General features: G+C 64.0%; 216 protein-coding genes, 6 tRNA genes and 3 pseudogenes (2 of these 225 only partly in view). 83 read left to right on the top strand and 142 right to left on the bottom strand.

The genetic code is table 11. The features are described 5' to 3' along the window. Positions 1–637, top strand: partial view of a LysR substrate-binding domain-containing protein gene (locus AAE027_RS15005; protein ID WP_370986026.1) — the 3' portion only. Its footprint begins 272 nt before the window's first position; only the last 637 of its 909 coding nucleotides appear in the window; the start codon falls outside the window, past its left edge; the stop codon is at positions 635–637. Between the two features lie 114 nt (positions 638–751). Here AAE027_RS15005 and AAE027_RS15000 read toward each other — a convergent pair whose 3' ends face one another. Continuing rightward, the gene (locus tag AAE027_RS15000; protein WP_370986025.1) at positions 752–1525 is read right to left on the bottom strand and encodes a helix-turn-helix transcriptional regulator; all 774 of its coding nucleotides are present in this window, start codon (positions 1523–1525) and stop codon (positions 752–754) included. 109 nt (positions 1526–1634) lie between these two features. Here AAE027_RS15000 and AAE027_RS14995 point away from each other — a divergent pair, with 109 nt between their 5' ends. Continuing rightward, positions 1635–2714: a zinc-binding dehydrogenase gene (locus AAE027_RS14995; RefSeq protein WP_370986062.1), complete on the top strand. Its 1080-nt coding sequence runs from the start codon at positions 1635–1637 to the stop codon at positions 2712–2714. A 322-nt stretch (positions 2715–3036) separates the two neighbouring features. On the opposite strand, the gene AAE027_RS14990 is transcribed toward AAE027_RS14995, so the two are convergent. The 10 genes from AAE027_RS14990 to AAE027_RS14945 form a co-directional block, all read right to left on the bottom strand. Next, positions 3037–3741 carry an ABC transporter ATP-binding protein gene (locus tag AAE027_RS14990; RefSeq protein WP_128933470.1) on the bottom strand — a complete coding sequence of 235 codons (705 nt, stop codon included), beginning with the start codon at positions 3739–3741 and terminating at the stop codon, positions 3037–3039. A 7-nt stretch (positions 3742–3748) separates the two neighbouring features. Further along, positions 3749–5029, bottom strand: coding sequence for a lipoprotein-releasing ABC transporter permease subunit (locus AAE027_RS14985; RefSeq protein WP_091885894.1), 1281 nt, complete (start codon positions 5027–5029; stop codon positions 3749–3751). A 73-nt stretch (positions 5030–5102) separates the two neighbouring features. Then, positions 5103–6422, bottom strand: coding sequence for a proline--tRNA ligase (gene proS / locus AAE027_RS14980; protein ID WP_370986024.1), 1320 nt, complete (start codon positions 6420–6422; stop codon positions 5103–5105). A 165-nt stretch (positions 6423–6587) separates the two neighbouring features. Next, positions 6588–8150 (bottom strand): copper resistance CopC/CopD family protein, encoded by a 1563-nt coding sequence (locus AAE027_RS14975; RefSeq protein ID WP_370986023.1) that lies wholly within the window; start codon positions 8148–8150, stop codon positions 6588–6590. Next, a complete protein-coding gene (locus AAE027_RS14970) occupies positions 8150–8668 on the bottom strand; it encodes a YcnI family protein (protein ID WP_128933467.1) in 519 nt (172 codons plus the stop codon). The genes AAE027_RS14975 and AAE027_RS14970 overlap by 1 nt, the downstream gene beginning before the upstream one ends. Before the next feature lie 31 nt (positions 8669–8699). Next, a complete protein-coding gene (locus tag AAE027_RS14965; RefSeq protein ID WP_370986022.1) occupies positions 8700–9233 on the bottom strand; it encodes a copper chaperone PCu(A)C in 534 nt (177 codons plus the stop codon). Positions 9234–9260: 27 nt separating this feature from the next. After that, positions 9261–9758 (bottom strand): TlpA family protein disulfide reductase, encoded by a 498-nt coding sequence (locus tag AAE027_RS14960; RefSeq protein ID WP_370986021.1) that lies wholly within the window; start codon positions 9756–9758, stop codon positions 9261–9263. Further along, positions 9755–10966, bottom strand: a complete 1212-nt coding sequence (locus AAE027_RS14955; protein ID WP_370986020.1) for a sialidase family protein — start codon at positions 10964–10966, stop codon at positions 9755–9757. Before AAE027_RS14955 ends, AAE027_RS14960 begins: the two co-directional genes overlap by 4 nt. A 26-nt stretch (positions 10967–10992) precedes the next feature. Next, entirely contained in the window at positions 10993–13392 is a 2400-nt protein-coding gene (locus AAE027_RS14950) for a TonB-dependent receptor family protein (protein ID WP_370986019.1), read from the bottom strand. Between the two features lie 95 nt (positions 13393–13487). After that, on the bottom strand, positions 13488–13862 hold the full coding sequence (locus AAE027_RS14945; protein WP_370986018.1) for a DUF2946 domain-containing protein: 375 nt from the start codon (positions 13860–13862) through the stop codon (positions 13488–13490). Positions 13863–14343: 481 nt separating this feature from the next. On the opposite strand from AAE027_RS14945, the gene AAE027_RS14940 reads away from it, so the two are divergent. The 4 genes from AAE027_RS14940 to AAE027_RS14925 all read left to right on the top strand — a co-directional run bounded on the left by AAE027_RS14940 (position 14344) and on the right by AAE027_RS14925 (position 18463). Next, a complete protein-coding gene (locus AAE027_RS14940) occupies positions 14344–14748 on the top strand; it encodes a globin (protein ID WP_370986017.1) in 405 nt (134 codons plus the stop codon). Positions 14749–14890: 142 nt separating this feature from the next. Then, positions 14891–15913 carry a sugar ABC transporter substrate-binding protein gene (locus AAE027_RS14935; RefSeq protein ID WP_091885915.1) on the top strand — a complete coding sequence of 341 codons (1023 nt, stop codon included), beginning with the start codon at positions 14891–14893 and terminating at the stop codon, positions 15911–15913. 6 nt (positions 15914–15919) lie between these two features. Continuing rightward, positions 15920–17422 (top strand): sugar ABC transporter ATP-binding protein, encoded by a 1503-nt coding sequence (locus tag AAE027_RS14930; RefSeq protein ID WP_370986016.1) that lies wholly within the window; start codon positions 15920–15922, stop codon positions 17420–17422. Positions 17423–17434: 12 nt separating this feature from the next. Continuing rightward, entirely contained in the window at positions 17435–18463 is a 1029-nt protein-coding gene (locus AAE027_RS14925; protein WP_370986015.1) for an ABC transporter permease, read from the top strand. Between the two features lie 467 nt (positions 18464–18930). On the opposite strand, the gene AAE027_RS14920 is transcribed toward AAE027_RS14925, so the two are convergent. After that, positions 18931–19317, bottom strand: a complete 387-nt coding sequence (locus AAE027_RS14920) for a RidA family protein (protein WP_091885925.1) — start codon at positions 19315–19317, stop codon at positions 18931–18933. Between the two features lie 144 nt (positions 19318–19461). Here AAE027_RS14920 and AAE027_RS14915 point away from each other — a divergent pair, with 144 nt between their 5' ends. Continuing rightward, entirely contained in the window at positions 19462–20088 is a 627-nt protein-coding gene (locus AAE027_RS14915) for a LysR family transcriptional regulator (protein ID WP_370986061.1), read from the top strand. A gap of 188 nt (positions 20089–20276) precedes the next feature. Further along, complete coding sequence (locus tag AAE027_RS14910; RefSeq protein WP_370986014.1) at positions 20277–20969, top strand: hypothetical protein; 693 nt, start codon at positions 20277–20279, stop codon at positions 20967–20969. Between the two features lie 107 nt (positions 20970–21076). Here the strand turns inward: AAE027_RS14910 and AAE027_RS14905 are convergent, their stop codons facing one another. The 31 genes from AAE027_RS14905 to AAE027_RS14755 form a co-directional block, all read right to left on the bottom strand. After that, on the bottom strand, positions 21077–21409 hold the full coding sequence (locus AAE027_RS14905) for a RidA family protein (RefSeq protein WP_370986013.1): 333 nt from the start codon (positions 21407–21409) through the stop codon (positions 21077–21079). A gap of 177 nt (positions 21410–21586) precedes the next feature. Next, positions 21587–22624 (bottom strand): ABC transporter ATP-binding protein, encoded by a 1038-nt coding sequence (locus AAE027_RS14900; RefSeq protein WP_370986012.1) that lies wholly within the window; start codon positions 22622–22624, stop codon positions 21587–21589. Further along, on the bottom strand, positions 22617–23597 hold the full coding sequence (locus AAE027_RS14895) for an ABC transporter ATP-binding protein (RefSeq protein ID WP_370986011.1): 981 nt from the start codon (positions 23595–23597) through the stop codon (positions 22617–22619). The genes AAE027_RS14900 and AAE027_RS14895 overlap by 8 nt, the downstream gene beginning before the upstream one ends. Then, complete coding sequence (locus AAE027_RS14890) at positions 23594–24415, bottom strand: ABC transporter permease (protein ID WP_370986010.1); 822 nt, start codon at positions 24413–24415, stop codon at positions 23594–23596. Before AAE027_RS14890 ends, AAE027_RS14895 begins: the two co-directional genes overlap by 4 nt. Next, positions 24412–25347, bottom strand: coding sequence for an ABC transporter permease (locus AAE027_RS14885; RefSeq protein WP_370986060.1), 936 nt, complete (start codon positions 25345–25347; stop codon positions 24412–24414). The genes AAE027_RS14890 and AAE027_RS14885 overlap by 4 nt, the downstream gene beginning before the upstream one ends. A 61-nt stretch (positions 25348–25408) precedes the next feature. Next, entirely contained in the window at positions 25409–26998 is a 1590-nt protein-coding gene (locus AAE027_RS14880) for an ABC transporter substrate-binding protein (protein ID WP_370986009.1), read from the bottom strand. Between the two features lie 494 nt (positions 26999–27492). Next, a complete protein-coding gene (gene mtnK / locus AAE027_RS14875; protein WP_370986008.1) occupies positions 27493–28779 on the bottom strand; it encodes an S-methyl-5-thioribose kinase in 1287 nt (428 codons plus the stop codon). A gap of 35 nt (positions 28780–28814) precedes the next feature. Continuing rightward, complete coding sequence (locus AAE027_RS14870; RefSeq protein ID WP_370986007.1) at positions 28815–29162, bottom strand: hypothetical protein; 348 nt, start codon at positions 29160–29162, stop codon at positions 28815–28817. Between the two features lie 34 nt (positions 29163–29196). After that, on the bottom strand, positions 29197–29472 hold the full coding sequence (locus tag AAE027_RS14865; protein WP_128933453.1) for a DUF1467 family protein: 276 nt from the start codon (positions 29470–29472) through the stop codon (positions 29197–29199). A gap of 9 nt (positions 29473–29481) precedes the next feature. Further along, positions 29482–29886, bottom strand: coding sequence for a methylmalonyl-CoA epimerase (gene mce, locus AAE027_RS14860; RefSeq protein ID WP_011087668.1), 405 nt, complete (start codon positions 29884–29886; stop codon positions 29482–29484). Between the two features lie 42 nt (positions 29887–29928). Continuing rightward, positions 29929–31599 carry a ribonuclease J gene (locus AAE027_RS14855; RefSeq protein ID WP_370986006.1) on the bottom strand — a complete coding sequence of 557 codons (1671 nt, stop codon included), beginning with the start codon at positions 31597–31599 and terminating at the stop codon, positions 29929–29931. Further along, positions 31599–32405 carry a biotin--[acetyl-CoA-carboxylase] ligase gene (locus AAE027_RS14850; protein ID WP_370986005.1) on the bottom strand — a complete coding sequence of 269 codons (807 nt, stop codon included), beginning with the start codon at positions 32403–32405 and terminating at the stop codon, positions 31599–31601. Before AAE027_RS14850 ends, AAE027_RS14855 begins: the two co-directional genes overlap by 1 nt. A gap of 1 nt (position 32406) precedes the next feature. Further along, positions 32407–33843, bottom strand: a complete 1437-nt coding sequence (gene nuoN / locus AAE027_RS14845; RefSeq protein WP_370986004.1) for an NADH-quinone oxidoreductase subunit NuoN — start codon at positions 33841–33843, stop codon at positions 32407–32409. 22 nt (positions 33844–33865) lie between these two features. Beyond that, positions 33866–35371, bottom strand: a complete 1506-nt coding sequence (locus AAE027_RS14840; RefSeq protein WP_370986003.1) for an NADH-quinone oxidoreductase subunit M — start codon at positions 35369–35371, stop codon at positions 33866–33868. Then, positions 35372–37459 (bottom strand): NADH-quinone oxidoreductase subunit L, encoded by a 2088-nt coding sequence (gene nuoL / locus AAE027_RS14835; RefSeq protein WP_370986002.1) that lies wholly within the window; start codon positions 37457–37459, stop codon positions 35372–35374. Positions 37460–37467: 8 nt separating this feature from the next. Beyond that, complete coding sequence (nuoK, locus tag AAE027_RS14830) at positions 37468–37776, bottom strand: NADH-quinone oxidoreductase subunit NuoK (RefSeq protein ID WP_008547737.1); 309 nt, start codon at positions 37774–37776, stop codon at positions 37468–37470. Next, complete coding sequence (locus AAE027_RS14825; RefSeq protein WP_091885973.1) at positions 37773–38411, bottom strand: NADH-quinone oxidoreductase subunit J; 639 nt, start codon at positions 38409–38411, stop codon at positions 37773–37775. Before AAE027_RS14825 ends, nuoK begins: the two co-directional genes overlap by 4 nt. 9 nt (positions 38412–38420) lie before the next feature. Further along, the gene (gene nuoI, locus AAE027_RS14820) at positions 38421–38915 is read right to left on the bottom strand and encodes an NADH-quinone oxidoreductase subunit NuoI (protein ID WP_210342510.1); all 495 of its coding nucleotides are present in this window, start codon (positions 38913–38915) and stop codon (positions 38421–38423) included. An 8-nt stretch (positions 38916–38923) separates the two neighbouring features. Beyond that, positions 38924–39991 (bottom strand): NADH-quinone oxidoreductase subunit NuoH, encoded by a 1068-nt coding sequence (nuoH, locus tag AAE027_RS14815; RefSeq protein ID WP_091885977.1) that lies wholly within the window; start codon positions 39989–39991, stop codon positions 38924–38926. Between the two features lie 10 nt (positions 39992–40001). After that, positions 40002–42077, bottom strand: coding sequence for an NADH-quinone oxidoreductase subunit NuoG (nuoG, locus tag AAE027_RS14810; protein ID WP_370986001.1), 2076 nt, complete (start codon positions 42075–42077; stop codon positions 40002–40004). A gap of 5 nt (positions 42078–42082) precedes the next feature. Then, positions 42083–43408 (bottom strand): NADH-quinone oxidoreductase subunit NuoF, encoded by a 1326-nt coding sequence (gene nuoF / locus AAE027_RS14805; protein WP_128933446.1) that lies wholly within the window; start codon positions 43406–43408, stop codon positions 42083–42085. Between the two features lie 15 nt (positions 43409–43423). Beyond that, on the bottom strand, positions 43424–43627 hold the full coding sequence (locus AAE027_RS14800; RefSeq protein ID WP_370986000.1) for a hypothetical protein: 204 nt from the start codon (positions 43625–43627) through the stop codon (positions 43424–43426). Beyond that, a complete protein-coding gene (gene nuoE, locus AAE027_RS14795; RefSeq protein ID WP_091885987.1) occupies positions 43627–44238 on the bottom strand; it encodes an NADH-quinone oxidoreductase subunit NuoE in 612 nt (203 codons plus the stop codon). Before nuoE ends, AAE027_RS14800 begins: the two co-directional genes overlap by 1 nt. Positions 44239–44250: 12 nt before the next feature. After that, entirely contained in the window at positions 44251–45243 is a 993-nt protein-coding gene (locus tag AAE027_RS14790) for an FkbM family methyltransferase (RefSeq protein ID WP_370985999.1), read from the bottom strand. After that, positions 45243–46439, bottom strand: coding sequence for an NADH-quinone oxidoreductase subunit D (locus tag AAE027_RS14785; protein ID WP_370985998.1), 1197 nt, complete (start codon positions 46437–46439; stop codon positions 45243–45245). The genes AAE027_RS14790 and AAE027_RS14785 overlap by 1 nt, the downstream gene beginning before the upstream one ends. Positions 46440–46441: 2 nt before the next feature. Then, positions 46442–47053: an NADH-quinone oxidoreductase subunit C gene (locus tag AAE027_RS14780; protein WP_370985997.1), complete on the bottom strand. Its 612-nt coding sequence runs from the start codon at positions 47051–47053 to the stop codon at positions 46442–46444. 11 nt (positions 47054–47064) lie between these two features. Then, complete coding sequence (locus AAE027_RS14775) at positions 47065–47655, bottom strand: NuoB/complex I 20 kDa subunit family protein (RefSeq protein WP_164940344.1); 591 nt, start codon at positions 47653–47655, stop codon at positions 47065–47067. Beyond that, a complete protein-coding gene (locus AAE027_RS14770; RefSeq protein ID WP_091886001.1) occupies positions 47646–48011 on the bottom strand; it encodes an NADH-quinone oxidoreductase subunit A in 366 nt (121 codons plus the stop codon). Before AAE027_RS14770 ends, AAE027_RS14775 begins: the two co-directional genes overlap by 10 nt. Before the next feature lie 443 nt (positions 48012–48454). Next, entirely contained in the window at positions 48455–49591 is a 1137-nt protein-coding gene (locus AAE027_RS14765; protein ID WP_370985996.1) for a PepSY-associated TM helix domain-containing protein, read from the bottom strand. 22 nt (positions 49592–49613) lie between these two features. Continuing rightward, positions 49614–51869, bottom strand: a complete 2256-nt coding sequence (locus AAE027_RS14760; protein WP_370985995.1) for a TonB-dependent siderophore receptor — start codon at positions 51867–51869, stop codon at positions 49614–49616. Positions 51870–52045: 176 nt separating this feature from the next. Then, a complete protein-coding gene (locus tag AAE027_RS14755; protein ID WP_128933439.1) occupies positions 52046–52561 on the bottom strand; it encodes a MarR family winged helix-turn-helix transcriptional regulator in 516 nt (171 codons plus the stop codon). A gap of 184 nt (positions 52562–52745) precedes the next feature. On the opposite strand from AAE027_RS14755, the gene AAE027_RS14750 reads away from it, so the two are divergent. The 3 genes from AAE027_RS14750 to AAE027_RS14740 all read left to right on the top strand — a co-directional run bounded on the left by AAE027_RS14750 (position 52746) and on the right by AAE027_RS14740 (position 55620). Beyond that, positions 52746–53936: a Rieske 2Fe-2S domain-containing protein gene (locus AAE027_RS14750; RefSeq protein WP_370985994.1), complete on the top strand. Its 1191-nt coding sequence runs from the start codon at positions 52746–52748 to the stop codon at positions 53934–53936. A 45-nt stretch (positions 53937–53981) separates the two neighbouring features. Continuing rightward, positions 53982–55274 carry a spinster family MFS transporter gene (locus AAE027_RS14745; RefSeq protein ID WP_370985993.1) on the top strand — a complete coding sequence of 431 codons (1293 nt, stop codon included), beginning with the start codon at positions 53982–53984 and terminating at the stop codon, positions 55272–55274. A gap of 142 nt (positions 55275–55416) precedes the next feature. Next, positions 55417–55620, top strand: a complete 204-nt coding sequence (locus tag AAE027_RS14740) for a hypothetical protein (protein ID WP_370985992.1) — start codon at positions 55417–55419, stop codon at positions 55618–55620. Positions 55621–55746: 126 nt separating this feature from the next. Here the strand turns inward: AAE027_RS14740 and AAE027_RS14735 are convergent. After that, positions 55747–55823, bottom strand: a tRNA-Asp gene (locus tag AAE027_RS14735). Between the two features lie 235 nt (positions 55824–56058). Here AAE027_RS14735 and AAE027_RS14730 point away from each other — a divergent pair. From AAE027_RS14730 to AAE027_RS14685, 10 genes are all read left to right on the top strand, one after another. Beyond that, positions 56059–56358, top strand: a complete 300-nt coding sequence (locus tag AAE027_RS14730) for an HU family DNA-binding protein (RefSeq protein WP_091886018.1) — start codon at positions 56059–56061, stop codon at positions 56356–56358. A gap of 103 nt (positions 56359–56461) precedes the next feature. After that, a complete protein-coding gene (pepT, locus tag AAE027_RS14725; protein ID WP_370985990.1) occupies positions 56462–57712 on the top strand; it encodes a peptidase T in 1251 nt (416 codons plus the stop codon). Positions 57713–57778: 66 nt separating this feature from the next. Next, on the top strand, positions 57779–58396 hold the full coding sequence (locus AAE027_RS14720; protein WP_091886025.1) for a class I SAM-dependent methyltransferase: 618 nt from the start codon (positions 57779–57781) through the stop codon (positions 58394–58396). Between the two features lie 165 nt (positions 58397–58561). Beyond that, positions 58562–58789: a hypothetical protein gene (locus AAE027_RS14715; protein WP_128933435.1), complete on the top strand. Its 228-nt coding sequence runs from the start codon at positions 58562–58564 to the stop codon at positions 58787–58789. A gap of 141 nt (positions 58790–58930) precedes the next feature. Continuing rightward, complete coding sequence (locus AAE027_RS14710) at positions 58931–59305, top strand: hypothetical protein (protein ID WP_370985988.1); 375 nt, start codon at positions 58931–58933, stop codon at positions 59303–59305. A 131-nt stretch (positions 59306–59436) separates the two neighbouring features. After that, a complete protein-coding gene (locus tag AAE027_RS14705; RefSeq protein ID WP_130216927.1) occupies positions 59437–59835 on the top strand; it encodes a FixH family protein in 399 nt (132 codons plus the stop codon). After that, positions 59832–61271 carry an efflux RND transporter periplasmic adaptor subunit gene (locus AAE027_RS14700; RefSeq protein ID WP_370985987.1) on the top strand — a complete coding sequence of 480 codons (1440 nt, stop codon included), beginning with the start codon at positions 59832–59834 and terminating at the stop codon, positions 61269–61271. The genes AAE027_RS14705 and AAE027_RS14700 overlap by 4 nt, the downstream gene beginning before the upstream one ends. Further along, on the top strand, positions 61268–64453 hold the full coding sequence (locus AAE027_RS14695; RefSeq protein ID WP_370985986.1) for an efflux RND transporter permease subunit: 3186 nt from the start codon (positions 61268–61270) through the stop codon (positions 64451–64453). The genes AAE027_RS14700 and AAE027_RS14695 overlap by 4 nt, the downstream gene beginning before the upstream one ends. 8 nt (positions 64454–64461) lie before the next feature. Beyond that, positions 64462–64590: a hypothetical protein gene (locus tag AAE027_RS14690; RefSeq protein ID WP_283806517.1), complete on the top strand. Its 129-nt coding sequence runs from the start codon at positions 64462–64464 to the stop codon at positions 64588–64590. 2 nt (positions 64591–64592) lie between these two features. Next, entirely contained in the window at positions 64593–65306 is a 714-nt protein-coding gene (locus tag AAE027_RS14685) for a c-type cytochrome (protein WP_370986059.1), read from the top strand. A gap of 43 nt (positions 65307–65349) precedes the next feature. On the opposite strand, the gene AAE027_RS14680 is transcribed toward AAE027_RS14685, so the two are convergent. Then, positions 65350–65979, bottom strand: a complete 630-nt coding sequence (locus AAE027_RS14680) for a cation efflux transmembrane domain-containing protein (protein ID WP_370985985.1) — start codon at positions 65977–65979, stop codon at positions 65350–65352. 198 nt (positions 65980–66177) lie between these two features. Between AAE027_RS14680 and AAE027_RS14675 the strand changes: the two genes are divergently transcribed. The 5 genes from AAE027_RS14675 to AAE027_RS14655 are packed head-to-tail and all read left to right on the top strand — an operon-like array spanning position 66178 to position 72987. Then, positions 66178–66483, top strand: coding sequence for a hypothetical protein (locus AAE027_RS14675; protein WP_370985984.1), 306 nt, complete (start codon positions 66178–66180; stop codon positions 66481–66483). Positions 66484–66538: 55 nt separating this feature from the next. Continuing rightward, on the top strand, positions 66539–67813 hold the full coding sequence (gene ihpA / locus AAE027_RS14670; protein WP_370985982.1) for a divalent metal ion exporter subunit IhpA: 1275 nt from the start codon (positions 66539–66541) through the stop codon (positions 67811–67813). Beyond that, a complete protein-coding gene (ihpB, locus tag AAE027_RS14665) occupies positions 67810–68787 on the top strand; it encodes a divalent metal ion exporter adaptor subunit IhpB (protein WP_370985981.1) in 978 nt (325 codons plus the stop codon). Before ihpA ends, ihpB begins: the two co-directional genes overlap by 4 nt. Next, positions 68780–71992 (top strand): divalent metal ion exporter subunit IhpC, encoded by a 3213-nt coding sequence (gene ihpC, locus AAE027_RS14660; RefSeq protein ID WP_370985980.1) that lies wholly within the window; start codon positions 68780–68782, stop codon positions 71990–71992. The genes ihpB and ihpC overlap by 8 nt, the downstream gene beginning before the upstream one ends. A gap of 2 nt (positions 71993–71994) precedes the next feature. Further along, complete coding sequence (locus AAE027_RS14655; RefSeq protein ID WP_370985979.1) at positions 71995–72987, top strand: cation diffusion facilitator family transporter; 993 nt, start codon at positions 71995–71997, stop codon at positions 72985–72987. Between the two features lie 120 nt (positions 72988–73107). Here the strand turns inward: AAE027_RS14655 and AAE027_RS14650 are convergent, their stop codons facing one another. Then, on the bottom strand, positions 73108–73968 hold the full coding sequence (locus AAE027_RS14650) for a class I SAM-dependent methyltransferase (RefSeq protein ID WP_370985977.1): 861 nt from the start codon (positions 73966–73968) through the stop codon (positions 73108–73110). Between the two features lie 170 nt (positions 73969–74138). On the opposite strand from AAE027_RS14650, the gene AAE027_RS14645 reads away from it, so the two are divergent. The 3 genes and pseudogenes from AAE027_RS14645 (at position 74139) to AAE027_RS14635 (ending at position 77287) form a co-directional block, all read left to right on the top strand. Continuing rightward, positions 74139–74609, top strand: a complete 471-nt coding sequence (locus AAE027_RS14645) for an acyltransferase family protein (RefSeq protein ID WP_370985975.1) — start codon at positions 74139–74141, stop codon at positions 74607–74609. Between the two features lie 117 nt (positions 74610–74726). Continuing rightward, a complete protein-coding gene (locus AAE027_RS14640) occupies positions 74727–75653 on the top strand; it encodes an acyltransferase family protein (protein ID WP_370985973.1) in 927 nt (308 codons plus the stop codon). After that, positions 75556–77287: pseudogene (locus AAE027_RS14635) on the top strand (caspase family protein). Before AAE027_RS14640 ends, AAE027_RS14635 begins: the two are co-directional and overlap by 98 nt. Positions 77288–77329: 42 nt before the next feature. On the opposite strand, the gene AAE027_RS14630 reads toward AAE027_RS14635, so the two are convergent. Beyond that, positions 77330–77400: transfer RNA gene (locus tag AAE027_RS14630), tRNA-Ile, on the bottom strand. 145 nt (positions 77401–77545) lie between these two features. Here AAE027_RS14630 and AAE027_RS14625 point away from each other — a divergent pair. Continuing rightward, positions 77546–77908 (top strand): hypothetical protein, encoded by a 363-nt coding sequence (locus tag AAE027_RS14625; protein ID WP_370985972.1) that lies wholly within the window; start codon positions 77546–77548, stop codon positions 77906–77908. Between the two features lie 231 nt (positions 77909–78139). After that, positions 78140–78216 (top strand) — tRNA-Val (locus tag AAE027_RS14620). 83 nt (positions 78217–78299) lie between these two features. Here the strand turns inward: AAE027_RS14620 and AAE027_RS14615 are convergent. From AAE027_RS14615 to AAE027_RS14590, 6 genes are all read right to left on the bottom strand, one after another. Further along, positions 78300–78704, bottom strand: a complete 405-nt coding sequence (locus tag AAE027_RS14615) for a GFA family protein (RefSeq protein ID WP_370985970.1) — start codon at positions 78702–78704, stop codon at positions 78300–78302. Positions 78705–78770: 66 nt separating this feature from the next. Continuing rightward, positions 78771–81194, bottom strand: a complete 2424-nt coding sequence (lon, locus tag AAE027_RS14610; protein WP_091899076.1) for an endopeptidase La — start codon at positions 81192–81194, stop codon at positions 78771–78773. A gap of 325 nt (positions 81195–81519) precedes the next feature. Continuing rightward, the gene (gene clpX, locus AAE027_RS14605; RefSeq protein WP_025576640.1) at positions 81520–82791 is read right to left on the bottom strand and encodes an ATP-dependent Clp protease ATP-binding subunit ClpX; all 1272 of its coding nucleotides are present in this window, start codon (positions 82789–82791) and stop codon (positions 81520–81522) included. Between the two features lie 447 nt (positions 82792–83238). Then, positions 83239–83877: an ATP-dependent Clp protease proteolytic subunit gene (locus tag AAE027_RS14600; protein ID WP_128946185.1), complete on the bottom strand. Its 639-nt coding sequence runs from the start codon at positions 83875–83877 to the stop codon at positions 83239–83241. A gap of 289 nt (positions 83878–84166) precedes the next feature. Continuing rightward, positions 84167–85528 (bottom strand): trigger factor, encoded by a 1362-nt coding sequence (gene tig / locus AAE027_RS14595; protein ID WP_091893360.1) that lies wholly within the window; start codon positions 85526–85528, stop codon positions 84167–84169. 172 nt (positions 85529–85700) lie between these two features. After that, positions 85701–85785: transfer RNA gene (locus AAE027_RS14590), tRNA-Leu, on the bottom strand. A gap of 153 nt (positions 85786–85938) precedes the next feature. Here AAE027_RS14590 and AAE027_RS14585 point away from each other — a divergent pair. Beyond that, positions 85939–87255: a multicopper oxidase family protein gene (locus AAE027_RS14585; protein WP_370985968.1), complete on the top strand. Its 1317-nt coding sequence runs from the start codon at positions 85939–85941 to the stop codon at positions 87253–87255. Positions 87256–87259: 4 nt separating this feature from the next. Here AAE027_RS14585 and AAE027_RS14580 read toward each other — a convergent pair whose 3' ends face one another. Together AAE027_RS14580 and AAE027_RS14575 are read right to left on the bottom strand one after the other, a co-directional pair. Then, positions 87260–87697, bottom strand: coding sequence for a GNAT family N-acetyltransferase (locus tag AAE027_RS14580; RefSeq protein WP_370985966.1), 438 nt, complete (start codon positions 87695–87697; stop codon positions 87260–87262). Beyond that, positions 87697–89196 (bottom strand): NAD(P)H-hydrate dehydratase, encoded by a 1500-nt coding sequence (locus tag AAE027_RS14575; RefSeq protein WP_370985965.1) that lies wholly within the window; start codon positions 89194–89196, stop codon positions 87697–87699. Before AAE027_RS14575 ends, AAE027_RS14580 begins: the two co-directional genes overlap by 1 nt. Positions 89197–89576: 380 nt before the next feature. On the opposite strand from AAE027_RS14575, the gene AAE027_RS14570 reads away from it, so the two are divergent. Together AAE027_RS14570 and glnA are read left to right on the top strand one after the other, a co-directional pair. Next, entirely contained in the window at positions 89577–89915 is a 339-nt protein-coding gene (locus AAE027_RS14570) for a P-II family nitrogen regulator (protein ID WP_091893396.1), read from the top strand. Positions 89916–90066: 151 nt separating this feature from the next. Next, entirely contained in the window at positions 90067–91476 is a 1410-nt protein-coding gene (glnA, locus tag AAE027_RS14565; protein WP_370985964.1) for a type I glutamate--ammonia ligase, read from the top strand. Positions 91477–91705: 229 nt separating this feature from the next. Here glnA and AAE027_RS14560 read toward each other — a convergent pair whose 3' ends face one another. The 4 genes from AAE027_RS14560 to AAE027_RS14545 form a co-directional block, all read right to left on the bottom strand. After that, the gene (locus AAE027_RS14560; RefSeq protein WP_370985963.1) at positions 91706–92845 is read right to left on the bottom strand and encodes an asparaginase; all 1140 of its coding nucleotides are present in this window, start codon (positions 92843–92845) and stop codon (positions 91706–91708) included. A gap of 82 nt (positions 92846–92927) precedes the next feature. Next, entirely contained in the window at positions 92928–93689 is a 762-nt protein-coding gene (locus AAE027_RS14555) for a slipin family protein (RefSeq protein ID WP_128933410.1), read from the bottom strand. Continuing rightward, a complete protein-coding gene (locus AAE027_RS14550; protein ID WP_370985961.1) occupies positions 93686–95068 on the bottom strand; it encodes an NfeD family protein in 1383 nt (460 codons plus the stop codon). The genes AAE027_RS14555 and AAE027_RS14550 overlap by 4 nt, the downstream gene beginning before the upstream one ends. A gap of 180 nt (positions 95069–95248) precedes the next feature. After that, complete coding sequence (locus tag AAE027_RS14545) at positions 95249–95503, bottom strand: tautomerase family protein (RefSeq protein WP_091893346.1); 255 nt, start codon at positions 95501–95503, stop codon at positions 95249–95251. Between the two features lie 149 nt (positions 95504–95652). Between AAE027_RS14545 and AAE027_RS14540 the strand changes: the two genes are divergently transcribed. Continuing rightward, on the top strand, positions 95653–96630 hold the full coding sequence (locus AAE027_RS14540) for a GlxA family transcriptional regulator (protein ID WP_370985960.1): 978 nt from the start codon (positions 95653–95655) through the stop codon (positions 96628–96630). An 819-nt stretch (positions 96631–97449) separates the two neighbouring features. On the opposite strand, the gene AAE027_RS14535 is transcribed toward AAE027_RS14540, so the two are convergent. Further along, entirely contained in the window at positions 97450–98223 is a 774-nt protein-coding gene (locus AAE027_RS14535) for a gamma-glutamyl-gamma-aminobutyrate hydrolase family protein (RefSeq protein ID WP_091893342.1), read from the bottom strand. 261 nt (positions 98224–98484) lie between these two features. Here AAE027_RS14535 and AAE027_RS14530 point away from each other — a divergent pair, with 261 nt between their 5' ends. Further along, complete coding sequence (locus AAE027_RS14530; RefSeq protein ID WP_370985958.1) at positions 98485–99624, top strand: AI-2E family transporter; 1140 nt, start codon at positions 98485–98487, stop codon at positions 99622–99624. Positions 99625–99631: 7 nt separating this feature from the next. Here the strand turns inward: AAE027_RS14530 and AAE027_RS14525 are convergent, their stop codons facing one another. From AAE027_RS14525 to AAE027_RS14500, 6 genes are all read right to left on the bottom strand, one after another. Continuing rightward, positions 99632–99928 (bottom strand): antibiotic biosynthesis monooxygenase family protein, encoded by a 297-nt coding sequence (locus AAE027_RS14525; RefSeq protein WP_091893338.1) that lies wholly within the window; start codon positions 99926–99928, stop codon positions 99632–99634. A gap of 123 nt (positions 99929–100051) precedes the next feature. Then, the gene (locus AAE027_RS14520) at positions 100052–100288 is read right to left on the bottom strand and encodes a hypothetical protein (protein ID WP_091893392.1); all 237 of its coding nucleotides are present in this window, start codon (positions 100286–100288) and stop codon (positions 100052–100054) included. Positions 100289–100347: 59 nt separating this feature from the next. Further along, on the bottom strand, positions 100348–101568 hold the full coding sequence (locus AAE027_RS14515) for a GGDEF domain-containing protein (RefSeq protein ID WP_370985957.1): 1221 nt from the start codon (positions 101566–101568) through the stop codon (positions 100348–100350). 229 nt (positions 101569–101797) lie between these two features. Beyond that, on the bottom strand, positions 101798–102277 hold the full coding sequence (gene rpsI / locus AAE027_RS14510) for a 30S ribosomal protein S9 (RefSeq protein WP_027559530.1): 480 nt from the start codon (positions 102275–102277) through the stop codon (positions 101798–101800). Position 102278: 1 nt separating this feature from the next. Then, positions 102279–102743 carry a 50S ribosomal protein L13 gene (gene rplM / locus AAE027_RS14505; protein WP_018642440.1) on the bottom strand — a complete coding sequence of 155 codons (465 nt, stop codon included), beginning with the start codon at positions 102741–102743 and terminating at the stop codon, positions 102279–102281. Positions 102744–102899: 156 nt separating this feature from the next. Then, positions 102900–103328 carry a PaaI family thioesterase gene (locus tag AAE027_RS14500; protein WP_128933403.1) on the bottom strand — a complete coding sequence of 143 codons (429 nt, stop codon included), beginning with the start codon at positions 103326–103328 and terminating at the stop codon, positions 102900–102902. 85 nt (positions 103329–103413) lie between these two features. On the opposite strand from AAE027_RS14500, the gene AAE027_RS14495 reads away from it, so the two are divergent. The 4 genes from AAE027_RS14495 (at position 103414) to AAE027_RS14480 (ending at position 106727) form a co-directional block, all read left to right on the top strand. Then, positions 103414–104238, top strand: a complete 825-nt coding sequence (locus AAE027_RS14495) for an enoyl-CoA hydratase (protein ID WP_176945864.1) — start codon at positions 103414–103416, stop codon at positions 104236–104238. 19 nt (positions 104239–104257) lie between these two features. Beyond that, complete coding sequence (locus AAE027_RS14490) at positions 104258–104842, top strand: CoA-binding protein (protein WP_091893390.1); 585 nt, start codon at positions 104258–104260, stop codon at positions 104840–104842. 139 nt (positions 104843–104981) lie between these two features. Then, complete coding sequence (locus AAE027_RS14485; protein ID WP_370985956.1) at positions 104982–106262, top strand: O-acetylhomoserine aminocarboxypropyltransferase; 1281 nt, start codon at positions 104982–104984, stop codon at positions 106260–106262. 120 nt (positions 106263–106382) lie between these two features. After that, positions 106383–106727 carry a hypothetical protein gene (locus AAE027_RS14480; RefSeq protein ID WP_370985954.1) on the top strand — a complete coding sequence of 115 codons (345 nt, stop codon included), beginning with the start codon at positions 106383–106385 and terminating at the stop codon, positions 106725–106727. Here the strand turns inward: AAE027_RS14480 and AAE027_RS14475 are convergent, their stop codons facing one another. Next, positions 106728–107810, bottom strand: coding sequence for a COX15/CtaA family protein (locus tag AAE027_RS14475; RefSeq protein ID WP_370985953.1), 1083 nt, complete (start codon positions 107808–107810; stop codon positions 106728–106730). It abuts the gene before it with no gap. Between the two features lie 93 nt (positions 107811–107903). Here AAE027_RS14475 and AAE027_RS14470 point away from each other — a divergent pair, with 93 nt between their 5' ends. Further along, on the top strand, positions 107904–108125 hold the full coding sequence (locus AAE027_RS14470; RefSeq protein WP_027529931.1) for a DUF2842 domain-containing protein: 222 nt from the start codon (positions 107904–107906) through the stop codon (positions 108123–108125). Between the two features lie 3 nt (positions 108126–108128). Here AAE027_RS14470 and AAE027_RS14465 read toward each other — a convergent pair whose 3' ends face one another. Continuing rightward, positions 108129–109172, bottom strand: coding sequence for a polysaccharide deacetylase family protein (locus AAE027_RS14465; protein ID WP_370985951.1), 1044 nt, complete (start codon positions 109170–109172; stop codon positions 108129–108131). Between the two features lie 126 nt (positions 109173–109298). On the opposite strand from AAE027_RS14465, the gene AAE027_RS14460 reads away from it, so the two are divergent. Beyond that, positions 109299–110480 carry a GNAT family N-acetyltransferase gene (locus tag AAE027_RS14460; protein ID WP_370985949.1) on the top strand — a complete coding sequence of 394 codons (1182 nt, stop codon included), beginning with the start codon at positions 109299–109301 and terminating at the stop codon, positions 110478–110480. A 170-nt stretch (positions 110481–110650) separates the two neighbouring features. Here the strand turns inward: AAE027_RS14460 and AAE027_RS14455 are convergent, their stop codons facing one another. Further along, positions 110651–112897, bottom strand: a complete 2247-nt coding sequence (locus tag AAE027_RS14455; RefSeq protein WP_370985948.1) for a GumC family protein — start codon at positions 112895–112897, stop codon at positions 110651–110653. Positions 112898–113100: 203 nt separating this feature from the next. On the opposite strand from AAE027_RS14455, the gene AAE027_RS14450 reads away from it, so the two are divergent. The 3 genes from AAE027_RS14450 to AAE027_RS14440 all read left to right on the top strand — a co-directional run bounded on the left by AAE027_RS14450 (position 113101) and on the right by AAE027_RS14440 (position 117324). After that, positions 113101–114234: a glycosyltransferase family 4 protein gene (locus tag AAE027_RS14450; protein WP_370985947.1), complete on the top strand. Its 1134-nt coding sequence runs from the start codon at positions 113101–113103 to the stop codon at positions 114232–114234. A 118-nt stretch (positions 114235–114352) separates the two neighbouring features. After that, positions 114353–115903, top strand: a complete 1551-nt coding sequence (locus AAE027_RS14445) for an undecaprenyl-phosphate glucose phosphotransferase (RefSeq protein ID WP_370986058.1) — start codon at positions 114353–114355, stop codon at positions 115901–115903. Positions 115904–116070: 167 nt separating this feature from the next. Next, positions 116071–117324: an O-antigen ligase family protein gene (locus AAE027_RS14440; protein ID WP_370985946.1), complete on the top strand. Its 1254-nt coding sequence runs from the start codon at positions 116071–116073 to the stop codon at positions 117322–117324. Here AAE027_RS14440 and AAE027_RS14435 read toward each other — a convergent pair. Continuing rightward, complete coding sequence (locus AAE027_RS14435) at positions 117299–117769, bottom strand: MarR family transcriptional regulator (protein WP_370986057.1); 471 nt, start codon at positions 117767–117769, stop codon at positions 117299–117301. The two genes, AAE027_RS14440 and AAE027_RS14435, sit on opposite strands and share 26 nt — an antisense overlap. A gap of 147 nt (positions 117770–117916) precedes the next feature. Between AAE027_RS14435 and AAE027_RS14430 the strand changes: the two genes are divergently transcribed. Further along, positions 117917–119113: an FAD-dependent monooxygenase gene (locus AAE027_RS14430; protein ID WP_370985945.1), complete on the top strand. Its 1197-nt coding sequence runs from the start codon at positions 117917–117919 to the stop codon at positions 119111–119113. 159 nt (positions 119114–119272) lie between these two features. Here the strand turns inward: AAE027_RS14430 and AAE027_RS14425 are convergent, their stop codons facing one another. From AAE027_RS14425 to AAE027_RS14415, 3 genes are read right to left on the bottom strand one after another with little or no spacing between them, the layout of a single operon-like run. After that, on the bottom strand, positions 119273–120451 hold the full coding sequence (locus tag AAE027_RS14425; RefSeq protein WP_370985944.1) for a saccharopine dehydrogenase family protein: 1179 nt from the start codon (positions 120449–120451) through the stop codon (positions 119273–119275). A 9-nt stretch (positions 120452–120460) separates the two neighbouring features. Further along, positions 120461–121243, bottom strand: coding sequence for a DUF169 domain-containing protein (locus AAE027_RS14420; RefSeq protein WP_128946720.1), 783 nt, complete (start codon positions 121241–121243; stop codon positions 120461–120463). Positions 121244–121299: 56 nt separating this feature from the next. Continuing rightward, positions 121300–122067: a YdcF family protein gene (locus AAE027_RS14415; protein WP_176945865.1), complete on the bottom strand. Its 768-nt coding sequence runs from the start codon at positions 122065–122067 to the stop codon at positions 121300–121302. 168 nt (positions 122068–122235) lie between these two features. On the opposite strand from AAE027_RS14415, the gene AAE027_RS14410 reads away from it, so the two are divergent. The 3 genes from AAE027_RS14410 (at position 122236) to AAE027_RS14400 (ending at position 124152) form a co-directional block, all read left to right on the top strand. Beyond that, positions 122236–123177 carry an acetamidase/formamidase family protein gene (locus AAE027_RS14410; protein WP_370985943.1) on the top strand — a complete coding sequence of 314 codons (942 nt, stop codon included), beginning with the start codon at positions 122236–122238 and terminating at the stop codon, positions 123175–123177. Between the two features lie 199 nt (positions 123178–123376). Further along, positions 123377–123574 carry a hypothetical protein gene (locus AAE027_RS14405; RefSeq protein ID WP_007603456.1) on the top strand — a complete coding sequence of 66 codons (198 nt, stop codon included), beginning with the start codon at positions 123377–123379 and terminating at the stop codon, positions 123572–123574. Positions 123575–123648: 74 nt separating this feature from the next. Next, a complete protein-coding gene (locus tag AAE027_RS14400) occupies positions 123649–124152 on the top strand; it encodes a GcrA family cell cycle regulator (protein ID WP_370985941.1) in 504 nt (167 codons plus the stop codon). A 263-nt stretch (positions 124153–124415) separates the two neighbouring features. On the opposite strand, the gene AAE027_RS14395 is transcribed toward AAE027_RS14400, so the two are convergent. Beyond that, the gene (locus tag AAE027_RS14395) at positions 124416–125939 is read right to left on the bottom strand and encodes a porin (RefSeq protein WP_370985939.1); all 1524 of its coding nucleotides are present in this window, start codon (positions 125937–125939) and stop codon (positions 124416–124418) included. A 408-nt stretch (positions 125940–126347) separates the two neighbouring features. Here AAE027_RS14395 and AAE027_RS14390 point away from each other — a divergent pair, with 408 nt between their 5' ends. Beyond that, the gene (locus AAE027_RS14390) at positions 126348–126854 is read left to right on the top strand and encodes a MarR family winged helix-turn-helix transcriptional regulator (RefSeq protein ID WP_164935046.1); all 507 of its coding nucleotides are present in this window, start codon (positions 126348–126350) and stop codon (positions 126852–126854) included. A 13-nt stretch (positions 126855–126867) separates the two neighbouring features. Here the strand turns inward: AAE027_RS14390 and AAE027_RS14385 are convergent, their stop codons facing one another. After that, positions 126868–127980: an alpha/beta hydrolase family protein gene (locus tag AAE027_RS14385; RefSeq protein WP_370985938.1), complete on the bottom strand. Its 1113-nt coding sequence runs from the start codon at positions 127978–127980 to the stop codon at positions 126868–126870. A gap of 260 nt (positions 127981–128240) precedes the next feature. Beyond that, positions 128241–129212, bottom strand: coding sequence for an SDR family NAD(P)-dependent oxidoreductase (locus AAE027_RS14380; RefSeq protein ID WP_370986056.1), 972 nt, complete (start codon positions 129210–129212; stop codon positions 128241–128243). Between the two features lie 418 nt (positions 129213–129630). Here AAE027_RS14380 and AAE027_RS14375 point away from each other — a divergent pair, with 418 nt between their 5' ends. Then, on the top strand, positions 129631–129870 hold the full coding sequence (locus AAE027_RS14375) for a hypothetical protein (RefSeq protein WP_091893297.1): 240 nt from the start codon (positions 129631–129633) through the stop codon (positions 129868–129870). 122 nt (positions 129871–129992) lie between these two features. Here the strand turns inward: AAE027_RS14375 and AAE027_RS14370 are convergent, their stop codons facing one another. Continuing rightward, positions 129993–130958, bottom strand: a complete 966-nt coding sequence (locus AAE027_RS14370; RefSeq protein WP_370985936.1) for an alpha/beta hydrolase fold domain-containing protein — start codon at positions 130956–130958, stop codon at positions 129993–129995. Positions 130959–131079: 121 nt separating this feature from the next. Between AAE027_RS14370 and AAE027_RS14365 the strand changes: the two genes are divergently transcribed. The 4 genes from AAE027_RS14365 to AAE027_RS14350 all read left to right on the top strand — a co-directional run bounded on the left by AAE027_RS14365 (position 131080) and on the right by AAE027_RS14350 (position 133377). After that, positions 131080–131712 carry a TetR/AcrR family transcriptional regulator gene (locus AAE027_RS14365; protein ID WP_370985935.1) on the top strand — a complete coding sequence of 211 codons (633 nt, stop codon included), beginning with the start codon at positions 131080–131082 and terminating at the stop codon, positions 131710–131712. A gap of 363 nt (positions 131713–132075) precedes the next feature. Next, positions 132076–132588: a septal ring lytic transglycosylase RlpA family protein gene (locus tag AAE027_RS14360; protein ID WP_370985934.1), complete on the top strand. Its 513-nt coding sequence runs from the start codon at positions 132076–132078 to the stop codon at positions 132586–132588. Between the two features lie 305 nt (positions 132589–132893). Further along, positions 132894–133103, top strand: coding sequence for a PRC-barrel domain-containing protein (locus AAE027_RS14355; protein WP_370985933.1), 210 nt, complete (start codon positions 132894–132896; stop codon positions 133101–133103). Positions 133104–133221: 118 nt separating this feature from the next. Then, complete coding sequence (locus AAE027_RS14350) at positions 133222–133377, top strand: hypothetical protein (RefSeq protein WP_370985932.1); 156 nt, start codon at positions 133222–133224, stop codon at positions 133375–133377. 230 nt (positions 133378–133607) lie between these two features. On the opposite strand, the gene AAE027_RS14345 is transcribed toward AAE027_RS14350, so the two are convergent. Next, on the bottom strand, positions 133608–133778 hold the full coding sequence (locus tag AAE027_RS14345; RefSeq protein ID WP_370985931.1) for a hypothetical protein: 171 nt from the start codon (positions 133776–133778) through the stop codon (positions 133608–133610). Between the two features lie 363 nt (positions 133779–134141). On the opposite strand from AAE027_RS14345, the gene AAE027_RS14340 reads away from it, so the two are divergent. Further along, positions 134142–134309, top strand: coding sequence for a hypothetical protein (locus AAE027_RS14340; protein ID WP_370985930.1), 168 nt, complete (start codon positions 134142–134144; stop codon positions 134307–134309). Between the two features lie 324 nt (positions 134310–134633). Here AAE027_RS14340 and AAE027_RS14335 read toward each other — a convergent pair. The 7 genes from AAE027_RS14335 to AAE027_RS14305 all read right to left on the bottom strand — a co-directional run bounded on the left by AAE027_RS14335 (position 134634) and on the right by AAE027_RS14305 (position 139354). After that, positions 134634–134711, bottom strand: a tRNA-Pro gene (locus AAE027_RS14335). Positions 134712–134824: 113 nt separating this feature from the next. Then, positions 134825–135403, bottom strand: coding sequence for a MerR family transcriptional regulator (locus tag AAE027_RS14330; protein ID WP_128933373.1), 579 nt, complete (start codon positions 135401–135403; stop codon positions 134825–134827). A gap of 24 nt (positions 135404–135427) precedes the next feature. After that, entirely contained in the window at positions 135428–135769 is a 342-nt protein-coding gene (locus AAE027_RS14325) for an integration host factor subunit alpha (RefSeq protein WP_176945860.1), read from the bottom strand. A gap of 131 nt (positions 135770–135900) precedes the next feature. Further along, positions 135901–136881 carry a beta-ketoacyl-ACP synthase III gene (locus AAE027_RS14320; RefSeq protein ID WP_370985929.1) on the bottom strand — a complete coding sequence of 327 codons (981 nt, stop codon included), beginning with the start codon at positions 136879–136881 and terminating at the stop codon, positions 135901–135903. Then, a complete protein-coding gene (plsX, locus tag AAE027_RS14315; protein ID WP_370985928.1) occupies positions 136878–137939 on the bottom strand; it encodes a phosphate acyltransferase PlsX in 1062 nt (353 codons plus the stop codon). Before plsX ends, AAE027_RS14320 begins: the two co-directional genes overlap by 4 nt. A 297-nt stretch (positions 137940–138236) precedes the next feature. Then, entirely contained in the window at positions 138237–138806 is a 570-nt protein-coding gene (locus AAE027_RS14310; protein ID WP_370985927.1) for a YceD family protein, read from the bottom strand. After that, entirely contained in the window at positions 138803–139354 is a 552-nt protein-coding gene (locus AAE027_RS14305) for a ubiquinol-cytochrome C chaperone family protein (RefSeq protein WP_370985926.1), read from the bottom strand. Before AAE027_RS14305 ends, AAE027_RS14310 begins: the two co-directional genes overlap by 4 nt. A gap of 98 nt (positions 139355–139452) precedes the next feature. On the opposite strand from AAE027_RS14305, the gene AAE027_RS14300 reads away from it, so the two are divergent. Next, positions 139453–139935, top strand: a complete 483-nt coding sequence (locus AAE027_RS14300; RefSeq protein ID WP_164935048.1) for an outer membrane protein assembly factor BamE — start codon at positions 139453–139455, stop codon at positions 139933–139935. 104 nt (positions 139936–140039) lie between these two features. Next, positions 140040–141053 carry a Bug family tripartite tricarboxylate transporter substrate binding protein gene (locus AAE027_RS14295; protein WP_370985925.1) on the top strand — a complete coding sequence of 338 codons (1014 nt, stop codon included), beginning with the start codon at positions 140040–140042 and terminating at the stop codon, positions 141051–141053. Between the two features lie 175 nt (positions 141054–141228). Here AAE027_RS14295 and AAE027_RS14290 read toward each other — a convergent pair whose 3' ends face one another. From AAE027_RS14290 to AAE027_RS14240, 11 genes and pseudogenes are all read right to left on the bottom strand, one after another. Next, a complete protein-coding gene (locus AAE027_RS14290; protein ID WP_370985923.1) occupies positions 141229–143349 on the bottom strand; it encodes a sodium-translocating pyrophosphatase in 2121 nt (706 codons plus the stop codon). Positions 143350–143599: 250 nt separating this feature from the next. Beyond that, positions 143600–144598, bottom strand: a complete 999-nt coding sequence (thiL, locus tag AAE027_RS14285; RefSeq protein ID WP_370985922.1) for a thiamine-phosphate kinase — start codon at positions 144596–144598, stop codon at positions 143600–143602. Positions 144599–144800: 202 nt separating this feature from the next. Then, positions 144801–145298: a transcription antitermination factor NusB gene (nusB, locus tag AAE027_RS14280; RefSeq protein WP_091893270.1), complete on the bottom strand. Its 498-nt coding sequence runs from the start codon at positions 145296–145298 to the stop codon at positions 144801–144803. Between the two features lie 3 nt (positions 145299–145301). Then, on the bottom strand, positions 145302–145793 hold the full coding sequence (gene ribH / locus AAE027_RS14275; protein ID WP_091893268.1) for a 6,7-dimethyl-8-ribityllumazine synthase: 492 nt from the start codon (positions 145791–145793) through the stop codon (positions 145302–145304). An 89-nt stretch (positions 145794–145882) separates the two neighbouring features. After that, positions 145883–146491, bottom strand: a complete 609-nt coding sequence (locus AAE027_RS14270; RefSeq protein WP_370985921.1) for a riboflavin synthase — start codon at positions 146489–146491, stop codon at positions 145883–145885. Then, positions 146491–147639, bottom strand: coding sequence for a bifunctional diaminohydroxyphosphoribosylaminopyrimidine deaminase/5-amino-6-(5-phosphoribosylamino)uracil reductase RibD (gene ribD / locus AAE027_RS14265; RefSeq protein WP_370985919.1), 1149 nt, complete (start codon positions 147637–147639; stop codon positions 146491–146493). The genes AAE027_RS14270 and ribD overlap by 1 nt, the downstream gene beginning before the upstream one ends. A gap of 183 nt (positions 147640–147822) precedes the next feature. Continuing rightward, positions 147823–148242 carry a hypothetical protein gene (locus AAE027_RS14260; protein WP_370985918.1) on the bottom strand — a complete coding sequence of 140 codons (420 nt, stop codon included), beginning with the start codon at positions 148240–148242 and terminating at the stop codon, positions 147823–147825. Continuing rightward, the gene (locus tag AAE027_RS14255; protein WP_370985917.1) at positions 148199–149302 is read right to left on the bottom strand and encodes an AAA family ATPase; all 1104 of its coding nucleotides are present in this window, start codon (positions 149300–149302) and stop codon (positions 148199–148201) included. Before AAE027_RS14255 ends, AAE027_RS14260 begins: the two co-directional genes overlap by 44 nt. Before the next feature lie 103 nt (positions 149303–149405). Then, a pseudogene (locus AAE027_RS14250) lies at positions 149406–149684 on the bottom strand (transposase); the annotation flags it as partial. A 186-nt stretch (positions 149685–149870) separates the two neighbouring features. Continuing rightward, a complete protein-coding gene (locus AAE027_RS14245; RefSeq protein ID WP_370985915.1) occupies positions 149871–151121 on the bottom strand; it encodes a hypothetical protein in 1251 nt (416 codons plus the stop codon). 311 nt (positions 151122–151432) lie between these two features. Continuing rightward, positions 151433–151660 (bottom strand): helix-turn-helix domain-containing protein, encoded by a 228-nt coding sequence (locus AAE027_RS14240; RefSeq protein ID WP_370985914.1) that lies wholly within the window; start codon positions 151658–151660, stop codon positions 151433–151435. 53 nt (positions 151661–151713) lie between these two features. On the opposite strand from AAE027_RS14240, the gene AAE027_RS14235 reads away from it, so the two are divergent. Continuing rightward, positions 151714–151965, top strand: a complete 252-nt coding sequence (locus tag AAE027_RS14235) for a helix-turn-helix domain-containing protein (protein ID WP_370985913.1) — start codon at positions 151714–151716, stop codon at positions 151963–151965. Between the two features lie 181 nt (positions 151966–152146). Here the strand turns inward: AAE027_RS14235 and nrdR are convergent, their stop codons facing one another. The 6 genes from nrdR to AAE027_RS14205 all read right to left on the bottom strand — a co-directional run bounded on the left by nrdR (position 152147) and on the right by AAE027_RS14205 (position 156466). Next, a complete protein-coding gene (nrdR, locus tag AAE027_RS14230) occupies positions 152147–152629 on the bottom strand; it encodes a transcriptional regulator NrdR (RefSeq protein WP_011087793.1) in 483 nt (160 codons plus the stop codon). Positions 152630–152644: 15 nt separating this feature from the next. Then, on the bottom strand, positions 152645–153943 hold the full coding sequence (gene glyA / locus AAE027_RS14225; RefSeq protein ID WP_370985911.1) for a serine hydroxymethyltransferase: 1299 nt from the start codon (positions 153941–153943) through the stop codon (positions 152645–152647). A 266-nt stretch (positions 153944–154209) separates the two neighbouring features. Continuing rightward, positions 154210–154431, bottom strand: a complete 222-nt coding sequence (locus tag AAE027_RS14220) for a hypothetical protein (protein ID WP_091893260.1) — start codon at positions 154429–154431, stop codon at positions 154210–154212. 37 nt (positions 154432–154468) lie between these two features. Then, positions 154469–154705, bottom strand: coding sequence for a hypothetical protein (locus tag AAE027_RS14215; RefSeq protein ID WP_091893370.1), 237 nt, complete (start codon positions 154703–154705; stop codon positions 154469–154471). A gap of 201 nt (positions 154706–154906) precedes the next feature. Beyond that, positions 154907–155425: a transcriptional regulator LdtR gene (gene ldtR, locus AAE027_RS14210; RefSeq protein ID WP_091893258.1), complete on the bottom strand. Its 519-nt coding sequence runs from the start codon at positions 155423–155425 to the stop codon at positions 154907–154909. Positions 155426–155968: 543 nt separating this feature from the next. Beyond that, positions 155969–156466, bottom strand: a complete 498-nt coding sequence (locus AAE027_RS14205) for a DUF6163 family protein (protein ID WP_128955723.1) — start codon at positions 156464–156466, stop codon at positions 155969–155971. Positions 156467–156589: 123 nt separating this feature from the next. Here AAE027_RS14205 and hemB point away from each other — a divergent pair, with 123 nt between their 5' ends. The 3 genes from hemB to AAE027_RS14190 all read left to right on the top strand — a co-directional run bounded on the left by hemB (position 156590) and on the right by AAE027_RS14190 (position 159476). Then, positions 156590–157651, top strand: coding sequence for a porphobilinogen synthase (gene hemB, locus AAE027_RS14200; RefSeq protein WP_370985910.1), 1062 nt, complete (start codon positions 156590–156592; stop codon positions 157649–157651). 394 nt (positions 157652–158045) lie between these two features. Beyond that, a complete protein-coding gene (locus AAE027_RS14195) occupies positions 158046–158585 on the top strand; it encodes an RDD family protein (RefSeq protein ID WP_164939858.1) in 540 nt (179 codons plus the stop codon). A 114-nt stretch (positions 158586–158699) separates the two neighbouring features. Continuing rightward, a complete protein-coding gene (locus tag AAE027_RS14190) occupies positions 158700–159476 on the top strand; it encodes an arginyltransferase (RefSeq protein ID WP_370985908.1) in 777 nt (258 codons plus the stop codon). Between the two features lie 138 nt (positions 159477–159614). Here AAE027_RS14190 and AAE027_RS14185 read toward each other — a convergent pair whose 3' ends face one another. Further along, a complete protein-coding gene (locus AAE027_RS14185) occupies positions 159615–160967 on the bottom strand; it encodes an Nramp family divalent metal transporter (protein WP_370985906.1) in 1353 nt (450 codons plus the stop codon). A gap of 170 nt (positions 160968–161137) precedes the next feature. Here AAE027_RS14185 and AAE027_RS14180 point away from each other — a divergent pair, with 170 nt between their 5' ends. Further along, positions 161138–162382 (top strand): MFS transporter, encoded by a 1245-nt coding sequence (locus tag AAE027_RS14180; protein WP_370985905.1) that lies wholly within the window; start codon positions 161138–161140, stop codon positions 162380–162382. 153 nt (positions 162383–162535) lie between these two features. Here AAE027_RS14180 and AAE027_RS14175 read toward each other — a convergent pair whose 3' ends face one another. Beyond that, positions 162536–163795: an adenylate/guanylate cyclase domain-containing protein gene (locus tag AAE027_RS14175; protein ID WP_370985904.1), complete on the bottom strand. Its 1260-nt coding sequence runs from the start codon at positions 163793–163795 to the stop codon at positions 162536–162538. A gap of 172 nt (positions 163796–163967) precedes the next feature. Here AAE027_RS14175 and AAE027_RS14170 point away from each other — a divergent pair, with 172 nt between their 5' ends. Beyond that, a complete protein-coding gene (locus tag AAE027_RS14170; RefSeq protein WP_370986055.1) occupies positions 163968–165125 on the top strand; it encodes an MFS transporter in 1158 nt (385 codons plus the stop codon). 57 nt (positions 165126–165182) lie between these two features. On the opposite strand, the gene AAE027_RS14165 is transcribed toward AAE027_RS14170, so the two are convergent. Both AAE027_RS14165 and dmeF read right to left on the bottom strand, forming a co-directional pair. Then, positions 165183–166013, bottom strand: a complete 831-nt coding sequence (locus tag AAE027_RS14165) for an N-acyl homoserine lactonase family protein (RefSeq protein WP_370985903.1) — start codon at positions 166011–166013, stop codon at positions 165183–165185. Positions 166014–166092: 79 nt separating this feature from the next. Beyond that, positions 166093–167079, bottom strand: coding sequence for a CDF family Co(II)/Ni(II) efflux transporter DmeF (gene dmeF / locus AAE027_RS14160; protein WP_091893240.1), 987 nt, complete (start codon positions 167077–167079; stop codon positions 166093–166095). A gap of 197 nt (positions 167080–167276) precedes the next feature. On the opposite strand from dmeF, the gene AAE027_RS14155 reads away from it, so the two are divergent. Together AAE027_RS14155 and chrA are read left to right on the top strand one after the other, a co-directional pair. Further along, the gene (locus tag AAE027_RS14155) at positions 167277–168095 is read left to right on the top strand and encodes a chromate resistance protein ChrB domain-containing protein (protein ID WP_370985902.1); all 819 of its coding nucleotides are present in this window, start codon (positions 167277–167279) and stop codon (positions 168093–168095) included. Then, positions 168095–169480 carry a chromate efflux transporter gene (chrA, locus tag AAE027_RS14150; RefSeq protein WP_370985901.1) on the top strand — a complete coding sequence of 462 codons (1386 nt, stop codon included), beginning with the start codon at positions 168095–168097 and terminating at the stop codon, positions 169478–169480. Before AAE027_RS14155 ends, chrA begins: the two co-directional genes overlap by 1 nt. 86 nt (positions 169481–169566) lie before the next feature. Here chrA and AAE027_RS14145 read toward each other — a convergent pair whose 3' ends face one another. The 12 genes from AAE027_RS14145 to rpoZ form a co-directional block, all read right to left on the bottom strand. Then, complete coding sequence (locus AAE027_RS14145) at positions 169567–170973, bottom strand: FAD-dependent oxidoreductase (protein WP_370985900.1); 1407 nt, start codon at positions 170971–170973, stop codon at positions 169567–169569. Between the two features lie 301 nt (positions 170974–171274). Then, positions 171275–171700, bottom strand: a complete 426-nt coding sequence (locus AAE027_RS14140) for a YybH family protein (RefSeq protein ID WP_370985899.1) — start codon at positions 171698–171700, stop codon at positions 171275–171277. Positions 171701–172881: 1181 nt separating this feature from the next. After that, positions 172882–175140, bottom strand: coding sequence for a DNA topoisomerase IV subunit A (gene parC, locus AAE027_RS14135; protein WP_370985898.1), 2259 nt, complete (start codon positions 175138–175140; stop codon positions 172882–172884). Between the two features lie 446 nt (positions 175141–175586). Continuing rightward, positions 175587–176339, bottom strand: coding sequence for a DNA repair protein RecO (recO, locus tag AAE027_RS14130; protein ID WP_370985897.1), 753 nt, complete (start codon positions 176337–176339; stop codon positions 175587–175589). 140 nt (positions 176340–176479) lie between these two features. Next, positions 176480–176860, bottom strand: a complete 381-nt coding sequence (locus tag AAE027_RS14125; protein ID WP_091893224.1) for a hypothetical protein — start codon at positions 176858–176860, stop codon at positions 176480–176482. A 21-nt stretch (positions 176861–176881) separates the two neighbouring features. Then, positions 176882–177808: a GTPase Era gene (gene era / locus AAE027_RS14120; protein ID WP_370985896.1), complete on the bottom strand. Its 927-nt coding sequence runs from the start codon at positions 177806–177808 to the stop codon at positions 176882–176884. After that, the gene (rnc, locus tag AAE027_RS14115) at positions 177798–178619 is read right to left on the bottom strand and encodes a ribonuclease III (protein WP_128941351.1); all 822 of its coding nucleotides are present in this window, start codon (positions 178617–178619) and stop codon (positions 177798–177800) included. The genes era and rnc overlap by 11 nt, the downstream gene beginning before the upstream one ends. Continuing rightward, complete coding sequence (lepB, locus tag AAE027_RS14110) at positions 178616–179380, bottom strand: signal peptidase I (protein WP_091893218.1); 765 nt, start codon at positions 179378–179380, stop codon at positions 178616–178618. Before lepB ends, rnc begins: the two co-directional genes overlap by 4 nt. A 249-nt stretch (positions 179381–179629) precedes the next feature. Further along, positions 179630–180049 (bottom strand): holo-ACP synthase, encoded by a 420-nt coding sequence (acpS, locus tag AAE027_RS14105; RefSeq protein ID WP_128920609.1) that lies wholly within the window; start codon positions 180047–180049, stop codon positions 179630–179632. Next, a complete protein-coding gene (locus tag AAE027_RS14100; protein ID WP_370985893.1) occupies positions 180046–180798 on the bottom strand; it encodes a pyridoxine 5'-phosphate synthase in 753 nt (250 codons plus the stop codon). Before AAE027_RS14100 ends, acpS begins: the two co-directional genes overlap by 4 nt. 46 nt (positions 180799–180844) lie before the next feature. Then, on the bottom strand, positions 180845–183130 hold the full coding sequence (locus AAE027_RS14095; protein ID WP_370985892.1) for a RelA/SpoT family protein: 2286 nt from the start codon (positions 183128–183130) through the stop codon (positions 180845–180847). Positions 183131–183337: 207 nt separating this feature from the next. Continuing rightward, on the bottom strand, positions 183338–183730 hold the full coding sequence (gene rpoZ / locus AAE027_RS14090) for a DNA-directed RNA polymerase subunit omega (RefSeq protein ID WP_007603391.1): 393 nt from the start codon (positions 183728–183730) through the stop codon (positions 183338–183340). Between the two features lie 327 nt (positions 183731–184057). On the opposite strand from rpoZ, the gene AAE027_RS14085 reads away from it, so the two are divergent. Together AAE027_RS14085 and AAE027_RS14080 are read left to right on the top strand one after the other, a co-directional pair. Continuing rightward, entirely contained in the window at positions 184058–184702 is a 645-nt protein-coding gene (locus tag AAE027_RS14085) for a LabA-like NYN domain-containing protein (protein WP_128933338.1), read from the top strand. Next, positions 184683–185357, top strand: a complete 675-nt coding sequence (locus AAE027_RS14080) for a uracil-DNA glycosylase (protein ID WP_091899096.1) — start codon at positions 184683–184685, stop codon at positions 185355–185357. Before AAE027_RS14085 ends, AAE027_RS14080 begins: the two co-directional genes overlap by 20 nt. 241 nt (positions 185358–185598) lie before the next feature. Here the strand turns inward: AAE027_RS14080 and AAE027_RS14075 are convergent, their stop codons facing one another. Genes AAE027_RS14075 through dapA form a run of 4 tightly spaced genes read right to left on the bottom strand, consistent with a single transcriptional unit; the run spans position 185599 to position 188075 of the window. Beyond that, positions 185599–186180, bottom strand: coding sequence for a peroxiredoxin (locus AAE027_RS14075; RefSeq protein WP_370985890.1), 582 nt, complete (start codon positions 186178–186180; stop codon positions 185599–185601). 5 nt (positions 186181–186185) lie between these two features. Continuing rightward, positions 186186–186659, bottom strand: a complete 474-nt coding sequence (smpB, locus tag AAE027_RS14070) for an SsrA-binding protein SmpB (RefSeq protein ID WP_024341117.1) — start codon at positions 186657–186659, stop codon at positions 186186–186188. A gap of 59 nt (positions 186660–186718) precedes the next feature. Next, positions 186719–187132, bottom strand: a complete 414-nt coding sequence (gene mscL / locus AAE027_RS14065) for a large conductance mechanosensitive channel protein MscL (RefSeq protein WP_091899100.1) — start codon at positions 187130–187132, stop codon at positions 186719–186721. 52 nt (positions 187133–187184) lie between these two features. After that, entirely contained in the window at positions 187185–188075 is an 891-nt protein-coding gene (gene dapA, locus AAE027_RS14060; protein WP_370985888.1) for a 4-hydroxy-tetrahydrodipicolinate synthase, read from the bottom strand. 279 nt (positions 188076–188354) lie between these two features. Here dapA and AAE027_RS14055 point away from each other — a divergent pair, with 279 nt between their 5' ends. Beyond that, entirely contained in the window at positions 188355–190799 is a 2445-nt protein-coding gene (locus tag AAE027_RS14055) for a lytic transglycosylase domain-containing protein (protein ID WP_370985887.1), read from the top strand. Positions 190800–191230: 431 nt separating this feature from the next. Here AAE027_RS14055 and AAE027_RS14050 read toward each other — a convergent pair whose 3' ends face one another. From AAE027_RS14050 to AAE027_RS14005, 10 genes are all read right to left on the bottom strand, one after another. Continuing rightward, entirely contained in the window at positions 191231–192772 is a 1542-nt protein-coding gene (locus tag AAE027_RS14050; protein ID WP_370985885.1) for a porin, read from the bottom strand. Between the two features lie 572 nt (positions 192773–193344). Next, positions 193345–193438, bottom strand: a tRNA-Ser gene (locus AAE027_RS14045). 486 nt (positions 193439–193924) lie between these two features. Continuing rightward, positions 193925–194191, bottom strand: a complete 267-nt coding sequence (locus tag AAE027_RS14040) for a hypothetical protein (protein WP_370985884.1) — start codon at positions 194189–194191, stop codon at positions 193925–193927. A 1569-nt stretch (positions 194192–195760) separates the two neighbouring features. Next, positions 195761–197239 (bottom strand): Asp-tRNA(Asn)/Glu-tRNA(Gln) amidotransferase subunit GatB, encoded by a 1479-nt coding sequence (gatB, locus tag AAE027_RS14035; RefSeq protein WP_370985883.1) that lies wholly within the window; start codon positions 197237–197239, stop codon positions 195761–195763. Further along, positions 197236–197538, bottom strand: a complete 303-nt coding sequence (locus tag AAE027_RS14030) for a hypothetical protein (protein ID WP_370985882.1) — start codon at positions 197536–197538, stop codon at positions 197236–197238. Before AAE027_RS14030 ends, gatB begins: the two co-directional genes overlap by 4 nt. Further along, positions 197529–199004 carry an Asp-tRNA(Asn)/Glu-tRNA(Gln) amidotransferase subunit GatA gene (gene gatA, locus AAE027_RS14025; protein ID WP_370985881.1) on the bottom strand — a complete coding sequence of 492 codons (1476 nt, stop codon included), beginning with the start codon at positions 199002–199004 and terminating at the stop codon, positions 197529–197531. Before gatA ends, AAE027_RS14030 begins: the two co-directional genes overlap by 10 nt. Further along, the gene (locus tag AAE027_RS14020; protein ID WP_027547180.1) at positions 199001–199213 is read right to left on the bottom strand and encodes a hypothetical protein; all 213 of its coding nucleotides are present in this window, start codon (positions 199211–199213) and stop codon (positions 199001–199003) included. Before AAE027_RS14020 ends, gatA begins: the two co-directional genes overlap by 4 nt. A gap of 18 nt (positions 199214–199231) precedes the next feature. Beyond that, positions 199232–199519, bottom strand: a complete 288-nt coding sequence (gene gatC / locus AAE027_RS14015; protein ID WP_007611211.1) for an Asp-tRNA(Asn)/Glu-tRNA(Gln) amidotransferase subunit GatC — start codon at positions 199517–199519, stop codon at positions 199232–199234. 77 nt (positions 199520–199596) lie between these two features. Then, positions 199597–200673, bottom strand: a complete 1077-nt coding sequence (locus AAE027_RS14010; RefSeq protein WP_370985880.1) for an NAD(P)H-dependent flavin oxidoreductase — start codon at positions 200671–200673, stop codon at positions 199597–199599. Between the two features lie 147 nt (positions 200674–200820). Next, positions 200821–201840 (bottom strand): NAD(P)H-dependent flavin oxidoreductase, encoded by a 1020-nt coding sequence (locus AAE027_RS14005; protein ID WP_370985878.1) that lies wholly within the window; start codon positions 201838–201840, stop codon positions 200821–200823. A 96-nt stretch (positions 201841–201936) separates the two neighbouring features. Between AAE027_RS14005 and AAE027_RS14000 the strand changes: the two genes are divergently transcribed. Both AAE027_RS14000 and AAE027_RS13995 read left to right on the top strand, forming a co-directional pair. Next, positions 201937–202827, top strand: a complete 891-nt coding sequence (locus tag AAE027_RS14000) for a LysR family transcriptional regulator (protein ID WP_370985877.1) — start codon at positions 201937–201939, stop codon at positions 202825–202827. 196 nt (positions 202828–203023) lie between these two features. After that, positions 203024–203958: pseudogene (locus tag AAE027_RS13995) on the top strand (cyclase family protein). 114 nt (positions 203959–204072) lie between these two features. Here AAE027_RS13995 and AAE027_RS13990 read toward each other — a convergent pair. Beyond that, complete coding sequence (locus AAE027_RS13990) at positions 204073–206289, bottom strand: DNA/RNA non-specific endonuclease (protein WP_370985876.1); 2217 nt, start codon at positions 206287–206289, stop codon at positions 204073–204075. A 320-nt stretch (positions 206290–206609) separates the two neighbouring features. Further along, positions 206610–206822 (bottom strand): hypothetical protein, encoded by a 213-nt coding sequence (locus tag AAE027_RS13985; RefSeq protein WP_370985874.1) that lies wholly within the window; start codon positions 206820–206822, stop codon positions 206610–206612. A 46-nt stretch (positions 206823–206868) separates the two neighbouring features. Here AAE027_RS13985 and ruvX point away from each other — a divergent pair, with 46 nt between their 5' ends. Both ruvX and AAE027_RS13975 read left to right on the top strand, forming a co-directional pair. Then, positions 206869–207360, top strand: a complete 492-nt coding sequence (ruvX, locus tag AAE027_RS13980) for a Holliday junction resolvase RuvX (RefSeq protein ID WP_370985872.1) — start codon at positions 206869–206871, stop codon at positions 207358–207360. 3 nt (positions 207361–207363) lie between these two features. Then, positions 207364–208287, top strand: coding sequence for an AEC family transporter (locus tag AAE027_RS13975; RefSeq protein ID WP_370985871.1), 924 nt, complete (start codon positions 207364–207366; stop codon positions 208285–208287). Positions 208288–208414: 127 nt separating this feature from the next. On the opposite strand, the gene AAE027_RS13970 is transcribed toward AAE027_RS13975, so the two are convergent. The 3 genes from AAE027_RS13970 to AAE027_RS13960 form a co-directional block, all read right to left on the bottom strand. Next, the gene (locus AAE027_RS13970) at positions 208415–209179 is read right to left on the bottom strand and encodes a CPBP family intramembrane glutamic endopeptidase (RefSeq protein ID WP_370985870.1); all 765 of its coding nucleotides are present in this window, start codon (positions 209177–209179) and stop codon (positions 208415–208417) included. A gap of 23 nt (positions 209180–209202) precedes the next feature. Further along, positions 209203–210846, bottom strand: coding sequence for an acyl-CoA dehydrogenase family protein (locus AAE027_RS13965; RefSeq protein ID WP_370985869.1), 1644 nt, complete (start codon positions 210844–210846; stop codon positions 209203–209205). Positions 210847–211035: 189 nt separating this feature from the next. Further along, positions 211036–211755, bottom strand: a complete 720-nt coding sequence (locus AAE027_RS13960; protein WP_370986054.1) for a M15 family metallopeptidase — start codon at positions 211753–211755, stop codon at positions 211036–211038. A 254-nt stretch (positions 211756–212009) separates the two neighbouring features. On the opposite strand from AAE027_RS13960, the gene AAE027_RS13955 reads away from it, so the two are divergent. The 4 genes from AAE027_RS13955 (at position 212010) to AAE027_RS13940 (ending at position 216334) form a co-directional block, all read left to right on the top strand. Next, complete coding sequence (locus tag AAE027_RS13955) at positions 212010–212957, top strand: aspartate carbamoyltransferase catalytic subunit (RefSeq protein ID WP_091895998.1); 948 nt, start codon at positions 212010–212012, stop codon at positions 212955–212957. Positions 212958–212962: 5 nt separating this feature from the next. Beyond that, positions 212963–214264, top strand: a complete 1302-nt coding sequence (locus tag AAE027_RS13950; RefSeq protein WP_370986053.1) for a dihydroorotase — start codon at positions 212963–212965, stop codon at positions 214262–214264. A 47-nt stretch (positions 214265–214311) separates the two neighbouring features. After that, the gene (plsY, locus tag AAE027_RS13945) at positions 214312–214908 is read left to right on the top strand and encodes a glycerol-3-phosphate 1-O-acyltransferase PlsY (RefSeq protein ID WP_370985868.1); all 597 of its coding nucleotides are present in this window, start codon (positions 214312–214314) and stop codon (positions 214906–214908) included. A 208-nt stretch (positions 214909–215116) separates the two neighbouring features. Next, positions 215117–216334, top strand: coding sequence for a patatin-like phospholipase family protein (locus tag AAE027_RS13940; RefSeq protein WP_370985867.1), 1218 nt, complete (start codon positions 215117–215119; stop codon positions 216332–216334). Positions 216335–216442: 108 nt separating this feature from the next. On the opposite strand, the gene AAE027_RS13935 is transcribed toward AAE027_RS13940, so the two are convergent. Next, positions 216443–217687 carry an amidase gene (locus tag AAE027_RS13935; RefSeq protein WP_370985866.1) on the bottom strand — a complete coding sequence of 415 codons (1245 nt, stop codon included), beginning with the start codon at positions 217685–217687 and terminating at the stop codon, positions 216443–216445. A 227-nt stretch (positions 217688–217914) separates the two neighbouring features. Between AAE027_RS13935 and AAE027_RS13930 the strand changes: the two genes are divergently transcribed. Together AAE027_RS13930 and dprA are read left to right on the top strand one after the other, a co-directional pair. Continuing rightward, on the top strand, positions 217915–218790 hold the full coding sequence (locus AAE027_RS13930) for a hypothetical protein (RefSeq protein ID WP_370985864.1): 876 nt from the start codon (positions 217915–217917) through the stop codon (positions 218788–218790). Positions 218791–218913: 123 nt separating this feature from the next. Beyond that, positions 218914–220056, top strand: coding sequence for a DNA-processing protein DprA (gene dprA, locus AAE027_RS13925; RefSeq protein WP_370985862.1), 1143 nt, complete (start codon positions 218914–218916; stop codon positions 220054–220056). Between the two features lie 281 nt (positions 220057–220337). On the opposite strand, the gene AAE027_RS13920 is transcribed toward dprA, so the two are convergent. Beyond that, the gene (locus tag AAE027_RS13920) at positions 220338–220784 is read right to left on the bottom strand and encodes a winged helix-turn-helix transcriptional regulator (protein ID WP_370985861.1); all 447 of its coding nucleotides are present in this window, start codon (positions 220782–220784) and stop codon (positions 220338–220340) included. 83 nt (positions 220785–220867) lie between these two features. Here AAE027_RS13920 and AAE027_RS13915 point away from each other — a divergent pair, with 83 nt between their 5' ends. Next, positions 220868–221476 (top strand): FMN-dependent NADH-azoreductase, encoded by a 609-nt coding sequence (locus AAE027_RS13915; protein ID WP_370985860.1) that lies wholly within the window; start codon positions 220868–220870, stop codon positions 221474–221476. 72 nt (positions 221477–221548) lie between these two features. Here the strand turns inward: AAE027_RS13915 and AAE027_RS13910 are convergent, their stop codons facing one another. Both AAE027_RS13910 and AAE027_RS13905 read right to left on the bottom strand, forming a co-directional pair. Further along, the gene (locus AAE027_RS13910) at positions 221549–221731 is read right to left on the bottom strand and encodes a hypothetical protein (RefSeq protein WP_370985859.1); all 183 of its coding nucleotides are present in this window, start codon (positions 221729–221731) and stop codon (positions 221549–221551) included. A gap of 170 nt (positions 221732–221901) precedes the next feature. Continuing rightward, positions 221902–222675, bottom strand: coding sequence for an SDR family oxidoreductase (locus AAE027_RS13905; RefSeq protein WP_370985858.1), 774 nt, complete (start codon positions 222673–222675; stop codon positions 221902–221904). Between the two features lie 123 nt (positions 222676–222798). On the opposite strand from AAE027_RS13905, the gene AAE027_RS13900 reads away from it, so the two are divergent. Next, positions 222799–223269, top strand: a complete 471-nt coding sequence (locus AAE027_RS13900) for a winged helix-turn-helix transcriptional regulator (protein ID WP_370985857.1) — start codon at positions 222799–222801, stop codon at positions 223267–223269. A gap of 171 nt (positions 223270–223440) precedes the next feature. On the opposite strand, the gene AAE027_RS13895 is transcribed toward AAE027_RS13900, so the two are convergent. Then, complete coding sequence (locus AAE027_RS13895; protein WP_370985856.1) at positions 223441–223596, bottom strand: hypothetical protein; 156 nt, start codon at positions 223594–223596, stop codon at positions 223441–223443. A 311-nt stretch (positions 223597–223907) separates the two neighbouring features. On the opposite strand from AAE027_RS13895, the gene topA reads away from it, so the two are divergent. Together topA and rnr are read left to right on the top strand one after the other, a co-directional pair. After that, complete coding sequence (gene topA, locus AAE027_RS13890) at positions 223908–226661, top strand: type I DNA topoisomerase (protein WP_370985855.1); 2754 nt, start codon at positions 223908–223910, stop codon at positions 226659–226661. Between the two features lie 7 nt (positions 226662–226668). After that, positions 226669–226722, top strand: the 5' portion of a protein-coding gene (gene rnr, locus AAE027_RS13885) for a ribonuclease R (RefSeq protein ID WP_370985854.1). It continues 2301 nt past the right edge of the window; only the first 54 of its 2355 coding nucleotides appear in the window; its start codon is at positions 226669–226671; its stop codon lies off the right edge, out of view.

Genomic DNA, 226722 nt, shown 5'->3' with positions numbered 1-226722 from the left:
CCAACAGCCTCTCCGGGTAACGACGACCAATGCTTTTGCGAGCCGCTGGCTCGTGCCCCGCCTGCCCCTGTGGCGGAAGCTGCATCCCGATGTGCCACTGGAAGTCATCGGCACTGACTCAGTGCTCGATTTGCAGGCCGGAGATGGCGATGTCGCCATTCGCTATGCGACTAGCCGAGCACGGCCGACAGACGGAATCGTCGATGATCTCTTCAGCGATACGTTCTGGCCGGTGTGCAGTCCGCGTTTGCTTGCAACGGAGCACCTGAAGAGACCGGTCGACCTCGCAAACCACGTTCTGATTCACTCCTATTGGTCGCCGGCCGATCGTGAGCCGCCGACATGGCAGAGATGGCTCGCCGCGGCTCAGCGCAGGTGGCGCGAGGTGCCCCAGTTCAAGGACATGCAGCACCTGAGTTTCCGGGAGGAACTGCACGCCATCGAGGCGGTGATCGCCGGGCAAGGAGTCGGGGTTTTCAGTGATGTGCTCGTGGCACACGACCTCGCAGCTGGTACGCTCGTGAAGGCGTTCAAGTTGAGCTTGCCTGGCTACGGCTTCCATGTGGTCAGCAAGCCGGGCCATCCGCGCGCGCGAACCATCCGGGCCTTCTCGGAGTGGTTACGGTCAAGTCCTTGATCCGCTTCTCTGCGCCCTTCGAGATGTCATCAGGGTTATAGCGGTTCAGTCCAAATTGACCAGCAACGTCTCCGGCCACTCGAAAGCAGACGCGCTGGCGTTGATGTCTCTGCCCTACACCGGCGTATAGATCACGAGCTTGAGCGCGGGATCGTCGTTGGCCTGGAAGCTCGTGTGCTCGAACCGGAGCACGCCCTTGGTCGGATGGTTCATGGTCTTCAGGCCCGAGGCCGTGCTGCGGATCTCGTGCGCCTCCCACCATTTGACGAATTCCGGACTGCCCTGGCGCAGTCGCGTGAGCAACTCGGTGAAGGCGGGATCGCCGGCCCAGACGTCGTGAGTGGCGCGGAACATCGCGACCATGCTCTTGGCGACATCGGTCCAGCCTGCGCCGTAGAATTTTCGCGTCTGCTTGTTCGTCAATACGAGGAGCAACGTATTGCGATCCTGCTCCGGCAGCTGTCCGAAGCCAAAAACCTCCTCGGCCGCCGCGTTCCAGGCCAGCACGTCCCAGCGTCGGCCGGTGATGTAGGCCGGCTGCGTCAAGCTCTCGATCATCCGCCGGATGGGCGGCGGCACGATCTCGGGCACGAAGGCAGCCCTCGCGCCGTCGCGTGCCAGCGCCTTCAAATGGGCGTGCTCGGTCTTGCTGAGCCGCAGCGCGCGGGCGAGCGCGTCGACGGTGGTGACCGAGGGGCTGACGGTGCGGCCCTGCTCGAGGCGGATGTACCAGTCGACACCGATACCGGCGAGTTGCGCGACCTCCTCACGCCGCAGCCCCGCGGTGCGCCGCCGGCGGCCCGCCGGGAGGCCCACGGATTTCGGCGACAGCTTTTCGCGGCGGGACCTGAGGAAATCGCCGAATTCGACGCGGCGTGGGTCGGCCATTGCTGTCGCTCCCGCGATGGAGGGTCTCTAGAATACTAGGATAATACCAGGCCTTCATGTCCCCTCCAAGGCGGCGCATATGCGCTTCACCGACTTTGAGGTGAACATCATGAAAGCTGCCGTGCTCAAATCCTTCGGTTCGCCGCTGGTGATCGAGAATGCCTCCGAACCGGTGCTCGGCACCGGCGAGGTCATCGTCGACGTCGTCGCCACGCGCGTGCTGTCCTACATGAACGAGGTCTTCGACGGGACGCGCAATTATGCGCTCGACCTGCCGATCATCCCCGGACCCGGCGGCATCGGGCGAGTGCGCGCGATCGGCCCGGACGCAACCAAACTAGCCATCGGCGACTGGGTGTTCTGCGACCCGACGGTGCGTTCGCGCGACGATGCCGTTGCACCCGACATCGCCTTGCAAGGGCTCACCGCCGCCGGTCCCGGCGGCATGCGCCTGCAAAAGCATTTTCGCCACGGCTCGTTTGCCGAGCAGATGCGCCTGCCGACCGAGAACGTCACACGCCTCGGCGCGATCACGCCGGAGGAAGCGACGCAATGGTGCGCCCTTGGCACGCTGCTGGTGCCCTATGGCGGCTTCCTCGCTGCGAACCTGCGACCAGGCGAGACCGTCCTGGTGAGCGGGGCCACCGGCAATTTCGGCAGCGCCGCCGTCTCGGTCGCGCTGGCAATGGGCGCGGCCTGCGTGATCGCTCCCGGCCGCAACGAGACAATCCTGGCCGACCTCGTCCGCCGCTTCGGCGCGCGGGTGAAGCCGGTCAAGCTCACCGGCGTTGAGGACGACGACCGCGAGAGCATGAAGCGCGCTGCACCGGGCCCGATCGACTGCGTGTTCGACATCATGCCGCCTTCGGTGAGCACCAGCGTGGTGCGCGCGGCGATCATGACGGTGCGCGCTTACGGCCGTGTCGTGCTGATGGGCGGCGTCGGCATGGCGGGCGGCGCGGGGCTTGAGCTGCCCTACCCCTGGATCATGCGCAACTGCATCACCATCCACGGCGTCTGGATGTACCCGCCGGACGCCGCCAGCCGCCTGATCGCGTTGGTGCGTGCCGGGCTGCTCAGGCTCGACGAGTACGAGGTGACGGCGTTCGATCTCGACCACGCCAACGAGGCCGTGGCACATGCCGCGGCCAATGGCGGGCCGTTCAAATTGACGGTGATCCGGCCGTAACGGCGAGCGCGCCGCTGCGATGCGCCGTCGCAGCCGATTTGCTGGATATATCAAATAGCTGGAATGCATGCCCCGATCGTGGCCGGCAGCAGCCGGCTACTGTGCATGGGGTTGTTTTCGCAGTTTTAGTTTGACGGCCCGCCGGCACGGCATCGGAAACTCACCTCTCCCTTGGGAGAGGTCGGCGCGTAGCGCCGGGTGAGGGTTTACGGTCTCGCGTTGGGCAGCGCCCCCTCACCCGATTTGCTGGCGCAAATCGACCTCTCCCCGCCGGGGAGAGGTGAAGCGAGCCCGGAGCCCGGTCCAACCAAGCACGCTTCAGCTAGTCGAGCTCGACGACTTGGCCGTTCGACAGCGAGACTCGCCGGTCCATGCGGCTGGCGAGCTCCATGTTGTGGGTGGCGATCAGCATCGACACCTGGGTCGCCTTGACCAGCTGCATCAGTGCCTGGAAGACGTGGTCCGCGGTATGCGGATCGAGATTGCCGGTCGGCTCGTCCGCAAACAGCACGCGCGGCGCGTTGGCAACCGCGCGCGCGATCGCGACGCGCTGCTGCTCGCCGCCGGACAGCTCGGCCGGGCGATGGGTGATGCGGTCGCCGAGGCCGAGATAACCCAGGATATCCTTGGCGCGTTTGACGCTCTCGGACTTCTTCAGGCCGCGGATCATCTGCGGCAGCATGACGTTCTCCAGCGCCGAGAACTCCGGCAGCAGCCGGTGCGACTGGTAGACGAAGCCGATATCGGTGCGGCGCAGCTGGGTGCGCTCGATATCAGGCAGCTGCGAGGTCGGCGCGCCCGAGACATAGACCTCACCGGAATCGGGCGCCTCGAGCAGCCCCGCGATGTGCAGCAGCGTCGACTTGCCCGAGCCCGACGGCGCCACCAGCGCGACCGACTGCCCGCGCCACAACGCCAGCTTGGCGCCGTCGAGGATCGTCAGCGGCACCTCGCCCTGCAAGTACTGCCGCTTTATCTCGTGGAGATAAATGACCGGTACATCTTCCGCCCCCTGCTGCTGCTCCATCAGCCCCTCACTCGTACCGGAGCGCTTCGACGGGATCGAGGCGCGCGGCGCGCCACGACGGGTACAGCGTCGCCAGGAACGACAGCGTCAGCGCCATGACGACGACCGCCGTGGTCTCGCCGATGTCGATCTCGGCGGGCAGCTTCGACAGGAAATAGAGTTCCGGCGAGAACAGCTCGGTGCTGGTGAGCCAGGACAGGAATTGCCTTATGGACTCGATGTTGAGGCAGATCACGAGGCCGACGAAGAAGCCGACCAGCGTGCCGACCACGCCGATCGAGGCGCCCGTGATCAGGAAGATGCGCATGATCGAGCCCTGCGAGGCGCCCATGGTGCGCAGGATCGCGATGTCGCTGCCCTTGTCCTTCACCAGCATGATCAGGCCGGAGACGATGTTCAGGGCGGCGACCAGCACGATCATGGTCAGGATCAGGAACATCACATTGCGCTCGACCTGGAGCGCGTTGAAGAAGGTCGAGTTGCGCTGCCGCCAGTCGACCAGGAACACCGGGCGGCCCGCGGCCTCCGTCACTGCCTTGCGGAAGGCGTCGATCTTGTCGGGATTGGTGGTGAACACCTCGATCGAGGTGACGTCGTTGCTGCGGTTGAAATAGGCCTGTGCCTCCGCCAGCGGCATGAACACAAAGCCGAGATCGTATTCGGACATGCCGATCTCGAACACGGCGACGATCTTGTACGGCTTGATGCGCGGCGTCGTCCCCATCGGCGTCACCGCGCCCTTTGGCGCCACCAGCGTCACGCTGTCGCCGGCATGCAGCGACAGCTGGTCGGCGAGGCGGCGGCCGATCGCGACGCCCTGCCCCTCGTCAAAGCCTTCGAGCGAGCCCTGCTTGATGTTCTTGGCGATCGAGGTGAGGTTGTTGAGGTCGTCGGAGCGGATGCCGCGCACCAGGACGCCCGAAGCGTTCCATGGCGATGACGCCAGCGCCTGGCCATCCACCACGGGAGCAGCGAGCCGGATGCCCTCGACCTGGCTGAGGCGGTCGGCGACGTCCTTCCAGTCGGTCAGCGGCGATTCCAGCGGCTGGACCAGGATATGTCCGTTGAGCCCTAGGATCTTGTCGAGTAGCTCCTTGCGGAAGCCGTTCATGACAGCCATGACGATGATTAGCGTCGCCACGCCCAACATGATGCCGAGAAAGGAGAACCCGGCGATGACCGAGATGAATCCCTCCTTGCGGCGCGCCCGCAAATAGCGCCCCGACAGCATCCACTCGAATGGCGCAAAAGGCGCGGTCTGCACGGTTTCGGTCATGGTCTCATCCATCGCTCGATAATCCCATGATTCGGGGTCAATTGTGGCCGGATTGGCGGCCGCGATATCGCGCGATGAACAATATTCAGCCGACCAGCCGGGCGACTGCGTCCGCAGGCGACATGGTCTCGCGTGCGCCGTCGGCTCGCCGCTTGATCTCGACCTTGCCGTCGGCGAGCCCCTTCGGCCCGATAATGATCTGCCAGGGGATGCCGATCAGGTCGGCAGCGGCGAATTTGGCGCCGGCGCGCTGGTCGGTATCGTCATAGAGCACGTCGACGCCCTTGGCGGTGAGCTCCGCATAGAGCTTCTCGCAGGCCGCATCGACCGCGGCATCGCCCTGCTTGAGGTTAAGCACCACGGCGCGGAACGGGGCGACGGCTTCCGGCCATTTGATGCCGGCGTCGTCGTGACAGGCCTCGATGATGGCGCCAAGCAGGCGCGAGACGCCGACACCGTAGGAGCCGCCATGGATCGGCACGTCGACACCGTCGGGGCCGGCCACCAGCGCATTCATCGGCTCGGAGTACTTCGTACCGAAATAGAAGATCTGGCCGACCTCGATGCCGCGGGTGTTCACCCGCTTGTCCGCAGGCACCTCCTGCTCGAACCGCGCGGAATCGTGAACGTCCTCGGTCGCAGCGTACAGCGAGGTCCACTGCTTGATGATCGGCGTCAGATCGCCCTCATAATTGACGTCCTCGCCCGGCACCGGCAGGTCGAGCACGTCGCGATTGATGAAGACGCCGGATTCGCCGGTCTCTGCCAGCACGATGAACTCGTGGCTGAGATCGCCGCCGATCGGGCCGGTCTCGGCGCGCATCGGGATCGCCTTCAGCCCCATCCGCGCGAAGGTGCGCAAGTATGCGACGAACATCTTGTTGTACGCGACCCGCGCCGCCGCCTCGTTGAGGTCGAACGAATAGGCGTCCTTCATCAGGAACTCGCGGCCGCGCATCACGCCGAACCGCGGACGCTGCTCGTCGCGGAATTTCCATTGAATATGATAGAGATTGAGCGGCAGGTTCTTGTAGGACTTCACATAGGCGCGGAAGATCTCGGTGATCATTTCCTCGTTGGTCGGTCCGTACAGCAGCTCGCGCTTGTGGCGGTCGGCGATGCGCAGCATCTCCGGGCCATAGGCATCGTAGCGGCCGCTCTCGCGCCAGAGATCGGCGAGCTGGAGCGTCGGCATCAATACCTCGATCGCGCCGGAGCGGTCCTGCTCCTCGCGCACGATCTGCTCGATCTTCTTGAGCACGCGGAAGCCAAGCGGCAGCCAGGCATAGATGCCGGCGGCCTCCTGCCGGATCATGCCAGCGCGCAGCATCAGCCGATGCGAGACGATCTCCGCCTCTTTCGGATTTTCCTTCAGGATGGGCAGAAAGAATCGCGACAACCGCATGGCAACACTCTAGGAATCAGTGACGGGTTGCAGTGAAACCGGATTGGGAGCGAAAACACAAGACCGAGAATGAGGAAAAGCCGCTAACGCGGCGGAATTCCTGTCATTTTTCCGTCGACTTCAGGTTTGACTTGAGCAGCAGCATGCCCTGCAAAGCCGGCGAGCCTAGGGCGACGCCACCTCCAGTTCATCCTCCAGCGTGATCCTCTCGAAGTCGGTCACCAGCGCGTCGATCCGCACGTACCAGCGGCCGGCGAAGGGCAACTCGACCTTGCGCACGTACCAGTAGCCGTCCGGCCCCAGCGAGGCGCCTCGTTCCATCGGCTCGATGCCGCGCTCAGGCAGGCTCAGCGTCAACGTCACCTCCTTGGCCGCGAGCGGCGTCCCCTCTCCGGTCATGAGCTGAAGCACGAAATCGTCGACGCCGGCCTTCCCAGGAGACACCAGCACCTGGAACATTGCCTTGTCGCTGTGAATATGGATCGCCAAGGGCGTCTCCGGAACGGTGCTCCGCGGTGGCGGCGTGAAGCGCCAGCCGGCGACGACCGCGAAGATGATGAGTGCGGCCGCGCATTCGAACAGGATCGAGCGCTTGAGGGCGGACGCAGCCTCATGATCCTTTGCCAGCGCCGGAGTCAGGTGAAAGCGGTTGAGCGCGGCGAGTGCGAGCAGCACGAGGACCAGCGCGAGCTTGATGGAAAGGATGAGGCCATAACGGGTCTCGACCAGAGCCGACAACCTTTCGAGCTGGACGATGGCGAGCACAAGGCCGGTCAATGCCAGCGTGGCGACGACCGGCACGGCGATGCGGGAGAAGCGGTTTACGACAGGCAAGGCCGTGGCCACCGGCTTCGATACCAGCGCAACGAGGGGCCCCAGCGCCCCGATCCAGAAGGCGACGCTAAGGCCATGCAGGAAAATCGCCGGCCGCGTCAACATTTCGGGCGGAGCCGTGGCGGCGTGCCCGGTCATGGCCAGCGACAGGCCTACGCCGATGAACGCGATGAACGCAAGAGCTCGCGCGTACCATGCGCTGCGCAGCGCCATCAATGCGATCAGCATCGCGGCGATGGCGATCAGCGATGCGGGACCCGCGCTCGTCGCGAACGCAACCTTCCAGGGAGCAATGGTTGCAAGAGCCGCCGGCGGCAGGCCGAGAAGATCGAGGCCCAGCGCACCAAGGGACACCACCGCGCTCGGAAGGCCGACCGCGAGTGCAACAAACGGCACGGTCGTGCCCGTCATCGACCACGCGATCCAGCGCGCGAACAACACACCGCCGACACCAACAAACAGCCCGAGGTAAAGGCCGACCCGCGCCAGCCAGATGAGCGCACTCAACCCGCCATCCGTATTCGCGGGAGGCGTCGTCCCGGTCGGCACGCCGATCGAGAATACCACCGATCCCGCGATGGGATGGCCGTCCTGCGAAATCACGCGATAGCTGACGACCGCCGTGCCCTGCGGCAGGTCCGGCGGCACCGCAACCGAAATCGTTTCGCCCGACGCGTTGATGCGCACATCGTCCCGCGCCCTGCCCGTGCCATCAATCAGCTGGACCGCGCCGGGCGTCACGGCCTCGTTGAAGCGCAGCACCACAGCCTTCGGCGCGCTCGCAAGCATGCTGCCGCTGGCCGGCTCGACCGCGACCAGCGCCGCATGCGCGGACGCGCCGGTCGCGAAGCCGACAACGATGAGCAGCGTCGCGAGCGTGGCGAGCAGGCGCATTACGGCTTTGGCAGCAGCTTCACGCCCGGTGCCGGCGACTTGCCCTCATGCGAATGCCCTGCCCCCTCTGCCGGGATTTCGATCCAGCGGCTGACGCCGGTCTCGCATTCCTGGACGACGGGGAAGTACAGGGTCGTGTTTGGCTTTAGCGAGCCAGTCAGGACCGTGTGCATGACGAACTCGTCATAGTTCTTGTCCGGCAGCTTGCCGCCGGACCACATCACCTCCTTGACGCCGGAAGAGAGCTTGTTGCCGTGATAGTCGTATTCCCCGGCATATTTGCCCTCGACGACATCGACATTCCAGCCCGCCTTCGGCATCGGCTTGACAGCGATCACCCCTTCAGGGATCTGCACGCGGATCTTCACCGTGGGCGAGCCCGCACAGCCGTGCGGCACGGTGAATACAGCCTTGTACGACGCGCCGACCGTGGCTTGCTTCGTCTCGAGCGACACGTGCGCCGCCGCCGGCGAGATGGCGAACGCAGCAATCAGGATCGGGCAGGATCGCTTCAACATATTCAGTCTCCCGGAGGCCAGATCAGCCTCATCACATCTTCATTCCCGAGTGATCCGGCATTTTCTTCATGTCCATATGGCCGGAGTGCCCGGCGCCGCCGGGCGCCGGCGCGCCAACAGCCTGGACGTCGAGAGAGACGGCGACTTTGCCGGCCTTCTCGAACTGAAGTGTCAGCGGCACCTTGTCGCCCTGCTTGAACGGGCCCTTCAGCTCCTGGAGCATCAAATGATTGCCGCCGGGCGCAAGCTTCACGGTCTTGCCGGGATCAATGATGAGCCCCTTGTCCAGCGGGCGCATCTTCATCACGCCATTGTCCATCGCCATCTCGTGAATCTCGGCCTTCCCCGCGATGTCGGCGGAAATGCTGACCAGCCTGTCCGCCGCCGCCCCCTTGTTCTCGATGGTGAGATAGCCGCCCGCGACCTTGGCGCCGCCCGGCGTCGCCCGGCTCCAGGCCTGCGAGATGACGAGATCGCCGGCTTTGACGTCGTCGGCCGCCGCTGGCGCTGCGCCGAGTGTGAGAGCGAACGCCGTGAGCACCACATTCTTCAACATTGTCTTCATGTCCGTAGTCCCGTTTGCAGATTGGATTCAGTGTGTGGAGAGCTGTTGCGCCGACCATTTCTCGAGATCGGCAATCTCGGCGGAACCTTCGATTGTCGTGATCGTCCCGTCGCGCGAGAAGAGCATTGTTCTGGGGATGTCGCCCTGCCAGGCAGGATCGATCTCGAACCGCAAACGCTCGACAAAGCCGTCGCTGAAGATGAAATTCTCGGTCGACGATAGCCCAGCCTTGTCGAGCATCGATTGCGTCGCGGCCGGCAGGTTCGGTACGAGATCGGCACTGATCGTGACGACATCGATCTCGGGGTGATCCTTCGCAAACTTCCCGAGCAACGGCAGCTCGACCTTGCAGGGTCCGCAGGTCACGCCCCAGAAGTGCACGAGCATCGGGCGGCCCGCATGGCCCTTGAGCAGGCCTTGCCAGGAGCCTCGTTCGAATGGCTTGAGAGCGGGAGGCGCCCCGAGCGCGGATGCTGACGCGATCAGGATACTCAGCCCCAGAAGGCCTGCAAATCGACGTCTCATGGTTGATCCTCGATCGCTGTGAGACGATAGGCATCCGCCTTCGTCATCCATGACAGATACACTTGCCGGCCATTGGCGACGAGCAAGGGATGGTCAGATGTGTCGGTCGTGCTCGATATCATCTTCGGCGGCGACCAGGTCTCGCCGTCGTCCCTGGAGATCGTCATCTGGACCGAGGTCTTCTCACCATCGAACTCCTTCCACACCATCACTGTTCCCGCCGGGCCCGCGAGCACGAAGGGACGCGTCGGCCCGCGATCTGGCCGCCCCAGCGCCATCGGCGCGGAGAACGTGCGACCTTCATCACGGGAATGGGCGTAGAACAATCCTTTCCGCGCCTTGCCATTCGTGTACCAGGCGACGTGATAAGTCCCGTTCGGCGCCACGGAAAGGCTCGGCCCGTGGTGTGGGCAGGCGTTGATCTGCCAGTCGTCATGGCTGACCCGATGGATTTCACCCGGCGTCGAAACATCGGTGAACGTGATGACCGCGTGATCGCGCACGCCGCCTTCGAAGATGTTTCTGAAGATCACAGCCGGCCGCCCGGGCGCCGCGAATGTCAGCCCCAATCGGCAGCACTCGCAGGTACCGTCACGCGCGAGATGGGCCTCGGCGTAGGTGGCGCCGCCATCCCGAGACGAGGCAAAGAACAGCGCTGCTCCCTCGTACTTCCGTCCCGCCTCCTTTGCGGGGACACGATTGCGCTTGTCGAGCCAGGTCGCAAAGACCGTTCCGTCCTGATCGAGCGCCAGCGCTTCAAACCGCTGGCTCTCGTTGTTTGTGGTGATGGGTTTCAGCTCGGCAAAGCTCTTCCCGCCATCGCTGGATCGCGTGTAGAGCACCTGTCCGTTGAAGGCCTCGTCCCTGAAGGTCGAGAACGCGACGGCGATGCCGCCCTTGCGATCGACCACGATCTTCGGCCGGGCATCCGGCCCCCAATCGAGGTTCAGCCGCTTCGTCGTGACCTGGGTGGGCGCCGAGAACGTCCGCCCAGCGTCTTGCGAGTGCGCGACCGATATCTTTCCTCCGGCAATCCAGACCAGCCACAGCGTTCCGTCGGGAGCGAATGCAGGCGTCGCCTTGGTTGCACAGCGCAACGTCGGCTCGTCACAAGCCGCCTCGGACACATGCTGACCATGCATCTGCGCGAGCGCCGCACCTTGCATGAATGCGAGAGCGACTATCCCGAGCAAGCCATTTCGGATCACGGCCCTATTCCCTTCGAGAGTCCGGATCATTTGAACGCCACCTTCATACCCGCAACGAACGTGCGCGGCGAGCCCGCATAGATCGATCCCGGCGTGTTCGCGAGCGTGCTCGCAGGATTTTGAAAGCCTGCCGCCGTAACGGTGTTGGCGATGTTGTTGGCCGAGGCGACGTAGGTGCGGTCAAATACGTTCCTGACTTCGAGAAACAGATTCAGAGACCGGAAAGTGTCGGACACCAGCTCGGTCTTGTAGTGAACATTGACATTGACCAGCTCATAGCCGGGCGCCTTCAGCAAGTTCGCGTTGTCCATATAGAAGGAGTCCTTCCACTGGACCTCGACGAAACCTCCGAGGCCTGCCAATGGCCCGGCAAACTCGTCGTAGCCAATCCGGGCCGTCAGTTCGTTGGGCGATATGCCAGGGATCTTGTTGCCCGCCCGGTTGAAGCTGAACACTGCGCCATTGGTGATGTTCTCGACATATTCGGTGTAGACCTCGTCGAGATAGGTGTAGGCGGCCATGAACCGCCAGCCCGGATAGAACTTCCAGTCGGCGGCAAGCTCGATGCCGCGGTGTTCTGATCGCGGGGCGTTGAACGAATAGTTTACGCCCGCGACCGGCGTCGCCTGGTTGACTATCTCGTTACGGAAGAACTCGTAAAAGCCCGTCGCGCTGAGCTTGAGCGCGCTGTTCGGCGTCCAATCGAAACCAAGGTCGTAACCTAGATTCTTCTGAGTTTGGAGCTGCGTATTGTTGCCCGACAAACCGGTCGGAAGGACGAAGAGGTTCGAAACCTGCGGAGTGCCATACCCCGTGGCAACGCGTCCCCGGAACAGCCACTCGTTGTTGAGATTGTAGAGCAGCGCCAACTCGGGCGCAGCATTTTGAAACTGCCGGTCCGCCGTCGTGAGGGTTGTCGTGGTGACGCCGGTGGGACCTGCGTATGCATAACCTGTGTTGATGCCCTTGAGGAAGGTTGTTTCCCAGCCGATGCCCGCAACCGCCGTTAGCGACGACGTAAGCTTGAGCTCTTCCCTGGCACGAACACCATAGTTGGTCGTTTCGCTGTAGAGGTTGCTCGATAGCCTGCCGAGCGTCGCATTGCCCCCCGGCATCAGGTTTCGCGTGTCGCTCGACGCCGTCAGGGTGTTGTAGAAGGCGCCAAAGAACGCAGTGGACTCCAGGCCGAGAATCTCTCCGCGCTTGGTGAGATCGCTCATGTAGTTGTACGATGGGAAGTCGCCGATCGCGCTGGTCGTACCTGTCGGCTGGTTGATGTTTCTGTCATCGAAGACGAACTGGTTGCGCCAGGTCATCGTGTTGTCGAAATCATGCTCCCATCGACCGCCGACGATGGTGCGGTGGTCGTTGCGGCCGAGCCCGGCCTGGACGGCGGTCTCGGTGTCGGTTCCAGCAGTTGCGTTGAAGCCATTGTTGAATAGCCTGACCGTTCCGCATCCGGGCGCCGCTGCGGCACCGGTTGCACAGCCCTGCTGGAAGGGGTTTTGATAATACTGGTTCAGCGACTGTCGAAGCGGCAGCCGCGCGCTGAGGTCGTTGTTGATGATCTTGACCGTGAAGCGGTCGTCCGGCGTCGCCCTGAGCGTGCCGAGGAAGTTGACAGTCTGCGTGTTGAACCAATTGTTACCGATATAGCCGTCGCCGCGCGTGTCGCTTGCGAACAGCGAGCCCTCGAAATTCCCGACCTTCTTGCCGGCGGTGAGGTAGTTGTTGAGATACCCGTAGCTGCCGCCGTCAACGCCATATTCGACGCCGTCGATGGTGCCGCCTGGCCGTGTCCGGAAATTGAGCGCGCCGCCGGTCGCATAATTGCCGTAGAGCGCCGACGAAGGCCCCCGGATCACGTCGATCGCGCCGTAGGCGTGGGGATCGATCAGGTCGCTGCGCGACAGGCCGTCCGGCTGCGTCACCGGGAAGCCGTCCTCGAAGATCACGAGATTGCGGATAGCGAAACCGTTCCTGGCGTTGGAGCCCCGAATCGAGATGCCGAAGTCCCGGGGGCCATTCCCCTGCTTGATCGAAATGCCCGGACTGTCCCGCAAGACGTCGCTGACCGAAAACGCCGGGCGGTTGTCGAACCGGCTGCGATCGATGGTCGTCGCGGTCTGGCCGGCCGGCGGCTGATTGAGGCCATCTCGCGCCACACCGGCGGTCAACGTCTTGCTTTGAGTCGAGGCGCTGTCGGTCGCGTTGGGCGCAACGGGCCTCGCTGCACGGCCGGCCGAAGCAGCGCGCGGTCGCGATGGCCGGGTTGCCGCTCTGGGACGGACGGCCTGCGGCGCCTCGACGGTCACCGGAGGAAGCGTCTCCTGGGCAGCCTGGGCGAGCGCGTCTGAGCTGATCGAGGACAGCAGCCCGCAAAGCACGGGCAAGCTCGCGCTGCCGATCGCACGAATGCGTAACATCTCTTGAATTCCTGACATCCGGCGCCTCGGCCGGTCCATTGAGCACGCCACCGGCGCAGCTAAATTCGCGCGCCAATGGTTCGGTTGTCGCTACGTCAGGAAAAGCGTGGAGGTGCGCGCGCCTGGGCGCTTGAGCCTCTGTGGACAGAAACGGTGGACGCATCCGCGCCGCACCACACCACGCGCTCGGCGAAGCGGACGGGAGCTGCGAGAGCGACCTGCGGCGGCGAATCGAGCGATGCGCCCGCCTGCCCCAAGCAACACAGCGCGCACGAACCGGCGTGCGCGGTGGGGTCGCCGGTTTGATCGTTCAGGCCCCCCTGCTCACCCCCGCTGTGGCAGATGACGCCAGCGGAGAGCGGATCGGCAACGGCCTGGCCGGCCGCCAGACAGGCGGCAATCGGCGCCAGCACCTGCATCGCCAGGGCGAGCAGGACAAGGGGTAGGAATTTTTGCAGCCGCGCGCGCATCCGCCGAACCATTCGTTCGCCTACTAACTAAACACCGCGGCCTGCCCTAAGTCGAGGTCAGTTCCGCGGCCTTCTTGCCCCGGCGCAAATTTCTCGAAAACTGTGATCGGAGCACCCTACCCCGGTGGGAAGGCCGGCATTTGAGACAAGTCAAAGGCACCACGGTCTACAGATTTCTTATATTTGTCATATACTTATAAGGCCGCAAACCCGATCATTTCGTCAGCTGCTCTTATTTTGAACAATCGTTGCCGAAAATGATGACAAGTGAGAAAAGTTGATCTAGCATTCTCTTGCTCAGGCGCTGACCGCGAGGTCGTGGCCTGGTGGTCCAAGTCTCGGGAGGAGCCCCTGGCGCGCAAAACGCAGCGTCGCCCCGTCAATCAAGAGCAAATCTTAGAATCGGGGATAATAGGGTCGACACAATTTTTGAGCGGGGCCAGGGCCCCGCTCTTTTTTTGCCTGCATGGCTGAAGCGCCGATGAAGGCGTCTCCCAATCCGATCGAACGCAGTTTTGAGCTGGCGGCCTCGCGCTGCGCCGATCTGACGCCGAGGGTCTATCAGCGCCTGTTCGAAGAGCATCCGGAAACCCGGATGATGTTTCGCTCGCAAGGCAGCGAGCTCGTGATGGGATCGATGCTCGCGCTGGCGATCGAGGCGGTCCTCGACTTCGCCGACGAGCGCCGCGGGCATTTCCGGCTGATCGCCTGCGACGCCGCCTCGCACGAGGCTTACGGCACGTCACGCGACCTCTTCATCGCCTTCTTTGCGATCATCAGGGATACGCTCCGCGATCTGCTCGGCGATGAATGGTCACCGGACATTGGACAGGCCTGGGATGCATTGCTCATGGAGGTCGACACATTCGCAGGCGTGCCGGCCTGACGCTTTGCGCTGCACCAACGGTGGCTTGCTGCGATCGCGCGATTGATTGCAGATTGAGTGACGTCAGCTCTTGTGAGACACTTTCGGACATCGGTCGCGCAAGCAATGACGCGCCGACGATAAAATTTTACGGGAGCGAGCGATGTCCGGGACGAAAGATTTCTCGACGACGAGGCGCGATCTTCTTCAGGCGGCAGCAACCGCCGGCGCCGCGACTGCCATCCTCGGCAGCATGGGCATAAACCCAGCACTTGCAGCCGAAGTGGGACGATCCGAGAAGCCGCTGAAAGCGGCCTTCTCCAACGCAGGCCTCCAGGCCACCTGGTGTGCGCAGGGCAAGCAGGCCGCGGAATTCTGGGGCAAGCTGTTCAATGTCGAGGTGACCTGGTTCGACGGTCAGCTCGACGCGGTGAAGCAGCGCGCCGCGATCGACAACATGGCCTCGCAGAAATGGGATTTCGTCGCGATCCAGGCTTTCGGCATCGGCACCCTCACCCAGCCCGTGCAGAAGATGATCGACGCCGGCACGCCCGTTATCGACATGGACACGCTGATCGCGCCGCTCGACCAGATCAATGTCCACTCGTTCCTTGCCCCCGACAACGAGTTCATGGGCGCCTCGGTGACGCAGGCGCTGTGCAACGCCATGGGCGGCAAGGGCAAGATCATCATGACCCAAGGCGCGCTCGGCCATACCGGCGCACAAGGACGCGCAAAAGGCTTCAACTCGGTGGTCAAGCAATTCCCTGGCATCGAGGTGCTCGACACCCAGCCGGCCGACTGGGACGTCTCCAAGACCGCCCGCCTCTGGGAGACCTATCTCACGAAATATCCGCAGATCGACGCGGCGTTCTTCCACAATGACGACATGGCGCTCGCCGCCTACAACATCATGAAGGCCCGCAACCGCACCAACATCCTGATTGGCGGTGTCGATGCCATGCCGCCGGCAATCCAGGCGGTGAGCGAGGGCCGCATGTTCGCGACCGTGCGCAATCCATCCTGCCGCATCCATGGCGGCGCCATCATCGCAGGCGTGTCGGCCGTGGTCGGCGGCGAGAAGAGCGGACAGGGAATCCCGAAAAACGTCGTCACCGACGGCCCGGTCGTGACCAAGGCCAATGCCCCCGGCATGCAGTGGATGGAAGACCATTTCCTGATTTAGTCCTCCATGCCAGAGGTTCGTTCGCCCATCCTGGAACTGAAAGGCATCACGAAGAGCTTCGGCGGCGTCGAAGCACTTCGTGGTGTCGACTTCGCGCTTCTTCCCGGCGAGATCCACGGTCTTGTCGGCGAGAACGGCGCGGGAAAAAGCACGCTGATGAAGATCATCGCCGGCGTGCATGCCGAATTCTCCGGCCGCTTCCTGATCGACGGGGTGGAGACGCATTTTCGCTCGGCGCGCGATGCGCATGCGGCCGGCATCGCCATGGTGCACCAGGAGCTCTCTGTCGCGCCCGACCTCACGGTCGCGGAGAACGTCTTCCTGGGCAACCAGCCGGTCAACCGGCTCGGCCTCGTGCAGTGGCGGCGGATGGCGCGCGAAGCCGGCGAGCAGCTCGCCCGCTTCGGCATCGACGTCGACCCGATGTCGCGGCTCGGCGACCTCCCGATCGGACTTCAGCAGCTGATCGAGATCGCGCGCGTGCTGTTCTCCGGCGCGCGCATCGTCATCCTGGACGAGCCGACCTCCGCCCTCTCCCCACCCGAGGTCGAGCGCCTGTTCGCAACGCTCAGGCGACTGCGCGAGGAAGGCACCGCAATCGTCTTTATCTCGCATTTCATCGAGGACATTCTTCGCGTGTCGGACACTGTCACCGTGTTCCGCAACGGACGGAAGGTCGCGGAGACGGCGAGCGCCGCGACCAGCAAGGGCGCGCTGATCGAGGCCATGATCGGCCGCGGCGGCGAGGTGCTCGAGCACAGCTACACCGACGATTTGATGCTGCCGCAGCCGAGCGACAGCGCGGTGGTGCTGAAAGTCGATCAGCTATCGCTTGCCCGCAGCCTTCAGGATGTCTCGTTCGAGGCCCGCGCCGGCGAGGTGCTCGGCATCTACGGCTTCATGGGCTGCGGCCAGCAGGAGCTGTCGCGCATCCTGTTCGGCAAGCTGAAGCCGGACAGCGGCACGCTCGCCGTCGACGGCACGCCAAAGACCTTCGCCAGCACGGCGGCGGCGCGGCGGGCGGGCGTGGCGCTGGTGCCCGAGAGCCGGCGCGACATGCTGTTTCACCAGGAGCCGGTCTACAAGAACATCTCGATCAGCATTCTGGATCGCATCTCGTCCCTGCTGCTCAAGCCGGCACAGGAGCGCGATATCGCCAAGCGCCAGGTCGATCAGTTGCAGATCCGGCCGCCCGTGGTCGGCCTCGACCTCGGCATGCTCTCCGGCGGCAACCAGCAGAAGGTCGCGCTGGCGAAATGGCTGACCTATCCGCCCAAGCTTCTGGTGCTGTGCGAGCCGACCCGTGGCATGGATGTCGGCGCCAAGAACGACGTCATCAACATCGTCCGCGACCTCCGCGCCAGGGGTCTTGCCATCATCGTGCTGTCGACCGAGCCGGAAACGGTGCTGTCGCTGGCCGACCGCATCCTCGTGCTCAAACGCGGCGCATTGGTGCGGGAATTCAGGAACGAGCCGGTCAGCAAGGACCGCCTGCTGGAAGCGGCGTGACGGAGCAGCACCATGACGAGCAGTGAAACGGTTCCGGCGGCAGCTGCGCGAGCGCGGGGCGTTGCGCCCTTCCTGCGCTCGCAGATGCGCAACATCGCGCCGTTCCTCACCCTGATCTTCCTGTCCGGCTTCTTCGCCTTCGCCAGCCCCTCCTTCGCGACGCTCGACAATCTCGGCAACATCCTGACCCAAGTGTCAGTGACAGGCATCATCGCGGTCGGCCTCACCTTCGTGATCCTCTGCGCCGAGATCGACCTGTCGATCGCCAGCATCGCCAACGTCACCGGCATCGCCGTCGCCTACTTCACGCTCCAGGAATCCTACGTCAACATCGCCAATGTGCCGCTGCCGGGCGCGATCGCGATCATCCTGTCGATCCTGCTCTGCGCGCTGCTCGGCCTCGTCAATGCGCTGGGGCTGACCGTGATCGGCATCCCCTCCTTCATCATGACGCTGGCCATGATGCAGATCGCGGCCGGCATCTCGGCACTCTTGGTACGCGGCCAGATCGCCTACAAGGTGCCGAGCCTGATCACGACGCTCGGCTCCGGCTCGATCGGTGGCATCCCCTGGATCGTCATCGTCGCAGCCATCATGCTGCTCGGCGGGCATCTGGTGCTGACCTACACGCGCTTCGGCCGCTACATCTACATGGTCGGCGGCAATCGCGAGGCGGCCGAATATTCCGGCCTCAACGTCAAGCTGATCCTCGGCGCGGTGATGGTGATCTCGGCGGTCTGCTCGGGCATCGGCGGCATGCTCGGCGTCGCCCATTTCGGCAGCGCGCAGCAGAACGAGTTCGACACCTACCTGCTCGACTCCATCGCCGCCGTCGTGGTCGGCGGCACCAGCCTGTTCGGCGGCCGCGGCGGCATCGGCAACACCATCGTCGGCCTGTTCGTGCTCGGCGTCCTCAACAACGGCCTCGACCACGTCAACATCGACAGCTTTTTGAAGATCCTGATCCGCGGCCTGATCCTTTTGGCGGCGCTGGTCATCAACGTCTATGCGCAGCGGCTGAGAGAAAAAGCGGCGGAGTAGACGGCGCTCAAACAAAAAAGTGCGAAAACAACCCCATGCACAGTAGCCGGGGCTAGCGGAATCAATGGCTTGCCGGCGGCGCCGTACAATTGCGGATTTCGCGAAATCCATTTGACACGTCGGGCAAAACAGGGGCAGGATGTCACCATGGCGGCGCCTCGAAAGCAACCGGCGGAGTGCTGCTGCCACCCCCCGTCATTGCGAGCGCAGCGAACAATCCAGAGTCTTTCCGCGGATACATTTCTGGATTGCTTCGCTACGCTCGCAATGACGACGTGGTGGCAGAGAGCTCGACCACGTGCACGGCGGAGCCTGAGAACGCCGCTACCTTCCGGCCTGATGGCTTTTGTGGCGCTTGTTGCAGCCTGCTCGCGAAGTAACGTCTGGTCCACCGACGACATGAGTTGACGTTCCGCGGCGAGACGTTCCATTTCGGGCACCGTGAGCAATTGCATCTTGGATCCGCTTCATTCCGCGGCGATCGCCTCGATCTCCAGCAGCCATTTGCTGTCGACGGTTTCAGCGATCATGACCGTCAGCGCGGGTTCGTGTCCTTCGAGCATCTTGCGACGAATGGCACGATTGGGCACGACCTGACTGATGTCGGTCAGGAACGTCGTGACCTTGACCAGATGCGTGACGCCGAGGCCGGCGGCGGCGAGCACCTCGATGACATTGCGCCAGGCTTGCTCGCATTGCGCTTCGAAACCTTCGGGCACGCTGCCGTCGGATTTCTCGGGCACCTGGCCGCTGATGAACAGCAGGCGGCGATGCTGACTGAATTCAAGTCCCATGCTGTAGCCGCCGGCGGGAGCATGGACCGATGGTGGATTATGACTGACGATTTGAGCCATGTCAGATTGTCTCCTGTTCGCTCCGGTTTGCGATCGATCGACCTTAACCGGCGGCATCGCGCCGGCGCAAAGCAATGTTGGTGCGGTTCAGCGCAAGAAAATCTATTGCAAGCGCGCGGCCATTCAGTGACAAACTGGGCAGCGATGACTTACATCCTTCCTCCGCTCAACGCGCTCCGCGCATTCGAAGCCGCGGCTCGGCATCTCAGCTTCAAATTGGCTGCGCACGAGCTGCACGTAACGCCCGCCGCCGTGGGGCAGCAGGTGAAGGCGCTGGAGGCGCGCCTCGGCGTACGCCTGTTCGAGCGGCTGCATAAGCAGCTCATCCTGACCGCGGCCGGTCAGACCTATCTGCCCGCGATATCCGAAGGCTTTCGTCACATTGCGGAGGCGACCTCGCAATTGAAGCCGGCAGGTGCGGCGCAGTTGCAATTGGGAGTCCATGGCAGCTACGACCTGCGCCGCCTCGAACTGGCGGAGTTTCGCAGCGCGCATCCAGACATCGGCTTGCGGGTGCTGCAGCCCGCCGGCCTGCACGAACTGGTCGAGGGCAAGGTCGACCTGCTGATCGCCCGCGGTCTTGGCCACCATCCGGGCTATCGCTGCGACCGGATCAGTGAGGGGGCCGGTCTGGGTGATTGGCTGGTTGCGCCTGAAGGCACTGCGGATTGCCCTGAAGTCGTCAGCTTCCGCGACTGGCTGCGCGCCTTCCTCGCCGAGAATCCGCACGCAAACCGCCGCCCTCGCCTGGTCGGCGTCAGCGGACGTTGAGGCGGGCGACACTGAATTCTCTTAATGATTGGGGTGTACTTACCTCTAGCGGCCCGACCCTTCTGCACCGACAAGCGGAATTTGCGCAGCTGAGTCGTGGTGGCATAGCTTGTGCGCGTGCTGTCGGCTTTTCAGTTAAAGTGGCATCGCGCTGTCTAGCGGATCTTGGTCACGCTGGGGGAATGTAAGTGGGGTTTATCTCCAACATAATCGATCGGCGCCGGGTCTTGAAGGCGCTGTCTAAATATCCGGTCTATTCTCCACCGTTTCACGATTCCGAGGCGGTTCTGTCGCGGAGCGAGATCGCCGCCAACTACAATTATTTTCTGGAGCAGAAGGCAAGGCGGTTGGAGTTTCTAGCGAGCTATCTGCGTCATTTCTCTGTAGAGCTAAGTCTATCGCCGGAGGCGCTACCCGCGCTCGACAACTGGCTCCTTCGTTATGGCGGCCATTTGATTCCGAATGGCGGCGAAGTCCTCTTCGCGATGAACGATTACGAGCCCGCATGGGTTGGTGAATATCACGGCGTCAATATCATCCACGACATTTCGATCTTCGCCGGCGACTACATTGTCATGAAGAACGACAAAGTCCGATGGAGCGTCAACTATGGCGATGGCACAAAGCGTGACTACGAAGAGATCGGGTTTGGCCAACCGTGTCTCGTTGGGTTGTCCCATTTTGCCTACACAGGCAACTATTCAATTTTTCACGGCATTTACGAATTTTGCTACGCGGGGCTTCGAAGGCTCCGCAATGGTGGCAGGGGTTCAAAATGGGAGCGGGACATCCCTGGCGAGTTGGTCAGGCGCCTCAATTACCTGGCAGATCCAGATCCACCGCCGCAAATTCCGGTATCGCAGCTGACGATCGACGACTAATGACCACAGCGACGTCAGCCTCGACTGCTCCGCCTCGAACTGCCGGTCGGCATGGCCCAAAGCTGGCGTGAGGCGGCAACGGTGACCGTGTCTGACTCGAAGCTGACCTACTTTCGCGTAAGAAACACAACACAGGGCTCGACCTCCACCAGAAACTCGTCCATGGCGAGGCTCGACACCCCGATCCAAGTTGCACAAGGCGGATTATCGCCAAACATAGCCTTGAGAGCAGCTGTAATGGCGTCGCCTTCATGCATGTGCGTTTGCCGAATGTAAAGCCGCAGTGATCCGACGTCATCGAGTTTGGCGCCAACGGATGCTAGGGCGGCAGCAAGGTTATCTAAGCTTTTCTCAAGTTGGCGTCCAACATCACCAATGCCGACGACCTTTTGGTCGGCATCCCACGCCACTTGGCCAGATACATGCACAGCGTCGCCCAAGGGCGTTGGTACAACTACCACCTGCGCAAAGCCGTAACGCCGACTGTCAAAGACCCCCCTCGGGACATGTACCACTCGACTCATTGCAGCTCCCGATAGTTGTACGACGATAACTGGCGCACGGGTCCAACAACGCCCAGAATAGCGGAAAATAACTGATCGGTTCGCGTGGCCATTCTAGGAAGATCTGCTTTCGGACGAAGCTAACACCAGCTGCCCCGTAATCTCATCACTTCGCCAGCACCGGACCGCATGTCCGTCGGAGCGCGTCTCCAGCGATGGACCAGGCTCGCGGCGACACAGGGACTCGGCGTAACGACAGCGCGGGCTGAACGCGCATCCGTTTGGCGGATTGAGCGGATTGGGCAGGTCGCCCCCTGTCGTCGCTAACGGTGCGTGGCGTAAGGGATCGGGGATGGCGGCGATCAGGGCTTGCGTATAGGGGTGCGCCGGCCGTTCGAAAATCTCGCGCCAGTGGCCATTCTCGACGATGCGGCCGAGATACATCACGGCGACCCGGTCACTCATATGCTCGACGACGCCGAGGTCGTGGCTGATCATGATGAACGAGAGACCGAGCGTGTCCTTCAATTCCAGCAGCAGATTGATGATCTGGGCACGGATCGAGACATCGAGCGCCGAGACCGGTTCGTCGCAGATGACGATCCTGGGATTGAGGATCAGCGCGCGCGCAATGCCGATGCGCTGGCGCTGGCCACCGGAGAATTCATGGGGGTAGCGGCCCGACTGTTCGGGCCGCAGGCCCACATGCCGCAGCATCGTCGCAACGCGGTCCTCGATCTCGCTTTTCGCGGTCACGCCGTGCACACGCAGCGGATCTTCCAGCGTACGGCGAACGGTCTGGCGCGGATTGAGCGAGGCGTAGGGATCCTGAAACACCATCTGCACGATGCGGGCCAAGGCCTTCCGATCGCCGGATTGCCGGTTCGTCACGACCTGTCCGTCCACCACGATGCGGCCGCGCGTCGGCGTCAGGAGACCAAGGATCGACAATGCGACCGTCGACTTGCCCGAGCCGGACTCGCCGACGAGGCCGAGGCATTCGCCGCGCCTCAGGCTGAGATCGACGCCATCGACGGCACGGAGCAGCCGCTTCTCGCGGCCCAGCAAGCCGCCCCCGAGCGGAAAATGAACCGCGAGATCCTCGACGCTGAGGATGACGTCGTCATCCGCTCTCCCCTGCGGTTCATGCATGGTGGTGGCACCTGACAAGACCGCCTGCCTCCAGCAAATCCGTATCTGGCGCGGTTGTCCGGCAAATATCGGTCGCCTGCGCGCAACGCGGATTGAACCGGCAGCCGTCCGGGAAGCTCGTAATGGCCGGAACGACGCCCGCGATCTCCTTCAGTCTGCTACGGCCAAGCGCAGCGCGGCTGCCGAGCCGCGGCAGCGAGGCGACGAGGCCCTGCGTATAGGGATGCGAGGGCGTCCGGAAGATATCGGCCGAGCCGCGCTCCTCGACGATGCGGCCGGCATACATGACGGCCACGCGGCGACAGACATTGGCGACCAGGCCGAGATCGTGACTGATCATCAGGATCGCCGTCCCTCTCTCGGCGCATAGATTGCGCATCAGCTCGATGATTTCCGCCTGCACGGTCACGTCGAGCGCGGTGGTCGGCTCGTCTGCGATCAGGAGATCCGGACCGCATGCCAGCGCGATGGCGATCATCACGCGTTGACGCATGCCGCCTGAGAGCTGATGCGGGTAATCCTTCACGCGCCGCTCGGGCGCGGGGACGCGGACGCTCGCCAGCGCCTCGACCGCCAATTGGTTGGCCTCCCGCCAGCTCTTGCCCTTGTGCAGCACGAACATCTCGGCGATCTGCCGTCCCACCGGCGAGACCGGGTTCAGGGCCGTCATCGGCTCCTGGAAGATCATCGCGATGCGGTTGCCGCGCAGCTCCCGCTGCCGGGCGGCGGAAAGTCTCTGGATCTCCTGCCCCTCGAAGCGGATGACGCCACCGCCGATCGACAACGGCGGCCGCAGCAGTCCGATCAAGGCGAGCGCCGTGATGCTCTTGCCGCAGCCGGATTCGCCGACCAAGCCGAACGTCTCGCCACGATCGATGCGGAACGAAACGTTCTCGACGGCGGGTACCTTGCGGGACCCGTCATCGAGATCGATGCGCAGATCCTCGACTTCGATCAGCGGCGAGCCGGTCATGTACGCCGGCTCCGCGATTGTGGATCGAGAATGTCGCGCAGGCCGTCACCCAGCAGGTTGAGGCCGAGCACCGTCAGGAAGATGGCAAGGCCGGGAAACACCGAGAGCCACGGCGCCGTCGTGATCTGGTCGCGGGCTTCCGACAACATGCTGCCCCAGCTCGGAAACGGCGGGCGGACGCCGAGGCCAAGGAACGATAATGCGGCTTCGGACAGGACCGCGCTGCCCATGCCGAGCGTGCCGATGACGACGATCGGTCCGAGCATGTTGGGCAGCAGCTGCGTGATCATGATGCGCAGATCGCCATAGCCGAGCACGGTTGCGGCCTGCACATAGCCCTGACTCCTCAGCGACAGCGCCGAGGCCCGTGCGATCCGGCAGGTAAAGGACCAATTGGTCAAGCCGAGCGCGATGAGCAGGCTGGTCAGGCCGGGCCCAAGCACCGCCATGATGGCCAGCGCGAAGATCAGGGAGGGGATCGCCAGCATGAGGTTGGTCAGGGCATTGACGACATCGTCCCACCAGCCGCCCAAGTACCCGGCGCTCAGGCCCAGTGCCACGCCGATGATGCTGTTGATGAGCTGGGAGACGATACCGACCGTCAGCGAGACGCGCGCGCCGTACACCACGCGGGAATAGATGTCGCGGCCCTGCCCGTCGGTGCCGAACCACCAGGTCCAGCTCGGCGCCTCCTCTGCGTTCATGAGGTTGGCGTCCATGACGGGATCGGTGTGTGCCAGCCACGGCGCGAGCAGGCCGACCAGGATCGCAAGCGCGAACAATGCGCCACCGATGATGAGATTGGCGCGGAGCTTCATGCGTATCTGATCCTGGGATCGATCACGCCGTAGAGCACGTCGATCAGCAAATTGATCGCGAGAAAGGCCAGCACCACCACGAGAATGGAGCCCTGAACGGCGGGAATGTCGCGCTGGAGGACACTGTCGACGAGCAGCGAGCCGATGCCCGGCCACGAGAACAATTTCTCGACGACGACGGCCTGTCCCATCAACGCACCGAATTGCAGGCCCATTGTCGTGAGGATCAGGACGAGCGCGTTGCGCATCACGTGCCACTTCACGACACGCATCTCGCTCATGCCCTTGGAGCGCGCCGTCCGGACAAAATCGGCGGTCATGATCTCGAGCACGGCGGCGCGCGTCGTACGGGCCAGCAGCGCCATCGGCGAGACGCCGAGTGTCACCGCCGGCAGGATCAAATATTTGAGGCTGCCGTCGCCATAGCCGAAGCTCGGCAGCCAGCCGAGCTTCAAGGCGAACAGGTACATCAGCAGCAGCCCGAGCCAGAATTTGGCCATTGAAAGGCCCGACACCGCGACAACCATGGAGACCGTGTCGACGATGCCGCCCGGTCGCAATGCTGCGACGAAGCCGAGTGGAACGCCAATCGCAATCGCAAACGTCAAGGCTGCGAATATCAATTGCAGCGTCGGCCACATCCGTTTTGCGATCATGATCGTCACCGGCTCACGGGTCCGGAACGACGTCCCCAGATCACCGGTCGCAAGCTTGGCGATGTAGGAGCCAAAGCGCATGTAAACGGGATCGTCGAGGCCGAGCTGCTTCCTCATGCGCTCCACGACCTGCGGGTCCGCTGCACCTCGGCCGTCATCGCTCATGCTCGAGACGATACTGCCCGGGACCACGCTGAACAGCACGAAGACCACCAGCACCACGGCCAGCACGGTCGGAACGGTTTGCAGGATTCGACGGATCAGGAAGGCGAGCATTTGCAACTGTTCCTCCCTCCCTCGATCGCTTGCTGCGATGGAGGGAGGGTGAGAGCGCGTGTCACTTGGCGGGCGACGACTCGTCCACCCAGAGGTCCTCGACGTTCTGATGGGTCAGTTCCGTCGCATTCAACTGAATCCCCTTCAGCCAAGGCTGCACCGCCATGACCGCCTTGTTGTAGTTGAAGAACCAGACCGGTGCCTCTTCATAGAGCAGGGCATTGGCCTTCTGCAGCAATTGGTCGCGTTTCGCAGCGTCGTCGGTCTGCCCGGCTACGTCGATCAGCTTGTCGAAATCTGCGTTCTTGAAGGATGTGTAATTGCAGGCTGATTGCGGCGTCGACGAGTAGAAGCATTTCAGCGCCGCCTGAGGATCTGGCCCTGTCGCCATGGAATAGACATAGGCCTGGAAGTCGCCTTTCTTAATGACCTCCGCCAGCACCGCGGTCTCGACCTGCTTGACCTTCACCTTGATGCCAACGCGGTCCAGCATCGGGATGATGGCCTCGACGATCGGCAGACCCCAGCTTTCATTCTGACTGGTCGTCCATTCGAATTCAAAGCCCGTGGGATAGCCGGCGTCCGCAAGCAACTGCTTTGCTTTCGCGGGATCGAAGGCATAGGGCTTCATTGTCTTGTCGTAGATTGGCGAGGTCAGAGGCAGCCAGCTGGTGGCGCGATAGGCCTTGCCTTTGACCAGCTTTTTGATGATCAGGTCAGTATCGATCGCGTGGTTGATCGCCTGCCGGACGCGCTTGTCGGCAAACGGCTTGAATGCCGGATTCATCCCCATGTGACGCGTGAAGACCTCGGCGACTTCGACGATGGTGCCCTTGAGGTCAGGGTCGGCCTGATAGGCGACATATTGTGCAGGCCCGAGCACCGAGGTGTCGATCTCCTTGTTGCGGAAGGCGACATCGCGGGCCGCGGCCTCGCCCATGACCGACACGATGAGCTTGTCGGCATAGGGCTTGCCGGGCTTGTAGAACCGGTCCCACCGCTCCAGGACGATGCGCGATCCCGGCACGTGCTCGACGAACTTGAACGGGCCGAGGCCGATCGGCTTCTGGATGAAGCTTTCCTTTGCACCTTCGTCTGCGGGATAGATCGAGGTCAGCGCGTTGAAGAAATAAAAGCCCGGATCGACTTTCTCGGTCAGCTTCATCTCAACGGTGAAGTCGTCGATCTTCTTCAGGCCGGAGATCTCTTTGGCCTGGCCTTTCTCCACTGCGGCCGCGCCCTCGATCACCCGGACGAAACGCGCGCCGGGATAGGCTTTGGTGCCGTCCATGATGCGATTGTAGGACCAGATGACGTCATCAGCCGTCATCTTGCGGCCGTTGTGGAAATAGGCATCGTCCCGCAGCTTGAAGGTGTGAACCAGGCCCCCGCCCGAGACCACGTCTTCCTTCGCAAGCTCCAGGACCGGCTTGCCTTCCGCGGAATTCCAGATGTAGAGCGACCGATGCAGGGCCTTGGCGTAGATCTCGTCCTGGGCGCGCTGTGTCGTGTGAATGTCGAGGCTGGAGAAACTCGAGCCATAGGGCGCGGTCATGCGGATGGTTCCGCCCTTGCGCGGGGTCTGGGCCTCTGCCGTGGTGACCAGCGCCAGACCCAAACCAGCGACGACCGCAATCATCCTGAACATCATGTGTCCCCCAACAACGCAGGTATTCCGATCAGGGATTTGATCATTCGTCGCCTGTCGAAAGCAAGCTTCGTTTTTGTGGCGACCGATGCCGGTTCCGAATAGCAGCCCTTCGACGGAGAGCTCGGGGCTCAGGTTGTATCCCCTGGGCGATGCAAGCCGCCGATTGCCGCGGTGCGTCATCGAGCGACCAGGACCAGTGAACATTTTTCGCGATCAGCGCGACCAAGCTCAGGATCGTTATCTGAGCCCCAGGGATCGCGCACGGCGTCCTGCTCCCGGTGCGGCTTTATTGAAGTTCAGCGACAATCCCTCCCCGCCATTGCGAGCGCAGCTCTCTCCACCGTCATTGCGAGGAGCCCTTGCGACGAAGCAATCCAGAGTCTTTCCGGAGAGGGATTCTGGATTGCTTCGCGGAGCCTGTCATCGGGCCGCGCTTCGCGCGAACCCGTTGGCTCGCAATGACGAGGTGTGCGGCTCCGCCTTTCGCGACGTCTTCAGCCTGACAATTCCGGCTGCCAATCGCGCGATTTTCGCGCGGCACCCGTGACCTCAGCGATCGTCCGAAACGCCGCCGCCTCCACCATCATCGCCCTTGCCAGACGGACGGCACGCGCCTCGCTAACCGCTCGCCTCCGTGGGTCCTCGATCAGCTCGAAGTCGATATTGTGAGCGAGACCGAAGATGCGGCGGATGGTTTTTGCGGCTGCGAAGCCGATCGTATCAGTGAACAGGCGCTGCATGTAGGCCTGCCGCTCGGCCTCGAGACGCACGGCGCCCTTCTCGCCGGTAAAGAGTGAGACGGGATAGGCATCGCCGGCAGCGCCGGCGCGCCAGAGCTCGAGGAATTTGCGGGCGAACTCGTTCCAGACCTTTTCGACCGTCTCCAGGACCCAGCCCTCGAATGCGACCCGCTCGCCCGGCGAGCGCTCGTGGCCGGCGGAGGCGAAATAGGCCATCAGGAGGTTGGCCAGCACGGCGCCGACGTCGAATCCCATCGGGCCGTAGAACGCGAATTCGGGGTCGATCACCCGCGTCTGCCTCTCCGTGACCATGATCGAGCCGGTGTGGAGATCGCCATGCAACAGCGCCTCGGGGCTCGCCATGAATTTCAGCTTCAGCCGGGAGATCGCGACATGCAGCTCCATGTCCTCGCGTAAGGACGCAGCGAGACCATCGAGGTAAGGCGCGGTCCAGCGGTTCTGTTCGGCGATGCGGTAGGGATCGGTGAAGATCAGGTCCTCGGTGATCTTGCACAGCGCATGGTTGCCGGCGAAGGCGGCGATGCCCTGCTTCTTCTCGGCCGCTGAGAGCGCGAGATCGGAGGTGAAGAACAGCGTCCGCGCCATGAAGGTGCTGATGTCGTCGACAAAGCGCGGATATTGCGTTGCCGCAACCAGCCCTTTGCGCATGATGATATGGGGCTCGAGCAGCTCCATCACCGTCAGCGCCAGCGCCTCGTTGTGATGCAACAGCGCTGGCACGAGGCCGGGTGCGAGCTGGGCCTGCTTCGACAGCGCCAGATATTCGTAATGGGCCCGCGACAGCGGCAGCGGCCAGCTCTCGCCGACGAGGCGCACGTAAGGCAGCGCCTGCTTCACCGCGATGCCGCCACGCCCGCCTTTGACGATGAAGACAAGGTTGAGATTGCCGTCGCCGACTTCGGTGATCGCCCAGGATGGTGGCTCACCGCCAAGGAGTGCGGCGATTTCAGGCAGGCCTGCGAGATAATCCCGCAAGGCACCCTCATGCAGAATCCGGTAGTCCCCCTGCTCCCGCGCCATGACGATCCCATCCCATGCTCGATATGGCCGGATCGTTACTCCCGCTCCAGGAAGCTCGAGCCGATCCCGGCCTTTCTTTTGATCGGATCGTAATCACAATAGACGCTGTCCGCCACCAGCGTGTAGCTGGCGCTGACGGTGTATTTGTCCAGCTTGACCGAGTTCAAGCCGATCACCGAGGTGCTCTTGCCCCCGTTCCATTTGAACGGCGTCGAGCTCTTGGCCTGCTCGCAGGCCATCACCGCTTCGTTGAAGACGTAGCCCTCGACGAACGCCTTCAGGGTGCGCACCTGCACCGCCATCTTCCATTCGACATAACCGATGGCGCCAAGGCCGACGACGATCAGCACCAGAAGCGCGATGACGATGCGCTGAAAAGTCATTCTTACCCCCAAAACAATAATCAGCAAAAAACGTCTAGAACGGCATTCCCATCATCTTCGACAGGCGTTCGATCGAGAGATAGCCGGCGTGATAGGCGGCCATGCCGAGGCCGTAGATGATCGCCGAGATGATCGTGGTCCAGATCAGCTTGCGCCCCATCCGCGTCAGGATCGGCGCGCCGGGGTCGGTGCCGGGCGCACCGACGCCGTCCTCGTGCTGGCTGCGCACGCCGAACGGCAGCGTCAGGAACAGCGCGATCCACCAGATGACGAAGTAGATCGCGATCGCCGTTGAGATCTGGATGGCCATGGGGCGGCCTTATGCCTGCTCGATCTCGACCAGGGCGCCGGAAAAATCCTTGGGGTGCAGGAACAGCACCGGTTTGCCGTGGGCGCCGATCTTGGGCACGCCGTCGCCGAGCACGCGCGCGCCTTCCTTCACCAGCGTGTCGCGCGAGGCAATGATGTCGACGACCTCGTAGCAGACGTGGTGGATGCCGCCGTCGGCATTGCGCTCGAGGAACTTTGCGATCGGCGAGGCTTCGCCAAGCGGCTCGATGAACTCGATCTTGGTGTTGGGCAGCGTCGCGAACACGGTGGTGACGCCATGCTCGGGCAGCGCCACGGCTTCCGAAATCTGCGCCCCGAACGCGGCGCCATAGATCTTTGCGGCCTTGACGGCGTCCTTGGTCGCGATCGCGACATGGTTGAGGCGACCCAGCATGTTTCTTCTCCCTCACAGCGTGATCCGGAGACCACGCCTAGTCTACACTGTCAGGACATGTACCAGACAGGGGGGCTTTTTGCCCCAATGTTCGTTGATGACGGCCCGGACAGCGCGTCGCACCGACTCGGCCAGCGCGTCCGGATCGCGGCGGCGCGCCTTCGGCAGCCCCTCGATCGTGGACATCACGGCATCGAAGACCAGGTCGTCAAAAGTCTCGCCCGCCCTGTTCTTCTCGGGGATGCCGACGAGATCGACCTCGGGATCGTCGGCGAGCTCGCCCTGCTCCGTCATGGCGATGGCAACGAAGGCGCAGCCGGAGAACGCCATGCGGCGGCGCTCGACCACCGCGCGGGATTTTGCGTCCTCCAGGATCATGCCGTCCTTGTAGAGACGGCCCGACGGCACCTCGCCGACAATGCCGGGATCGCCGGGACCGAGCTTGACGAGATCGCCGTTGCGGCAGACCAGCACGCGCGGCACGCCGGCGGCGCGCGCGAGTTTTGCGTGCTCGTGCAGGTGCAGGGCCTCGCCATGGACGGGGATCAGGAGCTGCGGCTTCACCCAGGAAATCAGATCGCGCAGCTCGTCGCGGCGCGGGTGGCCGGAGACGTGGACCAGATGGTCGCGGTCGGTGATGATCTCGACGCCCTGGAGCACCAGATTGTTGATGATCGAGCCGACGGCCTTCTCGTTGCCGGGAATGGTGCGCGAGGAGAAAATGACACTGTCACCGCGATTGAGCGTGATCTCGGGATGGTCGTCATTGGCGATGCGCGCCAGCGCCGCGCGCGGCTCGCCCTGACTGCCGGTGCACAGCGCCAGCACCTTGTCCTGCGGCAGATGGCCGTAGACCTCGGGCGAGCGGAAATTCTGCACGCCATCGAGATAACCGGTCTCGCGCGCGACCTGCACCACGCGCTCCATGGCGCGGCCGACCACGACGACCTCGCGGTCGGCGGCTTTCGCGGCCTCGGCCACGGCCTTGATGCGGGCGACGTTGGAGGCGAAGGTCGTGACCGCTACGCGGCCCTTGGCCGCCTTCACGAGATCAATGATGGTCCGGGCGACCTCGGCCTCCGACGGCGAGCGGCCGTCGCGCACCGCGTTGGTGGAATCGCCGATCAAGGCGAGCACGCCCTGCTCGCCGAGCTCGCGCAGGCGCTTCTCGTCGGTCGGGGCCCCCAGCGTCGGGGTCGGGTCGATCTTCCAGTCGCCGGTGTGCAACACCGTGCCGGCTTCGGTGTGGATCGCCAGCGCATGCGCTTCCGGAATCGAATGCGCGACCGGGATGAACTCGACGTTGAACGGCCCGACATCGACGCGGCCCCCGGACGGGACCACAGTCACCGGAATGTTGGGCGCACCACGCTCGGCGGCGCATTTGGCCTCGAACAGCGCCGCGCTGAACTTGGTCGCGTAGATCGGGCATTGCAGCTTCGGCCAGAGATCGATGATCGCGCCGAAATGGTCCTCATGGGCGTGGGTCAAAACCAGGCCCATCAGGTTCCTGCGCTCCTTCTCCAGGAACGAGATGTCCGGCATGATCAGGTCGATGCCCGGCAGATGCTCTTCGTCGCCGAAGGAGACGCCGAGATCGACCGCGAGCCAGGCGCGCTGGTGGCGGTTGCCGAGGCCGTAAATCGACAGGTTCATGCCGATCTCGCCGACGCCGCCGAGCGGCGCAAACACCAGTTCGTCGGGCCTCGCCATCACGCAGCTCCCACGGAGGCGGCCGGGCCGAAGAACACCTCGCCCGCCGCAACCGGCACCCGCCGCCCCTCCGCGGTGCGGACGATCAGACAGCCTGTGTCGTCGATGGTGTCAAAAATGCCTTCCAGCGTCATCGTTCCCGTGTGGATTGCGACCTTCTCGCCGAGGCCAGCGGCGCGCTCCAGCCAGAGCTTTCGGATCTCTGCAAAGCCGCGGCCATTGTCCCAGATGCCGCGAAACTCGACCCAGGCGTCGGACAGCGCCGCAAACAGCTCCTCCGCGCTGATCTGGACGCCGAGGGCGGCCAACGAGACCGCCGGCGTTGGCGTGCCCTCCGGCGCTGCGACGACATTGGTTCCGATGCCGACGACGACGGCAAGGCGATCGCCAATGGCCTCGGCCTCGAGTGCAATGCCGACGAGCTTCTTGCCGCCGGCAAGCACGTCGTTCGGCCATTTCAGGGCGTAGCGGGGACGGCCCTGGCCGAGGCGGAGCGCCGCCTCCAGGCTGACCTTCTCCAGCGCGGCCTCTTCCGCCAGCCCGGCGGCAAAGCCGAGCGTCGCGGCCACCGCCGGGGCTACGTCCATGACTTCGAGGATGCTGGCTGCGAGATTGCCCCGTGGCGCGATCCAGGCGCGCTGGCGTCGGCCGCGGCCGGCAGTCTGCTCGGACGTGACGAACCACATCGGGCCGCGTTCGCCGGCGCGGGCGTGCTCGATCGCGTCGGTATTGGTCGAGCCGGTCCGTTCGAAAGCCGCGAGCTTGAAGCCCGCGGCCTGTGCGCGAGGACCGAGCGCGAACCCCATCCTAGAACAGCGACTTTGCCGCTGCGGAGGCGACGCTCACCACCGGGCCCGCGAACAGCGCAAACAGGATATTGAACACGCCCGCGACCGCCACAACCGTCCGCACCTCGACGCGCACCGGATCGACCTGGCCGGCCGGTTCGTCGAAATACATCGTCTTGACGACGGCGAGATAGTAGTAGGCGCCCACCACGCTGGTCAGCACGCCGATGACGGCGAGCGTGAACAGGTTGGCCTTGATCGCGGCGACGAAGACGTACCACTTGGCAAAGAAGCCGGCGAGCGGCGGAACGCCCGCGAGCGAGAACAGCAACATCGCGAAGAAGAAGGCAAGCAGCGGATTGGTCCGCGACAGACCGGCGAAATCGCTGATCTGCTCGACCGCCTGGCCGTTGCGTTTCATGGCGAGGATGACCGAGAACGCGCCGAGCGTCATCGTCACATAGATCACGATGTACATCAGTACGCCCTGCGCACCCTCGACGGTGCCGGAGGCAAGCCCGACCAGGGCAAAACCCATATGGCCGATCGAGGAATAGGCCATCAGGCGCTTGATGTTGCTCTGGCCGATTGCCGCGAAGGCGCCTAGCGCCATCGAGGCGATCGACACGAACACCAGGATCTGCTGCCACTGCGGCACGATGCCGGGGAACGCGGTCAGCGTCGCGCGGGTGAAGACGGCGAGTGCGGCGACCTTCGGCGCAGAGGCGAAGAAGGCCGTGACCGGCGTCGGCGCGCCCTCATAGACGTCGGGCGTCCACATGTGGAACGGCACCACCGAGATCTTGAAGCAGAGGCCGGCAAGCAGGAAGACGAGGCCGAAGATCAGTCCGACATTCGCTGATGTCGCGGCGGTAGCGATGCCGGTGAAGCTGACGGTCCCGGTGAAGCCGTAGATCAGCGAGGCGCCATACAGCAGCATGCCTGAGGACAGCGCGCCCAGCACGAAGTACTTCAGGCCCGCCTCGTTCGACTTGGCATTGTCCCGGTTCGACGCCGCCACGACGTAGAGCGCCAGCGACATCAATTCGAGGCCGAGATAGAGCGAGATCAGATCGCCGGCCGAGATCAGCACCATCATGCCGAGCGTCGAGAGCAGCACCAGGATCGAATATTCGAAGATCCGCCGCGACGGGTCCAACAGGAACTCGGTCGACAGCACCAGTGTCACCGCCGAGCCGATCAGGGCCAGGATCTTCATGAAGCGGGCGAAATCGTCGACGATGAAGCTGCCGCCGAAGGTGACCTGCTTGCCCGGGGGCTGCATGTAGACGAGCGCGCCGACCACGATCAGCAGCACCACCGCCAGCGAGGTGACGGTCTTGGTCGTCTCCTGCCCGCGATAGGCTCCCAGCATCAGAAGCGCCATCGCGCCGACCGCGAGCAAGAGCTCGGGCAGCACCGGCGCCAGTTGATATCCTGCAGTCTCAAAGCTCATGGCGATATCCTGACCTGCCCGCTCACTGGAGCAGTGCGGCGGCCTTCACGGCCGTCACAGCGGTGTTGTAGTTGTTGACGAGTTGCTGGACCGAGGCGGCCGACATGTCGAGCACCGGCTGCGGATAGACGCCGAACAGGATCGTCAGCGCGATCAGCGGGAATAGCGTCAGGCACTCCCGGAAGGTGAGGTCCTTGATGGTCATCAGCGACGGCTTTACCAAGGATCCGAACACGACCTTGCGGTATAGCCAGAGCGCGTAGCACGCCGACAGGATGACGCCTGATGTGGCGAAGAACGCGGTCGGGATCGAGGTCTTGAAGGTACCGAGCAGCGTCATGAACTCGCCGACGAAGCCGGAGGTACCCGGCAGGCCGACATTGGCCATGGTGAAGACCATGAAGGTCATGGCGTAGAGCGGCATCCGGTTGACGATGCCGCCATAGGCCGCGATCTCGCGGGTGTGCATGCGGTCGTAGACGATGCCGACGCAGAGGAACAGCGCGCCGGAGACGATGCCGTGCGAGATCATCTGGAACACGCCGCCGGCGACACCCTGCATGGTGCCGGCGAAGATGCCCATGGTGACGAAGCCCATATGCGCGACCGAGGAGTACGCGATCAGCTTCTTCATGTCCTCCTGCATCATCGCCACCAGCGAGGTGTAGATGATGGCGATGGTGGACAGCGTGAAGATCAGCGGCGCGAAGTCATGCGAAGCCAGCGGGAACATCGGCAGCGAGAAGCGCAGGAAGCCGTAGCCGCCCATCTTCAGGAGGATCGCCGCCAGGATCACCGAGCCGGCGGTCGGCGCTTCGACGTGTGCGTCCGGGAGCCAGGTGTGCACCGGCCACATCGGCATCTTCACCGCGAAGGAGGCGAAGAAGGCGAGCCACGCCCAGGTCTGCAAGGACCGCGGCACGGCCGTGTGCATCAGGGTCGGAATGTCGGTGGTGTTGCCGTTCCAGTACAGCGCCATGATGGCGAGCAGCATCAGGACCGAGCCGAGCAGCGTGTAGAGGAAGAACTTGAACGAGGCATAGACCCGGCGCGGGCCGCCCCACACGCCGATGATCAGGAACATCGGGATCAGGCCGCCCTCGAAGAACAGATAGAACAGCACGAGGTCGAGCGCCGAGAAGGTGCCGACCATCAGCGTTTCCAGGATCAGGAACGCCATCATGTATTCGCGCACCCGGCTGGTAACCTTCCAGCTCGCGATGATGCAGAACGGCATCAAGGCGGTGGTCAAGATCACGAAGGGCAGCGAAATGCCGTCCACGCCCATGTGGTAGGTGATGCCGGTGGCGAGCCAGTTCGCCTTCTCGACGAACTGGAAGTCGGCCGTCGAGGGATCGAAGCGCGCTACCAGGATCAGTGACACCGCGAAGGTGATCAGCGTGGTCCACAGCGCGATCCAGCGCGAGTTGCGCTGCGCGGCCTCGTCGTCGCCGCGGCTGAGATAGACGATCAGCGTCCCGACCAGCGGCAGGAAGGTGGTGACGGAAAGGATGGGCCAGGTTGTCATTTACTGGCCTCCAAAGCCGAACATGAACCAGGTGATCAGGCCGGCGACGCCGATCAGCATGGCGAACGCGTAGTGATAGAGATAGCCGGTCTGGATCTTCACGACGTTACGGGTGACGTCCAGCACGCGCGCCGAGACGCCGTCGGGACCGAGCCCGTCGATGATGAAGCCGTCGCCCTTCTTCCAGAGCTGATAGCCGATCCACTTCGCCGGACGGACGAAGATGACGTCGTAGAGTTCGTCGAAGTACCATTTGTTGAGCAGGAACTGGTACAGCATCGGCTGCGTCTTCGCCAGCTCGACCGGCAGATACGGCCGGCGGATGTAGAACAGGTACGACACCAGGAATCCCAGCACCATCATCACCGTTGGCAGGAAGGCGATGGTCTCGGGGATGTGGTGCATCTCCTCGATGATGTGCGGGTTCATCTTCACGGATTCGCGGAAGAACTCCTCGATGCCGTGACCGGCGAACAGCTCCTTGAACGGAAGGCCCGCGACGAACGAGCCGACCGCGAGCACGCCGATCGGGATCAGCATCCAGATCGGGGCCTCGTGTGCGGCCTCGTAGTGATGCTCGTCATGCGGCTCGCCGTGGAAGGTCTTGAAGATCAGGCGCCAGGAGTAGAACGAGGTCAGGCCGGCGGCGACGACCGTCATCAGGAAGCCATAGATCGCGAACGGATTGTGCGCGGCGTAGGCGGACTCGATGATCGCGTCCTTGGAGAAGTAGCCGGCGGTGAGCGGGAAGCCGGTCAGGGCCAGCGTGCCGACCACCATCACCGCGTAGGTATAAGGGATCTTGCGCCAGAGGCCGCCCATATTGCGGATGTCCTGCTCGTGGTGCATCGCGTAGATCACCGAGCCGGAGCCCAAGAACAGCAGCGCCTTGAAGAAGGCGTGCGTGAACAGGTGGAACATGCCGACCGAATAGGCCCCTGCCCCCATCGCCACGAACATGTAGCCGAGCTGCGAACAGGTCGAATAGGCGACGATGCGCTTGATGTCGTTCTGGACGAGGCCGATGGTCGCCGCGAAGAACGCCGTGGTCGCGCCAAAGAACATCACGACGGCCTGCGCGTTCGGGGCGAGTTCGAACAACGGCGACAGCCGCGCCACCATGAACACGCCGGCGGTGACCATGGTCGCGGCGTGGATCAGCGCGGAGACCGGGGTCGGGCCTTCCATCGCGTCCGGCAACCAGGTGTGCAGCAGGAACTGCGCCGACTTGCCCATCGCGCCCATGAACAGGAGGAGACAGGTCAGGGTCAGCGCGTCGGCGTGCCAGCCGAGGAAGTTGATGGCCTTGCCGGTGAGGCCAGGTGCGGCATGGAAGATGGTCTCGAAATCGGTCGAGCCGGCCAGCATGAAGATCGCGAAGATGCCGAGCGCGAAGCCGAAATCGCCGACGCGGTTGACCACGAAGGCCTTGATCGCCGCCGCGTTCGCCGACGGCCTCTGGTACCAGAAGCCGATCAGGAGATAGCTGGCGAGACCGACGCCTTCCCAGCCGAAGAACAGCTGCACGAGGTTGTCCGCGGTGACCAGCATCAGCATCGCGAAGGTGAACAGCGACAGATAGCCGAAGAAGCGCGGCCGGTTCGGGTCCTGATCCATGTAGCCGATGGAATAGAGGTGCACGAGCGAGGAAACCGTCGTCACCACCACCAACATCACGGCCGTGAGCGTGTCCACGCGCAGCGTCCACCAGACCTGGAGGTCGCCGGAGAAGATCCAGGGCAGCAGCTGGATCCGCGCGTCGTGATGCATGAAGCCGACGTCGACCAGCGTGAACCAGGACAGCGCCGCCGACACGAACAGCAGTCCCGTCGTGATCAGCTCGGCCGCGCGAGAACCAGCCGCTGGCGGCTCGTGGTCGCCCGGCTCGTCATGGGTCTCATGAATGACGCTCCCCTCCTCCTTGATAGAGGCAGCGGAGACATGACCGTCATTCGCACCATTACCGTGCGCCTCGTCGTGATGCTCGACCGTGTCGCCTGAGGGATTGCGGGCATGCGCGCCGACCAGCGAGATCAGGCCGGCGAGAATAGCGCCCAGCAGAGGCAGAAAGACAATTGCCTGAACCATGACTGAGCTCAGCCCTTCATCAGATTGACGTCCTCAACCGCGATCGAGCCGCGGTTGCGGAAATAGACCACCAGGATGGCGAGACCGATCGCGGCTTCCGCAGCAGCGACGGTGAGCACCAAGAGCGCGAAGACCTGGCCGACGATGTCGCCGAGGAAGGTCGAGAACGCCACGAGGTTGATGTTGACCGAGAGCAGGATCAGCTCGATCGACATCAGGATGACGATGATGTTCTTGCGGTTCAGGAAGATGCCGAGGATCCCGAGCGTGAACAGGATCGCGCCGACCGCCAGATAGTGTCCGAGCCCGATCGTCATTTCACCCACTCCGCCGCATCGGCATCCGAGAGCCCCTGCCCTGACGCCACCTTGCGCATCGCCATCGCCATTTCCGGCGTGCGCGCGTTCTGCACGTTGATGTCCTGCCGCTTAACGCTCGCCTTGTGGCGCAGCGTCAGCACGATGGCGCCGATCATGGCGACCAACAGCACCATGCCCGCGAGCTGGAAGTAGTGGATGTACTTCGTATAGAGCACGAGGCCGAGTGCTTCGGTGTTGCTGACATTGGTCGGGATCGCCGCCGTGATGGTCTTGGAGACGCCGGGGTTGATGACCCAGAAGCCGACGGTGAGCAGCAGCTCGAACATGAAGATGCCGCCGATCACCAGCCCAACCGGCAGGTACTCGATGAAGCCCTCGCGCAGCTCGAGGAAATCGACGTCGAGCATCATGATCACGAACAGGAACAGGACCGCGACCGCGCCGACATAGACGACGATCAGGATCATCGCCAGGAATTCGGCGCCCATCAGCACGAACAGGCCGGAGGCGTTGACGAAGGCCAGGATCAGGTACAGCACGGAGTGCACGGGATTGCGCGAGACAATCACCATCACCGCCGAGGCGACGCAGACGCCGGCGAACAGATAGAAGAACAGCGCGGGAAGGATCATGCCCTCACCTCACCGGTACGGCGCGTCGAGCTCGATCGCTTTCGCGATCTCGCGTTCCCAGCGGTCGCCGTTGGCGAGCAGCTTGGCCTTGTCATAATAGAGTTCCTCGCGGGTCTCGGTCGCGAACTCGAAGTTCGGACCTTCGACGATGGCGTCGACCGGACAGGCCTCCTGGCAGAGACCGCAATAGATGCACTTCACCATGTCGATGTCGTAGCGCACGGTGCGGCGGGTGCCGTCGTTGCGGCGCGGGCCGGCCTCGATAGTGATGGCTTGCGCCGGGCAGATGGCTTCGCACAGCTTGCAGGCGATGCAGCGCTCTTCGCCGTTCGGATAGCGGCGGAGCGCATGCTCGCCGCGGAAGCGCGGCGAGATCGGGTTCTTCTCGAACGGATAGTTGATGGTCGGCTTCGGCTGGAAGAAATAGCGCATGGCGAGGAAGAACGCCGAGACGAATTCCGACAGCAGAAGCGAGCGTGCAGTGGCGTTGACGTTGATACCCATGGCGGACCTCACTTCGGCGCGATGCCGGCGAAATGCAGCACGCCGGCCACCACGATCACCATCGCCAGCGAGATCGGCAGGAACACCTTCCAGCCGAGGCGCATCAATTGATCGTAGCGGTAGCGCGGCACGATCGCCTTGGCCATCGCGAACAGGAAGAACATGAAGAACAGTTTCAGCGAGAACCAGATGATCCCCGGCACCCAGTTGAAGGGCGGCAGGTCGACCGGCGGCAGCCAGCCTCCCAGGAACAGGATCGTCGCCAACGCGCACATCGTGACGATCGCGACATACTCGCCGAGCATGAACAAGAGGTACGGCGTCGAGCCGTATTCGACCATGAAGCCGGCGACGAGCTCGGATTCGGCCTCCACGAGATCGAACGGCGGACGGTTGGTTTCCGCCAGTGCCGAGACGTAGAACACCACGAACATCGGGAACAGCGGCCAGACGTACCAGTTCAGGATGGTGAGCTGCGGCAGCCCGATCAGGCTGGCAAGACCGCGCGCATGCTGGGCCTCGACCACGGCCGTGAGGTTCAGCGTGCCGGCGCAGAGCAGCACCGTGATGATGACGAACCCAATCGAGACCTCGTAGGACACCATCTGCGCCGCCGAGCGCAACGCGGCCAGGAACGGGTATTTCGAGTTCGACGACCAGCCAGCCATGATGATGCCGTAGATCGACAGCGACGAGATCGCGAAGATGAAGAGGATGCCGACATTGATGTCGGAGATCACCCAGCCGAGATTGGTCGGGATCACCGCCCAGGCGGCGAGCGCGAGCACGCACGAGACCAGCGGCGCCAGCAGGAACACGCCCTTGTTGGCGCCGGCCGGGATGATCGGCTCCTTCAGCACGAACTTGAGCAAGTCCGCGAAGGACTGCAGCAGGCCCCAGGGGCCGACCACGTTCGGGCCGCGGCGGATCTGCACCGCCGCCCAGATCTTGCGGTCGGCGAGCAGGATATAGGCGATCGCGACCAAGAGGACGACGAGCACCAGGACGCTCTCCGCGACCATGATGATCAGCGGCCAGAGGAACCCGGTCCAGAATGCGCTTTCGAAGAATTCCATCAGATCACGCTCACTCCGCTGCGGTCAGCATGTGCCCGGAGGCGAGGCGCGAGCATTCCGCCATCACGGCGGACGCACGCGCGATTGGGTTGGTCAGGTAGAAGTCCTCGACCAGTGGCTTGAACGGCGCCTTCTCCGGCGAGCCGCCCTTCCCCGCCAGCTTCTTGATCTGGTCGGCGGTGCCGGCCTCGATCTGGTCGAGACGGATCAGATGCGGCACGGCCTTGAAGATCGCCTGGCGCAGGGCGGCAAGCGAGTCGTAGCCGAGCTTCTTGCCGAGCGCTTCCGACAGCGCGCGGATGATCGCCCAGTCCTCGCGGGCTTCGCCCGGCGGGAACGCGGCGCGGCCGGTCATCTGCACGCGGCCTTCGGTGTTGACGTAGATCGCGGACTTCTCGGTGTAGGCCGCTGCAGGCAGGATCACGTCGGCGCGGTGCGCGCCGCGGTCACCATGGGTGCCGATATAGACAACGAAAGTGCCGTCCGGCGCCTTGATCTCATCGGCCCCTAACAGGAATAACAGGTCCAGCGTTCCGAACGTCGTCATCTGTGCCGCGTTCAGCCCGCCCGCGGTGGCAGAGAAGCCGATGTCGAGCGCGCCGACGCGCGAGGCGGTCTCGTGCAGCACGCCAAAACCGTTCCAGCCGTCCTTCACCGCACCGACATCGAGCGCGAGCTTGGCGCTCGCGGCGAGGATGGCGGCGCCGTCGTGACGCGAGGCCGCGCCCGCGCCGACCAGGATGATCGGGTGCTTGGCGTTCTTCAGCACGTCCATGAAGGAGTGCTTGCCGGCCGCGAGCTCGCCGAGCGTATCGGTGCCCGCGCCGAGATGATCATAGTCGTAGGTCAGGTCGGCCTTGGCGCCGATCACACCGATCTTGAAGCCGCCGGCGCGCCAGCGCTTGCGGATACGGGCGTTGAACACGGCCGCCTCTTTGCGCGGATTGGCGCCAATGATGAGCAGCGCGTCGGCCTGCTCCACGCCTGCGAGCGTCGGGTTGAAGATGTAGGAGCCGCGGCCGAGCGCGGGATCGAAGGCGTCGCCGCCCTGCACCGCCAGATTGCCCGAGCCATATTTGGCGAGCAGGTCCTTCAACGCGAACATCTCCTCGACACCGGCGAGGTCGCCGGCGATCGCACCGATGCGCTTGCCGTCGGTGCGCGCCGCCTTGGCCGCGATCGCGGCGAAGGCCTCGGGCCAGCTCGCCGCACGCAGCTTGCCGGCTTCGCGGATATAGGGCCGGTCGAGGCGCTGGGTGCGGAGGCCATCGACGATGTGGCGGGTCTTGTCGGAGATCCACTCCTCGTTCACGGCCTCATTGATGCGCGGCAGCACGCGCATCACCTCACGGCCGCGCGTGTCGACGCGGATCGCCGATCCCAGACCATCCATCACGTCGATCGACTGGGTCTTGCCGAGCTCCCAGGGGCGCGCCGCAAACGCATAAGGCTTCGAGGTCAGGGCGCCGACCGGACAGATGTCGACGAGATTGCCCTGCAATTCCGACGTCAGCGCGTGCTCGAGATAGGTCGTGATCTCCATGTCCTCGCCGCGGCCGGTTGCGCCCATCTCGGGCGCGCCGGCGACTTCCGCCGAGAAGCGGACGCAGCGCGTGCACTGGATGCAGCGGTTCATCGAGGTCTTGACCAGCGCGCCGAGATATTTGTCCTCGACCGCGCGCTTGTTCTCGGCGAAACGGCTGGTGTCGACACCGTAGCCCATCGCCTGGTCCTGCAGGTCGCACTCGCCGCCCTGGTCGCAGATCGGGCAGTCCAGCGGATGGTTGATGAGAAGGAATTCCATCACGCCTTCGCGCGCCTTCTTCACCATCGGCGAACGCGTGGAGATCTCCGGCGGCTCGCCCTTGGGACCCGGACGGCAGTCGCGCACGCCCCAGGCGCAACTCGCGACCGGCTTCGGCCCGCCCTTCACTTCGACGAGGCACATCCGGCAATTGCCGGCGATCGACAGCCGCTCGTGATAGCAGAAGCGCGGAATCTCGGCGCCCGCGGCCTCGCACGCCTGGAGCAGCGTGTACTCGGCGGGCACATCGATCTCTTTGCCGTCGATGATGAGCTTGGTCATTTATCCTACTCCGCCGCGACCATGTTCACGGGATCGCGGACGCCGATATCGTCGATGTCGGCCCTGTGCGAATACTGGTCGATGCGCGCTTCGATCTCGTGACGGAAATGCGCGATCAGGCCCTGGATCGGCCAGGCCGCGGCATCGCCGAGCGCGCAGATGGTGTGGCCTTCGACCTGTTTCGTCACTTCAAGCAGCATGTCGATCTCGCGCTTGTGGGCGCGGCCTTCGGCCATGCGGGTGAGCACGCGCCACATCCACCCCGTTCCCTCGCGGCACGGCGTGCACTGGCCGCAGCTCTCATGCTTGTAGAAATAGGAGATGCGGGCGATCGCACGGATCAGGTCGGTCGACTTGTCCATCACGATGACGGCCGCGGTGCCGAGGCCCGAGCGCAGCTTGCTCAAGCTGTCGAAATCCATCGGCGTGTCGATGATCTGCTCGGCCGGCACCATGCGCACGGAGGAGCCGCCCGGGATCACCGCCTTGAGGTTGTCCCAGCCGCCGCGGATGCCACCGCAATGCTTGTCGATCAGTTCACGGAACGGAATGCCCATGGCCTCTTCGACGTTGCAGGGCCGCTCGACATGGCCGGAGATGCAGAAGAGTTTGGTGCCGACATTGTTCGGACGGCCAATGCCGGCAAACCAGGCCGCGCCACGGCGCAGGATGTCCGGCGCGACCGCGATGGACTCGACGTTGTTGACGGTGGTCGGACAGCCGAACAGGCCGACATTGGCCGGGAACGGCGGCTTCAGCCGCGGCTGGCCCTTCTTGCCTTCGAGGCTTTCGAGCAGCGCGGTCTCTTCGCCGCAGATATAGGCGCCGGCGCCGTGGGCGACGTAAAGGTCGAACGGCCAGCCGTTGACGTTGTCCTTGCCGATCAGCTTGGCCTCGTAGGCCTGGTCGATCGCGGCCTGAAGGCGCTCGCGCTCGCGGATGAATTCACCGCGGACGTAGATGTAGCAGGCATGCGCGTTCATCGCGAAGCTCGCGATCAGGCAGCCCTCGACCAGGAGATGCGGATCGTGCCGCATGATCTCGCGATCCTTGCAGGTGCCGGGCTCGGATTCGTCGGCATTGACGACGAGGTAGCTCGGCCGGCCGTCGGTCGATTCCTTCGGCATGAACGACCATTTCAGGCCGGTCGGGAAGCCGGCGCCGCCGCGGCCGCGCAGGCCCGAGGCCTTCATCTCGTTGATGATCCAGTCGCGGCCCTTGTCGATGATGGCCTTGGTACCATCCCAGGCGCCGCGGCGCCGCGCACCCTCGAGCCCCCAATCGTGAAGGCCGTAGAGGTTCTTGAAGATGCGGTCCTTGTCCTCGAGCATATCAGTGCTTTCCGATCAACGATTGGACTGCTTGTAGGCAAGTCCGGCGGCGCAGACGGCGAAGGTCAGCGCCCAGAGCAGACTGGTTTCCAGCGACGCGTTCAGGCTGAAACGCTGCAGCAGGAAAATGAACGTGGCCGCCACGGCGGCATGCATCGCGATGAAGCCCCACTTCTTCATGGCACCGCTCCCCTGCACTGAAGGCGAGAGATCACGCATCAAGTGATCTCCTTCAGCGTGGTCGGCCCCGTAATCGGCGCCGAGAACTGGCGGCCGTTCTGCGGGCCGGGCTTGGGCGGATTGCCCGATGCAAAACCGTCGAGCACCTTGCCAAAGCTCTCCTTGGTCAGGTCCTCATAGGTGTCCTTGCCGATCAGCACCATCGGCGCGTTCACGCAGGCGCCCAGGCACTCGACCTCTTCCCAGCTGAAATTGCCGTCCTTGGACAGATGGAAGGGCTCGTGATGGATGCGGTGCTCGCAGACGTGGATCAGATCCTCTGCGCCGCGCAGGCGGCACGGCGTGGTGCCACAGACCTGGACGTGGGCCTTCTTGCCGACGGGGGCGAGCTGGAACATCGTGTAGAAGGTCGCAACTTCCAGCACGCGGATATAGGGCATATCGAGCATGTCGGCGATGACGCGGATCGCGGCTTCCGACACCCAGCCCTCGTTCTGCTCCTGCGCGCGCCAAAGAATGGCGATGACAGCGGAGGCCTGGCGTCCGGCCGGATATTTCGCGATCTGCTGCCGCGCGAATGCGAGGTTCTCCTCCGTGAACGCAAAGCTCGCGGGCTGGACTTCCTTCGGTGCTAATCGGCGAACGGACATCTCTTCAATCTCTCACTGCATGCGGCGCGCGGACATGGCATTCAGATTCTTGGCATTCAGGTTCTTGGCATTCAGGGCATCGATCCTGTCCTGCCAGAATGCGCTTGCGGTGCCGAAAACGTTGTAGCCGACATGGGTCGAGACCTTGATGCGGTCGAGGATCGACAGCTCGGTCACGGTCTCCATCCGGTTGCTGCGCGGATCGAACACGATCAGCTTCAACGGGGTCTGCTCGAGGATGTAGCGCGACACCGCATGAGAGCGGTCGCTGCCGTGCTCCTCGCACATGATGACGCTGTCGGCCTGGAGCAGCCGGGCACCGCCCTTGATCGCCTCGATCTCGACGCCCTCGACGTCGAGCTTGATCAGATACTTGCCGCTGGCGGCAACCTTGCCGTCATCGATCAGGTTGTCGAGCGCGATGACAGGCACATCCTCGCCGCCCACTGAGGGATCGCCGGCGATGCTGAAGGCTTCATGCTTGGTGCCGGACAAGCGCGCGGTGCCGCGGGCCGCGCCGATCGCGCATTTCATCGTCTCGAAGCGGCCCTCATTGATGCGGGCATTGTTGGCGAGCTTCGGATAATTCTGGCCCGACGGCTCGATCGCGATCGCCTTGTGCGAACCGAACGGCCTGCTCGACACCAGCACCGACCAGTAGCCGTAATTGGCGCCGCAATCGAGCAGCGTGTAGTCGACGTCGATGGAGTCGGCGAATAGCAGCTCGAGCTCGTCCTCGTAATTGTAGGAGCGGTTGAGCAGCTTGCTCCAATAGCCGTCGCCGTAGGGGAACTCGAACACGGCGTCGGGATTGAGCCTGATCGCGATGTTGCGCTTGGGCAGCGTCTTCGCCAGCAAATTGGCGCAGGCGATGTAGCCCATATGCGAGAAGTGCGAGGAGATCTTCGATCCCGTCACCAACGCCAAGGCAGCCGTCCGCTCCCACAGGTTGGCCCCTTCAAGGGCCCCCGAGGCACGGTCAAACTGGATTGGCGCCTGCGCCATCACCGATCGACCTCTCCGAACACGATGTCGAGCGAGCCGAGGATCGCCGAGACGTCGGCGAGCAGATGGCCGCGGCAGACGTGGTCCATGGCCTGGAGATGGGCAAAGCCCGGCGCGCGGATCTTGCACTTGTAGGGCTTGTTAGTGCCGTCGGAGACGAGATAGACGCCGAACTCGCCCTTGGGCGCCTCGACCGCGGCATAGACTTCGCCGGGCGGAACGTGGACGCCCTCGGTGTAGAGCTTGAAGTGGTGGATCAGCGCTTCCATCGAGCGCTTCATCTCGCCACGGCGCGGCGGCGCGACCTTGTTGTCGGCGACGACGACCGGGCCCTTGCCCTCGGGCGCATTCAGCTTCTGGATGCACTGCTTCATGATGCGCACGGACTGGCGCATCTCTTCCATGCGGATCAGATAGCGGTCGTAGCAGTCGCCGTTCTTGCCGATCGGGATGTCGAAATCCATCTCGGCATAGCATTCATAGGGCTGCGATTTGCGCAGGTCCCAGGCCGCGCCCGAGCCGCGCACCATGACGCCCGAGAAACCCCACTCCCAGGCCTCCTTGAGCGACACGACGCCAATGTCGACGTTGCGCTGCTTGAAGATGCGGTTGGCAGTGAGCAGACGGTCGAGGTCGTCGACCACCTTCAGGAACGGGTCGCACCAAGCCTCGATGTCGTCGACCAGCTTCTGCGGCAGGTCCTGATGCACGCCGCCGACGCGGAAGAAGGCCGCATGCATACGGCTGCCCGAAGCGCGCTCGTAGAACACCATCAGCTTCTCGCGCTCTTCGAAACCCCACAGCGGCGGGGTCAGCGCGCCGACGTCCATCGCCTGCGTGGTGACGTTGAGCAGATGCGACAGGATGCGGCCGATCTCGCAATAGAGCATGCGGATGAGCTGGCCGCGGCGCGGCACCTCGATGCCGAGCAGCTTTTCGGCAGCCAAGCAGAAGGCATGCTCCTGGTTCATCGGCGCGACGTAGTCGAGCCGGTCGAAATAAGGAATCGCCTGCAGATAGGTCTTCTGCTCGATCAGCTTCTCGGTGCCGCGGTGAAGCAGGCCGATATGCGGATCGACGCGCTCGACGACTTCGCCGTCGAGCTCCAGCACCAGCCGCAACACGCCGTGCGCCGCCGGATGCTGCGGGCCGAAATTGATGGTGAAGTTACGGAGATTCTGCGGTTGCTCGTTCATGATCAGCTCTTCGGCCCCGCTTTTTCATCCCCCGGCAACGGATAGTCCGCCCCTTCCCACGGCGAGAGGAAATCGAACTTGCGGAACTCCTGGTTGAGCCTGACAGGCTCGTACACCACCCGCTTCTCCTGGTCGTCGTAGCGGACCTCGACGAAACCGGTCAGCGGGAAATCCTTGCGCAGCGGATGGCCCTCGAAACCGTAATCGGTGAGGATGCGGCGCATGTCGGGATGGCCGACGAAGAACACGCCGTAGAGGTCGTAGGCCTCGCGCTCGAACCAGTCGGCGCCAGGGAATTCGTCGATCAGCGACGGCACCTGCGTGGTCTCGTCGGCTTGGGCCTTGAGCCGGATCCGCGTGTTCAGCGTCGGGGACAGGAAGTGATAGATCACGTCGAAACGCTTCTCGCGATCCGGATAGTCCACCGCCGTGATGTCGGTGATGTTGACGAAACGGCAGTTCGGATCGTCGCGCAGGTACTTGACCACCTCGACGATCTTGGCGGCCTCGACGTCCACCGTGAGCTGATTGAAGGCCACCGAGTGAGCAGTAGCGGCGCCCGGAAGCGCGCTAACGATCGTCTGCCCCAGGGCGTCGAGCTTGGCGTCGTCCATGACGTAAAACCTTAGCGTTCGATGGTGCCGGTGCGGCGGATCTTCTTCTGCAGCAGCAGCACGCCGTAGAGCAGCGCTTCCGCCGTAGGCGGGCAGCCCGGCACATAGATGTCGATCGGCACGATGCGGTCGCAGCCACGCACGACCGAGTAGGAATAGTGATAGTAGCCCCCGCCATTGGCGCAGGAGCCCATCGAGATGACGTAGCGCGGCTCGGGCATCTGGTCGTAGACCTTGCGCAGCGCCGGGGCCATCTTGTTGGTCAGGGTGCCCGCGACGATCATGACGTCGGACTGGCGCGGCGAGGCACGCGGCGCGAAGCCGAAGCGCTCGACGTCGTAGCGCGGCATCGAGACCTGCATCATCTCGACCGCGCAGCAGGCGAGACCAAAGGTCATCCACATCAAGGAGCCGGTGCGCGCCCAAGTGATGAGATCATCGGTGGCCGCGACGAAGAAGCCCTTGTCGGACAGCTCGTGCTTGACCTCGAGGAAGAACGGATCATTGGCCCCGACCGGCTTACCGGTCGACGGATCCAGGATGCCCTTTGCGGCCGGCGCGACGACCGGAGCCAAGGACTGAGTAGGAGGGTTCAATCCCATTCCAGTGCCCCTTTTTTCCATTCATAGGCGAACCCGACCGTCAGCACGGCGAGGAACACCACCATGGACCAGAAGCCGGTCGCGCCAAGCTTGCCGAACGCCACCGCCCACGGAAACAGGAACGCCACCTCGAGGTCGAAGATGATGAAGAGGATGGCGACCAGGTAGAAGCGGACGTCGAACTTCATGCGGGCGTCGTCGAAGGCGTTGAAACCGCACTCATATGCCGACAGTTTTTCCGGGTCCGGCTGCTGGAACGCCACGATGAAGGGCGCGATCAGCAGCACGAGGCCGATGAGGCCCGCGACCCCTATAAAGACAACGAGTGGAAGATAGTTCTCTAGAATGCCGCTCATCGACGAGCCCTTTTTCCCGCAGCCTCGGGACAGCCACGGATTCGTCCGATTTGGAATTATTCTGAGCCTTAGCGCAGTGCACCAATGGGCGCAAGACACGCTCTTTTCAGGCCCTTTGCCGCTCCCAGAACGGTGGAAATCCCGGAATCACCCCGCGCTGGTATGGAGCAGAACAGCTGACCCAGCAAGGGCGATCCCCGATCAGTCCACGCGCGCTCGGCCGTGACGGCCACTGTTGGGAAAGCGCACTTTATCTAGGCTGGGGCGCAGCAAAGTCCAGACTACAACCAGGACAGGCGCCCCTACCGTCACCCAGGCGACATATTGGCCGGCCTCGCCCCAAAGCAACGCGGCCAGCAAGCCGGTGATGGTGGCGGCCGCCAGCAGGATAGGTGCAGCAAAGACACGTATCCACAGCCGCGAGCGGTCGGGCGAGCCATGCATCACGACGGGACCGGAACTCGTCTGGCGAATGCGTCGGCGCGGGCGGAGGACCGCTTCCGCCGCCGCGCCAGCCAGAGATAGAGGCCGCTGCCGATCACGACGATCGTGAGCACGTCGAGCGCGGCCCAGATCACCTTGAGCGGCATGCCGCCGTAGTCGCCGAAATGCAGCGGCTGCGAGATCAAGAGCGCCTGCAGATAGAGCGGCAGTGCCCGGCTGTCGGCGACCTCCCCGCTTTCGCCGTCCAGCAGGACAGGCTTGAGCAGCCGCGCCGTCAGGGCCGTATCGCCCCGCATGAAGGCGGCGAAATGATGCGAGGACGTGAACGGCGTGCCCGGAAACGCGATGAAGGCGATCTCCATGCCGGGAGCCGCCCGCTTCGCGCGCGCGACGACATCATCGAGTGAGGCGAGATGCGCGGGCGGCGGCTTGCCGGCATAGGGCGCGACCATGCTGGCGAGCTCGGTCGCCTTCCACTGGTTCAGCATCAGCTCGGCCCAGGTGTTGACGACGCCGGTCAGCCCGACCACCAGCGCCCAGGCCACCGTCACCACGCCGATCAGGTTGTGCCAGTCGAGCCAGCGCACGCGACGGGAGGCGTGATCGCGGATGGTGGCAAAGCGCAGGCGGCGGGTGAACGGCCAATACAGCACCACGCCCGAGACGATGGCGACGGCGAACAAGAACCCCATCGCACCGAGGAACAGTTTTCCGGCCTGGCCGGCGAACATGTCGGTGTGCAGCTTGAGCACGATCAGCATCGGCCCGACCCCGACAGGCCCGAGCAGCTTGGCCGAGACGGCGTCGAACGCTCGCACCGTCGCATTGTCGGGAACCCCATCAGGGGCGCTGTTGGTGAAGGCCATAACGATCCCGGGCTCGTCCTTGTCCCAGGAGATATATTGCATCACCCGGCCGGGATCGGCGGCGAGCGCGGCCTCGGCGACGGCTTGCGGCGTCGCGCGTGCCGCGCCCGCATGAGCTTCGGGCTGGGGGGCATAGCCCAGGAGCTCATCGATCTCGTGGTGGAACACCAGCGGCAGGCCGGTGAGGCAGAGCAGCAGCAGGAACACGGTCGAGATCAGGCTGGTCCAGGTGTGGACCACGGACCAGAGCCTGACCGTGCGCGCCTTCACGATCGCCCTCCCTCGCCCGTGCCTACCATTTGTAGGACACGCTGGCGGTCACGCGCCGGCGGTCGCCGTAGAAGCAGGACGTGGCCGACGCGCAGCTCGCGACATACATCTTGTCGGTCACGTTGATCACGTTGAGCGCCGTCCGCCAGTTCTGCCATTCGTAGTGGACCGCGAGATCACCGAGCACCACCGCGGGAACTTCGAGGGTGTTGGCCTGGTCGGCCCAGGACGAACCGACATAGCGCACGCCGCCGCCGAAGCCGAAGCCAGTCAGCAGTCCTTCCTTGAAGGTGTAGTCCGCCCAGCCCGACACCAGCATCTCGGGCGTGTTGGTCGGCGTCTTGCCGACCAATGCCGGATTGAGATCCTTGCTGGTGAAGAGATGATAGGCCGTGAAGGCGCCGATGAACTTCAGCTCTTTCGTGGCATTGGCCACAGCTTCGAGCTCGATGCCGCGCGAGGTCACCTCGCCAGTCTGATTCTGCAACGTGGTGATGACCGGATCGGTGGTGGTCACGTTCTGACGTTTCAGGTCGAAGACCGAGGCGGTGAAATAGCCATCAAAGCCCTTGGGCGCGACCTTTACGCCGATCTCGGCCTGCTGGCCGGTCTCCGGCAGGAACAGGCGGTTCGTTGCAGTATTGATGCCGATGATTGGATTGTAGCTGGTCGCGTAAGAGACGTAAGGCGCGATGCCGTTGTCGAAATTATAGACCAATCCTGCGCGTCCGCTGAATCTGCTGTCGTCGCGCTGGCCGACAACGGCGCCCGTGTCACGCGCGGCCTGCGTGGTCTCGACCCAATCGTTACGGCCGCTCAACACCAGCGTGAAGTTACCGAGCTTCATCTGGTCCTGGATGTAGGTGCCGGCCTGCTTCTGCGTGATCAGGAAATTGCGGAAGGGCGCGCCGGTGATCGGAATGTTCGTACCATAGGCCGGGTTGAACACATTGATCGGCGGCACGGTGGTGAAGTTGAAGGCCTGATAGTCGTCGATCTGGTAGCCCCTCAGGTCGACCCCGAACAGCATCGTGTGCCTGACCGGGCCGGTGTCGAAGCGGTACTCGAGCTGGTTGTCGAGATTGGCCTGATTGGCAGTGTTCTTCGCATACCAATTGTACCGATTGAGAGTGGCCGTGTTGATGTCGGCCCAACCGTTGCCGACATAGCCGCGGTAGGTGATGTCGACATGCGCAAAGCGGGCGTTCTGACGGAACGTCAGGTCGTCAGTGAGATTGCGCTCGAACTGATAGCCGAGCATCTCCTGCTCGCGCGTGAACTTGTCGACGCTGGGATCGCCGACGAAGAAGCTGGTGGGAATTTTGCCGAACGACGCGCTGGTCACCGTCCCCTGGTAAGGCAGAAAGTTGATGCCGCGGGTGTCCTGCTTCGAGGCCGAGGCCAGCACCGTCAAGGTCGTATCGGCATCCGGCTTCCAGGTGACCGACGGCGCGATGAAGTAGTTGTTGTCTGGCGTGAAGTTGACCTGGGTGCCGCCGTTCTGGACCTGGCCGACCACGCGGGCGAACAGCTTGCCGTTCTCGGGGCTCGTCGCGACCGGTCCGCCGAAATCGAAGCCGATATAGGCGTTGCCGAAATTGTTGACGCCGGTCTCGATATAGCGGATCGGCTCGGCCGGCGGCATCTTGCTGATGACGTTGACGATGCCGCTTGGGCTCGATCCGCCGTAGAGCACGGCTGACGGGCCGCGCAGCACCTCGACGCGCTCCATGTTGGGCGCCTGGAGCTTCCAGCTCGCATAGGACGTGTAGAACAGCTGCATGCCGTCGAGGAACAGTCCGATGTCCTCGGACTTGAAGCCGCGGATCAGCCACCAGTCGTTGCGGGTGTCTGTGCCAAACGTTCCGGCGCGCACGCCGGCGGTGTAGCGCAGCACCTCGTCGAGCTTGTTCGGCTTCTGGTCGCGAATCTGCTCCGCACCGATGACGGACACCGCCTGCGGCGTCTCCATGATCGGCGTGTTGGTCTTGGTGCCGGACGAGCTGCGGCCGGCGACGTAGCCGTTCACCGGACCGCGCGGCGTCTCGACGAAGCCGACATTGCGCTGCGGCTGCGGCTTGTTCCTGTTGGCGGTCTGCTCCGACGACCGCGGCGCACGACGCTGAGGGGTCGCAGCAGTGCGGCGGCGCGCTTCCGGCGCCGTGACCGTCACCGACGGAATGTTCTGCGCGCCACCCTGCGCGGACGATTGTGCGAGCGATGCCTGCGGCATCAAGACCCAAGCGGATGCGGTCGCCAACACGGCCGACCGCAGCATTCCAAGACTGTTCAACGCGCCACCCCAAGCTGCATGTTTTGATGCATCATGCCGCCAGTCCCCGCGGCGACATGCGCTGCGGTGACGCTTATGTGAGGGCGCGCGAATTGCCTAATTGAAAACTTCTTAGAAGAATTCTTAGAAGCGCTCCAACATTTCCAGAGATTGCCGAGACATCAGCGCGAATTCTTCTCGCTCTCGAGCATCTCGGCGGCGATCGCCGTGAGCTGATCGACCTGCCGCAGCAGCGTGTGGAACTCGGCTTCGCTCAAATGTTGCAGCAGGCGTCGATTGCGTTCCTGCGCGCCATCGACGATCGCATCATGCGCGGCGAGGCCCGTCGCAGTCAGCGAGATCAGCACCTCGCGGCTGTCCTTCGGATTTGCCGTTTTCGCGATCAGCTTGCGCGACAATAGGTTTGCCAGCGCGCGGCTGATCTGTCCCTTGTCTTGGCCGACGGCCTCGGCGAGCCGCGCCACGCTCATGGGCGGCCGCCGCCCAAGCGAGGCGACAAGACCGAACTCGACTGAGTTCAGTCCTGTGAGACGCTTGTAGCGCAGGATGGCGCCGCGCTTGAGCAGGTTGGCGAGCACCATCAGCCGCGACGACAGCATCGCGGTGACCGGCGCCGCCGGCGCGCTCTCGTCCGTTTCGGACGACGTCGACCCGCCCCTGCTCTCCGTCTCGCTCATGATTCCACCTCTGCCAAGAAAGCCGGGGCGTGCCAAGCCCGGGTCGCGGCGGCCTCCCCCAATCTGATCCGGATGCGTCTAAGAGGCATTTGGAAGATCGTTGACATTGTCATCGAATTATCTTTCACTCGGGACAAGGCATGAAAAAGGCCGGGCCAGCACGGCCCAGAGCGGGAGGAGCAGCATGACCATCACCCAGCGGGATCGCGATCTCGGCACGGCCTATGCGATGAAGCCGGCGCATACGCGCACCAAGTTCACCTCGGTCGTGCGCGGCACGCCGATGGGCGAACTGCTCCGTCGCTACTGGCACCCGGTCGGGCTCACCAGCGATGCCACCGACACGCCGAAAAAGGTGCGCGCGCTCGGAGAGGATCTCGTCCTCTTCCGTGACAAGCATGGGCGCGCCGGCCTGTTGCACGCCCGCTGCTGCCACCGCGGCACCACGCTCTACTATGGCAAGGTCGAGGAGGACGGCATCCGCTGCTGCTATCACGGCTGGAAGTTCGACACCGAAGGCCACTGCCTGGAGCAGCCCTGCGAGCCTGACGGCGGCCAGTTCAAGGACAAGGTGCGTCAGCCCTGGTATCCGGTCGAGGAACGCTACGGCCTGATCTTCGCCTATATGGGCCCGGCCGAGAAACGTCCGGTGCTGCCGACCTACGAATGTCTGGAAAACATGGATGACGGCGAGCTCGTCGAGGCCGACGATTCCTCGATCGGCGGCGGCGGGCCCGCCATCATCCCCTGCAACTGGCTCCAGCACTTCGAGAACGTGGTCGATCCATACCACGTGCCGGTGCTGCACGGCTCGTTCTCGGGCCCGCAATTCACCAACATGATGGCCTCGATCCCCGAGGTGAAGTTCGAGAAATCGCCGCGCGGTGTGCTCGTGCGCTCCGAGCGCAAGCAGGACGACGGCAAAGTGTTTTATCGCGTCAGCGAGGCCGCGCTGCCGACGCTGCGCGTGGTGCCGAACCCGCGCGTTGCGCAATTCGCCCGCGTCGAGTCGATCGGCTGGGTGCTTCCGATCGACGATACGTCCTTCCGCATCTACGTCGCCGGCCGCGTCAAAAATCCAGGCGACATCGGCCGCATGCGCTCGAAATTCAACGGCAAGTTCTGGTGGGACATGACCGAGGAAGAGCATCAGCAATTCCCGGGCGACTACGAGGCCCAGGTCGGCCAGGGCGAGGTGACCGTCCACTCCGAGGAGCATTTCGGCCAGAGCGACCGCGGCATCCTGATGATCCGGCGCATGCTGAGCGATCAGCTCGACGCGCTCGCCGCAGGCCGTGATCCGATCGGCGTCTCGTTCGATGCAGCCGCGCCGCCGGTCGAATTCGAAGCGGGGAATTACATCCGCGAAGGCTAGAGCAGCTGGACCGACAACGACAACAAAGACAAATCGGGGGAAGCAATGGTCGATGTAGCGTCACAAATGTCGGTGCAAACGGCCGAAGCAAAGCCGTCGGGGCGGCGCTATTACGTGCTGGGCCTGCTCACCATCATCTATGCGCTGAATTTCCTCGATCGCACGATCTTCAACGTCCTGATCGAGCCCATCAAGAAGGAGTTTGCGCTCAGCGACACCATGATGGGCCTGCTCGCAGGCTTTGGTTTTGCGCTGTTCTACTCCCTGCTCGGCATCCCCATCGCGCGCGTCGCCGACCGGCTCAACCGGCGCAACATCGTCGCCCTCGCTTTCGCGTTCTGGAGCGCAATGACGGCACTGTGCGGCGCGGCGACCAGCCTAACCTCGCTGGTGCTGGCGCGCATCGGCGTCGGCATCGGCGAATCCGCGAGCTCGCCGGCCTCGCAATCGATCGTCGCCGATCTCTTTGCCAAGAACGAGCGTCCGCGCGCGCTCGGCATCTACGCCATTGGCACCTATCTCGGCGTCTTCCTCGGCTATTTCGTCGGCGGCTACGTCAACCAGCACTATGGCTGGCGCATGGCCTTCTACGTCGCGGGCCTGCCCGGCATCCTGCTCGCATTGTTGCTGTGGCTGACGATCTCCGAGCCCAAGCGCGGCGCAATGCAGGAGAGTTTCGTCCCCGAGCCGCTCGAGCCGACGCTGCGCTTCCTCGCCTCGCAGCGGAGCTTCGTGATCGTGCTGATCGGCTTCTGCCTCACCACCTACACGAACTACGCGACCGCAGCCTGGATCCCGCCGTTCCTGGCGCGCGTGCACCATCTGTCGAGCGCCGAGATCGGCACCTATGCCGGTGCCTTCAAGGGGCTCGCCGGCATGGCCGGCACCCTGCTCGGCGGCTTCGTGGTGGCGCAAATCAGCCGTCGTGACGACCGCTGGAAGCTATGGGCGCCCGCGGTCACCTCCGGCTTCGCCGGCCCGGTGTTCGCGCTCTGCATGCTGACGCAGGATTTTACGGTGATGGTGGCCATGCTGGCGCTGACCTCGTTCCTGGTCGGCTTCCATCTCGGGCCGATCTTCGCGATTGCGCAGACCGTGGCCAAGCCGAGCATGCGGGCGCTCGCTTCCGCGCTCATTGCCCTTACCGCGACCTGCTTCGGCCAGGGTGTCGGCCCGCTCGCCGTGGGCGCGGTCAACGATGCCCTCAAGGGCAGCTATGGCGCGGATGCCGTGCGCTACTCCTTGCTCTCGGCCGCTGTCACGACCACGCTCGGCGCCCTGCTGTTCATCTGGGCGGCCCGCTCGATCCGGGATGACATCGGCCGAGCGGCCGCCTAACGCCGCTTCAGGCCACCAGCCCGGCGAAACCAAGCGGGCGTATTAATGAAACCATTTTGCGGAACCCGCGAAACCATCCGGAAACAGAGAGTGCCTAGAAGAGGAGCCCATAGACGGCGGCAAAGCCCGTCGGGAGGCTCAGATGAACCACTCAATTCACTCTGCTGATCGTGCGACCCACCTGAAGATCGTGGTGGTGGCGCTGGTGGCCGGCATTGCGGTGGCCGGCTTCGGGATCGCGGCCCGCACCCATGCCGATTACAGCCAGACCGCTCAGTCCACCCACGTGATCAAGGCCGGCAAGCCTGTGGTGGTGACCAGCGCGGGCTCCTCGGAGATTCGCTGAGACGAAAGGTCCGATTTGACGCCAAACGGCCGCCCTTGGGCGGCCTTTTTGATGTCCAGCGACAGGTAAAGACAAGCCGCCAAGCCATTGATTTTATGAGATCGAGGGGTGTATTCCGCCATGAAATGGCGCGAGAGACGGGGCTCGAACCCGCGACCTCCGGCGTGACAGGCCGGCGCTCTAACCAACTGAGCTACTCCCGCGTGACACGCAAATGTCTGCGGAACGAGGGGGGACTTAAAGGCCGGACTTGGTGAAGTCAAGGACGTTGCGTCGTTAGCCGCAACGCCGGCACTTCCTACCAAGCACCGCATGCAGACGATGCTTAACGGGCCGTGCAGGCGCGTAGTCAGTCCATTCCCGAATCGTCTACGCCTCGCGGAACTTGCGGAGTTCCCTTCTTCCTAGAGGACTCCGACCAGAATCGAGGAGGCAGACATGGCGAAGAAAGCAGCCGCTCCCGCCACCATCACACTCAAGCACCTCGCCGCTGACATTGCGGAGAGCCAGGACCTGTCGAAAAAGCGCGCCGAAGCCGTCCTGACCGACATGGTCGACCTGATCACCAAGCACCTGAAGAAGGGCGACCGCGTCCGGATCGTCGGTCTCGGCATCCTGCAGGTCCGCAAGCGCGCCGCCCGCACCGGCCGCAATCCCGCCACCGGCGAGCCGATCCACATCAAGGCCAGCAGGAAGGTCGCGTTCCGCCCGGTCAAGGAACTGAAAGAGGCGATCTAGCAATTACGTTTCGTTAAGCCTGATCCGACCTCGTTCCAGCCGCAACGCGGCCCGCTTTTCTGGTATATCGCCTTGCTCATCTGACCCGGCGGTTTGACCAGAAATGTCCTCCCTCACCTTTTCGCATACTGTAACCGAGCGCTTCCTGCGCTACGTCACCATCGATACCCAGTCCGATCCGGACTCCCCCGCTTCGCCTTCGACCGAGAAGCAGAAGGATCTCGGCCGCGTGCTCGCCGCCGAGCTGAAAGCCATGGGCGTCGAGGACGCGCATCTCGACGACTACGGCTATGTCTATGGAACGATCCCGGCCAACACACCTAAGAAGGTGCCGGTGATCTGCTTCTGCTCGCACATGGACACCTCGCCCGACGTCACCGGCAAGGACGTCAAGCCGCAGCTGGTGACGAACTATCGCGGCGGCGACATCGTGCTGCCTGGCGACACCAGCCAGGTGATCCGCTTCGCCGAGCACCCTGCGCTGAAGAGCCAGATCGGCAACGACATCATCACGACCGACGGCACCACACTGCTGGGTGCCGACAACAAGGCCGGCGTCGCCGAGATCATGGATGCCGCGCATTTCTTCATCAACAATCCCGATGTGAAGCACGGCACCATCAAGATCCTGTTCACGCCGGATGAAGAGATCGGCCGCGGCGTCGACAATGTCGATTTGAAGAAGCTCGGGGCGGATTTCGGCTACACCATGGACGGCGAGAGCGCCGGCTGCGTCGAGGACGAGACTTTCTCGGCCGACGGGGCCACCATCACCATCAACGGCGTCAGCGCCCATCCCGGCTATGCCAAGGGAAAGATGGAGCACGCGATCAAGATCGCGGCCGCCATCGTCGAGCGCTTGCCCAAGGAAGGCTGCTCGCCGGAGACGACCTCAGGCAAGCAGGGCTTTCTGCACCCGGTCGGCATCGAGGGCGCGCTGGAACAGGCGACGCTCTCCTTCATCGTCCGCGACTTCACCGAGGAAGGGCTGAAGGAGAAGGAGGTCCTGCTCGAGACCATCGTCAAGGACGTGATGAAGGACTATCCGCGCTCGACCTACACATTCGAGGTACGCGAGCAGTACCGCAACATGAAGCAGGTGATCGACCGGCACCCGCACGTGCTCGAATACGCCATCGAGGCGATCCGCCGCGCCGGCCTGCGGCCGATGCGCACCGCGATCCGTGGCGGCACCGACGGCTCGCGCCTGTCCTTCATGGGACTGCCCTGCCCCAACATCTTCGCCGGCGAGCACGCGTTTCATTCGCGGCTGGAATGGGTGAGCCGGCAGGACATGGAGAAGGCGGTGCAGACCATCGTGCATCTGGCGATGATCTGGGAAGAACGGGCGTAAGGCCACCGCGACAGGACGCGGGGCCAGCACGGCCCCGCGAGACAGATACGATGTCCGAGGAGTCGCATGAGCTTCTATCAGGACAGGATCTTGCCTTGGCTGACGCAGCTCGCCATGCGCCAGGCCCAGCTCGTGCCTTATCGTACCCGGGTCGCATCCGCCGCAACGGGGCGCGTCCTTGAGCTCGGCATTGGTCCGGGGCTCAATCTCGGATTCTACGGGCCGAGCGTGACGCAAATCATCGGCATTGATCCATCACCCAAGCTGCTGGAGGTCGCGCGCAACGCCGGTCGGCAGCATGCGAGCCGGCTCGATCTGATCGAAGGCTCCGCGGAAGCTATTCCGCTGGAGAGTTCGAGCGTGGACACCGTCGTGACGACGTGGACGATGTGCAGCATCCCCAACGTCAATCGCGCGCTCTCGGAGGCTCGACGTATCCTGAAGCCGGGCGGACAGCTTCTGTTCGTCGAGCATGGCCGCGCGCCCGAGCCCAGCGTGCAATGGTGGCAGGATCGTTTGACCCCGCCCTGGAAGGTCATCGCGGGCGGCTGCCATCTCAACCGCGCCATCGCAGACCTGATCCGCACCAACGGCTTCGCCGTCCAGGATCTCAATGTCGGCTATATGCGGGGACCAAAGCCGATGACGTTCATGTATGAAGGTCGGGCCCTCCCGCGTTCGTAATGACCGCAGTTGCCGCGCCCGCGATGCCGAAGGCCGGCATCGTCGGCGGGAACAAACATTCGCGATGCCTTCCGTTTTTGCGGCGCGTCACATGTCCTATGTTAACGACGTCCATTACGCGATGCATCAAAGATGCGGTCGGGGCGGAAAACTCGGGAGAGCCGCGTGGACCGCAGAACCGCTTGCCTGAAGCAGGCAGACGCATTTCGGGAAAAGGCCATCGCCGATCCAGCGCACCATGACGAATGGATCGACGAGGCCATCAAGTGGCTGGAGCGGGCAATGGAGGCGAGCCGCCGCGTCGCGGTCACGATCGAAGCCAAAGAAGATTGGCTCCTTCAAGATGCGGCAGCTGAAGCGTTGTTGTCGCAACGCCCCGAGCGCAGTGCCTGATCGCACGCTCCTCCAAAAATTCAGAATTTGCTTAACGCGAACTATATTGCCCCGCGCGCAAGATGCCGCCGCGTCCGCCTCTGGCCAAATCGTGATGTCGGGCCGGTTTACAGGTTCCGCCGTGCCATGCGACAACGAGGCATGCACCTGAATAGGTTCGCCAAGATTGTCGTGATGCTGCTCGTGGCGGTCGGGCTCCTGCTCGCACCGCTGGCGACGCCGGCATCTGCCATGGCGGTATCGGGTGCAGGAAGCAGCATGGCGGCGATGTCGGACGACACGCAAGGCATGTCCGAAGACATGCCCTGCTGCCCGGATCAGACCAAGAGCAAGACCTGCGATTCCTGTCCGCTCGTCGCGCTGTGCATGCTGAGCCTCTCGCTCTCCGCTCCTTCCGGAGCGAGCACGGAGATCGAGCGGCAGCCGCAGAGTAGCGCGCTCGCGCCGGGCAATGACCGCCTGCGCGACGGCCTCGCGGCAAAACCTCCCGACCATCCTCCTCGAACCCGGGCCTGATCGGCGCTGACGCGCCTGATGATAGTGCGCGCCGACATCGGCGTGTGCGCCATTGCCTGCCGCTCGGCTGCATCCGGCTTGCCGCGAGCAGCTCCGGCGGCTCCATCAGACCCATCGAGGAACTATAAATTATGACGACCACCAAGCTCGCGCGCGCCGCCATCGCCGCGCTGATCGGCGCTGCGCTCACGGGGAGCGTTCACGCCGAAATCAAGAACTACGAATTCCATCTGGTTCAACCGACCATCAAGACCGGGGCCGATCGCATCGTGACCGTGCGGCTGGTCGACAAGACCAGTGGCAAGGCGATACCCGATGCGGTGATCTTCGCCAGCCGGCTCGACATGGCGCCTGACGGCATGCAGGAGATGGTCACCAAGGTCACGCCGATGCCGGGCACCGAACCCGGGACCTATCGTTTCAAGGCCAATTTCAGCATGGCCGGACGCTGGCAACTCTCGCTCGGCGCCAAGGTACAGGGCGAGACCGGCACGGTCGAAAACAAGCTCGTCGTCACGGCCGAGAAATGACCCGCCTCGCCATTACAGGCACTGCCGCTGCGATTTTCGCGGCGGCAGGTGTCGCGCTGATTGGCGGCCGCGCCATGCAGCCTCAGTCGGATTCAAGCTCGCTGACTTTCGCCGCGCATGCGGCTGACGCGGGCGCACCGATCTATTTCCGGGATCCGGACGGCCGGCCGTTCTATTCGCTCACCCCGAAGAAGACCGCCGACGGCCGCGACTATCGCGCCGTGCGGGCGGACGAGGACATCAGCTTCGAGGAGGCTGACGAAGCGCCCGACGTTATGGCGACCGACGCCAAGGGCGATCGCAAGATCAAGTATTACCGCAACCCAATGGGCCTGCCGGACACCTCGCCGGTGCCGAAGAAGGACACGATGGGGATGGATTACATCCCCGTCTACGAAGGCGAGGACAGCGACGACGGGTCGGTGAAACTGTCGCCCGGCAAGATTCAGCGCACGGGAGCCAGGTCCGAGCCGGTCGTGAGGAGGCCCGTCACCACCCTGATCCGCGCGCCAGGGACCGTCCAGGAAGACGAGAGACGCGTTTCGGTGGTCGCGCTGCGCTTCGAGGGATTCGTCGAGAGCGTCGCGAACGTCACGACTGGCGATCACGTCCACAAGGGGCAACCGCTGCTGAACGTATACAGCCCCGCGCTGTCGAGCGCCGCCGCCGAATATCTCTCCGCCATCAACGCCGGCGCGACCGGGAAGGAACTGAAGGGCGCGCGCCGGAGGCTGGAGAATCTCGCCACGCCGGAGCCCGCCATCAAGGAGCTCGAACGAACCCGGGAAATCTCGCTCTCGATTCCCTGGCTCGCGCCCCAGGACGGCGAGATTCTTGAACGCAACGCTGTGCCCGGGATGCGGGCGGGCCCGGGAGACGTGCTCTTCAGGATCGCGGACCACCGCCTGGTTTGGGTGCTCATCGATATGGCGGAGCGCGATCTGCCGCAAGTCGCCGTCGGCACGAAAGTGACCATCAGGCCGCGCGCTCTCGCCGGCCAGAGCTTCGCCGGCACGGTGGCGCTGATCTATCCCCATCTCAACGCTGCGACGCGCACCGCGCGGATCCGGATCGAGGTGCCCAATCCCGACGAAGTGCTGCGGCCCGAGATGTATGTCGATGCCGAGATCGAAGCCGGCACGCCTGGGCCGGTGCTGGCGGTGGCGGAGAGCGCCGTACTCGACAGCGGAAGCCGCCAGGCCGTCCTTGTCGACAAGGGTGAGGGCCGCTTCGAGCCGCGTGAAGTGAAGCTCGGCCGTCGCGGCGGCGGCTTCGTCGAGGTGACCCGAGGCGTGTCGGAGGGCGAGGCCGTCGTCACCTCGGCCAATTTCCTGATCGACGCCGAGAGCAACCTGAAGGCCGCGCTGAAGGGGTTTGCCGCGCCCGAGGGTACGCAACCCGCCCAAGCGGCAGGCACGACGGGAGCGCGCCCATGATCGCCCGCGTCATCGCCTGGTCGGCGCGCAACCTGCTGCTGGTGCTGTTCGGCACCGGCTTCGCGGCTGCCGCCGGAATCTACGCGCTCGTCCATCTGCCGCTGGACGCCATTCCTGATCTCTCCGACACGCAGGTCATCGTCTACACGGAGTATTCAGGGCAGGCGCCACAGGTGATCGAGGACCAGGTCACTTATCCGCTGGCCACCGCCATGCTCACGGTGCCGAAATCCAAAGTGGTGCGCGGTTTCTCCTTTTTCGGGGTCTCCTTCGTCTACGTGATCTTCGAGGACGGCACCGACATCTACTGGGCCCGCTCGCGTGTCCTCGAATTCCTCAACGCCGCCACCTCACGGCTGCCGGCGGGCGTGGCGCCGACCATCGGTCCGGACGCGACCGGCGTCGGCTGGGTCTACCAGTACGCGGTGATGTCCAAGGAACTGAACCTCGCGGACACACGCACCATCCAGGACTGGAATCTCAAATTCGCCCTTGCCAAGGCGGAGGGCGTCGCGGAGGTCGCGAGTGTCGGCGGCTTCGTGAAGCAGTACAACGTCGTCCTCTACGCGCAGCGGATGCGCGATCTCGGCATCACCATGCAGAAGATCCGGGACGCGATCCGTGCCAGCAACGCCGACGTCGGCGGGCGTACTGTCGAGCTGTCGGAGTTCGAGTACGTCATCCGCGGAAAGGGCTACCTGAAGAGTATCGACGATCTCGGTAACATCGTCCTCAAGACCGACAAGGGCACGCCGGTGCTGCTACGGGACGTCTCCAGGGTCGAACTGGGACCGGACGAGCGGCGCGGCATCACCGAGCTCAACGGCGAGGGGGAAGTCGCCAGCGGCATCGTCCTCCAGCGCTTCGGCATGAACGCGCTTGACGTCATCGAGAACGTCAAGAAGCGCTTCAAGGAGATCGCGACCAGCCTCCCCAAATCAGTCGAGATCGTGCCGGTCTATGACCGGTCGAACCTGATCTATGCCGCCATCGATACGCTCAAGCATACGCTGGTCGAAGAAAGCACCGTCGTCGCGCTGGTCTGCATCGTGTTCCTGCTGCACGTCCGCAGCGCGCTCGTCGCCATCCTGATGCTGCCGGTTGGCGTGCTGATGGCGTTCGGGGCGATGAAGCTGCTCGGAATCGGCTCCAACATCATGAGCCTTGGTGGCATCGCCATCGCAATCGGCGCCATGGTCGACGCCGCCATCGTCATGATCGAGAACGCCCACAAGCACCTGGAGCGCGCCGAGCCCGGCAGGTCGCGGATCGCGATCCTGATCGATTCCGCCTCCGAGGTCGGGCCGGCGCTGTTCTTCAGCCTGCTCATCATCACCGTCTCCTTCATGCCGATCTTCACGCTGGAATCGCAGGAGGGGAGGCTGTTCAGCCCGCTCGCCTTCACCAAGACTTTCGCGATGGCCGCGGCCGCGCTGCTCTCGGTGACCCTGGTGCCGGCCTTGATGGTGATCTTCGTCCGCGGGCGGATCGTTCCGGAGCACAGGAATCCGATCAACCGCTTCCTGATCTGGATCTACCGACCGGTCATCAAGGGCGTGCTGCGCGCAAAGACGTTGGTTATCCTGCTCGCACTCGCCGTGCTCGCGGTGACGATTTGGCCCGCGCGCCAGCTCGGCACCGAGTTCATGCCGAACCTCAACGAAGGCACCCTGCTCTACATGCCGACGACGCTGCCCGGCATTTCCGTGACCAAGGCCGCCGAGCTGATGCAGACGCAGGATCGCATCATCAAGTCGTTTCCGGAAGTGGAGTCCGTCTACGGCAAGGCCGGCCGCGCCTCCACGTCGACCGATCCGGCGCCGACCGAGATGTTCGAGACCGTGGTCAACCTCAAGCCGAAGGGACAGTGGCGGAAAGGCCTCACCATCGACGGGCTGATCGCCGAAATGGACAAGGCGCTACAGTTTCCCGGCGTATCGAACGCCTGGACCATGCCGATCAAGGCGCGCATCGACATGCTCTCGACCGGCATCCGGACCCCCGTCGGCGTCAAGGTGATCGGGACTGACCTCGTCGAAATCGACAAGCTCGCGAAGCAGATCGAGCAGGTGCTGCGGGTGGTGCCCGGGACCTCGTCCGCCTACGCGGAGCGCAGTATCGGCGGCTACTATCTGGAAATCACCCCCGACCGGTCGGCGCTGGCCCGCTACGGAATCATGGTCCAAGACGTCCAGGACACCATCGCGACCGCGCTCGGCGGTCAGGCGGTCACGACCACCGTCGAGGGCCGGCAGCGCTTCACGGTCAACATGCGCTATCCCCGCGACCTCCGGGACAATCCGAAGAAGATCGCAAGCGACATCCTCGTTCCCATGCCGGCCGGCGGCGCCGTCCCGCTCGCGGAAGTCGCGACCGTCCAACTCGCGCGCGGCCCGACATCGATCCGGACGGAGAACGCACAGCTCGCCACTTACATCTACGTCGACATCCGCGACCGCGATCTCGGCGGCTACGTCGCGGAGGCGCAGCGCGCCGTCCAGGCCAGCATCCAGTTTCCGCCGGGCTACTACGTGGTTTGGAGCGGCCAGTACGAATATCTCGAGCGGGCCATGGCCCGTCTGAAAATCGTCGTGCCGGCGACGCTCCTCATCATCTTCCTGCTGCTGTACCTCAATTTCCGGTCGGTCACGGACACGATGATCGTGATGCTGTCGCTGCCGTTCGCGCTGGTCGGCGGGCTCTGGCTGATGTGGTGGCTCGGGTTCAACCTCTCCGTCGCCGTCGCCGTGGGCTTCATCGCGCTCGCCGGCGTCGCCGCCGAGACCGGCGTAGTGATGCTGATCTACCTCAATCAAGCGCTTGCGGAGATCAAGGAGCGCCGCGCCGCCGAGGGTTGGACATTGAGCCGGATAGACCTTCGCGAGGCCATCATGGAGGGCGCCGTCGAGCGCGTCCGCCCGAAGATGATGACGGTGGTCGCGATCATGGCCGGCCTGCTGCCGATCATGTGGAGCACCGGCACCGGCTCGGAGATCATGCAGCGCATCGCCGTGCCCATGATCGGCGGCATGATCTCCTCGACGCTGCTGACCCTGATCGTGATCCCGGCGATCTTTGGCCTGGTCAAGGGCTTGCATTTGCCGTCTGCGGGCAAACCACAGCCTCCGAGAAAATCGAAAGCGATCGTCGCAAAGTTGCGAATCCAAGAGCCAGCCGAATGAGGTGAGCCATGATGCAGGACATGATGTCGGGAATGATGGCCGGCATGGGGCTGATCGCGGTTCTAGTCGTTGTCGTGCTCGCGCTGGGGGCGGCAGCGCTGGTCAAGTATCTCTTCTTCTCAAATCGGGGAGATTGAACATGGATCGCCTTCTCTTCGTGGCATTCGCGGCCGTTCTCGTCTCCTCGCCGGCCGGCGCGCAGCAGGACAGCGTGGCTCGGGGCGAACGTGATTTTCGCGTCTGTGCGGCATGTCACTCGCTCGAGCCCGACCGCAACATGACGGGGCCAAGTCTTGCAAATCTCTGGGGGAGGAAGGCCGCCAGCTTGCCGAGTTTCGACCGCTACTCCGACGCGCTGAAAGCTTCGGGAATCATCTGGGACGACCGCTCGCTCGATGCCTGGTTGACCGATCCTGCGCGCATGGTGCCGGACAACGAGATGCCGTTCGAGGGGATCGATGACTCACGCGTTCGCGCGGATCTGTTGGCATTCCTCAAGGAGGCCACCAAGCCGGGGGCCGCGCCGGAGCGAACGGCCGAAAACCGCATGAATGGGGGCGGCATGATGGGAGGGATGATGGGTGGCGGCCGCGCCCCCAATCTGAAGAATCTGAATCCCGCGCAGCGCGTCACCGGCATGACCCACTGTCGGGACACCTATCGGGTGACAACGGCCGACGGCAAGACGCGCCCCTTCTGGGAGCGCAATCTGCGTCTGAAAACGGATTCCAGCGAAGACGGACCGCAGAGCGGCGCGCCCGCTATCGTGTCGGCCGGCATGATGGGTGACCGGGCCGACGTGATTTTCGCCGCGCCGAACGAAATCTCCAAAACGATAGAAGATCACTGCTGAGCTCTTGGCTGGTCGCCATCTGGCCGCCAACCAAGGTTTTGTTCTAGGCCGGAGTGACCTTCAGCTCCATTCGGGAGTGCCGTACCACGACAACCGCTCCCTGAAGCGCGAGCCCGGCCATGATTGCGGCCACGATGATATCGGGCCAGCCCGTGCCGGTGCCGAACACGCCGAGGGCGGCCGACAGCACGGCGATGTTTCCGAGCACGTCATTGCGGGTGCAAATCCAGGCGGAGCGCATATTGGCGTCGCCCTTGCGATAGGCCCACAACAATCCGAACGAAGCAGCGTTTGCGGTAAGGGCCGCCACGCCGACCGCGCCCATAGTGAAGGCGTTCGGCAGCGTGCCATGCGCTGCGTGCCAGACGACCGTGCCGACGACCCAAAGGCCAAAGGCGCCCATCGTCAGCCCCTTCGCCAGGGCCGCGGTAGCGCGATAGCGTAGCGTCATGCCGACCACCAGAAGGCTGATGGCGTAGTTCGCGGCGTCTCCGAGAAAATCGAGCGCGTCAGCCTGGAGCGACGCCGATCCCGCAGCAAGGCCCGCGCCGATCTCGGCCAGGAACATGACGGCATTGACGGCGAGCACAACCCAGAGCACGCGACGATACGCCTTCTTGTCGCGATGGCGATCGAGATTGAGCGGCGGCGGTGAGCAGCATGCATCAGCCATGCTCACAAGATAGAGCGGTTGCACGCGCCGGACAATCACGCGGGGCCGGCTCCGCGACATCAAGTTCCCCACACGTAACATTGTTGCGGGTCGACACTGTTCCCGTCGCCGTGCTAGGCCAGCCTGACTGTGAGTGAATACGTGGTCTTGAACCGCCGGCCCTTCAGACTGAGGCGCACGCGCAATTGGCGTGGGCTCATGGCTGTGTTTGTTGCGGTCATGTACCTGCTGTCGGGCGCGCTCCACGGCACTCATGACATCGATGTGACTAGCCCGTCCGGCGGCTCGGAAATCGCTTCGATCCTCGATGGCTCCACAGGCCACGGCGACCACAAGGCGATCGGCGGCCATCATTGCCATGGCTGCTTCTCGCTGACGGTGGCGCAGCCGGCGCTCTCCGCCAAATCGGTCGCGCTGGTGTCTGCATCGCGCCCGCAACGCGCACCCCGGCTCGCCGGAATTATTCCCGATACCGACTCCCCGCCTCCCAAACCTATTGCCTGAATGGATTGGTCGGGCGCCCCGCGCCCATTAGGTTCATCCTTCACAGGTCGGTTTCATGTTTTGCAGGGGAATGGCCGCGCGCCTCGCGTGCGCGGCGGCGTGTCTGCTTGTCGGATTGGCGCTTGCACCGTCTCACGCCCAGACTTTGACGATGCGGAGCGCGCTGTCGCGCGCGTTGGCCGCGAGTCCGCGCCTGACGGCGGCGGAGCGCGACGTCGGCATCGCCACGGGCCAGCGCATCCAGGCGGGCGCGCTGCTCAATCCGGAGCTGACCTATGAACAGGATGATTCATTCGGCTCCGGCAGATATCGCGGCACGCGATCGGCCGAGACCACGCTCCAGATCAGCCAGGCTTTCGAGCTGTTCGGCAAACGGGAGGCGCGGATTGCCGCGGGCGCAGCCGGCATCGAGGTCGCCGCGATTCAGCGCAAGGCCGTCAGGCTGGAGGTGCTTTCGGAGACCGCGATCGCTTTCCTCAGCGTGCTCGGCGCACAGCGGCGCATCCAGATCCTGGACGAACAGATCGCCGCGATCGACCGCCTGACGCCGCTGCTGCGCCGCCGCGTCGAGGCCGGCGCCTCCTCGCCGGCCGAGACCGGCCGCGCCGAAGTCGCCTCCGCCCTGGTGAAGGCCGACCGCGAGCGCTTCAAGGCGACGCTGGCCAGCGCCCGGCGCGAGCTGGCGGTGCTGATGGGAGATCCCGCCGCGAAATTCGGCGAGGTCTCCGGCCGGCTCGATATCACGGGACGCCCGCCGACGTTCCAGTCGGTCGTCGCCGCGATCGATGCCAATCCGCAACTGGTGCGCTGGACCGCGGTCTATGCTCAGCGCAATGCCGAGCTGTTGCTGGCACGGCTCAAGCCCTACCCCGACGTGCGGATCGCGGCCGGCTGGCGCCATTACAACGAAACCAATGACGATGCCGTGCGCCTCACCCTCTCGGTGCCGATTCCCGTGTTCGACCAGAACCAGGGCAACATCCTCTCGGCACAGGAAAGCCTCGCCAAGACCAAAGCCGAGCGCGAGGCCAACCGCAACACGCTGATCGTGATCGCCGGCCGGGCCTACGACTCGCTGCAAGGCTCGCTGCGCGAGCTCGCGGTCCTGCGCGAGACCGCGATTCCGAAGGCCGTCGAAGCGTCCGAGGCAATCTCGCAAGGCTACGGCCAGGGCCGCTTCACCCTGCTCGAAGTGCTGGACGCCCAGGCAAGCGTCACCCAGGCGCGGCTGCGTGAGCAGGAGGCGCTCCAGAACTTTCATGCGGGGGTGGCGACCATCGAAGGCCTGGTCGGCAATCCCTTCACGCTGGCGCGGGAGAGCGCACGATGAAGACGTCCTCCACCATTGTCGTCGCTGTCATTGCCGCTGCCCTCGGCGCTTGTGGCTATGCCCTGCTGGCGCCGGCCAGGGTCGCGCCCGCCGAGCATGCCGCGGACAAGAAGCCGGAGAAGCCGAACGACCATGTCGAGCAGGACGAGCACGGCGCCGACCGCATCCGCATCTCCGACGTCAAGCTTGCCGCAGCCGGTGTGGTGCTGGCGGAAGCCGCGAGCGCGACGCTGACCGACACGCTCGCCTTCAACGGCATCCTGCGCGCCAACCAGGAAGCCGTGGTGCAGGTGACGCCGCGCTTTCCGGGCATCGCCAAATCGATCCTGAAGCGCATCGGGGACAAGGTCGGCAAGGACGATCTGCTCGCCGCGATCGAGAGCAACCAGAGCCTTACCGTCTACGAGCTGAAGGCGCCGATCGCGGGCACCATCATCGAGCGGCAGATCTCGCTCGGCGAATACGCCTCCGAACAGAAGCCGGCCTTCGTCGTCGCCGACCTCTCCACCATCTGGGTCGACCTGTCGATCTACCGGCAGGATCTGCGGCGCGTCCACCTCAACGACGAGGTTCTGATCGATCTGGACGATGGCCGCGGCGAGATCAAGGGCACGATCTCCTACATGGCGCCGATCGGTTCGAGCGAGACCCAGACCGCGCTCGCCCGCGTGGTGCTGCCAAATCCGGACGGACGCCTGCGGCCCGGCCTGTTCGTCACGGCGCGGCTGATCCTCGCCGCGCGCAACGTCGCGGTTGCCGTGCGCCGCAGCGCGATCCAGACGCTGGAGAGCAAGACGATCGTGTTCGTCCGCGAGGACGGCGACAAGATCGAGGCGCGCCCCGTGGAGCTTGGGGATTCCGATCCGAAATTCGTGGAGATCCGCGCGGGCCTTTCGGCTGGCGAGCGCTACGTCGCCGAGAACAGTTTTGTGGTCAAGGCGGAGATGGGCAAGGGCGAGGCCGAGCATGATTGACGCCCTCCTCGCCTTCTCGGTCCGCCAGCGCTGGCTCGTGGTCCTGCTCGCCCTCGCGGCCGGTGCCCTTGGCGCCTGGAATTTCACGCGCCTGCCGATCGATGCCGTGCCTGATGTGACCAACGTCCAGGTCCAGATCAACACGCGCGCGCCGGGGCTGTCGCCGCTCGAGGCCGAGCAGCGCATCACCTTTCCGCTCGAGACTGCAATGGGCGGCTTGCCTAGGCTCGACTACACCCGCTCGATCTCGCGCTACGGCCTGAGTCAGGTCACCGTCGTGTTCCAGGACGGCACCGATATCTATTTCGCGCGCCAGCTTGTGAACGAGCGCATCCAGCAGGCGAAGGACCTGTTGCCTGCAGGCACGGAGGTCGCGATGGGGCCGATCTCGACCGGGCTCGGTGAGATCTATGTCTACTCGGTCGAAGCAAAGGTCGGCGCAAAGTCGCCGACGGGTGCCGAGTTCACGCCGACGGAGCTGCGCACCATCCAGGACTGGATCATCAAGCCGCAGCTGCGCACCATTCCCGGCGTGATCGAGGTCAACTCGATCGGCGGCTATGAGCGACAGTTCCATGTGCTGCCGATTCCGGGGCAGCTGATGGCCTACAAACTCGGCTTCCGCGACATCATGACGGCGCTGGCCGCCAACAATGCCAACGTCGGCGCCGGCTATATCGAGCGCAACGGCGAGCAATATCTCGTCCGCGCTCCCGGCCAGGTCGCCAATATCGAGGACATCAGGGGCATCGTGATCGGCTCGCGCGGCGGCGTGCCGGTGCGCATCCGCGATGTCGCCGAGGTCAGCGAAGGCAGGGACCTGCGCACCGGTGCTGCGACGGCGAACAGCGGCGAGACGGTGCTCGGCACCGCCATGCTGCTGATCGGCGAGAACAGCCGCACTGTGGCCCAGCGCGTGAAGGCCAGGCTCGCGGAGATCGCCAAATCGCTCCCCGACGGCGTGATCGCGCGCGCCGTCTACGACCGCACGCATCTGGTGGAAGCCACCATCCAGACCGTCGAGAAGAACCTCGTCGAGGGTGCGGCGCTGGTGATCGCGGTGCTGTTCCTGATCCTCGGCAACATCCGCGCCGCGCTGATCACGGCCTGCGTCATCCCGCTCTCCATGCTGTTCACGATCACGGGCATGGTCGAGAGCAAGGTCAGCGCCAATCTGATGAGCCTGGGCGCGATCGATTTCGGCATCATCGTCGACGGAGCGGTCATCATCGTCGAGAACTGCCTGCGGCTGCTTGCCGCCGAGCAGCACCGCCGCGGCCGGCTGCTGACGCTGGACGAACGCCTCCAGACCATCCGCGTCGGAAGCAGCGAGGTGATCAAGCCGAGCCTGTTCGGCACGCTGATCATCGCCGTGGTTTATCTTCCGGTCCTCACCCTGACCGGGACCGAGGGCAAGATGTTCACGCCGATGGCGCTGACCGTGCTGATGGCCCTCACGACCGCGGCGCTGCTGTCGATCACTTTCGTCCCCGCCGCGGTTGCGATTGTCGTCACTGGCAAGGTCTCGGAGACGGAGAACGTCTTCATGCGGGCCGCCAAGCGGCTCTATCTGCCCCTGCTCGACCGCGCGATCCGCTATCGCGGCAGTGTCGCGCTCGGCGCCCTGCTGATCGTCGCCGGCAGCATCTTCGCCGCAACGCGCATGGGCGGCGAGTTCATTCCGAGCCTCGATGAAGGCGACATCACCATCGAGACCATCCGGATTCCCGGCACCAGCCTGACCCAGAGCGTCGACATGCAGCTCCGCCTGGAAAAGGCGATCAAGCAGGTGCCGGAGGTCGCGACCATCTTCTCCAAGATCGGTACCGCCGAGATCGCCAACGACCCGATGCCGCCGAATGTCGCCGACACCTATGTCACGCTGAAGCCGCGCGAGGAATGGCCCGACCCGGCCAAGCCGAAGGACGAGATCGTGGCCGAGCTCGAACGCGCCGCCAACACCCTGCCCGGTACCGCCTATGGCATGACCCAGCCGATCCAGATGCGCTTCAACGAGCTCATCGCCGGCATCCGCAGCGACGTCGGCGTCAAGATCTTCGGCGACGATCTCGACGTGCTCGCCGGCATCGCCCAGCAGGTCAACGGCGTGGTTCGCGGCATCGAGGGCGCCGCCGACATCAAGACCGAGCAGATCGCGGGCCTGCCGATCCTCACCGTCAAGCTCGACCGCCAGGCGCTGTCGCGCTACGGCCTCAGCCTCAGCGAGGTGCAAAACCTCGTCGAGATCGCGATCGGCGGCAAGCCGGTCGGCAAGCTGTTCGAGGGCGATCGCCGCTTCGACATCGTGGTGCGGCTGCCGGAAAGCCTGCGTGCCGACCCCGATACGATCAAGTCGCTGCCGATCCCGCTGCCGCCGGGCGAGGACATCGCGGCCGTCACGAAAACCGCCTGGCCGGGGGCATCTGGGACGACGCCGCGCTACGTGCCGCTCTCCTCCGTTGCGGCGATCGAGATCGCGCCGGGCCCCAACCAGATCAGCCGCGAAAACGGCAAGCGGCGCATCGTCGTCACCGCCAATGTCCGCGGGCGCGATCTGCGCTCCTTCGTCGCCGAGACGCAGGCGGCCGTAGCCGAGAAGGTCAAGCTGCCACCGGGCTACTTCATCGGCTGGGGCGGCCAGTTCGAGCAGCTGGTCTCCGCGACCAAGCGGTTGACGATCGTGGTGCCGGTGGCGCTGCTGCTGGTGTTCCTGCTGCTGTTCATGGGTATGGGATCGGCTGCGGATGCGGCGCTGGTGTTCTCCGGCGTGCCGCTGGCGCTGACGGGCGGCGTTGCGGCACTGCTGCTGCGCGACATTCCTTTATCCATCAGCGCCGGCATCGGCTTCATCGCGCTGTCGGGCGTGGCCGTGCTCAATGGGCTCGTGATCATCGCGTTCATCGAGCGGCTGCGCAGCGAGGGGCGATCCGTCGTGGATGCCGTGCGCGAGGGCGCGCTGACGCGGCTGCGCCCGGTGCTGATGACCGCCCTCGTCGCCTCGCTCGGCTTCGTGCCGATGGCGCTCGCCACCGGCGCCGGCGCCGAGGTGCAGCGGCCGCTTGCGACCGTGGTGATCGGCGGCATCATCTCCTCGACCGTACTGACGCTGCTGGTGCTGCCGGCGCTCTACGTGCTGTTCCGCCGTGACGCAGACACCGAAACGCCTACAATGGCGCCTGATTTGACAGCGTCACCGGAGCGCTAGAGGTGGCCGGCAACGAGCATCACGGACATCACCACCATGATCACGTCGGCCATTCGCATGATCATGGTCACGACCACGGCCATGCTCATGGCCACAGCCACGGGCACGCGCATGTCCATGCGCCCGCCAACTTCGGCAAGGCGTTCGCGATCGGCATTTCGCTCAACACCGCGCTGGTCGTGGCCGAAGCCGTGTACGGCTATATCGGCAACTCCACCGCCTTGCTCGCGGACGCCGGCCATAACCTTTCCGACGTGCTCGGCCTGGTCGTGGCTTGGGGCGCGTCGATCGCGGCAAGGCGCGCGCCGAGCGGCCGCTTCACCTACGGCCTGCGCGCCTCGACGATTCTTGCGGCGCTGGCGAATGCGGTGTTCCTGCTGGTCGCAACCGGTGCCATTGGCTGGGAGGCGATTTTGCGCCTGCGCGCGCCGGAGCCGGTCGCCGGCGTCACGGTGATGGTGGTGGCCGGCATCGGCATCCTCATCAACAGCTTCACCGCCATGCTGTTCGCGCGCGGGCGCAAGGACGACATCAACATCGAAGGCGCGTACTTGCACATGGCCGCCGATGCCGCGGTCTCGCTCGGTGTCGTGGTCTCGGCGGCGCTGATCATCTGGACCGGCTGGCTCTGGCTCGATCCCTTAACCAGCCTCGTCATCTGCACCACCATCCTCTGGAGCACGACCAGTTTGTTGCGCGGCTCCATCGACATGTCGATGGCGGCCGCGCCCAAGGGCACCGACCTCGCCGCGATCAGGGCGTTTCTCCTCGCGCGGCCGGGCGTCTCCGGGATCCACGATCTCCACGTCTGGCCGATCTCGACCACCGAGACGGCGCTGACCTGCCACCTCGTGATGCCCACTGGGGCCGGCGACGCATTCCTGATGGAGACCGCGCAGCTGCTCAAGACCTCATTCCGCATCGGTCACACCACGCTTCAGGTCGAGACGCATCCCGACAACGGCTGCGCGCTGGCGCCGGATGATGTGGTGTGAGGCGCTCTATCTCCACATCGTCATTGCGAGCGCAGCGAAGCAATCCAGAAATGCGTCGGTGGAGGGACTCTGGATTGCTTCGTCGCAAGAGCTCCTCGCAATGACGGCGGAAAGAGAGTCCTACGCCGCCTTCGCCGTCACGATCCAGATCGCGCCCTGCAACGTCACCGACTGCCCCTTCAGGAACGGCGCGAGCATGTCGCGGATCGAAGCCTTGGCGGCCGCGTACGTCTCGGGCGGATGCCCCTGTAGCGCGCGGCTGGCGGGGCCGATCTGGAGCGCGCCGTCGACGGCGGCATCGAGGCCACCGCCGATCGCGATATCCATCGCGAGATTGTGCGGCTCCATTGCCACGTCCACGAAGCCGGCACCTCTCAGGATGCGTATCACGCGCTCTTCTGATGCAAAGGCGAACGGGCCCGGCTCCTCCGGTCCGACCGGCGGCATTTTCGGCACGTGCTTGTAGACCGCCATCAGCGGCGCCATCATCCACGGATTTTCCTTCGGCTCGCGCCAGCAGGCGAAGGCAAGCCGCCCGGACGGCTTCAGCGCACGGCGGAGATTGGTGAAGGACGCGATGGGATCGGCGAAGAACATCACGCCAAAGCGCGAGGCGAGCAGATCAAAGCTCGCCGGCTCGAACGGATGAACGGTCGCATCCGCCAGCACGAAATCGAGCGGCAGGCCCTTCGGCGCCAACGCGCGCGCCTGCGACAGCATCGGATCGGAGACGTCGAGGCCGAGCGCAAAGCCATCAGGCGCCACCGCCCTCGCGAACGCGACCGTCGTTGCACCCGAGCCGCAGCCGACGTCGATCACGCGCTCGCCCGGCTTCGGCTTGGCACGATCGATCAGCGCGTCCGCGATCGGCCCGAGCAGCGTCTCCTGCACCGCATGACGATCAGCCCAGCGCTGTCCGCTTGGGCCGTTCCAATAGGCGATCTGGTCGGCGTTGAGCTCGTGTCCGCTTGACTGTTCCATCAACCCTCTCCGCGACAGGGCCGAACGTCCGCGCCCGGCCCAAGACGCTTATCCACATGTCCTTCCCTGCTGCAAGGCCGATTTCAACGCGGCGGCCGAGGCTGATGTGCCAAGCCAAGTTGACACAGCCAAGCGGCCCTGCGCTAACTCAGGGAACAGGAGAAAACCCCTTGAAGTCGGAACGATCAATCGGCATCGATTGCCTGCGCGCAATCTCTATCATATGGGTGCTACTCTATCATTTCGTCCCGGGTCAGGCCTTCAGCCGGGGCACGTTCGGTGTCCTGCTGTTCTTCATCATCAGCGGCTATTGCATCGCGTTCAGCGCTGAGACGTCGCAATCGGCGTGGCACTTCTATGCCAAGAGGCTCGGCCGCCTGCTGCCGGCGTTGATTGTTTGTGGCCTGCTGACGACTCTGTTCAAGATTCTCATGCCCGAGCTGGTCGAAGCGGGCCGTGGGGTGAACTGGTTCGATTACGCCTATACGCTGATAGCTCTTCCGACGCTCAACGTCCTTCACGTCGACTATCATCTGCCCGACGGCGCCTATTGGTCATTGCAGATCGAGTTTCAGTTCTACCTCTTCTGCTTCATGATGATGGCGCTGGGGCTCAAGCAACGCCTTTGCTTTGCGTGGTGACCATCTTCCGGACCCTGACCACCAGCACGGACTATGCCACGTCCAACGATCTTCCCGTTCTTCATTGCCGGCATGAGCGTGGCGGCCCTCGTCAGGGGGCGCAGCAGGGAAGCGATCATGGGAATCGTCGTCGCGTTCTCGCTCGAGCTCTATCATCTGTATTTCAACGTCAAACAGCCGTCGATGGCGATCGAGATGTACCGGTCGCTGCTGCTGTGGTCCGGCACCGCCGCGGTCTATCTTGCCGCGCGTTATGACCATGTCCTGCTTCGATCGTTTCGCGCCTTGGCCGTTCCCTTGGCGTTCATCGGGGTCATCAGCTATCCGCTCTACCTGCTGCATCAGGACATCGGGAACATGATCCTTCATTGGGCCCACATTGGCCGGGACCACAGGTCGGCCCTGCTCATTCGCGCCGTCGTGCTGCCGGGTTTCCTCACGGGCATAGCCTGGCTGGTCTATACATTTGTCGAGAGGCCCACGCTCAAGCCGCTGACCGCCTTCCTGACTCACCCGCTCGCCTGGCTTCGCCAATGGCAGCCGGCGGCAGTCAAATCCTCCGCCGCGCCAACGCCGGCGACGTCATGCCCCAGGACTTGCCAATCCGATAGCGTCCTTGCCAGTCCGATAGCGTCGGCTTTCGCGCAGGCAGGCGCGGCAGCAATATCGATAGATGAGATCCAGCAGAGTACGCATCGGCCAACCCACCGTTGTCGCTTGCGGCTTGATATGGCCTACGGCGGGGCAGCCCCCTGTGACATTGGTCACATAGCGGGCTTTGCCTTGGTGGCATGCTCCGACTACTCTGGTCACATTGCGATTTGGGGCTGCAATGGGCGCGATTCGGATTTTCGTATTTCTATTGGGCGCATTCTATCTTGGCTGCGGACCGGCACAGGCGGACAAGCGCGTCGCGCTTGTCATCGGCAATTCCGCCTACAAGAGCGTGCCACCGCTGACCAACCCGGTGAACGACGCCTCGCTGGTCGGCGGCATGTTCAGGAAGGCCGGGTTCGACACCGTGGATGTCAAACTCGACCTTAGCGTCGTCGACATGCGCAAGGCGCTGCGCGAGTTCGGAGCCAAGGCCCGCGAGGCCGATGTCGCGGTGATCTACTATGCGGGCCACGGCATCGAGCTGGACGGCAACAATTATCTCATACCCACTGACGCCGCGCTGGAAACCGACACCGACGTCTTCGACGAAGCTTTCCCGCTCGACCGGGTGTTGTTCGCCATCGAGCCGGCCAAGCAGCTTCGGCTCGTCATTCTCGATGCCTGCCGCGACAACCCGTTCGCCAAGACGATGAAGCGTACGGTCGCCGCACGCGCCATTGGCCGCGGCCTCGCCAAGGTCGAGCCGACCAGCCCGAACACCATGATCGCCTTTGCGGCCAAGGCCGGCTCGACGGCCTCGGACGGCGACTCCAGAAACAGCCCGTTTGCAGCAGCGCTGGTCGAGCGCCTGCCGACGCCGGGGCTCGACCTGCGCAAGGCCTTCGGATTCGTGCGCGACGACGTTCTCAAGAACACCGGCTACAAGCAGGAGCCGTATGTGTACGGCTCGCTCGGCGGCGATGACGTGTCGCTGATCCCCGCCAAGCCGGTCGCCGCAGGACCGCAAGCGAGCCCGCAGGATGCGATCCGCCGGGACTACGAACTGGCGCTGCAGGCGGGAAACCGGGACGCCTGGGAGGCCTTCCTGCAGGCCTACCCCGACGGCTTCTATGCCGGCCTCGCCCGCGCCCAACTGAAGAACGTCGCGGCCGAAGAGGCACGCGCCGCTGCCGCCGAGAAGGCGCACCAGGCAGAAGACGCCAAGGCCCGGCTCGCCGCCGAGCGCGCCACCAAGGCCGAACAGGAGAAGGCAGCAGCCGCAGCCAAGGCGGCCGAGGAGAAGCGTCTCGCCGCCGAGAAGGCCAAGCAGGTCGAGGAAGCCAAGGCAGCCGCAGCCGAGCAGCGCCGGAAGGAAGCCGAGGCAGCAGCGGCAAAGGCACTCGCGGACAAGCAGGCAGCCGAGAAGGCGCTGGCCGAGAAGCTCGCGAGCGACAAGGCCGCCGCCGAGTTGGCCGCGAAGCAGGCCGCCGAGAAGCAAGCCGCCGCCAACGCGGAGCAGAAGGTCGCAGCCGTAGTGCCCTCTTCGATCCCACCAGCGATGTCGCCGCAGGACGAAGCTGGTGCAGTCCGAACTCCGTCGCGTCGGCTGCCTGACTGCTTCGGCTGATGGTGACTGGAATGCGTCGTCACAACGCTCACTGACGTTGTTCAACAAGTATGCCGGCACCAAGTTCGACGCCAAGCTGGCGAGCTTCGATGCGCTGGACGCGATCAAGGCCAAGCCGGGCCGCGTCTGCCCGCTGATTTGCGACCGCGGCTTCAGGGCCGACGGCGACGCCTGCGTGAAGATCGCCTGCCGCGCGGGCTATCGCGTCAATGACGACAACGAGTGCGAGAAGGTGCAGGAGAAGAAGCCGATAGCGACCCACGACGCCCCCAAGCAGCGGGATGAGGAGCGCAAGCAGGTCGAAACCGCACCGACGAAGCCTCAAGCGTCAGGACAAATTATCTGCGGCCCAAGTGGCTGCCGACCCGTTTCGAAAGGTTGTCGACTTGGCAATGTGAAAAGCGGCGGCTCAGGCAATATGATCGCGGGCGCTCAAGTCGAAATATGCAATTAAGAATTGTTGATCGATTTAGCTCGCGAAGCGAGCGAAGGCTGTTGGGCGGTCACGGATTCGAACCGCAGACCCTCTCGGTATCAACGAGATGCTCTAACCAGCTGAGCTAACCCCTTGCCGTGGGCATCACCGGGCCCGGCGCAGCGGGTCTCATCTTTGCGCATTGCGGCCGCATTGGTTTCACCGAACGGCCACATCGGAATCAGATGCCAACCAGATTTCCTCGATAGATTCGCCGTTCCTCAAACTTGGAAAGGCATGACCATGCGCAGCTTCACGGCATCCGTCATCGTTGCAGCTCTCTCCCTGGGAACACCTGCTCTGGTGCAGGCACAGGGCGCATCGTCACAACCCGGCGCGGAACAGCCGTCCTCTGAATCCAGCACGGTGATCCGGAGCATACAGGTCGTGGACGTCAAGGAATTGCAGCCGGCGGTGCGCGCGAAAGTCGATGAACTCGTGGCGCAGACAAGCGAGCAAGACATCCAGTCGCTTCGGAAGTCCATCGACGCCACACCGCAGGCAGCCTCCGTGCTCAAGGCCAAGGGCTTGAGTTCGTCCCAAGTCGTCGCGATCAACATCGCCGACGGTGTTCTGACGATGTTCACCAAGACGGCCTGACATCCGACGGGAGTTGAGACGCCGCACGGCGGCCGCGAGCACGATCGCCGCCTCCTCGGCCTGGCGACAGATCCGCGCCGAGGATCGCCCTGCAGCGGCCTGCTGCAGGGCTGCTCGTGTCCAGCATGAAAACCCTGACCAGGCCGCAAACTGGAGGCCAGTTCGCGGCACGCTCGGCTCTTGCTTCCGCACCCGCCGGGGCGCTAAAGAGGCGCACTTGAAGGCGCAATTGGGCGGTTAGCTCAGCTGGTTAGAGCATCTCGTTTACACCGAGAGGGTCCGCGGTTCGAATCCGTGACCGCCCACCAGCCTTCGCCTGCTTCGCAGCTACGGCTTGGCAACCGAGGCGCTCATTGGTGCGAAGCTGGCGAAGGCTTGTCGCGAGCCAACCTCAATCCTTCGGCCTCCCCGGCAGCCCCGGCACCGCATCGATCCAGACCGCGGCCGACTGGCACCAGATCTGCCGGACCGGCCTGAGAGCGTCGCGCTGACGGATGCTGCCCCAGCGGATGCCCCAATCGTCGGCGTCATCGCCCTCGCCGCTCGTGAACAGCGGGGAACCGCAATCGGCGCAGAAGTGCTGGAAGCGCATGCGGCCGTTCTCGCCCCGCTTGCCGTAGATCTTTGGCGTGCCGCCGGTCAGGCGGACGTCCGCTCCGGAACAGACGGCCGTCACGCGGAACGGCGAGCCGGTCAGCGTCTGGCAGTCGGTGCAGTGGCAGACCGAGACCTGCTCGGGATCGATGTCGGCCTCGAAGGTGATCTTGCCGCAATGGCATTGCCCGTCGATCTGCATCGCCCTCGTCCCTTCAAAAACAAAAACGGCGCCCGAAGGCGCCGTTTTATCATCTTTCACTGAGCCTCAGTGAGCGGTGAGGCCGCCGGCGGCTTCGTCCCCATCCGGCTTTACCGTCACCTTGGTGTCCTCTTCCCAGACGATCGGCACCGGCTTCTTCACCAGCGCCTTGGCGACGACGTCATCGAGGCGCGAAACCGGGATGATCTCCATGCCGCCCTTGATCGCATCGGAAATCTCCGTGAGATCCTTGGCGTTGTCCTCGGGGATCAGCACCGTCTTGATGCCGCCGCGGGCAGCTGCCAGCAGCTTCTCCTTCAGACCACCGATCGGCAGCACGCGGCCGCGCAGCGTGATCTCGCCGGTCATCGCGACATCGTGGCGGACCGGAATGCCGGTCATGACCGAGATGATCGCGGTGGCCATGGCGACGCCCGCGGACGGACCGTCCTTCGGCGTCGCGCCCTCCGGCACGTGCACGTGGATGTCGCGCTTGTCGAACAGCGGCGGCTCGACGCCGTAGTTGATCGCACGCGAGCGGACGTAGGACGCCGCCGCCGAGATCGACTCCTTCATCACGTCGCGCAGATTGCCCGTGACCGTCATCTTGCCCTTGCCGGGCATCATGACGCCTTCGATGGTCAGCAGCTCGCCGCCGACATCGGTCCAGGCAAGGCCGGTGACGATGCCGACCTGCGGCTCGCTCTCGATCTCGCCGAAGCGGTATTTCGGAACGCCGAGCAGCTCTTCCAGAGTCTTCTCGGTGACCTTGACCGACTTCTTCTTGGAGATCATCAGCTCCTTCACCGCCTTGCGGGCGAGTGTGGAGAGCTCACGCTCCAGATTGCGCACGCCCGCTTCGCGGGTGTAACGGCGGATCAAAAGCAGCAGCGCGTCGTCGTCGATCGAGAACTCCTTGGAGTCCAGGCCGTGCTTGGACACCGCGTTCGGGATCAGATGCTTGCGCGCGATCTCGACCTTCTCGTTCTCGGTGTAGCCCGCGATCCGGATGATCTCCATGCGGTCCATCAGCGGGCCGGGAATATTGAGCGTATTCGCGGTCGTGATGAACATCACGTTGGACAGATCGTAGTCGACCTCGAGATAGTGGTCGTTGAAGGTCGCGTTCTGCTCGGGATCGAGGACCTCGAGCAGCGCCGAGGACGGATCGCCGCGGAAATCGGCGCCCATCTTGTCGATCTCGTCCAAGAGGAACAGCGGATTGGACGACTTCGCCTTGCGCATCGACTGGATGATCTTGCCCGGCATCGAGCCGATATAGGTGCGGCGGTGACCGCGGATCTCGGCCTCGTCGCGCACGCCGCCGAGCGAGACGCGCACGAATTCGCGCCCCGTCGCCTTCGCGATCGACTTGCCGAGCGAGGTCTTGCCGACGCCGGGAGGCCCGACGAGACACAGGATCGGCCCGGTCAGCTTGTTGGCACGCGACTGCACCGCGAGATACTCGACGATACGTTCCTTGACCTTCTCGAGCCCGTAATGATCGGAGTCCAGGATGGCTTGCGCTGCTTCCAGGTCCTTCTTGACCTTGGACTTCTTGTTCCACGGGATCGACAGCAGCCAATCCAGATAGTTGCGCACGACGGTCGCTTCCGCGGACATCGGCGACATCTGGCGCAGCTTCTTCAATTCATGCTGCGCCTTCTCGCGCGCTTCCTTGGAGAGCTTGGTCTTGGAGATCTTCTCTTCGAGATCGGCGAGCTCGTCGCGACCGTCGTCGTCGCCGAGTTCCTTCTGGATCGCCTTCATCTGCTCGTTGAGATAATACTCGCGCTGGGTCTTCTCCATCTGGCGCTTGACGCGCGAGCGGATGCGCTTCTCGACCTGGAGCACCGAGATCTCGCTCTCCATCAGGCCCAGCACCTTCTCGAGGCGCGTGGTGACGGACAGCGTCTCCAGGATGCCCTGGCGGTCCGCGATCTTGACCGCGAGATGCGAGGCGACCGTGTCGGCGAGCTTGGCGAAATCAGTGATCGCCTGCACGACTCCGACGACCTCGGCCGAGATCTTCTTGTTGAGCTTCACATAGCTCTCGAAGTCGGACACGACCGAGCGCGCCAGCGCCTCGGCCTCGACCGACTTCGCGTCGGTGTCGGCGAGCGCGACGGCGGTCGCTTCGTAATAGTCGGCGCGATCGGTGTATTTCTGCACGCGCGCACGCTCGAGCCCTTCGACCAGCACCTTCACGGTGCCGTCGGGAAGCTTCAGGAGCTGGAGCACACTGGCAAGCGTACCGGTCTCGTAAATCGCATCGGGCGCCGGATCATCGTCGGACGCGTTCTTCTGCGTCGCCAGCATGATCAGCGCATCGTTCTTCATCACCTCTTCGAGCGCGCGGATCGACTTCTCGCGGCCGACGAAGAGCGGCACGATCATGTGCGGGAAGACGACGATATCGCGCAGCGGCAGCACGGGATAAGCGTGCGTTGCGCCATGAACGATGGTTGGCCGGGGTTTGGGATTAGTCATGGCCTTTTCCTTTTGCTTTGCCCCCTCGCACGCAGCCCGCTGATCATGCGCAACCGCCACGAGGTGCCGAGGTGATCCGCAGAACCGGTCGGTCCTTTTGCGAGTTGGACCGGCTTGCCGGATCGGAACTGAGGCGAATCTTGAAGAGAATTTTCGCTCGCCCGCCGACATTAGGTGGCTATCGACCCGGGGGGTGTCAAGTCATCGAAAAACGCGCGCCATCAGGCGCTTACGCACGCAGGTAAGCGACGCAACACCGGCTGCGGAGATACATTTCCGCAGCCCTCCTTGATCAGACAATTGGAGCGTTCCAGCGCCGAAAAAATCAGGCGCTGGCATTCTCGACGGCGCGATCGGACCGATCGGCGTAGATGTAGAGCGGACGCGCCGTGCCTTCCACGACTTCTCGCGAAATCACGACCTCTTCCACACCTTCCAGGCCCGGCAAGTCGAACATGGTCTCGAGCAAGATCGCCTCGAGGATCGAGCGCAGGCCGCGCGCGCCGGTCTTGCGCTCGATCGCCTTGCGGGCGACCGCGCCAAGCGCCTCGTCGGCGAAGGTCAGCTCGATGTTCTCCATCTCGAACAGCCGCTGGTACTGTTTCACCAGCGCGTTCTTCGGCTCGGTGAGGATCTTCTTCAGCGACGTCTCGTCCAGGTCCTCGAGCGTCGCCACGACCGGCAAACGACCGACGAACTCAGGAATGAGGCCGTATTTCAGAAGGTCCTCGGGCTCGACGTGACGGAAGATCTCGCCGGTACGGCGGTCCTCCGGCGCGAGCACCTGGGCACCGAAGCCGATCGAGGTCGACCGCCCGCGCGCCGAGATGATCTTCTCGAGGCCGGCGAAGGCGCCGCCGCAGATGAACAGAATGTTGGTGGTATCCACCTGCAGGAACTCCTGCTGCGGATGCTTGCGGCCGCCCTGCGGCGGGACCGAAGCCACCGTGCCTTCCATGATCTTGAGCAGAGCCTGCTGCACGCCCTCACCCGACACGTCGCGCGTGATCGAAGGATTGTCGGACTTGCGGCTGATCTTGTCGATTTCGTCGATGTAGACGATGCCGCGCTGGGCGCGCTCGACATTGTAGTCGGCGGACTGAAGCAGCTTCAGGATGATATTCTCGACGTCCTCGCCGACATAGCCGGCTTCGGTCAGCGTCGTCGCGTCCGCCATCGTGAACGGCACGTCCAGGATGCGGGCGAGCGTCTGCGCGAGCAGCGTCTTGCCCGAACCGGTCGGACCGATCAGCAGGATGTTCGACTTCGCGAGCTCGACGTCGTTGTGCTTGGTCTGGTGATTGAGGCGCTTGTAGTGGTTGTGCACCGCGACCGACAGGACCTTCTTCGCATGGCTCTGCCCGATGACGTAGTCATCAAGCACCTTGCAGATTTCCTTCGGCGTCGGAATGCCGTCGCGCGACTTGACCAGCGAGGATTTGTTCTCCTCGCGGATGATGTCCATGCAGAGCTCAACGCACTCGTCGCAGATGAAGACCGTGGGACCCGCGATCAGTTTGCGGACTTCGTGCTGGCTCTTGCCGCAGAACGAGCAATATAGCGTGTTCTTGGAGTCGCTCGTGCCGACCTTACTCATTCATGTCTCCGTCCGCGGTTCGATCCCGTTCCGCTCGATCGCTCCATTCCGACACAATGGCCGGCATGAAGCTTAAGTAGAGCAAATTCCGTACCAAAAAAGACCCTACGCGTTACATCCCGTGCGAATCACGGTCGCTCGATTCTCCGCGATCATAGCCGATCAATCGTAGCCAACCATGCTGTCACCCGACTATCAAGAATTCGCTAATCGGGGCTCGCCGGCTACCCGTGACAATACCGTGATTTCTGGTCTTGGCACGAGCGAAGTGATCGAAATCACCCCGGCGTTGCTGGATTGCCACGAAAAACAAGCACGAAAGCGGAACTTTCCGCCTGTCGCAGGGCGCAAAACCGCGTTGTGCGGCGCGCGCACGCGCCCTTAACGTGAACACCGCCCTGACGCTACGCGGCGATCCCGAGGGATCGCCGTAACGCCCCGGTAGTGCTATAATGGAGCTTTCGCCGGCGTCGGCTCCTCGGCGCGCTTGTCAATGACCTTGTCGACCAGACCGAACTCCTTGGCGTCGTTCGCAGTCAGGAACTTGTCGCGTTCCAGCGCGTCCTCGATCGACTTGTAGGTCTGCCCGGTGTGCTTCACGTAGATCTCGTTGAGCCGCTTCTTCAGGTTCAGGATTTCCTGAGCGTGCAGCATGATGTCGGTGGCCTGGCCCTGGAAGCCGCCGGAGGGCTGGTGCACCATGATGCGCGCGTTCGGCAGCGAGAAGCGCATGTCCTTCTCGCCGGCGGCAAGCAGCAGCGAGCCCATCGAGGCCGCCTGTCCCGTGCACAGCGTCGAGACCGGCGGACGGATGAACTGCATGGTGTCGTAGATGGCAAGGCCCGACGTCACCACGCCGCCCGGCGAGTTGATGTACATCGAGATTTCCTTCTTCGGATTTTCCGCCTCGAGGAACAACAGCTGCGCGACGATCAGCGTCGACATGCCGTCCTCGACCGGACCGGTCACGAAGATGATGCGCTCCTTCAACAGGCGCGAGAAAATGTCGTAGGCGCGCTCGCCACGGTTGGTCTGCTCGACCACCATGGGCACGAGGTTCATGTAGGTTTCAACCGGATCGCGCATGAGTCACCTAGGGTTTCGGAGACGGACATCGCCAGGCTGGCTGCCAGTTTGGCTGGATTTGCCGGAAGGCGGATGGACGTCCTGTGATGCAGGAACTTGGTAGAGACAGAACATTGGGTACAGGGTGTACCGACAGATATAGCCCAATTCGCGCCTGACAAGTGCGGAGCGCATTAAGGCTTAACCCGTCGGGCAGTTGAAGCTGATTCGCGCAAAGAGGCCCAGCCGACCATCTGGCTAGCTGGGCCCCTTCGCTGATCATCCTTAATGGAAGGCTTTCTCAAAGCCTTCAGGCAGCGCTCTTTTCCGCCTCGTCATCCTTGTAGAGCTCCTCGCGCGAGACCTTCTTCTCGGTCACCTTGGCGAGCTCGAGGATGAAGTCGACGACCTTGTCCTCATAGATCGGTGCACGAAGCTGGGCCAGCGCCTGGGCGTTGTTGCGGTAATAGTCCCAGACTTCCTTCTCGCGGCCGGGCATCTGGCGCGCCCGCTCGATCACGGCGCGGCCGACCTCGTCGTCGGTCACGGTGATCTTGTTCTTCTCGCCGATCTCGGAGAGCACGAGGCCGAGGCGCACGCGGCGGTCGGCGATCTTGCGGTACTCTTCCTTGGCGGCGTCTTCAGTGGTGTTCTCGTCGGCAAAGGTCTTGCCGGCAGAAGCCATCTCGGCCTTGACCGAGTTCCACATCAGATTGAACTCCTCGTCGACCAGCGAGGGCGGCGCATCGAAGCGATGCGCTTCGTCGAGGCGGTCGAGCAGCGCGCGCTTGACGCGCTGACGCGTCGCGGTCGCGAATTCGGCGGCCAGCCGCTCGCGCGCGGCTTCCTTGAGCTTGTCGAGCGATTCGAGGCCGAGCGTCTTGGCGAACTCGTCGTCGATCGCGAGATCCTGCGGCGCCTCGATCAGCGTCGCGGTGGTCTCGAACTCGGCCGGCTGGCCGGCGAGCTTGTCGTTCATGTAGTTCTTCGGGAACGACACTTTCAGCGTGCGCGTCTCGTTGGCGCCGATGCCCGTCAGCTGCTCCTCGAAGCCCGGGATGAAGGTGTTGGAGCCGATCAGGACCTGGATGCCCTCGCCGGTGCCGCCCTCGAAGGCCTCACCGTTGATGGTGCCCTTGAAGTTGATGGTGACACGATCGCCGGAGGCGGCCTTGGCGCCCTCGCCTTTGGCGGCAAAGGTCCGGTTGGAATCGGCGATGCGCTTGATCGCCTCGTCGACGTCGGATTCGGTGACGTCGACGACGGGTTTCTCGACCTCGAAGGTCTTGAAGTCGGCGAGCGCAATGGCCGGCACCACCTCGATCGCGACGGTGTAGGTCAGATCGGTCTTGCCGCTCAGCAGCTCCTCGACCTCGGCCTGCTCGGTCGGCATGGTGATCTTCGGCTCGGTCGCGAGGCGGAAGCCGCGCTCGGAGAACAGCTGCGTGTTGGTGTCGCGGATGGTCTGGTCGATGGTCTCGGCCATCACTGAGCGGCCATAGACCTTCTTCAGGTGACCGACCGGCACTTTGCCGGGACGGAAGCCGTTGAGACGGACCTTGTCCTTGAGATCGACGAGCTTGGCATCGGCCTTGGCGTCGAGATCTGACGCAGGGACGCTGATCTTGAACTCGTGCTTCAAACCTTCCGAGAGGGTCTCTGTGACCTGCATGGCGTCCAATCTTCTTCTCGTTCGGTCCCGGCGCGCATGCGTCGGGACGCTGTCATTAATCGATCCGACGCGAGGCAAACGCCTCAACGCCGGTGGTTCATTGGACCGGCTCCAAGCGGACAAAATCCGCGCGGAAGCAGGTCTCGTAATCCGTGCAAACGCTGAAAGCGCTTGGTGCGGGCGGAGGGACTCGAACCCCCACAACTTTCGTCACTGGAACCTAAATCCAGCGCGTCTACCAGTTCCGCCACGCCCGCGTGAATTTGCATCAAGACCGGCCGCGATGCCGCGGGCGGCCGGGCTTATAGCATGTGCCTGACTGTTCGCAGCAAAAAAATGGCCGGTTGGAGGCAAGCTTCAAGTAGGCACGACGGCTGGACTTATCCAGCGCGGCGTGGTCCGGATCGGCCATGACAATGCGGATTTTTGACCCGAGCCGACGCGAGGTTTTGGCCGGACTTTTGACCGGACTTGGCGCCTCGGCGGCCGGGCTGATCGGCGGTGGCGCAGGCCCGCTCGTGACCGCCCAGCTCGCGCTCCAGGCACGACCGGCCACGCTGGCCTTGACGCCGGGTCAGCCGCCGACACCAATCTGGGAGCTGGCCGCGGTAAGCCACCTGGGAAACGTCCGTCTCAAGCGCGGCAACCGCTGCGAGGTGGTGTTCCGGAACGAGCTGCCTGTGCCACTTGCACCAGTCTGGTACGGCCTGACCGGCCCGGCCACTTCCGATCCTCTCCGGGGGCGCGCGCCGACCGCCCCGGACACGACTGAAACATCAATTATTTCAATACCTAATGCAGGAACCCTGCTGGCCGACTTCCGCCTCTTCGAGGACGGCCTGAAGCAACCCGCGCGCCCGCTTCCGATCATCGCCGAGGAGACAGATCGGGTCGCTGTCGATCGTGACGAGGTTTTGCTGATCGAGGAATGGCGCGTGCGGCCGGATGGGACCGCGCTTCCCCCGGGGCGCGATCCCAAGGACACGACGCCGTTCTATACGATCAACGGACAGACTTCATTCGAACTCTCAGCCGCGGCCAATGAGCGGCTGCGGCTGCGCTTTATCAACGGCTCCCAACGTACTGTTCTGGCGATCAAATTGGAAAGCCACGACGTACGCGTGATGGCCCTGGACGGACAACCGGCCGAGCCGTTTTCGGCGCGCAGCGGGGCGCTGGTGCTGGCCCCGGGCGCGCGGGCCGACGCGTTTGTGGACGCGGCCACGTCGGCTCCATTCCTGCTGCATGACGGCAAGGAGGCCCGCCAGGTCGGCAGCCTCTCGGTCACAGGCAGGCTGGAGCGGCGCGCGCCGCCAGTGCCGCCACAGCCGCTCCCTTCCAATGACCTGCCCGATCAACTCGATCTGAGAGGCGCCCTGCGGTTCGATGTCGCGCTCGGCGCAGCCGACGCCGGCTGGACGCGGCCCGTCAATTTCTCCACCGCCTCCGCCCCGACCTTCCGCACCAAGGCCGGCCGCACGATCGTGCTGGCCCTGAAGAATCCCGCCCCGGTCACGACCGTGTTCCACCTGCACGGCCACCATTTCCGCCTGCTCGACAAGCTCGACGACGGCTGGAAGCCCTACTGGCTTGATACGCTCGCGATCGAGCCCGGCCAGACCCAGCGCATCGCATTCGCCGCAACCTCACCCGGACGATGGCTGATCGAATCCGTCCTGACCGACTGGGCTGCCCCGCGGCTCGTGCGCTGGTACGCGGTGGAGTGAGCGCCTATTGGCGCGTCCAGAGATAGCGAGCGTCGGGCTCATTCTCCTCATTCCGTGCCGCGTCGGTCTGCTCGACCAGCGCGAAGGCCCGCGCCTCATAAAAGCGCCGCGCCAGCGCGTTGCGCTGGAAGGTCCAGAGCTCGAGGCGATCGCAGGCCTCTTTGGCAACGCCGAGGAGTTCGGTACCGACACCACGACCCTGGGCAACCGGAAGCACGTAGAGCTGCTCGATCCAGCCCTCACGGAGCGCAATGATCCCGCTGAGCACTTCGTCGTCGAAGCGTCCCCACACGCGGCAGGTCGAAAAGACACGCTCGCGGTAGAACCAGCGGTCCTCGTCCGGCCTGTGCAACCCGGCGAGCCACGGCATCGCCTGGTCGAACGCAATCCGATGGACCTGGGCGGCCGCATCCATGTCCGCGAGCGCGAGCTGCCTCAGCACTAGTACTCCACCCCGAGCGCGTCATAGATCCGCCGGTGCACGGCCGGCAGCGTCTCGGTGAGGTCTTCCGCGATCAGCCCCGGCCCCGCTTCGCTTCCTGCCTCGCCATGCATCCAGACGCCGATGCTGGCGGCCTCAAACGCCGGCACGCCTTGCGCCAGGAGGCCTGCGATGATGCCCGAGAGCACGTCGCCGGCGCCGGCGGTGGCGAGCCAGGGCGGCGCGTTGGCGGCGATGGTGGCGCGGCCGTCCGGGGCGGCGACCGTCGTGTCCGGTCCCTTCAGCAGCACCACGGCGCCGCAGCGCTCGGCGGCGGCGCGGACGCGCTCGAGCTTGGACCGGCCGGGATGCTTGTTGCTGAGATCCGAGAACAGCCGCGGAAACTCGCCCTCGTGCGGGGTCAGCACCACCGCATTGTCCTGCGAGGACCTGATCGATTCGAACAGCCTCTCTGGCTTTGCGGCAAAGCTCGTCAGCGCGTCCGCGTCCAGCACCAGATGCCGCTGCGCCGTCAGCGCGGTATGAACGAGATCGCAGGTGCGCTCGCCGACCCCCGCGCCGGGGCCGATCATGCAGGTGTTATAGCGCTTGTCGCCGAGGAGCTCGCCGAACTCGATCGCGGTGTCGACCGGGCGAACCATCACCGCGGTCAGCGCGCTGGCATTGATCGCGAGCGCATCGCGCGGGCTCGCCAGCGTCACGAGGCCCGCGCCGGCCCGCAGCGCCCCGCGCGCGGCGAGCCGCGCAGCGCCGGTCGCGGCTGCGTCACCGGAGACGGCCACCACATGGCCTCGCGCGAATTTGTGGCCGTCGATGCGCGGAACTGGAAAGGCGGCGCCCCAGAAATCCGGATCGTTCTCGAAGAGCTGCGGGGCGATCTCGTCCAGCACGCTTGCGTCGATGCCGATGTCGGCTACGCGCACACGGCCGCAATGCATGCGGCCCGGCAGCAACAAATGCGCCGGCTTCTTGCGGAAGAAGGTCACGGTCTCCGTGGCATTCACGGCCGCGCCCATCACGGCGGCGCTGGTGCCGTTGATGCCGCTCGGCAGATCGACCGCCAGCACCAAGGCGCCGTTGCCGTTGATCGCCTCGATCATGGCGCGCGCCTCGCCGTCGACGGCACGGCTGAGGCCCGCGCCGAACAGGGCATCGATGATCAGCGCCGGCTTTCCGATCGCCTGCGGATTGAACGGGAGCACCGGGTGCTTCCAGCCGCGTGCGGCGGAAGCGGCGTCACCCTGGAGCTGGTCGCGCTCGCACATCAGGATCACCGAGACCTCGCGGCCCTGGGCGGCGAGCTCGGCGGCTGCGACAAAACCGTCGCCGCCATTGTTGCCCGGGCCGGCGACGATCAGGATCGGCCCCTCCTCGACCAGCGCGTTGGCCGCCTCGGCGACCGCCTGGCCGGCGCTGAGCATCAGCTTGAAGCCGGGCGTGCCTGCCGCGATACTGAGCTGATCGGCGCGCTGCATTTCAGCGTTGGTCAGAACTTCCATGCCACTTCCCTGGTCCAAACGCCCGTTCAACGGGCACGTTCCGCGCCGACCCATCCCACGGAACAACGATCTGCACATATATTGAACCGTTTGCCTATTTCGTAGTCTGCGGTATTTTGGGCCAGTCGGCGCCACCTATCAGATTGTGCTCGTTAAAAGGCTGATAACGCTCCAATAATCAGGGCATTTGCAACTTGGCATAGACCCTGCTTTCGAGGAAGCCGCTTCGGTTTGTCGTGCTCACTGGCATTCATCAGGGTGTGGCCGGCCGTTGTTGCCGGGCTGGTCAGGATCCCGGCATAGCGAAGACAAGATCGTGCGTGACAAAGCGCATCCTGACGAAGACGTTGCTATTTGATCGAGAGGCCGGGAGGCGCGCAGTGAAGAAAATCGAAGCCATCATCAAGCCATTCAAGCTCGACGAGGTGAAGGAAGCGCTTCAGGAAGTCGGTCTTCAGGGCATCACCGTCACCGAAGCCAAGGGCTTTGGCCGGCAGAAGGGTCACGCCGAGCTCTACCGCGGCGCAGAATACATCGTCGACTTCCTGCCCAAGGTGAAGATCGAGATCGTGATCGGCGACGATCTGGTCGAGCGCGCCATCGAGGCGATCCGCCGCGCCGCGCAGACCGGGCGCATTGGGGACGGCAAGATCTTCGTCTCCAACGTCGAAGAGGCGATCCGCATCCGAACCGGCGAATCCGGGCTGGACGCTATCTGAGCCGGGTGCTATCCCGCATTTTGCGACACTCTGACAGGAAATAAGGCTGCTTCGGCGGCCTGATTTCGTTTGTGCGGTCGCGCCAAACTCGCCCAAGCGAGAATAATCTTGCTCATCTGGAAACCGACCCGCAGAGCCAAAAGGGGTATGCATGAAGACCGCCAAAGACGTCCTGAAATCGATCAAGGACAACGACGTCAAATACGTCGACCTGCGCTTCACCGATCCGCGCGGCAAGTGGCAGCATGTGACGTTCGACGTCAGCATGATCGATGAGGACATTTTCGCCGAAGGGACGATGTTCGACGGCTCCTCGATCGCCGGCTGGAAGGCGATCAACGAGTCCGACATGTGCCTGATGCCCGATCCGGTGACTGCGACGATCGATCCGTTCTTCGCCGAGACCACGATGGTCATCACCTGCGACGTGCTCGAGCCGACCACCGGCGAGCCCTACAACCGCGACCCCCGCGGCATCGCCAAGAAGGCCGAGGCGATGGTGAAGTCGATGGGCGTGGGCGACACCGTCTTCGTCGGCCCCGAGGCCGAGTTCTTCGTGTTCGACGACGTGCGCTTCTCCTCGACCCCCTACAACACCGGTTTCCGCCTCGACTCCTCGGAGCTGCCGACCAACTCCGACACTGAATATGAAGGCGGCAATCTCGGCCACCGCGTCCGCACCAAGGGCGGCTACTTCCCGGTTCCGCCGCAGGACTCCGTGCAGGACATGCGCTCGGAGATGCTCGGGGCCATGGCCAAGATGGGCGTCAAGGTCGAGAAGCATCACCACGAGGTCGCCTCCGCCCAGCACGAGCTCGGCATGAAGTTCGACACGCTGACGCTGATGGCCGACCACCTCCAGATCTACAAATACTGCATCCACCAGGTCGCGCACATCTACGGCAAGACCGCCACCTTCATGCCGAAGCCGGTCTATGGCGACAACGGCTCGGGCATGCACGTGCACCAGTCGATCTGGAAGGAAGGCAAGCCGGTGTTCGCCGGCAACAAATACGCCGACCTGTCGGAGACCTGCCTCCACTACATCGGCGGCATCATCAATCACGCCAAGGCGATCAACGCCTTCACCAATCCCTCGACCAACTCCTACAAGCGTCTGGTCCCGGGCTATGAGGCCCCCGTGCTGCTCGCCTACTCCGCGCGCAACCGCTCGGCCTCCTGCCGCATCCCCTACACCGCTTCGCCGAAGGCCAAGCGCGTCGAGGTGCGCTTCCCCGATCCGCTCGCCAACCCCTATCTCGGCTTCGCCGCGATGCTGATGGCCGGTCTCGACGGCATCAAGAACAAGATCGATCCGGGCCCGGCGATGGACAAGGATCTCTACGACTTGCCGAAGGAAGAGCTGAAGCAGATCCCGACGGTGTGCGGCAGCTTGCGTGAAGCCCTCGAGAATCTCGACAAGGACCGCGCCTTCCTCAAGGCCGGCGGCGTGTTCGACGACGACTTCATCGATGCCTATATCGAGCTGAAGATGACCGAAGTCGAGCGCTTCGAGATGACCCCGCATCCGATCGAATTCGACATGTACTATTCGGGTTGATCGGCCCGAACGCCATACGGCAAGCAAAAGGCGCTCCGAAAGGAGCGCCTTTTCGTTTGGGCTGTTGGGTCTGTAGGGTGGGTTAGCTGGCGGCTGCGCGAAGCGCAGTCCGCTGGCGTAACCCACCATGCTTCAGCAAATGCGGAACGAAGTTGGTGGGTTACGCCTAGCGATTTGCGCTTCGCGCAACCCGCTGAGCTAACCCACCCTACAAGATACGAGCCAGCCGCTACCACGTTGCCGTGAACGCCCGCTGCAGCTCAGCCGGCCCTGTCACGCCGCTCGCGATCAGCAACTGGGTGAGGACGCGCGCCTTCTGGGGATTGAGGTCCTCGGACACGACGAACCCATTCTTGTCGTCGTCGACCTCGACGTTTCGGGTGACGAAGCCGGAGCGGACCCGCGTCGAACGGACGACGATGATGCCCTTCTTCGCCGCCGCTTCGAGCGCTTCGAGGGCGGGCTTGGACGTATTGCCGTCGCCGACGCCGGCGAGCACGACGCCCTTGGCGCCGTGCGAGATGGCATCCTCGATCGGAACGGCGTCCATGTTGGCGTGAGAGTAGACGATCGCGACGCGCGGCAATTGCTCGCCTGCCGGCAGCTGATAGGTCGCGCGCTTGAGGCCGGCGGCCTGGGTCATGAAACGGATGCCGCCGGCGGTGTCGACATAACCGATCGGCCCGTCATTGGACGTATTGAACGTCTCGATGCTCGTGGTGTTGGTCTTGGTGACCGAGCGGGCGCCCTGAATCTTGTCGTTCAGCACGGCCATGACGCCCCGCCCGCGCGAGCGCGGATCGGCGGCCACCTGCACCGCCTCATAGAGATTGCCGGGGCCGTCCGCACTCACCGCCGTGGCCGGCCGCATCGAGCCGACGATCACCACCGGCTTGTCGCCGCGCACCACGTTGTCGAGAAAGAACGCGGTCTCCTCCAGCGTATCGGTGCCATGGGTGATGACGACGCCGTCGGCTTCATTCTTGTCGAAGGCCTCCTGGATGCGGCGGGCCAGCGCAAACCAGACCTTGTCGTTCATGTCCTGGGATCCGATCGACGAAATCTGCTCGGCGTTCAGCTTCGCCAGCTTGTCCAGGCCCGGCACCGACTGCATCAGCTGCTCGCCCGTGATCTGGCCGGATTTGTACGCACCCGTCGCGCGCGGGTCGGCCTGGCCCGCGATGGTGCCGCCCGTCGCCAGCACGAGAATGCGGGGCAGATTGGCGGCAGGGGTGTCCTTGCCGGGCTCTGCGGCCTGCGCCGCTCCGCCGATCGGCCACGAACAAAGTGCGAAGGCGACCAGCGGAACGGCAAGCATGAATGTCCGGCGTTGGCGGCGGCTTGGTGGGCTGACGGCGTGCTTGGTCATCGAATGTTGCTCCCGTTTAAGTAGGCATCAACATTCGACACGCCCATTTGGGCCGAAGATGGGTCATCTTCGCCACTTACCCCTAGGGGTTGTTAGGCCGCGGCATCAAATGATCGAGCAAGCCCGTCGGCAGCGGAAACACGACGGTCGATGACCGTTCACCGGCGATGTCGTGCAGAGCCGCGAAATAACGCAGCTGCATGGCCTGAGGCTCCTGCGCGAGGATCCGGCCGGCTTCGACGAGCTTTTCGGCGGCCTGCTGCTCGCCCATCGCATTGATCACCTTGGCCCGCCGCAAGCGCTCGGCCTCAGCCTGTTTGGCAATCGCGCGCACCATGGTTTCGTTGATATCGACGTCCTTGATCTCTATGCCGGTGACCTTGATGCCCCAGACGTCAGTCTGCTTGTCGAGGATCTCCTGGATGTCGGCGTTCAACCTGTCGCGCTCGGCAAGCATCTCATCGAGCTCGTGCTTGCCGAGCACCGAACGCAACGTGGTCTGGGCGAGCTGGCTGGTGGCCGCCATGTAATCACCGACCTTGATGATGGCGCGCTCGGGGTCGACGATGCGGAAGTACAGAACGGCGTTGACCTTGACGGACACGTTGTCTCGCGAAATCACGTCCTGCGGCGGCACGACCTGCACCATCACCCGGAGGTCGACCTTGACGAGTTGCTGCACGATCGGAATGAGGATGATGAGGCCGGGGCCCTTCACACCGGTAAAGCGGCCGAGCGTAAAGACGACACCGCGCTCATATTCGCGCAGGATTCGAATGGCCTGGGACAGAAATATGACGACTAGCAGCGCGAGCGCCGCATAGGTCAGATATTCCAGCATCATGATGTACCTCCCTCACCGGTCCTCGCCGGTGCGCGCCGTATCAGCAGCGTCAGGTCGACGACGCTGGCAACTTCGACCGTCTCTCCGGGCTCGAACGTGTCGGCGCCGCGCGCCTGCCAGCGTTCACCATGGGCGAACACATGACCCTCGTTCCCGTTCCAGTCGAGAATTTCGGCGGACAAGCCTCGCATGGCCTGCGCGCCGACCCGTTCAGGAGCCTTGGCGGCCCGCCGAAGCGAACCAAGCACGACCAGTGCAAAGCCGACGAACACAGCTGTAGTGATGCCGATCACCCACCACGACAGCTGGTAGCCGGGCGCCTCGACCCTGAACAGCATCAGCGCACCTAGCACGAAAGCGATGATCCCTCCGAGACCGATCACCACCGTCGGATTGAAGGCTTCGACGGTGAGAAGCACGAGTCCGACCAGCATCAGGGCGAGGCCGGCATAGTTGATCGGCAGCAAGTTGAGCGCATAGAGGCCAATCAGCAGGCAGATCGCGCCGACGACTCCGGGAGCGACGGCTCCGGGAGACATGAACTCGAAGATCAGACCGTAGATGCCGACCATCAGGAGAATGAACGCCACGTTCGGATCGGTGATGACCGCCAGGAAGCGGGATATCCGTCCCGGCTCGATGGCTTCGACGACCGCATCCTTCGTCGCGAGGCGTTGCGTCTTGCCGCCTGCAACCTCCACCACTCGGCCATCGAGCTGCCTCAGCAATTCAGCCTGGTCCCGCGCGACGAGATCGATGGCATGGGCCTCCAGCGCGCCATTGGCAGAGAGAGTGGCGGCCTCGCGGACCGCCTTCTCCGCCCAGTCCGCATTGCGGCTGCGCAGCTCGGCGAGGCTGCGGATAAAGGCGACGGCATCGTTCGTGGCCTTCGCCGTCATCGCATCCTTCGGCTCGTCCTTCTTGTCTTTGCCATCCTTGTCGGGTGTGCCGCTCGGCAGGCCCGGCAGCGGCCCGCCAATCTGGACCGGCGTCGCCGCACCGATATTGGTGCCTGGTGCCATCGCCGCGATATGGGTCGCATAAAGGATATAGGTCCCGGCACTCGCCGCGTGGGCGCCGGAGGGAGCGACGTAGCCGATGACGGGGATGGGCGAGGCGAGCACATCCGCGATGATCTCGCGCATGCTCGAATTGAGACCGCCGGGCGTGTTCATTCTCAGAAGCACGATCTCGGCGCGCCGTTCGCTGGCCTTGGCCAAAGCCTCCCGCACGTAGCTGGCTGACGCAGGGCCGATGGCCCCGTCGATCGAAACAATCAGAGCAAGGCGGCCGCTCTCCTCCGCTGAGCTGGGAAGGAGGCAGCAGGTCAATGCCACGACGGTGATCGCCGCAACGAGGGCCGCCTTCATGGTTTGCACGGCAAGGGCTCCCTTGCAGAGCATATGGTGTTCCCCTCGTGAACCTCAATGCTGCGCGTGGAGGCCAACGTCGCGATTGTGCAACGCAATGCAAATGGCCATGCGGGATGGCGATGCGATCGGTTGAGCAGAGGCAGTGGCGGACCATGCCCACGGCTGATCCGCCTGCGCCAGGCGCTGCTAGCGTGCCACCCTCACGCCGTCCGCGCCGATCGGTCCGAACGTGCTCGCGATGATCTCGCTCGTCGGCTGCATGCCGCCGAGCGACCAGTGCGAGGGCTCGTGCTCCTCGATCCTCACCCAGACGTTGCGGCGGAAATCGGGGTTGCCCTGCCCTTCGACCTCGACCAGGAGGTCGGTGACGCGTTCGAGCAGCGTCTTCTTCTGCACAGCGTCCAGGATGCCGCGGACGGTGGAAATGGTGACGTAAGGCATGTCTTTCTCCAATCATGTCGTGTGACGACGGCGGCAGATTGGACCGGACACTGGCGGCCAGGCAGTGGCGGATAAGACAGAGATCGGGCAATTTCCGCCACGCACCCGCACGCCGATCGGATAGGATCGTCGCATCGCCCGGAGGTCCTATGAAGCTCGCAATTCTGGCGCTGGAAGGCTGCATGCATTCGGCGATCGCCGGCGTCGCCGACGTCCTGTCGCTCGCCAACCACGTGATGCAGCAGAGCGGAGCAAAATCCCGGTTCGCCTGCCAGACGCTCTCGCTCGATGGCAAGGCGGTGCGCGCCGGCGGCGGCCAGTTGGTTTCGGTCGATGGCGCGACCACGAGCCGCGGCAGCTTCGACGCGATCATCGTCCCCGGCAATCTCGTCGACCACGTCACGGCCGCGCGCCTGCAACCGCAATATGCCCGCGCCGGCGCCTGGCTCCGGCAGCAGCACGCAAATGGCCGGCTGATCGGTGCATTTTGCAGCGGCGTCTTTCTGCTGGCCGGCGCCGGCCTGCTCGACAACCGCCGCGCCACCATCACCTGGTGGCTGCAAAACGAACTGCGGCAACGCCATCCCGCGATCGACCTCGCCCCGGACGCCGTCATCACCTGCGCAGACCGTCTCGTCTGCGCGGCCGGACCGATGTCGTGGGTCGACCTCCTGCTCAGGCTGATCGAGATGGTCGACGGCAAGGAGATCGCAAAATTGTGCGCCGATTACGTCGTCATCGACACCGCGCAGCGCACCCAGTCGATCTTCATGCCCGTCGGTTACCTGCTGTCGCAGGACCCGCTGCTGACCAGGGCCGACCTGCTGGTTCGGCGCGCGGGCAAGCGTCCGATGACAGTCAAGCGCCTCGCCGACGCACTCGGCCTCAGCGAGCGCACGCTGAACCGGAAGTTTCAGGAGCTCACGCACGAGCCGCCGCAGGCCTTCATCACGCGCCGCCGCGTCGAGCACGCGCGCACGCTGCTGGAGACGACGGCGCAGCCGGTCAAGACCATCGCGCGGGCGGCGGGCTACGAGGACGAAAGCAGCTTTCGCAAGGCATTCCGCAAGTTGACCCTGATGTCGCCGCAGGCCTACCGCACGCGGCGGATGGAGCGGGCGGCGTGAGGCTGACGCCAGACGACCAACTGAGCGCGTCTACGATTCAACCGCATTGCAGAGATAAACCTCACCGTCAGCTTTCGTTCTGCATCTGACTCCACTTTGTTCTCAAAGAACAAATCAGAGCCGCAAAAATCGGAGCGGAGCAATTCCTACTGATTGGTTTATGCCGCCCGAGATTTGGAAGGCGCATGGGCGAAACACGGGCCGCCCATCTTTGCCGCGCCCTCAATTGGGATCGCATTCATCGTGTGGGAGCGGCAGGCGGACGGAAAAGCCAGTCCACGTTCCATTGCAGAGGAGCAGATCGAAGCCGACAACCTGTTTGCGCGGAGGCCTGCTTCGGTGTGCTCGGCCTGGCACTTCCAAGTGTGTTTTCCATCGCAAGATGAAATGGGCCCGGAATAGAAGCCGCGATGCCTGCCACAATGGGCTCACCCAATGAGGTCGCTGCAATCGTGATTGTCACCACCGATATGACGACTACGAACACATCAGTCGCGATGCGCTTCGAAAATTGCTTCGTCATGAGTTGAGCCCTCACAACCGAATTAAGCTACGTGGGGCAGTTACAATCTAGTTTTATGAAAATGGTGGTACGCACGGGCGCTCACCGCGCACGGCGGTCCATCCCCTCTATAGGCCCGCAGCCATCGATGGTGTAGCAGCCATGCAGACCTAATGGGCTCGTTCCGGCAGATCGAATTGATGGGCTCATCAGCGCACATGCCTAGCATGAGCTCGATGAATTGAATTCGTCGGACCCGTTGGCTCGCAATGACGGCGTGCCGAGAGTCGGCCCCAAAGCCTCGACGTGTGCTTAGCCTACGCCACCGCCTTCTGCCGCGCCACGAGCGCTTCGCCAAAGGCCTCGAACAGCTTGCGGTTGATCGGATTGTGCTGCGGATCGTATTCGGCGTGCCATTGCACGCCGAGCGCGAAGGTCGGGGCTTCGGCGATGCGGATCGCCTCGATGGTGCCATCCTCGGCGACGCCTTCGATCAGCACACGTTTGCCGGGCTCCAGGATGCCCTGGCCGTGCAGCGAATTGACCCGGATCTTCTCGCACCCGAGGATCTTCGCGAACGCACCGCCCGGCGTCAGGTCGACGTCGTGGCGGTCGGCGAACACCACGGTCGGATCGGGATGGATCTCGCCATTCTCGAGCCTGGGCATGCGGTGGTTCATGCGGCCGGGGATTTCGCGGATCTCGGGGTGGAGCGAGCCGCCGAAGGCGACGTTCATCTCCTGGAGGCCGCGGCAGATGCCGAACAGGGGGATGCCGCGGGCGACGCAGGCAACCGAGAGCGCCAGCGCGACCTCGTCGCGGTGGATGTCGTAGGGCTCGTGCTTCTCGCAGGGATCGACGTTGAAACGCGTCGGGTGCACGTTGGCCCGGGCGCCGGTGAGGATGACGCCGTCGACGGTATCGAGCAGCGCCCCGATATCGGTGATGTCGGGCGAGCCCGCGAACATCACCGGCAAGCCACCGGAGACCTCAGCCACGGCGCGCAGATTTCGCTCGCCGACCATCTGGACCTGAAATCGATTTTCGACGCGATGGGCATTCCCGATCACGCCGACGACCGGCTTTCTCATCTCCCGTTCCGACCTCCTCCGTAAGAAGATTCTCCAAACATGCCCTTGGGGTGGAACAAATTCAACAGAAGGGATCGCGGGACGGCAATGCTATTTTCGCGCAAATGCCCGGTCGGAGGGCGGCCGCGGCACTGTTCGCGCCGGTGGCGTTCGCCCGAACGAGGCCGTGGACAACGTCAAACCGGCGGTTTTCGACCGGCTTGATCCGAGGCGGGATTTCGCGAAAGAGTGCCTCCCCCGCAGCCCCTGAAAGGACCCGATGTGACCATCCCCGCAGATGAACGGCCCCGCCCTCGTGCCGATCTCGCCTGGGCGATCTCGGTCGGGGGCATCGGCGTTGTTCTGTTCACGGCGATGCTGGTCTTCACCTGGTATTTTGCCGCCACCTTGCTGCTGATCTTCACCGGCATGCTGCTCGGCCTCGGCCTCAATGCGCTGACGGGCGCGCTCGGCCGCCGCGTGCACCTGCCGCATCCCGTCCGGCTCGCGATCGTCTGCATCGCCCTCGCCCTGATGCTCGCGGGCGTCGCCTATCTCGGCGGTGCCACCATCGCCGAGCAGGCCTCGCTGCTGAGCAATACCATCAAGTCGCAGATCACCAACGTCCGGTCCTTCCTCGAAAGCCACGGCATCGACACCAGCTTCTTCGATCTCGGCAACGCTGCTCCTGACGCCACGGCGGCGACAACATCGGACTCGACGCCCTCACCCGCAGCGCCCTCGCGCGGTGCATTGCCGGGCGCCGGCGCGCTCGCCTCCAGCGGCGGGGCGATCGTGAGCCAGACCTTCAAGCTGCTGCTTGGCACCATCCACGGTGTCGGAAACATTTTTATCGTGCTGTTCCTGGGTCTCGCCTTCGCCGCCCAGCCCGGCGTCTATCACGACGGCCTATTGTTCCTCGCGCCGGCCAAACATCGCACGCGCATCACCCTCATCATCGACCGCATCAGCGAGACGCTGGAGCGCTGGCTGATCGCGCAGATTACGGTCATGCTCGCGGTCGGCGCGGTGACCTGGATCGGCCTTGCCGTCATCGGCATCCCCGGCGCGTTCATCCTGGGAATCCAGGCAGGCCTGCTCGCCTTTGTCCCGACCGTCGGCGCCATCATCGCCGGGGTCATCGTGGTGCTGGCGAGCCTTGCGTCGGGCTGGATCGCGGCGCTGTCCGCGCTGCTGCTGTTCCTCGGGGTCCACGCCATGGAAAGCTACGTGCTGACGCCGATCCTTCAGCGCCAGGCCCTGGACATTCCGCCGGCCACACTGTTCGCGTTCCAGATCCTGCTCGGCGTCGTGTTCGGAATCTGGGGCCTCGCGCTGGCGCTGCCACTGGTCGCCATCGCCAAGGTCATGATCGACCATTTCAAGTCGTATGAGGCACCGTCTCTGGCCGAGGCGGCCTGAGCCTGCTTCAGGTCGTCAGCACGGTCTCGGTGTGCTCGACCTCGGGGGGCGAAGCAAAATACTGCCCGACGAGGCCGCGCCATTCGGTGAAGTTTTCGGAGCCGCGGAAATCGACGGTGTGGCTCTCCAGTGTCGCCCACTTCACCATCAGGCGGTAGCGCTGCGGCTTCTCGATCGACTTGTGCAGCTCGAAGCCGTGAAAGCCCTTGGAGCGGCCAAAGGCGGCCTTGGCCTTGGCGACAGCTGCCTCAAAATCCTTTTCGCTGCCCGGCTTGACGTCGATTTGCGCGATCTCGGTGATCATCGGTTTCCACCCATTTTTGTTCGATGGGCGTGTCTACCGCAGCCGGCGCAAAAGAAAAAGGCGCCGAAACGGCGCCTGGACGGCTCGAAAATGCAGGTCTCTTAAATGCCAAATGCAAGCCTCTCAGGCGAGCAGCAGCACGGTGCCCGCCACGATGAACGCGCAGCCGACGAACAGCACGAACGGCCAGTAGCTGCGGGCCTGGCCGTATCGTCCTTGCGCACGACGCTCCGTGATCAGCGCGCTCTCGTATTCGTCCGCGGTCGAGAACAGACAGGCGAAGCCGCCGCGTGCCGAGGCAGCTTGGGCTTCGAGTGACATCAGGGCGGCCTGCGGGGTCTGTCGACGGATCGATTCCATGACCATGATGGTAGGGATCGAATGGTAAACAGAGGATTACCGCAAGGCCGCCTGTCGTCTCAGGCGGTAGCCGGACGCGCCTGCGGCGCACCGGGCCGCGCAGCGCTCTGGCGACGCCAGTTCTCCAGCGACAGCGGCAGCTCCTCCGCCGCCTCAACGCGGTTACGGCCGCCGCGCTTGGCCTGGTAGAGCGCGGTGTCGGCCGAAGCCAGCAGCACCTCGAGTTCGGTGCCGGCCGGACCGCCGGCGACGCCGATGCTGACGGTAGTATCGACCGGACCTTCATCGACCACGACGCCGGAGGTCTCGAACGCTTCGCGCACGCGCTCGGCGACCAGCACCCCCTCTTCCAGCGAGCACGGCAGCAAGGCCGCAAACTCCTCGCCGCCGATGCGGCCCGAGAGATCGGAGATGCGCAGGTTGCTGACGACGACGGTCGAGAACAGTCTCAGCATCTCGTCGCCCGCGGGATGACCGAACCGATCGTTGATCGACTTGAAGTGGTCGATGTCGAAGATCATCACGGTCACCGGCCGCCCGGCCTTGGCCTCGCGCTCGATCACGCGGCTGCAGGCCTCGGAGAAGCCGCGCCGGTTGAGCATGCCGGTCAGGGGATCGGTCGACGCGGCGGTCCGGTGCGCGGTCACCGTGCGCTCGGACACCAGCATGAAGATCACGAACACGGTGCCGACGGCATAGAGCACGAGCTCGACCGCGAACACGGTGACCCAGATGCTCGACGAGAAGGTCGCATCGTGCGGGCGCAGGAAGCTGCCGAGCACGATCGGCAGCATCAACGCGCAGCCGTGCATCACTGGCATCACGAAGGCCGGCCAGCGCCGTTGCATGCTCTTGCGCCGCTCGGTCCAGAGCTCGCTCGCGGTCAGCGCCGCATAGACCGATACGATGCCGGCGCCGATGATCATGCGCAGCACGGACGCCTCGGCGTTGAGCAGCGTCACAGCGGCGACCCAGGCGAGCGCGCCGAGCACGAGGCCGGGCCAGTTCGGCCTGCGGCCATGGAAGACGCGCGCCGCATTCCACACCATGCCGCAGGCGACGAAGCCGACGGCATTTAACGCCAGATAGAGATGCGGCCCCAGCCTGTCGCCGGCCGCAGTCCATAGCGCGACGGAGGCGGCACCGAGGAGATAGGCGGTGCCCCACCATTTCAGCGCGGGGCTGTTCTCCTGCCTGCCGAAAAACACCATCATGGCGCCGAGCAGTGCGGCAACCATGGTGGCGACCAAATAGAGCGTGATGCTATCGAGCGACATCATGTCGGCCCCCTCTAAAACATAGCAGTTACGCGATCGGCCCAGCCGATTTGCGCGCCCTTCCGAATGTGACGCTATGTCTCGCGGGTTCCATTCAGGTTTTCGCGTGGACCCAAGTTTTCGGGAAACACGTCATCAATTTGCGTACAAACGAACAACAAAAAGGGCGCTGAAAACAGCGCCCTTTTGCATCTCATTGAAACCGCTTTCGCGGCGAATGTGATCGAAGCGATTAACGCTTCGAGAACTGGAAGGACCGGCGGGCCTTGGCCTTGCCGTACTTCTTACGCTCGACCACGCGGGAGTCGCGGGTCAGGAAGCCGCCCTTTTTAAGCACGCTGCGCAGCTCCGGCTCGAAATAGGTGAGCGCCTTGGAGATGCCGTGACGGACGGCGCCGGCCTGGCCGGACAGGCCACCGCCGGCGACCGTGCAGATCACGTCGTACTGGCCGGAACGCTGGGCCACGGAGAACGGCTGCTCGATCATCATGCGCAGCACGGGACGGGCGAAATAGACCTCGACCTCGCGCGCGTTGACGGTGACCTTGCCGGCGCCCGGCTTGATCCAGACACGGGCGACCGCGTCCTTGCGCTTGCCGGTGGCATAGGCGCGGTTGAACTTGTCGACCTTCTTCTCGTGCTTGGGCGCCTCGGGCGCGGCCGCCGTCTTGAGCTGCGAGAGCTGGTCGAGCGACTGGATGGATTCGGCCATGTTATGCGGCCCTCGTGTTCTTGCGGTTCAACTTGGCGATGTCGATCTTCTCGGGCTGCTGCGCCTCGTGCGGGTGATCGGCGCCGCCGTAGACACGCAGGTTGCCCATCTGCACGCGGCCGAGCGGACCACGCGGGATCATGCGCTCGACGGCCTTCTCGAGCACGCGCTCGGGATGACGGCCTTCGAGGATCTGGCGCGCGGTGCGCTCCTTGACGTGGCCGACGTAGCCGGTGTGCTTGTAGTAGGTCTTCTGCTCGCGCTTGCGACCGGTGAGGACCGCATGCTGGGCGTTGATGATGATGACGTTGTCGCCGCAATCAACGTGCGGGGTGTAGGTCGGGAGGTGCTTGCCGCGGAGCCGCATGGCGACGATGGTGGCGAGACGGCCGACGACCAGACCCTTGGCGTCGATCAGCACCCACTTCTTCGTCACCTCGGCCGGCTTTGCCGAAAAGGTTTTCATGTCAGAATTTCCGTGAGGGAGACATCGGCGCGAACACCGCACCGGACTGGGCGGGTTTCTAGAGAAGAGAGGCGCAGCGGTCAATGCCCCAAGACGGAATTTATATTCGTAGAATCAATAACTTAAAAATATGGTGCTATATTACCTGCAAAAAGTTCAAACATTTGGAATGGAATAGGTCGAGGTGACATGGGCGATTGGGTCGGCTGATGTGCCCGACAGGAGATTCACCTCCCCCACTGCCAGGCGCTTGCCGAGCTTGAGCAGTCGGGCCTCGGCCAGCACGTCCTGCCCGGGCTGGCCCTTGCGCAGGAAGTTGATGTTGAGATTGGTCGTGACCGCGAGCCCGATCGGCCCGATTGCGGACAGCAGCACCACGTACATCGCGAAATCGGCCAGCGCCATGAGCGTCGGTCCGGACACGGTTCCACCCGGTCGCAGCATCCTTTCGCTGTAGCGCTGGCGCAAAAGGCAGGTCTGGCCATCGGCGCTTTCGATCGTGATGTCATCGCCGCTGAAGGCCTGGGGAAACTCGTCACGCAGAAACTGCTCGACCTCCGCCACGCTCATTTTCGCCAATGCCATGCTGTTCCCACCCTCGCTTCGCTTGCCCTGTTACATTAAGTTATCTGCATCATCCAATTGCAATAATCCAACTGGAAACGCTTCGATGTCCGCCCAGGCCGCCCGTGCCCCCTCCCCGCAACCGCCGATCCTGCTGCGCGAGATCGTCGGCAGCGTCGCCGTGCTCACGCTGAACCGACCAGCCGCGCGCAACAGCCTTTCGGAGGCGATGATCGGACAGCTGCATGCAAGCCTCAATGCGATCGCGGAAGACAAGCACATCCGTGCGGCCGTCATCGCAGCCAACGGCCCCGCTTTTTCCGCCGGCCACGACCTGAAGGAACTGACCGCGCGCCGCACCGATCCGGATCGCGGCCGGGCTTATTTTGCGCAGATCATGACGGCGTGCAGCGCCATGATGCAGGCGATTGTGCGCCTGCCCAAGCCCGTGGTCGCTGCAGTCCAAGGCATCGCCACCGCGGCGGGCTGCCAGCTCGTGGCAAGCTGCGATCTGGCGATCGCCTCGGAGGCGGCGAGCTTCGCCACTCCCGGCGTCGACATCGGCCTGTTCTGCTCGACACCGATGGTGGCGCTGTCGCGCAACGTGCCGCGCAAGCAGGCGATGGAGATGCTGCTGACGGGCGAGCCGATCCCGGCCGCGCGCGCCCGCGAGATCGGCCTCGTCAATCGCATCGTCCCCGCCGGCACCGAGCGCGAGGCCGCGATTGCGCTCGCACAGCAGGTCGCACTGAAATCTGCCTACACCGTCAAGCTCGGCAAGGAGGCATTCTATCGCCAGGCCGAGATGAGCCTTGCCGAGGCCTATCGCCATGCGGCAGAGGTGATGACCGAGAACATGATGGCGCGCGACGCCGAGGAAGGCATTGGCGCCTTCATCGCAAAGCGTACGCCGACATGGCGGGATGAATGACAACAAGAAAAGATATGAGATGAACCACGACGCCTATCCCGACAATTACATCCGCGGCATCCTCAACAGCGTGAAGTCGATCGCGATGGTCGGCGCCTCGCCGGTCAACGTGCGGCCGAGCTACTTTGCGTTCAAATATCTGGCGCAGCGCGGCTACGACATGATCCCGGTCAATCCCGGTCATGTCGGCAAGGAGCTGCTCGGAAAGCCCTTCGTCGCCTCGCTCTCAGACATCGGCCGTCCGATCGACATGATCGACATTTTTCGCAACTCCAGCCACATCATGCCTGTGGTCGAAGAGGCGCTCACGCTCGATCCACTGCCGAAGGTGATCTGGATGCAGCTTGGCGCGCGCGACGACGCTGCGGCGGCGAAGGCAGAGTCCGTCGGTATCAAGGTGGTGATGAACCGCTGTCCCAAGATCGAATACGGCCGCTTGTCGTCTGAGATCTCCTGGATGGGCGTGAATTCACGCACGCTCAGCTCCAAGCGCGCTCCGGTACCGACGCAAGGCATGCGGCTATCCCTCAATCGGATGAGTGTCGGCGGTGGCGACACCGCGGCATCCGATCGCGCCGCCAAAAACAAGACCGAGCAAAGCTGACGCGATCGCGTAGGATTCATTTCGCGATCGCGACAATGCGTAGCACGATCGTTTTCGATGTGAAGCCGCAGCTTGACGGCGGACGCCGCGCCGATCAGCATGCCGCGCGATTTCAGACCAAGAGAACAGGACGCCCTCAATGAGCGATCGCCTTCCGGGATTTTCCACGCTCGCCGTGCATGCCGGTGCACAGCCCGACCCCACCACCGGTGCGCGCGCAACTCCGATTTATCAAACGACGTCTTTCGTGTTCAACGATGCCGACCACGCCGCCTCGCTGTTCGGTTTGCAGGCGTTCGGCAACATCTATACCCGCATCGGCAACCCCACCAACGCGGTGCTGGAGGAGCGTGTCGCCGCGCTCGAAGGCGGCACGGCCGCGCTCGCGGTGGCCTCGGGCCATGCCGCACAGGTCGTGGTGCTGCAGCAATTGCTCCAGCCCGGCGATGAATTCATCGCAGCGCGAAAGCTCTATGGCGGCTCGATCAACCAGTTCACGCACGCGTTCAAGAGCTTTGGCTGGAACGTGGTGTGGGCCGATCCCGATGACATCGGAAGCTTCGAGCGCGCCGTGACGCCGCGCACGAAGGCGATCTTCATCGAGTCCATCGCCAATCCGGCCGGCAGCATCACCGACATCGAGGCGATCTCGACGGTGGCGCGCAAGGCCGGCGTACCGCTGATCGTCGACAACACGCTGGCCTCGCCCTATCTGATCCGCCCGATCGACCACGGCGCGGACATCGTCGTGCACTCGCTGACGAAATTCTTGGGCGGCCATGGCAATTCGCTCGGCGGCATCATCGTCGACGCCGGCACGTTCGACTGGTCCACAGGCGGCAAATATCCGATGCTGTCGGAGCCGCGGCCGGAATATCACGGCATCCGCCTCCAGGAGACCTTTGGCAATTTCGCCTTCGCGATCGCCTGCCGCGTGCTGGGCTTGCGCGACCTCGGGCCGGCACTCTCCCCGTTCAACGCCTTCATGATCCTGACCGGCATCGAGACGCTGCCGCTGCGCATGCAGAAGCACTGCGACAACGCCAAGGCGGTCGCCGAATTCCTCGCCGGCCATCCGGCGGTGGCCTCGGTAAGCTATGCAGGCCTTCCGAGCGACAAGTACAATCAGCTCGCGCGCAAATACGCGCCGAGGGGCGCAGGCGCCGTGTTCACCTTCAGTCTCAAGGGCGGCTATGACGCCGGCGTCAGCCTGGTGTCGAAATTGCAGCTGTTTTCGCATCTGGCCAACGTCGGCGACACCCGCTCGCTGGTGATCCACCCGGCCTCGACCACGCACAGCCAGCTCGACGACGCCGCCAAGGTCAAGTCCGGCGCCGGCCCCGACGTGGTGCGGCTCTCGATCGGCATCGAGGACAAGGAAGATCTGATCGCGGATCTGGAGCAGGCGCTGGGCGCTTAGTTCTTGTGATTCCGAGGCGGAGTGCAAAGCCGCCCTCGAATGACGGGCCCGATTAACAGTCATTAACCACATCTGCCGCATACATCGTCTTTGGATCGCCCCTTTGATTCGGAGCCGACGATGCTGCGCTGGATGGTGCCTGCCCTTGCGGCGATGCTGACGGTTTCAACGGCGCTGGCTGCCGATCTGCCGGCCACGCCGAAGCGACGCGCCGCTGTTCCGCCGCAGGAAGCACCAAGAGTCTATGTCGAGACCGATCCGGATGCGCTGATCTCGCCGGCCTATGGCATCGGCGGTTACATCCGCAACCTGCCAGGCACCCCGCTCCTGCCCGGCTCGCACACGCTGCCGGGCTATTACGGTCGCCCCTGGGACTACGATTATCAGGGCTCGTATTACGGCGGGAAGCAGGTCGACTATTTCTGGCGCCTGCCTTACGCGTGCGGAGTCTACGGCTATTGTTGATCAGCTGGCCTGACCCAGCGGAACACCGCGCGGCCGCGCCTCAGTCAGCTGCCGCGAAGCCAGACGCTCCACCTGCATTACCGCAAGCGTCAACACCACGATCGCGACCGCCTGGTGCGCGAGCGCCAGTCCGATCGGAACCTGGTTGAGCAGCGTCAGGATGCCGAGCACCGCCTGCAGGCTCACCGCAGCAAGCAACCAGAGCGCGCCGCTTGCCGCCGCACCTGCGCGTAAGCGCACCGCGTCGATCGCGTGCAGCGCCGCCAGCACGAACAGCGCATAGGCCGTCATGCGATGCTCGAACTGCACCGTCAGCACATTGTCGAACAGGTTGCGCCACCAAGGCGTCTCGAACCACAGCCGATCCGCCGAGGGAATGAACGCACCGTCGATCTGCGGCCAGGTGTTGTAGGCACGCCCGGCCCGCAGACCCGCGACCAGCGCGCCGAAATAGATCTGCACGAAGGTCACAACGAGGAGCAGCGCGCTCGTGAACCTCAACCGCGGCGGCACGGCGATCTGCGGCCGCTCCTTGAGCCGCCGCACCGTCCAGACGATGCCGGCGAAGATCAGAAGCGCGAGCATCAAATGGGTCGCCAGCCGATATTGCGACACCTCGATGCGTTCCGACAGGCCCGAGGCTACCATCCACCAGCCGACCGCGCCCTGGAGGCCGCCGAGCGCGAACAGCAGCCACAGCCGCCGCTTCAGTTCACCCGGCAGGCCGCCGCGCCACAGGAAGAACAGGAATGGCAGCAGATAGGCAAAGCCAATGAAACGGCCGAGCAACCGGTGGCTCCATTCCCACCAGAAGATCTCCTTGAACTCGGACAGGCTCATGCCCGCATTGAGCTCGCGATATTGCGGGATCCTCTTGTAGGCCTCGAACGCCTCGGTCCACTGCGTCTCGGTGAGCGGCGGCACGCTGCCCGTTACAGGCTTCCATTCGACGATCGAGAGGCCGGATTCCGTCAACCGCGTCGCGCCGCCGACGAGCACCATCAGCGCGATCAGCGCGGCCACGGCGATCAGCCACACGCGCACGGCGCGATGCGGTTGGGACGGGGCGGAAATCGTCGTCATTGGGAGCAAAAACCAGGCTTGAACCGGACTGCGCGCCCCTTATAGTCCCCCGCTCCCGCAGCGCAAGTTACGCGAAAGCCGCAAGCTCCCGCCATGACGATCCGCACCCGCAAGTTCCTCGGCGCCATCCTGCTCCTAGTGCTGGCCACGGTCTGGGCTCTGCTCGGCATGGCGCTGGCGCAGATGCCATGGATCGCCGAGTCCGGCTGGCGGCAGGCGATCTACTATGTGGTCGTCGGCATGGGCTGGGTGCTGCCGGCGATGCCGATCGTGAGCTGGATGCAGCGTCCCGATCGCGCCAAATCCAGTTCGTAGCGCCTATCTCGTGACGCTGCTCGTCGGTTTCACCGGCGCAAAGGCAACGCCTGACATCAGCACGCGCATCCTGCGCAGCGATTGGACCCGGCCGTCCCAGGAGATCCGCGGCAGCGCGCGCAAATTGGTGCGTCCCTCCGCATCCACGATACCAGGGATCGTCGACACGGCGCTGGCAAAGCCGGCCTCCTCCGCCATCACGACGTGGCTGCGCCGAAACGAAGATCGATCGCCGAACGGAAAGGCGAGATGCCTGATCTCGCGGCGGAAGGCCGCTTCCGCGACCGCCTTGCCCATCGTCATCTCGCGGAGCGCGGCCGCATCCTTCATGTTGGCGAGAACGGGATAGTTTACGGTCGCGCTGCCGATCGTGACGAGCGGATCGGCGGCGAGCTTGGTCAGGTCTTCCCAATCCATCGACGCTTCGCGTGAGAGCGCGGCGAGGTCTATTCGGTAGCGCGTGCAAAGATCGGCGATCGCCGCCGACAGATCCGCCGGCGGCAGCGAACGCAGCCAGCCCTCGAGATACGAAAACACCGCCTGCTTTTCGGCATTGTCAGTGACGGTGAAGCGCTGCTCCTTGTCGTCCATGATCAGGCTGATGCGGCTCTCGCGCGCGATCATCCGTTCGAGCGCGAGCCACCAGGCTTCGCCGACGCCATCGGGGAACGCGGTCGGCACATAGATCGTGAAGGGCACGGCGTGGCGCGCCAGCACCGGATAAGCGAAGTTGATGAGATCCTTAGTAGCGCCATCGAAGGTCAGTGCCACGAAGCGCCGTTTCTCCGGCAGCGTCACCGCGCGGCGGCAGACCTCGTCCATGCCAAGGAAATCGTACTTCCACTGCTTCAGCGCGCGAATGGCGCGATCGAGGAACTGCGGCGTGATCTCGTGCTGGCCCAGCGGCTGAAATCGGCCGCGCCGCCGCGGCCGCACATGCGCGAAGCGCAGGATGGCGCCGGCACCACGGCTGCGCAGCGCAGCCTGACCGCTGAACCAGGCCAGCTCAAGCCGCAGACGCGCCGGCCATCTGTCGTCGGATGCCAAGGTCTACACCTCCCTCCGGCGCCTGTTCCCCCCGCCTATTATCATTACCCTTTGTTGACACTTCTTTGCAAAGGTCGGCCACGGGCCGAAATACGTATATTTTTGATTCCTCGACAGGTTTCGCGAATGACCATGGCTGCGGCGATGCAAAGCCGGACGGCAGAAGCGCCAGCGCGGTCGAAAACGAGCCGCATCGCCCAGGTCGACATCGTCACCGATCTCGGCGAGGCCGAGGCGGCCTGGCGCGCCTTCGAGGAGAGCGGCCACCTCTTCACACCCTATCAGCGCTTTGACCTGCTCGCTCCCTGGCAGCAGCTGGTCGGCGAATGCGAGGGCGCCCGCCCCTTCATTGTGATCGCTCGCGACGCCGAGCACAGGCCGCTCCTGCTGCTGCCGTTGTCGCTGCGCCAAAGCCACGGCGTGCGCACGGCCTGCTTCATGGGCGGCAAGCATACCACCTTCAACATGGGTCTGTGGAACGCCGAATTCGCGGCACAGGCCGTCCTCGCGGACCTCGATGCGCTGCTTGCGCCGCTGCGCGAGCATGTCGACGTCCTCTCGCTAACGCAGCAACCCAAGCGCTGGCACGATCAACAGAACCCGTTTGCGCTGCTGCCGCGGCAGAGCTCGGTCAACGGCTGCCCGTTGCTGGCGATGGAGCCGGCCGGCCCGCCGGCATCGCGGATCAGCAATTCCTTCCGCCGCCGTCTCAAGAGCAAGGAGAAGAAGCTCCAGGCCCTCGCCGGCTACCGCTACCACCTTGCGACTGAGGATGCGGACATCGCGCGCCTGCTCGACTGGTTCTTCCGCGTCAAGCCGGCGCGGATGGCGGAGCAGAAACTGCCGAACGTCTTCGCCGAACCGGGGGTCGAACAGTTCATCCGCAACGCCTGCCTTGCCCGGCGCGGAGACGGACGCGTGATCGACATCCACGCGCTTGAATGCCACGAGGACGTGATCGCGATCTTCGCCGGCGTCGCCGACGGCCAGCGCCTCTCGATGATGTTCAACACCTACACGATGTCTGAGCACGCCCGCTACAGCCCGGGCCTGATCCTGATGCGCTACATCATCGACGCCTGTGCCGAGCGCGGCTATTGCTCGCTCGACCTCGGCATCGGCTCGGACGACTACAAGCGGATGTTCTGCAAGGACGACGAAGAGATTTTCGACAGCTTCGTCCCGTTGACCTCACGCGGAAAGCTCGCGGCGATGGCAATGTCCTCACTGAGCCGCGGCAAGCGAATGGTCAAGCAGAACCAGATGCTGTTCGATTTTGCGCGCAGGCTGCGGCAGGCGTTCGGGTAGCAATTCTCCGCTTGCGAGCTGCCCTGCTCCCGCAAAGGAAAGTATCGTAGGGTGGGCAAAGCGAAGCGTGCCCACCACTTCTGTTGCGGTATTGGATCGATGATGGGCACGGCGCAAGCGCGCCTTTGCCCACCCTACGATTCCGAACGCGCGGAGAGAGAAAGAAAAGCCTACGCCGCCACGACGCGCGGCGCCTCCATCGCATCCGTCGGCTGCACCGGCTTGCTCAGCATCGTCACGTCGCTGAAGCCGACGGCGCTCAGCTGCTCGCACATCAGCGTGCGCGCATCCGGCGCCATCGACGCCTCAGGCACCACGACGGCGCGGGCATGGGTCGTCAGCAATTCCGCCGGCAGGTCGGAGGCGCTGCCGGCATCCAGCAGCACGTGGTCGTAAGCGCGGAGCAGCGCATCGATCGCGAGCGTCACCCGCGGCGACTGCAGCAAGCTGCGATCGAAGCCGGGGCGGCCGGCCAGGACCAGATGCAGCCGCGACAGCTTGTCCCGGGTGATGATTTGCGCGAAAGACGCTTCGCCCTGCATCAGCTCGGCAAGGCCAGGCGCAGAGGCATCGACAGCCACCGCGGCAATGGTTGGCGAGGACGCGGCGAGATCGACCACGACGACACGTGCGTCACGCGCGAGATGCCGGGCGAGCGTCAGCGCCGAGAGCGTGATCGATGTGCCGGCCGCGGTGCCCAGCACCGTGATCTTCTTCGCCGCCGCGCCCGCTGCGCGCAGGCGCTCGGCCAGCTGCTCGATCTCGGCGAGTTCGGTGATGTCGGCCTCAGCCGTCATCGCTGGTTGAAGCGGCCCGGGCTCGTCGACGACCGGATCGACCATCGGCTCGACCACCGGCTCATGACGCAGCGTAGCCCGCGACGGGAGGACCGCAGCTACCGCGCGCGGCGCGGTCTGGCGCAACAGCTCGCCGGTAACGACGACACCGGACGACAGCAGCAGCGTCGCGATCGTCGCGATCAGCACGATCGGCAGCTTCTTCGGATAGGCCGGCGTGTTCGAGACGATGCCGCGCGAAATGATGCGGCCATCCGTCGGCGCGGTATCGATGGTCTCGCGAGTGTTGGCCTCGCGGTACTTGGCGAGATAGGTTTCCAAGAGGTCGCGCTGCGCCTTGGCTTCGCGCTCCAGCGCGCGGAGCTGCACGTCCTGGCCGTTGGTGGATGCAGCCTGCTTCTTGAGCTGCTCGAGACTCGCCGTCAGCCCGTCGACCCGGCCGCTGGCGATTCGAGCGTCGCTTTCGAGCGAACGCGAAATCTTGCCGGCCTCGTCGCGGATCTGGTTGTCGAGATCGCCAAGCTGCGCCTTCAACTCCTTGATCCGCGGGTGATTGCCGAGCAGCGTGGACGACTGCTCGGCAAGCTGCGCACGCAGCGTCACCCGCTGCTCCGACAGCCGCCGCATCAATTCGGAGTTCACCACCTCCGATGCCTCGATCGGCTTTCCGCTCTGGAGTGTTTCGCGGATCAGGCGCGCCTTGGATTCTGCGTCGGCCTTGATCGAGCGCGCGTTGTTGAGCTGAGTATTGATCTCGCCCATTTGCTGGTTCGACAGCGTGGTGTTGTTGGTGCCGACGAAAAGGCTCGACTTGGAACGAAAATCCTCGACCCTGGCCTCGGCGTCGGAGACCTTCTTGCGCAAATTCTCGATCTCGCCCGCGAGCCACTGGCTGGCATTCTTGGCCTGCTCCTGCCGCACACCCTGCTGGAGCACGAGATAGCCGTCGGCAATAGAGTTGGCGACACGCGCGGCGAGCTCGGGATCGGCGGACTGGAATTCGACCACGATCACGCGCGACTTGTCGACCGCGTAGGCCTGGAGGCGCTCGTAATAGGCATCCAGCACGCGCTCTTCCGGCGTCATCGAGAACGGATCGCGGCCGATGCCGACCAGTGCCGCTAGCGATTTCAGCGGCGAGATGCCTTGCAGCACCGGATCGAATTCGGGTCGCTCCGCGAGCTTGTTCTTCTTGATGATCTCGCGCGCGAGATCGCGCGACAGCACGAGCTGCACCTGGCTGGTGACGGCTTCGGCGTCGAGCGCCTGCCGCTCCTCGGTGCGATCGCTGTTCGGGCGCAGGAACACGTTCTCGCGTCCGTCGATCAGGATGCGGGCTTCGGACTTATAGCGCGGCGTGACGAGGTTGACGGTGGCGATGGATGCGACGAGCACCAGCACCGTCGGCACGACGATCCAGCCGCGCTTGCGCGCCAATGCCGCGCCGAGCGCATGCAAATCGATGTCGCCGGATTCGACTGGCGCCTGCTTCGCGACAACGGGCGCAGGCCCTGCTGCGATCTTGGCTTCGATCTTGGGCGCGGCTTCGGCTTTGGACTTCGAGACGGCCCGCTCGATCACCGCCTTGTCCTTGCCGGCACGCCAGAACGCTAAACGCATCGAACACTCCCGCAGGGCAACGCTGCGACTCTATCTCAACCGGAGCGATTACACTCCATTAAGGTTGCCGCTGGGTTAATCGCGACGTCCGGCGACCGCCGCACGCGTGCTCGTCACCGTTTGTTAACCACGAGGCCCCTTAATCCATCTCGATTATTTCGCGAGAATTGTTCGGTAGCCGCCGTCGAGCGCTGGTTTTGATCATGCCCCCCTCTCCCGACCGGCCGCTTCGCATCCTGCACGCCGTGCGCGCACCCGTTGGCGGCATCTTCCGCCATATCCTCGACGTCGCCAATGGCCAGGTCGACCGCGGCCATCATGTCGGCATCCTCGCCGACAGCCTCACCGGCGGCGAGCGCGCCGACAAGGCGCTTGCCGAGCTCGCGCCGCGGCTGAAGCTCGGCGTGCATCGGCTCGCGATCCATCGCGAACCGTCACCTGGCGATGTTCTGGTGTGGCTTCGCATGCGGCGCCTGATCGCCACCCTCAAGCCTGACGTCATGCACGGCCACGGCGCCAAGGCCGGCGCCTTCATCCGCATGCGGCGGCGCTCGGACGACACCATCCGCATCTACACCCCGCACGGCGGCTCGCTGCACTATCCCCTCAACACCTTCAAGGGCGAGTTCTACGCGCGGCTCGAGCGCACGCTGATGGACGCGACCGACCTGTTTCTGTTCGAGAGCGCGTTTGCCCGCGACACCTATCAACGCATCGTCGGCACGCCCAAGGGTGTGGTCCATTGCGTCTTCAACGGTGTCACGCCGGAAGAGTTCGAGCCCGTCGTGATCGCCGACGATGCCACCGACCTCGCTTATGTCGGCGAGTTCAGGCACATCAAAGGCGCGGATCTGCTGGTCGATGCCGTGGCGCGCCTGCATGAGGGCGGCAAGAAGGTCACGCTGACGCTCGGCGGCGATGGCGAGGAAACCGCGGCGCTGAAGTCTCAGGTCGAGAGGCTCGGCCTTTCCACGGCCATCCGCTTCATCGGCCATGTCAAGGCGCGCTACGGCTTCTCCAAGGGGCGGTTGCTGGTCGTCCCCTCGCGTGGCGATTCCATGCCCTATGTCGTGATCGAAGCGGGTGCGGCCGGCATTCCCATGATCGCGTCCCGGATCGGCGGCATTCCCGAGATCTTCGGGGCTGAGAGTCCGGCCCTGTTCGCACCGAGCAATTCCGAGGCCATGGCCGAGGCGATCGCGGCCGCCCTCGACGATCCCCAAGCAACGGCGCAGCGCGCGGCCGCCTTGCGCGCGCGCATCTCGGCGCATTTCTCGCAAGCCGCGATGGTCGACGGCGTGCTCGCCGCCTATCGCGACGCATTTGCCAATCATTAACCATCCTTAAGCCCGCTTTAGAAAATCTTCCGATTTGTTCGATAATCGAAGGCCCAGGGGATGCTCGCCCGGGCGCGCAAGGCCGTGCCGCGGGGCTTTGGAATGGACGTGGATGCCCGTGGAACCGCTCAACGCACGCTCGATGCTCGATGCCGCGGCCAGCGCCGCGGCGACGCCCGCTGCCCAACCCTTTGTGGAGCGCCGCCGCCGGCTCTCGCCCGCTGCGCTCGAGGTCGTCAATCAGAAGGTCGCCCGCGCCTATTCACCGATCGTGATCGCCGGCTTCGTCCGCCTGGCTGACTTCGCGCTGCTCAGCCTCGTCGGCATTGCGCTCTATGTCGGCTATGTCATGCCGCTCGCCGGTGCCTTCAGCTGGGTCTATCCTGCGGAGATCATTGCGGTGGCGGTCGCCGCCGTGGTTTGCTTTCAGGCCGCCGACATCTATCAGGTGCAGTTGTTCCGCGGGCAGCTTCGGCAGCTGACCCGGATGATCTCGTCCTGGTCGGTCGTCTTCCTGCTGTTCATCGGCATCTCGTTCTTCGCCAAGTTCGGCAGCGAAGTGTCGCGGCTGTGGCTTGCCGCCTTTTACTTCCTCGGGCTCGCCGCCCTGATGGCCGAGCGTCTCGTCCTGCGCTCGCTGGTGCGCGCCTGGGCGCGCGAGGGTCGGCTCGACCGCCGGACCATTATCGTCGGCTCCGACAGCAACGGCGAGCAGCTCGTCGAGGCGCTGAAGGCGCAGGAGGATTCCGACATCCACGTGCTCGGCGTGTTCGACGACCGCAACGATAGCCGCGCGCTCGACACCTGCGCCGGCGCGCGCAAGCTCGGCAAGGTCGACGACATCGTCGAGTTCGCCCGCCGCACCCGCGTCGACCTCGTGCTGTTCGCATTGCCGATCTCGGCGGAGACGCGCATCCTGGAGATGCTGAAGAAGCTCTGGGTGCTGCCGGTCGACATTCGCCTCTCCGCGCACACCAACAAGCTGCGCTTCCGTCCCCGCTCCTATTCGTATCTCGGCGAGGTGCCGACGCTGGACGTGTTCGAGGCACCGATCACCGACTGGGATCTGGTGATGAAGTGGCTGTTCGATCGCATCGTCGGCAGCCTCGCGCTGCTCGCCGCCCTGCCGGTGATGGGATTGGTGGCGCTGGCGGTGAAGCTCGACAGCTCCGGCCCGGTGCTGTTCCGCCAGAAGCGTTTCGGCTTCAACAACGAACGGATCGACGTCTACAAGTTCCGCTCGATGTACCACCATCAGGCCGATCCGACCGCCTCGAAGGTCGTGACCAAGAACGATCCACGCGTCACCCGCGTCGGCCGCTTCATCCGCAAGACCAGCCTCGACGAGCTGCCGCAGCTCTTCAACGTGGTGTTCTCCGGCAATCTCTCGCTGGTCGGCCCGCGTCCGCATGCGGTGCAGGGCAAGCTCCAGAGCCGGCTGTTCGACGAAGCCGTCGACGGCTATTTCGCCCGCCACCGGGTCAAGCCCGGCATCACCGGCTGGGCCCAGATCAACGGCTGGCGCGGCGAGATCGACAATGAAGAGAAGATCCAGAAGCGCGTCGAGTTCGACCTCTACTACATCGAGAACTGGTCGGTGCTGTTCGACCTCTACATTCTCCTGAAGACGCCGATCTCGCTGCTGACCAAGAACGAGAACGCGTATTGAGGTTGCTACCCCCGAGCCACGCTGTCATCGCCCGGCTTGACCGGGCGATCCAGTAATCACCGGCAGCGAGAACTGCCACGAACGGCTCGGAGTACTGGATGCCCCGCTTTCGCGGAGCATGACAGCGGAAGTTGTGACGACGAGTACCGTAAGCGTATGAGCGTGTGATGGCCTATGCGGCGACAGCCGGTGAAGTGAAATTAGCCGCGCCGGCTGCGCCCGGCGTGCTGGCGCTGCAGCGCGCGCTGGTGTGGCTGGTCGGCGCGTCCGGCGCGATCGTGTTCATCGAGCCGAGCCCCTACGAGATCGCGACGCTGCTCGCGACCGTCGCCTTCTTCGCCACCGGCCTGCGGCTGAGGCTCGCGCTGATGCCGCTGGTCGCGCTGCTGGTCCTGCTCAATGTCGGTTACACGATCAGCGCGATCCCGCTGTTCGAGCAGTCCGAGGTGGTGAGCTGGATCGCGACCTCCTGGTACATGGCGGTGACCGTGGTGTTCTTCGCGATGGTCACCTCGGAGGATACGGCGGCCCGGCTCGACATGCTCCGCCGCGGGCTCGTGGTCGGCGCCATGGTCGCCTCGCTATTGGCGGTCGCCGGCTACTTCCATCTGGTTCCCGGCGGCAACGACCTCCTGACACTCTACGGACGCGCACGCGGCACGTTCAAAGACCCGAACGTGCTCGGCGCCTTCCTGATCCTGCCGGCGCTGTTTGCGCTCCAGAGCGTGGTCTCGGACAAGCTCGGCAAGGCGTTCCGCAACGTCATCGCCTTCGGCATCATGTCGCTGGCGATCCTGCTCGCCTTCTCCCGTGCCGCCTGGGGCGGGCTGGTGCTGACCTCCGCCTTCATGCTGGCGCTGATGGTGCTGACCAGCCGCACCAACGCACAGCGCTCGCGCATCATCATCATGGCGATCGTCGCCGCGGTGCTGGGGCTGGCGCTGATCGCAGCACTGCTGTCATTCGACTCCACTGCCGAGATGTTCAAGCAACGCGCCAGCTTCGATCAGAGCTATGACGAGGGCCGCTTCGGCCGGTTCGGCCGCCACATCCTCGGTGCGGAGATGGCGCTCGACCTGCCGTTCGGCATCGGCCCGCTGCAATTCCACCGCTACTTCCCCGAGGACACCCACAACTCCTACCTCAACGCCTTCATGTCCGGCGGCTGGCTCTCCGGCGTATGCTATCCCGCGCTGGTCTTCACCACCCTCATCATGGGCTTCCGCCACATCTTCGTCCGTGTGCCCTGGCAGCGCGCCTATCTCGCGATATTTTCAGCCTTCGTCGGCACTGTCGGCGAAAGTTTTGTGATCGACACCGACCACTGGCGGCACTTCTGGATGATGCTGGGCGCGATGTGGGGCATGATCGCGGCCGCGCAGGTCTACAAGGCGGCTAGCGACGAAGCTTCTTCAGCTTGAGAGCGGGCCGCTTTTCCGGCGGCGTGTCGAGCAGGCTCTTGAGCGCCTCTGTGGCTGCGAGCACGCCCTTGTAGCCATCATTGGCGAAGCGTAGCAGCAAGCGCAATTCCTCGTCGGAATAGCCGCCGAACACCTTCTCCATCGCCTGCTGCATCGGCACGTAGAACTGACCGATCCTCATCGCCGCGTCCGGCACGACCGCGATAAAAACCTTCCGGCGATCGGTCTCGTCGCGTTCACGGCGCACCAGCCCTGCCTTTTCGAGCCGGTCGACCACGCCCGTGATCGCGCCCGTCGTCAGGCCCGTGACCTCGGCGAGCCGGCCCGCGGTGACGCGGCCTTCGAGATAGAGGATGTCCATGCATTCGAGGTCGGAATTGGCAATTCCGGCAACATTCGCAACGGTCTGGCCGTAGAGCACGCCCTGCGCGGACGACCTGCGCATCGCCGCCTCGAGCTCCTGCAACAACGCCGTGCGCGCCTTCGTCCTTGACAAGGTCGGCCCCTTCTCTTACTCGATATATATCTTAGCCACTAAGAGATTTAGTGGCCGTAATTTCTCCTAGCACCACGGAAACCTCGGGAGCAAGCCATGTCCAGCCGTCCCCGCAAGGCCCTGATCATCGGCGCCGGCATCGCCGGGCCCGTGGCCGCCATCCTGCTGCGCCGCGCCGGCATCGAATCCGCGATCTATGAGGCCTGGCCCTATTCGAAGGGCATCGGCGGCGGCCTCCAGATCGCGCCGAACGGCATGCACGTCATGGACGAGATCGGCCTCGCGAACGAACTGATCAGCCGCGGATCGGTCGCGGAGGCCTTCGATTTCTATTCGCAAGGCGGCGAGAAGCTGGGCTCGATCAACCGCGACTTGGCGCGTCGCTTCGGCCAGCCGGCCGTCAACATCTCCCGCGCCACGCTGAACGAGATCCTGATCGACAAAGCCTGGTGCGCGTGCGTCTCGCTCTATTTCGAGAAGCGCCTGATCAAGATCGAGGACCGCGGCGACCAGCCGATCATCGCCTACTTCGCCGACGGCACCACGGCCGAGGGCGACTTCCTGATCGGCGCCGATGGCGTGCACTCGGTGGCGCGCCGCCAGGTGGTGCCGGACGGGCCGCAACCGTTCGACACCGGACTGATCGGCTTCGTCGGCTTCGTCCCGCACGCGGTGCTCGACGGCAGGCCGATCGGCCGTCACGTCGAGACCACGTTCGGACAAAGCGGCTTCTTCGGCTACGGCTATTGCAGCCCCGATCCGAACGACGGCGTGATGTGGTGGAGCACGCAGCCGGCGCACGGCATGGACGCCACGATGTTCCGCGCGCTCGACCCAGCGACGCTGAAGCAGCATCTGCGCGGTTTCCACCGCGGCTGGCACGATCCGATTCCCGACATCATCGAAGCGGCCGAGAACATCGTCGTCACCGACACGCTCGACGTCGCGACCTTGCCGACCTGGTCGCGCAAGCGTTCGCTGCTGATCGGCGATGCCGCGCATGCGACCAGTCCCCATGCCGGCCAGGGCGCCTCACTGGCGCTCGAAGACGCGATGCGGCTCGCGCGGCTGATGCAGGAGGGCCAGGAGCTCAGCGCCACCTTCCAGGCGTTCGAGGCCGAGCGGCGCCCGCGCACCGAAAAGATCGTCGCCATGGCCCGCCGCAACGGCAACAGCAAGCGCGAGTTCAGCGCGACCGGTGCGTGGATCAGAAATCAGATGCTGAAGTGGCTGTTACCGCTGGGCGCCAAGGGCATGGACTTCATGTATGCGTATGACGCGCGGGCGGTGTAGCTTCTTTCTCTCCCTCTCCCCGTTCTTACGGGGAGAGGGTTAGGGTGAGGGGCCCTCTCCGCGAAAACGGTGAGCATTGAACTCGCGGAGGCTCCCCCTCACCCGCCGCGCTTCGCGCGGCGGCCTCTCCCCGCAAGCGGGGCGAGGCGAAGAAAGCACCTACTTCTCCACCCCGAACCTCAGCCCCGCGTTCTCGACCAGCCGCTTGATCAGCTTGTGCTGCATCGCTGCGCCCGGCGTCCAGAAGCCGGGCGGAACGTCGGCCGCATCGCGCAGCAGGCAGATCGCGCATTCGGAGATCATCTTCGAGGTCGAGCCATAACCGGGATCGCGGTCGCCGGTGACGCCGGCGCGCACCTGGCGGCCGTCCGGTGCGATGGCAACATAGAGCAGATTGAAGAGACCGTTCTCGCGCTCCTCCTTCGATGGCCCCTCGCCCGGCTTCGGTGCGTTCGGGCCGGTCTTCTCGGCATTGGCCGCCATCACGCGCTTCGCGTTGGCCTCGCCCTTCTCGCCGGGACCGGTCAGAACCATCTCGTCGTAGACGAATTCCTTGCCGTAGGGAAAGCCCATCAGCATGTTGGAACGATGGACGTTGCGGGTGTTGATCAGCGCCATCATGAACGGTGCGGCCCAGGATTGCAGATCCTCCTCATAGGACGCCCTGTTGCCCTTCGGCTGCTTCGGACCGGTGAAGCCCGGCGTCAGAGCAAAATGGTCGTTGAGAATGGCAACAAGGCTGAGGTCCTTGGCAACCGCATCGAAGGTCGCTTTCGCACTCGCCGCGGTACCGCCTGACAGCGTGCCGCGCATGTCGCGCACGCGGCCCTTCACGCGCGCGGCCGGCGCGCCGAACACGCGTTTGGCCTCTTCCTGCACGAAGAAGGTGCCAAGCTCGAATGGCACGGAATCATAGCCGCACGAAAACACGATGCGCGCGCCGCTGGCCTTGGCCGCCGCATCGTACTTGTCGATCATCTGCCGCATCCAGACCGGCTCGCCGCAGAGATCGAAATAATCCGAACCCACAGCGACGCAGGCCGCAAGCAAGCCCTCGCCGTAGAATTGGTACGGACCGACCGTCGTGATCACCGACTTGGTCTGCGCCACCATCGCCTTCAGCGATGCAGGATCGGCCGCATCCGCCACGATCAGCGGCGTATCCGCGGGCGCGCCGATCGCCTCGCGCACGGAGTTCAGCTTGTCGAGGCTGCGGCCGGCCATCGCCCATTTCAGCGCCTTGTCGTCCTTGTAATGCGCCGCCAGATATTCGGCGACGAGCTGGCCGGTGAAACCGGTCGCGCCATAGACCACGATGTCGAATTTCGCAGAGCTCATGATCGGCCTTTACTTTTTCGCGTAGCTCACGCCCATGCCGGCGCGGACGTCGCTTTGAATGCCATAGGGCGGGATCGGATAGCGCAGGCCGTTCTTGGCCAGCGCCTTCATGCCCTCAATCGCCTTCGCAAGATGCGAGGGCTTCAAGGCCATCAGCATCTCCTCGTCCGGCACGCCGCCATAGCGCCGTTCGGCATAGCATGGCAAGGACAGGCTGGGCTCGCCGGACTTGAGCGCCCGCCCCCAGGAATCCGCGCAAGCGGTCTCCCCGACCACGCCCCATTCGAACTTCCTGTAGCCGGTATATTGCAGCCCGTTGATCAAGATGATCATCTGCCCGGGCGTCGCGTAGACGAGGCAGATATCGGGCGGATCGAGCCGGCCGCTCGCCAGCGGACTGACGGCGAGCGCCTGATACTGCCCGAACGGCACCACGTCCAGCGCTTCCTGACGCTTGCGCGCATCTTCCGCCGTGCCGTGCCACACGCCGACGTAATTTTCGCCGGCGAGCCATTTTTCATCCTGCGGCGCAAGACCGATAACCGCGCGGCATTGCGCACCCACGAGATCGTCGGCCGTGATGCCGACGGTCCATCCCAGACGCGCGGCCATGCTGACGATCTGGTCGGTGGTGTGGATCGCGTTCGGCCGCCGGATTTTTGGGATCGCCTCCATGTCCGCGGCGCGCGCGAACAGTTTCATGCCGATCACCGTCGTCTTCAGCCGCAGCAGGCTGTTGAGATCGGCGACGAGGCCGGCAAGATCGATCCTGTCCGCACTCTGCTGTTGCATGGCGTCCTCCGAGCCGGCGGTCGCGCGCCGTCTGTTCTTGTTTTACGGCTCTCGTTCTAGTCCTTGGTGGGTCCCGGAAGCAACTCGCCGGTCCTGCCCATCAGGCGGTAGGCCACGAGGCCGATCCACTCGCGCACGGCGACGTCAGTTCGGCCAAGGCCGTCCGCGCCCATCTTGGTGAAGGAGAAGAGATCGTCACGTCCGCCCATTCGCCAGTCCACCGGATAGGCTTCGACGTCAAATCCGGCCTTGCGGAAGATTCCCATCGAGCGCGGCATGTGAAAGGCCGACGTCACCAGGAGCCAGCGCTCGCCTGGCTTCGGTGACACCAATTGCTTCGTGAAGATGGCATTCTCCCAGGTGTTGCGGGAGTCCCGCTCGAGGATCAGGCGTTCCTTCGCGATGCCGGTATTCTCCAGGACTGGCGCGGAATAATCTGCTTCCCTCGCGTTGGTCGAGACCAGGTTCGACGTGCCCCCGGTGAAGACGATGCGCGCATTGGGATAGCGGCGGGCAAGCTCGGCCGGCGCAAATAGACGATCGGCCGCGTGCGCGACGACTGACGTCCGATGCGCCGCCGACAGATCGGTGTCGACCGAGCCGCCGAGCACGATGATGCCATCGGGCGCACCGCGCGACGGATCCCACGGCGCAAAGCGCGACTCCAGCGGATAGATCAGGAGATTGCCCAGCGGCGAGAACGCCGCGAGCGCCAGCAGAACCAGCGTCGTCACGGCGAGCTTGCGGCCGAGCGCAGCAAAGCGCGTCGCCATCAGCACGACAGACAGGATTCCGAGCTCGGCCAGGAGATTGATCGGCAGCAGCGCGACGCCGAGAGTCTTGGAAAGAGCGAAAAACAGGGGAGCCTCGCTGAAATGATCGTGCCTGTCATGCGCGGGCTTGACCGGCCCGGCCTTCTTCGGAAATCTTCTTGAAAGAGGATCGATCGTCGGGTCAAGCCCGCGGCCGATGAAACCAACCGGACGCGGCAAATGCCCCATCACCACCTGCATTCCAGCCCCGAAACCTGTCATTGGGGCTTCTTCGAAGCTGCGCTCAAGCCCGTCCTCACCGTCGCCAGCGGCGATGAGGTGACGGTCGACACCATCAGCGGCGGTCCGGACATGCTGCCCGACCGCAACAAGTTTCACATTCCGCCGGAGATGTTCGAGGTTCACGCCAGGAACGAGCGCATGCTGCCCGGCCACATCCTCACCGGCCCGATCGCGGTCGAAGGCGCCGAGCCCGGCGACGTGCTCGCGGTCGAGATCCTCGACGTCCAGCTCCGGCAGGATTGGGGCTGGAACATGATCAAGCCGCTATCCGGCACCCTGCCCGACGATTTCCACGAGACGCGTATCCTGAATATTCCGCTCGACCGGTCGCGGATGGTCGGCCGCATGCCATGGGGCCTGGACCTGCCGCTCAAACCGTTCTTCGGCGTGATGGGCGTGTCGCCGCCACCTAGCTGGGGCCGCATCTCCTCGCTGATCCCGCGGGCCATGGGCGGCAATCTCGACAACAAGGAGTTAGGTGCGGGTGCGACGCTCTATTTGCCGGTGTTCGTGCCGGGCGCATTGTTCTCCTGCGGCGACGGCCACGGCGTGCAAGGCGACGGCGAGGTCTGCGTCACCGCGATCGAGACCGCACTCCGGGGCCGCTTCCGCCTGACACTGCGCAAGGATCTCAAGTTCGACTATCCCCGCGCCGAAACGGCGACGCACTACATGACCATGGCGATGGACCCCGACCTTGACCAGTGCGTGGTGCGCGCGCTGCGCGACATGATCGCGCTGCTCGGCGAGACGCGAAACTTGTCGCGCGAGGACGCCTATACGCTGTGCAGCCTGGCCGCCGATTTGCGGGTGACCCAGACCGTCAATGGCGCCAAGGGCATCCATTGCATGATCGAAAAGGCGATCGTGCACGGCTGAGCCAGCCCCCTTTCCTGGACGTGTCAATGCATCCCGCCGCCCGGCTTTCGGGCGGCGCGCCGCGCCATGCCCGAACTTCTCCAGCGATTCCAATGGGCTGATGCACCGGTCTGGCCCGGATTTGACTTCCACCCCTGAACCTAAATAGAGTCTTAATCGTTACTTTTATGTACCCGAGTAAGAGGCTAGCGTTCGGGCCATGGCCACCGAAAAAGCCGAGACTGACCGTATTCCCGTAACCTTGGCGCTCTCGACCATCACCTATCTGGAGAAACTGGTGAGACAGGGCACCCACGGCACCAGCGTCCCCGGCGTCGCACGAACCTTGATCGAGGAAGGCATCCGTCTCGCCATCAAGGACGGGCTTTTGTCGATCCGCGACAATGGCAGGACGTGAGCGCGCGCCGGACGTGAGGCGGACGGATCTCGAGAGGCGGATGGCCGACATCTCGCAACCTGGGACCGTGACACATGCCTGCTGTTTCCCCGACTGCTTCACAGACTGCTTCACAGACTTGGACCGACGAACGCATTGAACTCTTGAAGCGGCATTTCGAGGCCGGCCTCTCCTGCCGCGAGATCGCCGCCGACATCGGCGTCAGCCGCAACGCCGTGATCGGCAAGCTGTCCCGATTGAATCTGACGCGGGGCCGGACGGCCGACGAGCGCAAGGTTCACGACAGGGGCTTTGCGCCGGCGCGCGCGACGAGGGCCGTGCCGCGGCTGCAATATGAGATGCTCGCCACGATCTACGGCGAGACCGACGCGCCTGTGATCACAGGGCCGATCGACGACGCCAACCGCTGCTCGCTGCTGGAGCTTTCCGAGAATCGCTGCCGCTGGCCGATCTCGACGCCGGGCGAAGACGATTTTTGCTTCTGCGGCAATACTGCGCCCGACGGCCAGTCCTACTGCGCCGGCCACAGCCGCCTCGCCTACCGGCCGAACTCGCGCAGCCGCGCCATGCGCGGCTGAAACAACCATTCCCAAAACGAAAAACCTCCGGCGGGGCATCACCGGAGGTTCTTGGAGGCTTAGCGTGAAGCTAAGAGCCGCAACTTTCGTAATCGGCTGAGAACCATATAGCTTAGTAACTCAGGTAAGTAAATAAGTCTGAGGACGATCGAATCGCATGGCTCGTCTTCATCGACTGCGTGTTTGCCGGATTTCCGAATTCCTCTCGTAAGAAAAGCCCCGGCGGTTTCCCGCCGGGGCTGCTTCATGTCCGAAGAGCGCGCTTACCAGTTGCGCTGGGCGCGCAGCAGCAGGCTGTAGGTGTCCTGGTCCTTCAGCTCATACGTTGCCGCGGGCTTGGCGACACTCGTCAGTGCTCCGGTCGTGATCACGCCCGAATATTTCTGGTCGAGATGGCTGTAGGTGAAGTCGGCCGAGAAGGTCAGGTTCTTCACCGGCGTCCAGCGGGTGATGACACCGACCTGGCCGATGTTGAAGTCCGGGTTGCAGGTGCCGGTCAGGGTCGCGAACGCGGCGCTGCCGCAGATCAGGCCCTTCGCCGTGCCGCTGTGGTTGACCGCAGCCCACGCGCCGTAGAGCGCCGTGTTCCAGTAAGGGCTCCAGTTGTGGGTGTAGGCACCACGGAAGCCGTAGGTCTTGGTCAGCTCGAGGTTGCCGCCGGGGCCGAACACCGCGTCAGACACGCCGGCGAAGCCGATACTCTGATACGCCGCATTCGAGCTGCCGAACATCGAGTAGCTGGTCGCAGCCAGCGACTGGAAGTTGTAGCGGCTCGCGCCTTCGGTGTAGACGCCCGACACGTTGATCACGTCGCCTGCGCCGGTCGGAATGTTCTTGATCGACAGAGCGAGCTGGACGGCCCAGCCCCACTTGTCTTCCGGATGACCGGTGACTTCAGTGGCGCCGTAGTAGCCGACGTGATTGTCGTGCGCGGCGACCGACGCCTGGAACAGGCCCCAGGCCTGGTCGACACGGACGACGCCGACGATGTCGGGCGACCGGGTGCCACCGATGTCGTTCGAGCCGTAGGCGCCGCCGAGGACGCCGGTGGTGCTCATGCCGGCCGTGTTCCAGATGTTGGTCGTGAAGAACTGAGTCTGGTCCTGCGCCGAGATCGTCGCCGACACGCCTTGGCCGAAATCAGCCGTGTAGGTGAACTGGGCGACGCCGTTGGTAGAGCCGCTGCCGCCGACCAGCTGGTCGAAGTTGTTACCGGGATAGTTGATCCAGGGCGCGTCGAACTGCGACACGGACTTACCCATGGTGAAGCCGGCGAATTGGATGAAGGCGTAGTAGACGCCGAGCGATCCGCCCGAGATGCCGCCGTCCGTCGGGTTGATGGTGGACGAGCCAGCCGTCGTGGCACTGTAGCCGGTCGCACCTGTGGCAGAGCCGGTGCCGACATAGCTGCCAGTCGTCCAGGTGAAGACCGCATCGAAATAGGTGCGGACCACGCCGTACTCGGTCGCGGTGCGCGTATCGATGTTGAGATCCTCACGAGCGCGCATCGAGTAGTAGTTCGTCAGGCGGTTGTTCGCCGCGAAGACGCCGTTGTACTGAGCGCTGTAGTTGCCGCCGGCATTGAGCGCCACTTCGGCACGCAGATAGCCGCCCAGCTTGATGCAGGTGTCGCTGCCCGGGATGTAGTAGAAACCCGCGCCATAGAGCGAACAGATCTTCACGTATTCGACCGCCTTGGCCTTGACCGGAAGATCGGCCGCCTGGGCTCCACCTACGGCGATCAGACCCGCCGCAGTGCCGAGCAAAAGGCTCTTCACTACTTTCATTTAAAACCTCCAAGTTGCTCATTTACGGAGACTGGACCGTGAGGCCCCCCAGGTCCCCGCCTCTTCAATCCGCTCGGCCGCTTCGCGCTTTCGGACGCACCCGCTTGCAACGCGAGGGACGTGAGCGAACCACCTGCAACGGGACGATCGAGGTACCCCCCACCGTCGCCAGCCAATATGCCTACGCTGTTCCGCTAATCAAAATAGTTTATTTAGTCAGCTTTATTGTTTCACTAAACCTGTGCCCCGCGCGCAACACCACGGGTGAGCTCAAATCTGCTGAGCTGATCATCTTTGTAGTTTTAGTGACGAAATTACCCTGCTCTGCACTTGCGTCAGGGCAGGCTTGCGTGGACTATGGCCTTCCACGAACACCGGCCTGAAGAATCAGTTCACGGGAGTGACGCTGTGTCCGCAACGAGGAAAGAGGGTGCGCGCCTGCGCTCTATCGGAAATCTGGATATCATCAGGCGCTTCACCTGGGAGATATCGTCGATCAACATGTACCTGGAGGAGCTGCGTCAGTTCTGGGCGAGGACGCTCGGCATCAGCGGCCCGCAATGGCTGATCCTGATGGCCATCTCCGACCTCGACAAGGACGACGGCATCCCGGTCAACGTCGTCTCCAAGCTCCTCCACGTCGATCCCTCGTTCGTCACCACCCAGTCCAAGCTGCTCGAGAAGAAGGGCCTGTTGCGCCGTCGCCCCTCGCCGACCGACGCTCGGGTGGTGCGGCTGTCCCTGACCGAGAAGACGCAGAAGCACCTGGCGAGCCTCAACGAGCAGTACAAGACCATCAAGGAATTCGTCTTCCAGGAGTTCGACGAGCACGAGCTCACCGAATTCACCGCCAAGCTCGCAATGCTGAAGTCCCGCCTCGAGAAGGCCTGCGTCCGCCTCACCCTCGACTTCTGACGCGCGCTTTAGATCAGATCCGCCCGGCCGCGCCGAGCCGCGATTCGAGCCAGTCGAAGATGTATTCGTTGGCAAGGCTGGGATTGTCCGCATGCGCCTGCGCCGCGCCGGTCTCCGCCGCAGTGAACACCTTCAGCATCACGTCCGAGCTTCCGAGCCGAGATTTCTGGACGAGCTGACGGGCCCGATCGGCCTTGAGCCAGCCGTCCTCGCCGAGCGTGATCAGCACGGGACAGTCGGCGCTGGAAGCCATCAGCGGGGCATGCGGCACCGGCACGATGCTGACGTCGCTCATCGCGAATCGGCTGGCGAAGAAGGCCCGCTCGTGCAGATCCCACAGCCCGCCGTCGCAGACGGCGGCGGCAAGCCGCGGCTCCTGCAACACCGCGCGCGCGACGAAGGAAGAGCCCCAGCCGTCCGCGACGATCGCGACGCGCCCGAAATCGACATCGCTGCGCATCTCCAGATAGTCCATGACGCAGGGAATCGAGCTCTCGAGGTCCCGGCGCCGCAGCAGCACGTCGAGAAAATCGTCGCGCTGGTCGCCGAAGAGGTCCAGCGCCAGCATCGAGAATCCGCGCTCGCGCGCATGCGGCGCGAGCTTGAACAGAAACTCCTCCTTGCGGTGGCCGGGCTCGCCGATGCAGATCACGGTCGGCGCCCGCCCCCTTCCCGACGACGCAGGCAGGAAGTAGCCCTGCAGCGCATGTCCGTCGATCCAGGGGATGGTCACGACCTCGCCGGCCGGACCGCGGGCCGACAAATAGCGGCGGGCGCACTCCTGCATCGCGAGCACTGCGACCCAGCGGCGCTCGTCGGCCGGGTCGAGCGGCATCGCCGCTGCTCCATAGTAGTTCGTCGCACGCAGCCAGTTGCGCTGTGCCGTCGCCAAATGGCCTTCCGCGAAGGCGGCTTCGGCACGCTGCCGGTTGGCCTGCGCCAGCTTCTTCCACTCGCGATGCCAGGATTGATCGTTGCCCCGCTTCAGCTGCCGCGCGATCATCAGGCATTCGGCGATCGTGGCGCCGCCCTCCTGGGCCGCGGTGAGCAGCCGCGTGAATTCAGCGGAGATGTCCTCTCTCTCCGGGCAAAGGGTCCAGTCGTCGGAGAGGCATGCGGGTATCATCGGGAGCTACGCTCTATCGTCGCGTTACCCCTGATTGACTAGACTATTTTGGTTGGCCAACCAAGCTGGCGTGCGTCAAATGAGACCCATTCAAGATCACCATCGCTTGAACGCACGGACGCGTCGCATGCGTGACATTCGAATTCGGCATAAGGCGCTGAACACTGGCAAGAAAATTGGCAAGAGATGGCACGCATTATCACCGGCGCACCTCTTGCCATGACGATTATCATACCTACATTCGCGCGCCTCTTGGGCGGTCAGCCAAGCCGCCAGCCTACCTCCTGCGTAAAACTTTCGTAGAAGGCGCGGTCGTAGGCCTGCTCCGGCGTGGCGCGCACGCGCTCGTCGAGGCGCCTGGCATCCTCGCCGACGAGAATGCGCCAACGCTCCGCCTTGACTCCGTCGAGAATGATCTTCGCGGCCGCTGCCGCAGTCGTCGGCGCATCCTCCAGAAAGCTGCGGGCGCGCTCGGCAAACGCCGCCTGGATGTCCTCGTCCGACATCTTGTCGGCATCCGGCACGCCGGCCGCGACCATGCGCTTGCGGGTCAGCGCGACCTCGTCGACGTTGAGTCGGTCCGAGCCGTCACTGCTCTGCACCTTGCGCGAATTGGAGACGATCGAGGTGCCGATGTGACCGGGCATCACCACCGAGCATTTGACGTGCGGCGCGTGCAGGCGGAGGTCGTTGATCAGCGCTTCGGTAAATCCCTTCACCGCGAACTTGGCCGAGCTGTAGGCGGTGTGCGCCTGGTTCATGCCGATCGAGGCCCAGAAGCCGTTGACGCTCGCGGTGTTGACGATGTGGGCCTCGTCCGCGGCGACCAGCATCGGCAGGAAGGTGCGCACGCCGAGATAGACGCCGCCCCAGCAGATGTTGAAGGTGCGCTCCCACTGCTCGCGCGTGTTGGTGAACAGGCTGCCGCCGCCGCCGATGCCGGCATTGTTGAACAACAGATGGATCTTGTCCGTCTTCTGCTGCTCGGCGAGCTCGTCGCGAAAGCGTCTCAGATGATCCTCGATCGCGACGTCGGCGACATGTGTCGTGACGCGCAGGCCCTGCGGCAGCTTCTCGACCTCGCAGAGCCGCTTGGTCTCGGCCATCGCCGCTTCCGAGACGTCGCACATCGCGACGTTGCAGCCCTCGGCCACGAGCTGCCGCGCCAGCTCGCGCCCCATTCCCGTGCCACCGCCGGTGATGACCGCGATCTTTCCTGCAAAATCCTTCATGGGACTTCGGTCCCTCCCCTTGTCGGTATGTTTCTTCGTCACAGCGTCGCTCACCGCAACGCGCGCAAAACTGTAGCAGCGCCGCATCCGCAGGTAAAAGCGGCGCGCTGCCATGTCCGACATCAGTTATTTCGGCGGACGGACTATTGTGCGGCTTCGACGCGCGCCAACCCGTTACGGCTGGGCAAGCCTCGTGAAAGGCGCCGGGCGGCGCTGGTCCATAATTTGTGCATTGCTGCCCCGTTCCCGTATTTGTCCGGCTTCGGTTTAGGGGGAATCTTTTTACAATCCGAATCGTCAAATGAATTCCGAACGCTGGGGCGATTCGGCCAGGCCAGCGTGTTGTTTGCGTGTCACAGGCTCTGGCACTCCGCTTGCATCCTCTTCGTGGTCAGAAACAACCGATGAGGTGACAGGAATGTTCGTGACCGTCGTTGCCGTGCTCTGCCGGCTAAGCGCAATCAGCTCGGGCAGTTGCGTCGAGGAAATCGTGACCGACAGCAACATGACGCCCGAGATGTCGATGATGCAATGCGCGATCGGCGCACAGGCGCCCTTGGCGAAATGGATGGGCGAGCATCCGATCTATCACGCCAATTGGCGCCTCGAGCGCTACAAATGCGTGCCGGGCCATTACGAGATCAAGGGCCACGCGTAGGCCCGTAGAACTACGACGTCGAGGAAACGCCCCGGAGGCGCGCCCATTCTCCCTCCGCATGGGCTCGATAGCGCCACCCTCATTGGGCCGCCGCGCTCTGTGACAATGATCACGCCCTTCCTTTAAGCTACCGCGCGCAAAATGAGCGCACGCGCACGTCGCCCCTCCGGCGTCGGCATCAGCGCATAATTGTGCGGTTGGTCACGGAGCAGGTGCAGCTCGACCGCCACACCCACCGCTCTCGCCCGCTCCACAAGATCGACACTGTCGGGATACAGAAGGTCGCGCGTGCCCGAAAAGATCGTCATCGGCGCGAGCGCGCGGAACGCGCCGTTGAGCGGGCTGACGAAGGGATGACCGACATCGAGCTCGCCGGCATAGAGCCGTCCCGCCTCGACGATGCCCGGAATGTCCTGAATGGGATCGCGTGCCGCAAGCACCACCTGCTCCGGACGGCTGACCGTGGCATCGGCCGCCGGCGAGATCAACACCAGCCGGGCCGGCTGCCGGTGCCCGCGATCGCGCAGCCACTGGCAGGCCGCGAGCGCAAGACCCGCGCCGGCGGAATTGCCGACCACCGTGACCTTTGCGGCCCCCGCATCTTCCAGCAGCATGCGCAACAGCTCGGCCGTCGCCGGCACGATCTCCTTGGCGGTGGCGCGCGGCGCCAGCGGATAGATCGGCACGACGCAAACGACGCGCGCCTTCCGCGTCATCTCGCCAATGAAGCGCCAATGCGCCGGCACGATCTCGTTGATGAAGCCACCGCCATGCAGGAACATGACGTGATTGCAGCCCTCATGGCCCGACGACGGCGCGGTGTAATACACGGGCCAGCCGCCCATCTTGGTCAACGTCACCTCGACGCCGCGGCCCAGTCCCGTCGGCTCATACGAGGCCGGCTCTAATGCGAGCTTCTCAACATGCGCCTGCACGGCTTCGGCTGAGGCGAGCTGCTGCTTGAAAGGAAGCTGCCGCAGCAGCGCATTGAAGCAACGGCTCTGCAAGCTCGGCGCGGGATCGCCGCTGCGTAGCGCACCGAAGTCAGGGCAAAACTGCAGGGACGACAACATCTTTGCGACGCTCATGGCCACCTCTCCGCCTGGCTTGATCTCTCAGGGCGACAAAGACGCTTGCCGACCCGCTGCCACTTGCGGATATAATGCGAGCATTCGCTCGCTTTTCCTACTCGCATTCGGATTCGACACCATGGCGCGCAAACCGCCGACAAAACCCCGGAAAAATGCCTCGCAAGCGCGATCCCGCGCCACCGTCGACGCACTGGTCGAGGCAACCGCTCGCATTCTGGTCCGCGAAGGCTTCGAGAAGGCGAGCACGAACCGCATCGCCGAAATCGCCGGCGTCAGCGTCGGCTCGCTCTACCAGTATTTTCCGAGCAAGGAGGCCCTCGTCGCCGCCGTGATCGAGCGCCACAACGAGGAGATCATGGGCCTCGTCCGCGCCGCGCTGGCTGAAGTCGCCGACCTGCCGATCGAGAATGCCGTGCGCAAGCTCGTCACAGTCGCGATCGAAGCCCATCGCATCGACCCGAAACTGCACCGCGTCCTCGCCGAGCAGATCCCGCGCACCGGCCAGCTCAAAGACGTCGAAGCCTTCAACCGCGAGGTCCACACCCTCGTGCGCACCTATCTCGAAAGCCGCCGCAAGGAGATGCGCAAGATCGACCCGGCCCTGGCGACGTTCATCTGCGTCAGCGCGATCGAGGCCGTCGCGCACAACACCGTGCTGAACCAGGCCGAGATGCTGTCGGAGAAGATGGTGCGGACGCTGGTGGACGAGACGACAAGGATGGTGGTGGGGTATTTGCGACCAACCGCTTAGCAGTCAATATTGCCAGCGCTCATTGCTGGAGCGTCGACAAGTCCCAGAAGATTATTGATCTCGACCTTGCACGACTGGGCGTTCTGGCAGCTAACGCAAATTGCGAAGCTCGAGCAGTTTCGACATCGAAGAACTACACTATCGGAGTAGAAGCCAAGCAGTGCCTGCTGGACGCGGCGATGCGCCGCAGCGAGATAACTGCTTGCTGCGCTGCGCCTAAGTACTCTCGGAACCAGGCATATAACCATCGGTATGCATTCACCTTTGTCTGCACGAGAATGCGTGTGCAGGAACACAGGCCGATGAGTTTGCATTGTCCACCAGTTTTCATGCGTGAGGCCGATCATGCAAGTTCTTTGTAGAATGATCGCGATTGCAACAATCCCAGCTTGGATGGCGATCTACTCGACTCCTGCTGTCGCGCAAACCTTCGATGAGAGGTGGTTCATCATTCCAAAAGCTCACGCGGAGCCAGCCCCTGAAGGACTCGACCAGACAAAGAAGGACGAAACGCAAACGCAACCTTCGACCCCACAGCAAGCGCAACCTCTCACTCCGGAAGAGCCCTCGAAAGATCGTTTAGGAGCCCAATCTTCAAATCGAGTCTTTTCCGGCAAAGCCTCCTACTATTCTTATTTCAAAGGCAAGACAGCGAGCGGTTCATCGTTTGACCGTAATCGGCTAACAGCGGCGCACCGCCGCCTGCCTTTCGGCACCAAGTTGCGCGTCACTCACGGCAGCCGAAGCGTCATCGTCACAGTCAATGACCGCGGTCCGTTCGTCCGCAGTCGTGTCCTCGACCTTTCGCTGGCTGCTGCGCGCAGCTTGGGGATTACGGATCGTGGCGTGGCTCAGATTCGTGCCGAGGTGTTGTGAACACACAACCGGCGTCGAGCGAACTTGGGTGCAATTAAAAGAACTCCGACGCTCCTGCGCCATCATTCAGAAATTGCAGTCCAGTCCACTTATTTGGATCGAGGTAGAGTCCTCCGACATGATGTGGAAGGCGCGCTAGAATGCACTGTCACTGTAATTCTGGTTCTTGTGTCGTTGTGCCTCGGACCTTGGCACGCCCGGCCGACATAAGCCATCCAGCCATCCAGCCCTCGTGCGCCCATTCAGAAAGGAACGCAGCTCAGTCTCAGCGGTTTTGCTCGCATAGCCAGGACGAGATGCGGCAGATGCCCCGGGCTAAAGCTCACGCCTCTGCTATTCTACGCGAATATCACGAAGCCGAGACAGAATTGATCGGCAAGGCGGTGGTGCTCACGGACGGTACAGCAGGGACTGTCGAGGAACTGCACTTGGACGAAGCGCACGGCTTGCGTCTTTCCATTACTGGCCATCCCGGAAAGTGGCCCGTGGCAACGATTAAGCTGGCGCAGAAGTGACGGTGCCCACCTGCTTATGTGCGCTGATCGTCGTTCACGGCACGAGCAATTGGTGCTGCTGCGCTGTGGCAGGCGCTTCATCTGGCGCGGACGGCCGACGTGAGCGGAGGTAGCTGCGTTGTTCAACTCAAAAGGCGATCTTCTGCTCAGCCTCAAGGACGCGTTCGCGCAGTGCTTCCAATTCGGCAATCTGAGCAGCGAGCACTTCGAAGCGGTGCCGAAGAACAGCGGCAGCGGTATCCGCTCGACCGCCGCGATTGCCCGCCTCGGGTAAGTTGGCCCATTCGAAGGGAGTGGCCGATCGCATTGGCGTTGGGGAATTCTGGAAATGATGGAGACCAGTCATGGCCGGACCTTCCGAGCGGGCGCAAGGGAAATGGAGTAGGAAGGGCCGCGCCGCGCTTTTTGTATAGCGAGGCGACAATTAAATCACATCGCAAGTCAAAAAAATAAATTAGTTAATTAAAATTAATCACGAATTATAACACTCGCGCCGGGGCTCCCTTAGTGTTTTATCCCCGGTTCCCTCCAGTCTGCTCTCTGGCCGAGCTGTTTAAGCCGCTCCTCCAGGGCGCGCTTTGCTGCGATCAGCTTGACGGCTAGGACCTGACCCACGTCGGTGTGCAGCGCCCACAACTCATCAATGGACATCTCGTCAAAGTGATCTCGATCCATGCCACCCGGGTCCCTGCAGATTACCCCAAGATGCGTGGCTGAGGGAGATGCCCAGCGTTCTAGGCCAAGCTCAGGCACGGGCACTGTTACAATTAAGGCCCCAATATTAAATCACATTAAATAAAAAATATATAATAAATTTTCTGATCGCCATCCGCAATCGCCGTAAAAAAGGGGCAGCAGAGTAACGCCCCCAGCATGAGACAGCTCAAGAAACCGATCAATTGCTACGACTGCGGACACTCGGTCGCCGGGAACGCTGCTGCCTGCCCAAGTTGCGGGTCAAGGCAACCGTTTAGTCCTCCGATCCTGGGTCGCAAGCGATCGCCCATTCACAACGTTGAGGCGCGCAACGATCGCAATATGATCGTTATTGCTGGAGCACTTGGCGGGCTTGGTGCCGCTTACGGGATAGCGACAAGTTCAGGGCCATGGATGGCGTCGCTGTTCGCGATCGCATACGGCACTGTCGGCATTTTGGTTGGCGTGCCTTTCGCCGGCTTTGGCAGCAGCGACGACCTGAGACGTTAAGCGACTCTTAGAAAATCGGGCCGCATCATCGTGCTGTCGATGAACTCGCCGCCCGCGGTGGATACGAGCCGGCTGTCGGAGATACTTTCCCATCACGACACCGCTGGCATAGTGACACTATGCCCCTGTTTTGCCCGACGCGTCAAATCGATTCGGAAAAACGTTATCCTCCAATGACATCGCTACTGTGCATGGGGTTGTTTTCGGCATTTAATTTCCCGACCAGCGCAGCAGCCACCCACCACTGGTCGCCACGCATCCGTGACGGCCGGGAGCAAGCCCCCACGCCACCGGTCATACACCCGACAGATGAGTTTGGAAAAATGGTCGGAGCGAGAGGATTTGAACCTCCGACCCCTAGTCTCCCAGACTAGTGCGCTAACCGGGCTGCGCCACGCTCCGAATGTCGTTCCATTAGCTAGGATCGCCGCTTTGCGCAAGGCGAGGCCGCAGCATTTTGGTGTATCCGCCCAAAGTCTCCGGAACTGCCCGCAAAGCCGGCGGAAAGCGGCTCCTCACCCGTCCTTCAGCGCCTGATCCAGCATTTCCTTGGCTGCGACGAGGTCGGCGAGCGCCCGGCCGAGCCGTTCCCGGTCGAGCGCGCTGGGGCCCGCGGGTGCGGCAGCGGCGCCGCCCTTGCGGAAGGTGGTGAGGATGTCCTCGTCGTCGATCTCGGCGAAGCGGAAGTCGATGCCTTCCTCCTCGTTGCCCTGATAGTCGTCATCGTCGGTGTCGGTGACGCCCTTGATCGGCGCCTCGTCCTCGGGCTCCATCAGGCTCGCGCCGATGGCGTCCTCAATCGCGCCGAAGGAGACCGCGGCGGCGCTGTCGGCGAGGCCCTGCACCGATTTGACGCCGTGCTCCTTCAGGATCCGCTGCACCCCGCGGATGGTGTAGCCCTCCCCGTAGAGCAGGCGGCGGATGCCCTTGAGCAGGTCGACGTCGTCGGGCCGGTAATAGCGGCGGCCGCCGCTGCGCTTCATCGGCTTGATCTGGGAGAAACGCGTCTCCCAGAACCGCAGCACGTGCTGCGGAATGTCGAGCTCCTGCGCTACTTCGCTGATGGTTCGGAACGCATCCGGCGCCTTGTCCAAATGCCAATCCTTTCCGATAGGCGGTTACGCCTCGGGTTGAACCTTGCTGCCATCGCCGTTGGTGCGGTGCTGGGCGTTGATCCGCTGCTTCAGGATCGCCGACGGCTTGAACACCATCACCCGGCGCGGCGAGATCGGCACCTCGGTGCCGGTCTTCGGATTACGGCCGATACGCTGACCCTTCTTGCGCACCATGAACGAGCCGAACGAGGACAATTTCACCGTTTCGCCCTTCTCGAGGCAGTCGGTGATCTCCTTCAGCACGAGTTCCACGAAGGCGGACGACTCCGTGCGCGACAGTCCCACCTTCTGGTAGACGGCTTCGCACAGATCAACACGCGTTACGGTTTTGCTGGTCTCGGTCATCGCCCTGCCCCACATCACGGCGAACAATTGTTGTCTGAAATTAGGAGGTTACGATACGGCGGTCAACAGCGCTCATCAATGCAGAGGCATCGATAATCGCGCTGATTCCGGCAAAATTTTATCGACTGTTGCTACCAGCGCACGAGGGCAGAGCCCCAGGTGAAGCCGCCGCCCATGGCTTCCAGCAGGACCAGGTCGCCCTTCTTGATGCGGCCGTCCTTGCGCGCCACCGCGAGCGCCAGGGGAATCGAGGCCGCCGAGGTGTTGCCGTGCCGGTCCACCGTCAGCACCACCTTCTCTTGGGCGATATGCAGCTTGTGGGCGGAGGCGTCGATGATTCGCTTGTTGGCCTGGTGCGGCACGAACCAGTCGATGCTGTCGGCGTTGAGTCCGGTCGCCTGGAACGCATCGACGATCACGTCGGTGATCATGCCGACCGCGTGCTTGAAGACCTCGCGGCCCTCCATGCGCAGATGGCCGACGGTCTGGGTCGAGGACGGCCCGCCGTCGACGAACAGTTTTGCCTTGTGGCGGCCGTCGGAGCGCAAGTGAGTGGTCACGAGACCGCGGTCGGTCGCGGCATTGCCCGGCTGCTCCTGCGCCTCCAGCACGACCGCGCCGGCGCCGTCGCCAAACAGCACGCAGGTGCCGCGGTCGTTCCAGTCGAGGATGCGGGAGAAAGTCTCCGCGCCGATCACCAGCGCGCGCTTATAGGCGCCGGTGCGCAGGAAATTGTCGGCGGTGGCGAGCGCGAACACGAAGCCCGAGCACACCGCCTGAAGGTCGAATGCCGCGCCGTGGTTGATGCCGAGTCCGTGCTGCACGGCGACCGCGGTTGCTGGGAACGTATTGTCCGGCGTCGAGGTCGCCAGCACGATCAGCTCGATCGATTGCGCGTCCACGCCGGCATCGGTGAGCGCAGCCTGCGCTGCCCTCAGCGCCAGGTGCGAGGTGAACTCGCCCTCGGCCGCAATGTGCCGTTCACGGATGCCGGTGCGCTGTACGATCCACTCGTCGGAGGTGTCGATGCGCGCCGCCAATTGGGCGTTGGTCACCACCTGCTCCGGCAGATAAGAGCCGCAGCCGAGCACGACCGAACGGATTTTCGTCACGAAACAGCCTCCTGCGCGGCCTGCACGGAACTGAGTGCACCGCCCTCGCGGTTGAGCATCTGATTGATCTTGTTCAGGAGATCGTAGTGAGCCATCTCATAGCCAACATCGATCGCATAGGCAAAGCCTTCGGCGCTGGTTCCGCCGTGGCTCTTGACCACCACCCCGTTCAGCCCCAGCAGCACGCCGCCATTGGACTTGTTGGGGTCCATCTTGTCGCGCAGGGCCTGAAAAGCGCTGCGCGCAAAGAGATAGCCGAGCTTGGACAGCCAGCTCCGCTGCATCTCGTTGCGGAGTAATTCCGCCATCTGGCGCGCGGTTCCCTCGGCGGCCTTCAGCGCGATGTTGCCGCTAAAACCTTCGGTCACGATGACGTCGGCCAGCCCCTTGCCGATGCCGTCGCCCTCGACGAAGCCGATATAGTCGAGCTCGGGCAGGTTCCTCGCACGCAGGATCTCGCTGGCCTCGCGGATCTCCTCGTGGCCCTTGATCTCCTCGGCCCCGATGTTGAGCAGCCCGACCGTGGGCCGCGTCTTGTTGAACAGCACGCTGGCCTTGGCCGCACCCATGACCGCCATCGAGACCAGGTGGTGCGCGTCGCCGCCAAGGGTGGCGCCGAGGTCGAGCACGACGGACTCCCCGCGCCTGGTCGGCCATATCGCGGAGATGGCCGGACGGTCGATGCCCGGCAGCGTGCGCAGGTGGAAGCGGGCCATCGCCATCAGCGCGCCGGTATTGCCGGCGGAGATCGCGACATCCGCCTCCCCCTTCTTCACGGCATCGATCGCGAGCCACATCGAGGAGGTCTTGCGGCCGCGCCGCAGCGCCTGGCTCGGCTTGTCCGAGCCGCTGACGGCAACGTCGGTATGGATGACCTTCGAAGCGGCCTTGAGCGCGGGGTGCTTTTCGAGCTCGGGCTCGATCTTGGCGCGGTCGCCGACCAGCAGGAATTCGCTGTCGCCGTGCCTGCCCAGCGAGATGGCAGCGCCGGGAATGACCACGGCGGGGCCGACATCGCCTCCCATGGCGTCCAGCGCGATGCGAACCTTGCTTGGCATGAAAGTCCTGGAAACCTGGTCTCGTGCGGTCTTGAGCTAGCGGGGCCGCAAAATGGGTTCGCCACGGACATGGCGACTGGCCAAGCGCCACGCCGCACCCGAACCGGGGCGCGACAATAGCGTTTTGTTACCCCGAAACAACCTCTTGCCCCCAGCCTTTTGCATTCAGGACGATCCGCGAGCGGACGGATGAATCTGCAGGAAACGCTTTGAAATCAAACGGATATAGCCGTTCTTCAAACCATCGCGGCAAACGTCTCGTGTCCCGCCCCAAGCGGTCCCGCCGGAAATGCCGAGCTATTTGCCCTTTTTCCTGTCCTGAAATGCCTTCAGGGCTGCGAATGGATGGTCCTCCGGATCGGGGGCGGTGACCTCCGCCTCGAACACGGCCCCCTCCTTGCGCGGATAGGGATCGATCGCCAGGAACAGCGCGTCAGTGGCGAGACGGCCGAGGTCAATGATGCCATTGACGATCGCCTCCGGTGGGTCGGCGACGTCAGGCGGCTCCTGATCGTCCTGCCCCTCCTCGATCAGGTCGGCCAGCCGGCGCGCCTCGGCCTCGGGAGCGAACATCAGGTCCACCTCCTCCTCGATCTCGCTCTCGATCGGATCGAGCGTGACGACGCAGGTCTGGCCGATCCGGCCGCGGACCAGCCCGGTGACCTGGACCCGCCCGCCGCTTTTCGGAACGATATCGAAGCTGGCACGGGCGGACCGGATCTCCCGCAGGCCCGCGATCGCGGCCATCGCCTGCCGCTCGGCCGCCGAGGCCTCGAGTTCGCGATGCAGGCCGGTGTCGGGGACCTGCGCCACGATCACGGGCGCCCGCCAGGGATCGGGCTGGGATCCGGTCGTCGGTCGGCTCATGGCATGACATCCTCTGGCAGCGCCGGGGGAAACTTGAAGGACGCGCGCAAGAGCGCGGCCTCGTCGGTCCGGCCGAGATCGGCTTCCGTGGCCCGGGCATAGGCCGCGATCCTCTGCGCCTGATCCATGCCGGTCCCATTCAAGATATTCTTGCAGATCGCCGATGCCAGCGCCTCGCCGGCGCCCTCGATGGCTTGGTCATAGGCCTGGACGCGGCCATAGAAGGCCTCGCCAAAAGCCCGCATCCGCTTCGGTACGGTCTGGTCGCCCACCCCCATCTCGCGCAGATTGTCGTCCATGTCCTCGCAGAAGCGGTCGAACAGCGCCTGCGACAGCTCGGTGGCGCCCTGGACCGTGCGCAGGCGGCGCAGCAGCAGCCAGAGATGCAGCAGCAACAGGTCGAAACGCCCGTTAACCGTATCCGGTACGCCCAAGTCACGGTAAAATAAGGGTTCTCGCGCCTGCGTCACGATCATGCCATAGATGGCTTCAATGGTGCCCGGCGGGGTTAGCCGGGGTTTCCTGAAGTGATTGAACGGCCAAAGCATTGTGGTTTCCGCAAGCGGGCGCGCGCGTGTTGCATTCAGAGCCTCCGCCCGGTACTTCAGCGCCTCGCGCGACGCAAGGGGACGGAATCAGTTCCGCTATGACGATGACGAACCAGACCGGCCTGCGCGCCGACAAGCGCGGCCTTCATGCACGCTGGCGCGGCCTGCGCATGTTCGCGGCCGTGGCTCTGGTCGGCGCCGCCCTCGCCGGGTGCACCGGTGAGCAGTTCCAGAAGGGCTACATCCTGCCGCCCGGCGCGCTGGAGCAGATTCCGATCGGCGCGAGCCAGGACCAGGTGCTGATCGTGATGGGCACGCCCTCCACGGTCGCGACCCTCGATGGTGAAGTGTTCTACTACATCTCGCAGCGCTCCGAGCGCATGGTCGCCTTCATGAACCAGAAGGTGGTCGACCAGCGCGTCATCGCGATCTATTTCGACAAGAACCGCCGCGTGCGCCGGCTGGCGAATTACGGCCTCCAGGACGGCAAGATCTTCGACTTCATCAGCCGCACCACGGCGACGTCGGGCCAGGAGATGAGCTACCTCGCGCCGCTGTTCAAGCTGCTCAGCTTTAACTGAGCCGTCACCCTGCGGCGTCGTGCCGCCTCGTGCGGCTTGCCGTAGCGCGCCGGGTTCCATACGCTCCCTGCAAAATAACAAAATTAGAAGCAGGGAGTGGATTCGTGCCCAAGAAACTTCAGAACATTTCGTTGTCCCGCCGTCGCGTGCTCACCGGCGTTGCCGGTCTGTCGGCCGCAGCCATCCTGCCACGATCGAGCCTGGCCGACTGGAAGCCGACCGAGAACGTCCGCCTCATCGTGCCGGCGGCGGCCGGCGGCTCCACCGACGTCATGGGCCGGCTTCTGGCTGCCCACCTGCAAACCGCCTGGGGCCAAACGGCGGTCGTGGAAAACCGCTCCGGCGGCGGCGGCACGATCGGAACGGCCGAGGTGGTCCGGGCCAAGCCTGATGGTCACACCATCCTGGTCGGCAACCCCGGACCGAACGCGATCGCCTACAGCATCTTCAAGAACCTCACCTACAAGCCGGACCAGCTTCAGCCGGTCTCCAACATGATCCGGATCCCGAACATCGTCTCGGCGCATCCGAAGACCGGCATCAAGTCGATCGCCGAGTTGATCGCGTACCTCAAGGCCAATCCGGACAAGCTGAGCTACGCCTCCTCGGGCGTCGGCCAGAGCCCTCACCTCACCGGCGCCTGGTTCCTCCAGCTCACCGGCCTGAAGATGACCCACATCCCGTTCCGCGGCGCCGGCCCCGCGCTCCAGGCCGCGCTCGCCGGCGACATCCAGATCCTGTTCGACAATCTCTATCCGAGCCTGCCGCAGGTGCAGAACGGCACGCTCAACGGCCTCTGCGTCACCACGACCGAGCGCAGCGAGCTCGCACCGAACCTGCCGACCATGCGCGAGAGCGCGCCGGAATTGGCGAACTTCGACGTATCCTCGTGGTTCTCCGTGTTCCTGCCGAAGGGGGTCTCACCCGAGGTGCTCAACGCGCTCAATCTCCAGGTCAAGGCGATGCTGGAGCGCGACGACATCAAGAAGCAGATCGCCGCCATGGGCGCCCGCGCCGACTACGGCACACCGCAGCAATTCGCCGCCTTCGTGGACGCCGAGACGAAGAAGTTCGCCGGCATCATCCAGAAGGAAGGGTTGCAGATGGACGTGCAGTGATCGCCACCTACGTCATTGCGAGGAGCTCTTGCGACGAAGCAATCCAGACTGCCTCTGCGGAAAAATTCTGGATTGCTTCGCTGCGCTCGCAATGACGTGGTGAGAGGGCTCGGCCCGCCAAGCAAAAACCCCGCGGCTCGCGCCGCGGGGTTTTGTCTTGTGTCGCCGCCGCCGCTCAGTGCGCCAGGATTGCCAGCAGCAGCAAGGCCACGATGTTCGTGATCTTGATCATCGGGTTCACTGCGGGGCCGGCCGTGTCCTTGTAGGGATCGCCGACGGTGTCGCCGGTCACCGCGGACTTGTGGGCATCACTGCCCTTGCCGCCGAAATGGCCATCCTCGATGTACTTCTTGGCGTTGTCCCAGGCGCCGCCGCCCGAGGTCATGGAGATCGCGACGAACAGGCCGGTCACGATCACGCCGAGCAGCATCGCGCCGACCGCTGAGAACGCCGCCGACTTACCGGCCACGCCGCCGCCCGCGATCGCGTAGATCAGGAAGTAGACGACGATCGGCGACAGCACGGGCAAAAGCGAGGGGATGATCATCTCCTTGATCGCCGCGCGGGTGAGCAGGTCGACCGCCTTGCCGTAGTCAGGCTTGTCGGTGCCCTGCATGATGCCCGGCTTCTCGCGGAACTGACGGCGGACCTCCTCGACGATCGCGCCGGCTGCACGGCCGACGGCGGTCATGCCCAGCGCGCCGAACAGATACGGCAAGAGGCCGCCGAACAGCAGGCCCACCACCACATAGGGGTTGTTGAGCGAGAAGTCCGGATTGACGCCGGCGAAGTAGGCGTGTTTCGCGGAGTCCGCAACGAAGAACTTGAGGTCCTGGTTGTAGGCCGCGAACAGCACCAGGGCACCGAGACCGGCCGAGCCGATCGCGTAGCCCTTGGTCACCGCCTTGGTGGTGTTGCCGACCGCGTCGAGCGCGTCGGTCGACTTGCGCACCTCCTTGGGCAGTCCCGCCATTTCGGCAATGCCGCCGGCATTGTCGGTGACCGGGCCGAAGGCGTCGAGCGCGACGATCATGCCGGCCAGCGCCAGCATGGTGGCGGTCGCGATCGCGATGCCAAACAGCCCGGCGAGGCTGTAGGTGACGAGGATGCCGGCGATGATGACGATCGCGGGCAGCGCGGTCGCTTCCATCGAGACGGCGAGGCCCTGGATCACGTTGGTGCCGTGGCCGGTAACCGAGGCCTGCGCAATCGACTTCACCGGGCGATAGTCAGTGCCGGTGTAGTATTCGGTGATCCAGATGATCAGCGCCGTGACGACGAGACCGACCACGCCGCATTCGAACAGCGCCATGCCGGTGAAGTCGACGCCATCGAGCTTGCCGAAGCCGATCAGGTAGTAGATCACCAGCGCGATGCCGATCAACGACAGGATGCCGGTCGCGATCAGGCCCTTGTAGAGCGCGCCCATGATCGACTGGCTCGGCCCTAGCTTGACGAAGAAGGTGCCGACGATCGAGGTGATGATGCAGATGCCGCCGATCGCGAGCGGCAGCGTCATCATGTTGGCGAGGATCGGCGTCTTGGCGAAGAAGATCGCCGCGAGCACCATGGTGGCGACCGCGGTCACCGCATAGGTCTCGAACAGGTCGGCGGCCATGCCGGCGCAGTCACCGACATTGTCGCCAACGTTGTCGGCGATGGTGGCGGGGTTGCGCGGATCGTCCTCGGGAATACCGGCCTCGACCTTGCCGACGAGGTCGCCGCCGACGTCCGCACCCTTGGTGAAGATACCGCCGCCAAGACGGGCGAAGATCGAGATCAGCGAGGCGCCGAAGCCGAGCGCCACCATGGCGTCGACCACGGTGCGGCTGTCGGGCGCGAGCTTCAGCGAATGGACCAGGAAGCCGAAATAGAGGGTGACGCCGAGCAGCGCGAGACCGGCGACCAGAAGGCCGGTGATGGCGCCCGCCTTGAAAGCGAGCTCGAGGCCGCCGGCGAGCGAGGTCGTCGCGGCCTGGGCGGTACGCACATTGGCGCGGACCGAGACGTTCATGCCGATGAAGCCGGCCGCCCCCGATAGGACGGCGCCGATGGCAAAACCGATCGCGACATAGACCCCGAGGAAATAGGCAAGCAGCAAGAAGATGACGATGCCGACGAGACCGATCGTGGTGTACTGGCGCCGCAGATACGCCTGCGCGCCTTCGCGCACCGCTCCTGCGATCTCCTGCATGCGCGGCGTCCCCGCATCCGCGCCCAACACCGAAGACGTCGCCCAAATCGCGTAGACGACGGAAAGCACTCCGCAGAGCACTATCAACCATAATGCTGTCATGTGATTTTTTGCCTCAGATCCTTGATGTACCCCCGGCGCCTTTTGTTGTCCGTCGTGCGGTGCGGCGCCTTGATTTTGAACAAAGCCGCCCCTTGCCCGAAGGGGTGGCCCCAGTCGGTCGCGAGCTTGCCAAAATCAAATTAAGGGTGCAACGCCGGATAAGCCCGAAACGGCCGATCTCGGCAGGTATTTGGGCCAGTCCGGAGAACTAACCAGTCCGGAGAACTAAGATGCCGGTTTGGAGCAATTCCTAGAAGTGGCTGTACGACAGCCGCTTCAAGGTCAGTTCCTGGCCCTGCCCGTCCAGGAAGCGCGGTGGCGCCCCGCCCTCGATGATCGTGCCAATGGCGGTGACGGCAAGGCCTGCCGTCCATCCGGCTGCGATCAACGCATCGCTTTGTGCTGGCGGGACGGTGCACAGCACCTCGTAATCGTCGCCGCCCGCCAGCAGCGTCTCGACGCAAACAGCGTTGCGCGCGATCAGGCTTGCGGCCGCGGCCGAGAGCGGCACGTTCGCCACTTCGACCGTGGCAGAGACGCCCGATGCCGCACAGAGCTTTGTCAGGTCGCCGGCGAGCCCGTCGGAGACGTCCATCGCAGCGGTCGCGTGATCGCGCACGGCCTGCGCCAGCGCGTTGCGCGGCTGCGGCACGCGATAGCGCGAGACCAGAAAATCCCGTGCAGCGGGATCGGATGTCAGCGCGCCCGCCGCAGCGCCGCCCGTGAGCACGTCGAGGCCGAGCGCAGCATCGCCGATCGTGCCCGTCACCAGGATGCGGTCCCCCGGCCGTGCGCCGGTGCGGCCGACCATCCGTCCCTGCGGCACGCGGCCGAAGGCGGTGATCGAGACCATCTGCGGACCTGGGGTCGACACCGTATCGCCGCCGAGCAGCGGGCACGCGAAGCTCTTGGCGTCCTCGCCGAGCGCATCCGCAAACGGCTTGAGCCAGGCATCCTCCTTGCTGCGCAATGCCAGCGTCAGCACGAAGCCGGCCGGCACCGCTCCTTTGGCCGCGAGATCGGACAGGTTCACCCGCAGCGCCTTGCGCGCGATGGTGTTAGGCGGATCGATAGCAAGATAATGCACGCCCTCCACCACCGCGTCGGTGGTGACGACGATGTCCTCGCCCACCGATCTTAGGATAGCGGCATCATCGACCAGTCCGAACGCGCCGGCATCGGTCGCCAGCGGCTTGAAATAGCGCGCGATGAGGGAGTCTTCGCCGGAGGGATTGGTCGGAGTGGTCATCGATGTCAGCCCTACACTCCACTGTCATCGCCCGGCAAAAGCGCGAAGCGCGTCTTCAAAAAAGAGACCGGGCGATCCAGTATTCCAGAGACGGTCGTGAAAAATCGACGGGCCGCGGCGTACTGGATGCCCCGCCTTCGCGGGGCATGACAGCGGAGAATGGGGCAGCCGTCTCGCATCAATTCACCGCCCTCGGCGATCATCACCCCCGCCCGAACTCGTCACCGCGAAATTGGCGGCCAATCTGGTCGAGCACCGCGTTGACCATACCGGTTTCCTCGCGATCGACGAAGGCATTGGCGACGTCGACATATTCGGAGATCACCACGCGACCCGGCACATCCTTGCGGTGCTCCAATTCGTAGGCTCCGGCGCGCAGCACCGCGCGCAGGATCGCCTCGATGCGCTTCAAGGGCCAGCCCTTCGACAGCGCCTCGTCGATCAGCGGATCGAGCTTCTTCTGGTCGCGCACGACGCCGGAGACGACATCGCGGAAGAAGGCGGCCTCCGCCGGCAGGTATGTGTCGCCCTCGACCTCGTTGCCGAGCCAATGGCTCTCGAACTCGGCAAAAATGTCGTTGATGCCGGCACCGGCGATGTCCATCTGGTAGAGCGCCTGCACGGCGGCAAGCCGCGCCGCGCCGCGGCGGTTCGCCTTCTTCTCCGGAGCGCCCGCCGGTTTTTTGTTGTTGTCGGCCATGACTCAGGCCCGTGCCAAGCGGCGTTTGATGCGCAGCATCGCAAGCGCTGCACGTGCGGCATCGCCGCCCTTGTTAAGCTCGCTGGCGCGTGCCCGCGCCCAGGCCTGCGCCTCGGTGTTGACAGTGAGGATGCCGTTGCCAAGCGGCAGCTTTCGCGCCACCGCAAGGTCCATCAGCGCGCGCGAGGATTCCTGCGAGACGATCTCGAAATGGATGGTGTCGCCGCGGATCACGCAGCCGAGCGCAATCACCGCATCATAGGGCCTGCCGTTCGCCGCAGCCGCGTCGATCGCGATGGCAACTGCTGCCGGAATCTCCAGCGCGCCGGGAACCGTGATGACGTCGTGCGTGAGGCCGGCCGCCTTCAGCTCGGCGACTGCGCCGTCCAGGAGCGCGTCCTGGAGATCGTCATAGAACCGCGCCTCGACAATCAGCGCGCGGGCGCCGGAAATGTCGGTCTGGTCCTTCAGGGGTGCGCGCCGCGCGTCTGCCATCGTTCAATCCGTTCTACAGTGGTCGGCGCGTTATGTAGTCGCCGCAGGCGGGTAAGCCAAGTTTTAAACCGTCGTTCCGGCTGCGCCGGTCACTTCATTTCCGTCAGCCGCGCCGCGTAGCGGGCCATCAGATCGACCTCGATATTGACCTCGTGCCCCGCCTTCCAGCCGCCGATCGTCGTCACCGTCAGCGTGTGCGGGATGATCAGCACCGAGAAAGTCACGTCTTTCACCGTATTGACGGTCAGCGAGACGCCGTCGAGCGTGATCGAGCCCTTGGTGGCGATGAAGCGCGCCAGCTCGCGCGTCGTCGAGAGCTCGAACCGCGCCATGTCGGGCAGGTCCTCGCGGCTGAGAAGCGTTGCGATGCCATCGGCATGGCCGGCGACGATATGGCCGCCGAGTTCGTCACCAATCTTCAGCGCCCGCTCGAGATTGAGCTTTGTTCCGACCTTCCAGTGTTTTGCGGTCGTCAGCGCCAGCGTCTCGGCGGCGGCATCGACGTCGAACCAGGTCTTATTCCCCTCAATGCCGGAGGCGACCACGGTGAGGCAGACGCCGTTGCAGGCGATCGAGGCGCCATCGGCGATGGTGGCGCGATCATAACGACAGGCGATGCGCAGGCGGTGCAGCTGCCCCTGCGCCGTTGGCGTGAAGCTGACGATCTCGCCGATATCGGTGACAATGCCAGTGAACATTACGAGCGCTCGTAAACGGTGAGAGTATCCCTGCCGAATGTCTCGCTAGCATGAACCTTGTAGGCCTGCGACTGCGTGATTTTCGACAGGGGCAATGCATCGAGCGCATCGACGCCGCCGGCGCCCACCTCTTCCGCGCCGCGGAACAGCCAGATTTCGTCGACGAGGTCGGCCGCGACGAAGGACGCCGCAACGCGGCTGCCGCCCTCGACCATCAGCCGTGTGATGCCTTTCTCGGCCAGCGCATGCAACACGGCCGTAAGATTGAGCCCTGATGCACCGACCGCCGGCACGCGCAACATTTGCGCACCGGCCGCGCCGAGCCGCGTTGCGGCCGCGGCTTCGGCGAGCTCAGAGCTCACCACCCACAGCGGCGTCTCGCGCGCGGTGCGGACGAGCTTGCTTGCGCCGGGAATCCGTAGGCTCTGATCGAGCACGACCCGCACCGGCGAGCGCGCCGCCATGCCCGGCAGTCGGCAGGTGAGAAGCGGATCATCTGCCAACACCGTGCCGATGCCGACCAGGATGGCATCGCTCTGCGCGCGCAAGAGATGCACGCGATTGCGCACCGCCTCGCCGGTGATCGCAACCGGCTTGCCGCCGGCCGCGCCAATCTTGCCGTCGGGCGAGACCGCGAGCTTCAGGATCACGTGCGGACGCTTGTCCCGGATGCGACGGAAATGGCCGGCATGATCGAACGCGGCTTCCGCAGCGCATGGACCCACATCCACGACGATGCCGGCTGCCCGCAAACGCGCATGGCCCTGGCCGGCAACTTCCGGATTGGGATCCTCGATCGCGGCGACCACCCGCTTGATGCCGGCGGCGATCACCGCATCGGCGCAAGGCGGCGACTTGCCGAAATGCGAGCATGGCTCCAGCGTGACGTAGAGCGTGGCGCCGCGCGCCGCCTCGCCGGCCCGCAGCAAGGCCTCGGGCTCGCCATGCGGCCGCCCTCCGGGCTGTGTCCAGCCGCGGCCGACGATGACCCCATCCTTGACGATGACCGCACCGACGGCCGGATTCGGCCAGGTGCGACCCTGCCCGCGGCGCCCAAGCGAAAGCGCCAGCTGCATGAAGCGGAGATCGGCATCCTTGGCCTCACGGGCCTTCTGCGCGAATTGATCTTCCAATATGCTTTCGATCATTCGGAAGACCACTTCATCGGTCCCAATTTTGCATCTTATAATTGTGTTTCTGCTCAGGACGCTTCGGATGTTGGTTGGTCGTTGCCACCAATATCTTCGTCCGCGCCGATCTCCTTGAGCCTCTCAATGCAGGCCTTCGATTGCTCCGGGTCGTCCGATCTGGGCCTTCGCTCTGCCATATCGTTAGCCTTCTAAGTTAGCGGCAATCATATCGGCAATCGGCCTTGCCTTGTCTACGTTTCCGGCAAGCCATAGTCCTATAAACGCAGACGAAACGATATTGGCAGGGATTAAGCCAGCAGAGCGCCCCACTTGGTGAAAGAGCAAATGGGGATCGCGGTTCGATATTGAAATGCCTTCAACGATCTTTTTGACCCATGCATCCTTTTCAGGAGACAAATGAAGCGCGACGGCAAGCTGCATTGCCAACGGAGCGATCTCGCCCCGCACATAGTTGAAGACCTCAGCTTCAGGAACATCGCCCGGAAGCTTAATAATGGCGCTGGGAATATCTTCCTGAATTTTGCTATTCCCATCCACAATGCAAACGGACTTTAACTTATCGGCGACTGCTGGATTCTTCCTGTGCGATATGGATTGCATGGGCTGTGCCGTCGCCGCTCACCGCATAAACGCCGATCTCATCCATCCGGTCGGGCAGGAAATGCCGAATGATGCTTTCGACCCAATCCTTAGCAAAGGCATCCTCGACGAAGATTGCCATGCGCTGATCGATGCGACCGGTGATTGCCCGTAGTGCAGCAATCGAGACACGGCCTTGTCTGGCCTTTCCATCGATTGCCGACCATATTGCTTCAGACGGCAACGGTTCCAGCGCATCTTCTGAATGTGTCGTGAAAATGGATTGAATAGCCTTCCGTTTGGCGACATCCATCAGATATTCCACCATCGCCTTCGTGGCGACCGGATGCAGGCCGTTTTCGATCTCTTCGATCAAGACCAGGGCGTTGGTTGGCGCGGCCTCGATCTCACTAACCATGCGGATGACAGAGGACTCACCCGCACCGAAATGAAATTCCGAGTAGGAAATCTGCCCGTCTCCGCCACTATAAAATGCTTGCGATCCAGAGATATCGGCGCGCTGAAACTTGGAAACGTCCTTCCCCAGGATGCGAGCGACTTGCTCCGCAACTGCCTTTTCCATGACGGATCGGGACCCGGCGAACTTGTAGTTGATCGTGGCGAATTTTTTGAACTCCCGCCGTTCGCCAGCAGGAACAGTTCGGTTAATCCCGAAGTACAGAACGTGACGGTCGACTAAGTCATCCCGTGCCCATTTGGCGTTTCGGAATCGCGCAGTCCTTTGAATGCTCTGAGTTGGATTTTTCGACTTGTCGACCAACTCGTAGGCCATGCTCCAATCCCGCATGGACTCGTCGCCGAGAGAACTCTTCGGGAAGAAAAGCGCGAGCCTAATCGATTTGTACGCAATGGCGGCAGCGCCGAGGATCGTCGACTTCCCGCCGCCGTTGGTTCCAATCAACGCGGTAACGGGGAACTCGAAATCAACCGTTTCACCAGAAAAGGCGCGGGCGCGCGCAAGCCGAATCCGGCGCAGATAAGCGCCATAATCGGAACCTTTGACCTTCACAGCGAGGTCGCGAATTACACTGTCCCTGATCTCCGAGCGAAACTCCGTCATCCGGCCTCCCTATCCCGGCGGCGCGCGCGCGGGCCGCCGGGATAGGGAGGCAACCGGTTTCGAGAGTCAAGGCTTCCCGCAACTTCTCCGAGCTCTTTTTGGGGGAGGTGTCGATCATCTGGACAGCGGCATCATGGGCAGTCGCAAGGGCTTCTATGATGCGGCCCCAAACACCGGCCCGCCGCCACCTAACGAAGCGGTTGTAGCAAGCGGTGTATGGGCCAAACGCCGTCGGCAGATCACGCCAGGGTGCTCCTGATCGGAGGACCCAGAAGATGGCATTCAGGACCCGTCTGTCGTTCACCCGAGGAACGCCACGCGGCTTGTTCGGCAGCATCGGCTTGATGGCGGTCCATTCATGGTCGGCGAGTTCGTAGTGCATGATTCGAGCCCCCAGTTCGGGAGTTTGAATCACGGCAGTCCGGCCAAACGCAACGCTCCTGGCCCGCTCTTAGTACGGCGCTTACGGACAGGAGCGGACATCAACCAGTCCTCAATCTCTGCCAAATGCGTCGAAAATGACCCGTTCCGGACATGACATGACGCGCGTGAGCCGCGAACAGAATAGCTATAACCCCCCAAAGGTACTCACCAGCGAGTAGCGCTTGTAGAAGTAGACGTATTCATCGCGTTCGAAGGCATAGGCGAAGTCACCCGTCACCCGATTCAGGTCTTCGTTGATTTGCTGACCATTGATGCGATTTGCATTGGGATTGCCGGGATTGCTGATTTCGGATGGAACGCCGTCGATGTTCCAGACGAGGTCACAAGAGGCGAAGCCCTTAAGCTCGGGACGCACGCTCGCGTCGGCGTAGCTCTTTCTCGCCTTTGCCTTGATTTCTGCTGATAGCTGCCCGGCAGCATCCAGACGACTCATCGAAAGGTCGGAGCTTGCCGGATACACGTCGCCAACAACATGCCCCGAGAAGAAGATCAATGCGCCCGGCTTGTGGCGCGGAAGCCCCGGGAAAAAACCGGCTTCCGTGGGAGAATAGTCGCGAAGGGGATTACCGTCGAAGAGCATCTTTTGTCCCCGGTAATCCCCTGAAGAACGGAATGCACGTTGCGCATCGTCATTTGGATACCAATAGTCGGGCCTGCTCGCGGGCCAATATTGACGAACAGCTTCGCTCACTGGTTCTGGAAGTTTCACGCGCGAAAAGCCGGTGCAAATCGACCCCATGGCTCGATACCCGGGTTTCCAGCGCGGCTTATCCCAACGATTCTTATCGTTGATTCCCAGGAGTTCGTAAGTGACGAAATTCTTCGGCGCCTCGGTACGACGCCATGCCTCCCATTCCTCGCGCGTCGCCTTGCTAATGGTCGCTCCAAAGAACTGGAGCTCGGATATCGGGCTCGCGTAGGCATCTTCAGACGCGTAGGCGAGGCCGAACCAGGGCTGATCTGCATTCTCGTAGGTCACGACGAGCGGAAGCAACGCTGCGGGCACTTTGCCGTTATCAGTCGTCTCCCCCCGACACGCCTCGGGCGGACGTACCACGATCCCGCGCCCATCCTTCATCTTGAGGCCATACGCCATCGGCGCGATGCCGACCTCTACCGTTCGGTCGTTATCCCTGTAGGTCGTGATGCGAACACGGCAGCCGACCACGATGTCGAAGTCGAGCGGCTTTCCTTTGTAGGCGTAGCTGGCCTTGAACCGGAAATAGTACCCGCGATCCTCGCCGGGTGTGGTGACCTTGACCGACTTCGTAAAGGCCAGCCCGCCAAGCGCCCGCAACTCTGCGAAAACCACCACGGCTCCCGTGCCTAGCAAAAGGAGGACTATGGCTCCGATTAAGGTGACAACCTTTTCCATCCCACCACCAATGTTGCGTCTGGGCCGCACGTGGAGAGCTTCCCGTTACCAAACAGAGGTTGCGCGAGTGATCAACATCTACTGAGATCTACATAATTCGAGTTCACCAATTATTAGCTGATTTGAAGCGAGCCCCGATCACGCTACAAAGCCGACTTCTTCACCTCATGTCTGGAATTGGCCCATCGCGACATATTGCGCTGCCGCCCGAAGTCGGTCGCCATAGGGGCAAAGCAGACATTGCGTGAGTCGCATCACGCCGCCGGGTTTATGGATACACGGCCTAGTGGGCACCTTAAGCCGCTTCGCCGTCAGCCAGTCTCAGCCTCCAATTGACGCATAATCTTGCTGGGGGTTGTCTCTAGCGCTTTCGACAGCCTCAAAAGCATAACGATGGTCGGAGATTTCAGACCGCGTTCTATCTGGCTCACGTAGGTCCGATGGATACCTGCGCGGTCCGCAAGCTCCTCTTGGGACAGTCCGGCTGAGTGCCTTAGACCAGAGATAATTTTTCCTAAGGTGATGTTAGGGCTGCCCACCCCGCCATCATCTGAACTTGAAGACTAAAGTGCTACAGACTATAGTATTCAAGATGGCGCGTCGTGTCCAACAGAAGAACAAGAAGCACGGCGGTCAGAAGAAGGCCATTTTCAGCCAGCCGCGTCGGTTGGCGACGGTCAAGGAGGCATGTGCCTACGCCAAGATGGGCCACACCACGCTCTATGAGAAGATCAACGCCAAGGCGATCATCGCTTACAAGCGCGGGCGAAAAACGCTGATCGACCTCGACAGCATCGACGTCATGAACGACCGCGAGCTGAAGCCGTGGAAGTCCGGCAAGTGATCGGCCCGGACGAGCGCCAACGAAAAAGCCGCCCCTCAGGGCGGCTTGTTTTTGTCCGAAACTCTCCGCTTTTATCCGGCTCCTTTGGGGGCCACCGTGGGGGCCACTCATTTTGGACCCCTCAAAAAACTAAATTAAAACAAGAGGTTACAGCAACAATGATTATCCAATATGCGGAAGATCATTTGCGGATCGCGGCGAGCCGCGCTTCCTCCTCACCGGAGAGCTCGCCGAGCACGTCGGCGAAATCCTTGGCCTCGCGGAAATTGCGGTAGACGGAGGCGAAGCGCACATAGGCGACGTCGTCGAGCGTGCGCAGATGCTCCATCACGGTCTCGCCGATCACCTCGGACGAAATCTCGGCCTCGCCGCCGGTCTCGAGCTCGCGCACGATGGTGGAGACCATCTTCTCCACCCGCTCCGGCTCAACCTGCCGCTTGCGAAGCGAGATCTGCACCGAGCGCATCAGCTTGTCGCGGTCGAACGGCACGCGGCGGCCGTTGCGCTTGATCACCGTGAGCTCGCGCAGCTGCACGCGCTCAAAGGTGGTGAAGCGGAAATTGCAGGCAACGCATACGCGCCGCCTGCGGATGACAGAAGAGTCCTCGGTCGGACGCGAGTCCTTTACCTGCGTATCGAGACTGTTGCAGTTCGGGCAGCGCATCCGTTTACCCAAGCCTTACTGGTAGATCGGGAACCGGTCGGTGAGCGCCTTGACCCATTCCTTGATCGCAGCTTCCACGAGCGGCGCCTTGCCGTCGTCGGACTGCGCGATCGCGTTGAGGACCTCGGCAATCATGCCGCCGACCTGCTGGAATTCGGCAACACCGAAGCCGCGGGTGGTCGCGGCCGGAGTGCCGAGACGGAGACCCGAGGTGACGAAGGGCTTTTCGGGGTCGAACGGAATGCCGTTCTTGTTGCAGGTGATGGCGGCGCGCACCAGCGCCTTCTCCGAGACGTTGCCCTTCAGGCCCTTCGGCCTGAGGTCGACGAGCATCAGATGGTTATCGGTACCGCCAGAGACAATATCGAACCCGTGGCTCTTCATCGCCTCGGCCAATGCCTTGGCGTTCTCGACGACGTTCTTGGCATAGACCTTGAAGTCCGGACGCAGCGCCTCGCCGAAGGCAACCGCCTTCGCCGCGATCACGTGCATCAGGGGGCCGCCCTGGAGGCCCGGGAAAATCGCCCCGTTGAGCTTCTTGGTCAGCGTCTCGTCATTCCACAGCATCAGGCCGCCGCGCGGACCGCGCAGCGACTTGTGCGTCGTGGTGGTGGTGACGTGGGCATACGGCACCGGCGAAGCATGCACGCCGCCGGCGACGAGGCCGGCGAAGTGCGCCATGTCGACCAAGAGATAGGCGCCGACGCTGTCCGCGATCTCGCGGAAACGCTTGAAGTCCCAGGCGCGCGAATAGGCCGAGCCGCCCGCGACGATCAGCTTCGGCTTGACCTCTTCGGCCTGCTTGGCGACCGCGTCCATGTCGATGATCTGGTCCTCGCGGCGCACGGTGTAGTGCGCGGCCTTGAACCACTTGCCGCTCATGTTGACGGGCGAGCCGTGGGTGAGATGGCCGCCGGCCGCAAGATCAAGACCCATGAAGGTGTCGCCGGGCTGGAGCAGCGCCAGAAACACCGCCTGATTCATCTGGCTGCCCGAGTTCGGCTGTACGTTGGCGAAGTTGGCGCCGAACAGCTTCTTGGCGCGATCGATCGCAAGGTTCTCGGCGACGTCGACCCACTCGCAACCGCCGTAGTAACGCGCGCCCGGATAACCTTCCGCATATTTGTTGGTCATCACCGAACCCTGCGCTTCCAGCACGGCCCGGCTGACAATGTTCTCGGAGGCGATCAGCTCGACCTCATGGCGTTGCCGGCCGAGTTCGCCCCTGATGGCGGCGGCAATGTCCGGGTCGGCCTGCTCGAGCGAGGCGGTGAAAAACGAATCGGGCGCGGAGGCGGTTTTGGCTGAGGTCATCTTGCGAATATCTCCACCGCCGCAGCCTTTTGGCGGGCTACGGGCGGGTCTGGTGTGGCGGTCGGAAGCACGCGCGATCTACCACATCGCCCGCCCCCGGCCAAGCATTTGCGGGTCGGGCCTGAGATTTATGCAAGATATGGTGGGAATTTGAGGTTTTCGGCGCTGAAGCGGTTTCATAGAACCGCTCCTCTGCGACTGTCCGGACTAGGACCGCTTTGGGCCCCAGCTCGCGCCAACGGCCGCCGGCCCGAGCCGGTGGCGTTTCACAGCCCGGTATAGCCCGCCTTCACCGGGTCCACGCTGCCGTCGAGCTGCCGGAGATAGGTCAGGCCGCAGACCGTCAACCGGTGGGTGTCCTTCTCGCCGGCCTCCATCAACGTATTGAGATAGTTGGTGACCTTGGCCCGTGCCTCCTCGCTCGCCGCTGCGGTGCGGTTGGCGAGCAGGTCATAGGTCTGCATGATGCGGTCGATGGCGGCTTCCATGGCACCCTCTGGTTCTCTTGAATCTTGGGAGTTTTGATCAGGCAACCGCGCGGGCCTCGGACTGCGTCTCGAACCGGGCGATCGCCTTGTTGGCGAGCCTGATCTTGTTGAATTCGCCCTGCTGGAGCAGCTTGACGATGATCCTGAGCAGGCGCTCGTCGGTGACGAGGGAATCGGGAATCGCGCCGGAGCGGCGAAGGTAGTTCGCGGCAATGGCGTAGGCCTCGCTCACGAGTTCCACGTTCATCGCCTGAGGCCCGCGCTCGACCAGCATCGACATTCTCCGATCCGACGGAGATAAGCGCCGAGCCCGGAACTGGTTCCTCACCTGCGAGGTTTTTTTCGCAGGTGCGAAAAAATACAAAACGCCCCGGTCCGGACGAAATCCGGGCCGGCGCGCTTGGGGAAGTCTAAGGCACGTTCGGGAGGCTTGCCGGTCTTGTTGGGGGCCGGCTTGGCCTTGATCCCTTGGAACTCAGAGCCGGTACAGGATCTGGTCGGTCCAGAACCGCTCGAGACGGTGCAGCGACTTGTTGAGGGTCGAGAACTCCTCGCCGGAGATGCCGCCGACCTGCTCCACCGTCTTGACGTGCTTCTGATAGAGCGCATCGACGATGCGGCGGACTTCGTGGCCCTGCGGGGTCAGGCGGATGCGCACCGAGCGGCGATCAACGCGCGAGCGCTGATGATCGAGGAAGCCGAGCTCGACGAGCTTCTTCAGATTGTAGGAGACGTTGGAGCCGAGATAGTAACCGCGCGTGCGCAGCTCGCCCGCGGTCAGCTCCTTGTCGCCGATGTTGTAGAGCAAGAGCGCCTGAACCGAGTTGATGTCCGCACGGCCGCGGCGATCGAATTCATCCTTGATCACGTCGAGGAGCCGGCGATGCAGCCGCTCCACCAGAGTCAAAGCTTCCAGATAGAGCGACTGCACCGAACCCTGCTGGCCGGAGACGCGCTCTGCGGTATCTGCCGCAGTTGCGACGGCTTTCATCATGACACTTCCCCTGTTGTCGTTTTTATCGACACTTATTCGACGAAACTTGTGTCCCGTCTGATAGGTGCAACTTAAGGGGCTCGTTTGAAGATCGGCTTAAATAAGAGAATAAAGAGATCATGAATTTAAGACAGTGAATTGCGGATTAAGCCTGTAGCAAAAGGACTTTTCGCAACCCTCTGTTGACCCTCGCAAGGTCCTGTTCACCCTCCGTCCGCCCCTATTGTCGCATTCCAGTACAGCCCCGCCCCGTTTCGAAACGGGCGCGTAACAGCTGTGGCGGAACAGGCTGGTCAACGAAAACTTACTACGAATTTTAGGCAACCAACGGTCAATCAATCGCGCACAACTCCGCTAACGCCAGTCTCGTGTCCCGGACAAGCGAAGCGCAGAGCCGGGACCCAGAAAGCCACAAACGAGATTGCAGTGAGATGAGGCCGGCTCTGCAACGCATCACACCGCACTGGACGACGCTTCGCATCGCCAGGGGCGCGCTGCATTGCGTCCGGGGCACGAGATAATTTTTGCGGGCGACAACGTCGCCTACGGCGGCCGTTCCCGTGCGGCCATCCAGGCGAGCGCGAGATAGGCGGCGAGCATGAACGCTTCGACGCCGACCACGACGAGGCTGCCGCCGTAGATGCCGGGGAACATCAGCTCGATCACCGCCATCGACACTACGGTCGTCAACCACACCACCGCGCCCCAGGGCGTCGCCAGCCATAGGCCAACCGCCGCGACGAGCTCGATCACGGCGAAGTAGACGGTCGCGGCCTGCCAGGCCATCGACTGGTTCTCGAAGGCCTCGTCCTCGCCACCGACGAAACCCGTCACTTGCGCCCAGTGATAGAGACCCTTCAGGATCGAGAGCAGAGCCATCACCCGCAGAAACAGCACGAGCCGGCGCGTCCACACATTGTCATCGGACTGGGAGCGCTCCGACGAGATCGCAGCCACCGACATCGCGCCATCCCTGGCGGTGTCTCTGGCGTTGTCCCTGGCATTGTCGCGGGCCGCATCGCGGGTGGAGATCTCGGACATGGCCCCCTTCTGGCTGTTTCGCCCCGCAAAATCAATCGGCGGCCATCCCTTGCGGCAGGTCAAGCCGCGGTGACGGGAACCATGCGAGCTGGTATAAGAATAATTCCAGCCGGAGGAAGAGTAATGGCGATCAAATACGGACGTCCGATCGAACTGCGCGAGGTTTCGCGCCGGGATGATGCCGGCGCCTCCCCTGCCCTCGATCTGACCGTCCGTCCGCGCCGCAACCGCAAGGCCGAGTGGGCGCGGCGCATGGTGCGCGAGAATGTCCTCACCACGGATGATCTGATCTGGCCGCTGTTCCTGATCGACGGCAGCAATAAGCGCGAGCAGGTCGCGTCGATGCCCGGCGTCGACCGGCTCAGTGTCGATCAGGCCGTGCGCGAAGTCGAGCGCGCCATGAAGCTCACCATCCCTTGCATCGCGCTGTTTCCCTATACCGACCCGTCCCTGCGCGACGAGGAAGGATCGGAAGCGACCAATCCGAACAATCTGGTCTGCCAGGCTGTGCGCGCGATCAAGAAGGAGTTTCCGGAGATCGGCATTCTCTGCGACGTCGCGCTCGATCCCTTCACCAGTCACGGCCATGACGGCCTGATCTCCGACGGCAAGATCTTGAACGACGAGACGGTCGCAGTGCTGGTGCGTCAGGCGCTGGTGCAGGCCGAGGCCGGCTGCGACATCATCGCACCCTCCGACATGATGGACGGCCGCGTCGCCGCGATCCGCGAGGGGCTCGACCGCTCCGGCCTGCTCGACGTGCAGATCATGGCCTATGCCGCCAAATACGCCTCGGCCTTCTACGGCCCGTTCCGCGATGCCATCGGCTCGGCCAAGACGCTCACCGGCGACAAGCGGACCTACCAGATGGACAGCGCCAACACCGATGAAGCTCTGCGCGAGGTCGAGCTCGACATCGCCGAGGGCGCCGACATGGTGATGGTGAAGCCGGGCATGCCCTATCTCGACGTGGTCCGCCGCGTGAAGGATACCTTCGCGATGCCGACCTTCGCCTACCAGGTCTCCGGCGAATACGCGATGATCGCAGCCGCCGCCAATAACGGCTGGCTCGACGGCGACCGTGCCATGATGGAAAGCCTGCTCGCCTTCAAGCGCGCCGGCGCCGACGGTGTGCTGAGCTACTTCGCGCCGAAGGCCGCGGAGAAGCTGCGGAGCCAAGGATAAGGTGCTGTAGGGCGTAGCGACGTGCCCACCATTCCGGCTTGTGATCGCGGAACGATGGTGGGCACGGCACTAACGCGTCTTTGCCCATCCTACCGCTGCCTCCCCATCGTCGTTTCGGCGAAGACCGGGCGCACCTGCCTCCTCATCGTCGTCCTGGCGAAAGCCAGGACCCATACCCACCAGCTTTCGTTTGACGAGGACTCGTAGTGGCATTTCGCCGCAATCCCTCCCTCCTGCGGTAATGGGTCCAGGACGACACCGGGATTGATAACTCGCCGCTTTCAACAGCCGCCGAATCGCCGGAATATTTTCGCTTGTTGATCCCAGCGCGCCCTTGGCATGCGGAAGACCTGTTCCCATGTCCTGCCACGGGGGTTCGCTGGGAGAAACGGACATGTCGGACTCGGGCAATTCAGGCGCCTGGCGCAACGACGGCGGGATGCAGCCGCACGCCTACGACCCCTATCTGCATCCGGAACTGTTCCGCGGCGTTGCAACGCGGCGGGTATTCGCCTTCCTGATCGACATGGTCGTGATCTCGGTGCCGGTGATCCTCGGCTACATCTTCATCGCCCTGTTCGGCGTGGTGACGCTTGGCATCGGCTGGGCGCTGTTCTGGATCGCCTGGCCGGCCTCGGTGGTCTGGGCCATCGTCTATTACGGCGCCAGCATCGGCGGCCCTTCCTCCGCAACAGTGGGCATGCGCGTGATGGATCTGGAACTGCGCACCTGGTACGGCGCGCCCGGTTACTTCGTCCTCGGCGCCACCCATGCCGTGCTGTTCTGGGTGACGATCTCGTTCCTGTCGCCCTTCGTGGTGCTGGTCGGCCTGTTCAACGGCCGCCGTCGCCTGCTGCACGATTTCGTGCTGGGAACGGTCGTGATTAACAACTCGGTTCGCGTACCCGCGCCCCAGGCCGCAAGGACGTACTGATCAACGACCTGTCAACCCGGACCTTCTAGACTGACTGATCTGCCGAGCAGGCCAATTGACCGGGAGCGTCCGTAGCGCGATGCTGAGATACAGTTCGGAGGCCCACGACGTCCCTTGACCCAGCACTCGCGCGATACCCCTCAATTTTACCTCACGGCGCCTTCCCCGTGCCCCTATCTGCCGGGCCGACATGAGCGCAAGGTGTTTACGCACCTCGTAGGTGAGCGCGCCGGTGACCTCAACGACCTCCTGACCCATGGCGGCTTCCGGCGCAGCCAGTCGATTGCGTACCGGCCGGCCTGCGATCAGTGCCGCGCTTGCGTCTCGGTCCGGGTCATCGCCAACGAGTTCCGGCCCTCCCGCAACTTCCGAAAAGTGTTGGCGCGCAATAGCGACATTATCGGCGAGCAGCGCAGCGCGGTGCCCACCTCCGAGCAATATTCGGTATTCCGCGCCTATCTCGACGCCCGCCACCGCCACGGCGGCATGGCCGACATGACCGTGCTCGACTACGCCATGATGGTCGAGGACAGCCATGTCGAGACCCGTATCATCGAGTACCGCAAGCGCGGCCCGGACAGCGGCCTCACTGGCCGCGGCGAGGAGTTGATCGCAGTGGCGCTGACCGACGTGCTCAGCGACGGTCTGTCGATGGTCTATTCCTTCTTCGAGCCGAGCCAGGACAGCCGCTCGATGGGCACCTTCATGATCCTCGACCACATCGCCCGCGCGCGCCGGCAGGGCCTGCCTTACGTCTATCTCGGCTACTGGATCGAGGGCTCCAAGAAGATGGACTACAAGGCCCGCTTCCTGCCGCAGCAGCGGCTTGCGCCCTCAGGCTGGCTGCGCATCGACGCGCACGGGGACACGACGTCGGAGCCGCAGGATTAGCTCGCTGTCATGCCCCGGCTTGACCAGGCTTGACCGGGGCATCCAGTACGCCGCGGCTTCTCGACTCAATCACAACGGTCTCTGGAATACTGGATCGCCCGGTTAAACCGGGCGATGACAGAAAACATTGCGGCGACATCACCCGAACAGCGTATCCGCCAGCAGCTTCACGTTCAAAGTCACGATCACGCCTGCGACGATCCACGCGATCGCGGCGACCGAGACCGGAATCGCGAACTGGCCCATCTTGCGGCGATCGGAGACGAAGCGGACCAGCGGGATGACGGCGAAGGGGAGCTGCATCGACAGCACGACCTGGCTGAACACGAGCAGATCCGCCGTGCCGCGCTCGCCATAGATCGCGGTGACGATGATCACCGGAATGATGGCGATGCCGCGCGTGAGCAGGCGGCGTGCCCAGCTCGGCAGACGCAGGTCGAGAAAGCCCTCCATCACGATCTGGCCGGCGAGCGTCGCCGTCACCGTCGAGTTGAGGCCGGAGGCCAGCAGCGCCACCGCGAACAGCGTCGAGGCGATGCCGAGGCCGAGCAGCGGCGACAAGAGCTCGAAGGCCTGGCCGATCTCGGCGACGTCGGGATGACCGCTCTTGTGGAAGGTCGCAGCTGCCACGACGAGGATCGCGGCGTTGATGAACAGCGCAAGCATCAGGGCAATGGTCGAGTCCGTCGTCGCCCATTTGATCGCTTCGCGCCGGCCAGTGTCGTTGCGCTCGTAAGCGCGCGTCTGCACGATCGAGGAGTGCAGATAGAGATTATGCGGCATCACGGTCGCGCCGATGATGCCGATCGCGATGTAGAGCATCTCGGAATTGGTGAAGATCTCGGTCTTCGGCACGAAACCGTGCAGCACTTCCGCGACCGGCGGCGCCGCAGCCGCGATCTGGACCACGAAGCAGACCGCGATCACCACCAGCAGCGCGATGACGAAGGCTTCGAGGAAGCGGAAGCCGCGGTTCATCAGGAGCAGCAGCAGGAAGGCGTCGAGCGCTGCGAGCAGCGCGCCGCCGATCAGGGGAATGCCAAACAGGAGCTTCAGCGCGATCGCGGTGCCGATGACCTCGGCGAGATCGCAGGCGATGATCGCCGCCTCGCAGGCGAGCCAGAGCAGGAAGTTCACCGCCGGCGAATAGGTGGCGCGGCAGGCCTGCGCGAGGTCGCGGTCGGTGACGATGCCGAGCCGCGCCGCCAGCGACTGCAGCAGGATCGCCATCAGGTTCGAGAGCAGGATGACCGAGAGCAGCGTGTAGCCGAACTTCGATCCGCCGGCGAGGTCGGTCGCCCAGTTGCCGGGATCCATGTAGCCGACCGAGACGAGGTAGCCCGGACCGACGAAGGCCAGCAGCCGCCGCCACCAGCGGCCGGCGGCCGGAATGGCGACGGTGGAATTGACCTCGGCGAGGCTCTTGGTGATGGGCGCGTCGGCACGCCAGCCGGCTGCGTCGGGGGTCAGGTGGGGTGATCGGGCATCCATGCTGGCAGAATACCCGACTTGGTTCTTATTGCAACTCATTTGCAACTGCATCTAGCCACACCGGTTCCTGGCGTGGCCGTGGCAATCTCGCCTCTTGTCGGGAAGCGGGTGGGTTCGGTGGTCCTCACGGGCGAACATTGGCGCAAATTCGCCTCTGCAGGATATGAGCCATGTCAACGCCTCCTCGCCTCCCTGACACCTTCAACCGCCTCGCCTGGTCGAACCTTGCGGCGCAATCGGCCGAGCAGATCGCACTGGCCGCAGCGCCCATCGTCGCGGTGCTGACGCTGGGGGTCGCCGAAGGCCGGACCGGCCTGCTACAGACCGCCCTCACCCTGCCCTTCGTCCTGTTCGCCATTCCCGCCGGCGTGCTCGCCGACCGCATCTCCCGCCGCTGGCTGATGGCGGGAGCCGAGGCGTTGCGGGCCGCCGCACTCGCAGCCATCGTGCTGTTGCTGGCGCTGGGCGCGCTCAATCTGCCGCTGCTGGCGTTGCTCGGCTTCGCTGCGGTGTGCGGCACCGTCGTCTACAGCGTGGCCGCGCCGGCGCTGGTGCCGTCGCTGGTGAGCCCGGACCTGTTGCCGGCGGCGAATGCGCGGATCGAGCTCGCGCGCACCATCGCCTTTGCGAGCGGGCCTGCGCTCGGCGGCGCGCTGGTGGGATGGTGGGGCGCGAGCCCGGCCTTCGGCTTTGCCGCGGCGCTCTCGGCCGTCGCGGTGGTGCTGCTCGCCGGCATCTACGAGCCTGCCCGCGCGCCGGCGCCGCAGCGCCACCCGTTCCAGGACATCCGCGAAGGCGCAGCCTTCGTGTTTCACCACCCGCTGCTGCGGCCGGTGTTCATCACCCAGTTCATCTTCAACACCGGATGGTTCGTGCAGATCGCGGTGTTCGTGCCCTATGCCGTGCGCCATCTCGGCCTGACCGCCGCCGGCGTCGGCACCGTGCTGACGATGTACGGCGTCGGCATGGTAATCGGCGCGCTGGTCGCCACGCGCGTGATGCAGCGCGTCGCGTTCGGCACCGTGGTCGGGCTCGGGCCCGTCACCGGCTTCGTCGCCGCACTCGTGATGGCACTGACGGTGCTGGTCCCCTCGCCCTGGCTTGCGGCCTTGAGCTTCTTCCTGCTGGGCGTCGGGCCGATCCTGTGGGTGATCTCGACCACGACACTGCGCCAGTCGGTGACACCGCCGCGCCTCTTGGGACGCGTCTCCGCCATCAACATCATGAGCTATGGCGCCCGTCCGCTCGGCTCGGCGCTGGGCGCAATCGTCGGCGGCATCTGGAGCGCGGAAGCCTGCCTCTATCTCGCCGCCGCCGTGTTCGGCGTGCAGGCGCTGGTGATCCTGCTGTCACCGGCTGTGGCACTCGACCGGCAGCCGGACATGGTGGGCGATGAGGCGCCGGCGCGGTGTTGAACCATTTCCTGGCGTCGTCCTGGCGAAAGCCAGGACCCATTACCCCAGGGAGTAGACGTGTCGCGCGGTGGTCATCACCAATCTTCGCAAAACTATGGACGGTGGTTATGGGTCCTGGCTTTCGCCAGGACGACGTTGGGGAAGCAGCCTGCGCTAACCCGCCAGATACCGCTCGTAGCTCCCCGTCACGGGCTCGCTGGCGTCGACGTCGGGATCGAGCGTGTAGAGATCCTGTGCGCGACCGATGCCACGCAGCGCGTAGCGGCCGGTGGAGACGAGATAGCGGCGCCCAGTGGCGTCGAGACCCTTGTAAAACTCCGATGACGCCAGCAGTTCGCGATCGACCGAGCGGCTCATCGAGGCGATGCGGCTGACCTCGTTCACCGTCGGGCCCACCACGGTGAAATCGAGCCGGTCCTCGCTGCCGATATTGCCGTAGAAGACCTCGCCGACATGCAGGCCGATATAGGCCGACGTGGTGGGACGGCCGTCGGCCGCGCGGCGCTTGTTCAAGGCAGTGATGTTCTTGCGAAACAGATGCTCGGCGCGCAGCGCGGCCCGACGCGCATCCGCCATATCCTCGCCCCAGAACATCGCGAGCACACCATCGCCGATCAGCTTGAGGACGTCACCGCCAGCATCGTGGATGGCGTCGATCACGGCCTGCGCATAGTCGTTGAGGAACGGAATGATCTCGTCGGGACCGATGCTTTCGCTAATCCCGGTCGAGCCGCGCAGGTCCGAATACCAGAGCACGGCGTTGATGCGCTCGGTAACGCCGCGCGAGATGCGCCCGCGGAGCACTTGCTCGGAAGCGTCGCGGCCGAGATAGACGCGGCCGAGCGTGCGCACGATGTCGACCTGCTGCGCCGACTTGATCGCGAGACCAAGAACGGGGACGAGGTCGCGCAGCGCGACCAGCTCGGATTCCGTAAAGCCGTGCTCGCGCCGCGTCGTCCAGTAGGAGTAGAGACAGTCCATCTGTCCGAGCGCGCCGGTCTCGCCGAATCGATGCACGAAAGCAAGAAAATGCCGATGGCCCTTTTCGGCGAGGTCGCCGATCTGCGAGAAATCGAGCGACGGGGCATCGGCAAGATCGATCACCATCTCGTCGTGCCCGTGCTCGAGCAGATGATAGAACACCGACCGGCGCCAGTTCTTGGCGGCGTCGCCCTCCGCGGTCGAACCGTATTCGATGACGTCGCTCTCGTTGGTTGGCGTATCGCTCCAGCGAAACGCGCGGCCCTCGTAGATCGGATGCAGCGTGTCGATGACCACGAGCCCGCGCGACAGGTCGAGCCCTTCGGCGCAGCAGCGCTCGCAGAAACCGCGGAGCAGCTCGGGTTCGGGGAGGCCCGTAAGCCCCTGGCCGGCGACCCAGTTCATCAGTGAAAGGCGCGAAGTTACTTGCATATGCCATTATGACGCGCATTCGTGACGAGCGAAAGGCGCGAGGGCCGACGTGACGCCAGGCTCCCGTCCCTTGCAGGTCGAATATGCCGCCGCCGTGGTTGACGCGTCCGCCGCGCGGGCTGCAAATGCCGGCGATGATGACTTTGTCGGCCAGAATCGGAAGCACGCGCGAATGACCCAGCGCCAGCTTCCGATCATCCTGGCGCTCGGCACCACGCAGACCCTGGCCTGGGCTTCCAGCTATTATCTGCCGGCTCTGCTCGCCGATCCCATGGCGCACGACCTCGGCATCTCCTCCAACTGGATCTTTGCCGCGTTCTCGGCTTCGCTCGTGATCGCGGCGATGCTCGGCCCGCGCATCGGGCGACAGATCGATCTCGTCGGCGGACGGCAGGTGCTGTCGGCCTCGAACCTGACCATCGCTGCCGGCCTCGTCCTGCTCGGCCTCTCGCAGTCGGTGGTGGTGATGGCGATCGCCTGGCTCGTGCTCGGCATCGGCATGGCGATGGGCCTCTATGATGCCGCCTTCGCCGCGCTCGGCCGCATCTACGGCACCGAGGCGCGCAGGCCCATCACCGGCATCACGCTGATGGCGGGCTTCGCCTCCACGGTCGGCTGGCCGCTCACCGCCTGGGGGCTGTCCCATATCGGCTGGCGCGAGACCTGCTTTGCCTGGGCCGCCGCCAACATCCTGATCGGCCTGCCTCTCAACTTCTTTATGCTCCCGGCGATCAAGGGCGCCAGGCAGGCCGCAGCGACCGCCGAGAAGCCGCACCTGCCGCTCGACCGCACCATGATCCTGCTCGCCTTCATCTTCGCCGCGGTCTGGACCGTCACCGGCGCGATGGCTGCGCATTTCCCGCGCATCCTGGAGACGACCGGCGCAACGCCGGTCGAGGCCATCGCGGCCGGCGCGCTGATCGGCCCGGCCCAGGTCGGCGCACGTATCCTCGAAGCCGGCGTTCTCAGCCGCTTCCACCCGCTGTGGTCGACGCGGCTCGCCTGCCTCACCCATCCGATCGGCGCGGTGGTCGTCGCGATCTTCGGCGGCGCTGCAGCGAGCGCGTTTGCGCTGTTCCACGGCTCCGGCAACGGCATCCTGACGATCGCGCGCGGCACGCTGCCGCTCGCGATCTTCGGGCCGAAGGACTTTGGCTACCGTCTCGGCATCATCGGCGCGCCGGCGCGGATGGCGCAGGCGGTGGCGCCGCTCGCCTTCGGCCTGCTGATCGACATCATGGGCGCCAAAGTGCTGATCGTCTCCTCCGCGCTCAGCCTCTCGGCGTTGGCGGCCCTGTTCCTGATCCGCCCGGAGCGCCGCCCGGATTGACCGCCCACAGCTTTCGCGCACAAGCGGCGATTTGACCGAAGACGCCAGATTCGGATCTCAGTCGTAAAACTCCGGCGCCATCTTCTGGCTGTCGCGCTGGGCTTTGTCGTGGTTGATCCAGAGCTGGGCTTTTTCCTTGGCGAGCGTGTCGGCGATCTTCTGCATCGAGGCCGCGGTCTGGTCCTTGCTCACGTTCATGCTGGGCACGCGGCGGTTGTCCCAATTGTCTTTGAAGTGCACGGCATCGCCCGACAGGATCACCGCGCCGGTCTTCGGCAATTTCACCAGCAGCGACTGGTGCCCCGGCGTGTGGCCGGGCGTCGACAGGATCGTCATGCTGCCGTCGCCGAACACGTCCTTGTCGCCCGCCAGCAGTTCGACCGGATGTGACGGCTTGAAGCGCGGCTCGTTGTTGGCGGCGGGCCAATCATATTCGGCCTTCTGCACATAGAGCGTCGCCTGCGGAAACAGCTCGACATTGCCGATGTGATCGGGATGCGTGTGCGAAACCGCCATCGCCTTGATGTCGGCGGGCTTGACGCCGAGCTGCTCGAGCTGGGCGGCAAGCGTCTTCGGCCGGCGCCAGGTGACGGCTTTGGGATCGGCGGGCACGAGACCATTCGGCATCGCGGCGACGGAATCGGCAATGCCGGTGTCCCACAGGAACCAGCCCTTGCTGTGCTTGATGAGATAGCAGGTGTCGACGAAGTCCATCGCCTTGCCTTCGTTCAGGCCGGGCGTCCAGCGCGAGATGTCGCCCGCGGTGCCCTCCCCGCAATTCAGCACGTAGAGCCTTTCGACGCCGGGCTTTTCCGATTGTGCCAGCGCTGAAGGGCTGGACAGAGCGAGTGCAGCAATGGCGAGCGCGAACTTCATCCCGGGCATCATTGTTGTTCCTCCCGTACAGCCATGCAGGCCACGACCGAGGATCAACCCCGGCCCGTTCGCGGAATTCCCGTAAAGCCCGTCAATGCGGGCAGGTCTCGACCTCGACCGTGACGTGGCTGAGGCCCTTCAGCCCGGCCAGTCGCCGTTTGTAGACGGCCGGCTGCTTCGGCTGGTCCGACACCACCGAGAGCAGCACGGCACAATGGCCGGGGCCGACCTGCCACAGGTGCAGATCGGTGACGCGGTCGTCGCCGATCTCCATGCGCGCCCGGATCACCCGCTCCAGCTTCTCGTCGGCGCGCACGTCGAGCAGCACCGCGCCTGATGTCTTGATCAGGCCGAACGCCCAGCTCGCGATCACGACGCTGCCGATCAGGCCGACGGCCGGATCGGCCCAGACCCAGCCTGAATACATCGCGACGACGAGCGCTGCGATCGCCAGCACCGAGGTCGCCGCATCTGCCATGACGTGCACATAGGCAGCACGAAGATTGTTGTCGTGATGATGATGGTGGTGATGGCCATGATGATCATGGTCGTTGTCATGATCATCGTGATGATCATGCGCGTGGCTATGGCCGTGATCGTGGCCGTGATGGTGGTGATCGTGGCTGCCGCGCAAAAGCCACGCGCTGGCGAGGTTGACGCACAGGCCGAGCGCGGCAACCGCGATCGCCTCGCCAAAGACGATCGGCACCGGCGTGATCAGCCGCAGCACGCTCTCATAGGCGATCTCGACTGCGATCAGGCCCAGGATGATCGCGCTGGAGAAGGCGGCGAGATCGCCGAACTTGCCGGTGCCGAAGGTGAAATGCGCATTTCCCAGGTGCCGGCGCGCGAAGCGATACGCGAACGCCGCAATGCCAAGCGCGGCGGCATGCGTTCCCATGTGCCAGCCGTCGGCGAGCAGCGCCATGGAACCGAACAGCGAGCCGGCGACGATCTCGCCGACCATCATGACCAGCGTCAGGACGACCACGAGCCAGGTGCGCCGCTCGTTCTCCTCGTGCTTGTCGCCGAGGAAGGCGTGATCGTGGGTCCATTGCTCGATGGAGTGCGAGTGCATCGAATTCTCCAGAAAATTCAGGTCTGTCGGCGCGCAGTATAGACCGCCGGGGTCCGATTTTCTAAGGCCCAATCATGCAGTGGATTGACAGTCCTGCTTAGTTTCGCTGTAATCTGCGCCATGGGGATTTGAGCGATCTCCCCACGAGGCGACATGCCCAAGTATCGCGTCCCGTTCGGTTTTTGCGAGGACGCATCATGTCTACTTTCACGACCATATCATCCGACAAATTGGCGCGCCTGATTGGCACGGCCAATGCCCCTGCACTTATCGATGTTCGGACCGAGGAGGATTTTGCCGCTGATCAGCGGCTGATCCCCGGCTCGATCAAGCTCAGCCACGACAAGGTCCAGGACTGGGGCCGCGACTTCGCCGGCCGCCGGGCGATCGTCGCGTGCCTGCGCGGCGAAAAGCTCGCACAGGGCACGGCGGCCTGGCTGCGCCAGCTCGGCGTCCAGGCCGAGACGCTGGACGGCGGCTTCGAGGGCTGGAAGGCAGCGAAGCTGCCGCTGCTCGACACGCGCAAGCTGCCGCCGCGCGATGCGAGGGGGCGCACCGTCTGGGTCACGCGGGCGCGGCCGAAGATCGACCGCATCGCCTGCCCCTGGCTGATCCGCCGCTTTGTCGATCCCAACGCGGTGTTCCTGTATGTGACACCGTCCGAAGTGGTCGGCGTCGGCGAGCGGTTCAATGCAGCTCCCTTCGACATCGAGAACGTGTTCTGGAGCCACCGCGGCGAGCTCTGCACCTTCGATGTCATGATCGAGGAGTTCGGGATCGCATCGCCGGCCCTGCTCAGGCTCGCGACTCTGGTGCGCGGCGCCGACACCGCCCGGCCCGATCTTGCGCCGGAGGCGCCGGGCCTGCTCGCGGCCTCGCTCGGACTGTCGCGCATGTATGACGACGACCTCGAACAGCTCGAGGCCGGCATGGTGCTCTACGACGCCTTCTATCGCTGGTGCCGCGATGCCACGGCCGAGACCCACAATTGGCCGACCAACAAGGTGAAGGCGTAATGGATACCCGTAACGTTCAAGCAGGAGCTGACGCCGGTCACGGCGTCAGCTTCAATGAGGCCTTTCGCGTCTGGCTCCGCGTCGCGTCCTTGAGCTTCGGTGGGCCCGCGGGCCAGATCGCGGTGATGCATCGTATCCTGGTCGAGGAGAAGAAGTGGATCTCCGAAGGCCGTTTCCTGCATGCGCTGAACTACTGCATGCTGCTGCCGGGACCGGAGGCGCAGCAGCTGGCGACCTATGTGGGCTGGCTGATGCATCGCACCGCCGGCGGGCTGGTGGCGGGCGGGCTGTTCATCCTGCCCGGCATCATCGCCATCATGGGCCTCAGCTACGTCTACGCCGCCTATGGCAATGTCAGCTTCGTCGAGGCGCTGTTCTTCGGGCTGAAAGCCGCCGTGCTCGCCATCGTCGTCGAGGCCGTGGTGCGCGTCGGCAAGCGCGCGCTCAAGAACCGCATCATGATCGCGCTCGCAGCCTCAGCCTTCATCGCGATCTTCTTCCTAGCGGTGCCTTTCCCGATCATCATCATCGCCGCCGGCATCATCGGCTATGCCGGCGCCAGAAGTGGCCGTCCGGAATTCGCGCCGGCCGGTCACGGCCATGGCGGCAACAACGCTGCGATCGACAGCATGCTCGGCGAAGCCGTGCCCGAGCACATTCGTCCCAACACCGGCCGCGCGATCCGCGTCGGCGCGTTGTGGCTTGCGCTCTGGCTCGTGCCAGTCGTGGCCCTGCTCGCGGCCTTCGGTCAGGACAACGTCTTCAGCCAGATCGCGCTGTTCTTCTCAAAAATGTCGCTGGTCACCTTCGGCGGCGCATATGCCGTGCTGGCCTATGTCGCGCAGCAGGCGGTCGAGCATTATCACTGGCTGAAGCCGCACGAGATGCTGGACGGCCTCGGCATGGCCGAGACCACGCCGGGCCCGCTGATCATGGTGCTCCAGTTCGTCGGCTTCATGGCCGCCTATCGCAATGCCAGCGGCCTGTCGCCAATGCTGGCGGCAACGTTCGGCGGACTGCTCGCGACCTGGGTCACCTTCACGCCCTGCTTCCTCTGGATCTTCGTCGGCGCGCCCTATATCGAGCGCCTGCGCGGCAATACGGGATTGGCCGGCGCGCTCAGCGCGATCACCGCCGCGGTGGTCGGCGTCATCCTGAACCTCTCGATCTGGTTCGCGCTACACACGCTGTTCCGCGAGACCGTGCCGGTGCACGCGTTTCCATTCGACTTCGACAGGCCGGTGCTGACGAGCGTCGATGTTCCGGCGCTGGTGCTGTCGATCGCGGCCGCCACCGCGATCTTCCGCTTCAAGCTCGGCATGCTCACGGTGCTTGCGGGCAGCAGCGCCGCCGGCGTGGCGCTGCGGCTGGCGGGGGTGATCTAGGGCGTGGTTAGCAAGAGAAACGAATGTTTCGCGCCGAACGATGCTCCCCATGACCACACGCGGAGGCGTAGCTGGCTTCGTTAGGATCAGCCATCCAGTAGCGCTGCCATCCGTTGTCGATCGACGATGTTGGGGTCTTGCGGCAATTGACAGCCGTCCAACTCGGCCAGTTTTGCGGCTACGTGCGGTCTAGCGATGACGTCCTGAGGCAGCGCAAGGCACATTGCGATTTCGATCAGGCCACGGAGCACGTCTGCGTCTTGGGATGATGCAACCAGAAGCTTGGCCATGACTGGGTTGGGCGCGGGCATCGGCATGCCCTCTTCCAGAGCCGTCATTTCGGCGATCCGAACGCGGTCCGCGGCGATCTGATTTCGATAAAACGGACCGACTTGGCTTTCGGTGTCAGCGTCGTATTCCCGGGAGAAAGCTCCGGGATCGTCGATGTGTCGGCGCGCAACATTACGGAGCACCTGCGCGTGCAGAAGGCCGACGCTCAAGCCGCGTCCGGCGGACGGATTGGTGCACGCCCATGCATCACCTACAGCGGCGAATCCCGTGACGACCGGCCGACCATCGACGACAAACCGTCGGTATCGGTCTATAACTCCCGCCATCAGAAGGACGGGCGTTACCGGCTCGCCGTCGAGCCAATGGGCTTGCCGCGGACATGCGGAGACGACGCGATGGAATGTCGCCGTATCGCGCAAGGCTCGCATCGCCTTGTTCTTCGACGAGGTATACAAGGTGATCGACCAGGTGTCATTGTCCCCGTCCAGGGTAAGGATCGAAAACAAGCCCATCGGCGTGAGTGCACGTCCCGTCCTGCGAGGCCGCTGTTGCCCCGAGAAATACCGCGTAAAATAAGCGAAGTTGCTATCTTCGGATTCCTCGATCGGGCTACGGGCACCCGCGCTGATGATCCAATCGCAGGCCGCGCTTCGTCGTCCCATGGCGTCGATTACCAGATCAGCGCGAATCTCTTCGCCAGATGTCGTGCGTACCCCTGCAACGTGCGGCACACCACGGACCGCCGAAGCGCCCGTGATCAGTTCGCGAACCTTGGTGCCCCGACGAATGGTCACGTTAGGTGCCACTTGCGTCATTGCAGCCACGGCGCATTCAATAATGGGCCTCCGACCGGTGACGAAGCGTATGGCCTCGTCACCCGGACGCGGCGTCCGATTCGTTATCGTTGGGGGAAGAGATCGACTGTCCAGATAGTCCACCCAAACGCAACCGGCTCGAAGCAGACCATCGGTCAATCCCGGCAATTCCTGATCGCTGATCATCCGAAATCGCGAACTGAGGTTATGAGGTTGCCTGAATTGGGCAACTCCCGGACGTTCCCACGAATTCCATCCCTCGGCGGGCGCTGCGGGTTGATCGGCCGGGTCAGCCTCTAGAACTGTGACTCGGTGGCCATCGCGACCAAGCATCATCGCTGTGCACAATCCAATCACGCCTCCGCCGCAAATCAGGATTTTGCTCATCCGTTCTCCCCCTAGAGTTCGGCCGACCGCGGAAGTCGCGCTGAATCGTCATCGTCTCCTCCCGGCGAAACGACGACGAGTCTCATATGCGCATGGTTCTTCAAGATATAGGTCGATGTGGCGAACGGGAGGTTCAAAGCTCTCCTCAGCCTGCCTTCGGAGCCAGATGTCACAGGTGACGCCCATAGGTCCGTGATGTCAGCGTGAGCAAATCTCGTCTGCTATGCCCCACCAAACGGACCTCAATGAGAACCGTCGCCACTTCGCTGATGGGTCAACAACAGACATGTACGCCGCCGGCCTACTTGCCCTCGTTCCATATGTCGGTGGCGAGCTTCCAGTCATTTCCGACCTTTTCCCAAACAACGACGTACTTCCCAGTCACTTCCTGCGGTGTCGCCCCTTTGGTCTTTAGAGCAAACGTGCCGATCTCGCGTGCCGCCAAAGGACCGAGCGCCTTCACATCAACAGTTGTGAGCTTCGGGTCGCCGACTTGTTCCGCCATGCTTTTCCACATGACTTCGATGGCTACTCGGCCCCGCACCATCGAAGAACCGGGCGGCAAAGCGATCGCATCAGCGCTATAAAGCGACGCAATGCCGGGGAAATCGCCCTTGTTGAAAAATTCGACAAATTTGCTGTTGATCGCTTCAATCTCGGGCTTCTGAGTCAAAGCCGGAGCCGCCAGCGAGATCACGAATACCATCACCAATACGATGTTGCGCATGATCGTCTCCAACTCAATGTACGATTCGAATGCAGCGCGGCTGTTGCTCCACAGAGGATGCAATGCCGCATCCCAGACCGTGTTTGATGAAACAGCAACTCCGGGGAACTACTGTAAGAAATGTTGACGAACTAAGTGCGATGTGGAGTACCCGTCCTCAAGGCAAAACTCGTCACCACGCCCCCGTCGGCCGTTGCCCCATCCGGCAAAACAGCCGCAACACACCCACCATCCGCCTGTCAAGCCTCACCTTGTAAAATATTCCACTTTACCGAAATTCGGATTTGACGTACAAGCGAAACACCCTGGCCTGAGACAAGGGGCGGATCGCGATCGTCACGAACCGCAGGCCGGGCAGCGATGGACGCGACGGCGTCGGGCGTAACAGGCACTGCAGGGCGGCTTCGGCTGTGAGCAATCGCTTTGCGCCGACGACACGACGCTGACAGCGTCTTCGCATGGTTTCGGGGGCGAGCACACGCCACCCCTCGGATTCCCAGCGAAGACGTGCGCGGACGGAGAAGTCGTGTGGTCCTGACGCCCGGGGTCTGTGCGTCAAGCCCTGCGGTGATGCCCGCGGCCCAACCGGGTCCGCACATCAGCCATCCGCAAGGCGACGGGGGCAATAGTGCATCGCTCCCCGGGGAGAGCACGAAGGACACCGTTAAAACCATTCGCGCAGGGAAGGCCGGGCGACCGGCATCACCTGTGGTCCACCCGTGTGCATTTCTACAGCGCGCGGACCTGCGGGTGCCAGCCGGCGCCCGGCCTTCCCTGCGCCCTTGTCTTTTTCGAGGGCGTTTCGAGAGCTCAAACTCGGGCGACATGCGCCGCGAGAAGGCGAACGTTTGTCTGCTGTTTGAAATCTGAACTGGAGAGCAATGGCCTCGCCGCTTGCTCCGTCATTGCGAGGAGCCCTTGCGACGAAGCAATCCAGAGTCCCTCCGCGGAAAGATCCTGGATTGCTTCGCTACGCTCGCAATGACGGTGTGGAGACGGATATGTACAACACATTCATTGGTGCCCCGGACGCAGTGCAGCGCCCCCGGCGATGCGAAGCATCGTCCGGTGCGGCGCTGCAGAGCCGGGGCCCATGTCTCCGAGCAATCCGTGCAGCGTGGGTCCCGGCTCTGCGCAGCAACGCGAAAAGCGTTGCAGCGCGTCCGGGACACGGGACCGCCCTACCCGATCACCCGGCCGAACTTGTTCGACTTCGGAAAACCCTTCGGCGGCAGGCGGCCAGCATCGGCGCGGGTGCCTTGCCACTCCGCGAGCTCCTTCATGGTCGCCGAGAATTCGCGACCCGCGGAGTCCTTCCAGGTCAGGCCGGCCTTGGCGTCGAAGACCGCAACGTCGGAGAGGCCGCCGTCCTTGTATTTCTGCAAGCGGACGCCGCGGCCGCGGGCCATCTCCGGGACCTGGTCGAGCGGGAAGATCAGCATCTTGCGGTTGTCGCCGATGACCGCGACGGTGTCGCCGAGCACCTCGGTGACCGCACGCGCCTCGTTCGGCATGTCGACGTTGAGGACCTGCTTGCCCTTCTTGGTGGTGCCGACGCAATCGTCCTCGTTGACGACGAAGCCCTGGCCCTCATGGCTCGCAACCAGGAATTTGCGTCCGCCCTTGTTGACGAACAGCGCAACGGGCGCCGCCTCCTGCTCGAGGTCGATGAACAGGCGGATCGGCTCGCCATGGCCGCGGCCGCCTGGAAGTTTGGCCACGTCGAGCGAGTAGAATTTTCCGTTGGTGGCGAACAGCAGCAGCTTCGAGGTGGTCTCGGCGAAGAAGGCGAAGCCGAGCTTGTCGTCCTGCTTGAAGGCAAGGCCCGAGAGATCCTCGACATGCCCCTTCATGGTGCGGATCCAGCCCTTGTCGGAGACGACGACGGTGACCGGCTCGCGCTCGACGAAGGCCTCCTCGATCGCGGCGAGATCGTGCTCGGGCGCGTCGGCGAAGGTGGTACGGCGCTTGCCGAGCGGCGTCTTCGGTCCGAACATGTCACGGACCTTGCCGACCTGCTCGCCGACCTTCTTCCACTGCTCGGCTTCGGAGGCGAGCACGCCTTCGATGCCCTTTAGCTCCTTGCGGAGATCCCTGTCCTCGTTGCGGATCTCCATTTCCTCGAGCCTGCGCAGATTGCGCAAACGCATATTGAGGATGGCCTCCGCCTGGATCTCGGTGAGCTTGAACGCCTTGATCAGGGCCGGCTTCGGCTCGTCCTCGGTGCGGATGATCTTGATCACCTTGTCGAGGTTCAGATAGGCGACGAGATGACCGCCAAGGACTTCCAGCCGGTGCTCGATCTGCGCCTTGCGGTAGTTGCTACGGCGGATCAGCACGTCGCGCAGATGATCGAGCCATTCGCGCAAGCACTCCGCGAGCCCCACGACCTTGGGAATGCGGCCCTTGATCAGCACGTTGAGGTTCAGCGGAATCTTGCTTTCGAGCTCGGTCAGCCGGAACAGCGATTCCATCATCAGGGCGGGATCGACGTTCTTCGACTTCGGCTCGATGACGAGGCGAACGTCTTCAGCGGACTCGTCCCTGATGTCGCCGACCAGCGGCAGCTTCTTCTGGTCGAGCAGCTCGGCGATCTTCTCGACCATCCGCGACTTCTGCACCAGATACGGAATCTCGGTGACGACGACGACCCAGGTGCCGCGCGCACCCTCTTCCTGCTGCCACTTGGCACGGACACGGAACGAGCCGCGGCCCGTAGTGTAAGCCTCCGCAATCGCCTGCTTGGAATCGACGCAGATGCCGCCGGTCGGGAAGTCCGGGCCCTTGACCCATTTCAGCAGCGCCTTGGATTTCGCGTCGGGCTTCTCGATCAGGTGCAGCGCGGCATCGCAAAGCTCGGCGGCGTTGTGCGGCGGGATCGAGGTCGCCATGCCGACCGCGATTCCTTGCGCGCCGTTGGCGAGCAGGTTCGGGAAGCCGCCCGGCAGCACGATCGGCTCTTTGGACTGGCCGTCGTAATTGGCGCGGAATTCGACGCCGTCCTCGTCGATGCCCTCGAGCAGAAGCCGCGCGACGTCGGTCATGCGCGCTTCGGTGTAGCGGTAGGCGGCCGGGTTATCGCCGTCGATATTGCCGAAATTGCCCTGGCCGTCGACCAGCGGGTAACGCGAGGAGAAATCCTGCGCGAGGCGGACCATGGCGTCGTAGATGGCCTGGTCGCCATGCGGATGGAACGAGCCCATCACGTCGCCGACGATCTTTGCGGATTTCTTGAAGGCCGTACCGGGATCGAGGCGGAGCAGGCGCATGCCGTAGAGGATGCGCCGGTGCACCGGCTTCAGGCCGTCGCGTGCGTCCGGCAGCGCACGGTGCATGATGGTGGAGAGCGCATAGGCGAGATAGCGCTCTTCCAGCGCGTCACGCAGCGGCACCTCGTGAATTTCGGCCGGTTCTTCCGGCGGAACGATTCGTTTTCCCATGCCGCCCGGTTAAACCGTGGAAGCGAATCGGGCAAGGATCGATTGGTTCCCTGTGGGCGGCCTACTGGCCGGCCCAGCCGGCTGTGACAGGCTGTGTCTTGGCTTGGCCAGGGGCTTGGGCCGGCGGCGCGTTGGTCACACAGCGGCGGGCGGCGTCGATTTCGGCCTCGGTCGCTCCGTGAGACCGCGCCCATGCCTCTGCGGCCGCAACAGAATATTTGGCCACATAGTACCGGACGACCGTGCAGGACGCCCGGCGAAATACGCTAGGTTGCGGCTCGCCGGCCATTGCATCAGGCGCAAACGCGAGCAGCGCCGCGGATAAGGCGAATCCCCTGATCAACATTTAGGCTGTCCCCATTGTGGAACCCGCGAGCCAATTCCGGCCGGCCCGATTTGGTTCCCGGAAAATCTATGTTGGCCAGCAAGGCAGAAACGCGATTTCATCATGGCGCCGGGATTGCCGCCCTCGCCTGCTGCCGCATCAAGGCGTTGATGAAGCCGGCGCGCGCGTCGGAATGGCCCTGGCCGCGCGGCTCCAGCACGTGACGCAGCAGGAACAGGCCGGTGAGCCGAAAGCCGTCCAGGAGATCCTGCTCCGTGAGATCGGTCTGCACCTCGCCCTGGCGCAGGAATGGCGGCAGGCGCAGCAGCCGGTCGCGCCACGGCTCGCCCGCGCCGCGCGACACCGCGCCGCCGGATTTGGGCGAGACATAGATCAGGTCCGTGGTCTCCCCGGTCACCGCACAATTTTCCAGCGCGAGCCCAAAGCCGAGCTCGGCGAGCATCGCCAGCTCGAAATGAATGACATGCACGGCGGCGCCGCCGATATCGTCGAAATCGTCGAGCGAATGTTCGAGCAGCGCAAAGATCGCCTCATGCGGATCGCGCTCGGGCAGCAGCCGCGCAATCGAGGCCAGATGGGTGACGCCGTAGACCCCGTGCGACGATGCCAGCAGCGTCGCCGCGCGCAGCTTCAATCCCTCGATCGCATAGGTGCCGAGATGCTCGTCGAGCCGCGCCCGCCACACCGCACTGACGCTGTTCCCCGGCTGCAAAAGCGGCCGCATCCGCGAGCCGGCGCCGCCGCGGACGAGACCGAGATGGCGGCCATGCGCGCGCGTCAACAGCTCGACGATGGCGCTCGACTCGCCATGCCGCCGCACGCCCAGCACGATGCCTTCGTCGATCCATTCCATGGGAAGGAAGTGTAGCCCATTCTAGGGGCCGTAGGGTGGGCAAAGCGAAGCGTGCCCACCGATTTTGATCCATGGCCAAACTTGGTGGGCACGGCGCGCAAGGGTGCGCCTTTGCCCACCCTGCGGCACCGCGTGAAACTTCACGCGTTGAACCAGCCCTGCGCATCCCCGGTGAAGGAGAAATACAGTCCCATCGTGGTCAGCACGCAGGAGACGACCTCGATGGCGCTGTCGAGCTGCATGCCCTTCTCGCCGATGATCTGGCCGAGCGAGATCACCGACAGCACGAGGGCTGCCGCGAGCACCCAGCGCGGCCAGTTCTTGCGCCAATGCGCAGCGAGCCAAACGAAATAGACCAGCAGCAGGATCATGCCGCCGGCGAGCAGCGTCGCCGTCGTGATCATCTGCTCGGTCATCTCGGCATTGGGCGTGCGGTCCTGCACCGCGACCGACAGGGCATCCAGCATCAACGATGCATAGAGCAGCGCCTCGAAGCGCCGGACGTTGCTGGGCACGCTCATCGGATACCGATCTTTTCTTGGCTATTCCTTGGGGAAGTCCAGCCCCATTTCGCGATAGCGATCGGGATCGTCGCCCCAGTTCTCGCGCACCTTGACGAACAGGAACAGATGCACCGGCACGTCCAGGATCTGCATCAGCTCCTTGCGCGAGTCCGCGCCGATCGACTTGATGGTGGCGCCGCCCTTGCCGAGCACGATCTTGCGCTGGCTTTCGCGCTCGACGAAGATCGTCTGCTCGATGCGCACCGACTTGTCCTTGCGCTCCTCCCACTTGTCGGTCTCGACCGTGGACTGGTAGGGCAATTCCTGGTGCAGCTTCTGATAAATTTTCTCGCGCGTGATTTCGGCCGCGAGCTGCCGCATCGGCGCGTCCGACATCTGGTCCTCGGGATAGAGGAACGGGCCTGGCGGCACCATCTCGGCCAGCGTCGTGCGGATGTCGTCGACGCCGTCGCCCGAGATTGCCGCAATCATGAAGGTCTTCGCGAACTTCATGCGCTCGTTGGCGGCCTGGGCCAACGCCAGTAGCTTCTCGCGCTGGACCAGGTCGATCTTGTTGATCACCAAAATCTTCTCGTGATTGACGCTGGCCGCCTTGGCGAGGATCGCCTCGGCCTCCTCGTCGATACCTGTCTTGGCGTCGAGCAGCACACAGACGAGATCGGCATCATGCGCCCCGCTCCAGGCGGTCGAGACCATGGCGCGGTCGAGCCGGCGCTTGGGCAGGAAGATGCCGGGCGTGTCGACCAGGATGATTTGCGCGTTGTTCTCGATCACGATGCCGCGGATCAGCGCGCGCGTGGTCTGCACCTTGCGCGAGACGATCGTGACCTTGGCGCCGACCAGCGCGTTGACCAGCGTGGACTTGCCAACATTCGGCGCACCGATCAGCGCAACGAAGCCGCAGCGCGTCGCGGTGGGCGCCTCGCCGCTTGCTTCAGCCGTCATTGCCGCCGCCGACGCCTTCGCGTTCGATCATCACCGAAGCTGCCACCTTCTCTGCCGCGCGCTTGCTGCCGCCGATGCCTTCGGCCGGGGCCAATCCCGGCAAATCCACCGCGACGCGGAACTGCGGATCGTGGTGCGGGCCGGTGCGCTCGACCTCGCGGTAGACCGGGGTCGGCAGCCCCTTCCCCTGCGCCCATTCCTGAAGCACGGTCTTGGGGTCGCGCAAGGGGCGGCGCGGCTTGTGCATGCGCTCGGTCCAGTTGCGCCTGACGAACTCGGCTGCCGCCGCATGGCCGCCGTCGAGGAAGATCGCGCCGATCACGGCCTCGCAGATGTCCCCGAGCACGCTCTTGCGCAGACGGGCGTCGGCGCTGGGGCCGACCGAGCCGAGCTTGATGTCGTCGACGAGGCCGAGCGATTTTGCAACGTCGGCGCAGCTCTCCTTGCGCACGAGCTCGGCAAGCCGCTTGGACAGTTCGCCTTCGTCGGCGTTCGGGAAGGCGTGATAGAGCATGTCGGAGACGACCAGCCCGAGCACGTGGTCGCCGAGGAATTCCAGTCGCTGATAACTGTCGCCGCGCTTGCGCCCGGACTTCAGCGCCGAGACATGCGTGATCGCCTGCATCAGGAGGTTCGGGTCAGTGAAGCTGTGGCCGATGCGCGCCTCGAGCGCCGCGTTCGCATCAGTGCCCTTGGCCTTGCTGCTTCGCGTCCGCTTCTTCTTCGCGGGCGTTTTGGTCGCAGCTTCGCCATCAGGGGCGCCTTGCGCCTCCGTCGGTGGGGTCGCGATGTCCTTGGCTTCGTCTTTCATCGAACGATTTTGAAGAAACGATTCCAGCGCACCGCCCACGGCCAGCGCCAGAACATCCAGGCATGCTCGCCTTCGGCGATGGAGAAGAAGATCATCTGGGCGCGGCCGATCAAATTCTCCTGCGGCACATAACCGACTTGGCCGAGGAAGCGGCTGTCGGTCGAGTTGTCGCGGTTGTCGCCCATCATGAAGAAGTGGCCCTGCGGCACCGTGTAGACGTTGGTGTTGTCCATGTAGCCGTTGTCGGCGCAGTCCAGCGTCTCGTAGGACACGCCGTTCGGCAGCGTCTCCTTCCAGCGCTTCACCCGGGAGATGCCGCCGCCTTCGGAGCCGCACGGATCCTCCCCAACGAACTCGCTCATGCGCTGCCGCTCGACCGGGGTATCGTTGATGTAGAGCAGACCGTCCCGCATCTGGATGCGGTCGCCGGGAAGACCGATCACGCGCTTGATGTAGTCGGTGGAATCGTCCTTGGGCAGGCGAAACACGACGATGTCGCCGCGGTTCGGGTCCGAGCTCCAGATCCGCCCGGAGAACAGCGGCGGGGAGAACGGGATCGAATAGTGGCTATAGCCGTAGGAATATTTCGAGACGAACAGATAGTCGCCGACCAGCAGCGTCGCCTTCATTGAGCCGGACGGGATGTTGAACGGCTGGAACAGGAACGTACGGATCACCAGCGCGATCAGCAGAGCGTGAATCACGACCCGGATCGTTTCGCCGACGCCGCTCTCAGTTTTCGTTCCCGAAGTCACGCTCATTGCTCTCTCAATTCCGGCCGGCGATCACAGAGCGCCCTCCTCCCGCGAACAGCCCATCGGTTCGCGGCCCAAGGAGATTGTCCTGATTCTGATAGTGAGGGCCAATTCCGGCGTAAAGCCGAATTCACCCAGCCTGATTTGCGTCGGCGGACTTTTAGACTGTTGTCGAAGACCACGCAATCAAGGATCGCATCAAAACTGCATAAGACCTTGGTATTTCAAACGAATTATGAGATTTTCTGGATCCTGTCAGGACTTGGCCAGCGGGACGGCGGAAATGATGACGAAGGCCTGCGCGAGCGGCCAGTCGTCGGTGATCGACACATCGATCCGCGCCTCGAAACCCTCCGGCGTCAGGGCCTGAAGCCGGGCCAAGGCGCCGCCGGTCAGTTGCATGGTCGGCCGTCCCCCCGGCAGGTTGACCACCCCCATGTCGCGCCACCAGACGCCGCGCCTGATGCCGGTGCCGAGCGCCTTGGAGCAGGCCTCCTTGGCGGCAAAGCGCTTGGCGTAGGTCGCCACCACCATCTTCTCGTTCTTGGCGCGCCGCTCCGCCTTGGCCCGCTCGGCCACGGTGAAGATGCGGTCGAGGAAGCGCTCGCCGTGGCGCTCGATCACCTTGGCGACGCGGGTGATGTCGATCAGATCCGAGCCGATGCCGATGATCATGCCCGGCTCCGGCCGCGGTCCATCGCCGTGCGCATGTTGCGCACGGTCTCGGCCAGACCCACGAACAGCGCCTCTCCGATCATGTAGTAGCCGATATTGAGTTCCATGATCTCCGGCAGGGCCGCGATCGTCTCCGCCGTCGCATAGTCGAGCCCGTGTCCGGCATGGACCTCCAGCCCGGCAGCCTTGGCCAGCTTCGCCCCCGCCACGATCCGCTGCCATTCGGCTTCGGCCTTGTCGGTGTGGCCATCGACGACGGCGTCGCACCAGGCGCCGGTGTGGATCTCGATGACAGGCGCGCGCAGCTGTGCCGCCATCTCGATCTGCGCGGGGTCGGCGGCGATGAACAGCGACACCCGGATGCCGGCATCGTTGAGCCGCGCGATGTAGGGCGCGAGCGCATTGTGCTGGCCGACGACATCCAACCCGCCCTCGGTTGTCACCTCCTGCCGGCGCTCCGGCACGAGGCACACCGCATGCGGCTTGGTGGCGAGCGAGATGCGCATCATGTCGTCGGTCGCCGCCATCTCGAAATTGAGCGGCTTGGAGATCTCGGCCTTCAGCCGCGCCATGTCCTCGTCGCGGATGTGCCGGCGATCCTCGCGCAAATGCGCCGTGATGCCGTCGGCGCCGGCCTCGATCGCCAGCAGTGCGGCGCGGACCGGATCAGGATTGCGCCCACCGCGCGCGTTACGCAGGGTTGCGACATGGTCGACATTGACGCCGAGGCGGAGCGGAAGTGCGGGCATTTGCAGGACTCACGAAATCAGGGCGATAGACGCAGACGCAAAGCGTCTATCCATTAACACGTTCGACGCGGGCGACGACCGCCTTGGCGCGCAACTGGGCGAGGATCGCGCTCAAATGCTTCAGATCGTAGACTTCGAGGTCGATCGTCGTCTCCGTGAAATCAGGTGAGCGGCGCTGCATGCTGATGTTGTCGATATTGCCGTCGTGCTCGGCGATCACCGTCGCGATCTGTGCCAGCGCGCCGGGCTCATTGACGTTCTCGACCTTGATGCGGGCCGGGAAGCGCTGCGGCGCGGAATCCTCGATGTCCCAGCGCACGTCGAGCCAGCGCTCCGGCTCCTCCTCGAAATCCTTCAGGGCCGGCGCCTGGATCGGGTAGATCGTGATGCCCTCGCCCGGCGTGACGATACCGACGATGCGGTCGCCGGGCACGGCGCCGCCATTCGGCGCGAACTTCACCGGGAGATCGGAATTGATGCCGCGGATCGGGATCGCGACCGGGCTGCGCGGCGCCTCCGACGACTTCTCCTTGAGCTTGGCGGCCAGCCCCTTCTTGGCGCCATAGCGCGCGATGCGCTCCTCCTTGTAGTCGGGATACATCGCGCGCGCGACGTGGGAGGCCTTGATCTCGCCGCGGCCGACCGCCGCCATGACGTCCTCGATCGAGGTCCGCGCCAGCCGCGGCAGCGCGCCCTTGAGCTTGTCGTCGGCGTATTCGATCTTGGCCCGCTCGAACAGGCGCTCGACGATGCGCCGGCCGAGGCCGACATATTGATCGCGCACGGCGGTACGCGTGGCGCGGCGGATCGCGGCGCGCGCCTTGCCGGTGACCGCGAGCGTCTCCCAGGCCGATGGCGGCGCCGACTGTGCTTCCGAGGTCAGCACCTCGACCTCGTCGCCGTTCTGGAGCTCAGAGGACAGCGGCGCGAACTTGCCGTTGATCTTGCAGCCGACCGCGCTGTTGCCGACGTCGGTGTGCACCGCATAGGCGAAGTCGATCACGTTGGCATGGCGCGGCAGCGCGATCAGCTTGCCCTTCGGGGTGAAGCAGAACACCTGGTCGTGGAACAGCTCGAGCTTGGTGTGCTCAAGGAATTCCTCGGGATTGGCACTCTCCGAGAGGATGCCGATGGTGTGGCGCAGCCAGGCGAACGCGTTGGACTCGCGCTTGAGGAACTCAGTCGGCGAGCCGACGCCTTCCTTGTAGAAGACGTGCGCGGCGATGCCGCGCTCGGCGATCTGGTCCATCGCCTCGGTACGGATCTGGAGCTCGACGCGCTGGTTCCCGGGGCCGATCACGGTGGTGTGGATCGAGCGGTAGTCGTTCTGCTTCGGCGTCGAGATGTAGTCCTTGAAACGCCCCGGCACGACCGGCCAGGTGGTGTGGACGATGCCGAGCGCGCGATAGCAGGCTTCGATGTCACTCACGACGAGGCGAAAGCCGAAGATGTCGGACAATTGCTCGAAGCCGACCGACTTGCGCTCCATCTTGGTCCAGATCGAGAACGGTTTCTTGCGCCGGCCATAGACCCGCGCGCCCAGCCCGCGGTGGCGCAGATTGTTGGAGAGCTGGTCCTCGATCTCGCCGATCAGATTGCGGTTACGCTCGGCGAGCGCGTCGAGCCGCTGCATCACCACCGAATAGGCCTCGGGATCGAGGGTGCGGAAGGACAAATCCTCCAGTTCCTCGCGCATTTCCTGCATGCCCATGCGGCCGGCCAGCGGGGCATAGATGTCGAGCGTCTCCTCGGCAATGCGCCTGCGCGATTCCGTCGGCACGAAGTCCAGCGTGCGCATGTTGTGCAGGCGGTCGGCGAGCTTGACCAGAAGCACGCGGACATCATCGGCAATGGCCAGCAACAATTTGCGCAGGTTCTCGGCCTGCTTGGCCTCCCGCGACACCAGCTCCAGCCGCTTCAGCTTGGTCAGGCCCTCGACCAGCGCGCCGATCTCGGGCCCGAAGATCTGGTCGATCTCGGCCCGCGTCGCTTCGGTGTCCTCGATGGTGTCGTGCAGCAGCGCGGCTACGATGGTGGCGTCGTCGAGCTTGAGGTCGGTGAGAATCGCTGCCACTTCGAGCGGGTGCGAGAAATAGGGGTCGCCCGAGGCGCGGGTCTGCGAGCCATGCGCCTTCATCGCATAGACATAGGCGCGGTTGAGCAGGTCTTCGTTGGTGTTGGGGTTGTAGGACCTGACGCGCTCGACGAGGTCATATTGACGCATCATGCGTGCGCGTGGCTTCGCCGGGCGCGGCACCGGCGCAGTCGGGGCCACGGCAACCGATTCGGTTGCGGCCTGCATCTGCATTGGTTTCCAGCGCCGATACACCATGCCGTCCTGCCTTCAAACGGACCCGGAGGCGGGCCGTTGTATACATCTTAACGCTGATCCCGGGCGCGTCCGATCAATTCGGTGACAGGGCGCGGCGCGAACCGACAACGCTATGGTAACCACGAAAACACCAACAAAAGCAAAGGCCCGAACAACGGTTCGGGCCTTGATAAGATCACAAGAGGTCGATGATTACGACGGGACGATCTACTCGTCCTCCTCCGGCTGTTCCTCGGGCGGCGCGAGGCCTTCGAGACCCTTCAGGAGCTCCTCTTCGGTCATGCGTTCGACGGCGACCTCAGTATCATCCGCATCGACGCTCGCACCCGCGGAACCGATCAGCGGTACCGTATCGGGCTCGGGCTCGTCGACCTCGACGAACTTCTGGAGCGAGTGCACCAGCTCCTCGCGGAGGTCCTCCGGCGAAATGGTGGTCTCGGCAATTTCGCGCAAAGACACAACGGGGTTCTTGTCGTTATCGCGGTCAACCGTTAGTTGTGAACCGGACGAAATCATGCGGGCACGGTGGGCGGCCAGCAGGACCAGGTCAAAGCGGTTGTCGACCTTGTCGATACAATCTTCTACGGTGACGCGAGCCATGGCCTGTCGCTCCGTTGTGGGTGGGACGAAATATGTGGATGATCGGGGCTAGTTATAGGGACCGGGCCGATTTCGCAAGGCCAATTTGTGATTTGGCCTCGCCAAACGGCTCTGGTACCCCCACATTAGGGCTGGGATGGGTGATTTGCCGGGCTGCCATCGAAGTTAGCGCCGGGCGTGTGGACCGCCATAACTATACCTTGATTGCCCCGACTTCTCCGGATTTGCGGTTTCGACGGGTTTCGACGGCGCCTCAAGACCTGCGCGGCTCGCTGCCGCCGCGCCAACAATAAACGATCAATCACGAGCACTACGCGAGCAAACTGAATGTCACTTTCTCCTACCAACAAGATCGCGCTCTTCATCGACGGGGCCAATCTCTACGCGACGGCGAAAACTCTGGGCTTCGACATCGATTACAAGCGCCTGCTGAAGGAGTTTCAGAGCCGCGGAACGCTGCTTCGGGCGTTCTACTACACCGCCATCATCGAGGATCAGGAATACTCTTCGATTCGCCCGCTGATCGACTGGCTGGACTACAACGGCTACACCGTCGTCACCAAGGCGACCAAGGAATTCATCGACGCCTCCGGCCGCCGCAAGGTCAAGGGCAACATGGACATCGAGCTTGCCGTCGACGCCATGGAGCTCGCCGAGCATATCGACCAGATGGTGCTGTTCTCGGGTGACGGCGACTTCCGTTCCCTGGTCGAGGCCGTCCAGCGCCGCGGCGTGCGGGTCACCGTGGTCTCCACCATCGCCAGCCAGCCACCGATGATCGCCGACGAGCTGCGCCGCCAAGCCGACGTCTTCACCGACCTCGTCGAGCTGCAATCCAAGCTCGGCCGCGACCCGTCCGAACGCCCCGCCCCACGTGACCGCGGCGAGCGCGAGGGACGCCACCACGCCCCGCAATTCCTCCAGCGCGCAACCACGATGGCGCCGAGGGGCGATGACGACTTCGAGGAGTGAGGCGGCCCGGTCAAGCCGCCAGCCTTCCACCGTCGTTCCCGACCGTGACTGCCCGCTCTGTCCGCGTCTGGTCGCCTTTCGCGACGCCAACCGCGCGCGCGAGCCATCGTGGCACAATGCACCGGTTGCGCCCTTCGGTGACATCAAGGCGCGCCTCTTGATCGTGGGCCTTGCGCCGGGGATGCAGGGAGCCAACCGCACCGGTCGTCCCTTCACCGGCGACTATGCCGGTGATCTCCTCTACGCGACGCTGGTCGAATATGGATTTGCCAAGGGCACCTATCAGGCGCGCCCCGATGACGGCCTGAAGCTGATCGATTGCCGGATCGCCAACGCAGTGCATTGCCTGCCGCCGCAGAACAAGCCGCTCCCGATCGAGATCACCACCTGCCGCCAGTTCCTTGCGGCGAATCTCGCGACCATGCCGAACCTGCGCGCGATCGTCGCGCTCGGGCGGATTGCGCACGACAGCGTGCTCAAGCCGCTGAATCTGAAGGGCTCGCAAGCTCCCTTCGGCCATGGCGCCGTGCACCAGGCCGGCGCGTTCAAGCTTTACGACAGCTATCACTGCTCCCGCTACAACACGAATACGGGCGTGCTGACGCCCGACATGTTCCGGTCCGTGTTCGCGAAGGTGAAGGCCGATCTCGATTAGAGCCTAGTGCAGTTAGGCCGGTCGGTTGTCCGGGTTCACCTCTCCCCGACGGGGAGAGGTCGGATTGCGCCTGGCGATGCGGAGCATCATCCAGTGCAATCCGGGTGAGGGGCCGCGACATCCAGTGAGAGCTGATCCTCTCACCCGTATCGCATCTTCGATGCGATCCTCTCCCTCCAGGAGAGGTGAACTCTCGCCTCGCATCGATTCAACCAAAACTCATCCCACCTTAGCTAGCGATCTAGCCCTTGGCGGGATTGGCCTTCAGCCAGTCCAGCACATCGCCGGCATTCCGGTCGGGCGGAAACACCGGATAGAACACATGCGTGATCCTGGCGTCGTCGATGATCAGCGCGAGCCGCTTGATCAGCGTCAGGCCTGCGACCTCCATCGTCGGCAAATTCAGGGCGCGCGTCAGCACCAACTTCTCGTCCGAGAGCACTGGGAACGGCAGATGCAGCCGCGAGGCCATCTCGATCTGATAGTCGTTGCTCTGGGTCGAGAGACCGAACACGTGCGAGGCGCCAGCCGCCTTCAGCTCGGCAAACAGATCGCGGAACGCGCAAGTCTGCGGGGTGCAGCCGCGCGCGCCCGGGATCATGTCCCAATCGTCGACCAGCGCAATCTTGCCGGGTTCGCCGGTGCGGGGATAGGCAAACACGACGGTACGGCCGCGCAGCGCCGACAGCGTGACTGACCTGTCGTCCGTCGCGAGCAGGCCGATCGGCGGCAATGTCATGCCCTTCAGATGGGCGGCGCCACCGTCGTCGGCAGGCGCAGGAATCCGGCTCCAATCGACCTCGAGCAGGTTCCTCTGGGTCATCCCGCTTATCCCCTCGCCCGCATCAGGCGGCCCTTCTCGCGGCTCCAGTCGCGCTTCTTCTCGGATTCGCGCTTATCATGCAGCTTCTTGCCCTTTGCAACCGCCAGCTGCAATTTGGCGCGACCGCGTTCGTTGAAGTAGAGCTTGAGCGGGATCAGCGTCATGCCCTCGCGGTCGACCGCGCCCATCAGCTTGTTGATCTGCCGGCGGTGAAGCAGCAGTTTTCGCGGCCGTTTGGGCTCGTGATTGAAGCGGTTGCCCTGGAGATATTCGGGAATGGTGGCGTTGATCAGCCAGATCTCACCGTTCTTCGAGTCGGCATAGGATTCCGCGATCGTGCTCTTGCCGTTGCGGATCGACTTGACCTCGGTGCCGGTCAGCGCAATCCCCGCCTCGATCGTATCCTCGATGGCGTAGTTGAAGCGGGCCTTGCGATTCTCCGCCATGACCTTGATCGGACGTTCGTTCTTATCGGCCATCGCAGACAAACCTGATCAAGATGCGCACGGATTCTAACAGTTGGGATGAAGCGCGCGCGTCAAGACTTCTTGAGGAGATCACGGATCTCGGTCAGCAGCTCGACCTCGGCCGACGGTTTCGGCGGCGCCGCAGGCGCGGCCTGCTCCTTCTTCAGTCGGCTCATCACCCGGATCGCCAGGAACAGCACGAAGGCGATGATGATGAAGTTGATCGTCAGCGTGAGGAAGTTGCCCCAGGCCAGCACGGCGCCTTGCTTTTTCGCTTCAACCAAATTGGTGGCAGTGACCGCCTTCGACAAGGGGGTGAAGTAGTTTGAGAAGTCGAGCCCGCCGGTAGCGGCGCCGATGATCGGCATGATCACGTCGCCGACCAGCGAATTGACGATGGCGCCGAAGGCCGCACCGATGATGACGGCGACCGCGAGGTCGACGACGTTGCCCTTCATGGCGAATTCGCGGAACTCCTTGAGCATCTGCATGCCCTTCTCCTCGACGCTCATGAAACGCTCCCCAAACGCTAACGCGTCAGTTGATGAGGCCGGCATGCACCATTGCGCTGCGCACGGCCAGGCGTGTCGGCTCGGAGACCGGCACCATCGGCAGCCGCAGCGTCTCGTCCAGCTTGCCGAGCAGCGACATCGCGTACTTGATCGGCGCCGGATTGCTCTCGATGAAGAGGTTGTTGTGCAGCGGCATCAGCTTGTCGTGAAGCTTCAGGGCGGTCGCGTGATCGCCCTTCTGCCAGGCCACGTGGAACTCCGCGCACAGGCGCGGCGCGACGTTCGAGGTCACCGAGATGCAGCCGTGGCCGCCATGCGCCATGTAGCCGAGGATGGTCGCATCCTCCCCCGACAGCTGGTTGAAGTCCTCACCCATCGCCGCGCGCTGCTGCGACACGCGGACCATGCTAGCGGTGGCGTCCTTGACGCCGGCGATGTTCTTCAGCTCCCATAGCCGCTTCATGGTGTCGACCGACATGTCGATCACCGAGCGCGGCGGGATGTTGTAGATGATGATCGGGATGCCGATCGCATCGTTGATCGCCTTGAAGTGCTGATACATCCCTTCCTGGGTCGGCTTGTTGTAGTAGGGCGTGACGATCAGCACGGCGTCCGCGCCCGCCTTCTCGGCATGCTGGGAGAGCTCGATCGCCTCGTTGGTCGAGTTGGAGCCGGCACCCGCGACGACAGGCACGCGGCCCTTGGCTTCAGCGATGCACCATTCGACGACCTTCTTGTGCTCGTCATGGCTGAGCGTCGGGCTCTCGCCGGTGGTGCCGACCGGCACCAGGCCGTTGGTGCCTTCTGAGATCTGCCAATTGACCAGGGAGCGGAACGCCGCCTCGTCGAGCGAGCCGTTCTTGAACGGCGTGACCAAGGCGGTGAACGACCCCCGGAATTTCGTCTTGGCTGCCATGGACTTCCTCCGTACGCGGCGATCTCTTGAGCATGCCCCATACATATCGGGTCTATCCCGCCGGTAAAAGGCCCGCCGCCGTGTGACGCACCGTTTAGGCCGCGATTTTGCCGCGGTGATGGTGCAAATCGGCCCGAGGTAAGCGGCTGTTGGTATTTTGTCCGCATATTCAATCAATACAGCTAGATTTTGGGCCACTTGACTGATTCGGGGCGACGAAACGCCGTGACCTCCTTTCCTCGTGCCGCATGGCGATCCACCGGTCTGGTCGTATGCCTGATGGCAGGGTTGTCCGTCGGTTGTGCCGCCTTGGCCAAGTCCAGTGACAAGTCCGACAAGTCCAACGAGACGGCCGCGGACGAGGCTAAGAACTCCGCGAAGCCAGCCGCCAAGGACTCGTCCAAGGGAACCGGCAAGGAAACTTCAAAGGATACGGCCAAGGGCGCCAACAAGGGCGCCAGCAAGGGCGCGGCCAGCGCCCCGGCCAAGGATGCCGCGAAGAAATCTGCCAAGGACGCTGAGAAGGACGCTGGGAAGAACGCCGCCAAGGAGCCCGCGAAAGACAAGCCCAAGCCCGCGGCAGCATCCAAGCCCGCGGCAGCGTCCAAGCCTGCGGCAGCGGCCCCCGCGGCAACATCAAAACCGACCGCCAACGGCGCGCCGTCCAAGCCCGCACCCGCCCCGGCTTCGACGGCCACCGTCAGACCCACCGCCCCGGCGGCCGCCAGACCGTCCGCAGCTCCCGTGCTGGCTCCTGCGACCCGCCAGCATGCAGCGCCGCGCAAGCCGGTCATACCGGCCGCGGTCGCCGCAACATCGGCGACGTCGCAGGCCGACAAGGACACGCTGGAAAACGTCATCGAGCTCGTGCGCAAGCGCAAAGCGGGCGACGCCACCAATTATGCAGCTTCGATCTCGGATCCCGTCGCGCGAAAGCTCGCGGAATGGATCATCCTGCGCAGCGAGGACAATGGCGCGACCGTGGAGCGCTACCGCGCCTTCCTATCCGCCAATCCGAGCTGGCCGTCGCAGACCTTCCTGCGCCGCCGGCTCGAGGCTGCGATGTGGGACGACAGGCGCGACGATTCAGTTGCGTGGTCGTGGTTCGAGAATGAGTCCCCGATCTCCGCCAAGGGCCGCTTCACGCTTGCCAAGGCGATGCTGGCGCGCGGCGACCGCGCCAACGCCGAGCGGCTGGTGCGCGAGGCCTGGCGCAGCGATCCGATGTCGGAGGACACTGAGAACAACGCGCTCGACCAGTTCGGCGCCCTGCTGACGGCGGGCGATCAGAAGGCGCGGATGGACACCCTGCTCTACGGCAGCGAGAACGAAGCCGCGTTGCGCGCCGCCAAGCGCCTCGGCGCCGGCTATGTCGCGCTCGCCAAGGCTCGCATCGCTGCCGTCAAGAAGGCGCCGAATGCGCGCGCGCTGCTCGATGCCGTGCCGCGCGAGCTGCACAGCGATCCAGGCTTCATCTTCAGCAAGATCCAGCTCCTGCGCCGCGAGGAGAAGTTTGCCGAAGCGGCGCAGCTCATGCTCTCGGCGCCGAAGGATCCGAACCGGCTCCACAATCTCGACGAATGGTGGATCGAGCGGCGCCTCCTGGCGCGCAAGATGATCGACACCGAGGAATTCCGCAGCGCCTATCTGATCGCGCGCGATGCCGCCCTGCCCTCGCGCGACATCTACAAGACCGAGCAGGAATTCACCGCAGGCTGGATCGCGCTGCGCTTCCTCAACGATCCTGCGACCGCCGCCCAGCACTTTGCCCGTATCGGCGTGGGCAGCGTCAACCCGACCACGCTGGCGCGCGCCGGCTATTGGCAGGGCCGCGCTGCGGAAGCGATGGGCCGCCAGCAGGAGGCGCGCAACGCCTATGCCCGCGCCGCCGAGCAGTCGACCAGCTATTACGGCCAGCTCGCGCGCGCAAAACTCGGCCTGCCCCAGATCGAGCTCAACAACCCGCCGCGCGGACGCGGCGCCGAACGGCTCGAGATCGTGCGCGCCGCGCAACTGCTCTACGAGCTCGACGAGCGCGAGCTCGCGGTGCCCATGCTCGCCGACATGGGCGAGAACGGCGATCCCGAAGCGCTTGCCGGCCTCGGCGAGCTCACCCAGCGCTACAGCGACGCGCGCGGCATGCTGCTGCTGGGCAAGGCCGCGCTCAATCGCGGCCTGCCGTTCGACTTCTACGCCTATCCCGTCAACGGCATTCCGCAGTTCACGCCGATCGGCCCCCAGGTCGAGCGCAGCATCGTCTATGCGATCGCACGGCAGGAGAGCGCATTCAATCCGTCGGTGGTCTCGCCGGCGCAGGCCTATGGGCTGATGCAGGTGACGCCGGACGCCGCGCGCTACGTCTGCAAACGCCACGGCGCGACCTACGACCTGTCCCGGCTGAAGAACGATTCGGTCTACAACGCCACGCTCGGCTCGGCCGAGCTCGGCGGACTGCTCGAGGATTATCGCGGCTCCTACATCATGACGTTTGCCGCCTACAATGCCGGCCGCGGCAGCGTGAGGAAGTGGGTCGAGCGCTACGGCGATCCGCGCGACCCCAAGGTCGACGCGGTCGATTGGGTCGAGCTGATCCCCTTCTCCGAGACGCGCAACTACGTGCAGCGGATCATGGAGAACCTTCAGGTCTACCGCGCCCGCTTCGGCGGCGGCACGCGGCTGCAGATCGAAGCCGATTTGCGCCGCGGCACCGGCAGCGTGGAATAGCAACACCCTCGCCCGATCGCTGCCGGGAGCATCGGTGGCAAGCGATGCCTCAGGCCTTAAGTCTCCGACGGACGGACTGCGCAGTCACGCGACCTTCTGGCGCCCTTCCCGAGACGCGCCTCGATCGAGGTCTGCAAGGTCGCTTGCCACATCGACGAGCTCACCATTGTCGGCAAGGCTGGATCGGCGGGTCGCTTTGCAAGACGGACCGGTCAGCGACAGCCTGCCCATGCCTCTCGCCACGGACGGGCATGCGGGCCGCGCGGTCATCCCTCTCTCGCAGCGGCTTCAATCAGGTCTCGGCGAACGATCATCAACGGAACGCGCGACGCCAACTCTGGCCGTCATGACCCGAGGCGAGAACAAGCCGGCAAAAAGAAAAGCCCCGGCGGTTTCCCGCCGGGGCTCTCTGTCAGGTCGTTAGACCAAACTTACCAGTTGCGCTGAGCGCGGAGCAGCAGGGTGATGCTGTCCTGATCCTTCAGCTCATACACTGCGGTCGGCTTGGCCGTGTTAGCGGCCGGGCTGAGGATGGCAGTGCCGGAATACTTCTGATCCAGATGGGTCCAGTTCAGGTCAGCCGAGAACGTCAGGTTCTTGACCGGGGTCCAGCGGGTGATGATACCGATCTGACCGATCGCGAAGTCAGGGTTACAACCCGTCACACCCACGAGGCCGCCGAACACGCCACCGGTGCCAGTCGCGCCGCAGAGCGTGGTCTTGGCGAGCGTGCCGAACTGGGCCTGAGCGTAAGCACCGTAGAGCGCGGTGTTCCAGTAGGGATCCCAGTTGTGGGTGTAAGCACCACGGAAGCCCCAGGTCTTGACCGTCTCCTGCGAGCTGCCCGTGATGAACACGGTGTCAGGAGCATTGGCGAAGCCGACGCTCTGATAGGCGATGCCCGAGCTGCCGTACATCTGGTAGGAGCTGCCCGCCAGGTTCTGGAAGTTGTAGCGGGTCGCGCCGTCGGTGTAGACGCCCTGGATGTTGATCGTGTCACCCGCACCGGTCGGGATGTTCTTGATCGACAGAGCGAGCTGAACCGCCCAACCCCACTTGTCGTCGGGGTGGCCAGTGGTCTCGGTAGCGCCGTAGTAGGCAACGTGGTTGTCATGCGCAGCAACCGACGCCTGGAACAGGCCCCAGGCCTGGTCGACACGGACCATACCGACGAGGTTCGGAGAGCGCGAACCGCCGATGGCGTTCGAGCCATACGCACCGCCAACCATGCCAGCGGCAGTCGCGCCGGTCATGTTGAGGTTGCCGGCCTGATAGTAAGCCGTCGCGTCTTCCGCCGAGAACGCCGCCGTCACGCCCTGACCGAAGTCAGCGGTGTAGGTGAACTGGTTGACGCCAGTGACCGTGCCGCTGCCGCCGACGAGGCTGTCGATGTTGTTGCCGGGATAGTTGGTCCAGGGCGCGTCGAACTGCGACACGGCCTTACCCATCGTGAAGCCGGCGAACTGGATGAAGGCGTAGTACACGCCGAGCGAACCGCCCGAGGTGCCGCCGTCCGTCGGATTGATGGTGGTGTTACCAGCCGTCGTGAAGGTAGCGGCGGTCGTGCCCGTGGCCGAGCCGGTGCCGACGTAGCCGGCGGTGGTCCAGGAGAACGTCGCATCGAAGAAGGTGCGGACGACGCCGTATTCGGTGGCGGTGCGCGTGTCGATGTTGAGATCTTCACGAGCGCGCGCGGTGTAGTAGTTGCTCAGACGGTTGTGCGCGCCGGCGGGAGCGCCGTTCGCAATGCCGTAGACACTGTTGGTGCCCAGCGCGACTTCGGCGCGCAGGTAGCCACCCAGCTTGATGCAGGTGTCAGTGCCGGGGATGTAGTAGAATCCTGCACCGTACAGGGAGCAGATCTTCACGTATTCGACCGCCTTGGCCTTCACGGGCAGATCGGCTGCCTGCGCTCCGCCCACGGCGATCAGACCCGCCGCTGAGCCGAGCAAAAGGCTCTTAACCAACTTCATGTTAAACCTCCAAGTTGCTCTTCAGGGAAGGTCACTGACCGGACGGCCAATTCCCCAACCCCCTCTAAATCACCGCTTTCGGCTCCTTCGCGTCTTCGGACACACCCGCATGAACGCGAGGGACTTAAGCGAATGACCTAAACGGGACGACCTTGGGATGCCCCCCTCCGTCGCTCAGTCACAATTACCGAACGTCCTTGCACACACAACAAAAGAACGCTCCGAAGCGGGCCTATGAGACGTGTTTTCCGACGGGTGTTGCACAAATAACACGTAGATGTGATCGCGGCACGCCCGCAACACTTTGTTTTTATTGATCTTTTCAGAGAGGTTCCGCTTGCCGTCAAAATTCCGTACCTAAGGCGCGGCGAGCGGAGGGCCGGGATGTGGCGACCCAGGCGCGCTCGAATCGTAGAATCGGACGAGATTCAAGCACCTCCGAATCTCGCTCAGCCCAACGGTTATCGATGGCGGCGAAACGGCCTTGGCCCCGACACGCGAGGCCAAATCTCGACCAGGTCAGCTCTCTCTATGTGTGGTGCGGGGGTATCTATGTCCGGGGCCAGCTTGGCTGGCGGAGACGGAGGGATTCGAACCCTCGATAGGCCTTTACAAGCCTATAACGGTTTAGCAAACCGCCGCCTTCAGCCACTCGGCCACGTCTCCAATACGCCGGGTATGCCCGACACGGCGGCGGGCCGCAAGCGGCAGAATTGAGGGCGGCGGGTTCTTTTCACCTGAAAGCTGACGAGCAGCCGGCGACGCAAGCCTCGCGAATGAATCCTCGGGGCGAGTTCCTGCGATTCGCACTGACCTTATATATGCGTGCGCGCGTCTAGCGGCTGGATCGCCAGATCCGCCAGTGCGAGGGCGATATCAGCACCGCCTCGCCCGCCCAGACGTTGAACCAAGACGCCGGACCTGCGCCGGCATGGAAAAGTCCAGGGCAAAATGCCCGTCTTGTGGAACCGTCCGAGTTCCAGATCGCAGTCGTCGGGCGCGATCTGAATCGGAAGCCATCGGCCATTGTTTGGCCCATTCTGGTCGGGGTCGCTCATACCGTGCGGATCTAGGGGACCGCACGACGAGGGAATTTGATCCAGCGCAACCGAGCTCACCCGTGGAAACACGGATACGGATGCGATTCTCAGTTCAGTGGGCGGAGACCCACGCCCTCGCCTCGCGCTGCGCGGCCGAGATCTCGGCGTCCGACATCTGCCCGGCGACTTCCTGGCGCAGCGCGACGGCGTCCTTGCGGCCCTTCAGCGCGGCAAGGTTGAACCATTTATGCGCGGCGACGAGATCGACGAGGCTGGAGCGGCCACTCGCCCAATAGATGCCGCGCTCGAACAGCACATCCGAGAGCGCGCTCGTGTCGATCGGCGTCGCGGTCTCCAGATCGAAAGTACCCTGAAACATGTCGCATCCCCTTTTTTCTTATGCCGTCTCGTTCCCCCGAGCGCGGCTCCCGTCCAACTCTGATGTGCACGACCCTTCCCGGGATCGTGCACTGTTCAACTCATCCCCATTGCCGTTTGCCGGCTTGTTGGAGGCGATGATGGCGGGCAAATTTGAATGGCAGTTTAAGTATCGCGATGAAGCAGACGTAAACGCGAGCGCGCGGTGCCTGCGCAGGGAATTCAAAAAGTCCCTGACTTGCAGGTACTTCTGCAATTCGTCAGATTCGGTTTACCTGGGATTTTGGGAGAACGATAACCATCGCGCGCGGTAGCGGATGTCCTGCGGTTACGATTTGTAGGAGCGGATCGCTGTCGTGGCCGCGCCCGCCCTGTCATTCCCCGCCACCGGGTCTCGCCTCCGGCGAGCCCGATGACAGGCTCCGGCGGGGACTGCCGTACGGCGCGGCGGATCTACTCAACCACTGCCGTCTCGGAGTATTGCATCGCCCGGTCGGAGCCGGGCGATGACGCCGCGAACGGAGAAGCGGCGTGCGAACAGCGTGCAATCAGGCCGCAGCCCTTGCCTGCCCCAAGGCAGTGCGAGCAAGGCGCGCGGCCGTGTCACGGTCAGATCAGCAATGTCGGGGAAAGGAATGCCGGCAATACCCCGGCTTCAAGAGAACGAGGGCGTCGGCGAACACGTCAGGACCAGATTCCACGTTGGCCCGAAGGCCGCTTGTGAAATTGCGGAGCCCCTTGAGGAGAACCGCACCGAACGAAGAAAACTCGTTTCTTCTGCCGGACCGCGAAAGAGAACGATCCGACCGTTGACCTGATGTCTCGCCGACACCCTCTATCGTCGACCAGAACCCTTAGGAGGCGCTGATGACGTGCCGGCTATCTGGAGCCGGCAACTTCAGAAGCGAAGTTACTTCTTCTTCTTCGCGACCTTGCGGGTCTTCTTCGCAGTCTTCTTCACTGCGCTCTTCGCCTTCTTCGCCTTCTTCGCTTTCTTGGCCATGTTGCCCTCCGATGTGTGAGATGGCTTTAATCGCTGCGTGCACTCGGGGATCGAATGCACTTCATCCCGAATACACCAACACGAAGAAAAAAACAGCGTCTCGCTTAAAGAAGTGTTGACGGCGCAACGCGCGTGCGCTTGGCGAGCGCGATGCAAGCGCACTGCATCACGTGTGCTTGCGATCGCAGAGAGTGGGCGCATCGTCAGCGTTTGCGACGGATGCGATTGCAGAAAAACACTATGCAGCAAGTATTTTTCTGCGCGCATGCATCGCGCATGAGCGCCGCGATGACGAGCGTCGCGAGTCGCGCGATCGCCTCGCGAAGGCGTTTCGCGGACTCTGAGTCGCGACTTTTGGCAACGAAAAAATTTTCATGCTTAACGGCGCGAACGCTCGCCTGAGCGTGTGCAAGCCGCCGTTTTGTGCGAATCGCGCGCCGCCGATTCGGCCGCCGCATCACCGTCGATCGGGATGAAGTTTGCCGCCGAGGATGCGCGCGAGCGCCGCACCAAGAGCGGAAAGCGAGGTGACGAAGCGTGTCCGTCACCTCGTTCAAACGCGCGAGGCTAGACGCCGAGCTTGGACTTGAGCAGCTCGTTGACGCTCTGCGGGTTGGCCTTGCCGCCGGACGCCTTCATCACTTGGCCGACGAACCAGCCGAGCGACTGCGGCTTGTCCTTGACCTGCGCGGCCTTGTCGGGATTGGCCGCGATGATGTCGTCGACAACCTTTTCGATCGCCGAGAGGTCGGTGACCTGCTTCATGCCGCGGCTTTCCACCAGCGCGCGGGGATCGCCGCCCTCCTGCCAGACGATCTCGAACAGATCTTTGGCGATCTTGCCTGAGATCGTGCCCTCGCCGATCAGGTCGATGATCGCAGCTAACTGCTCGGCGTTGACGGGAGAGCCCGTAATATCCCGGCCTTCCTTGTTGAGACGGCCGAACAGCTCGTTGATCACCCAGTTCGCCGCCATCTTGCCGTCGCGCGCGCGGCTCGCGAGCTTGTCGAGCACCGTCTCGTAGAACACTGCGCTCTCGCGCTCGGCGACCAGCACGCTCGCATCATAGGCCGACAGGCCGAAGTCGGCGACGAAGCGCGTCTTCTTCTGATCCGGCAGCTCGGGGAGCTCAGCCTTCAGATCGTCGACGAATTCCTGGCTGAACTCCAGCGGCAGGAGGTCGGGATCGGGGAAGTAGCGATAGTCGTGCGCCTCTTCCTTGGACCGCATCGAGCGCGTCTCGCCCTTGTTGGGGTCATAGAGCCGCGTTTCCTGGTCGATCGCCCCGCCATCCTCGAGGATTTCGATCTGGCGGCGCGCTTCGTACTCGATCGCCTGGCCGATGAAGTTGATCGAGTTCATGTTCTTGATCTCGCAGCGGGTGCCGAGCGGACCGCCGGGCTTGCGCACGGAGACGTTGACGTCGGCGCGCAAGCTTCCCTTCTCCATGTCGCCGTCGCAGGTGCCGAGATAGCGCAGGATCGAGCGCAGCTTGGTCACGTAGGCCTTGGCCTGCTCAGCATCGCGGATGTCGGGCTTGGAGACGATCTCCATCAGCGCCACGCCGCAGCGGTTGAGGTCGACATTGGACATGGTCGGCGACCGGTCGTGCAGCAGCTTGCCGGCGTCCTGCTCCAGATGCAGCCGCTCGATGCCGACGGTGACGCTGCGGCCGCCGTCGAGCTCGACCAGCACCTCGCCCTCGCCGACGACCGGCGACTTGTACTGGCTGATCTGGTAGCCCTGCGGCGAGTCCGGATAGAAATAGTTCTTGCGGTCGAACACCGAACGCAGATTGATCTTCGCGTTGAGGCCGAGCCCGGTCCGGACAGCCTGTCTGACGCATTCCTCGTTGATGACGGGCAGCATGCCTGGCATCGCGGCGTCGACGAGCGACACGTGGCTGTTCGGCTCCCCGCCGAACGCGGTCGAGGCGGCCGAGAAAAGTTTCGAGTTCGAGGTCACCTGCGCATGGATCTCCATGCCGATGACCATCTCCCAATCGCCGGTGGCGCCCTTGAGAAGCTTGTGCGTGGCCGTGCTCATGTCTTGCTCCCCAGCAGCGTGGCCGCGATCCGCTGCCACTCTGCTTCCAATGAATCCTTTGCTGCGGGCTGGCCGGCCTGGCGGTACCAATAGCCGGCATTGCCGAGATCGCCTTCGACGCGGTGCAGATAGGCGTGCACCCAGGCCGCCTCACGGCTGCTTTCGTCCTGGACGATCTTGTGCGCGCGGTCCCAGTCGCCTTTGGCCGCCCACCAGAGTCCGGCGAGCGGCGCGTTCAATTCCGGCGCAGGCGCCGCGCCGTCGAGGCTCGCGATGAATCCCGCGACATTCACCACCACCTCGCGGGCGTGAAGCGGCCGGCGGCCTGCTCGATCACCTCGCCGAGCGAGAACAGCGTCTCCTCGTCGAAGGGACGGCCGATCAGTTGCAAGCCGAGCGGAAGGCCCTGCGCGTCCTTGCCGGCGGGCACGGCGATGCCGGGCAGGCCCGCCATGTTCACGGTCACCGTGAAGATGTCGTTGAGATACATCTCGACAGGATCGGCGCCGCCCTTCTCGCCGATGCCGAAGGCCGCCGACGGCGTCGCTGGCGTCAGGATGGCATCCACGCCCTTGGCGAAGCAGTCCTCAAAATCCTTCTTGATCAGCGTGCGCACCTTCTGGGCGCGCAAATAGTACGCGTCGTAATAGCCGGCTGAGAGCACATAGGTGCCGATCATGATGCGGCGCTTCACCTCTGCGCCAAAACCTTCGGCGCGGGTGTTTTCGTAGAGTTCGATGATGTTCTTAGCCGGCTCGCGCAGGCCGTAGCGGACACCGTCATAGCGCGCGAGGTTGGAGGAGGCCTCTGCCGGCGCCACGATGTAATAGGCCGGCAGCGCGTACTTGGTGTGCGGCAGCGACACCTCGACGAGCTCGACGCCGGCGCTCCTGAGCCAGGCCGCGCCCGCTTCCCAAAGTTTTTCGATCTCCGCCGGCATGCCGTCGAGACGATACTCCCGGGGGATGCCGATCTTCATGCCCTTCACGGACTTGCCGATCGCGGCCTCGTAGTCCGGCACAGGGATGTCGACCGAGGTCGTGTCCTTGGGATCGTGGCCCGCCATGGAGCGCAGCAGCATCGCGCTATCGCGCACGCTGCGCGCGATCGGACCGGCCTGGTCGAGCGAGGAAGCAAAGGCGACGATGCCCCAGCGCGAGCAGCGGCCATAGGTCGGCTTGATGCCGACGGTCGCGGTGAACGCCGCCGGCTGGCGGATCGAGCCGCCGGTGTCGGTCGCGGTCGCGCCCATGCAGAGCAGCGCCGCCACGGCCGAGGCCGAACCACCGGACGAGCCGCCCGGCACCAGCGTCGTGTTCGAGCCGTCGCGCCGCCAGGGATTGCCGACCGGGCCGAAGCACGAGGTCTCGTTCGACGAGCCCATCGCGAACTCGTCATTGTTGAGCTTGCCGAGCATCACCGCGCCGTCGCGCCACAGCTGCGAGGTCACGGTGGACTCATAAGTCGGCACGAAATTGCCGAGGATCTTCGAGCAGGCCGTGGTGCGCACGTCCTTGGTCGCGAACAGATCCTTGATGCCGAGCGGGATGCCGGCGAGCGGACCGGCGTCGCCCTTGGCGATCCTGGCGTCCGCCTCGCGCGCCATGCTGCGCGCCTGGTCCGGCGTCTCCATGACGAAGGCATTGAGCACGCGCGCGGCTTCGATCGCGGAAAGATGCGCGTCGGTCAGCTCGAGCGACGTGAAGGTCTTGGCCGCGAGGCCCTTGCGGGCCTCGGCGAGCGTCAGCGATGTCAAATCGGTCATTTATTGATCGGGCTGCAGAAGAACGGAGACAGGGTCTTGTCGTTGGCCGGGTCGTCTTTTTTGGCGGCTGCTTTCGCGGCGGCCTCGATCTCGTCGAGCACGGCATTGACGGCGACGTTGGGATCGGCAGCCTTGCCCTGCCGCTCCATCTTGTCGAGATAGTTCATATAGGCCTGATAGGCCTTCTCATCGTCGCATAACAGGCACATCGGACGGCGTCCTAAAAGTTATTCGACGACCTTGGGCACCAGGAAGAAGTGTCCTTCGGTCGCGGGCGCGTTCGCAACGATATCGTCGGCGATCTCGCCGTCATTGACCACGTCTTGCCGCTTCTTCATCTGCATCGGGGTGACCGAGGTCATCGGCTCCACGCCCTCGACATTGACCTCCGAGAGCTGCTCGACAAAGGCGAGCATGGCGTTGAGCTCGCCCTGCAGATGCGGAACCTCGCCCTCGGAAACCGCAATGCGCGCCAGATGCGCGATGCGGCGGACAGTAGCGGCGTCGACGGACATTATATAAGGCCTCTCACGGCAAAACCTAACCGCCGTATAGCAGAGGCCGCTTTTGCGCCGCAACCGGCGCTTCCCGCCTAGCCAGCAAGCGCTTTCATGCGCGCAACGGCCGATTTCGCCAGATCCCGGGTCAATTCGGCCGCCGGGACCTCGCGGCCGAGGGCTACGGCCTGGCCGGCCCAGAGATTGGTGAAATCCACCCTGCCCTGCTTTTCGGCAGCCGCCTTCAGTGGCCCCAGCGCGGTCGCGGCGTGGGGAAAGGGCGGCGCGTCCGGTGAGACCGGGCCCGCCTCGCGCATCAGGCGGTTCTGGACACCGCGCGCCGGACGGCCGGTCATGACATTGGTGATGACGGTCGACTCGTCGTCCGCCTCGGCGAGCGCCTTGCGGCCTCCCGCCGTGACCTTGGATTCCGGACAGCGCAGATAGGCACTGCCGATCTGCACACCGGATGCACCGAGCGCAAAGGCCGCGGCAATGCCGCGCCCGTCCGCAATGCCGCCGCATGCGATCACCGGCACCTTCACGGCGTCGACCACCTGCGGCACCAGCGCGAACGTGCCGGGTTGCTCGGCGATCTTGTCGGTCAGGAACATGCCGCGATGACCGCCCGCCTCCGCGCCTTGCGCGATCACGGCATCGACGCCGTGCTGTTCAAGCCAGACCGCTTCCTTCACCGTAGTGGCGGACGAGATCACGAGGCAGCCGGCTGCCTTGACGCGCTTGAGCAGAGTTTGCTCCGGCAAGCCGAAGTGAAAGCTGACGACTTCCGGCTTCAGCTCCTCGACGACCTCGCAGAAGGCCGCATCGAACGGCGCACGGTTCGCCGCAGCGATCGGCGCGGCGGGATCGAGGCCATGCTCGGTGTAATAGCCCGCGAGCCGCTGCTTCCAGCGCGCCTCAGCCTCGGCCGCGAGTTCGACAGGCGTGTGGCAGAAGAAGTTCATGTTGACCGGCGCCTTCACGCGCTGGCGGATGAGGCCAACCTGCTCGCGTGCCTTCTCCGCCGAGATCATCGCGCAGGGCAGCGATCCCAGCGCCCCGCCCTGCGCGGCCGCAATCACCAGCTCCGCATCCATCACGCCCGCCATCGGCGCCAGCACGATCGGGAATTCGGTCTTGAAGAGATCGATTAGTCGACGGTCAGGCCACATGGGTTCTCTCACTACTTGTTTTCCTTACCCTCCCCTGGAGGGGGAGGGTCGATCGCGCGTAGCGCGAGCGGGGTGGGGTGACAGTCTCTCCTCGGAGGCGCTGCCCACCTGGAGAGATCACCCCACCCCGCTACGCATTTCGCTTCGCTACATGCGAAGCGACCCTCCCCCTCCAGGGGAGGGTGGAAGAGCGTGCGTACCTCTCACCGAGTTGCGCTGTCCGGCAAGCAGCTGCTCGGCTTCAGCCGCGATGCGTTCGACGATCTCCGCCGCGGACGGAATGTCATGGATCAGGCCGACCGCCTCGCCGGCAAAAACCGCAGCAATCTCGAAATTGCCCGCGGCCTTCGCCGCAGCATACTCCACAGCGACCTCGCTTGCGCGCTGCATCAGCTCGATCTCGCGGCCAGTCCAGCGCTTGATGTGATCATTGACCAGCGAGCGCGCGGTGAACGGCGCCGGCCAGAACAGATTTCGCGACCAGTCGAACACGACACCGCGCACGGTGTCATTGCCATTAGCCGCGCGAATGCGCTGCTTCGCCTCCTCCGCACCATTGGCCTCCACGCTGGCATAGAACCGCGTGCCGATCAGCACGCCGGATGCGCCGAGCATCATCATTGCGGCGAGGCCCCGGCCATCGGCGATCCCGCCGGCCGCGACGACAGGCACGCGCCCTGCCGCGAGATCGACGATCGCAGGCACAATGTCGATCGTGGTGCGTGATGCGCCATGGCCGCCAGCTTCGGTGCCTTGTGCGACCAGGATCTGCGCGCCGGCATCGAGCGCCTGCTTCGCCATGTCCTCGCTCTGCACTTGGCAGATCAATCGCGCGCCGCCCGCCTTGATGCGCGGCGCGAACGGCGCGGGATCACCGAATGACAGCATGATGGCCTGCGGGCGAGCGTCGAGTGCGATGTCGAGCAGTTCGGGCTGTTTTGCGAGGCTCCAGGTGATGAAGCCGATACCGAACGGCGCAAAGCCCTTCAGCTCCTTGGTCTCGGCCTCCAGCCGGGCCCGCTCGCCGTAGCCACCACCCAGGATTCCGAATCCGCCGGCACCGCTGACGGCACGGGTCAGCCGGCTGCCGGCGATGGTATCCATGGGCGCCAACAGGATGGGATGCTTGATCCCAAGAAGCTCTGTCAGCGGCGTCGCGATCGGCATGCGTCCTCCCACTCTGGACAAGAACACTAGGCGCGAATAGCATTCTCTAAAATTGAATTCTAGAGAACGCTACCATCTCAAAAGCGGAACGACGCCATGGAACTCAGCGATCTCCAGACCTTTGCCGCCGTCGCCCGCACCGGCGGCATCACCCGGGCCGCGGAAGAGCTCAATACGGTGCAGTCCAACGTCACCCAGCGCGTGAAGGCGCTGGAAGCGGAGATCGGCACGGCGCTGTTCGAACGTCACAGCCGCGGCATGACGCTGACCGGCGCCGGCAAGCGCCTCCTGCCCTACGCGCAAAAAATGGCGGCGATGTCGCGCGAAGCCTTGCTCGCCGCGCGTGACGATGGCGAGCCGAAGGGACCGCTCGCGATCGGATCGATGGAGACGACGGCGGCCGTGCGGCTGCCACCGCTGCTGGCGGACTTCCATCGCCGTTTCCCCGCCGTGCGACTTTCCTTGCGCACCGCCCCGACCGCCGACCTCGTCGCCGCTGTGCTCGACGGCACGCTCGACGGCGCCTTCGTCGCGGGTCCCATCGCGCATGCCGATCTCATCGCGACGAGCGCCTTCCGCGAAGAGCTGGTGCTGGTCAGCGCGCGGCGCTGGGCTTCGCTGGCCGAGCTGCGCGCCGGCACGCCGGAATCCGGTCCGACCGCGCTGGTGTTCCGCACCGGCTGCACCTACCGTCAGCGGCTCGAGCAGGTGTTCGTCGAGTTCGGCTGGCCGTCGGCGGCGCGTTTCGAGCTCGGCACGCTCGACGGCATGATCGGCTGCGTCGCCGCCGACATGGGCGTGACGCTGCTGCCGCGCGCGGTGGTCGAATGCAGCGCGATGGACGGCAATGTGTCGATCCACACGTTGAGCGCCTCGCACGCGCGCGTCGAGACCCTCTTCATCCAGCGCTGCGCCGGCCATCAAACCAGCGCGCTCAGTGGCTTTGCCGCGTGCCTAACGAAAGATGACGACGTCATCGCGGCCTGACGCGACGCAATCCGTTCCACTGCGCGAAATTCACCGTCACAAATCTGTCGTACTTGAAGCCATCCACGCTGCGTTGCGTTCAGCCGTCGCAGCGCTGCGCGTGGAAAAACTTTGAAGGCCGCTCTCCTTCTACGTTAGGATGAATGACTGGCCGGCGCGAAACCATAACGAAGCCAAAACATCGGGAGGACTATCGATGCGCAATACGCTCGTGTTGTGCTGTGTCGCTGCGTTGTCGGCGATATCAGGAACTGCAAGCGCACAGGACTGGACCAAATCGAAATGGGGGCCGAACGACGAGATTGGCGCCGCCAACTACATGACACCCGAGCTCGTGGTGAAAGCCGCGTCGCTGGTGAAGACCGGCAAGACCTATGCTTCGGCATTCCCGTCACGCCGCAGACACCAGCCTATCCGCCGCGCGCGTTCAAGCTGACCATCGTGCAGCCCGGACAGGCCGGCAGCCCGGGTCTCGGTCCGAACAAGGCAACCTATAACGACGATATCCTCGACACCTGGGTCGGCATCGGCAGCCAGCTCGACGGGCTCGGCCATCTCGGCGTCGAGCATGTCTATTACAACGGCAACAGGCTCGCCGATTTCGCCGATCCCAACGGGCTGAAGAAGCTCGGCATCGAGAAGGTGCCGCCGATGGTCACGCGCGGCGTGCTGCTCGACATGGCCGCTTATTTCAACACCGACGTGGTCAAGGAAGGCACCGCCTTCAACGTCAAGGAGATCGAGGAAGCCGCCAAGAAGCAAGGCGTCGAGATCCGCCAGGGCGACGTCGTCATCTTCCACACCGGCTGGCTCAGCCTGATCGGCAAGGATGACAAGCGCTATTCGGCGGGCGAGCCCGGCCTCGGCGTCGAGGGTGCGAAGTATTTGACGAGCAAGGGCGTCGTCGCGATCGGCGCCGACACCTGGGCGCTCGAGGTGCTGCCGTTCGAGTCCAAGAACGTGTTCGAGGTGCACCAGATCCTGCTCGCGATGAACGGGACCTACATCCTCGAGAACATGGACACCGCCGCGCTCGCACGGGACAAGGGCTATGAATTTCTGTTCGTGCTTGGCCAGCCGCGCTGGACCGGCGGCGTGCAGGCGATGATCAATCCGATCGCAATCCGCTGACGCCCACACGGGCCCTAAGGAAAGTCGGGTGAGGGTCATGCGGTGTCTCTGCGGAGCGCAGCGCTGCCCTCACCCGAACGCCGCGTCGGTCCAGCGGCTCGGCGAACCGAAGCACTATTTGAGTCGAATGTCCTCGTAAGACTCGATCCGGCGCGGGCCGACCGAGGTCGCCTCGTGCGAATCCGCGTCGACGAGATGGCCGAAGTCGAGCTTGGTCAATTTCGTCAGGTCTGCGATCGAGACCTGGAAGACGCTGACATCCTCTTCGGACAACCGCTCGAGCAGATCCGCCTCCTGGATTCGATCGATCTCCATGACCTGCTTTCGCTGGCTCATCAGGAATGCCGCCGCCTTGAGACCATCGTCGTCGCGTCGGATCAGGATTTTCCAGAAGTATTTCGGAATTTGAACGCCGCCGAAGCTCGGATCCTTGTGCGACTTGCCGGCCGGATTGGGCAAATCCGATCCGTCGGCATCCGGTCCGTCGAAGACCGGACCGTTCATCACGATGCCCTTCTCCTCACCTTCGAGCAGGACATCGCGCGTATAATCCTCCAGTCCGGCCCAGAGCTGCTTGCCCTGGTTGAACGAGAAGAATTGCGGCGAGCAATTGGTGAAATGGAAGGAATCGTCGCCATGCTGCTTGGCCGCGGCGACGGTGTCGCCCCAGGTCGCATCCAGCCGGCGCACGAGATGACCGCGATCGAACGGATTCTTGCTGCGGTCGGCCTCGAAGGTGGCCTGCTTGCGGTAGAACTCGTCGCCGATCTGGGCCTCATCGTCGATGCGTGGATCGCGCAGCCAGGAATCGCCTTCGCGCTTGCCGACGTCCTGCTGCTCGCCGCCGTCGATATTGACGCAGCTGAAGAAGGCGAGCCGGCGCGCCTTGTTCATGACGACACTATAGTTGAAATATTTCAGCTCGGACTGCTTGGAGCTGCCCTTCAACATCGCAACCCGGGATTTGAGGGCGGCGGGTATCTTCGGCAAGGGGACGGAAAATTTGCCGCTGCCGAGAAAATTCGCCTTGTAGCCGGGCCGCGATTTCAGCGTGCTCTGATCGATGTGCACCGCCTCCATGGGCAGGCCGTTCTTCGCGCTGATGTGAGGCAACAGGCCGACCGGCGGGACGATCAGGGGCTTGCCGCCGTTCTGCATGCCGCCGTTCGGCGCGCCGCCATTGCCCCCAAGGTTCGGAACGGGCGCCGGTGGGGCAACCGGAATGTCCTTCCTGAACATTGGCAATGGCACGCGGATCGGGACCACCAGCGAGCTTCCGTCGACAGACTGCTCGACCCAGACACTCGCTCCGAAGGGAGCTGCAGCGGCGGGGCGCGGCATTTTCGCGACCTCCTGCCGGGTCGGCGGCTCCTCCTCGTCGAGCACCGGCTTGATCAGAGGATGTGAGCCCACGGAAACCTTGAGATCGGCGACGATCGCGCTGATCCGGATGCCCTCGTTGGCGATCCAGTCGATCGAGGTTTCGTCCATCGAGGCATCCCACACTTTGCCATCCTTGGTCAGCGTGCGGCCCCGCGTATCCTTTCTCGGCACGCCGCTGTGGTGCAGCGCGACCACCTGCCAGAAGCGGTTGAACGCCGGCGAGCCCGACGAGCCGGCCGTGGTATCGGTGTTGTACCAGAGGAAGTCACCGACATATTTGAGCAGCTTGTTCTCGCGGACGCAGACCTGCTTCATCTGCCCGCTGGGATGCTGGACGATGGTGAGGTACTCGCCAGGGTCCGCCTTGCCGGGCGCGCCACTGAGCGGCAGCCATCCCCAATCCTCGAGGTGTTCGTCGCCTGACACCGACGTCGGCGCCACCGCGACGATCGAGAAATCAAGCCTGTCGTTGGTGTAGAAGAATTTGCCCGGCTCGAATCCGAATCTGACCGGCACGCGCTCTTGTCCCGAAATGTCCAGTTCGTAGTTGAAATCGGCGATCGAATTGGCTGCATCGGACGGCCTGCCGAAGACATGATGGTTCGTGAGCAGCAGGCCCGGCCCGATCAGAAAGCCCGAGCCATAGCCGAGCAGATTTGACCTCATATCCCTGAGCTGGATGCGACAGACCGGGCGCGAGGCCGCCGTACCCTTGGCGAGGTAGTTGATGCTGTCGAGATCGTTGCCCTGGATGATCCGCTCGAGGCCGATCTCGGCCGCCTGCACGTCCCGTGTCTCGGCGAAGAGCTGGCGCTGGCGCAGGCGTTTCTTCTCGACCGTCATCTCGATCGGGCCGTCGCCCAATTTCCGGTTCAAGGCTTCCGGTGAAAACTCGGCTTGCTTGAATCGCCTTTCTGAGCCCGCGATCAGGCTTGGCTTGATGAACATGATGACCTCTCGAAAATTCGGATGAATATCGACGCGCGGACGCTGAAAATTGCGCCAAGGCTGCAGTGCGGCCTGATCTGCCGTTCACTACCAATGATTGTTCAAATCGGGGTTGGGTCCCCCACTACTTTAGCCTGATAATCCTATCGCGCCACAACCAACGCGTCAATTGATGCCGGCTGCCGCGCGCGCGGCATCATGTCATGGGGAGCAGCTTTGCTTGTGTGAACTACGCAACAAATGATCGATGTTCTCGCATGGTGCATCACGGTTTCGAAAAGCTCTTCTTTGAGATCGGCCCAAAAGACGAGCTTCCGTCGCTAGCCCCTCCGGTGCCACCGCCGCAGCGCCACCAGAGCCCAGATCGCCTCTACGAGGCCGAACGGCCAGGCGCCCTGCAGGAAGCCGTAGGCCGAGCCGAGTGCGCAGGACGCCGCGAACAGCAACACGAACCAATGGCTGCGGTCTTCCAGTGCATAGCAGACCAGCATCGCCGTCACGGCAAACAGGCCGAATAGTGTCAGTGCATCCATGTCCAGGGTTCACTCCGCAGCGCGACGCGTGATATGCGCTAAGGCCATGCCGGCTCTTATCCTGCCACTCGTCGATGCTGCAACCCACTGGCCCTCGCGCGGCGCGCTGATCGGGCTCGACCTCGGCACCAAGACCATCGGCGTTGCCGTGTCCGATCCCGACCGGCGGTTAGCGACCGGCGTCGAGACGATCCAGCGCAAGGCGTTCAAGCAGGATGCCGCCCGGCTGCTCGCGATCGCGGCCGAGCGCAAGGCGACCGGTTTCGTGCTCGGCCTGCCCATCAACATGGACGGCAGCGAGGGCCCGCGCGCGCAGTCGACCCGCGCCTTCGCCCGCAATCTCGCCGGCCTGACCGCGCTCCCCATCGGCCTCTGGGACGAGCGCCTTTCGACCGCAGCGGTCGAGCGCGAGCTGATCGGCATGGATGTCAGCCGCGCCAAGCGCGCCGAGGTGATCGACGAGCATGCCGCGATCTTCATCCTGCAAGGCGCGCTCGACCGCCTCGCCAATCTTCGCGCGAGCCCGGGGACGGACTGATCCATGGCCGTCGTCATCGCAGCGCTGCTGCCGGTCTTCGTCCTCATCGTGCTCGGCGTCGTGCTGAAGCGCAGCCTGATGCGGCTCGACACGCAGTGGCACGGGCTGGAGCGGCTGACCTATTTCGTGCTGTTTCCGATGCTCCTGATCCAGACGCTGGTGAAGGCCGACCTCTCCAAGGTGCCGGTCGCCGGCGTCGGCGGCGCGCTGCTGCTGTCGGCGCTCGCGATGTCGCTGCTATGCCTCGCGCTGCGCCCCGCTTTGTCGCGGCTCGGCATTGACGGGCCCGCCTTCACCTCGATCTTTCAAGGCGCAACGCGCTGGCAGACCTTCGTCGGGCTGTCGGTCGCCGCCAACCTGTTCGGCGACGTCGGGCTGGCGCTCGCCTCCGTGGCGATGGTCGCGATCATTCCCCTGGTCAACGTGCTCAGCGTCGTGGTGCTCGCCCATTACGCCGCGCCCGAAAAGCAGCCCGCACGCGCCGTCATCATGACGGTGATCCGCAATCCCCTGATCTGGGCCTGCGTGATCGGGCTTGCGGTCAACCTGACGCACCTGCCGCTGCCGAAGCTCTGGCACGAGGTGGCGGACGCGCTGAGCCGCTCCTCGCTCGCGATCGGCCTGCTCGTCACCGGCGCCGGCCTGCATCTCGAAGGCCTCTTGCGCCCGAGCATGGGAGCGGCGATCGGCGTCGTCTTCAAGCTCGCGCTGATGCCCGCGCTCGCGCTGGTGCTCGGTGCCTGGTTCGGGCTCGCCGGCGATAGCCTCGCGATCGTGGCGATCTGCGCGGCGGTGCCGACCTCGCCCAGCGCCTATGTCTTGGCCCGCCAGATGGGCGGCGATGCGCCGCTGCTGGCGCAGATCATCACGCTGCAGACGATTTTTGCGGCCATCACGATGCCAATGGCGATCGCGCTGGCGGCCTAAGACTCGTCATTGCGAGCTCCCTCACCTCGTCATTGCGAGGAGCCCTTGCGACGAAGCAATCCAGAATTCCTCCGCGGAACGATTCTGGATTGCTTCGCTTGCGCTCGCAATGACGGAGTATGAGACCTCAGACACCCAGCCACATCGTCAGCACCACTGCGGTCAGATTGTTGAGCGCATGCAGCACGGTCGTGAGCCAGAGCGAATTGGCGCGATAGCGCATGTAGCCGAACCACAATCCGATTGTGAAGACCTCGGCAAGGAAGTACACGTCATACTGCAGGTGCACGACCGTCCAAACCAGCGACGACAGGAGGATCGCGCCAGGCACCCGCAGGAAGCTTGCCGACCAGCCGCGATAGAGGAAGCCCCGCGCCAGGACTTCTTCCGACATCGGCGCAGCGACGCTGAAGGCGAACAGCAGCACCATTGCGGCGCCCTTGTCGCGGCCCGATTTCAACAGATCGGCCATGAACCCCGGCGTCGCCTCGCGGCCGAGCGCGCGCGACATCGTCTCCCAGACCAGCACCAGCAGGATGAGCCCCACGGCGCCGAATGCCAGTTGCTTCCAGGCCGGCCAACGCAGCGCGAGGTAATCGACGAAGGACGCCTTCTTGATACGAATGGCAAGCCAGACCGCAGCCAGCGTCGCTGGCAGACCCATGGTGACCGACAGCGCCAGCGCCTGGGGCTCACGGCCGACAAGTTGCAGCGAAGCGAGGTCCATGGGCAGACCACGCTCCGCCACCAGCAGAACGATCGCGCCGATCTGCCCGACGAACATCGCGACGAAGATGAGGAAGCCCCACAGCGCGGTGCCCCAGAACATCCAGACGTGCGGTGTCGCAGGCGTTACCCTCAATGGCGGATGATCGGGATTAACGGAGTCCATCAAAAGGCTTTCGTTTGGGAGACTCACGGCAGCGCGCGCTCCAGCAGCGCGCGCACGTCGGCGCTGTCGAGCTCCACGGCACCGTACATGCTGGCGTGATTGGCAGCGAGACGCGTGCTCGCGAACAGTTCGGCATCGTGCGGTGACACGCCGTTCAGCGCCGCAGCCGCAGCGAGCAGCGCCAGCTTCTCGACCGCAAGCCGCGCGACCCGTTCGCCGTCGGCGCGGCGGAAGGTCTTGCCGATGAACGCGGCGGCCTCACCCGCTCCGGGCAGCCCTTTTGTCTCGGCCGCCAGCGCTTGCAGCACCGCCATCGCCGCCTCCGGCTCGCGCGAGAGCGCGCGCAGCACGTCGAGGCACATGACGTTGCCTGAACCTTCCCAGATCGCGTTGACGGGAGACTCGCGGTAGTGACGCGCCAAAATGCCGTCCTCGACATAGCCGTTGCCGCCGAGGCACTCCATCGCCTCGTAGAGAAACGGCGGCGCGCTCTTGCAGGTCCAGTATTTGATCGCCGGCGTCAGCAGCCGCATGTAAGCGGCCTCCGCCGCATCGTACGGCGTGCCGTCAAAGGCGCGGCAGAGCCGCATCACCAAGGCTGTGCTCGCCTCGACATGCAGCGCCATGTCCGACAGCACCGCTTGCATCAAGGGCTGATCGGCGAGATGCTTCTGGAACACGCTACGGTGACGGGCGTGATGCAGCGCATGTGCGAGGCCCGAGCGCATCAGGCCGACGGAGGCGATCGCGCAATCCTGCCGCGTCAGTTGCACCATCTGGATGATGGTGCGGATGCCCTTGCCCTCCTCGCCGACCGCTTGCGCATAGGCGCCGACGAACTCGACCTCCGAGGAGGCATTGGAGCGGTTGCCGAGCTTGTCCTTCAGCCGCTGGAATTGGATCGCATTCACCGAGCCATCCGGCGCAAAACGCGGCATGAAGAAGCAGGTCAGCCCAGCGTCTGTCTGCGCCAGCACCAGGAATGCGTCACACATCGGCGCCGACATGAACCATTTGTGGCCGATGATGCGGTAGGCATCGCCGTCGCGCACTGCGCGCGTCATGTTGGCGCGGACGTCGGTGCCGCCCTGCTTCTCGGTCATGCCCATGCCGAGCGTCATGCCGCGCTTTTCCCACCACGGCGCGAAGCTGGGATCGTAGCTTTTCGTCGACAGCACCGGCATCACGCGCGCGAGCAGATCCGGCTGCATCGCCAGCGCGGCCACGGAGGCGCGCGTCATCGTGATCGGGCAGAGATGGCCGGTCTCGACTTGCGCGGCGATATAGAATTTTGCCGCGCGGATGACCTCGGCGGCATCGCCCGCAGGCTTCCCGTCCGCCGTCCACGTCGAATTGTGCACGCCGGCATGCGCGCTGTGCGCCATCAGCTCGTGATAAGAGGGGTGAAACTCGACCTGGTCGCGGCGATTGCCCTTGGCATCGAAGGTGCGCAATTTTGGCGTGTTCTCGTTCGCGACGCGCCCGCGATCAGCCATCGCGGCCGAGCCCCAGTGCTTGCCGAACTCCGAGAGCTCGCGTTCCGCCGCCGCACCGCCATTGGCCTTGACCGCCTCGACCAGCGGCCGATCCACCGCGAACAGGTCGACCTCCTCGAACGGCGGCGACTGGTTGAAGACCTCGTGGGTCGCAAAGCTCGGCTGGATCATGGTGCTTCCGATCGACAGTATCTCGCCGCGGGCGGTGCCACCTCTCCCGACGGGAGAGATCGCGCCGCAGGCGCGGGTGAGGGGTTACGCTCGAGCGAGGGACCTGATCCCCTCACCCGGCGCTTCGCGCCGACCTCTCCCCTTGGGAGAGGTAAACCTGCTCGCGGCTGCTTCCGCCTCAATTGAACTCTACCTTGTTCGCGGCTGGATCGGGAAGTCATAGGCCGCCCCGCCCGCCCCCGGCAGGGAAAAATGCCACCACTCTTTCGAATAGTTCACAAAGCCTTGCCTGGCCATCGCAGCCACCAGCCGCTTGCGCCAGGCGCGCTGGACCGGGTTGATCGATGGTGCCGCAGTATGGCCCTTGGCGTCGGTACAGTCATAGCCGGTGCCCATGTCGACACTGCCCTCCGGCGCCCGCGCCTCGGCCTGTGCCGTGCAATCGGCATAGATCCTTGACGGATCATATTTGGTGGAATTGTCACCCTTGAGATCGACCAGAGTGAGATCGAGCGCCGCCCCGGTGGAATGCTGCGAACGGCTCGCGATGTAGCCGAGGCGGAACAGCTCGGTCTTGGGAATTTTGGGATTGTAGCGCCGCTCGGCGGCCGTCTCGTGGCCGTTCTGCGACCACTTCACCATGTCGAGCGAGGCCCGCGCCGGCCGGTAGCAGTCGAACATCTTGAGCGAGAGATTTTGCGCCGCCAGTTCCTCTTGAACCGCCTTCAGCCGCAGCCCCACCTCCCGCTTCACCACGCATTCGCCGGCGCCATAGCCGGCGAGCGGACGGCCGACGAAATTGTTCGATGTGGCGTAGCGGATGTCCTGGGTGATGCTGGGGTCGATGTCGCGCAGGTACACGAAGCCGCCGGGCAGCGATTGGGCGTGGGTAGGCGAAACGATAGCCATCACGACGGTCGCAATCAGAAGTGATCTCACGCTATGGCCTCCGGACCGTCATACCCGGGCTTGCCCCGGCCATCCACGTTCTTTTGCGTCAAATGCGATAGAAGAACGTGGATGCCCGGCACAAGCCGGGACAAGCCCGGGCATGACGGAGAGGATAACGTCGCGCCGCCCGCACCGACAGATCAGGGGATAACTCACTTCCTCACCTTTGCCCCTTGCTCCCCCCGCCATCCCCCCCTATAGCTCTGCTTTTAATGACATCGAAATCGACCTTCGTCCTCGGCCACCGGCATTTGCTGGGCATCGAGGGCCTTTCCGCGGCCGACATCACCGGCCTCCTCGACCTGTCCGAAGAATATGTCGAGCTCAACCGTCAGGTTGACAAGAAGCGCACCGTCCTGCGCGGACGGACGCAGGTGAACCTCTTCTTCGAGGCCTCCACCCGGACCCAGTCCTCGTTCGAGCTCGCCGGCAAGCGGCTGGGTGCCGACGTCATGAACATGTCGGTATCCTCGTCCTCGATCCGCAAGGGCGAGACCCTGATCGACACCGCGGTGACGCTGAACGCGATGCACCCTGACATCCTGGTGGTGCGCCATCATGCCTCTGGCGCAGTGGAACTGCTGGCGCGCAAGGTCGACGGTTCCGTGATCAACGCCGGCGACGGCGCGCATGAGCATCCAACTCAGGCCCTGCTCGACGCGCTCACCATCCGCCGCAACAAGGGCCGGATCGAAGGCCTCGTGGTCGCCATCTGCGGCGACGTGCTGCATTCGCGCGTCGCCCGCTCCAACATCATCCTGCTCAACACCATGGGTGCCCGCGTCCGCGTCGTCGGCCCCTCCACGCTGTTGCCGCCCGGCATCGAGCGGATGGGCGTCGAGGTCGCGCGCGACATGCGCGAGGGCCTCGAAGGCGCCGACATCGTCATGATGCTGCGGCTGCAGCGCGAGCGCATGAACGGCTCCTTTGTGCCGTCGTCATCGGAATATTTCTATTATTTCGGGCTCGACCAGAAGAAGCTCGCCTACGCCAAGCCGGACGCACTCGTGATGCATCCCGGCCCGATGAACCGCGGCGTGGAGATCGACTCGATCGTGGCCGACGGCGCGCAATCCCTGATCCGCGAACAGGTGGAGATGGGCGTCGCCGTGCGCATGGCCGTGCTGGAAGCGCTCGCCCGCAACCTGCCGAACGCGTGATGCCGATGTTGACCGACCGCCGCCCCATCCTGCTCGCCAACGCCCGCGTCGTCGATCCCTCCAGGGATTTCGATGGTGTCGCCGACGTCCTCATTGCCGACGGCATCATCCGCGAGACCCGTCGCGGCATTGGTGCGGCCGGCGTCCCCGAAGGCACCGACATCGTCAATTGCACCGGCAAGATCGTGGCGCCGGGCCTGATCGACATGCGCGCCTTCGTCGGCGAGCCCGGCCTCAGCCACCGCGAGACCTTTGCCTCGGCGAGCCAGGCCGCCGCGACCGGCGGCATCACCACCATCATCTGCCAGCCCGCCACCTCGCCCGTCATCGACAATTCGGCGACGGTCGACTTCGTGATGCGGCGCGCGCGCGACACCGCGATCGTCAACATCCAGCCGATGGCGGCCCTCACCAAGGGCATGCACGGCGAGGAGATGACCGAGTTCGGCCTGTTGAAAGCCGCCGGCGCGGTCGCCTTCAGCGACGGCGACAGGAGCGTGACCAACGCCCAGGTGATGCGCCGCGCGCTGACCTACGCCCGCGACTTCGACGCGCTGATCGTGCATCACACCGAGGATCCCAACCTCGTGGGCGAAGGCGTGATGAACGAGGGCGAGTTCGCCACCCGGCTCGGCCTGATGGGCATTCCGAATGCCGCCGAAGCCGTGATGCTGGAGCGCGATCTGCGCCTCGTCGCGCTCACCGGCGGCCGCTACCACGCGGCGTCGCTGACCTGCATCGATTCCCTCGAGATCCTGGAGCGTGCCCGCGACGCCGGGCTTACCGTCAGCGCCTCCGTCTCGATCAATCATCTGGCGCTGAACGAGAACGACATCGGGCCCTATCGTTCGTTCCTGAAGCTGTCGCCGCCGCTGCGCACCGAGGACGACCGCCGCGCGCTGGTGGCGGCGCTCGCCTCCGGCCTTCTCGACGTCATCATGTCCGACCACAATCCGCAGGACGTCGAGGTCAAGCGCCTGCCGTTCGCGGAAGCCGCTCCCGGCGCCGTCGGACTCGAGACCATGCTGCCCGCGGGCCTGCGCCTCGTGCATAATGGCGAGATGGAACTGAAGACGCTGATCCGCGCGATGTCGACCCGACCGGCCGAGCTGCTCGGGCTACAAGGCGGAACCCTGCGCGCCGGCAGCCCGGCGGATGTCATCGTGATCGACCCCGATACGCCGTGGGTGGTCGATCCCGCCGACCTCAAATCGCCCTGCAAGAACACCCCGTTCGACGAGGCGCGCTTTACAGGCCGCGTGGTGCGCACCATTGTCGGCGGACGGACGGTGTACGAGCATGTCTGACGCGCGCGATCGTTCGACATGGAGATCCAGCCTTTGGAGCTGCCGCCATGGGGCTTGAAGCATTTTTGCCGGTGGCCTTCGTCATCGGCTATCTCCTCGGCTCGATTCCGTTCGGGCTGATCCTCACCAAGCTCGCGGGCACGCAGGATATCCGCTCGATCGGCTCCGGCAGCATCGGCGCCACCAATGTGCTGCGCACGGGACGCAAGAGCCTTGCCGCGGGCACCCTGCTGTTCGACGCGCTCAAGGGCACCGTGGCCGTGGTGATCGCCGGCTACGTTGCAGGCCCCAATGCAGCCATGGTGGCCGGGCTCGGCGCGTTCCTCGGCCATCTCTTCCCGGTCTGGCTCAAGTTCAAAGGCGGCAAGGGCGTGGCCGTCTATATCGGCATCCTGCTCGGCCTGTTCTGGCCTGGCGCCGTCGTGTTCTGCCTGCTCTGGCTGGCGACCGCCTTCACCACCCGCTACTCCTCGCTCTCCGCGCTGGTGGCGGCATTCATCACGCCGATGTTCCTGTGGTGGTTCGGGCACCTCGCATTGTCCGCTCTGACAGCGGTGCTGACGCTGTTGCTGTTCTACGCGCATCGCGAGAACATCAAGCGCCTGCAAGCGGGCAAGGAAAGCCGGATCGGCGAGAAGGCCTAGAGCGTTTTCGAGCGAAGCGGATGCCGGTTTGCGTCAAGAAGACGCGTCAAACAAGAATCCGGAGCCGGGCGTCTACACTGAAGCGGTCCTTCCACATTATATCCCAAATCCTGTTCGCAACTTGCGGCCGAATCACTGTTGTATTGGCCGGCGGGGTTTCGGGGCTGTCATCCCTGACAGCGTGGATAGCGTTACGCGGTAGCTCAGAATGAGCGAGAAGATTGTCGGCGCGCATGACGGGGTTGGTTCGCAGGGTGCTTCGGGCACCGCAGCGAGCCGACTGCTTTCGATGACCAACATCTGGTCCGATGCGGCCTCGCCGCCTCCCGCACCAGAACCTTCTCACGCTTTACCGCAAGCACCACAGCCTGAGCCCTTCGCGAAAGCCGACGCTCCCGTCGATATCGTCATGACGAAGGCTGCACCGGTCACGCCCCCGCGGACGCATGCCGATCAATGGCCGCCGCGAAAACTGTCGCTGGCGCTTCAGGGCGGTGGCACGTTCGCGGCCTTCACCTGGGGCGTGCTCGAGCGGCTGCTGGAAGAGCCGTCCATCGCGATCGACACCATCAGCGGCGCCAGCGCCGGCGCCATCAACGCGATCCTGCTTGCCTCCGGCTTTGCCGAAGGCGGCCGCGAAGGCGCCCGGTCACGGCTGAACCGGTTCTGGCTCCGCCTGATGCATGAAGCCTCGTTCCGCGCGCTGATGCTGGTCGGCGGCTTCTCGCCGGCGGGAAGCTCGGTCGCGTTCGGGCCGACGCTGCGCTCCGGCCATTTCGATCCATTCGACCTCGATCCACTGCGGCAGGCGCTGTCGCGCGACATCGATTTCGCCGCCCTGCGCCATCCGAACTGTCCCAAGCTCTTGATCGCAGCGACGCGGATCCACGACGGCCAGCAACAGATCTTCCGCAATGACGCTGTCACCGCCGACGTCGCGCTGGCCTCGACCTGCCCGCCCCTCGTCCACTGCGCCGTCGAGATCGACGGCGAGGCCTATTGGGACGGCGGCTTTGGCGGCAACCCGCCGCTGCTGCGGCTGGCGCAGGAAACGACGACATCCGATGTCCTGCTGGTCCAGGTCACGCCGGCGCGCGACAGCTACGTGCCGATCACGCTTGCCGCGATCGACCGCCGGCTCGACCAGATTGCAGCCAACGCCGCGCTCAACGCCGAGATCGCCGCGATCGAATGGGCGCAGGCTCATGCCGCGCCATCGCTGCGGCTCTCCAGGATCGCAGCCGAAGACTTCGTTGACGGGCTGGCGCAGCGCTCCTCCACCGATCTCGGCCGCGGCTTCATTCGCCTCCTGCACCGGAGTGGCCGCGAGGCCGCGGAGCGCTGGCTGAAGCAAGGCACCGCTGTCAGTGCGCCCTCACCTGCATCCGATCAGCGTATCGCTCCAGCCGAACCAGCGCTGGTATAGGGGGTGACGAAGTGTGAGTCTGCCGGCGGTCGCAGCTCACCTCTCCCCAACGGGGAGAGGTGTATCGAGTCCCGGAGGCGCATCGATTCAACCAAGTCGCATCCCGCGCTAGCCTGATTTCGCCAGCGCGTCCTCCAGGAACCAGGCCGCTGCGAGTGCGAGCGGATCGTTGCCGAAGCGCGCGATCACCTGCACGCCGATCGGCAGGCCGCCGACCTTCAGCACCGGCACGTTGACGCAAGGATTGCCCATCAGCGTCCAGAGCCGGTTGTAACGGGGATCGCCCGTGGTCGCGAGCTCCTTGGCCGGCGCCGTACCTGGCGCGGAATAGGTCAGGAGCACGTCGACGCCCTCGAACAGCTCGCCAAGCTCGCGGCGGCCGCGCCGGCTGATCCGCCGCGCCTCGTCATATTCCTTCGGCGTCAGGCCGACCGTCGCATCGAGACTGGCGCGCAGCATCGGCGCGATCTCATCGTGGCGCTCGGAAAACTCCCAGGCGAGTGCGCGATGCGCCTCGAAATCCTGGACGATCGGATGGATGCGCCAGGCCTCCTGCACCGCTTCGGGCAGATCGATGATCTGCACGCTGGCGCCGGCGCGCGTCGCCGCCTTGATCGCGGCTTGCAGTCCCTCTTCGGCCGCCGGCTCTACTGGGCCTGCGAACTCCTGCCTGACGACGCCGATCCGCGGCGACTTCGCTGCGGTGACGCCGGAGAATTCGCTGCGCCCCGTCATCGCCAGCAGCCCGCGCGCGAGATCCTCCGCGCGCGCGCCGAACAGGCCGACCGTGTCGAGCGCCCACGAATAGCATTTGACGCCGACCGTCGGCAGCATCCGGAACGACGGCTTGATCGCGGCGGTCCCACAATAGGCGGCGGGGCGGATCACAGAGCCGCCAGTCTGGGTGCCCAGCGCCAGCGGGATCATGCCGGCGCCGACGGCTGCCGCGGAGCCCGAGGATGAGCCGCCCGGCGAATGGCCCGTATTGTGCGGATTGCGCGTCGGCGTGGGATCGCGCGAGGCGAACGCCGTGGTCGTGGTCTTGCCGATGATGGTGGCGCCCGCCCGCTTCAGCATCATCACGACCGGCGCATCCGAGCGCGGCTGCCAGCCGCGATAGATTTCCGAGCCCATCTCGGTCGGCATATTGGCGGTGTCGATGATGTCTTTGATGCCGACGGCGATGCCGCGCAGCGGACCGGCGCCTTGCGCCTTCGCAGCCTTGTCGTGGCGAACGAAGGCGCGGACGTCCTTCTCCTTGGCCTCGATCGCCGCATGCGATTGGGCGATGGCAGCGTCAGGCGAAAGCTCGCCCGCTTCAATGCGGCGCTGGAGGTCGGCGAGTGAGATCATGGCAGCATCCATTTCTGACGACAAAATTTTTAGAGGGAGTAACTAGCGCAGCATAAGCAGCAGCGAATAAGCCTGCCAGCAAAGCCGCGCCCCCGCAGTCAATCGACCGGAGCTCGACCGAGCCAAAGCAACCAGCCGCCGGATTCCGCTATCCACAGTTTTCTCCTAGTTTCCTCGAATTTCAGATCAACTCAAGTGTAGGCTGTTCATTCAGGACGGTACACGCGATGCTTACGGACGAAGGCAAAATCGGGATTGGCCTCGCCCTTGTGGGGCTTGGTGGCGCGGGAGCAATCATGGTTGCGCCCGAGCAGATGTGGATCGGCTGGACAATGATCGCATTCTGCGCGTCCGGCGGGGCCATGTTGATACTATATCTTGTCTGTTCGAACCTGAGAGAAAGGAAAGGCTTCGTGCTTTTGCTGGTTGGCACCGCCCTAATCATTTCGGGAGCCGTACTAGGACTCGTCGGCGCCATGAGGATGGACGCGTCGAAGCAGCAAACCGCCGTTCAGCAAAAGTCCAACAATACGCAAGCTGATATTCTTTTCGACTGTCATTTCGACGTCCTACCAAGGATCGGTCCCCCCGATGGCAAAATCCAAATATTTGAAATGCCAGCATCAGGAGCGGAAGAGGCCCATCTCATAAACTATCTCACCAAGCCAGCCGAGCAGATCGATTGGCACAAGTTCAATCCGCCATGGTCGCTTCTTACCAGTATCTATCGCTGCGACCTGACCGCAATAAAAGATCCGCCTATATTCGAAGCGTCCTTCAATCTCGAAATAACTTACTATGAGGCCGTGCCATATCTACCGACGGATGTAATTTCCGTGGGCGAAGGCGTGGCATCCATTGACGGCAAACAATTGAGGTCAGGGAATGTGGTGAGGAGAGAGACCTCCAATTTCAAGATCAGGAGGCTCGACGCTGCGACGCCATATACATTCTATATCGCAAACCGTACCCGATACTTCGCTACGGTGCGCGTACCAAAAGACGGCTCTGGATTCCGTGTTGGCCGTGAGAACGAAACTACAATGGCCGTGGGTAGCAGTAGTCCCTACGAGATGTTCTTTAGTCCAGTCGCGGCTCCTTAAGCTCTTCGCATAGCCGTCGGGTCGACAATTCGGCCCGAAAGTACAGAAGAGTTACTGCCGAGCCCTATCAATCAGAGCCTGAATGGCCGAAGAGTAGAGTTGCTCACGCCCTCAGGTTGCTCCATGCTGCGTCCACAAGGAGACGCCGTGGACGCCATCAATCCAAGCGTGGAGCTGACCGAGTCTGAGCGGATCGACCGCCTGCGGCTGATCCGCTCCGACAATGTCGGGCCGCGCACCTTCCGTTCGCTAGTCGACCATTTCGGCACCGCGCGCGCCGCGCTGGAGCGGCTGCCGGATCTGGCGCGCCGTGGCGGTGCGCAGCGATCGGGGCGCATTTGTAGCGCCGATGAAGCGAAGGCCGAGCTCGCCGCGAGCCGCAAGTTCGGCATCGCCTGGCTCGCGCCCGGCGAAGACGGCTATCCGGCGCGGCTCGCAACGCTCGACGATGCGCCGCCATTGCTCGCCGTGCGCGGCGACGCGAAAACCTTGATGCGGCCGATGATCGCGATCGTCGGCTCGCGCAACGCCTCCGGCGCCGGCTTGAAGTTTGCCGGCCAGCTTGCGCGCGAGCTCGGCGAAGCCGGTTTCGTCGTCATCTCCGGCCTCGCCCGCGGCGTCGACCAGGCCGCGCATCGCACGAGCGTCGAAAGCGGCACGATCGCCGTGCTCGCCGGCGGGCACGATTGCATCTATCCGCCCGAGCATGGCGACCTGCTCGCCGCGATCCTCGACCACGAGGGCGCCGCGATTTCCGAGATGCCGCTCGGCCATGAGCCGCGCGCCCGTGACTTTCCCCGCCGCAACCGCCTGATCTCCGGTGCGTCGCTCGGCGTGGTCGTGGTGGAGGCGGCGCACCGCTCGGGCTCGCTGATCACCGCGCGCATGGCGGCCGAACAGGGCCGCGAGGTGTTCGCGGTGCCCGGCTCGCCGCTCGATCCGCGCGCCGCCGGCACCAACGATCTGATCAAGCAGGGCGCAACGCTCGTCACCGAGGCCGCCGACATCGTCAATGCGGTGCAGCCGATCATGGAGCGCCCGCTGATGCATCCGGCGAGCGAGCCCGACAGCGAGCCGTTCGAGAGCGATCCGCAAGGCCACGATCGCGACCAGATCACCGGCCTGCTCGGCCCTGCCCCAATCTCGATCGACGATCTCGTACGGATGTCCGGCGCCTCACCCGCAATCGTGCGCACCGTGCTGCTGGAGCTCGAGCTCGCCGGCAAGCTGGAGCGTCACGGCGGCGGGCTGGTGTCGCTGCTTTAGAGAGCTGGCCCGTACCTTACCCTCCCCTGGAGGGGGAGGGTCGATCGCGCGAAGCGCGAGCGGGGTGGGGTGATCTCTCCACGAGCAACACTGTTCGACGTGGAGAGACTGTCACCCCACCCCGTCTCACATTTCGCTGCGCTCAATGTGAGCCGACCCTCCCCCTCCAGGGGAGGGTAAAACCATCCCGATGGCACGAGGGACGCATCTACTTTTCATTCTTAATTCAGCACCACGAGATGAACCGCGGCTCGCATGGGTCAATCGGAATTGATTGCGCGTCAGCCGTCGTTGCGCTCGTCAAAGCGCGTCCGCGCCGCCTCGATCTGCACCAGATGGTCCTTCGCCCATTTGCCGAGCGCCTCGACAGGCTGCGACAGCCCGCGGCCGAGATCGGTCAGCTCATAATCCACGCGCGGCGGGATGGTCGGAAAGATCGTGCGCGTGACGAGGCCGTCGCGCTCCAGCCCACGCAACGTCAAGGTCAGCATCCGCTGCGAGATGCCGTTGATCATGCGCTTCAGCTCGTTGAAGCGTTTCGGCCCGTCGCTGAGCATCATGATGACGAACACGCTCCATTTGTCGCCGACGCGGGACAGCACGGAGGCGACCCCACGACAATCCGCATGGTTGGGATCCGGCCTTGGATCGGGCCTTGTATCCGACCTTGGATTTAGCCTCGGCGGAGCAGGCAAATCGGTGTTCTCAGGTTTCAATAATGTGCCCATGGCTCAAAAAAGTGCGTTCTTGCGGGGATTTCGACAGTCACTCATGTAGCGCGGGTTACAAACTTATACCATGGGTGACCCCAATGAAACTCCTCCATATCGACTCCAGCGTCCTCGGCCCCCACTCCGTCAGCCGGCAGGTTTCCGCCGCCATCGTCGACCGGCTGCGCCAGGCGATGCCCGGGCTCGACATCACCTATCGCGACCTGACCCAGACCCCGCTCGCCCACCTCTCCGGCTCGCACCTGGCCGCCGCGCAAGGCGCACCCGTGCCGGCGGAACTCGCACCCGACCTCGCCGCGAGCGCGGCCGCTCTGGACGAGTTCTTGGCCGCCGACACCGTCGTCATCGGCGCGCCCATGTACAATTTCACGATCCCAAGCCAGCTCAAGGCCTGGATCGACCGCATCCTGGTGGCGGGGAAGACTTTTAAATATGGCGCAGCGGGGCCAGAGGGGCTCGCCGGCGGCAAGCGCGTGATCGTCGCGATCTCGCGCGGCGGCTATTACGGCGCGGGCTCGCCCGCCGCAGCGCTGGAGCACCTCGAAAGCTATCTGCGCGGCGTATTCGGCTTCATGGGCATCCATAATGCCGAATTCATTATCGCCGACGGCATCCAGGTCGGGCCAGACCACCGCGAGAAGTCTCTGGCCGGCGCGCTCCAGGCCGCAACCAGCCTGCGCGCGGCCTGAGATCATACCGACATCATCAGTCGCCGCGGCATCGCCTGCGGCGGCTGATGGACGGCTGCGCCATCTGCAAAGCTAAAACCAGACGCCCTGCATGCCCAGGATCACGGCGACGAGCGAGACGAACAGGCCGATTCCGGAAAACAGTGCGACCGCGACGAGTTCGGACCTTCCGGAGCGTTTGGCCGGGGTGGCGGAATTTTCAGTGTAAATACGCGGTGATGAAATCGACGAAAAAATACGGGCTGCTTTCAGCATAACGGACTCCCTTAAAAATGAGTCTTCTGTCTCCTGCCCGTAAAAATGTCTTGGCAGTGCGCGCGGAGGTTCAAGTTCTCACGCAAAGGTTTTTGAATACATCGCGCAAAATGCAGGAACCGGCCGGCGCAACCGCGCGCACTGCGCCAACCGATTCAATTTGCATTTGATCAGCCGCGATAGATCGGCGCGCCGCTCGGAGAGGCCACCGCGCCGCCGTCGACGAAGATCTCCTGGCCCTGCACATGGGCGGAATCATCGGAGGCGAGGAACAGCACCGTCTTCGCAACGTGATCCGTTTCGCCGATGCGGCCGAGCGGCGTCGACAGCGCGATACGCTTCTCGAACGCCTTCTCGGCCTCGGGCGTCGCGACCGCAGGTCCCCAGATCGGCGTGCGGATCGCACCGGGCGCCACCACGTTGACGCGAATGCCGCGCGGCGACAGTTCCGAGGCCATGGTCCGCGCCATCGCGCGAACGCCGGCCTTCGCGGCGCCGTAAGCCGAGTAGCCGGGAATGCCGAGCACGGAGATCACCGAGCCGTTGAGGATGATCGAGGCGTTGTCGTTGAGATACGGCAGCGCCGACTGAACGGTGAAGAACACGCCGGTGAGGTTCGTGCTGATGACCTTCTCGAACACGTCCAGCGTCGCCGAGCCGAGCGGCGTGCCGCCGGCGATGCCGGCATTGGCGAAGACGATGTCGAACTTGCCGAACGTCTCGGCGCCCTTCTTGATCGCGGCTTCCGTCGCGGCGATGTCGGTGGCGTCGGCGGCGAGCGCCAGCGCGTTCGGCCCGAGCTCTTTCGCAGCTGCCTCCAGCGTCTCCTTGTTGCGCCCGGTGATCACGACCCTGGCGCCCTCGGCCACGAACAGCTTCGCGGTCGCAAGGCCAATGCCGCTGTTGCCGCCGGTAATCAGGGCCGTCTTGTTCTTCAGTCTCACGCTCGCCTCCAGTAGTTGCATGATGAAACTAAGTTGCCATGTAGGGGAAATGGTTTTATGATGCAACCACACAAGCGCGTGATCGCCCGCCGAAAGCGGGCGAACGCGACAGGACGAAAGACCATGGTGAAACGAACGAGCTTTGAGGGCGATGCCTGCCCGATCGCGCGATCGCTGGAGGCGCTCGGCGACTGGTGGTCGCTGCTGATCATCCGCGAGGCGCTGCTCGGCGCACGCCGTTTCGGCGAATTCCAGAGCAAGCTCGGCATGGCCAAGAACATCTTGTCGGTGCGACTGCGGTCACTCGTCGAGCACGGCATTCTGGCGACCGCCCCCGCCTCCGACGGCAGCGCCTACCAGGAATACGTGCTGACGCCGAAGGGCCGCGGCACCTTCCCGATCCTGGTGGCGCTGCGGCAATGGAGCGAGGAGTTCGACGATCACCCCGAAGAGATCGCGACCATCCTGGTCGATCGCGCCAAGGGCCGCCCGGTGAAGAAGCTCGAAATGCGCGCCGAGGACGGCCGGCTGCTCAGCCCGGCCGAGACCACGCTGAAGCCGCGGCCGGCGCCGCGGCGGCGGTCGGCGGGATAGCCGTCGCGCTGACGAGCCTGTGGCAAGCTGTGACCGCACTCTCAATGTCATCGCCCGCGAAGGCGGGCGATCCAGTATTCCAGAGGCGGCGGTGAATACGGAGAGGCCACGGCGTACTGGATGCCCCGCCTGCGCGGGGCATGACAGCCTTTGTGGAGCAACGCCCGCCTCTCACGACAGCTTGCGCCTGCTCCGCAGCCTCAGATGCTCGTCGGCCTCGAGCTGTGTCATGCCCAAGAGATAATGTAACACGTGCAGCTTGTGGCGCTCGGCGAGCTTGCGCAGGGCAGCCGTCTGCTCGGCAATGAAGGCCACCGCCTCATCCACCCCACCTTCCCCCGGTTCCTCGTTGCGCGAGCCTCCCGGCGCGCCTGTTGCGGCGCGCGCCCGTTTCTTTCCTGGCCTAGTCACCAGACCCACCCCGAATCCATGCCCCGCGGAAACATTACGCCGACATCGGCCGCAACTCCAAGGTGGTATTTTGCAACTTTCTCGATATGAAACTTTTCCCATTGCGGCGGCTTTCAACACTCGCCGATTTGACAGGACCGGCCTCACCACCCATGTTCGGGTCGAAACGGCCGACCCGAGTCCTTTCGTATTCGGCCCAAGATTTTCCCGTAAGTTACTGGAACTACATGAATATCGTCATTGTGGAGTCGCCGGCGAAAGCCAAGACGATCAACAAATATCTGGGCTCGTCCTACGAGGTTCTGGCGTCGTTCGGCCATGTCCGCGACCTCCCCGCCAAGAACGGCTCCGTCGATCCCGACGCCAATTTCAAGATGATCTGGGAGGTCGACCCCAAGGCCGCCGGACGGCTGAACGATATCGCGAGGTCACTGAAAGGCGCTGACCGCCTGATTCTGGCGACCGACCCTGATCGCGAGGGCGAGGCCATCTCCTGGCACGTGCTGGAGGTGCTTAAAGAGAAGCGCGCGCTGAAGGACCAGAAGATCGAGCGCGTAGTGTTCAACGCCATCACCAAGCAGGCGATCTCGGAAGCCATGAAGCATCCGCGCCAGATCGACGGCGCGCTGGTCGACGCCTATATGGCGCGCCGCGCCCTCGACTATCTGGTCGGCTTCACCCTCTCCCCCGTGCTGTGGCGCAAGCTGCCCGGCGCGCGCTCGGCCGGCCGCGTGCAGTCGGTGGCGCTGCGCCTCGTCTGCGACCGCGAGCTCGAGATCGAGAAGTTCGTCCCGCGCGAATATTGGTCGCTGGTCGCGACCCTGCTGACCCCGCGCGGCGATGCCTTCGAGGCCCGCCTGGTCGGCGCCGACGGCAAGAAGATCCAGCGCCTCGACATCGGCACCGGCAAGGAAGCCGAAGACTTCAAGAAGGCGCTGGAAGCAGCCGCCTACGCCGTGACCGCGGTCGATGCCAAGCCCGCGCGGCGCAATCCGCAGGCGCCCTTCACCACCTCGACGCTGCAGCAGGAAGCCAGCCGCAAATATGGCTTCGCGCCGGCGCACACGATGCGCATCGCCCAGCGCCTCTATGAAGGCATCGACATCGGCGGCGAGACCACCGGACTCATTACTTATATGCGAACCGATGGCGTGCAGATTGCCCCCGAGGCGATCACCCAGGCGCGCAAGGTGATCGGCGAGGATTACGGCAACGCCTATGTGCCGGACGCTCCCCGCCAGTACCAGGCCAAGGCCAAGAACGCCCAGGAAGCGCACGAGGCGATCCGTCCGACCGACCTCTCGCGCCGCCCCGACAGCATGAGCCGCAAGCTCGATGCCGATCAGGCCCGGCTCTATGAGCTGATCTGGAAGCGTACCATCGCGAGCCAGATGGAGGCGGCCGAGCTCGAGCGCACCACGGTCGACATCACCGCAAAAGCCGGCGGCCGGACGCTGGAGCTGCGCGCCACCGGGCAGGTCATCAAGTTCGACGGTTTCCTCGCGCTCTACCAGGAAGGCCGCGACGACGAGGAGGACGAGGATTCCCGCCGCCTGCCCGGCATGAGCGCAGGCGAAGCCCTGAAGCGGCAGTCGCTCGCCGTCACCCAGCATTTCACCGAGCCGCCGCCGCGCTTCTCTGAGGCATCCCTCGTCAAGCGCATGGAAGAGCTCGGCATCGGCCGACCCTCGACCTATGCCTCGATCCTCCAGGTCCTGAAGGACCGCGGCTACGTCAAGCTGGAGAAGAAGCGCCTGCATGGCGAGGACAAGGGCCGCGTCGTGATCGCGTTCCTCGAGAGCTTCTTCAGCCGCTACGTCGAATACGATTTCACCGCGGGCCTCGAAGAGCAGCTCGACCGCATCTCCAACAACGAGATCTCCTGGCAGGAGGTGCTGAAGGATTTCTGGCGCGACTTCATCGGCGCCGTCGACGACATCAAGGATTTGCGCGTCGCGCAGGTCCTGGACGTGCTCGACGAAATGCTGGGCCCGCACATCTATCCGCCTCGCGCCGATGGTGGCGACATCAGGCAGTGCCCGAACTGCGGCACCGGCCGGCTGAACCTGAAGGCCGGCAAGTTCGGCGCCTTCGTCGGCTGCTCGAACTATCCGGAGTGCCGCTACACCCGCCAGCTCGCCGCCGATGGCGAAGCCAACGCCGACCGCTCGCTCGGCCAGGATCCCGACACCGGCTTCGATGTCTGGGTCAAGGCCGGCCGCTTCGGCCCCTACATCCAGCTCGGCGAGCAGAAGGATTATGCGGAAGGCGAGAAGCCGAAGCGCGCGGGCATTCCGAAGGGCACCTCGCCCAGCGATGTCGACCTCGAGCTTGCGCTGAAACTGCTGTCGCTGCCGCGCGAGATCGGCAAGCACCCGGAAACCGGTCAGCCGATCACCGCCGGCCTCGGCCGCTTCGGGCCGTTCGTGAAGCACGAGAAGACTTACGCCAGCCTCGAGGCCGGCGACGAGGTGTTCGACATCGGCCTCAACCGCGCGGTGACGCTGATCGCGGAAAAGGTCGCCAAGGGCCCGAGCCGCCGCTTCGGCGCCGATCCCGGCAAGGCGATCGGCGATCATCCGACGCTCGGCACCGTCACCGTGAAGAGCGGCCGCTATGGCCCCTATGTCACCGCGGGCGGTGTCAACGCGACGATCCCGGCCGAGTTCGAGAAGGACGCCATCACGCTGCCGCAGGCGATCGCACTGATCGACGAGCGCGCGGCCAAGGGCGGCGGCAAGACCAAGGCGAAGAAGGCGGCAAAGCCCGCCAAGGCCAAGAAGGCTACGGACGGAGAGGACGCCGCGCCAAAGCCGAAGAAACCCGCCGCGAAGAAAGCCGCGGCCAAATCGAAAACCGAATCCACCAGCAAGGCGCGCGCCGCCGTGCCGTCGACGGCCAAGACTTCTGCCACAAAGCCGTCGCCGACCAAGGCAGCCGCCACCAAGGCTCCGGCCAAGAAGAGTGCCGGCAAGAATTAGAGGTTAAGTGAAACGCAAGAATGACCGTGGCTTTCCCGACCGGACAGCCATCGTCGCCTTC

The organism is Bradyrhizobium sp. DN3 (assembly GCF_041357655.1).
Classification (GTDB): domain Bacteria; phylum Pseudomonadota; class Alphaproteobacteria; order Rhizobiales; family Xanthobacteraceae; genus Bradyrhizobium.
Note: the sequence above shows the minus strand (reverse complement) of the source record. Positions and strands in the feature narration are given on the sequence as shown.

Bases quoted from the DNA above. Each gene is read 5' to 3' on its own strand.
- AAE027_RS15000 (WP_370986025.1), bottom strand. From the start codon at position 1,525: ATGGCCGACCCACGCCGCGTCGAATTCGGCGATTTCCTCAGGTCCCGC.
- AAE027_RS14995 (WP_370986062.1), top strand. From the start codon at position 1,635: ATGAAAGCTGCCGTGCTCAAATCCTTCGGTTCGCCGCTGGTGATCGAG.
- AAE027_RS14990 (WP_128933470.1), bottom strand. From the start codon at position 3,741: ATGGAGCAGCAGCAGGGGGCGGAAGATGTACCGGTCATTTATCTCCAC.
- AAE027_RS14985 (WP_091885894.1), bottom strand. From the start codon at position 5,029: ATGGATGAGACCATGACCGAAACCGTGCAGACCGCGCCTTTTGCGCCA.
- proS (WP_370986024.1), bottom strand. From the start codon at position 6,422: ATGCGGTTGTCGCGATTCTTTCTGCCCATCCTGAAGGAAAATCCGAAA.
- AAE027_RS14975 (WP_370986023.1), bottom strand. From the start codon at position 8,150: ATGCGCCTGCTCGCCACGCTCGCGACGCTGCTCATCGTTGTCGGCTTC.
- AAE027_RS14970 (WP_128933467.1), bottom strand. From the start codon at position 8,668: ATGTTGAAGCGATCCTGCCCGATCCTGATTGCTGCGTTCGCCATCTCG.
- AAE027_RS14965 (WP_370986022.1), bottom strand. From the start codon at position 9,233: ATGAAGACAATGTTGAAGAATGTGGTGCTCACGGCGTTCGCTCTCACA.
- AAE027_RS14960 (WP_370986021.1), bottom strand. From the start codon at position 9,758: ATGAGACGTCGATTTGCAGGCCTTCTGGGGCTGAGTATCCTGATCGCG.
- AAE027_RS14950 (WP_370986019.1), bottom strand. From the start codon at position 13,392: ATGTTACGCATTCGTGCGATCGGCAGCGCGAGCTTGCCCGTGCTTTGC.
- AAE027_RS14945 (WP_370986018.1), bottom strand. From the start codon at position 13,862: ATGCGCGCGCGGCTGCAAAAATTCCTACCCCTTGTCCTGCTCGCCCTG.
- AAE027_RS14940 (WP_370986017.1), top strand. From the start codon at position 14,344: ATGAAGGCGTCTCCCAATCCGATCGAACGCAGTTTTGAGCTGGCGGCC.
- AAE027_RS14935 (WP_091885915.1), top strand. From the start codon at position 14,891: ATGTCCGGGACGAAAGATTTCTCGACGACGAGGCGCGATCTTCTTCAG.
- AAE027_RS14930 (WP_370986016.1), top strand. From the start codon at position 15,920: ATGCCAGAGGTTCGTTCGCCCATCCTGGAACTGAAAGGCATCACGAAG.
- AAE027_RS14925 (WP_370986015.1), top strand. From the start codon at position 17,435: ATGACGAGCAGTGAAACGGTTCCGGCGGCAGCTGCGCGAGCGCGGGGC.
- AAE027_RS14920 (WP_091885925.1), bottom strand. From the start codon at position 19,317: ATGGCTCAAATCGTCAGTCATAATCCACCATCGGTCCATGCTCCCGCC.
- AAE027_RS14915 (WP_370986061.1), top strand. From the start codon at position 19,462: ATGACTTACATCCTTCCTCCGCTCAACGCGCTCCGCGCATTCGAAGCC.
- AAE027_RS14900 (WP_370986012.1), bottom strand. From the start codon at position 22,624: ATGCATGAACCGCAGGGGAGAGCGGATGACGACGTCATCCTCAGCGTC.
- AAE027_RS14895 (WP_370986011.1), bottom strand. From the start codon at position 23,597: ATGACCGGCTCGCCGCTGATCGAAGTCGAGGATCTGCGCATCGATCTC.
- AAE027_RS14890 (WP_370986010.1), bottom strand. From the start codon at position 24,415: ATGAAGCTCCGCGCCAATCTCATCATCGGTGGCGCATTGTTCGCGCTT.
- AAE027_RS14885 (WP_370986060.1), bottom strand. From the start codon at position 25,347: ATGCTCGCCTTCCTGATCCGTCGAATCCTGCAAACCGTTCCGACCGTG.
- AAE027_RS14880 (WP_370986009.1), bottom strand. From the start codon at position 26,998: ATGATGTTCAGGATGATTGCGGTCGTCGCTGGTTTGGGTCTGGCGCTG.
- mtnK (WP_370986008.1), bottom strand. From the start codon at position 28,779: ATGGCGCGGGAGCAGGGGGACTACCGGATTCTGCATGAGGGTGCCTTG.
- AAE027_RS14870 (WP_370986007.1), bottom strand. From the start codon at position 29,162: ATGACTTTTCAGCGCATCGTCATCGCGCTTCTGGTGCTGATCGTCGTC.
- AAE027_RS14865 (WP_128933453.1), bottom strand. From the start codon at position 29,472: ATGGCCATCCAGATCTCAACGGCGATCGCGATCTACTTCGTCATCTGG.
- mce (WP_011087668.1), bottom strand. From the start codon at position 29,886: ATGCTGGGTCGCCTCAACCATGTCGCGATCGCGACCAAGGACGCCGTC.
- AAE027_RS14855 (WP_370986006.1), bottom strand. From the start codon at position 31,599: ATGGCGAGGCCCGACGAACTGGTGTTTGCGCCGCTCGGCGGCGTCGGC.
- AAE027_RS14850 (WP_370986005.1), bottom strand. From the start codon at position 32,405: ATGGGGTTCGCGCTCGGTCCTCGCGCACAGGCCGCGGGCTTCAAGCTC.
- nuoN (WP_370986004.1), bottom strand. From the start codon at position 33,843: ATGAGCTTTGAGACTGCAGGATATCAACTGGCGCCGGTGCTGCCCGAG.
- AAE027_RS14840 (WP_370986003.1), bottom strand. From the start codon at position 35,371: ATGACAACCTGGCCCATCCTTTCCGTCACCACCTTCCTGCCGCTGGTC.
- nuoL (WP_370986002.1), bottom strand. From the start codon at position 37,459: ATGGTTCAGGCAATTGTCTTTCTGCCTCTGCTGGGCGCTATTCTCGCC.
- nuoK (WP_008547737.1), bottom strand. From the start codon at position 37,776: ATGACGATCGGGCTCGGACACTATCTGGCGGTCGGCGCGATCCTGTTC.
- AAE027_RS14825 (WP_091885973.1), bottom strand. From the start codon at position 38,411: ATGATCCTTCCCGCGCTGTTCTTCTATCTGTTCGCCGGCGTCTGCGTC.
- nuoI (WP_210342510.1), bottom strand. From the start codon at position 38,915: ATGGGTATCAACGTCAACGCCACTGCACGCTCGCTTCTGCTGTCGGAA.
- nuoH (WP_091885977.1), bottom strand. From the start codon at position 39,991: ATGGAATTCTTCGAAAGCGCATTCTGGACCGGGTTCCTCTGGCCGCTG.
- nuoG (WP_370986001.1), bottom strand. From the start codon at position 42,077: ATGACCAAGCTCATCATCGACGGCAAAGAGATCGATGTGCCCGCCGAG.
- nuoF (WP_128933446.1), bottom strand. From the start codon at position 43,408: ATGCTCGAGGACAAGGACCGCATCTTCAAGAACCTCTACGGCCTTCAC.
- AAE027_RS14800 (WP_370986000.1), bottom strand. From the start codon at position 43,627: ATGCGTGATCTCTCGCCTTCAGTGCAGGGGAGCGGTGCCATGAAGAAG.
- nuoE (WP_091885987.1), bottom strand. From the start codon at position 44,238: ATGTCCGTTCGCCGATTAGCACCGAAGGAAGTCCAGCCCGCGAGCTTT.
- AAE027_RS14790 (WP_370985999.1), bottom strand. From the start codon at position 45,243: ATGGCGCAGGCGCCAATCCAGTTTGACCGTGCCTCGGGGGCCCTTGAA.
- AAE027_RS14785 (WP_370985998.1), bottom strand. From the start codon at position 46,439: ATGAACGAGCAACCGCAGAATCTCCGTAACTTCACCATCAATTTCGGC.
- AAE027_RS14780 (WP_370985997.1), bottom strand. From the start codon at position 47,053: ATGGACGACGCCAAGCTCGACGCCCTGGGGCAGACGATCGTTAGCGCG.
- AAE027_RS14775 (WP_164940344.1), bottom strand. From the start codon at position 47,655: ATGGGATTGAACCCTCCTACTCAGTCCTTGGCTCCGGTCGTCGCGCCG.
- AAE027_RS14770 (WP_091886001.1), bottom strand. From the start codon at position 48,011: ATGAGCGGCATTCTAGAGAACTATCTTCCACTCGTTGTCTTTATAGGG.
- AAE027_RS14760 (WP_370985995.1), bottom strand. From the start codon at position 51,869: ATGCTGCGGTCGGCCGTGTTGGCGACCGCATCCGCTTGGGTCTTGATG.
- AAE027_RS14755 (WP_128933439.1), bottom strand. From the start codon at position 52,561: ATGAGCGAGACGGAGAGCAGGGGCGGGTCGACGTCGTCCGAAACGGAC.
- AAE027_RS14750 (WP_370985994.1), top strand. From the start codon at position 52,746: ATGACCATCACCCAGCGGGATCGCGATCTCGGCACGGCCTATGCGATG.
- AAE027_RS14745 (WP_370985993.1), top strand. From the start codon at position 53,982: ATGGTCGATGTAGCGTCACAAATGTCGGTGCAAACGGCCGAAGCAAAG.
- AAE027_RS14740 (WP_370985992.1), top strand. From the start codon at position 55,417: ATGAACCACTCAATTCACTCTGCTGATCGTGCGACCCACCTGAAGATC.
- AAE027_RS14730 (WP_091886018.1), top strand. From the start codon at position 56,059: ATGGCGAAGAAAGCAGCCGCTCCCGCCACCATCACACTCAAGCACCTC.
- pepT (WP_370985990.1), top strand. From the start codon at position 56,462: ATGTCCTCCCTCACCTTTTCGCATACTGTAACCGAGCGCTTCCTGCGC.
- AAE027_RS14720 (WP_091886025.1), top strand. From the start codon at position 57,779: ATGAGCTTCTATCAGGACAGGATCTTGCCTTGGCTGACGCAGCTCGCC.
- AAE027_RS14710 (WP_370985988.1), top strand. From the start codon at position 58,931: ATGCACCTGAATAGGTTCGCCAAGATTGTCGTGATGCTGCTCGTGGCG.
- AAE027_RS14705 (WP_130216927.1), top strand. From the start codon at position 59,437: ATGACGACCACCAAGCTCGCGCGCGCCGCCATCGCCGCGCTGATCGGC.
- AAE027_RS14700 (WP_370985987.1), top strand. From the start codon at position 59,832: ATGACCCGCCTCGCCATTACAGGCACTGCCGCTGCGATTTTCGCGGCG.
- AAE027_RS14695 (WP_370985986.1), top strand. From the start codon at position 61,268: ATGATCGCCCGCGTCATCGCCTGGTCGGCGCGCAACCTGCTGCTGGTG.
- AAE027_RS14690 (WP_283806517.1), top strand. From the start codon at position 64,462: ATGATGCAGGACATGATGTCGGGAATGATGGCCGGCATGGGGCTGATC.
- AAE027_RS14685 (WP_370986059.1), top strand. From the start codon at position 64,593: ATGGATCGCCTTCTCTTCGTGGCATTCGCGGCCGTTCTCGTCTCCTCG.
- AAE027_RS14680 (WP_370985985.1), bottom strand. From the start codon at position 65,979: ATGGCTGATGCATGCTGCTCACCGCCGCCGCTCAATCTCGATCGCCAT.
- AAE027_RS14675 (WP_370985984.1), top strand. From the start codon at position 66,178: ATGGCTGTGTTTGTTGCGGTCATGTACCTGCTGTCGGGCGCGCTCCAC.
- ihpA (WP_370985982.1), top strand. From the start codon at position 66,539: ATGTTTTGCAGGGGAATGGCCGCGCGCCTCGCGTGCGCGGCGGCGTGT.
- ihpB (WP_370985981.1), top strand. From the start codon at position 67,810: ATGAAGACGTCCTCCACCATTGTCGTCGCTGTCATTGCCGCTGCCCTC.
- ihpC (WP_370985980.1), top strand. From the start codon at position 68,780: ATGATTGACGCCCTCCTCGCCTTCTCGGTCCGCCAGCGCTGGCTCGTG.
- AAE027_RS14650 (WP_370985977.1), bottom strand. From the start codon at position 73,968: ATGGAACAGTCAAGCGGACACGAGCTCAACGCCGACCAGATCGCCTAT.
- AAE027_RS14640 (WP_370985973.1), top strand. From the start codon at position 74,727: ATGGGAATCGTCGTCGCGTTCTCGCTCGAGCTCTATCATCTGTATTTC.
- AAE027_RS14625 (WP_370985972.1), top strand. From the start codon at position 77,546: ATGACCATGCGCAGCTTCACGGCATCCGTCATCGTTGCAGCTCTCTCC.
- AAE027_RS14615 (WP_370985970.1), bottom strand. From the start codon at position 78,704: ATGCAGATCGACGGGCAATGCCATTGCGGCAAGATCACCTTCGAGGCC.
- lon (WP_091899076.1), bottom strand. From the start codon at position 81,194: ATGACTAATCCCAAACCCCGGCCAACCATCGTTCATGGCGCAACGCAC.
- clpX (WP_025576640.1), bottom strand. From the start codon at position 82,791: ATGAGTAAGGTCGGCACGAGCGACTCCAAGAACACGCTATATTGCTCG.
- AAE027_RS14600 (WP_128946185.1), bottom strand. From the start codon at position 83,877: ATGCGCGATCCGGTTGAAACCTACATGAACCTCGTGCCCATGGTGGTC.
- tig (WP_091893360.1), bottom strand. From the start codon at position 85,528: ATGCAGGTCACAGAGACCCTCTCGGAAGGTTTGAAGCACGAGTTCAAG.
- AAE027_RS14585 (WP_370985968.1), top strand. From the start codon at position 85,939: ATGACAATGCGGATTTTTGACCCGAGCCGACGCGAGGTTTTGGCCGGA.
- AAE027_RS14575 (WP_370985965.1), bottom strand. From the start codon at position 89,196: ATGGAAGTTCTGACCAACGCTGAAATGCAGCGCGCCGATCAGCTCAGT.
- glnA (WP_370985964.1), top strand. From the start codon at position 90,067: ATGAAGACCGCCAAAGACGTCCTGAAATCGATCAAGGACAACGACGTC.
- AAE027_RS14560 (WP_370985963.1), bottom strand. From the start codon at position 92,845: ATGACCAAGCACGCCGTCAGCCCACCAAGCCGCCGCCAACGCCGGACA.
- AAE027_RS14555 (WP_128933410.1), bottom strand. From the start codon at position 93,689: ATGATGCTGGAATATCTGACCTATGCGGCGCTCGCGCTGCTAGTCGTC.
- AAE027_RS14545 (WP_091893346.1), bottom strand. From the start codon at position 95,503: ATGCCTTACGTCACCATTTCCACCGTCCGCGGCATCCTGGACGCTGTG.
- AAE027_RS14540 (WP_370985960.1), top strand. From the start codon at position 95,653: ATGAAGCTCGCAATTCTGGCGCTGGAAGGCTGCATGCATTCGGCGATC.
- AAE027_RS14535 (WP_091893342.1), bottom strand. From the start codon at position 98,223: ATGAGAAAGCCGGTCGTCGGCGTGATCGGGAATGCCCATCGCGTCGAA.
- AAE027_RS14525 (WP_091893338.1), bottom strand. From the start codon at position 99,928: ATGATCACCGAGATCGCGCAAATCGACGTCAAGCCGGGCAGCGAAAAG.
- AAE027_RS14520 (WP_091893392.1), bottom strand. From the start codon at position 100,288: ATGGAATCGATCCGTCGACAGACCCCGCAGGCCGCCCTGATGTCACTC.
- AAE027_RS14515 (WP_370985957.1), bottom strand. From the start codon at position 101,568: ATGATGTCGCTCGATAGCATCACGCTCTATTTGGTCGCCACCATGGTT.
- rpsI (WP_027559530.1), bottom strand. From the start codon at position 102,277: ATGGCCGAATCCATCCAGTCGCTCGACCAGCTCTCGCAGCTCAAGACG.
- rplM (WP_018642440.1), bottom strand. From the start codon at position 102,743: ATGAAAACCTTTTCGGCAAAGCCGGCCGAGGTGACGAAGAAGTGGGTG.
- AAE027_RS14500 (WP_128933403.1), bottom strand. From the start codon at position 103,328: ATGGCATTGGCGAAAATGAGCGTGGCGGAGGTCGAGCAGTTTCTGCGT.
- AAE027_RS14495 (WP_176945864.1), top strand. From the start codon at position 103,414: ATGTCCGCCCAGGCCGCCCGTGCCCCCTCCCCGCAACCGCCGATCCTG.
- AAE027_RS14490 (WP_091893390.1), top strand. From the start codon at position 104,258: ATGAACCACGACGCCTATCCCGACAATTACATCCGCGGCATCCTCAAC.
- AAE027_RS14485 (WP_370985956.1), top strand. From the start codon at position 104,982: ATGAGCGATCGCCTTCCGGGATTTTCCACGCTCGCCGTGCATGCCGGT.
- AAE027_RS14480 (WP_370985954.1), top strand. From the start codon at position 106,383: ATGCTGCGCTGGATGGTGCCTGCCCTTGCGGCGATGCTGACGGTTTCA.
- AAE027_RS14475 (WP_370985953.1), bottom strand. From the start codon at position 107,810: ATGACGACGATTTCCGCCCCGTCCCAACCGCATCGCGCCGTGCGCGTG.
- AAE027_RS14470 (WP_027529931.1), top strand. From the start codon at position 107,904: ATGACGATCCGCACCCGCAAGTTCCTCGGCGCCATCCTGCTCCTAGTG.
- AAE027_RS14460 (WP_370985949.1), top strand. From the start codon at position 109,299: ATGACCATGGCTGCGGCGATGCAAAGCCGGACGGCAGAAGCGCCAGCG.
- AAE027_RS14455 (WP_370985948.1), bottom strand. From the start codon at position 112,897: ATGCGTTTAGCGTTCTGGCGTGCCGGCAAGGACAAGGCGGTGATCGAG.
- AAE027_RS14450 (WP_370985947.1), top strand. From the start codon at position 113,101: ATGCCCCCCTCTCCCGACCGGCCGCTTCGCATCCTGCACGCCGTGCGC.
- AAE027_RS14440 (WP_370985946.1), top strand. From the start codon at position 116,071: ATGGCCTATGCGGCGACAGCCGGTGAAGTGAAATTAGCCGCGCCGGCT.
- AAE027_RS14435 (WP_370986057.1), bottom strand. From the start codon at position 117,769: ATGCGCAGGTCGTCCGCGCAGGGCGTGCTCTACGGCCAGACCGTTGCG.
- AAE027_RS14430 (WP_370985945.1), top strand. From the start codon at position 117,917: ATGTCCAGCCGTCCCCGCAAGGCCCTGATCATCGGCGCCGGCATCGCC.
- AAE027_RS14425 (WP_370985944.1), bottom strand. From the start codon at position 120,451: ATGAGCTCTGCGAAATTCGACATCGTGGTCTATGGCGCGACCGGTTTC.
- AAE027_RS14420 (WP_128946720.1), bottom strand. From the start codon at position 121,243: ATGCAACAGCAGAGTGCGGACAGGATCGATCTTGCCGGCCTCGTCGCC.
- AAE027_RS14410 (WP_370985943.1), top strand. From the start codon at position 122,236: ATGCCCCATCACCACCTGCATTCCAGCCCCGAAACCTGTCATTGGGGC.
- AAE027_RS14405 (WP_007603456.1), top strand. From the start codon at position 123,377: ATGGCCACCGAAAAAGCCGAGACTGACCGTATTCCCGTAACCTTGGCG.
- AAE027_RS14400 (WP_370985941.1), top strand. From the start codon at position 123,649: ATGCCTGCTGTTTCCCCGACTGCTTCACAGACTGCTTCACAGACTTGG.
- AAE027_RS14395 (WP_370985939.1), bottom strand. From the start codon at position 125,939: ATGAAAGTAGTGAAGAGCCTTTTGCTCGGCACTGCGGCGGGTCTGATC.
- AAE027_RS14385 (WP_370985938.1), bottom strand. From the start codon at position 127,980: ATGATACCCGCATGCCTCTCCGACGACTGGACCCTTTGCCCGGAGAGA.
- AAE027_RS14380 (WP_370986056.1), bottom strand. From the start codon at position 129,212: ATGAAGGATTTTGCAGGAAAGATCGCGGTCATCACCGGCGGTGGCACG.
- AAE027_RS14375 (WP_091893297.1), top strand. From the start codon at position 129,631: ATGTTCGTGACCGTCGTTGCCGTGCTCTGCCGGCTAAGCGCAATCAGC.
- AAE027_RS14370 (WP_370985936.1), bottom strand. From the start codon at position 130,958: ATGAGCGTCGCAAAGATGTTGTCGTCCCTGCAGTTTTGCCCTGACTTC.
- AAE027_RS14365 (WP_370985935.1), top strand. From the start codon at position 131,080: ATGGCGCGCAAACCGCCGACAAAACCCCGGAAAAATGCCTCGCAAGCG.
- AAE027_RS14360 (WP_370985934.1), top strand. From the start codon at position 132,076: ATGATCGCGATTGCAACAATCCCAGCTTGGATGGCGATCTACTCGACT.
- AAE027_RS14355 (WP_370985933.1), top strand. From the start codon at position 132,894: ATGCCCCGGGCTAAAGCTCACGCCTCTGCTATTCTACGCGAATATCAC.
- AAE027_RS14345 (WP_370985931.1), bottom strand. From the start codon at position 133,778: ATGGATCGAGATCACTTTGACGAGATGTCCATTGATGAGTTGTGGGCG.
- AAE027_RS14340 (WP_370985930.1), top strand. From the start codon at position 134,142: ATGATCGTTATTGCTGGAGCACTTGGCGGGCTTGGTGCCGCTTACGGG.
- AAE027_RS14325 (WP_176945860.1), bottom strand. From the start codon at position 135,769: ATGACCGAGACCAGCAAAACCGTAACGCGTGTTGATCTGTGCGAAGCC.
- plsX (WP_370985928.1), bottom strand. From the start codon at position 137,939: ATGCCAAGCAAGGTTCGCATCGCGCTGGACGCCATGGGAGGCGATGTC.
- AAE027_RS14310 (WP_370985927.1), bottom strand. From the start codon at position 138,806: ATGAGCCGACCGACGACCGGATCCCAGCCCGATCCCTGGCGGGCGCCC.
- AAE027_RS14305 (WP_370985926.1), bottom strand. From the start codon at position 139,354: ATGCTTTGGCCGTTCAATCACTTCAGGAAACCCCGGCTAACCCCGCCG.
- AAE027_RS14300 (WP_164935048.1), top strand. From the start codon at position 139,453: ATGACGATGACGAACCAGACCGGCCTGCGCGCCGACAAGCGCGGCCTT.
- AAE027_RS14290 (WP_370985923.1), bottom strand. From the start codon at position 143,349: ATGACAGCATTATGGTTGATAGTGCTCTGCGGAGTGCTTTCCGTCGTC.
- thiL (WP_370985922.1), bottom strand. From the start codon at position 144,598: ATGACCACTCCGACCAATCCCTCCGGCGAAGACTCCCTCATCGCGCGC.
- nusB (WP_091893270.1), bottom strand. From the start codon at position 145,298: ATGGCCGACAACAACAAAAAACCGGCGGGCGCTCCGGAGAAGAAGGCG.
- ribH (WP_091893268.1), bottom strand. From the start codon at position 145,793: ATGGCAGACGCGCGGCGCGCACCCCTGAAGGACCAGACCGACATTTCC.
- AAE027_RS14270 (WP_370985921.1), bottom strand. From the start codon at position 146,491: ATGTTCACTGGCATTGTCACCGATATCGGCGAGATCGTCAGCTTCACG.
- ribD (WP_370985919.1), bottom strand. From the start codon at position 147,639: ATGATCGAAAGCATATTGGAAGATCAATTCGCGCAGAAGGCCCGTGAG.
- AAE027_RS14260 (WP_370985918.1), bottom strand. From the start codon at position 148,242: ATGCAATCCATATCGCACAGGAAGAATCCAGCAGTCGCCGATAAGTTA.
- AAE027_RS14255 (WP_370985917.1), bottom strand. From the start codon at position 149,302: ATGACGGAGTTTCGCTCGGAGATCAGGGACAGTGTAATTCGCGACCTC.
- AAE027_RS14245 (WP_370985915.1), bottom strand. From the start codon at position 151,121: ATGGAAAAGGTTGTCACCTTAATCGGAGCCATAGTCCTCCTTTTGCTA.
- AAE027_RS14235 (WP_370985913.1), top strand. From the start codon at position 151,714: ATGGCGCGTCGTGTCCAACAGAAGAACAAGAAGCACGGCGGTCAGAAG.
- nrdR (WP_011087793.1), bottom strand. From the start codon at position 152,629: ATGCGCTGCCCGAACTGCAACAGTCTCGATACGCAGGTAAAGGACTCG.
- glyA (WP_370985911.1), bottom strand. From the start codon at position 153,943: ATGACCTCAGCCAAAACCGCCTCCGCGCCCGATTCGTTTTTCACCGCC.
- AAE027_RS14220 (WP_091893260.1), bottom strand. From the start codon at position 154,431: ATGGAAGCCGCCATCGACCGCATCATGCAGACCTATGACCTGCTCGCC.
- AAE027_RS14215 (WP_091893370.1), bottom strand. From the start codon at position 154,705: ATGCTGGTCGAGCGCGGGCCTCAGGCGATGAACGTGGAACTCGTGAGC.
- ldtR (WP_091893258.1), bottom strand. From the start codon at position 155,425: ATGATGAAAGCCGTCGCAACTGCGGCAGATACCGCAGAGCGCGTCTCC.
- AAE027_RS14205 (WP_128955723.1), bottom strand. From the start codon at position 156,466: ATGTCCGAGATCTCCACCCGCGATGCGGCCCGCGACAATGCCAGGGAC.
- hemB (WP_370985910.1), top strand. From the start codon at position 156,590: ATGGCGATCAAATACGGACGTCCGATCGAACTGCGCGAGGTTTCGCGC.
- AAE027_RS14195 (WP_164939858.1), top strand. From the start codon at position 158,046: ATGTCGGACTCGGGCAATTCAGGCGCCTGGCGCAACGACGGCGGGATG.
- AAE027_RS14185 (WP_370985906.1), bottom strand. From the start codon at position 160,967: ATGGATGCCCGATCACCCCACCTGACCCCCGACGCAGCCGGCTGGCGT.
- AAE027_RS14180 (WP_370985905.1), top strand. From the start codon at position 161,138: ATGTCAACGCCTCCTCGCCTCCCTGACACCTTCAACCGCCTCGCCTGG.
- AAE027_RS14175 (WP_370985904.1), bottom strand. From the start codon at position 163,795: ATGCAAGTAACTTCGCGCCTTTCACTGATGAACTGGGTCGCCGGCCAG.
- AAE027_RS14170 (WP_370986055.1), top strand. From the start codon at position 163,968: ATGACCCAGCGCCAGCTTCCGATCATCCTGGCGCTCGGCACCACGCAG.
- AAE027_RS14165 (WP_370985903.1), bottom strand. From the start codon at position 166,013: ATGATGCCCGGGATGAAGTTCGCGCTCGCCATTGCTGCACTCGCTCTG.
- dmeF (WP_091893240.1), bottom strand. From the start codon at position 167,079: ATGCACTCGCACTCCATCGAGCAATGGACCCACGATCACGCCTTCCTC.
- AAE027_RS14155 (WP_370985902.1), top strand. From the start codon at position 167,277: ATGTCTACTTTCACGACCATATCATCCGACAAATTGGCGCGCCTGATT.
- chrA (WP_370985901.1), top strand. From the start codon at position 168,095: ATGGATACCCGTAACGTTCAAGCAGGAGCTGACGCCGGTCACGGCGTC.
- AAE027_RS14145 (WP_370985900.1), bottom strand. From the start codon at position 170,973: ATGAGCAAAATCCTGATTTGCGGCGGAGGCGTGATTGGATTGTGCACA.
- AAE027_RS14140 (WP_370985899.1), bottom strand. From the start codon at position 171,700: ATGCGCAACATCGTATTGGTGATGGTATTCGTGATCTCGCTGGCGGCT.
- parC (WP_370985898.1), bottom strand. From the start codon at position 175,140: ATGGGAAAACGAATCGTTCCGCCGGAAGAACCGGCCGAAATTCACGAG.
- recO (WP_370985897.1), bottom strand. From the start codon at position 176,339: ATGGAATGGATCGACGAAGGCATCGTGCTGGGCGTGCGGCGGCATGGC.
- AAE027_RS14125 (WP_091893224.1), bottom strand. From the start codon at position 176,860: ATGAGCGTGCCCAGCAACGTCCGGCGCTTCGAGGCGCTGCTCTATGCA.
- era (WP_370985896.1), bottom strand. From the start codon at position 177,808: ATGACGGCTGAAGCAAGCGGCGAGGCGCCCACCGCGACGCGCTGCGGC.
- rnc (WP_128941351.1), bottom strand. From the start codon at position 178,619: ATGAAAGACGAAGCCAAGGACATCGCGACCCCACCGACGGAGGCGCAA.
- lepB (WP_091893218.1), bottom strand. From the start codon at position 179,380: ATGAGCGTGACTTCGGGAACGAAAACTGAGAGCGGCGTCGGCGAAACG.
- acpS (WP_128920609.1), bottom strand. From the start codon at position 180,049: ATGATCATCGGCATCGGCTCGGATCTGATCGACATCACCCGCGTCGCC.
- AAE027_RS14100 (WP_370985893.1), bottom strand. From the start codon at position 180,798: ATGCCCGCACTTCCGCTCCGCCTCGGCGTCAATGTCGACCATGTCGCA.
- AAE027_RS14095 (WP_370985892.1), bottom strand. From the start codon at position 183,130: ATGGTGTATCGGCGCTGGAAACCAATGCAGATGCAGGCCGCAACCGAA.
- rpoZ (WP_007603391.1), bottom strand. From the start codon at position 183,730: ATGGCTCGCGTCACCGTAGAAGATTGTATCGACAAGGTCGACAACCGC.
- AAE027_RS14085 (WP_128933338.1), top strand. From the start codon at position 184,058: ATGTCACTTTCTCCTACCAACAAGATCGCGCTCTTCATCGACGGGGCC.
- AAE027_RS14080 (WP_091899096.1), top strand. From the start codon at position 184,683: ATGACGACTTCGAGGAGTGAGGCGGCCCGGTCAAGCCGCCAGCCTTCC.
- AAE027_RS14075 (WP_370985890.1), bottom strand. From the start codon at position 186,180: ATGACCCAGAGGAACCTGCTCGAGGTCGATTGGAGCCGGATTCCTGCG.
- smpB (WP_024341117.1), bottom strand. From the start codon at position 186,659: ATGGCCGATAAGAACGAACGTCCGATCAAGGTCATGGCGGAGAATCGC.
- mscL (WP_091899100.1), bottom strand. From the start codon at position 187,132: ATGCTCAAGGAGTTCCGCGAATTCGCCATGAAGGGCAACGTCGTCGAC.
- dapA (WP_370985888.1), bottom strand. From the start codon at position 188,075: ATGGCAGCCAAGACGAAATTCCGGGGGTCGTTCACCGCCTTGGTCACG.
- AAE027_RS14055 (WP_370985887.1), top strand. From the start codon at position 188,355: ATGGCAGGGTTGTCCGTCGGTTGTGCCGCCTTGGCCAAGTCCAGTGAC.
- AAE027_RS14050 (WP_370985885.1), bottom strand. From the start codon at position 192,772: ATGAAGTTGGTTAAGAGCCTTTTGCTCGGCTCAGCGGCGGGTCTGATC.
- AAE027_RS14040 (WP_370985884.1), bottom strand. From the start codon at position 194,191: ATGTTTCAGGGTACTTTCGATCTGGAGACCGCGACGCCGATCGACACG.
- gatB (WP_370985883.1), bottom strand. From the start codon at position 197,239: ATGAGCACGGCCACGCACAAGCTTCTCAAGGGCGCCACCGGCGATTGG.
- gatA (WP_370985881.1), bottom strand. From the start codon at position 199,004: ATGACCGATTTGACATCGCTGACGCTCGCCGAGGCCCGCAAGGGCCTC.
- AAE027_RS14020 (WP_027547180.1), bottom strand. From the start codon at position 199,213: ATGTGCCTGTTATGCGACGATGAGAAGGCCTATCAGGCCTATATGAAC.
- gatC (WP_007611211.1), bottom strand. From the start codon at position 199,519: ATGTCCGTCGACGCCGCTACTGTCCGCCGCATCGCGCATCTGGCGCGC.
- AAE027_RS14010 (WP_370985880.1), bottom strand. From the start codon at position 200,673: ATGTGGCCTGACCGTCGACTAATCGATCTCTTCAAGACCGAATTCCCG.
- AAE027_RS14005 (WP_370985878.1), bottom strand. From the start codon at position 201,840: ATGCCGATCGCGACGCCGCTGACAGAGCTTCTTGGGATCAAGCATCCC.
- AAE027_RS14000 (WP_370985877.1), top strand. From the start codon at position 201,937: ATGGAACTCAGCGATCTCCAGACCTTTGCCGCCGTCGCCCGCACCGGC.
- AAE027_RS13990 (WP_370985876.1), bottom strand. From the start codon at position 206,289: ATGTTCATCAAGCCAAGCCTGATCGCGGGCTCAGAAAGGCGATTCAAG.
- AAE027_RS13985 (WP_370985874.1), bottom strand. From the start codon at position 206,822: ATGGATGCACTGACACTATTCGGCCTGTTTGCCGTGACGGCGATGCTG.
- ruvX (WP_370985872.1), top strand. From the start codon at position 206,869: ATGCCGGCTCTTATCCTGCCACTCGTCGATGCTGCAACCCACTGGCCC.
- AAE027_RS13975 (WP_370985871.1), top strand. From the start codon at position 207,364: ATGGCCGTCGTCATCGCAGCGCTGCTGCCGGTCTTCGTCCTCATCGTG.
- AAE027_RS13970 (WP_370985870.1), bottom strand. From the start codon at position 209,179: ATGGACTCCGTTAATCCCGATCATCCGCCATTGAGGGTAACGCCTGCG.
- AAE027_RS13965 (WP_370985869.1), bottom strand. From the start codon at position 210,846: ATGATCCAGCCGAGCTTTGCGACCCACGAGGTCTTCAACCAGTCGCCG.
- AAE027_RS13960 (WP_370986054.1), bottom strand. From the start codon at position 211,755: ATGGCTATCGTTTCGCCTACCCACGCCCAATCGCTGCCCGGCGGCTTC.
- AAE027_RS13955 (WP_091895998.1), top strand. From the start codon at position 212,010: ATGACATCGAAATCGACCTTCGTCCTCGGCCACCGGCATTTGCTGGGC.
- AAE027_RS13950 (WP_370986053.1), top strand. From the start codon at position 212,963: ATGTTGACCGACCGCCGCCCCATCCTGCTCGCCAACGCCCGCGTCGTC.
- plsY (WP_370985868.1), top strand. From the start codon at position 214,312: ATGGGGCTTGAAGCATTTTTGCCGGTGGCCTTCGTCATCGGCTATCTC.
- AAE027_RS13940 (WP_370985867.1), top strand. From the start codon at position 215,117: ATGAGCGAGAAGATTGTCGGCGCGCATGACGGGGTTGGTTCGCAGGGT.
- AAE027_RS13935 (WP_370985866.1), bottom strand. From the start codon at position 217,687: ATGATCTCACTCGCCGACCTCCAGCGCCGCATTGAAGCGGGCGAGCTT.
- AAE027_RS13930 (WP_370985864.1), top strand. From the start codon at position 217,915: ATGCTTACGGACGAAGGCAAAATCGGGATTGGCCTCGCCCTTGTGGGG.
- dprA (WP_370985862.1), top strand. From the start codon at position 218,914: ATGCTGCGTCCACAAGGAGACGCCGTGGACGCCATCAATCCAAGCGTG.
- AAE027_RS13920 (WP_370985861.1), bottom strand. From the start codon at position 220,784: ATGGGCACATTATTGAAACCTGAGAACACCGATTTGCCTGCTCCGCCG.
- AAE027_RS13915 (WP_370985860.1), top strand. From the start codon at position 220,868: ATGAAACTCCTCCATATCGACTCCAGCGTCCTCGGCCCCCACTCCGTC.
- AAE027_RS13910 (WP_370985859.1), bottom strand. From the start codon at position 221,731: ATGCTGAAAGCAGCCCGTATTTTTTCGTCGATTTCATCACCGCGTATT.
- AAE027_RS13900 (WP_370985857.1), top strand. From the start codon at position 222,799: ATGGTGAAACGAACGAGCTTTGAGGGCGATGCCTGCCCGATCGCGCGA.
- topA (WP_370985855.1), top strand. From the start codon at position 223,908: ATGAATATCGTCATTGTGGAGTCGCCGGCGAAAGCCAAGACGATCAAC.